This is a genomic window from Mycobacterium sp. NPDC049093 (assembly GCF_040704635.1).
Lineage (GTDB): Bacteria > Actinomycetota > Actinomycetes > Mycobacteriales > Mycobacteriaceae > Mycobacterium.
On sequence record NZ_JBEZJS010000009.1, the window covers coordinates 57672 to 256404 of the forward strand.

Annotated in this window: 186 protein-coding genes, 1 tRNA gene and 3 pseudogenes (1 of these 190 running past the window's edge); 111 read left to right on the forward strand and 79 right to left on the reverse strand. The window is 67.2% G+C overall.

All coding sequences use genetic code 11. The annotated features are described in order from the left end of the window. A protein-coding gene (gene dapC / locus AB0876_RS29330; protein ID WP_491842244.1) for a succinyldiaminopimelate transaminase crosses the window boundary here: on the forward strand, nt 1-919 show its 3' portion. Its footprint begins 182 nt before the window's first position; 919 of the gene's 1101 nt are visible here — the last part of the coding sequence; the start codon falls outside the window, past its left edge; it ends in the stop codon at nt 917-919. Here the strand turns inward: dapC and AB0876_RS29335 are convergent. From AB0876_RS29335 to AB0876_RS29355, 5 genes are all read right to left on the reverse strand, one after another. Next, nucleotides 916-1536 (reverse strand): response regulator, encoded by a 621-nt coding sequence (locus AB0876_RS29335; protein WP_491842475.1) that lies wholly within the window; start codon nt 1534-1536, stop codon nt 916-918. The two genes, dapC and AB0876_RS29335, sit on opposite strands and share 4 nt — an antisense overlap. 8 nt (nt 1537-1544) lie before the next feature. Beyond that, a complete protein-coding gene (locus AB0876_RS29340; protein ID WP_526043655.1) occupies nt 1545-2753 on the reverse strand; it encodes a sensor histidine kinase in 1209 nt (402 codons plus the stop codon). Nucleotides 2754-2762: 9 nt separating this feature from the next. Then, the gene (locus tag AB0876_RS29345) at nt 2763-4259 is read right to left on the reverse strand and encodes a carotenoid oxygenase family protein (protein WP_526043656.1); all 1497 of its coding nucleotides are present in this window, start codon (nt 4257-4259) and stop codon (nt 2763-2765) included. Between the two features lie 88 nt (nt 4260-4347). After that, entirely contained in the window at nt 4348-4923 is a 576-nt protein-coding gene (locus AB0876_RS29350; protein WP_526043657.1) for a DUF6199 family natural product biosynthesis protein, read from the reverse strand. A 91-nt stretch (nt 4924-5014) separates the two neighbouring features. Next, the gene (locus AB0876_RS29355) at nt 5015-6595 is read right to left on the reverse strand and encodes a PucR family transcriptional regulator (RefSeq protein ID WP_526043658.1); all 1581 of its coding nucleotides are present in this window, start codon (nt 6593-6595) and stop codon (nt 5015-5017) included. A gap of 83 nt (nt 6596-6678) precedes the next feature. Here AB0876_RS29355 and pruA point away from each other — a divergent pair, with 83 nt between their 5' ends. Beyond that, entirely contained in the window at nt 6679-8307 is a 1629-nt protein-coding gene (pruA, locus tag AB0876_RS29360; RefSeq protein WP_526043659.1) for an L-glutamate gamma-semialdehyde dehydrogenase, read from the forward strand. 1 nt (nt 8308) lies between these two features. Continuing rightward, entirely contained in the window at nt 8309-9268 is a 960-nt protein-coding gene (locus tag AB0876_RS29365) for a proline dehydrogenase family protein (protein ID WP_491842250.1), read from the forward strand. Nucleotides 9269-9277: 9 nt separating this feature from the next. On the opposite strand, the gene AB0876_RS29370 is transcribed toward AB0876_RS29365, so the two are convergent. The 3 genes and pseudogenes from AB0876_RS29370 to AB0876_RS29380 all read right to left on the reverse strand — a co-directional run. Beyond that, complete coding sequence (locus AB0876_RS29370; RefSeq protein WP_526043660.1) at nt 9278-10309, reverse strand: isopenicillin N synthase family dioxygenase; 1032 nt, start codon at nt 10307-10309, stop codon at nt 9278-9280. Between the two features lie 34 nt (nt 10310-10343). Continuing rightward, nucleotides 10344-10901 (reverse strand): NUDIX domain-containing protein, encoded by a 558-nt coding sequence (locus AB0876_RS29375; protein ID WP_526043753.1) that lies wholly within the window; start codon nt 10899-10901, stop codon nt 10344-10346. Beyond that, nucleotides 10896-11372 (reverse strand): annotated as a pseudogene (locus tag AB0876_RS29380) (DUF309 domain-containing protein); the annotation flags it as partial. The pseudogene AB0876_RS29380 and the gene AB0876_RS29375, both read right to left, overlap by 6 nt. 25 nt (nt 11373-11397) lie before the next feature. On the opposite strand from AB0876_RS29380, the gene AB0876_RS29385 reads away from it, so the two are divergent. Continuing rightward, nucleotides 11398-12804: an AMP-binding protein gene (locus AB0876_RS29385; RefSeq protein ID WP_526043661.1), complete on the forward strand. Its 1407-nt coding sequence runs from the start codon at nt 11398-11400 to the stop codon at nt 12802-12804. A gap of 13 nt (nt 12805-12817) precedes the next feature. After that, nucleotides 12818-12967, forward strand: a pseudogene (locus tag AB0876_RS29390) (VOC family protein); the annotation flags it as partial. A 429-nt stretch (nt 12968-13396) separates the two neighbouring features. Here AB0876_RS29390 and dapD read toward each other — a convergent pair. After that, nucleotides 13397-14341, reverse strand: coding sequence for a 2,3,4,5-tetrahydropyridine-2,6-dicarboxylate N-succinyltransferase (gene dapD / locus AB0876_RS29395; protein ID WP_526043662.1), 945 nt, complete (start codon nt 14339-14341; stop codon nt 13397-13399). Between the two features lie 34 nt (nt 14342-14375). Here dapD and dapE point away from each other — a divergent pair, with 34 nt between their 5' ends. From dapE to AB0876_RS29410, 3 genes are all read left to right on the forward strand, one after another. Further along, nucleotides 14376-15440 (forward strand): succinyl-diaminopimelate desuccinylase, encoded by a 1065-nt coding sequence (gene dapE / locus AB0876_RS29400; protein WP_526043663.1) that lies wholly within the window; start codon nt 14376-14378, stop codon nt 15438-15440. After that, entirely contained in the window at nt 15437-15802 is a 366-nt protein-coding gene (hslR, locus tag AB0876_RS29405; RefSeq protein WP_526043664.1) for an Hsp15 family ribosome-associated heat shock protein, read from the forward strand. The genes dapE and hslR overlap by 4 nt, the downstream gene beginning before the upstream one ends. A 171-nt stretch (nt 15803-15973) precedes the next feature. Beyond that, the gene (locus AB0876_RS29410) at nt 15974-17596 is read left to right on the forward strand and encodes an ABC-F family ATP-binding cassette domain-containing protein (protein ID WP_526043665.1); all 1623 of its coding nucleotides are present in this window, start codon (nt 15974-15976) and stop codon (nt 17594-17596) included. Here AB0876_RS29410 and AB0876_RS29415 read toward each other — a convergent pair. From AB0876_RS29415 to AB0876_RS29430, 4 genes are all read right to left on the reverse strand, one after another. Next, complete coding sequence (locus AB0876_RS29415; RefSeq protein ID WP_526043666.1) at nt 17577-18485, reverse strand: type VII secretion target; 909 nt, start codon at nt 18483-18485, stop codon at nt 17577-17579. The two genes, AB0876_RS29410 and AB0876_RS29415, sit on opposite strands and share 20 nt — an antisense overlap. A 75-nt stretch (nt 18486-18560) precedes the next feature. Next, nucleotides 18561-20633: an ATP-binding protein gene (locus AB0876_RS29420; RefSeq protein ID WP_526043667.1), complete on the reverse strand. Its 2073-nt coding sequence runs from the start codon at nt 20631-20633 to the stop codon at nt 18561-18563. Between the two features lie 10 nt (nt 20634-20643). Beyond that, on the reverse strand, nt 20644-21033 hold the full coding sequence (locus tag AB0876_RS29425) for an anti-sigma factor antagonist (RefSeq protein ID WP_491842259.1): 390 nt from the start codon (nt 21031-21033) through the stop codon (nt 20644-20646). A gap of 33 nt (nt 21034-21066) precedes the next feature. Further along, nucleotides 21067-21726, reverse strand: a complete 660-nt coding sequence (locus AB0876_RS29430; protein ID WP_526043754.1) for a TetR/AcrR family transcriptional regulator — start codon at nt 21724-21726, stop codon at nt 21067-21069. 147 nt (nt 21727-21873) lie between these two features. Between AB0876_RS29430 and log the strand changes: the two genes are divergently transcribed. From log to AB0876_RS29450, 4 genes are all read left to right on the forward strand, one after another. Next, nucleotides 21874-22434, forward strand: a complete 561-nt coding sequence (gene log / locus AB0876_RS29435; RefSeq protein ID WP_491842260.1) for a cytokinin riboside 5'-monophosphate phosphoribohydrolase — start codon at nt 21874-21876, stop codon at nt 22432-22434. Between the two features lie 92 nt (nt 22435-22526). Continuing rightward, entirely contained in the window at nt 22527-24305 is a 1779-nt protein-coding gene (gene fadD6 / locus AB0876_RS29440; protein WP_055116473.1) for a long-chain-acyl-CoA synthetase FadD6, read from the forward strand. A gap of 184 nt (nt 24306-24489) precedes the next feature. After that, a complete protein-coding gene (gene folP / locus AB0876_RS29445) occupies nt 24490-25314 on the forward strand; it encodes a dihydropteroate synthase (RefSeq protein ID WP_526043755.1) in 825 nt (274 codons plus the stop codon). Between the two features lie 31 nt (nt 25315-25345). After that, complete coding sequence (locus AB0876_RS29450) at nt 25346-26296, forward strand: glucosyl-3-phosphoglycerate synthase (RefSeq protein ID WP_526043668.1); 951 nt, start codon at nt 25346-25348, stop codon at nt 26294-26296. 3 nt (nt 26297-26299) lie between these two features. Here the strand turns inward: AB0876_RS29450 and AB0876_RS29455 are convergent, their stop codons facing one another. Further along, complete coding sequence (locus AB0876_RS29455; RefSeq protein WP_491842263.1) at nt 26300-26872, reverse strand: PepSY domain-containing protein; 573 nt, start codon at nt 26870-26872, stop codon at nt 26300-26302. A 121-nt stretch (nt 26873-26993) separates the two neighbouring features. Between AB0876_RS29455 and AB0876_RS29460 the strand changes: the two genes are divergently transcribed. From AB0876_RS29460 to AB0876_RS29470, 3 genes are all read left to right on the forward strand, one after another. Next, nucleotides 26994-27371, forward strand: a complete 378-nt coding sequence (locus AB0876_RS29460; RefSeq protein ID WP_491842264.1) for a DivIVA domain-containing protein — start codon at nt 26994-26996, stop codon at nt 27369-27371. Beyond that, nucleotides 27368-27955 (forward strand): DNA-3-methyladenine glycosylase I, encoded by a 588-nt coding sequence (locus AB0876_RS29465; RefSeq protein WP_526043669.1) that lies wholly within the window; start codon nt 27368-27370, stop codon nt 27953-27955. Before AB0876_RS29460 ends, AB0876_RS29465 begins: the two co-directional genes overlap by 4 nt. Before the next feature lie 183 nt (nt 27956-28138). After that, nucleotides 28139-28306 carry a DUF3117 domain-containing protein gene (locus tag AB0876_RS29470; protein WP_003885506.1) on the forward strand — a complete coding sequence of 56 codons (168 nt, stop codon included), beginning with the start codon at nt 28139-28141 and terminating at the stop codon, nt 28304-28306. Nucleotides 28307-28326: 20 nt separating this feature from the next. Here AB0876_RS29470 and glgA read toward each other — a convergent pair whose 3' ends face one another. Further along, nucleotides 28327-29490 carry a glycogen synthase gene (gene glgA / locus AB0876_RS29475; protein WP_526043670.1) on the reverse strand — a complete coding sequence of 388 codons (1164 nt, stop codon included), beginning with the start codon at nt 29488-29490 and terminating at the stop codon, nt 28327-28329. A gap of 100 nt (nt 29491-29590) precedes the next feature. Here glgA and glgC point away from each other — a divergent pair, with 100 nt between their 5' ends. Next, complete coding sequence (glgC, locus tag AB0876_RS29480) at nt 29591-30805, forward strand: glucose-1-phosphate adenylyltransferase (RefSeq protein WP_454791424.1); 1215 nt, start codon at nt 29591-29593, stop codon at nt 30803-30805. A gap of 27 nt (nt 30806-30832) precedes the next feature. On the opposite strand, the gene AB0876_RS29485 is transcribed toward glgC, so the two are convergent. Next, on the reverse strand, nt 30833-31477 hold the full coding sequence (locus AB0876_RS29485; RefSeq protein WP_491842267.1) for a DUF4126 domain-containing protein: 645 nt from the start codon (nt 31475-31477) through the stop codon (nt 30833-30835). Nucleotides 31478-31523: 46 nt separating this feature from the next. Then, the gene (locus tag AB0876_RS29490; protein ID WP_526043671.1) at nt 31524-32378 is read right to left on the reverse strand and encodes a lysophospholipid acyltransferase family protein; all 855 of its coding nucleotides are present in this window, start codon (nt 32376-32378) and stop codon (nt 31524-31526) included. Between the two features lie 115 nt (nt 32379-32493). Between AB0876_RS29490 and AB0876_RS29495 the strand changes: the two genes are divergently transcribed. Then, nucleotides 32494-33063, forward strand: coding sequence for a TetR/AcrR family transcriptional regulator (locus tag AB0876_RS29495; RefSeq protein WP_491842269.1), 570 nt, complete (start codon nt 32494-32496; stop codon nt 33061-33063). Here AB0876_RS29495 and AB0876_RS29500 read toward each other — a convergent pair. The 6 genes from AB0876_RS29500 to AB0876_RS29525 all read right to left on the reverse strand — a co-directional run bounded on the left by AB0876_RS29500 (nt 33051) and on the right by AB0876_RS29525 (nt 38403). After that, nucleotides 33051-33725 (reverse strand): methyltransferase family protein, encoded by a 675-nt coding sequence (locus AB0876_RS29500; protein WP_491842270.1) that lies wholly within the window; start codon nt 33723-33725, stop codon nt 33051-33053. The genes AB0876_RS29495 and AB0876_RS29500 overlap by 13 nt on opposite strands. Nucleotides 33726-33735: 10 nt before the next feature. Beyond that, nucleotides 33736-34410, reverse strand: a complete 675-nt coding sequence (locus AB0876_RS29505; protein WP_491842271.1) for a methyltransferase family protein — start codon at nt 34408-34410, stop codon at nt 33736-33738. 20 nt (nt 34411-34430) lie between these two features. After that, complete coding sequence (locus tag AB0876_RS29510; protein WP_526043672.1) at nt 34431-36050, reverse strand: ABC transporter permease; 1620 nt, start codon at nt 36048-36050, stop codon at nt 34431-34433. Further along, nucleotides 36047-36952, reverse strand: a complete 906-nt coding sequence (locus AB0876_RS29515) for an ABC transporter ATP-binding protein (RefSeq protein WP_526043673.1) — start codon at nt 36950-36952, stop codon at nt 36047-36049. The genes AB0876_RS29510 and AB0876_RS29515 overlap by 4 nt, the downstream gene beginning before the upstream one ends. Next, complete coding sequence (locus AB0876_RS29520) at nt 36949-37635, reverse strand: TetR/AcrR family transcriptional regulator (RefSeq protein WP_526043674.1); 687 nt, start codon at nt 37633-37635, stop codon at nt 36949-36951. The genes AB0876_RS29515 and AB0876_RS29520 overlap by 4 nt, the downstream gene beginning before the upstream one ends. Nucleotides 37636-37758: 123 nt before the next feature. Beyond that, the gene (locus tag AB0876_RS29525; protein ID WP_055116452.1) at nt 37759-38403 is read right to left on the reverse strand and encodes an O-methyltransferase; all 645 of its coding nucleotides are present in this window, start codon (nt 38401-38403) and stop codon (nt 37759-37761) included. Between the two features lie 174 nt (nt 38404-38577). Here AB0876_RS29525 and sigE point away from each other — a divergent pair, with 174 nt between their 5' ends. From sigE to tatB, 4 genes are all read left to right on the forward strand, one after another. After that, on the forward strand, nt 38578-39357 hold the full coding sequence (sigE, locus tag AB0876_RS29530) for an RNA polymerase sigma factor SigE (RefSeq protein WP_491842275.1): 780 nt from the start codon (nt 38578-38580) through the stop codon (nt 39355-39357). Nucleotides 39358-39434: 77 nt separating this feature from the next. Further along, nucleotides 39435-39833 carry an anti-sigma E factor RseA gene (gene rseA / locus AB0876_RS29535; protein WP_054602999.1) on the forward strand — a complete coding sequence of 133 codons (399 nt, stop codon included), beginning with the start codon at nt 39435-39437 and terminating at the stop codon, nt 39831-39833. Nucleotides 39834-39911: 78 nt separating this feature from the next. Continuing rightward, complete coding sequence (gene htrA, locus AB0876_RS29540) at nt 39912-41408, forward strand: serine protease HtrA (protein WP_491842276.1); 1497 nt, start codon at nt 39912-39914, stop codon at nt 41406-41408. Nucleotides 41409-41410: 2 nt separating this feature from the next. Continuing rightward, nucleotides 41411-41815, forward strand: coding sequence for a Sec-independent protein translocase protein TatB (gene tatB / locus AB0876_RS29545; RefSeq protein ID WP_491842277.1), 405 nt, complete (start codon nt 41411-41413; stop codon nt 41813-41815). On the opposite strand, the gene AB0876_RS29550 is transcribed toward tatB, so the two are convergent. From AB0876_RS29550 to AB0876_RS29565, 4 genes are all read right to left on the reverse strand, one after another. Beyond that, nucleotides 41812-42954, reverse strand: coding sequence for an Mrp/NBP35 family ATP-binding protein (locus AB0876_RS29550; RefSeq protein ID WP_491842278.1), 1143 nt, complete (start codon nt 42952-42954; stop codon nt 41812-41814). The two genes, tatB and AB0876_RS29550, sit on opposite strands and share 4 nt — an antisense overlap. 49 nt (nt 42955-43003) lie before the next feature. Further along, on the reverse strand, nt 43004-44287 hold the full coding sequence (locus AB0876_RS29555) for a lytic transglycosylase domain-containing protein (RefSeq protein WP_491842480.1): 1284 nt from the start codon (nt 44285-44287) through the stop codon (nt 43004-43006). A 158-nt stretch (nt 44288-44445) separates the two neighbouring features. Continuing rightward, nucleotides 44446-44991: a DUF1003 domain-containing protein gene (locus tag AB0876_RS29560; protein ID WP_526043675.1), complete on the reverse strand. Its 546-nt coding sequence runs from the start codon at nt 44989-44991 to the stop codon at nt 44446-44448. Then, a complete protein-coding gene (locus AB0876_RS29565) occupies nt 44988-46274 on the reverse strand; it encodes a magnesium transporter MgtE N-terminal domain-containing protein (RefSeq protein ID WP_055116441.1) in 1287 nt (428 codons plus the stop codon). Before AB0876_RS29565 ends, AB0876_RS29560 begins: the two co-directional genes overlap by 4 nt. Nucleotides 46275-46586: 312 nt before the next feature. On the opposite strand from AB0876_RS29565, the gene tnpB reads away from it, so the two are divergent. Both tnpB and AB0876_RS29575 read left to right on the forward strand, forming a co-directional pair. Beyond that, the gene (gene tnpB, locus AB0876_RS29570; RefSeq protein ID WP_491842280.1) at nt 46587-48242 is read left to right on the forward strand and encodes an IS607 family element RNA-guided endonuclease TnpB; all 1656 of its coding nucleotides are present in this window, start codon (nt 46587-46589) and stop codon (nt 48240-48242) included. A 47-nt stretch (nt 48243-48289) separates the two neighbouring features. Next, nucleotides 48290-49246, forward strand: coding sequence for an HpcH/HpaI aldolase/citrate lyase family protein (locus tag AB0876_RS29575; RefSeq protein ID WP_491842281.1), 957 nt, complete (start codon nt 48290-48292; stop codon nt 49244-49246). 45 nt (nt 49247-49291) lie between these two features. Here AB0876_RS29575 and AB0876_RS29580 read toward each other — a convergent pair whose 3' ends face one another. Further along, a complete protein-coding gene (locus AB0876_RS29580; protein ID WP_526043676.1) occupies nt 49292-49972 on the reverse strand; it encodes a DUF4190 domain-containing protein in 681 nt (226 codons plus the stop codon). A gap of 127 nt (nt 49973-50099) precedes the next feature. Here AB0876_RS29580 and AB0876_RS29585 point away from each other — a divergent pair, with 127 nt between their 5' ends. The 6 genes from AB0876_RS29585 (at nt 50100) to AB0876_RS29610 (ending at nt 55845) form a co-directional block, all read left to right on the forward strand. After that, the gene (locus tag AB0876_RS29585; protein ID WP_491842283.1) at nt 50100-50606 is read left to right on the forward strand and encodes a YflT domain-containing protein; all 507 of its coding nucleotides are present in this window, start codon (nt 50100-50102) and stop codon (nt 50604-50606) included. A 181-nt stretch (nt 50607-50787) separates the two neighbouring features. Continuing rightward, on the forward strand, nt 50788-52185 hold the full coding sequence (locus tag AB0876_RS29590; RefSeq protein WP_526043677.1) for an ABC transporter substrate-binding protein: 1398 nt from the start codon (nt 50788-50790) through the stop codon (nt 52183-52185). Then, nucleotides 52182-53072 (forward strand): carbohydrate ABC transporter permease, encoded by an 891-nt coding sequence (locus AB0876_RS29595; protein ID WP_491842285.1) that lies wholly within the window; start codon nt 52182-52184, stop codon nt 53070-53072. Before AB0876_RS29590 ends, AB0876_RS29595 begins: the two co-directional genes overlap by 4 nt. A 40-nt stretch (nt 53073-53112) precedes the next feature. Next, nucleotides 53113-53937 (forward strand): ABC transporter permease subunit, encoded by an 825-nt coding sequence (locus AB0876_RS29600; protein WP_448448516.1) that lies wholly within the window; start codon nt 53113-53115, stop codon nt 53935-53937. A 4-nt stretch (nt 53938-53941) separates the two neighbouring features. Continuing rightward, a complete protein-coding gene (locus AB0876_RS29605; protein WP_526043678.1) occupies nt 53942-55237 on the forward strand; it encodes an ABC transporter ATP-binding protein in 1296 nt (431 codons plus the stop codon). After that, nucleotides 55234-55845: a suppressor of fused domain protein gene (locus AB0876_RS29610; protein ID WP_491842287.1), complete on the forward strand. Its 612-nt coding sequence runs from the start codon at nt 55234-55236 to the stop codon at nt 55843-55845. Before AB0876_RS29605 ends, AB0876_RS29610 begins: the two co-directional genes overlap by 4 nt. Here the strand turns inward: AB0876_RS29610 and corA are convergent. Next, nucleotides 55842-56945 carry a magnesium/cobalt transporter CorA gene (gene corA, locus AB0876_RS29615; protein WP_526043679.1) on the reverse strand — a complete coding sequence of 368 codons (1104 nt, stop codon included), beginning with the start codon at nt 56943-56945 and terminating at the stop codon, nt 55842-55844. The genes AB0876_RS29610 and corA overlap by 4 nt on opposite strands. 133 nt (nt 56946-57078) lie before the next feature. Here corA and AB0876_RS29620 point away from each other — a divergent pair, with 133 nt between their 5' ends. Together AB0876_RS29620 and AB0876_RS29625 are read left to right on the forward strand one after the other, a co-directional pair. Then, on the forward strand, nt 57079-58290 hold the full coding sequence (locus tag AB0876_RS29620; protein ID WP_491842289.1) for an NAD(P)-dependent malic enzyme: 1212 nt from the start codon (nt 57079-57081) through the stop codon (nt 58288-58290). 8 nt (nt 58291-58298) lie between these two features. Continuing rightward, nucleotides 58299-59141 (forward strand): glycine betaine ABC transporter substrate-binding protein, encoded by an 843-nt coding sequence (locus AB0876_RS29625; protein ID WP_526043680.1) that lies wholly within the window; start codon nt 58299-58301, stop codon nt 59139-59141. Nucleotides 59142-59161: 20 nt separating this feature from the next. Here the strand turns inward: AB0876_RS29625 and AB0876_RS29630 are convergent, their stop codons facing one another. Genes AB0876_RS29630 through AB0876_RS29640 form a run of 3 tightly spaced genes read right to left on the reverse strand, consistent with a single transcriptional unit; the run spans nt 59162 to nt 61092 of the window. Then, nucleotides 59162-59986, reverse strand: coding sequence for an SDR family NAD(P)-dependent oxidoreductase (locus tag AB0876_RS29630; protein ID WP_064960400.1), 825 nt, complete (start codon nt 59984-59986; stop codon nt 59162-59164). Nucleotides 59987-60022: 36 nt separating this feature from the next. Further along, the gene (locus tag AB0876_RS29635) at nt 60023-60793 is read right to left on the reverse strand and encodes an SAM-dependent methyltransferase (RefSeq protein WP_526043681.1); all 771 of its coding nucleotides are present in this window, start codon (nt 60791-60793) and stop codon (nt 60023-60025) included. A gap of 38 nt (nt 60794-60831) precedes the next feature. After that, nucleotides 60832-61092, reverse strand: coding sequence for a helix-turn-helix domain-containing protein (locus tag AB0876_RS29640; RefSeq protein ID WP_491842292.1), 261 nt, complete (start codon nt 61090-61092; stop codon nt 60832-60834). Between the two features lie 69 nt (nt 61093-61161). On the opposite strand from AB0876_RS29640, the gene map reads away from it, so the two are divergent. Then, a complete protein-coding gene (gene map, locus AB0876_RS29645; protein ID WP_491842293.1) occupies nt 61162-61923 on the forward strand; it encodes a type I methionyl aminopeptidase in 762 nt (253 codons plus the stop codon). Between the two features lie 18 nt (nt 61924-61941). On the opposite strand, the gene AB0876_RS29650 is transcribed toward map, so the two are convergent. The 3 genes from AB0876_RS29650 to AB0876_RS29660 form a co-directional block, all read right to left on the reverse strand. Continuing rightward, nucleotides 61942-63252 carry an MFS transporter gene (locus tag AB0876_RS29650; RefSeq protein WP_491842294.1) on the reverse strand — a complete coding sequence of 437 codons (1311 nt, stop codon included), beginning with the start codon at nt 63250-63252 and terminating at the stop codon, nt 61942-61944. Between the two features lie 66 nt (nt 63253-63318). After that, the gene (locus AB0876_RS29655) at nt 63319-67041 is read right to left on the reverse strand and encodes a multifunctional oxoglutarate decarboxylase/oxoglutarate dehydrogenase thiamine pyrophosphate-binding subunit/dihydrolipoyllysine-residue succinyltransferase subunit (protein WP_526043682.1); all 3723 of its coding nucleotides are present in this window, start codon (nt 67039-67041) and stop codon (nt 63319-63321) included. 143 nt (nt 67042-67184) lie between these two features. Further along, on the reverse strand, nt 67185-67952 hold the full coding sequence (locus tag AB0876_RS29660; protein ID WP_491842296.1) for a hypothetical protein: 768 nt from the start codon (nt 67950-67952) through the stop codon (nt 67185-67187). A gap of 122 nt (nt 67953-68074) precedes the next feature. Between AB0876_RS29660 and AB0876_RS29665 the strand changes: the two genes are divergently transcribed. Both AB0876_RS29665 and AB0876_RS29670 read left to right on the forward strand, forming a co-directional pair. After that, nucleotides 68075-69358, forward strand: a complete 1284-nt coding sequence (locus AB0876_RS29665) for a multidrug effflux MFS transporter (protein WP_526043683.1) — start codon at nt 68075-68077, stop codon at nt 69356-69358. A gap of 78 nt (nt 69359-69436) precedes the next feature. Beyond that, complete coding sequence (locus AB0876_RS29670) at nt 69437-71125, forward strand: DHA2 family efflux MFS transporter permease subunit (RefSeq protein WP_526043684.1); 1689 nt, start codon at nt 69437-69439, stop codon at nt 71123-71125. Here the strand turns inward: AB0876_RS29670 and AB0876_RS29675 are convergent. Next, nucleotides 71103-72470 (reverse strand): FAD-binding oxidoreductase, encoded by a 1368-nt coding sequence (locus tag AB0876_RS29675; RefSeq protein WP_526043685.1) that lies wholly within the window; start codon nt 72468-72470, stop codon nt 71103-71105. The genes AB0876_RS29670 and AB0876_RS29675 overlap by 23 nt on opposite strands. Before the next feature lie 225 nt (nt 72471-72695). Between AB0876_RS29675 and AB0876_RS29680 the strand changes: the two are divergent. After that, nucleotides 72696-73668, forward strand: a pseudogene (locus AB0876_RS29680) (amidohydrolase family protein). A 3-nt stretch (nt 73669-73671) separates the two neighbouring features. Here the strand turns inward: AB0876_RS29680 and AB0876_RS29685 are convergent. Continuing rightward, the gene (locus AB0876_RS29685) at nt 73672-77073 is read right to left on the reverse strand and encodes a TM0106 family RecB-like putative nuclease (RefSeq protein ID WP_526043686.1); all 3402 of its coding nucleotides are present in this window, start codon (nt 77071-77073) and stop codon (nt 73672-73674) included. 40 nt (nt 77074-77113) lie between these two features. Then, nucleotides 77114-77650, reverse strand: a complete 537-nt coding sequence (locus tag AB0876_RS29690; RefSeq protein ID WP_491842481.1) for an LppP/LprE family lipoprotein — start codon at nt 77648-77650, stop codon at nt 77114-77116. A 111-nt stretch (nt 77651-77761) separates the two neighbouring features. Here AB0876_RS29690 and AB0876_RS29695 point away from each other — a divergent pair, with 111 nt between their 5' ends. Genes AB0876_RS29695 through AB0876_RS29705 form a run of 3 tightly spaced genes read left to right on the forward strand, consistent with a single transcriptional unit; the run spans nt 77762 to nt 81465 of the window. Continuing rightward, entirely contained in the window at nt 77762-79537 is a 1776-nt protein-coding gene (locus AB0876_RS29695) for a DEAD/DEAH box helicase (RefSeq protein WP_491842302.1), read from the forward strand. Then, the gene (locus AB0876_RS29700; RefSeq protein ID WP_526043687.1) at nt 79534-80703 is read left to right on the forward strand and encodes an acyltransferase family protein; all 1170 of its coding nucleotides are present in this window, start codon (nt 79534-79536) and stop codon (nt 80701-80703) included. Before AB0876_RS29695 ends, AB0876_RS29700 begins: the two co-directional genes overlap by 4 nt. Nucleotides 80704-80754: 51 nt before the next feature. Continuing rightward, nucleotides 80755-81465, forward strand: a complete 711-nt coding sequence (locus AB0876_RS29705) for a siderophore-interacting protein (protein WP_526043688.1) — start codon at nt 80755-80757, stop codon at nt 81463-81465. Nucleotides 81466-81472: 7 nt separating this feature from the next. Here the strand turns inward: AB0876_RS29705 and AB0876_RS29710 are convergent, their stop codons facing one another. From AB0876_RS29710 to AB0876_RS29720, 3 genes are read right to left on the reverse strand one after another with little or no spacing between them, the layout of a single operon-like run. Beyond that, nucleotides 81473-82309: a DUF5995 family protein gene (locus AB0876_RS29710; RefSeq protein WP_526043689.1), complete on the reverse strand. Its 837-nt coding sequence runs from the start codon at nt 82307-82309 to the stop codon at nt 81473-81475. A gap of 45 nt (nt 82310-82354) precedes the next feature. Beyond that, nucleotides 82355-82945, reverse strand: a complete 591-nt coding sequence (locus AB0876_RS29715; RefSeq protein ID WP_491842306.1) for a TetR/AcrR family transcriptional regulator — start codon at nt 82943-82945, stop codon at nt 82355-82357. Further along, nucleotides 82945-84183: a cytochrome P450 gene (locus AB0876_RS29720; RefSeq protein WP_526043690.1), complete on the reverse strand. Its 1239-nt coding sequence runs from the start codon at nt 84181-84183 to the stop codon at nt 82945-82947. Before AB0876_RS29720 ends, AB0876_RS29715 begins: the two co-directional genes overlap by 1 nt. 65 nt (nt 84184-84248) lie before the next feature. Here AB0876_RS29720 and AB0876_RS29725 point away from each other — a divergent pair, with 65 nt between their 5' ends. Continuing rightward, nucleotides 84249-85124 carry a rhomboid family intramembrane serine protease gene (locus AB0876_RS29725; protein ID WP_491842308.1) on the forward strand — a complete coding sequence of 292 codons (876 nt, stop codon included), beginning with the start codon at nt 84249-84251 and terminating at the stop codon, nt 85122-85124. Between the two features lie 7 nt (nt 85125-85131). Here AB0876_RS29725 and AB0876_RS29730 read toward each other — a convergent pair whose 3' ends face one another. Continuing rightward, a complete protein-coding gene (locus AB0876_RS29730) occupies nt 85132-86496 on the reverse strand; it encodes an FAD-binding oxidoreductase (protein WP_055116333.1) in 1365 nt (454 codons plus the stop codon). A 77-nt stretch (nt 86497-86573) separates the two neighbouring features. After that, complete coding sequence (gene tap, locus AB0876_RS29735) at nt 86574-87803, reverse strand: multidrug efflux MFS transporter Tap (RefSeq protein ID WP_526043691.1); 1230 nt, start codon at nt 87801-87803, stop codon at nt 86574-86576. Between the two features lie 69 nt (nt 87804-87872). Here tap and AB0876_RS29740 point away from each other — a divergent pair, with 69 nt between their 5' ends. After that, complete coding sequence (locus AB0876_RS29740; RefSeq protein ID WP_491842311.1) at nt 87873-88721, forward strand: uracil-DNA glycosylase; 849 nt, start codon at nt 87873-87875, stop codon at nt 88719-88721. Between the two features lie 13 nt (nt 88722-88734). After that, the gene (locus tag AB0876_RS29745) at nt 88735-89784 is read left to right on the forward strand and encodes an LLM class flavin-dependent oxidoreductase (protein WP_526043692.1); all 1050 of its coding nucleotides are present in this window, start codon (nt 88735-88737) and stop codon (nt 89782-89784) included. A gap of 23 nt (nt 89785-89807) precedes the next feature. On the opposite strand, the gene AB0876_RS29750 is transcribed toward AB0876_RS29745, so the two are convergent. Genes AB0876_RS29750 through AB0876_RS29760 form a run of 3 tightly spaced genes read right to left on the reverse strand, consistent with a single transcriptional unit; the run spans nt 89808 to nt 91179 of the window. After that, the gene (locus AB0876_RS29750) at nt 89808-90251 is read right to left on the reverse strand and encodes a nitroreductase family deazaflavin-dependent oxidoreductase (protein ID WP_491842482.1); all 444 of its coding nucleotides are present in this window, start codon (nt 90249-90251) and stop codon (nt 89808-89810) included. A gap of 10 nt (nt 90252-90261) precedes the next feature. After that, nucleotides 90262-90699 (reverse strand): HIT family protein, encoded by a 438-nt coding sequence (locus AB0876_RS29755; protein ID WP_491842313.1) that lies wholly within the window; start codon nt 90697-90699, stop codon nt 90262-90264. 9 nt (nt 90700-90708) lie between these two features. After that, complete coding sequence (locus AB0876_RS29760; protein WP_491842314.1) at nt 90709-91179, reverse strand: VOC family protein; 471 nt, start codon at nt 91177-91179, stop codon at nt 90709-90711. A 27-nt stretch (nt 91180-91206) separates the two neighbouring features. Between AB0876_RS29760 and AB0876_RS29765 the strand changes: the two genes are divergently transcribed. Then, on the forward strand, nt 91207-92019 hold the full coding sequence (locus AB0876_RS29765; protein ID WP_526043693.1) for a helix-turn-helix domain-containing protein: 813 nt from the start codon (nt 91207-91209) through the stop codon (nt 92017-92019). 39 nt (nt 92020-92058) lie between these two features. On the opposite strand, the gene AB0876_RS29770 is transcribed toward AB0876_RS29765, so the two are convergent. From AB0876_RS29770 to AB0876_RS29790, 5 genes are all read right to left on the reverse strand, one after another. Continuing rightward, entirely contained in the window at nt 92059-93621 is a 1563-nt protein-coding gene (locus tag AB0876_RS29770) for an HNH endonuclease signature motif containing protein (protein ID WP_526043694.1), read from the reverse strand. Between the two features lie 107 nt (nt 93622-93728). Continuing rightward, nucleotides 93729-96896, reverse strand: coding sequence for an ATP-binding protein (locus AB0876_RS29775; protein ID WP_526043695.1), 3168 nt, complete (start codon nt 96894-96896; stop codon nt 93729-93731). A gap of 150 nt (nt 96897-97046) precedes the next feature. Next, on the reverse strand, nt 97047-97889 hold the full coding sequence (locus AB0876_RS29780; protein ID WP_526043696.1) for a sensor domain-containing protein: 843 nt from the start codon (nt 97887-97889) through the stop codon (nt 97047-97049). A gap of 58 nt (nt 97890-97947) precedes the next feature. Then, entirely contained in the window at nt 97948-98439 is a 492-nt protein-coding gene (locus AB0876_RS29785) for a DNA-deoxyinosine glycosylase (protein ID WP_491842319.1), read from the reverse strand. A gap of 82 nt (nt 98440-98521) precedes the next feature. Beyond that, nucleotides 98522-100351 (reverse strand): flavin-containing monooxygenase, encoded by a 1830-nt coding sequence (locus tag AB0876_RS29790; protein WP_526043697.1) that lies wholly within the window; start codon nt 100349-100351, stop codon nt 98522-98524. Between the two features lie 153 nt (nt 100352-100504). Here AB0876_RS29790 and AB0876_RS29795 point away from each other — a divergent pair, with 153 nt between their 5' ends. The 4 genes from AB0876_RS29795 (at nt 100505) to AB0876_RS29810 (ending at nt 104816) form a co-directional block, all read left to right on the forward strand. Then, nucleotides 100505-101560 carry a 2,3-butanediol dehydrogenase gene (locus AB0876_RS29795; protein ID WP_491842321.1) on the forward strand — a complete coding sequence of 352 codons (1056 nt, stop codon included), beginning with the start codon at nt 100505-100507 and terminating at the stop codon, nt 101558-101560. Nucleotides 101561-101710: 150 nt separating this feature from the next. Continuing rightward, entirely contained in the window at nt 101711-102991 is a 1281-nt protein-coding gene (locus AB0876_RS29800; RefSeq protein ID WP_526043698.1) for a GAF domain-containing protein, read from the forward strand. A 4-nt stretch (nt 102992-102995) separates the two neighbouring features. Then, the gene (locus tag AB0876_RS29805) at nt 102996-104093 is read left to right on the forward strand and encodes an adenylate/guanylate cyclase domain-containing protein (RefSeq protein WP_491842323.1); all 1098 of its coding nucleotides are present in this window, start codon (nt 102996-102998) and stop codon (nt 104091-104093) included. Between the two features lie 63 nt (nt 104094-104156). Continuing rightward, entirely contained in the window at nt 104157-104816 is a 660-nt protein-coding gene (locus AB0876_RS29810) for a DUF305 domain-containing protein (RefSeq protein WP_526043699.1), read from the forward strand. Here AB0876_RS29810 and AB0876_RS29815 read toward each other — a convergent pair. Together AB0876_RS29815 and AB0876_RS29820 are read right to left on the reverse strand one after the other, a co-directional pair. Then, nucleotides 104813-105916 (reverse strand): HAMP domain-containing sensor histidine kinase, encoded by a 1104-nt coding sequence (locus AB0876_RS29815; protein WP_526043700.1) that lies wholly within the window; start codon nt 105914-105916, stop codon nt 104813-104815. The two genes, AB0876_RS29810 and AB0876_RS29815, sit on opposite strands and share 4 nt — an antisense overlap. Next, entirely contained in the window at nt 105913-106629 is a 717-nt protein-coding gene (locus AB0876_RS29820; protein WP_491842326.1) for a response regulator, read from the reverse strand. The genes AB0876_RS29815 and AB0876_RS29820 overlap by 4 nt, the downstream gene beginning before the upstream one ends. A gap of 98 nt (nt 106630-106727) precedes the next feature. On the opposite strand from AB0876_RS29820, the gene AB0876_RS29825 reads away from it, so the two are divergent. The 6 genes from AB0876_RS29825 to AB0876_RS29850 all read left to right on the forward strand — a co-directional run bounded on the left by AB0876_RS29825 (nt 106728) and on the right by AB0876_RS29850 (nt 112773). Next, on the forward strand, nt 106728-106934 hold the full coding sequence (locus AB0876_RS29825) for a heavy-metal-associated domain-containing protein (RefSeq protein WP_491842327.1): 207 nt from the start codon (nt 106728-106730) through the stop codon (nt 106932-106934). A 14-nt stretch (nt 106935-106948) separates the two neighbouring features. Then, complete coding sequence (locus tag AB0876_RS29830; protein WP_526043701.1) at nt 106949-107764, forward strand: DUF8832 domain-containing protein; 816 nt, start codon at nt 106949-106951, stop codon at nt 107762-107764. Next, nucleotides 107761-109977: a heavy metal translocating P-type ATPase gene (locus AB0876_RS29835; RefSeq protein WP_491842329.1), complete on the forward strand. Its 2217-nt coding sequence runs from the start codon at nt 107761-107763 to the stop codon at nt 109975-109977. The genes AB0876_RS29830 and AB0876_RS29835 overlap by 4 nt, the downstream gene beginning before the upstream one ends. Next, nucleotides 109974-110357 (forward strand): putative copper homeostasis (lipo)protein LpqS, encoded by a 384-nt coding sequence (gene lpqS, locus AB0876_RS29840; RefSeq protein WP_526043702.1) that lies wholly within the window; start codon nt 109974-109976, stop codon nt 110355-110357. Before AB0876_RS29835 ends, lpqS begins: the two co-directional genes overlap by 4 nt. Nucleotides 110358-110428: 71 nt before the next feature. After that, nucleotides 110429-111517 (forward strand): PLP-dependent cysteine synthase family protein, encoded by a 1089-nt coding sequence (locus AB0876_RS29845; RefSeq protein WP_491842331.1) that lies wholly within the window; start codon nt 110429-110431, stop codon nt 111515-111517. Further along, nucleotides 111514-112773 (forward strand): MFS transporter, encoded by a 1260-nt coding sequence (locus AB0876_RS29850; protein ID WP_526043703.1) that lies wholly within the window; start codon nt 111514-111516, stop codon nt 112771-112773. The genes AB0876_RS29845 and AB0876_RS29850 overlap by 4 nt, the downstream gene beginning before the upstream one ends. On the opposite strand, the gene AB0876_RS29855 is transcribed toward AB0876_RS29850, so the two are convergent. Beyond that, nucleotides 112754-113638, reverse strand: coding sequence for an AIM24 family protein (locus AB0876_RS29855; RefSeq protein ID WP_526043704.1), 885 nt, complete (start codon nt 113636-113638; stop codon nt 112754-112756). The two genes, AB0876_RS29850 and AB0876_RS29855, sit on opposite strands and share 20 nt — an antisense overlap. A 76-nt stretch (nt 113639-113714) precedes the next feature. On the opposite strand from AB0876_RS29855, the gene AB0876_RS29860 reads away from it, so the two are divergent. Both AB0876_RS29860 and abmR read left to right on the forward strand, forming a co-directional pair. Beyond that, complete coding sequence (locus AB0876_RS29860) at nt 113715-113918, forward strand: hypothetical protein (RefSeq protein ID WP_055116284.1); 204 nt, start codon at nt 113715-113717, stop codon at nt 113916-113918. Between the two features lie 77 nt (nt 113919-113995). Continuing rightward, nucleotides 113996-114535, forward strand: a complete 540-nt coding sequence (gene abmR / locus AB0876_RS29865; protein ID WP_491842334.1) for an ATP-binding transcription factor AbmR — start codon at nt 113996-113998, stop codon at nt 114533-114535. Here abmR and AB0876_RS29870 read toward each other — a convergent pair. The 3 genes from AB0876_RS29870 to AB0876_RS29880 are packed head-to-tail and all read right to left on the reverse strand — an operon-like array spanning nt 114532 to nt 120368. Continuing rightward, nucleotides 114532-116697 carry a molybdopterin-containing oxidoreductase family protein gene (locus tag AB0876_RS29870; protein ID WP_526043705.1) on the reverse strand — a complete coding sequence of 722 codons (2166 nt, stop codon included), beginning with the start codon at nt 116695-116697 and terminating at the stop codon, nt 114532-114534. The two genes, abmR and AB0876_RS29870, sit on opposite strands and share 4 nt — an antisense overlap. A 36-nt stretch (nt 116698-116733) precedes the next feature. Beyond that, nucleotides 116734-118626 carry an ABC transporter ATP-binding protein gene (locus tag AB0876_RS29875; RefSeq protein WP_491842336.1) on the reverse strand — a complete coding sequence of 631 codons (1893 nt, stop codon included), beginning with the start codon at nt 118624-118626 and terminating at the stop codon, nt 116734-116736. Then, on the reverse strand, nt 118623-120368 hold the full coding sequence (locus tag AB0876_RS29880) for an ABC transporter ATP-binding protein (RefSeq protein WP_526043706.1): 1746 nt from the start codon (nt 120366-120368) through the stop codon (nt 118623-118625). Before AB0876_RS29880 ends, AB0876_RS29875 begins: the two co-directional genes overlap by 4 nt. Nucleotides 120369-120484: 116 nt before the next feature. Between AB0876_RS29880 and AB0876_RS29885 the strand changes: the two genes are divergently transcribed. Together AB0876_RS29885 and AB0876_RS29890 are read left to right on the forward strand one after the other, a co-directional pair. Beyond that, nucleotides 120485-121078, forward strand: coding sequence for a DUF3558 domain-containing protein (locus AB0876_RS29885; RefSeq protein WP_491842338.1), 594 nt, complete (start codon nt 120485-120487; stop codon nt 121076-121078). Next, nucleotides 121078-121623: a DUF3558 family protein gene (locus AB0876_RS29890; protein WP_526043756.1), complete on the forward strand. Its 546-nt coding sequence runs from the start codon at nt 121078-121080 to the stop codon at nt 121621-121623. Before AB0876_RS29885 ends, AB0876_RS29890 begins: the two co-directional genes overlap by 1 nt. On the opposite strand, the gene AB0876_RS29895 is transcribed toward AB0876_RS29890, so the two are convergent. After that, complete coding sequence (locus tag AB0876_RS29895; RefSeq protein WP_526043707.1) at nt 121620-122141, reverse strand: SixA phosphatase family protein; 522 nt, start codon at nt 122139-122141, stop codon at nt 121620-121622. The two genes, AB0876_RS29890 and AB0876_RS29895, sit on opposite strands and share 4 nt — an antisense overlap. Nucleotides 122142-122256: 115 nt before the next feature. Here AB0876_RS29895 and AB0876_RS29900 point away from each other — a divergent pair, with 115 nt between their 5' ends. Both AB0876_RS29900 and AB0876_RS29905 read left to right on the forward strand, forming a co-directional pair. After that, nucleotides 122257-123408: a metallophosphoesterase family protein gene (locus tag AB0876_RS29900; protein ID WP_491842341.1), complete on the forward strand. Its 1152-nt coding sequence runs from the start codon at nt 122257-122259 to the stop codon at nt 123406-123408. Beyond that, nucleotides 123405-126038 carry an AAA family ATPase gene (locus AB0876_RS29905; protein ID WP_526043708.1) on the forward strand — a complete coding sequence of 878 codons (2634 nt, stop codon included), beginning with the start codon at nt 123405-123407 and terminating at the stop codon, nt 126036-126038. Before AB0876_RS29900 ends, AB0876_RS29905 begins: the two co-directional genes overlap by 4 nt. Nucleotides 126039-126152: 114 nt before the next feature. Here AB0876_RS29905 and AB0876_RS29910 read toward each other — a convergent pair whose 3' ends face one another. Beyond that, nucleotides 126153-127373, reverse strand: a complete 1221-nt coding sequence (locus AB0876_RS29910) for an acyl-CoA dehydrogenase family protein (RefSeq protein ID WP_526043709.1) — start codon at nt 127371-127373, stop codon at nt 126153-126155. A 45-nt stretch (nt 127374-127418) separates the two neighbouring features. Then, entirely contained in the window at nt 127419-128030 is a 612-nt protein-coding gene (locus tag AB0876_RS29915; protein WP_491842344.1) for a TetR/AcrR family transcriptional regulator, read from the reverse strand. 121 nt (nt 128031-128151) lie between these two features. Here AB0876_RS29915 and AB0876_RS29920 point away from each other — a divergent pair, with 121 nt between their 5' ends. The 5 genes from AB0876_RS29920 to AB0876_RS29940 are packed head-to-tail and all read left to right on the forward strand — an operon-like array spanning nt 128152 to nt 131733. Further along, complete coding sequence (locus AB0876_RS29920; protein WP_491842345.1) at nt 128152-128910, forward strand: hypothetical protein; 759 nt, start codon at nt 128152-128154, stop codon at nt 128908-128910. Nucleotides 128911-128954: 44 nt separating this feature from the next. After that, a complete protein-coding gene (locus tag AB0876_RS29925) occupies nt 128955-129626 on the forward strand; it encodes a hypothetical protein (RefSeq protein ID WP_234789915.1) in 672 nt (223 codons plus the stop codon). 46 nt (nt 129627-129672) lie between these two features. Continuing rightward, nucleotides 129673-130191, forward strand: coding sequence for a cytochrome c oxidase subunit 3 (locus AB0876_RS29930; protein ID WP_236732251.1), 519 nt, complete (start codon nt 129673-129675; stop codon nt 130189-130191). 2 nt (nt 130192-130193) lie between these two features. Next, entirely contained in the window at nt 130194-130460 is a 267-nt protein-coding gene (locus AB0876_RS29935; RefSeq protein ID WP_044521445.1) for a cytochrome C oxidase subunit IV family protein, read from the forward strand. A 25-nt stretch (nt 130461-130485) separates the two neighbouring features. Beyond that, the gene (locus tag AB0876_RS29940; protein ID WP_526043710.1) at nt 130486-131733 is read left to right on the forward strand and encodes an alpha/beta hydrolase; all 1248 of its coding nucleotides are present in this window, start codon (nt 130486-130488) and stop codon (nt 131731-131733) included. On the opposite strand, the gene oppA is transcribed toward AB0876_RS29940, so the two are convergent. Continuing rightward, nucleotides 131726-133408 (reverse strand): oligopeptide ABC transporter substrate-binding protein OppA, encoded by a 1683-nt coding sequence (gene oppA / locus AB0876_RS29945; protein WP_526043711.1) that lies wholly within the window; start codon nt 133406-133408, stop codon nt 131726-131728. The two genes, AB0876_RS29940 and oppA, sit on opposite strands and share 8 nt — an antisense overlap. A 90-nt stretch (nt 133409-133498) precedes the next feature. Here oppA and AB0876_RS29950 point away from each other — a divergent pair, with 90 nt between their 5' ends. Beyond that, complete coding sequence (locus AB0876_RS29950; RefSeq protein ID WP_526043712.1) at nt 133499-134863, forward strand: DoxX family protein; 1365 nt, start codon at nt 133499-133501, stop codon at nt 134861-134863. Nucleotides 134864-134865: 2 nt separating this feature from the next. Here the strand turns inward: AB0876_RS29950 and oppD are convergent, their stop codons facing one another. The 3 genes from oppD to oppB are packed head-to-tail and all read right to left on the reverse strand — an operon-like array spanning nt 134866 to nt 138637. Next, nucleotides 134866-136716, reverse strand: coding sequence for an oligopeptide ABC transporter ATP-binding protein OppD (gene oppD, locus AB0876_RS29955; protein WP_526043713.1), 1851 nt, complete (start codon nt 136714-136716; stop codon nt 134866-134868). After that, nucleotides 136713-137663 carry an oligopeptide ABC transporter permease OppC gene (oppC, locus tag AB0876_RS29960; RefSeq protein WP_526043714.1) on the reverse strand — a complete coding sequence of 317 codons (951 nt, stop codon included), beginning with the start codon at nt 137661-137663 and terminating at the stop codon, nt 136713-136715. The genes oppD and oppC overlap by 4 nt, the downstream gene beginning before the upstream one ends. Next, the gene (gene oppB / locus AB0876_RS29965) at nt 137660-138637 is read right to left on the reverse strand and encodes an oligopeptide ABC transporter permease OppB (protein ID WP_526043715.1); all 978 of its coding nucleotides are present in this window, start codon (nt 138635-138637) and stop codon (nt 137660-137662) included. Before oppB ends, oppC begins: the two co-directional genes overlap by 4 nt. A gap of 162 nt (nt 138638-138799) precedes the next feature. Here oppB and AB0876_RS29970 point away from each other — a divergent pair, with 162 nt between their 5' ends. From AB0876_RS29970 to AB0876_RS29980, 3 genes are all read left to right on the forward strand, one after another. Continuing rightward, nucleotides 138800-139054 (forward strand): hypothetical protein, encoded by a 255-nt coding sequence (locus tag AB0876_RS29970; RefSeq protein ID WP_526043716.1) that lies wholly within the window; start codon nt 138800-138802, stop codon nt 139052-139054. Between the two features lie 63 nt (nt 139055-139117). After that, entirely contained in the window at nt 139118-139387 is a 270-nt protein-coding gene (locus tag AB0876_RS29975; RefSeq protein ID WP_526043717.1) for a hypothetical protein, read from the forward strand. Between the two features lie 75 nt (nt 139388-139462). Then, nucleotides 139463-139702, forward strand: coding sequence for a hypothetical protein (locus tag AB0876_RS29980; protein ID WP_526043718.1), 240 nt, complete (start codon nt 139463-139465; stop codon nt 139700-139702). Here AB0876_RS29980 and AB0876_RS29985 read toward each other — a convergent pair. Further along, nucleotides 139699-140154: a hypothetical protein gene (locus AB0876_RS29985; RefSeq protein WP_526043719.1), complete on the reverse strand. Its 456-nt coding sequence runs from the start codon at nt 140152-140154 to the stop codon at nt 139699-139701. The two genes, AB0876_RS29980 and AB0876_RS29985, sit on opposite strands and share 4 nt — an antisense overlap. A gap of 178 nt (nt 140155-140332) precedes the next feature. Here AB0876_RS29985 and AB0876_RS29990 point away from each other — a divergent pair, with 178 nt between their 5' ends. The 6 genes from AB0876_RS29990 to AB0876_RS30015 all read left to right on the forward strand — a co-directional run bounded on the left by AB0876_RS29990 (nt 140333) and on the right by AB0876_RS30015 (nt 148398). Beyond that, nucleotides 140333-141037: a response regulator transcription factor gene (locus AB0876_RS29990; protein ID WP_491842483.1), complete on the forward strand. Its 705-nt coding sequence runs from the start codon at nt 140333-140335 to the stop codon at nt 141035-141037. Continuing rightward, nucleotides 141015-142610, forward strand: a complete 1596-nt coding sequence (locus AB0876_RS29995; RefSeq protein ID WP_526043720.1) for a sensor histidine kinase — start codon at nt 141015-141017, stop codon at nt 142608-142610. Before AB0876_RS29990 ends, AB0876_RS29995 begins: the two co-directional genes overlap by 23 nt. Before the next feature lie 55 nt (nt 142611-142665). Continuing rightward, nucleotides 142666-144501, forward strand: coding sequence for an ArnT family glycosyltransferase (locus tag AB0876_RS30000; protein WP_526043757.1), 1836 nt, complete (start codon nt 142666-142668; stop codon nt 144499-144501). Between the two features lie 55 nt (nt 144502-144556). Next, nucleotides 144557-145843 (forward strand): bifunctional glycosyltransferase family 2/GtrA family protein, encoded by a 1287-nt coding sequence (locus tag AB0876_RS30005; RefSeq protein ID WP_526043721.1) that lies wholly within the window; start codon nt 144557-144559, stop codon nt 145841-145843. After that, nucleotides 145840-147783: a glycosyltransferase family 39 protein gene (locus AB0876_RS30010; protein ID WP_526043722.1), complete on the forward strand. Its 1944-nt coding sequence runs from the start codon at nt 145840-145842 to the stop codon at nt 147781-147783. The genes AB0876_RS30005 and AB0876_RS30010 overlap by 4 nt, the downstream gene beginning before the upstream one ends. Nucleotides 147784-147906: 123 nt before the next feature. Then, the gene (locus AB0876_RS30015) at nt 147907-148398 is read left to right on the forward strand and encodes a beta-class carbonic anhydrase (protein WP_491842359.1); all 492 of its coding nucleotides are present in this window, start codon (nt 147907-147909) and stop codon (nt 148396-148398) included. 1 nt (nt 148399) lies between these two features. On the opposite strand, the gene AB0876_RS30020 is transcribed toward AB0876_RS30015, so the two are convergent. Then, entirely contained in the window at nt 148400-148813 is a 414-nt protein-coding gene (locus AB0876_RS30020) for a PaaI family thioesterase (RefSeq protein WP_526043723.1), read from the reverse strand. 83 nt (nt 148814-148896) lie between these two features. Here AB0876_RS30020 and AB0876_RS30025 point away from each other — a divergent pair, with 83 nt between their 5' ends. From AB0876_RS30025 to AB0876_RS30040, 4 genes are all read left to right on the forward strand, one after another. Continuing rightward, a complete protein-coding gene (locus tag AB0876_RS30025) occupies nt 148897-150231 on the forward strand; it encodes an MFS transporter (protein ID WP_526043758.1) in 1335 nt (444 codons plus the stop codon). A 94-nt stretch (nt 150232-150325) separates the two neighbouring features. Then, nucleotides 150326-151264 carry a sulfate adenylyltransferase subunit CysD gene (gene cysD, locus AB0876_RS30030; protein ID WP_491842360.1) on the forward strand — a complete coding sequence of 313 codons (939 nt, stop codon included), beginning with the start codon at nt 150326-150328 and terminating at the stop codon, nt 151262-151264. Continuing rightward, nucleotides 151264-153108, forward strand: coding sequence for a sulfate adenylyltransferase subunit CysN (gene cysN, locus AB0876_RS30035; protein WP_526043724.1), 1845 nt, complete (start codon nt 151264-151266; stop codon nt 153106-153108). The genes cysD and cysN overlap by 1 nt, the downstream gene beginning before the upstream one ends. Continuing rightward, complete coding sequence (locus AB0876_RS30040; RefSeq protein WP_526043725.1) at nt 153105-153848, forward strand: 3'(2'),5'-bisphosphate nucleotidase CysQ; 744 nt, start codon at nt 153105-153107, stop codon at nt 153846-153848. The genes cysN and AB0876_RS30040 overlap by 4 nt, the downstream gene beginning before the upstream one ends. Here AB0876_RS30040 and AB0876_RS30045 read toward each other — a convergent pair. Further along, the gene (locus AB0876_RS30045; RefSeq protein ID WP_526043726.1) at nt 153835-154323 is read right to left on the reverse strand and encodes a hypothetical protein; all 489 of its coding nucleotides are present in this window, start codon (nt 154321-154323) and stop codon (nt 153835-153837) included. The genes AB0876_RS30040 and AB0876_RS30045 overlap by 14 nt on opposite strands. Before the next feature lie 43 nt (nt 154324-154366). On the opposite strand from AB0876_RS30045, the gene AB0876_RS30050 reads away from it, so the two are divergent. Beyond that, the gene (locus AB0876_RS30050) at nt 154367-154963 is read left to right on the forward strand and encodes a cysteine hydrolase family protein (RefSeq protein WP_526043727.1); all 597 of its coding nucleotides are present in this window, start codon (nt 154367-154369) and stop codon (nt 154961-154963) included. Nucleotides 154964-155001: 38 nt separating this feature from the next. Here the strand turns inward: AB0876_RS30050 and AB0876_RS30055 are convergent, their stop codons facing one another. Then, nucleotides 155002-156039: a hypothetical protein gene (locus AB0876_RS30055; protein WP_526043728.1), complete on the reverse strand. Its 1038-nt coding sequence runs from the start codon at nt 156037-156039 to the stop codon at nt 155002-155004. Between the two features lie 207 nt (nt 156040-156246). On the opposite strand from AB0876_RS30055, the gene AB0876_RS30060 reads away from it, so the two are divergent. Continuing rightward, nucleotides 156247-156717 carry an Rrf2 family transcriptional regulator gene (locus AB0876_RS30060; protein ID WP_064880158.1) on the forward strand — a complete coding sequence of 157 codons (471 nt, stop codon included), beginning with the start codon at nt 156247-156249 and terminating at the stop codon, nt 156715-156717. A gap of 6 nt (nt 156718-156723) precedes the next feature. On the opposite strand, the gene AB0876_RS30065 is transcribed toward AB0876_RS30060, so the two are convergent. Both AB0876_RS30065 and AB0876_RS30070 read right to left on the reverse strand, forming a co-directional pair. Continuing rightward, entirely contained in the window at nt 156724-157107 is a 384-nt protein-coding gene (locus AB0876_RS30065; RefSeq protein WP_526043729.1) for a VOC family protein, read from the reverse strand. Nucleotides 157108-157168: 61 nt separating this feature from the next. Beyond that, nucleotides 157169-157666, reverse strand: a complete 498-nt coding sequence (locus AB0876_RS30070; protein WP_526043730.1) for a hypothetical protein — start codon at nt 157664-157666, stop codon at nt 157169-157171. Between the two features lie 204 nt (nt 157667-157870). Here AB0876_RS30070 and AB0876_RS30075 point away from each other — a divergent pair, with 204 nt between their 5' ends. Together AB0876_RS30075 and AB0876_RS30080 are read left to right on the forward strand one after the other, a co-directional pair. Next, entirely contained in the window at nt 157871-158395 is a 525-nt protein-coding gene (locus tag AB0876_RS30075; RefSeq protein ID WP_526043759.1) for a GNAT family N-acetyltransferase, read from the forward strand. Then, nucleotides 158395-159420, forward strand: a complete 1026-nt coding sequence (locus tag AB0876_RS30080; protein WP_526043731.1) for a nitronate monooxygenase — start codon at nt 158395-158397, stop codon at nt 159418-159420. Before AB0876_RS30075 ends, AB0876_RS30080 begins: the two co-directional genes overlap by 1 nt. On the opposite strand, the gene AB0876_RS30085 is transcribed toward AB0876_RS30080, so the two are convergent. The 4 genes from AB0876_RS30085 to AB0876_RS30100 form a co-directional block, all read right to left on the reverse strand. After that, entirely contained in the window at nt 159417-160301 is an 885-nt protein-coding gene (locus AB0876_RS30085; RefSeq protein WP_526043732.1) for a DUF4097 family beta strand repeat-containing protein, read from the reverse strand. The genes AB0876_RS30080 and AB0876_RS30085 overlap by 4 nt on opposite strands. 32 nt (nt 160302-160333) lie before the next feature. Further along, nucleotides 160334-160978 (reverse strand): response regulator transcription factor, encoded by a 645-nt coding sequence (locus AB0876_RS30090; RefSeq protein ID WP_491842372.1) that lies wholly within the window; start codon nt 160976-160978, stop codon nt 160334-160336. After that, nucleotides 160966-162276 carry a sensor histidine kinase gene (locus AB0876_RS30095; RefSeq protein ID WP_526043733.1) on the reverse strand — a complete coding sequence of 437 codons (1311 nt, stop codon included), beginning with the start codon at nt 162274-162276 and terminating at the stop codon, nt 160966-160968. The genes AB0876_RS30090 and AB0876_RS30095 overlap by 13 nt, the downstream gene beginning before the upstream one ends. A gap of 83 nt (nt 162277-162359) precedes the next feature. Continuing rightward, the gene (locus AB0876_RS30100) at nt 162360-162773 is read right to left on the reverse strand and encodes a VOC family protein (protein ID WP_491842374.1); all 414 of its coding nucleotides are present in this window, start codon (nt 162771-162773) and stop codon (nt 162360-162362) included. A 50-nt stretch (nt 162774-162823) separates the two neighbouring features. Between AB0876_RS30100 and AB0876_RS30105 the strand changes: the two genes are divergently transcribed. The 6 genes from AB0876_RS30105 (at nt 162824) to AB0876_RS30130 (ending at nt 168673) form a co-directional block, all read left to right on the forward strand. After that, nucleotides 162824-163705, forward strand: coding sequence for an LLM class flavin-dependent oxidoreductase (locus AB0876_RS30105; RefSeq protein ID WP_491842375.1), 882 nt, complete (start codon nt 162824-162826; stop codon nt 163703-163705). A 390-nt stretch (nt 163706-164095) separates the two neighbouring features. After that, nucleotides 164096-164467 carry a hypothetical protein gene (locus AB0876_RS30110; protein ID WP_135359138.1) on the forward strand — a complete coding sequence of 124 codons (372 nt, stop codon included), beginning with the start codon at nt 164096-164098 and terminating at the stop codon, nt 164465-164467. Nucleotides 164468-164642: 175 nt separating this feature from the next. Continuing rightward, nucleotides 164643-165998: an LLM class flavin-dependent oxidoreductase gene (locus AB0876_RS30115; RefSeq protein WP_526043734.1), complete on the forward strand. Its 1356-nt coding sequence runs from the start codon at nt 164643-164645 to the stop codon at nt 165996-165998. A 13-nt stretch (nt 165999-166011) separates the two neighbouring features. Beyond that, nucleotides 166012-167079 carry an ABC transporter substrate-binding protein gene (locus AB0876_RS30120; protein ID WP_526043735.1) on the forward strand — a complete coding sequence of 356 codons (1068 nt, stop codon included), beginning with the start codon at nt 166012-166014 and terminating at the stop codon, nt 167077-167079. Then, nucleotides 167076-167957 carry an ABC transporter permease gene (locus AB0876_RS30125; protein WP_526043736.1) on the forward strand — a complete coding sequence of 294 codons (882 nt, stop codon included), beginning with the start codon at nt 167076-167078 and terminating at the stop codon, nt 167955-167957. The genes AB0876_RS30120 and AB0876_RS30125 overlap by 4 nt, the downstream gene beginning before the upstream one ends. Next, the gene (locus tag AB0876_RS30130) at nt 167933-168673 is read left to right on the forward strand and encodes an ABC transporter ATP-binding protein (protein ID WP_526043737.1); all 741 of its coding nucleotides are present in this window, start codon (nt 167933-167935) and stop codon (nt 168671-168673) included. The genes AB0876_RS30125 and AB0876_RS30130 overlap by 25 nt, the downstream gene beginning before the upstream one ends. A 195-nt stretch (nt 168674-168868) precedes the next feature. Here AB0876_RS30130 and AB0876_RS30135 read toward each other — a convergent pair whose 3' ends face one another. Together AB0876_RS30135 and AB0876_RS30140 are read right to left on the reverse strand one after the other, a co-directional pair. Beyond that, nucleotides 168869-169555: a GntR family transcriptional regulator gene (locus tag AB0876_RS30135; RefSeq protein WP_526043738.1), complete on the reverse strand. Its 687-nt coding sequence runs from the start codon at nt 169553-169555 to the stop codon at nt 168869-168871. Between the two features lie 11 nt (nt 169556-169566). Then, a complete protein-coding gene (locus tag AB0876_RS30140; protein WP_526043739.1) occupies nt 169567-170724 on the reverse strand; it encodes an acyl-CoA dehydrogenase family protein in 1158 nt (385 codons plus the stop codon). A 406-nt stretch (nt 170725-171130) separates the two neighbouring features. On the opposite strand from AB0876_RS30140, the gene AB0876_RS30145 reads away from it, so the two are divergent. Then, nucleotides 171131-171793: a hypothetical protein gene (locus AB0876_RS30145; protein ID WP_526043740.1), complete on the forward strand. Its 663-nt coding sequence runs from the start codon at nt 171131-171133 to the stop codon at nt 171791-171793. Between the two features lie 56 nt (nt 171794-171849). On the opposite strand, the gene AB0876_RS30150 is transcribed toward AB0876_RS30145, so the two are convergent. Further along, nucleotides 171850-171922: transfer RNA gene (locus AB0876_RS30150), tRNA-Arg, on the reverse strand. A 105-nt stretch (nt 171923-172027) separates the two neighbouring features. On the opposite strand from AB0876_RS30150, the gene argS reads away from it, so the two are divergent. The 6 genes from argS to rho all read left to right on the forward strand — a co-directional run bounded on the left by argS (nt 172028) and on the right by rho (nt 180810). Beyond that, on the forward strand, nt 172028-173677 hold the full coding sequence (gene argS / locus AB0876_RS30155; RefSeq protein ID WP_526043741.1) for an arginine--tRNA ligase: 1650 nt from the start codon (nt 172028-172030) through the stop codon (nt 173675-173677). Nucleotides 173678-173712: 35 nt separating this feature from the next. Continuing rightward, the gene (lysA, locus tag AB0876_RS30160; protein ID WP_526043760.1) at nt 173713-175098 is read left to right on the forward strand and encodes a diaminopimelate decarboxylase; all 1386 of its coding nucleotides are present in this window, start codon (nt 173713-173715) and stop codon (nt 175096-175098) included. Further along, a complete protein-coding gene (locus AB0876_RS30165; protein ID WP_526043742.1) occupies nt 175095-176417 on the forward strand; it encodes a homoserine dehydrogenase in 1323 nt (440 codons plus the stop codon). Before lysA ends, AB0876_RS30165 begins: the two co-directional genes overlap by 4 nt. After that, on the forward strand, nt 176414-177514 hold the full coding sequence (gene thrC / locus AB0876_RS30170) for a threonine synthase (RefSeq protein ID WP_055116187.1): 1101 nt from the start codon (nt 176414-176416) through the stop codon (nt 177512-177514). The genes AB0876_RS30165 and thrC overlap by 4 nt, the downstream gene beginning before the upstream one ends. A 5-nt stretch (nt 177515-177519) precedes the next feature. After that, on the forward strand, nt 177520-178467 hold the full coding sequence (gene thrB, locus AB0876_RS30175) for a homoserine kinase (protein ID WP_526043743.1): 948 nt from the start codon (nt 177520-177522) through the stop codon (nt 178465-178467). A gap of 312 nt (nt 178468-178779) precedes the next feature. Then, nucleotides 178780-180810, forward strand: coding sequence for a transcription termination factor Rho (gene rho / locus AB0876_RS30180; protein WP_526043744.1), 2031 nt, complete (start codon nt 178780-178782; stop codon nt 180808-180810). Nucleotides 180811-180862: 52 nt separating this feature from the next. Here rho and AB0876_RS30185 read toward each other — a convergent pair whose 3' ends face one another. Next, entirely contained in the window at nt 180863-181468 is a 606-nt protein-coding gene (locus tag AB0876_RS30185; RefSeq protein WP_448448396.1) for a TetR family transcriptional regulator, read from the reverse strand. Nucleotides 181469-181593: 125 nt separating this feature from the next. On the opposite strand from AB0876_RS30185, the gene fadD1 reads away from it, so the two are divergent. The 16 genes from fadD1 (at nt 181594) to AB0876_RS30265 (ending at nt 196367) form a co-directional block, all read left to right on the forward strand. After that, nucleotides 181594-183207, forward strand: a complete 1614-nt coding sequence (gene fadD1, locus AB0876_RS30190) for a fatty-acid--CoA ligase FadD1 (protein ID WP_526043745.1) — start codon at nt 181594-181596, stop codon at nt 183205-183207. Nucleotides 183208-183405: 198 nt separating this feature from the next. Beyond that, on the forward strand, nt 183406-183648 hold the full coding sequence (gene rpmE, locus AB0876_RS30195) for a 50S ribosomal protein L31 (protein WP_019344296.1): 243 nt from the start codon (nt 183406-183408) through the stop codon (nt 183646-183648). 88 nt (nt 183649-183736) lie between these two features. Then, nucleotides 183737-184840, forward strand: a complete 1104-nt coding sequence (gene prfA, locus AB0876_RS30200) for a peptide chain release factor 1 (protein WP_491842462.1) — start codon at nt 183737-183739, stop codon at nt 184838-184840. Further along, the gene (prmC, locus tag AB0876_RS30205) at nt 184837-185682 is read left to right on the forward strand and encodes a peptide chain release factor N(5)-glutamine methyltransferase (protein ID WP_526043746.1); all 846 of its coding nucleotides are present in this window, start codon (nt 184837-184839) and stop codon (nt 185680-185682) included. The genes prfA and prmC overlap by 4 nt, the downstream gene beginning before the upstream one ends. Nucleotides 185683-185712: 30 nt before the next feature. Next, complete coding sequence (locus AB0876_RS30210; protein WP_526043747.1) at nt 185713-186375, forward strand: L-threonylcarbamoyladenylate synthase; 663 nt, start codon at nt 185713-185715, stop codon at nt 186373-186375. A 10-nt stretch (nt 186376-186385) separates the two neighbouring features. Next, nucleotides 186386-187630 carry a glycosyltransferase family 4 protein gene (locus tag AB0876_RS30215; RefSeq protein ID WP_526043761.1) on the forward strand — a complete coding sequence of 415 codons (1245 nt, stop codon included), beginning with the start codon at nt 186386-186388 and terminating at the stop codon, nt 187628-187630. A 266-nt stretch (nt 187631-187896) separates the two neighbouring features. Then, nucleotides 187897-188343 (forward strand): ATP synthase subunit I, encoded by a 447-nt coding sequence (locus AB0876_RS30220; protein WP_463807160.1) that lies wholly within the window; start codon nt 187897-187899, stop codon nt 188341-188343. Nucleotides 188344-188353: 10 nt separating this feature from the next. After that, on the forward strand, nt 188354-189130 hold the full coding sequence (gene atpB, locus AB0876_RS30225; RefSeq protein WP_491842466.1) for a F0F1 ATP synthase subunit A: 777 nt from the start codon (nt 188354-188356) through the stop codon (nt 189128-189130). Between the two features lie 88 nt (nt 189131-189218). Next, a complete protein-coding gene (locus tag AB0876_RS30230; protein ID WP_003888102.1) occupies nt 189219-189479 on the forward strand; it encodes a F0F1 ATP synthase subunit C in 261 nt (86 codons plus the stop codon). Between the two features lie 9 nt (nt 189480-189488). After that, nucleotides 189489-190004, forward strand: a complete 516-nt coding sequence (locus AB0876_RS30235) for a F0F1 ATP synthase subunit B (protein WP_491842467.1) — start codon at nt 189489-189491, stop codon at nt 190002-190004. Continuing rightward, on the forward strand, nt 190005-191342 hold the full coding sequence (locus AB0876_RS30240) for a F0F1 ATP synthase subunit B/delta (protein WP_526043748.1): 1338 nt from the start codon (nt 190005-190007) through the stop codon (nt 191340-191342). It abuts the gene before it with no gap. Nucleotides 191343-191426: 84 nt separating this feature from the next. Further along, nucleotides 191427-193076 carry a F0F1 ATP synthase subunit alpha gene (atpA, locus tag AB0876_RS30245; RefSeq protein ID WP_526043749.1) on the forward strand — a complete coding sequence of 550 codons (1650 nt, stop codon included), beginning with the start codon at nt 191427-191429 and terminating at the stop codon, nt 193074-193076. 7 nt (nt 193077-193083) lie between these two features. Next, nucleotides 193084-194007 carry a F0F1 ATP synthase subunit gamma gene (locus AB0876_RS30250; RefSeq protein WP_491842470.1) on the forward strand — a complete coding sequence of 308 codons (924 nt, stop codon included), beginning with the start codon at nt 193084-193086 and terminating at the stop codon, nt 194005-194007. 41 nt (nt 194008-194048) lie between these two features. Next, nucleotides 194049-195476, forward strand: a complete 1428-nt coding sequence (gene atpD, locus AB0876_RS30255) for a F0F1 ATP synthase subunit beta (protein ID WP_044519623.1) — start codon at nt 194049-194051, stop codon at nt 195474-195476. A 63-nt stretch (nt 195477-195539) separates the two neighbouring features. Further along, a complete protein-coding gene (locus AB0876_RS30260; protein ID WP_491842471.1) occupies nt 195540-195905 on the forward strand; it encodes a F0F1 ATP synthase subunit epsilon in 366 nt (121 codons plus the stop codon). 15 nt (nt 195906-195920) lie between these two features. Then, nucleotides 195921-196367 carry a DUF2550 domain-containing protein gene (locus AB0876_RS30265; protein ID WP_064884241.1) on the forward strand — a complete coding sequence of 149 codons (447 nt, stop codon included), beginning with the start codon at nt 195921-195923 and terminating at the stop codon, nt 196365-196367. A gap of 2 nt (nt 196368-196369) precedes the next feature. Here the strand turns inward: AB0876_RS30265 and AB0876_RS30270 are convergent, their stop codons facing one another. Next, nucleotides 196370-196948 carry a cob(I)yrinic acid a,c-diamide adenosyltransferase gene (locus AB0876_RS30270; protein ID WP_526043750.1) on the reverse strand — a complete coding sequence of 193 codons (579 nt, stop codon included), beginning with the start codon at nt 196946-196948 and terminating at the stop codon, nt 196370-196372. A 97-nt stretch (nt 196949-197045) separates the two neighbouring features. Here AB0876_RS30270 and murA point away from each other — a divergent pair, with 97 nt between their 5' ends. Next, on the forward strand, nt 197046-198302 hold the full coding sequence (gene murA, locus AB0876_RS30275) for a UDP-N-acetylglucosamine 1-carboxyvinyltransferase (RefSeq protein WP_054602914.1): 1257 nt from the start codon (nt 197046-197048) through the stop codon (nt 198300-198302). Nucleotides 198303-198733: the final 431 nt, after the last annotated feature.

Genomic DNA, 198733 nt, shown 5'->3' on the forward strand with positions numbered 1-198733 from the left:
TCCGACGACGGCCGGGACCCCGGCACTGCGCGCCTCAGCCGAAGCGGCGCTGCGGCGCCGGTACGGGATCACCGACCTGGCACCGGATGCGGTGCTGCCGGTGATCGGCACCAAGGAGCTGATCGCCTGGCTGCCGACGCTGCTGGCGATCGGCCCCGGCGATGCCGTCGTGGTCCCCGAGCTGGCCTACCCGACTTACGAGGTGGGTGCCCTGCTGGCCGGGGCGCAGGTGCTGCGCGCTGATTCACTGACCCAGCTGGGTCCGCAGCGTCCCGCGCTGATCTACCTGAACTCACCGAGCAATCCCACCGGGAAGGTGCTCCCGCTGGACCACCTGCGCAAGGTGGTGAACTGGGCCCGCGATCGCGGCGTGCTCATCGCTTCTGACGAGTGCTACCTGGGCCTGAGCTGGGAAGCCGAGCCGCTCAGTGTCCTGCATCCGTCGGTCTGCGACGGTGACCACACCGGTCTGCTCGCGGTGCACTCGCTGTCCAAGACCTCCTCGCTGGCCGGCTACCGTGCCGGGTTCGTCGCCGGTGACCCGGCTGTCGTCGCCGAACTGCTCGCGGTCCGCAAGCACGCCGGGATGATGGTGCCGACGGCGGTGCAGGCCGCGATGGTCGCCGCCCTCGACGACGACGAGCACGAAGCCCTGCAACGCGAGCGGTACGCGCAACGCCGAGCGGTGCTGCTGCCGGCACTGCAGGCGGCCGGATTCACCATCGAACATTCCGAGGCCGGCCTGTACCTGTGGGCCACCCGCGGCGAACCCTGCCGCGACACCGTCAAGTGGCTGGCCGAGCGCGGCATCCTGGTGGCGCCGGGCGAGTTCTACGGACCGGCCGGAGCGCAGTACGTGCGGGTCGCGCTGACCGCGACCGACGAGCGCATCGCCGCTGCCGTCGCACGCCTCGCCTAACCGCCGAGCAGTCCCAGCGACATCGCCTTGGTGACGGCCGCCGTGCGGTCGGACACCGCGAGTTTGTGGAACGCCCGCAGCAGATGCGTCTTCACGGTGGCCTCGCTGATGTGCAGGGCGCGGCCGATATCGGCGTTGGTGGCGCCGGTGGCCACCAGGGCCAGCACCTCGGCCTCCCGCACCGACAGTGTCACCGCCGGCGCCCGGACCGCGTTCACCAATCGGTCGGCGACGCCGGGGGCCAACACGGTCTTGCCGCGCGCCGCGTCGCGCACCGCACTGGCCAACTCGGCGCGCGACGCGTCCTTCAGGAGATAGCCTGTCGCGCCCGCCTCGACGGCGCGAAGGATGTCGGTGTCGCTTTCGTAGGTGGTGACCACGACGATGTGGACGGACGGATCGGCGGCCAGAATCTGGGCAGTGGCGGTGACGCCGTCGACTCCGGGCATCCGCAGATCCATCAGGATGACATCGGGGCGCAGTGCGCCGGCCAGCGCGATCGCCTCGGCCCCGGAACCGGCCTCACCGATCACCGCCAGGTCGTCCTCGGCGTCGATCATGCCGCGCAGCCCCTCGCGGACCACCGGATGGTCGTCGACCAGCAGGACTTTTGTCACGTTGCCGGTCATGCCGGCACCGCCACGATCACCCGCACGCCGCCACCGTCGGGCACCGACAAGGTCAGGGTGCCGCCGACCTGATCCAGCCGGGCCTGCATACCGCGCAGGCCGAAACCGTCGACGTGGTCGGGCTGCAGACCGATACCGTTGTCGGACAGGGAAAGTCGTACCCCGTGCGGTACGGGCTCAAGGTGGACCCGGAGTTCACTGGCCTGCGAATGCCGGCGCACGTTCGCCATCGCCTCCTGCGCGCTGCGCAACAACACCACATCGGCGGCCATGCCGAGCGGGGGCAGGTCGTCGTCGATGTGGATGTCGACGGCGATGCCGGTCTCGGCGGCCAGTCGCTCGCACTGGCGGCGCAGGGCGGCAGGCAGGGAGCCCTGCTCCAACGCGGCCGGGGTCAGCCTGGTGACCATCGTGCGGGCCTCGGCCAGGTTGTCGCGCGCGGTGTTGCGGATCAACTCCACATGCCGGGCGGCGGCGGCCGGATCGGCGTCACTCTCGGCCTGCACCGCCTGGGCGAGCGCCACGATGCTGGTGAATCCTTGGGCCAGGGTGTCATGGATCTCGCGGGCCAACCGCTCCCGTTCAGCGGCCACCCCGGCCTCCCGCGACAGGCGGCCGGCTTCGGCCCGGCTGGCCGCCAACTCGGCGACGGTCTCCGCCAACCTCTGTCGCTGGCGCATCGTGGTCATGATGGTGGTACCGATGATCGGGGCGGCTACCGCGCCGACGAGGGTCACCGCCGCCACCGGCGGCAGGCTCGGCCATCCCAGCCCGTGGATGGCCACGGCGAGGCCCAACGGTGCCAGGGTTACCAGGAAGGTCAGCGTCAACGCCGCCGTCAGCGGCAACGTGGCGAAGATCAGCGGGAAGAGCGCCGGAATTGCCGCGACGGCCGGCGCCGCGGCCAGCAGCGCGAGCAGCCAGAGGCCGATCATCACTGCCAGGAACGCCGCCGTCCGTGCGCTCACCGGGCCGGCGATCGGATCCGCATCGTGAATCACGCTGCGCCCGAACGCCAGAACGATGACGACCATCGCGGCGAGTGCGCCGCACGCCACACCTACGTTGCCGCCGAGGGTGTGTCGCAGCAACACCACCGCGACGATCGCCGCGACGCACAACCCGCAGACGTAGGTCTCCCACATCCAATGCCAGTCCGACGGCTCCTGCAGGACTGCTGTGGTGGACGGACCGGTTTCGGTCATCTGCCGATGTTAACGGCCGCCGGCGCCTTCGGTGGCCACCCAGTTTCCGTGGAATCCGTGCGGAACCCTGACCGGAATGTGCACGGTGGCAACGGGTGCCAGACTCTGCCCGTCGAGCAACACCAGATCGCTGCGGTTCTCGGCTCGGTCGTAGACGAATCCCATCACCACGCCGTCGTTCTCGTCGGCGTCCGGTCCGGACGGGACGAAGACGAACTCGCCGGGTTCGCGCCCGGGCCCGAAGTCGATTCGGTCAGTCGTGCCCTCACACAGGTCGTGGCGCAGGATGGCGCCCGCTGCCGCGTCCGGTTCCGGTGGCAGGCTGACGGTGTAGCCGTACCGGTGCTGCCGCCCGACCATGCGCTCGTCGATGCGGGGGAATTCCTGAGTCTCGTCGTGGAGCCGCTGCTCGCGCACTGTGCCGGTGCGAAGGTCAACGGTCCAGCGGTCCAACGTGATCGAGTCGGTGAACAGCCGGTCCCCGGTGGTGAACACCGCCGGATGGCGGACGACGTCGAGCACGATCTGTTCGCCGTCGGGTCCGGTCTGATCGAACCCGTTGAGGGTGTGGAACACGTAGCACGGCGGTATGTCGAACCACCGGATGTCGGCGGCCGATCCCTCGCGGGGCATCACCCCGACACGGGCACCGTGCTCCGGCGACCACCGATACGGCATCGCCGTTGTCGGTAGCGCGGCGCGTTCGGATCCGCGCATCGCGGCGCGCAAGACGAAGTCCGGTGCCGCATGCCGGGCCGCGAATCCGGTCAGCAACCGTGCGGCAGCGCGCGCCGGGGCGCTCTTGACCATCGTCGTCAGATCGAGCAGCACCGGCAGGTCGTAGAGCACCACATACTTCTCGGTCAGGGTGAAGTCGTGCATCATCGTCTGTGCGCGTAAGGCGATGTCGACGGTGCGCCGGACCCTGCCGTCCACCCCCGTGACGGTGTAGCTGACCAGGTTGCCACGCAACGGGTTGTACGAGACGGCATGCAGTTCACCGGTTTTCGGATCGTGTTTGGGGTGTGCGGTGAACCCGCCGAACAGAGTGCCGCAGAAGTCGGACGGACCTACCGTGTCGAGCTCGTCGGTGAGTTCGTAGGGCCGCACCCCGGCCTCGGTGACCACCAACGTCCGGCCGGCGTGGCCGATGATGTTGGTGTTCGACGGGAAGTCGAAACCACCGGCGTGCGCGCCACCGACCCATTTTTCGCCGAGTTCGCGAGCCACCGAACTCGACCGGACCCACCGGTTCCGGTACCAGGTCGCGCTGCCGTCACGCAGTCGGATCCCGTGCGCCATGCCGTCGCCCAGAAACCAGTGGTGGTGCCGCGGATCGGGTGCCCGCAGCGGGTTGGGGCCGGTGCGCAGGTAGCGCCCGTCGAGATAGTCCGGAATGTTGCCCGTGACCGTCAGGTCGGTGACGGTGACCTCGTCATGTACCGGGGCGTAGTTCCCGCTCAGATACGGATGCTCGGATTCCTGCTGAACCGCTTGGGTCGTCATAACCCCACGGTGCCCCACCAGGCGTGTACACGCGACGACTTCACGGCTGATTCGTATGTCAACCGAACGATCGACAGCCAGTTGTCGATCAGCTTGGCGGGCGAGCCATGGAGCATTCGGTGAGCTGTTGAGATTTCCCGAGAGACTGTAAACCGCCGTGGTAGTACAGCAGCATGTCGTGGTACTTCGGCAGCGTGCGGTCGCGAACCCACATGTTCTCCGTCGGAGTGTTGGACTGGCTACCGGACTTATAAACACCGTCCTTGATGAACTCGATCTCGACCTCGAGCTCGTCGGCAAGTGCCTGTACTTCTTGGTGATTGGCGATCGCCCCGTCGTCCCACTTGATGGTCTCGTTCAACCGTGGGCGGACCTGCGATTCGCACCGCTGCTTAGCCGCAGCGTAGAGGTCGGTTTGCTCCTGCTTGGCGCGCGCTTCGTTCTTGTCACTGAAGTGCTGCCCGATGCAGGCGATGCCCACCACCACCGCGACGACGGCGCCGATGATCCGCCCCACCCCGTTGACCGCGACGTAGGTGTCCGACGGCTCGGTTCGGTCGCGGAACTTCCATCCTTCGTCGAGATAGAAGGCGAGCTTCGGACGCGCCGCGAAGAACACCAGCACGGCTGCCAGAAGAAAAGACAGGATGCCCAGCGCCAGCATGGTGACCCCCCGTCGAAACCCGTCGCGTCAAACCTCAGGTGTCATTCTGGGGGATGAGCCCCGTGGTCGAGCGCACCAATTTCGACCGACCTCATGTTGTGGCCCGCAGGCTCAACGCGAGCAGCAGCCGGACATCGGCATCGTTGAGGGAGGCCGCGATCAGCTGCTCCACGCGGCGGATCCGGTAGCGGACAGTGTTGGGGTGTACGTGCAGATGCTGCGCGGCCGCGGCCACGTCGCCGAAGCAGTCCAGGTACACACCGAGGGTTTCCGCGAGCACCGGTTCGTCGGCCCGCAGCATCCGCACCCGCGGATCGATCAGCCGCTCGTCGGCGGCGATGGCGGTGACGATCTCGTCGAGCAGCACCGTGGTACGCGCCTCGGCCAGCGAGGTGACCGCCGCCAGCGTTCCGGGATGGCGTTGGGCCGTGTCGAGCACCCGGTCGACATCGGTGCGGGCCGCCGCCGCGCCGGCCAACCCGGCCACCGGGCTGGCGATCACCGCGTGCAGCTCCAGTCCCAACTCACTGCGCAACGACGCCACGGTGCCACGCACCCACGACGTCACCGCCTTACCGGTGCTGGGGAACAACACATAGACCCGCGGTCCCACCGAGGCCATCTGCGCGTCGTGGCGAAAAGCGCTGGCGCTCAACGCCAGAACATCAGCCAGTCGGCTCGCCTGATTGCCACCGGCGCGGCTGTCGAAGCCGATCACCGCAGCCCGGCCGTCAACGGCCACACCGAGTTCCCGGGCGATCAACTCCACCTCGACGGGGGCCTCCGCCTCGCCCAAACCCAGCAGTTCCTGTACCCGCACGGCATGGGTGGAGGGTGCGGCAGCCAGGCGCGCCATGATCCGCGCGGCCAGCACTGCGGCGCCGCGCATCACCTCCTCGGCGTCCTCGGCCAGCGGGCGACTGCCCTGCTGCACCCAGATGGTGCCGACGAACGCGGCGGCCCGGCGCTCGTCGACGGCGGGCGCGAAGATGCCGATCGCCAGCCTGGGTCGCAGCCCGAGCTCGGGGCGCTCGGCCACCCGCACCGCCTCCGGTCGCGAACGCAACGCATCGAAGATGCCCCACTGGGCGATCCACGCCAGATGCTCCGGTGGACCCGCCCGGCCGAGAATCGACAGGCGACGCAACTCGTCGGCTTCGTTGCTGGACGCGGAATAGGCCAACACGTGTGACTGGGCATCCTCGATGCTGACCATGCCGTGCGTGCGTTCGGCCACCGACTGGGCCAGGCCGAACAGGTCGGTACCCGAATCGTGCAGCGCGCCGTCACCATGGTGCTCGAAGACATGGTTGACCAATCGGTACAGCCGCTCCCAGCGGGCTCGCGGATCTACGGCAACCACCGCGGTGCCTGCGGCCACCGCCCGTTCGATGACCGCATCGGACGGCTTTTTGATGAAGATTGCCGCGGGCGGCCGGCGTGCGGTCTGCTGCTCGACCCAACCCAGCGCGTCGGCCTCGGACACGCCGAGCAGGAAGAACACGTCCGCGGCGCCTGCGGACGGGGCCAGGCCCAGGCGCACGTCGTCGGAATCGATGAGCGCCGCCGAGGCCACCGCCAGATCCAGGCCCCGGGGCGCCTGAACCAATCTGACCAGGGTGGCATCCAGCGCCAACAACAGTTGGCCCAGGCTGACGCCGGTGGTGGGCATGTTGTCCGATTCTACTTATCTTGGCGGTGAGGCTTGGCGAAACAGACAAGTGTTGCGTGGGTCACGTCGGGGATTCTGGACTCATGGATGCCATCACCGACGTGCCCTCGCCGGCCAACGAGCCGGTTCACGACTACGCACCGGGCTCGGGGGAACGCGCCCGGCTCGCCACTGCGCTCGGCGAACTCACCGGCGCCCCGATCGACCTGCCGCACGTGATCGGCGGCAAACACACCATGGGCGGCGGTGCACGCATTGATGTCGTGCAACCGCATCGCCACCGCGCGACGCTGGGCACCCTGACCAACGCCGAACACGCCGACGCCAGTGCCGCCATCGAGGCCGCGCTGGCCGCCAAGGCCGATTGGGCCCGGATGCCGTTCGACGAGCGCGCCGCGGTGTTCCTGCGGGCGGCCGATCTGCTGTCCGGACCGTGGCGCGAGAAGATCGCCGCCGCCACCATGCTCGGCCAGTCCAAGACCGCCTACCAGGCCGAGATCGACGCGCCCTGTGAGCTGATCGACTTCTGGCGGTTCAACGTCGAGTTCGCCCGTCAGATCCTGGCCCAACAGCCCATCAGCAGCCCCGGCGTCTGGAACCGCACCGACCACCGGCCACTCGAGGGCTTCGTCTACGCCATCACCCCCTTCAACTTCACCGCGATCGCAGGCAACCTGCCCACCGCACCCGCCCTGATGGGCAACACCGTGGTGTGGAAACCCTCGCCCACCCAGACCTTCGCGGCCTACCTGACGATGCAGCTGCTCGAGGCCGCCGGACTGCCGCCCGGAGTGATCAACCTGGTGACCGGCGACGGGATCGCGGTTTCCGATGTGGCCCTGGCGGATCCGCGACTGGCCGGCATCCACTTCACCGGATCGACCGCCACGTTCCAGCACCTGTGGCGTGAGGTTGGTGCGAACATCGGCAACTACCACACCTATCCGCGACTGGTCGGCGAGACCGGCGGCAAGGACTTCGTCGTCGCACATTCCTCGGCCCGCCCGGATGTGCTGCGCACCGCGCTGATCCGCGGTGCTTTCGACTACCAGGGACAGAAGTGCTCGGCAGCCTCCCGGGCCTTCATCCCGCGCTCGGTATGGCACCGGATGGGCGACGACTTCCTCTCGGCCACATCGGACCTCAAGTACGGCGACGTCACCGACCTGACCAACTACGGCGGTGCCGTGATCGACGAACGCGCCTACGCCAAGAACGTCGCGGCGATCGAGCGGGCCAAGGGTGCGGCGGGCGTCACCATCGCCGCGGGCGGTGAATATGACGACAGTGAAGGCTATTTCGTGCGGCCCACGGTTCTGCTCTCCGATGACCCGACCGACGAGGCCTTCTCCACGGAGTACTTCGGCCCCATCCTGGCGGTCCACGTCTACCCAGACGCGGAGTACGAGCGCATGCTCGACGTCGTCGACACCGGTGCCCGCTACGCGCTGACCGGCGCGGTGATCGCCGACGATCGCAGTGCGGTGCTGACCGCCGCCGACCGGCTCCGGAACGCGGCGGGCAACTTCTACGTCAACGACAAGCCGACCGGCGCGGTCGTCGGCCAGCAGCCCTTCGGCGGATCGCGGGCCTCGGGCACCAACGACAAGGCGGGCTCCGCGCTGAACCTGTTGCGCTGGACCTCGGCCCGCTCCATCAAGGAGACGTTCGTGCCGCCCACCAACCACACCTACCCCCACATGGAGGTCTGACATGGGCGTCTTCCAGCGGGTCGCCCGCCCGGCGATCCTGGCCGCGTCGCACTCGCCGCGGCTGCGCCACACGGCTGAACGCCTCCCGATCACCCGCAAGGTGGTGGACCGCTTTGTGGCGGGGGAGACCGTGCCCGAGGCGCTCGACACTGTTGGTGCACTGCGGGATTCGGGCCGGTTCGTCACCGTCGACTACCTCGGCGAGGACACGACGAGCAGCGACGACGCCGAACGCACCGTGCAGGCCTACCTGACTCTGCTCGACGGGCTGGCGCGACGCGGCGACATCGACGCCGCCGTGCGACCGCTGGAGGTGTCACTCAAACTCTCGGCGCTCGGTCAGGCGCTGCCGCGCGACGGCGAGAAGATCGCCTACGAGAACGCGCACACCATCTGTGCCAAGGCCCGCGCGGTGGGAGCCTGGGTCACCGTGGATGCCGAGGACCACACCACGACCGACTCGACCCTGTCCATCGTGCGTGATCTGCGCACCGAATTCGACTGGCTGGGAACGGTTCTGCAGGCCTATCTGCACCGGACCGAGGCGGACTGCCGTGAGTTCGCCGCATCCGGAGCCCGGATCAGGCTGTGCAAGGGTGCCTACGACGAGCCCGCCACGGTGGCCTACCGCGACGCACAGGAGGTCACCGACTCCTACCTGCGCTGCCTGCGGGTTCTGATGGCCGGATCGGGCTACCCGATGGTGGCCTCACACGACCCGGAGATCATCGACGCGGTACCCGGCCTTGTCGATGAATTCAGCCGGGGTGTGGACGGTTTCGAGTACCAGATGCTCTACAACATCCGTGACGCCGAACAACGCCGGCTTGCCGACGCGGGCAACCACGTCAGGGTGTACGTACCGTTCGGCAACGAGTGGTACGGCTATTTCGTACGGCGACTGGCGGAGCGCCCGGCCAACCTGACATTCTTCCTGCGGGCACTGGCCGAGCGCCACTGAGCCAGGACCTCAGCTGGGACTCAGGTCGTAGGCGACCTTGAACTTGTCGAGCAGGTACGGTCCCGACACCACCGGTTCATACCGCGCCGGGTTGTCCACGGTCGCACATGTGGGGATGCACTCGATCACGGCGTCGAAGTTGGGCTGGTGGAAGAACGGGAGGCTGAACCGTTCGGCGGTGGGTGCTCCGGTGCCAACTACCCGGTGCACCGTGCTGACCCACCGGTCGTTGGTCCACCGAGCCAACAGGTCGCCGATGTTGATGACGAACGAGCCCGGTACCACCGGCACATCAAGCCAGTCGCCGCGATCGCCCCGAACCTGTAGCCCACTCTGGGATTCGTCTTGCAGCAGGATCGTGAGGTTGCCCCAGTCGCTGTGTTGGCTGAGCCGGATATGGCCGGCCGGCTGCTCATCGGCCGGGTAGTGGTTGGCCATCAAGTTGGAGTTGTGCCGATCGATCAGCGTGTCGAACCAGTCTTCGCGCAGGCCCAGCGCCAAGGCGAACAGCCGAGACAACTCGGTCGCAAGCGACGCCATCTCGTCGTAATAGCGTTGGTATGCTGCGCGGAATCCCGGTACCTCTGGCCATCGTTCGGCGACCGCCACGCGTTCATCGGTCCATCCGGGCCCGTCGAGCCCCTCCGGATTGCCCAGCGGGAAGTACACGAATTTCTCAACCTGGTCCGGTGATTCGCGCTCGGCCAGCGGGTCGGCTCCGTCGTTGGTCGCCGCGAGGTTGCCCGCGCTGCTGAACCCGCGGGCCAGCGGGTCGGCAGGATCGGCCCCGACCTTTTCCTTGAGGGCCCGTGGCAGCGAGAAGAATTCGCGCAACGCGCGGTTGACGTCCTCGATCACTACATCGGGCACCCCATGGCCGACGAGCAGCAGAAAACCGCTGCTTTCACAGCATCGGCCGATGGCGTCGGCGACTGCTTGGCGTTGACGCTGGTCGCCGTTTCGGGCGCTGCTGATGTCGATCAACGGGACGAAGCCGTCGCGCAGGACAACTTGGTCGACTATCACCTCTGGTTGGCTCACGCGCTCGACGGTAGAACCTCAACCTAAGTTGATGTCAACGCTGAATTTCCCTCTCGCGCAACAGCAGAAAAGTCAAAGCCGCCAGGCTCTGGGCGTCGGTGATCGCGCCGGCCCGGATCATGTCGTTCAGCTCTGCTCGGGAGAACCACGCGCTGTGCATGTCCTGCTCCTCATGCTCGCGTTCGTGATCGCCCGCGGTGAGGCCGGTCGCCAGGAACACCCAGCCGCGCTGGCTGCTCATTCCCGCCGCCACATCGAGTTGGCCGAGTCGTTCCATGGTCTCGGCGCGCAGACCGGTCTCCTCACGGAGCTCGCGGTGGGCGAGCGCGGTGGCCTCCAGATGCTGATTCTCTGGCGCTGTGCCCTGAGGGAACTCCCAGCGTCGCAACCCCAACGGATAGCGGAACTGCTCGACGAGGTGAAACCGATCGCCGTCGGGGTCGTACGGAATCACGAGGGCGTAGGTCTGCTTGTCCACGACGGCGTAGATGCCGGTGCTGCCGTCAGACCGGACGACGTCGTCTTCGCGCAGCGTCAACCAGTTGTTCCGGTACACCTCGCGCGTCGCGGTCCGGCGGATGGCGGCCGTCAGACCGATGCGTAGCCGATCCGGCGGGATGTCGCCGGCGCTCTCGATGTCGTCGGCGAGGGTGGCGGCGAAGTCGACGAGGTGGGCCACGTCGATGTCGTAGGGCGCCGGCTGGTCGACGAGGGAGAGCCGCGCCGACGCACGTCTCAAGAGCGCAGCGGCACCGGTGCGGTTGCCGCGCTGCACATGCGTAATGCCCACAGCCAGTTGCGCCAGGCCCTGCCAGAGCGCACGTTCGTGGTCCGGGCCGTTCTTCCACGCCGCTTCGAGTACTTCGTGGGCGCTGAACGCCTGACCACGGTCGAGCAGATCCTGGGCGTAGGCGAGAGTTTCGGCCGGCGCGAGCTCCAGGTCATCGGGAATGCGTGCGACGCCGTCACTGCCGTACGGCAACGGCCGGCCGAGTGCGTCACGCGGGCGGGTGCTGCGCGGCCGCCCGGAGTCGTCGCGGTCGCGTCCAGCTGCTGTGCCCATACCACCCGACGGTAGCCTCACAAGGGTGTTGCTGGCCTCCTTGAACCCCGCAGCTGTTGCCGCGGGCGCCGAACTTGACGATGCCGTTTCCATCGACGGGGCCGTGCTGAGCCGCAGCGACCTCGTCGGCGCCGCCACTTCGGTGGCCGAGCGCGTCGCTGTCGCCCGCCGCGTCGCCGTCCTGGCGACCCCGACCCCGACGACGGTCCTCGCCATCATCGGGTGCCTGATCGCCGGCGTGCCGGTGGTCCCGGTACCCGCCGACGTCGGCACGGCCGAGCGGCGGCACATCCTCGCCGACTCGGGCGCCCAGGCCTGGCTGGGGGAGCGGCCCGACGAGACTGAGGGATTGCCGCACATCCCGGTGCGGCTGCACGCCCGGTCCTGGCACCGCTATCCCGAGCCTGCAGCTGATTCGACCGCGATCATCATGTACACCTCGGGAACCACCGGAGCGCCCAAGGGCGTGCCGATCAGTCGTCAGGCCATCGCCGACGACATCGACGCGCTGGCCGAGGCGTGGCAGTGGACCGCCGCAGACACCCTGGTGCACGGTCTGCCGCTGTTCCACGTGCACGGCCTGGTGCTGGGCCTGCTCGGCTCGCTGCGGATCGGAAACCGCTTTGTACACACCGGGAAACCGACGCCGGCCGCGTATGCGGAGGCGCAGGGCACGCTGTACTTCGGGGTGCCGACGGTGTGGTCGCGGGTGGTCAAGGACCTCGACTCTGCCCTGGCGCTGTCCACGGCACGGCTACTGGTCTCCGGTAGTGCGCCGCTGCCGGTGCCCGTGTTCGACGAGTTGGTGCGGCTGACCGGGCACGCTCCCGTGGAGCGCTACGGCAGCACCGAATCGCTGATCACGCTGAGCACCCGGGTGGACGGTGAACGCAGGCCCGGCTGGGTCGGGTTGCCGCTGGCCGGTGTCCAGACCCGGCTGGTCGACGACGACGGTGCACCGGTGCCCCACGATGGTGAAACCATCGGACGGCTACAGATCAAGGGCCCCATGGTGTTCGACGGTTACCTCAACCGGCCCGAGGCCACGGCCGAGGCCTTCGACCCCGACGGCTGGTACCGCACCGGCGATGTCGCGGTGATCGACGCCGACGGGATGCATCGCATCGTCGGACGCGAATCGGTGGACCTGATCAAGTCCGGCGGCTACCGCATCGGTGCAGGAGAGATCGAGACGGTGCTGCTGGGCCACGACGGCGTCGACGAGGCGGCGGTAGTCGGGGTGCCCGACGAGGATCTCGGGCAGCGCATCGTCGCGTTCGTCGTCGGCGCCGCTGCGCCTGAGGTGCTCATCGAGTTTGTCGCTCAACAACTTTCAGCACACAAACGCCCCCGCGAAGTGCGGCTGGTGGACAGCCTGCCCCGCAACGCGATGGGAAAGGTGATGAAAAAGGAACTGGCGCAATGGGACTGACGTTCGCCGAGATCTGCAACGATGCACACGACCCCGAAACGTTGGGGGCCTGGTAGACCGACTGATCGGCCTGGGCGCCCGCCACGTCGACATCGGGCAGGGCGAGCAGACCTGGGTGGCGCTGGCCGACTCCGAGGGCAACGAGTTCTGTGTGCTCGCTGCGAGTAGGGCCGGCTCCGCCGACGTGTTAACAAAAGGCGTAGCTTGGTCGATAGAGAGGTTGGAAAGCGCACGTCAACCTGCCGATGTTTGGAGGCCACACGTGAATCTCAAGAAGATCGTGGGAACGGCAATGATCGCCGGTGCACTTGGCGCCGGATCCCTCGGGTTGGGCGCGGCTTCAGCACAGGCTGACCCCGGCCCCCGTATTCCGTGGGTTCCCGGTCCGGGCTGGGTTGATTGGAATCCAGGCCCGAACTTGCCACCAGGCCAGATCAAAAAGTGGTGCCCGTGGCAATCCCCGCCTGGTCACTGGGTCGGTGGCCCGCACGGGATTCCTTGCACCTAGCCGCACCTGAGCCAGCTCGAACGTCGGCTTGTGTGTCAGGTTTTCGCGAATTTTGACACACAAGCCAATGTTCGGCGCCGAAATCTAGTTGGCGTGCAGCGCGTCGTTGAGCGTGATGCCGGTGCCGTCACGCTTGACCACCTCGACCGCGCCGGAGAGTGAGTTGCGGCGGAACAGCAGGTTGTTGGCTCCGGACAGCTCGACCGCCTTGGTGGTCTGGCCGTCGGCCGTGCTCACCTTGGTGCCGCCGGTGACGTACAGCCCGGCCTCGATCACGCAATCATCGCCCAGCGAGATGCCCAGGCCCGCGTTGGCGCCCAGCAGGCAGCGCTTGCCCACCTTGATGACCTCTTTGCCACCACCGGACAGGGTGCCCATGATCGACGCGCCGCCACCGATGTCGGAGCCGTCGTCCACCACGACACCGGCCGAGATCCGGCCCTCCACCATCGAGGTGCCCAGCGTGCCGGCGTTGAAGTTCACGAAGCCCTCGTGCATGACCGTCGTCCCCGAGGCCAGGTGCGCACCGAGGCGGACGCGGTCGGCGTCGGCGATCCGCACACCCGACGGCAGCACGTAGTCGACCATCCGCGGGAACTTGTCGACGCCGTAGACCGCGACGGCCCCGCGGCGGCGCAGCTTGGCGCGCACGGTTTCGAAGCCCTCCACGGCGCATGGCCCGAAGCTGGTCCACACCACGTTGGCCAGCAGGCCGAAGATGCCGTCCATGTTGGCGCCGTGCGGGGCCACGAGCCGGTGCGAGAGCAGGTGCAGCCGCAGGTAGGCGTCATGCGCGTCGGCGGGCTTGGCCGCGAGGTCGCTGATCGTGGTGCGCACCGCCACCACCTCGACGCCGCGGTCGGCATCGGGGCCGGTCAGGTCCGCGAGCTCGGCGGGCACGTCGTCACCGGTGAGCTTCACCGTGCCGGCGTCGCCGGAGGCGCTCAGCTCGGGGGCGGGAAACCAGGTGTCCAGGACGGTTCCGTCGGTGGTGATGGTGGCCAGGCCGACGCCAGATGCTGCAGTCACGTTGGCCAAGGTTACTGGACTACCGTTGACGTCCATGGGGCTAGACCTGCGTGCCGATCCGATCGCGTTGACCGCCGCGCTGGTGGACATCCCCAGCGAATCGCGCCATGAACGACTCATCGCCGATGAGATCGAGGCCGCGCTGCGTACGCAGGCACCGTGGTTCGAGGTGATCCGCAACGGTGACGCGGTGCTGGCCCGCACCAACCTGGGCCGTCCGTCACGGGTGATGCTGGCCGGCCATATCGACACCGTGCCCGCCGCCGATAACCTGCCCAGTCACATCAAGAACGGCGAGATGTGGGGCTGCGGCACCTCGGACATGAAGTCGGGTGACGCGGTGTTCCTGCACCTGGCCGCCACGATCACCGAGCCCAGCCACGACATCACCCTGGTGATGTACGACTGCGAAGAGATCGAGTCCAGTGCCAACGGGCTGGGCCGTATCGAACGCGAGCTGCCGGACTGGCTGCAGGCCGACGTCGCGATCCTCGGCGAACCGTCCGGCGGTTACATCGAGGCTGGTTGTCAGGGCACGATCCGCGTCGTCGTCGGGGCGACCGGCACCCGCGCACATTCCGCGCGTTCCTGGCTGGGGGACAACGCGATTCACAAACTCGGCGGGGTGCTCGACCGGCTCACCGCCTATCAGCCCCGCAGCGTCGACATCGATGGTTGCGTGTACCGTGAAGGGCTGTCCGCGGTCCGGATCGACGGCGGCATCGCCGGCAACGTGATCCCGGACGCCGCCTCGGTGACCGTCAACTTCCGTTTCGCCCCCGACCGCAGTGTCGATCAGGCCGTCGCCCACGTCCATGAGGTGCTCGACGGCCTCGACGTCGACATCGAATTGACCGACGCCGCCGCGGGTGCACTGCCGGGCCTGGCCAAGCCGGCTGCTGCTGCGCTGGTGGCCGCGGCTGGGGGAGCCGTGCGCGCCAAGTACGGCTGGACCGATGTGTCGCGGTTCGCCGCGCTGGGGATCCCGGCCGTGAACTACGGGCCGGGCGATCCCAACCTGGCACACAAGGTCGACGAACGCGTCGAGGTCGCCCAGATCACCGCGGTCACCGACATGCTGAGGCGCTATCTGTCGTGAGCACGGTTCGTGTCGACAGCTGGATCTGGGCGGTGCGTATCACCAAGACCCGGTCCGCGGCGGCGGCCGCCTGTCGCGGTGGTCATGTGCGGGTCAACAACGTGCCGGCCAAACCGGCGCAGCACGTCAGTCCGGGCGACGAGGTGCGGGTCCGGTTGGACGGACGAGAGCGGATCGTGGAGGTCATCCGCCCGATCGCCAAGCGGGTCGGTCCCGCCATCGCAGCGGAGTGCCTGATCGACCGCAGCCCGCCACCGCCGCCCAAGGAGATCGTGCCGGCCGTGCCGGTCCGCGATCGGGGTGCCGGCCGCCCGACGAAACGTGAACGGCGCCAACTGGATCGGCTGCGCGGAACCCTTTGAAGTTAAATCGGTTGCACGCGTGCGTACTATGGGTAACGCATCTGCTGTCAACCGAGGTGGGCCGAGAACATGCTGGGAACTGACGATATCTCCGGGTGATCCCGAGAGTCGATTCGTCTTCCTGTCCCTCTGTGCGGTGCCTTTCTGCCCGCATCACCTTGGAGTACCAGCATGTCTATCGTCTGTTCCCATTTGTCGTTCTCCTGGCCCGATGACGTCGAGCTGTTCTCGGACCTGTCGTTTTCCGTCGGCCCCGGCCGCACCGGACTGGTCGCACCGAACGGTGCCGGAAAGAGCACGCTGCTCAAGCTGATCGCCGGCGAGAACCTGCCCTCGGCGGGCTCGGTGACGTCTGACGGCGCCGTCGGCTACCTGCCCCAAAGCTTGCCGTTCACTGCTGATCTCACCGTGGCTGCGGTACTGGGGATCGCCCCGGTGCTCGACGCACTGGCCGCCTTGGCCGCCGGTGACGCCAGTGACGAGGTATTCACGACCATCGGCGATGACTGGGACATCGAGGAACGCTCGCGGGCCCAGTTGGACCGGCTCGGCCTCGGCGGCTTGGCGTTGGACCGCCAGTTGGGCACGCTGTCCGGCGGGGAAGTGGTGTCGCTGGGACTGGCGGCTCAACTGTTGAAGCGGCCGGGTGTTCTGCTGCTCGACGAGCCGACGAACAATCTGGACAGTGCGGCCCGGCATCGCCTCTACGACGCGCTCGACAGCTACACCGGCTGTCTGTTGGTGGTCAGCCATGACCGGGTGTTGCTGGACCGGATGGATCAGATCGCCGAGCTGTACCACGGTGAAATGATCTTCTACGGAGGAAATTTCACCGCCTATCAGGAAACGGTAGAGGCGGCGCAGTCGGTGGCCGAGGGCAACATCCGCAATGCCGAACAACAGCTCAAGCGTGAGAAGCGGCAGATGCAGGAGGCGCGCGAGCGCGCTGCCCGACGCTCCTCGAATGCGGCACGCAACGTCAAGGACGCCGGGTTGCCGAAGATCGTGGCGGGCAAGCTCAAGCGCGATGCGCAGGAATCGGCGGCCCGCGCCGACGATGTACACGCCAAGCGGGTCGACGACGCGCGGACCCGACTCGACGAAGCGGAACGAATGCTGCGCGATGACAAGGTGATCGCGCTGGACCTGCCTGACACCGTGGTGCCTGCAGGGCGTACGGTCTTCGCCGGGGAGGATCTGCAGATCAGCCGTGGCGGGCAGAAACTGTTCGCCGGCAACGGTATTGGTTTGTCGATCCGCGGTCCGGAGCGCATCGCACTGACCGGTCCCAACGGCGCGGGCAAGTCGACCCTGCTCCGGGTCATCGACGGCGCGCTGGAACCCGACTCGGGGACGGTGCAACGGGCCGAAGGGCGCATCGCCTCGCTGTCGCAACGCCTGGACCTGCTGGCCGAGGACCGCACAGTGGCCGAGAGTCTGGCGGCTGCTGCGCCGAGTCTCTCGCACACTCGGCGCATGCATCTGTTGGCGCAGTTCCTGTTTCGCGGTGACCGCATCCACCTGCCGGTGGCGGCATTGTCGGGCGGGGAGCGGCTGCGGGCGACGCTGGCCTGCGTGCTCTATGCCGAGCCCGCACCCCAACTACTGCTGCTGGACGAGCCGACCAACAATCTGGACCTGGTCAGCGTCGGTCAGCTGGAATCGGCGCTGAACGCCTATGAGGGGGCTTTCGTGGTGGTCAGCCACGACGAACGGTTTCTGGAGGCCATCGGCATCGACCGCTGGCTGCGGCTGGACGGCGGCGAGCTGAGCGCTACTGCCGGCGCTGGCTGATGTTGTGGGCCTGGGCCGGTAGCGTGCTGACGCCATAGCCGTCCTCCGGCCGCACACCCGCCGAGGCGCGGTCGCCCAGCTGCTCGTTGTACCCGAGGGCGCCGGCGCCGGCCTCGGCCCGATGGCCGGCTTCACCGTCGTGTTTGCGGTGCTCGGCCTTGTCTTCTCGGTCTTTGCCGTCATTCTTGCCGTCGTGCTTGCCGTCCTGCGGATCCGTCGGCCCGCCGTCGGAGCCGTCGCCCTGGCCGTCCCCGGGGCCCTGATGGCCGGCGGCGTTGGCCTTGATGGCGTCCTCCGCTCCGGTACCGCCGACATCGGCGGCCGTGGCCGCCGCAACGCCGCCGCCTCCGGCTGCCTGCGTAGCGCCCTCGACGATGCTCTGCACTCCCTGCATGACCTGCTGCGGTACCTGCGTCACGGCCTGGGTCAGGCCCTGCAGCGGCTGGGTGACCGACTGCATCATCTGTCCGGCCATCTGGCTGAATTGGCCCATCATCTGGCCCGCGCCGTCGGCGCCGCCACCGCCCGCCCCGGTTGCCCCGGTTGCCCCGCCGCCCGCGGCCGCCGAGGAGTTGCCGCTGAGCGCATCGGCCTGTGCCTTGAGTCGCTCTGCGGCGGCCTGATCGCCCCGTGCGTAGGCCTGCGACGCCTGGCCGAGCAAATCGGACATCCTGCCGGCAGCGACCTGGGTGGCACCGAGGGCGCCGTCCCGGGATGACATCGCGCCACCGTGAGCGGTCAGAGCCTGGGAGGCGATGGGGCCGAGGCTGGTTGCGAGGTCAGACGGCCCCGAGAACGCATTCTTGAAGTTGTTCATGTCTTCGCTGACATTGCCGACGATCCCGCCCAAGTTGCTGATGGCGGCCGTGTCGGCGACGAACTGGTTCATCGAGCCCCCTCGAGATCGTGTGGTCTAAGTGGGCATTCTACGGTCGGTCCGGGTGGGCGCCAGACGAAGAATTGCTCAAGCCGATGCCTGGCGTTCGGCGTCCCCGGCAGCGGCGAGCATCCCGATGTCGCGGTATCGCGCCGAGACATCCCGTAGCGCCGCGCCATCTCCAGCGGCAAGCGCCCGCGCATGGTCCGACGTCAGCTGCCCGAACAGGCAATCCAGATCCACCCGGGCCAGCGCGTCGACCGCGCGCGTATCGCCGAGTCGCACGCCGTCGTGCAACGCGCGCAGCATCACCGAGGATTGTTCGCCGCGCTCAGCGGCCCGGGCTGCCTCGCGCGCCGCGGTCACCGCACCCACCGAATCCTTGCGGGCAAAGCACGTCCAGGCGCGGGCCAGGGACAATTCCGGCGCGAACAGCATCGACTTGAGCCCGTGCCGAGACTCTGCGCGCGACAATGCTTTCCCGGCTTCGACCGGCATGCCCCGTTGTCCGAAGGTCTGGGCCAACAGCATCCACGCCAGCGGACCCCAGGAATACCCGGTCGGTGCCAACGCGGCAGTCGCCTTGCGTAACAAGGCAATCGCCTCATCGAGCTGACCGCGCACCAGCAACACGTCGGCCATCAGCACCTCGCCCACCGCGCGACCGGGCTGCAGCAGCTGGGTGAAATCGGTGATCGTCTGAGCCAGTTCCTCGGCGCGGTCTAGCCGGCCGGTCATCAGTAGCGCCGTGGTCTGACCGTATCCGCTGGTGAACCGCAACAGGCCCGGATGCCCTGCCGTCAACGCGCGCTCGGCCATCGCGTCCACCCGGTCGAAGGCGCCCAGGCGCGCGCAACTGAGCGCCGCCGTCGACCCCGCCCAGCCGACCGCGGTGTCATCAGCGGCGGGGGAGGCCAGCACCTCCAGGGCCAGGCCCAAAGCCCGTTGTGGCGCACCGGCATTCATCGCGAAGGTGGCTGCGAGCGCGTCGAGCGTGGTCTGTGCCCTCGGTGTCGACACCCGTCGGCGGGTGGCCTTCAGGAACGCGGTGGCGCGTTCGGGTTCGGACAACATCCAGAACTGATTGGCCGCCTGCGGCAGCGCCCACGCCATCAGTTGATCCTCGGACAGGCCGGCCGGGTCGATCTGTCCCAACACGGCATCGGCCTCACGGCCGCGGCCCTGCCAGGCCAACGCGTACGCCAGGGTCAGCAGACTCGTGAATTCGCCTCCGCCCGCAGTCGCGGCCCGTGCCAGCCGTTCGCTCAGCTCCAGGTCGCCCAACCGCAGCGCCTCACCGGCCGCGCCGACGAGTTCCCCGGCGGGAAGGGGCACATCGCTGTCGAGGGCCAGTACCGCCACCCGCAGCCGGTCGACGACACCGGGCCGTGGCGCCGCGGACAATCTCTCGACCACCGCGTTGCGCAACCGCCGCAGGTCGGGCCCGCCGACAGTGGCGCGCATGGCACTCAGGAACAGCGGATGCACACAGTGCACCATCTCGTCGACGACGCGAACCACGCCACCGTCCTGTGCCGCCTGCACGGCACCGGTGCTGGTCAGTGCCGTCAGATCGGCAAGTGGCAGCGGATCGTGCACCGCCAGCTGTCGCAAGACCCCGGCCACGTCGTCGGGCAGGTCGGCGAGAAACGTGTCCACCTGGTCGGCCAGCCGGGCATCATCGTGGCCCGGCGGTGACATCTCGACGCGGTTCACCAGCCGGTCACCCCACAACGCCGCGACGTCGTCGGGCGCCCCCGCAGACGCGGTCACGATGAGTTTGGCCGCACCGGTCACGGCGAGTTGGTAGACGAGCGCCGCCGACAACCGGTCCAGCAGATGCGCGTCGTCGACGACCACCAGCAACTCGGACCCGAGCGCCTCCCGCGCCGCGCGCATCACCTCGGCGGTCTTGCCTGTCGAGGGGATGTCGATCAGGTGCGCGACCGCTGCAAAGGGAACTGCCGCAGCCGATTCCGTGCCGGTGATCCACAGGACGCGACGGAAATCCGCCGTGAGATGTTCGGCTGCGGTGCGGGCCACCGACGACTTGCCCACCCCGGCGGGGCCGAGTAACGCCGCGCCGCAGCGTTCGTGCAGGCCGGCTTCCAGGCCGTCGAGCACACGGTCACGCGGTGCGATCACCCAGTCGACAGCCATCCACCGAATCCTATGGTGGGCTGCCGCCGTTCAACGCTGATTCGACATCCGGGTGCGCCGAGATCGCGTCGTCCATACCGCACTCCGCGATGACCCGTCGGATGCTCGGCATCGTGATGACGAGTCGGACCGTGACCCCCTGCTGCCGGCTGTCGACGGCCTGTTTGGCCAGGGCGACCAGCGCCCCGCAGCTCATGAAATCCAGGGATCCGCCGTCGACGACGAGGATCGAACCCTCGGGAGCGGCGGCCGCCGACTCGCCGAGCATGCGTTCCCACGTGGACTCGTTGTGGGCATCGACCTGTCCGAAGACCTGAACGACGAGGCCTTCGGGTACGGGGTGAGCCATCCAGTGCAGCTCGTGATCCTGCGGGTTCGATTCCACGATGGAACCGAGCATACCGATCTTGGTTTACGTTGTAAACGAGCCTGCTCAGTGGCCGTCGAGCCAGGTTTCGATGCGATCGAGGAGGGCTTCCAGCGCTTCTTCGAACTCGTCGGTGCTGTGGTCCTCGGCCAGCATCGGTTGCAGCCGCCGCAGGTTCGGATAGTCGGCCAGCGAGGTATCGGGCCGCGGCTCGTCGTCGAGAGCCGCCTCGTCCGGGCTGAGCGCGACACCGCGTGCAGACACCTCCAGCAGCAACTGGCCGACCAGGAACGTGGTGTACGTCCGGTAGGCGGCCACGGCGGCGTCATCGTCGAACCCGTAGGAGATCAGCGTCTCCAGAAAGGTCTCCATCCAGCGCAGGCTGCGTAGCGGCGGCCGCACCCACGGAGCCTCCGGCGCCTCGGTCGCCACCAGAGGGAACACCTCGGGATGGTCAAGAGCGATCTGGCGTACCCCGTGCCCCAGCCGCAGCAGGAAGTCCTGCCAGCCGTCCTCCTGTCGCCGCGCGGCGAGCTGATCGGCGTAGAGGCGGTCCACGATGTGGTTGACCACACCGGTCAGCAGGTCGCCCCGGCTGTGCACATAGCGGTACAACGCCATGGCTTCGACGCCGCAGGCCGTGCCCAGCCGTCGCATGGTCAATTTCGTCAGACCTTCGCGGTCGATCAGATCGATCGCGGTGTCCAAGATGAACTCGCGATTCAACCTTGCCGGTTGATCGACATCGTCAGTCACCAGGTTCGTCCCTCCGCGTTCAGCCCAGTCTCCCTGTGAGCCGGGGTCGAGTCCATCACCCGACGGACATCGCCCACCCGACATCGACGGTTCACCACCACCCTCTAGGTTGTGTGCGTGTCCGGTGAAACTGACCGCGAGTTTGCGGTGTGTGTCTATTGCGCCTCGGGTCCCACCCATCCCGAGCTGCTGGCCCTGGCCAGTGAGGTCGGGGTGGCGATCGCCAAGCGCGGATGGACGCTGGTCTCCGGGGGCGGCAACGTGTCGGCGATGGGGGCGGTTGCCCGGGCGGCGCGATCGAGCAACGGTCGCACGGTCGGCGTGATTCCCAAGGCGCTCGTTCACCGCGAGCTCGCTGACGTGGACGCCGCTGAACTGGTGGTCACCGACACCATGCGGGAACGCAAGAAGGAGATGGAGGACCGCTCCGACGCGTTCATCGCGCTGCCCGGTGGCATCGGCACGCTGGAGGAGTTCTTCGAGGCCTGGACGGCGGGCTATCTCGGGATGCACGAGAAGCCGGTGGTGCTGCTCGACCCGTTCGGTCACTACGACGGCTTGTTGAAGTGGCTGCGCGGGCTCGTCGCCTCGGGTTACGTGAGTGATGCAGCGCTCGAGCGGTTGATCGTCGTCGACGAGGTCTCCGCCGCGCTCGAGGCGTGCGAGTCGGTTACCTAGAACCGGCGGTAACGGCGGTTACCAGCGCGGCTATGGTGTTGGCCACACGAGAGCCACTTCGAGACCCATAACAACGCGCAGGGGGAGACCGCATGACCGACCAGAAATCGGGCACCAGGAGCAGCGTCGGCCTACTCGACCTCGCCAGCCAGGTACCCGGTCTGCTGATGGATGCGCCGGTCATCGCACGGGGCGTGCTCACCGGGATGATGGCCCGGCCGACCGCCAAGACCTCGATCGGCAAGGTGTTCCAGGAGCGGGCCGCCCAGTACGCCGACCGGGATTTCCTCAAGTTCGGCGACGAGCGCATCACCTACCGCGAAGCCAACGAGACCGTCAACCGGTATGCGGCCGTCCTCGCGGCCAAGGGCGTCGGCCACGGCGACGTCGTCGGCGTGATGCTGCGCAACTCGCCCGATGCCGTGCTGCTGATGCTGGCGATCGTCAAGTGCGGCGCAGTCGCAGGCATGCTCAACTACCACCAGCGGGGCAAGGTGCTGGCCCACAGCTTCGGGCTGCTCGACGCCACCGCCGTGGTGGCCGAGTCCGATCTGATCGAGCACGTCACCGACTGCGGGGCCGAGGTCAACGGCCTCATCACGGTCGAGGAGCTGCGCAGGCTGGCGGCCACCGCGCCGACCACCAACCCGGCCAGCGCGTCCGCCGTCCTGGCCAAGGACAAGGCGTTCTACATCTTCACCTCGGGCACCACCGGCATGCCCAAGGCCAGCGTCATGACGCACTACCGCTGGCTGCGCGCCCTGGCCGGATTCGGTGGCCTCGGGCTGCGGCTGCACAGCGACGACACCCTGTACTGCTGCCTGCCGCTCTATCACAACAACGCACTGACCGTCTCGGTCGGTTCGGCACTGAACTCGGGTGCCGCCCTGGCCCTGGGCAAGTCGTTCTCGGCGTCCCGGTTCTGGGACGAGGTCATCGCCTACGACGCGACCGCCTTCGTCTACATCGGCGAGATCTGCGGCTATCTGCTCAACCAGCCGCCCAAGCCGACCGACCGCGCACACAAGGTCCGCGTGATCGTCGGAAACGGGCTGCGCCCGGCCATCTGGGACGAGTTCACCCAGCGCTTCGGCATCCCGCGCGTCTGCGAGTTCTATGCCGCCAGCGAGGGCAACACCGCCTTCGTCAACGTCTTCAACGTCTCGAAGTCCACCGGCATCTGCCCGAGCCCCGTCGCCTTCGTCGAATATGACGCCGACAGTGGCGAACCGGCCCGCGGCGCCGACGGCCGGCTGCGCAAGGTCAAGCGCGGCGAGCCCGGCCTGATGCTGTCCAAGATCAACGCATTGCAGCCGTTCGACGGCTACACCGACAAGGCTGCCAGCGAGAAGAAGCTGGTGCGCAACGCCTTCAAGGAAGGCGACGTCTGGTTCAACACCGGCGACCTGATGCGCTCTCAGGGGCTGGGTCACGCCGCGTTCGCCGACCGGCTCGGCGACACGTTCCGGTGGAAGGGCGAGAACGTGGCCACCACCGAGGTGGAGGCGGCTGTTGCCAGCCATCCGCTGATCGAGGAGTGCACCGTGTTCGGCGTCGAGGTGCCCGGCGCCGGCGGTCGCGCCGGGATGGCCGCCGTGCAGCTCAAGGGCGGCAAGGAGTTCGCCGGCAAGGAGCTGGCCGACGCGTTCTACGAGCACCTGCCGGCCTACGCCGTGCCGCTGTTCGTCCGCGTCGTCACCGAACTGGCGCACACCTCGACGTTCAAGAGTCAGAAGGTCGACCTGCGCAAGCAGGGCTACGGCGACGACGTCAAGGATCCGCTGTACGTCCTGGCCGGTCGCGAGGAGGGCTACGTGCCCTTCTACCCGGAATACCCCGACGAAGTGACGGCCGGTAAGCGACCGAAGTAGGCGGGGCGGACAGCTCCGCGCCGATTTCCACGTCTGGGTCGTGGACCGCGTCCGGCGACGACCAACAGGTAGAAAACGGCGCGGAAGCTGGCGCGAATACTGCGGTGGTCGAGCCACCGGGCACTATGGAGGCGTGTTGACGACGTTCTGCGGGCGCCCGGTCGCGGCTGACCGTGCGCTGATCATGGCGATCGTCAACCGGACGCCGGACTCGTTCTACGACCGCGGCGCCACCTTCACCGACGACGCGGCCAAGGCTGCTGCCCAGCGCGCGATCGACGAGGGTGCCGACGTGATCGACGTGGGCGGCGTCAAGGCAGGCCCCGGCAGCATGGTCGACGCCGAAGAAGAGATCGCCCGCGTCGTGCCGTTCATCGAATGGCTACGCACCACCTACCCCGACCAGTTGATCAGCGTCGACACCTGGCGCGCCGCCGTGGCCAAGCAGGCCTGCGCGGCCGGGGCCGACCTGATCAACGACACCTGGGCGGGTGCTGATCCGGGTCTGCCCGAGGTGGCCGCCGAGTTCGGCGCCGGCCTGGTGTGCTCACACACCGGTGGCGCGGTGCCGCGCACCCGGCCGTTCCGGGTGAACTACGGGATCACCGAACGCGGCGTCGTCGACGACGTCATCGCCGAGGTGACCGCGGCCGCCGAGCGGGCGGTAGCAACGGGTGTGCCACGCGACCGGATCCTGATCGACCCCACCCATGATTTCGGTAAAAACACTCATCACGGTCTTAGTTTGTTGCGTCACGTAAAAGATCTTGTTAAGACCGGATGGCCAGTCCTGATGGCGCTGAGCAACAAGGATTTTGTCGGGGAGACTCTGGGTGTGGATCTGACCGAACGCCTGGAGGGCACCCTGGCCGCGACGGCACTGGCCGCCGCGGATGGAGCCGCGATGTTCCGGGTACACGAGGTCGGACCCACACGGCGCGTGCTGGAGATGGTCGCGTCGATCCAGGGAGTGCGGGCACCCGCACGAACAGTGAGGGGGTTGGCATGACTTTCAGCGAGGAGCCGAAGGCGGATCGCGCATGACTACAGCGCCTGATCTCAATACCCTCGACGGCGTCGTGGGCCACCGCTGGCTGACCGACCACAGCTGGAACCGGCCGAGCTGGACCATCGCCGAGCTGGAGGCCGCCAAGGCCGGCCGCACGGTCTCGGTGGTTCTGCCTGCCCTCAATGAGGAAGAAACCGTTGCGTCCGTCGTCGAGACCATCACCCCGCTGCTGGGCGGGCTGGTCGACGAGCTGATCGTGCTCGATTCGGGCTCAACCGACGACACCGAGATCCGTGCCGTCGCCGCCGGGGCCCGGGTGGTCAGCCGCGAGGTGGCGCTGCCCGAGATCGCGCCGCAACCGGGCAAGGGCGAGGTGCTGTGGCGGTCGCTGGCCGCGACGACAGGCGACATCATCGCCTTCGTCGACTCCGACCTGATCGATCCCGACCCGATGTTCGTCCCGAAGCTGCTCGGCCCCCTGCTCACCGCCGACGGGGTGCACCTGGTCAAGGGGTTCTACCGGCGGCCGCTCAAGGTCAGCGGGGCCGAGGATGCGAACGGTGGCGGCCGGGTCACCGAGCTGGTGGCGCGCCCGCTGCTGGCCTCGCTGCGCCCTGAACTGAACTGCGTATTGCAGCCGCTGGGCGGTGAATACGCGGGCACCCGCGAGCTGCTGACCTCGGTGCCGTTCGCGCCCGGCTACGGCGTGGAGATCGGCCTGCTGGTCGACACCTACGACCGGCTCGGCCTCGACGCCATCGCCCAGGTGAACCTCGGCGTCCGGGCGCACCGCAACCGGCCGTTGACCGAGCTGGCCTCGATGAGCCGGCAGGTCATCGCGACCCTGCTGTCGCGGTGCGGGATCGCCGATTCGGGGATGGGGCTGACGCAGTTCTACGCCGACGGTGACGACTTCACCCCGCGGGTGTCGTCGGTGTCCCTGGCCGACCGCCCGCCCATGGTCACACTGCGGCCGCGCTGACGGTCATTTCCGGGCGACGACGTCACCTGTTGCGGCGTCGACGCTGACCTCGTGGAGAGCGTTCGCGGAGTCGATGACGTCGGCTTCCCACACCACGGTGCCGCCGTCGCGGTCATCCAGATTCAACTCGGTGATCCGTCCGTCGACGGCCTTGGTGATCGCGTCGACGGCCGCGCGGTGGTCGAGCTTGGCCGCCTGGAGACGGCTCCGGTGTTTGGCGACGTCATTGGCGTCTTCCGGTTTGGCGACCGGGCTGCCCAGGACGGTGGCACCATCCGCGGAGACCTCCGCCTCGTGCTCGATGCCATCGGGTGTGACGACCTGAACCTCCCACTGCGTGTTGTTGTGCTCGCTTTCGACCGAGATCACGGTGCTGCCGGGAACGGTGCCGCGGACCGTGTCCGCGGCGGCCAGCAGCGCGGTGTTGTCGGCGGGGGCGGCCGCGCCGGTGCCGCGCGGTTCTACCGGGCTCGAAGCGGTCGGGGACTGGCCGCCGCCACAAGCGACGACTGCTGCCATCACCGTCGCGGCTCCGGCGATGCGCACGGTGTACGACCGTGTGTTGTTGCCGAGCATGGGTTCCACCTTTCGTCGGGACGAACTTGACGACTCTTGGCGGCGTATACCCAGATAACCCGTCAACCGGTCGGCGAGGTCGTGCCGGATCTCGTCGGTGGTGTCGTGGATAGTGGACCCTGTGACACTGATACTGCTGTACCTCGTGGTGCTGGTTCTGGTGGCCACGGTGCTGTTCGGGCTGGGCAGCGTCATCTTCGGCCGCGGTGAGACGCTGCCGCCGCTGCCACGGGGCACCACCGCCACGGTCCTGCCGGCCTCCGGCGTGACGGGTGCGGATGTGGATGGGATCAAGTTCGCCCAGGTCGTCCGCGGATACAAGACCAGCGAAGTGGACTGGGTGCTCGATCGGCTGGGTCGCGAACTCGACGCGGTCCGCGGGGAGTTGGCAGCGGTCCGTGCTGCGTACGGTGTGCCCGACGACTTCGACGAGGCCGCCGACGACGAGGAAGAAGTATCGGCCACCGCAGGCGAGGTCCGGACCTCGGAGGAGCCATGACCGAGGACGGCACCGACGACGGCCGGACCCGCTGCAGCTGGGCGGTCTCAGCCAGCAGCTCAGCCACGGGGGACACCCTCTACCGCGACTATCACGACACCGAGTGGGGTCGCCCGCTGCGGGATTCCGGTGCGCTGTTCGAGCGGATCAGCCTGGAGGCCTTCCAGAGCGGGTTGAGCTGGTTGACCATCCTGCGCAAGCGGGAGAATTTCCGGGCCGCGTTCGACGGGTTCGACGCGAACGTCGTCGCCAAGTACACCGACGAGGACGTGGAGCGGTTGATGGCCGACGCGGGCATCGTGCGCAACCGGGCCAAGGTCCTCGCGACCATCGCCAACGCCAGGGCGGTCACCGACCTCGACGTAGACCTCGGCGAGCTGTTGTGGTCGTTCGCGCCGCCGGCCCGGCCGCGGCCCGCTGACCTGGCACAAGTTCCTGCCGTGACCCCGGAATCGACCGCGATGGCCAAGGAACTCAAGCGGCGGGGCTTCAAATTCGTCGGTCCGACCACGGCATATGCGTTGATGCAGGCCACCGGGATGGTCGACGACCATGTCTCGACCTGCTGGGTTCCGGCGCGGTAATTGTGACCGGTAAAACATGCCTTCGGTCGGTATCCGACGGGTCTTTGCACAAGCACAGCCGCGGATAAGGAACAATAGGGCTAGTTCAGTAGCAGTTCAACGCCGGGTGCCGCCAACGAGTGGGCGGCTTCGGCCCCAACCTGGCCCGCTGACACGGGTCGGCACTGTTGGAGGGAGCACTCGATGGCGGCGATGAAGCCCCGGACCGGTGACGGTCCACTGGAAGCAACCAAAGAGGGGCGAGGAATCGTTATGCGAGTACCGCTGGAAGGCGGTGGGCGCCTCGTTGTCGAACTGACTCCCGACGAGGCAGCTGCGCTGGGCGACGAACTCAAGGCCGTCACCAGCTGATCGGCTCGCAAGGTGTCCGCTCAGGCGGACACCTTGCGGTATATCTCCAGGGTCTGTTCAGCGATGTGCGCCCAGGAGAACTCGGCGATGCAGCGCTGGCGTCCGGCCTCGCCGTACTTTCGGGCGGTTTCCGGCTCCGCCACGAGTGAGTTGACCGCATCGGCCAGACGCATCTCGAAGAAGCGCGGATCGTTGGCGTCGTAATGCACGAGCAGCCCGGTCTGCCGGTCGGCGACCACCTCGGGGATGCCTCCGACGTCGGACGCGACCACCGGTGTCGAACAGGCCATCGCTTCCAGGTTCACGATACCCAACGGCTCATACACCGAAGGGCATACGAAAACTGTTGCAGCGGAGAGTATTTCGCGAATCTTGTTGATCGGCAGCATTTCGCGTACCCAGAACACGCCGGTGCGGGCCCGGGCCAGCTCGGCCACCGCCGAGGACACCTCGGCGGCGATCTCGGGGGTGTCCGGGGCGCCGGCACACAGCACCAGCTGCACCTCGGGGCTGAACCGATGGGCCGCGGCCACCAGGTGGGCCACCCCCTTCTGACGAGTGATGCGCCCGACGAAAGCCACGATGGGTCGGCTCAGGTCGACCCCGAGCTCGGCGAGCACCGAGTCGGTGTCGGCAGGCGGAGTCGGGTACCAGACGTCGGTGTCGATCCCGTTGCGCACCACGTGGACCCGGCCGGGGTCGAGTGCCGGATAGGTGCGCAGCACGTCGTGGCGCATGCCGGAACTCACCGCGATCACCGCGTCGGCGGCCTCGATCGCGGTGCGCTCCACCCAGGAGGACACCCGGTAGCCGCCGCCGAGTTGCTCGGCCTTCCACGGGCGCAGCGGCTCGAGGGAGTGGGCGGTCAGTACATGGGGGATGCCGTAGAGCAGGCCGGTCAGGTGCCCGGCCATTCCGGCGTACCAGGTGTGCGAGTGCACCACCGTGGCGGCGGCCGCCGAGTTGACCATGTTGAGATCCGCGGACAGGGTCGACAGGGCCGGGTTGGCACCGCGCAGCGCGGGATCGGGCTGCGCCACGAAGGCGCCGTCGCGCGGGGCGCCCATGCAGTGCACGTCGACGTCGCAAAGCTGACGCAACTGTGCGACGAGTTCGGTCACATGCACACCGGCACCGCCGTACACCTCGGGTGGATATTCCCGAGTCATCATGGCCACCCGCATATCCGAGACGGTAGTAGGTCTTGGCGGGTCTAGCTACGCGCCGCAGACTTCTGTTGCCATTGGCTGGCCGCGTTGCTGGTTGGCGGATAGGTTTGGACCCATGAGGGAGTTGCCACATGTGCTGGGCATCGTTCTGGCCGGGGGAGAGGGAAAACGGCTGTACCCGTTGACCGCCGATCGCGCCAAGCCGGCAGTTCCCTTCGGCGGTGCCTACCGGCTGATCGACTTCGTGCTGTCCAATCTCGTCAACGCCCGCTACCTACGGATCTGTGTTCTGACGCAATACAAGTCGCATTCACTCGACCGTCACATCAGCCAGAACTGGCGCCTGTCGGGTCTGGCCGGTGAATACATCACCCCGGTGCCCGCTCAGCAGCGGCTCGGCCCGCGTTGGTACACCGGCTCGGCGGATGCGATCTACCAGTCGCTCAACCTCATCTACGACGAAGATCCCGACTACATCATCATCTTCGGCGCCGACCACGTGTACCGCATGGACCCCGAGCAGATGCTTCGGTTCCACATCGACAGCGGGGCCGGGGCGACGGTGGCCGGCATCCGGGTGCCCCGCGCGGAGGCCAGTGCGTTCGGGTGCATCGACGCCGACGACTCCGGGCGCATCAAGGATTTCGTCGAGAAGCCCGCGGACCCACCGGGCACGCCCGATGATCCCGAGCAGACCTTCGTGTCGATGGGCAACTACATCTTCACCACCAAGGTGCTCATCGACGCGATCCGCGCCGACGCCGACGACGACCACTCCGACCACGACATGGGCGGCGACATCATTCCGCGACTGGTGTCCGACGGGATGGCGGCGGTCTACGACTTCAACAACAACGAGGTACCCGGGGCCACCGAACGCGACCACGGCTATTGGCGCGACGTCGGAACCCTCGACGCCTTCTACGACGCACACATGGACCTGGTGTCGGTACACCCGGTGTTCAACCTGTACAACAAGCGCTGGCCGATCCGAGGCGAGATGGAGATGCTGGCACCGGCCAAGTTCGTCAACGGCGGCTCGGCACAGGAGTCGGTCGTCGGCGCGGGCAGCATCATTTCCGCGGCGTCCGTACGCAATTCGGTGCTGTCCTCCAATGTGGTGATCGACGACGGCGCCATCGTGGAGGGCAGCGTGCTGATGCCGGGGGTGCGAATCGGCCGCGGAGCGGTGGTGCGCCACGCGATCCTGGACAAGAACGTGGTGGTGGGCCCGGGCGAGATGGTGGGAGTGGACCTCGACAAGGACCGGGAACGTTTTGCGATCAGCGCGGGCGGCGTGGTCGCCGTCGGCAAGGGTGTGTGGATCTGACGCGTCCGACGCAACGCCGAATCGGATTCACTCCCAGGGATCTACCGCGGCGGGGCGGGGAGCTGCACTGCTGCGTGCGTTGACGCCGATCTTGGCTTCACTGCGTCGTCGGCGCCACCGCCACAGCCGGAAGGCACCCCAGATCAGCGCCAGCAGCGCGACGAGCACCAGGATCGGCAGCAGGATCGCCACGAAGACCAGTCCGACACTCGTGACGTCCTCGACGGTGGACAGCACCGGGGCCGCGACCCCGGCGGTGGCGACGTTGGCGGCCGGTCTGACCGTCGACTTGGTCAGCGACACCACGAGTGCGGTGACCGCGCCGATCGCCACCGGAATCCATTGGCCGGACTGGGCGAACGCGCCAGGGTCGGCGACCGCGGCGGTCTGGGACGCGGTGCCCGAGCCGAACACGATGCCGCCCGCGGTCGGGCGCACGAAGGTCTGGATGGTGTCGTTGATGGAATCGAGGGCAGGGATCTTGTCGGCGACCACTTCGACCACCAGCAGCACCGCGACGATCGCCATCACCCAGCCGTTCTCCAGCCAGGACCACCCCGCCGGCAATGACACCAGATGGGTGAAGCGTGACAGCAGGCCAAGGGCCAGCAACGGGATGTAGGCGTTGAGACCCGCCGCAGTGGCCAGGCCAAAGCCGGTCAACAGTTCCATTACTGCAGTATGCGGCGAACTCGGCCCGGGTCCCGGCAGTTCGCCGTTATCCGCTCTGGGTCGCGTTGCGCCAGGCCAGCGGGTTCAGTTCGCGGTAGGGGTCCTCGGCGCGGAGGGCCAGCAGATCGCCCAGACTCCGCTCCAACGATTCCTGGGTGCGCTGCTTGACGGTCTCGACCCATTTCGCGTCGGATGTCCGAGCCGGCTTCGTGGTGCCGATCGGCTCCTCGAAGCGCAGATACATGCGTTGGGGTCGCGGAATCAGGGTGGGGCCGATGCCCCGGACCAGCGGTACGGCCATATCGCGCTGACCGGTCAGTTTCTCGCCGACGGTCTGGCTGAGCCGACCGAGCCAGTGGTCGCGGGTCGTGACGCCCACGTACACGTCGTCGCCGCCGACGAGCGCGACCGGGACGATGGGGTAGCCGTATTCGATCGCGACGCGGGCGAATCCAGCTCGGCCCTCCCAGCGCAGCTGGTACTGCTCGCCCTTGAACTTGCCGATCTCGCGGCCGCCACCGGGAAACACCATGACGGGCTCGTCGTGCGCCATCAGCTCGCCGGCGCCCTCGGGGGATCCGACGACGGCCCCGCAGGCCGCCATGACGTCGGAGACCGGGCGGGGCATGTCACCGAATCGGCGGTCGGTCAGCGGTCGCACCCGCATCCCGATCTCGCGGCGCACCGCGTACGGGATCATCAGGGTCTCGGTGCCGAACTGGGTGTGGTTGCCCACCAACAGAAATCGGCCGTCGCGGGGTAGGTTCTCCAGGCCGTCGACGTAGGGGCGGTAGAGGTTGACCAGCGGGTCGATTCCGTCGGCGACGGTTTCCACCGCGCGGCGCAGGGTCTGGACGCGGCTGGGTTGATTCATGATCTCGTCGATCTTGGTGACGGACATGGACGACTCCTCGGGTACGTGCTGGGGCTGGTGCCGGCTGGTCGGAGTCCCCGACATGTTCGGACCTGTCGTCGATCGTACCGAACGAACTAGTTCGTCTGGCTATGATTCAGCTGTGAGAAGTACGACGGAACTGCGCGGGGAGATCCTCGCCGCGGCACGAGCCGAATTCGCTCAGTACGGGCTGGCCGGCGCGCGCGTCGACCGAATTGCTCGCGCTGCACACGCGAGCAAGGAGCGGCTATATGCCCACTTCGGCGACAAGGAGACCTTGTTCCGCGAAGTTTTCGCCGCCGACGGAGCCGAGTTCTTCCGATCGGTCACGCTGCGGCCGGAGGCCGTGCCCGAGTTCGTCGGCGACATCTTTGATCTGGCCTACCACCGGCCCGAGCATCTCCGCATGATCAGTTGGGCCCAACTGGAGGGGTTCACTCTCGACGAACCGCAGACCGATGGTCCGTCACCACACGCTCAGGCGGTCGCCGCGATCGAAGCCGCGCAGGCCGGCGGACATGTCGACCCGGTCTGGGAGTCGACCGAGCTGATCGCGTTGCTGTTCGGCATCGGACTGGCTTGGGCCCACTTGCCGAGCCGCGAAGCGGTCACCGATGACCCGGCCGTGCTGGCCTCGCGCCGGGCGGCCGCCGTCGAAGCCGCCGCTCGCGTCGTGGCTCACCAGACGTAGGGCAGCAGCCGGTAACGGACCTTTCGGGTGTAGTCGTCATAGCCGGCGAGTTCGGCGTGTAGGAGTTTCTCCTCGTCGACGATGCGCATGGCGAGTATCGCGACACCCGGGAGCATGAGCAGCAATCCCCAGTACGAGCCGAGAGCCGGCGGGACGCCGATCATCATGATCACGTTCCCGGCGTACATCGGGTGCCGGACGAGCCCGTACAGGCCGGTGGTCACCACGGTCTGGCCCGACTCCACGATCACGTTGGCCGCGGCGTAGCTGTTCTGGCTCACCACGAGCATCGCGACGCCGAGCCCCACGGCCACCAACGCGTCGCCCACCACCGACACCCAGGCGGGGACGGCCGACCAGCCGAACCGGTGGTCCAGGACGCTCACGATGACCATCGCGGCCAGGAAGGTGAACGCCAACGTGCTGGCGACCTTCTGTAATGGCCTGGTCTCGGCGACCGGTCCGGCGCGCATCCGGCGCCGCAGCGCATCCGGATCGTGCACCGCCAGATATCTGCTTGGAAGAAGAGTGGTCAGCGCGAACACCGCGATGAATGCCCATCCCTGCCAGTAGCCGAACGTCCCGGCCGGACCGAACACCAGCGCACCGAATACGACCAGCCCGATGACGGCCGACACGGCTGTGAGTAGACCGGTCTTCACGTCGCAGTCCTCACCAGACGTAGGGCAGCAGCCGGTAGGGGACCTTCTGCATGTACTCGTCGTAGCCGTCGAGCTCGGAGCGCAGCATCTTCTCCTCGTCGGCGATCCGTGCGCCGAAAATCGGTATCGAGGCGATCGAAACGAGCAGGGCCCAGTACGAACCCAGGGCCAGTGGAGTGCCGAACATCATCAACACCGCGCCGAAATACATCGGGTGCCGGACCAGCCCGTAGAGCCCCGTCGAGACGAGTGGCTGGTCGTCCTCCACTTGGATGCTGGCACCGGCGAAGCTGTTCTGAAAGACCACCGTCTGGGCGAGGATGAGCCCGACCGCCACCAGGGCGTTGCCGAGGATGACCACCGCGGTCGGCACACTCGACCAGCCGAACCGGTGGTCGAGCGCACTGAGGACGAACGCCGCGAAGGCCGAGCCCGTGACCGCCCAGATGATGATCTTCTGCACGATCCGCGTTTCCGCGGTCGGCCCACCGTGGAGGCGTCGTTGCAGGGCGGCTGGGTCTCTGACCGCGAGATAGATGCTCGGGACCATGGTGGTCGCCATGAACACGGCAACGAAAACCCAGGCCTGCCAATAGTGGAACGTGCCGGCCGGCCAGAACAGCGCAACGGCGAAGAGTGCCAGGCCGAACACACCCGATGCGATCGTCTGAAGTGCGAGTTTCATCAACTGTCTCCTCTTCGGTTTCACACCGCGTCGCGGTTGCGATAGATCCAGCCCGCGACGGTCGCCAGAACCGTTGCGGTGACGAGCATTACCGCCAGAGCCAGGGCCGGGAAGTGGCTCGGTACGGTGGTCTGGCCCACCGGGGACAGCTCGATCAGCCAGCGCGGCAATCGCAGAAGTGCCCCGAGGTACAACGCGGTGATCACGAATGTGACTGCCAGCCAGGCGATCCAGGGTGACCGCAGGGCCACGGCCAGGGCCGCGATAGCGGCCACCACCGCCAGCGCGGGGAGATACGCCAGCGCCGCCAGGGTGAGCCGGATGATGGTGCCCGGTTCACCCAGCGTCAGCCCGGCACCGAGACCGTTGCCCAGGCCGGCGCAGAACATCAGGATCGCCGACCCCGCCAACGCGCAGCCGACCGCGCCCAGTAGCCAGCGCCACCGGGACACCGCTCCGGCCAGCACCGGTTCGCCCAGGCCGTTCTGCTCGTCGGTGTACACCCGCAGCACCACCGAGGACACATACGCCGTGGCCGCCGCAGCGAGGAACTGGGTCATGGTGGTGTAGATGCCGTCATTGCCCGTCGCGGACAGCAATCGGGCGATCAGCTCGTTGGTCTCGGCCGCGTCCAACAGTGCTTTAGTCATCGAGCCGAATACCAGCCCGGCCACGAACAGTCCCACCGCCCAGCCGATCGTCTGCCCGCGTTGCAGCGTCAGGTGCAGCCGCAGCGGGCCGGTGATGGCGGGGGCGTCAGGGCGCTCACCCGTCGATGCGATGGTGCCCGCGTCGTACTGGCGGCGGCTCTCCAGCACCGCGGCCCCGGCCATCAATCCGACCGCCAGGATGACCAACAACCCGAACGGCCACCAGCGCAGATCCACGAACGGACGCATCTGCTGTGCCCAGGCGATGGGGGAGAACCAGCTCAGGGTGCTGCCGGAGTTGTCGATGACGTCTCCGGCCCCGCGGACCAGCGCCGCCACCGCCAACGTTGCCATCGCCGCGCCCGATGCGGTGCGGGACTGGCGCCAGAGTTGGGCGGTCACCGCGGCGACCGCGCCGAACACCATCGCGACGCCGGTGATGCCCAGGCTCATGGCGGCGGTGTCGACGAACGCGAAGCCGGTGGAGGCCATCGCCAGCGTCATCGTGAGTGCCAGCACCGCGTTGAGTCCGCCGACCAGGGCCAGTGCGGCAGCCGTTCGGGCGTAGCGGCCCACCACCGAGGACAGCACCAGCTCGGCGCTGCCGTTCTCCTCTTCGTCCCGGGTATGACGAATCACGTTGAGAATGGCCAGGATCGAGGTGGCGATGGTGAGGGTGAGAGTCAGCTCGTTGGCCATCATCACGCCGAGGTCGGTTTCGTTGACGCCGAACATCGGGCCGCCCAGCATCATCCCGGCAGGTGTCTTGAGCAGGTTAACCCGGGCCAGGCGTTGTTCCTCCCCGGGGTAGGCCATCCGAATTGCGTTGGGGGCGTACACCATCATCAAGCTGAGTGCGGCAACCCACACGCTCAGCCGCACCCGGTCGCGGCGTAGCGCCAACCTGAGCAGCGTGTCGATGCCGGTGAACGGTGACGTGTCCGTGCTCGGCCGTCGGGCGGGCCGGGTCGGGGCGATGGCGGTGGTCATCGGGTCGTCCCCTGGTACTCGCGCAGGAACATGTCCTCCAGCGATGCCGGTGTGACCGTCAGATCCTCGATGCCGAGGTCGGTCAGGTGCTCGAGGGTGAACTCCAGGTCGGCCCGGTCCACCGAGAAGCTCACTGTGCCATCGTTGCTCGTGAAGTCGTGCACGTAGGGGGTGTTCTGCAGCGCCCGTCCGTCGGAGCGGGTGCGGGCGGTGACCTTGGTGCGCATCAGGTGCCGCAGTTCGGCGAGGGTGCCGGAACGTACCGTGCGTCCGGACCGGATGATCGTGACGTTGTCACAGAGCTTTTCGACCTCGGCCAGGATATGGCTGGACAGCAGGACCGCGGCACCCTGGCCGGCCACCTCGGCCACACATTGCTGAAATGCCCGTTCCATCAACGGGTCCAGCCCGGACGTCGGCTCGTCGAGAATGTACAGCTCGGAGTGGCAACTGAACGCCGCCACGATGGCGACCTTCTGCCTGTTGCCCTTGGAGTAGGTGCGGGCCTTCTTGTGCGGGTCGAGTTCGAACAGGTCTATGAGGTCATCGCGTCTCCGGATGTATGGCTGGGCGTCGACGCCGTTGCCGCGCAGCCGGCACAGGAAATCGATGGCCTGCATGCCGGTCAGGTTGGGCCACAGGGTGACATCGCCGGGGACGTAGGCGATGCGGCGGTGCAGGGCGACCGCGTCCCGCCACGGGTCGCCGCCCAGGAGTCGCACGGTGCCCCCGTCGGCGCGGAGCAGGCCCAACAACACCCGAATGGTGGTGGACTTACCGGCCCCGTTGGGGCCGAGGAAACCGGTGACGTCGCCAGGGGACACGCTCAGGTTCAGCCCATCGAGCGCTTTTGTGTGCCCGAAAGACTTTGACAGTCCGCGGATTTCGACGGAATGGTTCACGCTGGCTCCTTGGTTTCGGTGCTCTGGTTGTCGGTCTCGGAGGCTGAGCTGAACGGGATGCCTTGTTCGCGCTGGTTCAGGAACGCGTCGTACATCGTCGAGTCGGTCATGAGTCCGTCGGTGTAGAGCTCGAGGGCCGGCAGCATCATGTCCTCGCCGTAATCGCGCAGCACCCGGCGCAGATCCGTCGGGTCGTCGTGCATCTGCAGGTACAGCAGAAATCCACCGCCGCTGCAGATCGCCATGAACCGGGCCCGCGCTTTGGGGTCGCGGCTGGGTTTGAGCACGCCGGTCCGCACGCCTTCTTCGAGGTACTGCTCGGCGTTGTCGACCATGGTGTGCCAGAACGTCTTCGCCAGATCGCTCCCGGACTGCATGCTGCGCACCAGGTACGCCATCAGGGGCGCGTAGGACTCGATCTCGGACATCTGGGCGATCCAGCTCGCGGGATCGCTGTTCTGTATCGACTCGGTCTTGGCCTCGCGCACCACCTCCGCCACGTAGGCGTCGCACGCCTTGCGGAGCCCTTCCTTGGAACCGAAGTGGTGGATCACCAGGGCGGCGCTGACGCCCGCGGCCTCGGCGATGGTGCGCAGCCCCACGCTGAATCCGTGTTGGCCGTACTGCTCGATCGCGGCGTCGCGGATCCGGGCCACTGCTGTTCGATCATCGACTGAACGCATGTTCAATACGCTAAACGCGCGTTCAGTGCTCGGTCAAGGGGGTGGCCCGTCAGGAATCCGTAAAGAAAAAGTTCGGCCCCGCCCCTACAGGTGAGGGGTGAGGCCGGGAAGGGTTGGGGAGAGTCAGTCGCGGGCGGCGGCCAACAGACCGTCGCCCAATGGGATCAGCACCGGGGTGAGCCGCTCGTCCTCGGCGATCAACCGGGCTGCTTCCCGCACGGCACCGACCTCGGCGTCGTTCGCCGAGGCGTCGCCGGCCCGGCCGCCCAGCGCGGCCCGGTGCAGCACGATCGCGCCGCCGGAACGTAGGAGGCGCACCCCTTCGGCCACGAACTGCGGCTGATCGATCGGCTCGGCGTCGATGAACACCAGGTCATAGGATTCGTCGGCCAGGCGGGTCAGCACCTCCTGGGCGCGTCCGCTGATCAGCCGGGTGCGTCCGGGGCCGACTCCGGCCTCGTTGAACCCCTGTTTGGCGATTCGTTGGTGCTCGGGTTCGACGTCGATGGTGGTCAGCACGCCGTCGTCGCTCATGCCGGACAACAGCCACAACCCGCTGACGCCGGCGCCGGTGCCGACCTCGACGACCGCCCGGCCCCCGGTGAGCCGCGCGAGCACGCTCAGCAACGCTCCGACGGCAGGCGTCACCGCACCCGCGCCGAGTTCTTCGGCCCGCTCACGCGCGGCCGCGACGATCTCGTCTTCGGAGATCGATCGTTCGGCATGCGTGACGATCGCTTCGGCGCGACCGGGGTTGGAGCTGACCATGCCCGCAGCGTAGGCCAGAGGTCGGGGGCGTCGTCGCGACACGCCCGTGGGTGGTAGGTATCACCCCTGAAAATTCGCTGGTCTGCGCAGGTAACCGGACGTATCGTCGGCTTTCTCAGGGAAAGTTCAGATTGCTCATATGCCTGCCACACCGGGATCAGGAACGGTATCCGCATGGAACACGGCGCCCGCTGGCGCACTGCCCAGCACAACCAGGACAGCAATCGGAATAGCGAAGTCATCAGTCGTGTTGAGCTGAGTGAAAACTGTGATCAGGAGGATCCGACGAGCACGAACGCTGTTACCTCGAACCCCGCCACCCAGGCCGCCCCGGTGACCATGGCTCATCTTGAGCAATTCACCGCAGGTGAATGGGTGGAGCCGTCCGATGAGTTGACCGGCACCGCCGTGTTCGACGCCACCGGCGATCAGGCTGCCATGCCGTCATGGGACGAGCTGGTGCGTCAACACGCGGACCGGGTGTACCGGCTGGCCTATCGACTCTCGGGTAACCAGCACGATGCCGAGGACCTGACCCAGGAGACCTTCATCCGGGTGTTCCGCTCCGTGCAGAACTACCAGCCGGGAACGTTCGAGGGGTGGTTGCACCGCATCACCACCAACCTGTTCCTGGACATGGTCCGTCGCCGCGGCCGCATCCGCATGGAAGCGCTGCCAGAGGACTACGACCGGGTGCCGGCCGACGACCCGAACCCTGAGCAGATCTACCACGACTCGCGGTTGGGAGCCGATCTTCAGGCCGCTCTGGACTCGCTGGCGCCGGAGTTCCGCGCCGCCGTGGTCCTGTGCGACATCGAGGGTCTGTCCTACGAAGAAATCGGCGCCACGCTGGGCGTGAAGCTCGGTACCGTCCGCAGCCGCATTCACCGCGGTCGGCAGGCCTTGCGCGAGTACCTGGCGAAGCACTCGCCGGAAACCGCCAAATCTGCCTAGTGGTGGTTGATGTTCGGCGCGCCAGGTCGCGCTACATTCGGGTCAGGACATTTGGTCATGGCGGGAGGAGCTGGGCGATGGTCGACCCGGGACACGTGTTCCGTCGCGCATTCTCCTGGTTGCCTGCGCAGTTCGCTTCGCAGAGCGACGCACCGGTAGGCGCACCTCGACAGTTCGGTTCCACCGAGCACCTGTCGACCGAGGCCATCGCGGCCTTCGTCGACGGTGAGCTGCGGATGAGCGCGCATCTGCGAGCGGCGCACCACCTGTCCCTCTGCCCGGACTGCGCGGCCGAGGTCGATGCCCAGGGTCAGGCCCGGGCCGCATTGCGGGATTCCTGTCCGATAGCCATTCCGAATTCCCTGTTGGGACTGTTGTCGCAGATACCGCACCACAGTCCGCAGCCCCCGGCTGACGTCGATGAACAGCCTCAGTTTGCTGACGACCCGACGCGGAGTCGGCGTAAGCGCCGGTAGGCTGGACCCCAAGGCGATCAGTGACCGGCGTCGGCCTATCTGGCTGGGGCGGGCGCTCCGATAGAGAGTGATACACCGGTGACCAATCAGGACCAGTCCGACGAGAGCGGCCGTCTGGAACCGCGCCCTGTCGAGCGGCCACCCGTCGACCAGTTGTCGCAGCGTACGTTCGGCCGGCCCGCTGGTGTGGACGGCTCTTTCCTCGGTGCAGAGAAGTACCAGGACCAGGGCGAGTACGCCCCCAAGGACCTTCCTCCGGATCCTGTGTTGGCCGAGGCGTTCAGCCGTCCCTCCGTCGGCGGTGACTCGCTGCAGCGGCACCCCACCGACGCCGGGGCACTCGAGGCCGAGCGGACCGCAGGCGAAGACGACTTCGACGACCCATGGCGCAACCCGGGTGCCGTCCCGGCGCTGGGCACACCCGCGCAGGCGCCGGCCGCTCCGGTGATCGTGCCTGCCCCGATCGGCAAGCTGGGTGCCCGCGAGGTGCTGTTCGGTGGTCGGGTGTCGTGGCTCGCGCTCGTCGTGTTGCTCCTGATCACGCTCGTGGTCGGCGCGATCGGTGGCTGGGTCGGGCAGAAGACCGCAGGTACCGTGCAGGCCTTCACCACCTCGAAGGTGACGCTGGAGACCGGCGACCTCCCGTCTCCGGACGCCGGCCGGTTCGCCACCGTCGCCTCGGCGGTCGAGGATTCCGTGGTGACCATCGAGGCCAAGAGCAAGACCGAGGGCTCGCAGGGCTCCGGCGTCGTCGTCGACGGCAAGGGCTACATCGTCACCAACAACCACGTGATCTCCGATGCCGCGAGCAAGCCCGCGGACTACCAGATCACCGTCGTGTTCAACGACGGCAAGGAAGTGCCGGCCAACCTGGTCGGCCGTGACCCGAAGACCGACCTGGCGGTGCTCAAGGTCGACAACGTCGACAATCTCGTCGTGGCACGGATGGGTGATTCCGAGAAGGTGCGCGTCGGCGAGGAAGTCATCGCGGCCGGCGCCCCGCTGGGGCTGCGCAGCACGGTCACCCACGGCATCATCAGCGCGCTGCACCGGCCGGTGCCGCTGTCGGGCGAAGGTTCGGACACCGACACCGTGATCGACGGGCTCCAGACCGACGCCTCGATCAACCACGGCAACTCCGGTGGCCCGCTGATCAACATGTCCTCCGAGGTGATCGGGATCAACACGGCCGGAAAGTCCTTGTCGGACAGCGCCAGTGGCCTCGGTTTCGCCATCCCGGTCAACGAGGTCAAGCAGGTCGTCGAGAACCTGATCAAGGACGGCAAGGTCGCGCATCCGACGTTGCTGCTCAGCGCCGTCACGGTCAGCAACAGCGTGGCCTCCGGTGCGCAGGTCCGTAATGTCAATGCGGGCGGCCCGGCCGACAAGGCCGGCATTCTGGAGAACGACGTGGTGGTCAAGGTCGGGGACCGCAAGGTTGCCGACGCCGACGAGATGGTGGTCGCGGTGCGTCAGCTCCACATCGGACAGGAAGCCCCGATCGAGGTGCTCCGCGACGGTCGGCCCATGACCTTCATGGTCACGCCCATCGGCGACGATCAAAAAGCGCAGTAGCGATGTTCGCGAACATCGGGTGGGGGGAGATGCTGGTCCTGGTGATCGCCGGTCTGGTGATCCTGGGGCCCGAGCGCCTGCCCGGTGCCATCCGATGGACCTCCGGCGCCCTGCGTCAGGCACGTGACTACGTCAGCGGCGCCACCAGCCAGCTGCGCGAGGACCTGGGCCCGGAGTTCGATGATCTGCGGCAGCCTCTGGCCGAGCTGCAGAAGCTGCGCGGCATGACGCCGCGGGCCGCCATCACCAAGCACCTGCTCGAGGGCGACGATTCGTTCCTGACGGGTGCGTTCGACGACCGCAAGGATCAGCAGCCGTCGGTACCGGGCGACAAGCCGGCCGGCGAGATCGGCAGCAAGCCGACGGACAAGGCGGCAGGCACGTCGTTCGACCCCGACGCGACCTAGCGGCGCGCGGTATCCAGACCCAGAGACATCCCGGCCAGGCCCCGCTTGCGGGCCGACAATCCCTCGGCGATCTTGCGCAGCTCGGCACCGGCCGCTGATTCGGGCGCCGACAGGACGAGCGGAACCCCGGAGTCACCGGCGGCCACGAGCGCCGGGTCCAGCGGGACCTGGCCCAGCAGCGGCACCTCGGCGCCCACCGATCGGGTGAGCGACTCTGCGACCTGACGGCCGCCGCCCTCGCCGAACAGCTGCATGACGGTGCCGTCGGGCATCTGCAGGCCGGACATGTTCTCCACCACGCCGGCGATGCGCTGACGGGTCTGCAGGGCGATCGCCCCGGCCCGCTCGGCCACCTCGGCGGCGGCCATCTGCGGAGTGGTCACCACGAGGATCTCCGCGCCGGGGATCAACTGAGCCACCGAGATGGCGATATCGCCGGTGCCGGGCGGCAGATCGAGCAGCAGTACGTCCAGATCGCCCCAGTACACGTCGGCCAGGAACTGTTGCAGCGCACGGTGCAGCATCGGCCCGCGCCACACCACGGGCGTGTTGCCCTGGGTGAACATGGCGATCGAGATGACCTTCACGTCATGTGCGATCGGCGGCAGGATCATCGAGTCGACCTGGGTGGGCCGGTCGCTGGTGCCCATCATGCGCGGCACCGAATGGCCGTAGATGTCGGCGTCCAGCAGGCCGACGGACAGCCCGCGGGCGGCCATCGCCGCGGCCAGGTTGACCGTCACGCTGGACTTGCCGACGCCGCCCTTCCCTGAGGCGACCGCGTAGACCCGGGTCAGGGAGTTGGGCTGGGCGAAGGGGATCACCGGTTCGCGGGAATCGCCACGCAGCAGCGTGCGCAATTCGGCGCGTTGCTCGTCGTTCATCACGTCCAGGCTCACCTTGACGGCGCCGGTGCCCGGCACATCGGTGGCGGCGGCCGTCACGAGGTCGGCGATCTCGGTCTTCTTCGGGCAGGCCGCGGTGGTCAGGTAGATCTCGACATGGACGCCGTGGTCGGCATCGATCGAGATGTTCTTGACCATGCCGAGTTCGGTGATCGGCTTCCGCAATTCGGGGTCGATCACCTTGGCCAGCGCAGCGCGAACTGCGGATTGCAGCTCAGTGGCAGATTCGGACATCACCGCCGAGTCTACGGCGGCGGCACCGCGAGCTGGATTCAGGCCAGCATCAGGCCGGACCCGGTGCCGGTCCCGGCGCGGGTCCGGGTGCCGGCCCGACAAGTGCCGGGGAGGCAGGCGCGGCCTCGATCGGCGGGCCGACCGGGGCGGCAGGCAGCGGTCCCGGCGGGGGAGCCTGCTGCAGTGCGGGGACCGGGCCCGGACCCGGAGCGGGCGGCGGTCCCAGGGGCGGCGCCGGAGCGGGCGGGGGAGTCTGCTCGCCCAGGCAGAACACGACGCATGCAGGCTGGCGCGGCTGCTCCCAGGGCGGGACCCACGGCGGCGGGGCGGCGGGCGTCTCGGACGGGATGGCCTGGGCCGGACCGGGCAGCGGGCCGAGCACCTGCCCGGGCGCGAATCCCGGGACGTTCTGTGTGCCGGTCTCATTGCGGTTGAGCAGCGGGATCAGGGCCAGCGGATCGCCCGCGGGCAGCCCGGTGGCATCGGCCGGCAGGCCCGGGCCGAGGCCCTCGGGATTGTCCAGATGCGAATCGCCGATCGGCGGAATGGACCCGGTGATCTCAGGCAGGTCGACCGGCACCACACCGGTGGCGTATGCCGCGGCCCAGCCCAGCACGTTGCGGGCATAGGCCACCGAGTTGTTGTACCGGAGGATGGCGGTCATGACCTGGGACTGGTCCCGCAGGTTGAGCCCACCGCTGCACAGGTAGCGGGCGGCGGCCAGGGCCGAGTCGTACACGTTCTGCACGTCGGCCTTGCCGTCGCCGTCGCCGTCGGAGGCATACCGGGCCCAGGTTCCGGGTAGGAACTGCATCGGCCCCATGGCCCGGACATAGGAAACCCGTCCGGCTTGCGCGCTCTGGATGATGATCTCGTTGCCCGGCAGGGTGCCGTCGAGGGCGGGACCGTAGATCGGGCGCACCGCGGTGCCGCGGGCATCGGTGGCGCCGCCGTTGGCGTGCCCCGACTCGATCCGTCCGATGCCGGCCAGCAGGTTCCAGCTGATACCGCAGCCGGGGTAGGCCGCGGCCATCATCCGTTCGGCGTTGCGGTATGCCTTCAGTGACGTTCCCGGAATGCCAAGGGCACCAGGGGTATTGACGACGAAAGCGGGCGGGGGAGCCGAGATCGTGGTCATCGACTTGATACGGAAGTTCGTCGGCGGCCGGGCCGCGGCGACCACCGCAGGGCCCGAGCGGTCGATCTGGGGTGCCACGGCGGCCAGTGGCGTGACCGCGGTGTTGGACATGTCGACGTCCGACGCGGAAGACCCGGCACCGGCGACCAGAACGATGGGAGCCAGGACGGCGACACCGAGCACAGGTGAGCGCATGAGCTGGCTCATACGGCGCCGAGCGGTCTCGAACACCGCTCCTCCCCCTACGCGCAATTGCCTGTCCTTAGGTCAGCTTTGGCCAAATACCATGTTGTGAACCAAGTCACCATACATAGTCCCGGTTTCCGTTGTTACGACAATGGTCGACAGCGAGATCAACCACCGCGTTTGGCCCGGCGCTCCCCGCCGTCGGATTTGCTCGGGTTTGCCCGGTCGCCGTCGGCAGGCAAGGTGATCTCGGTGATCAGGTCACGCAGTTCTTCCAACTCGCGACGCAGGTAGTCGCGGGTGGCGACCTCGCCGACGGCCAGTCGCAGCGACGCCAGTTCCCTGGCCAGGTACTCGGTGTCGGCCTTGGTCTGTTCGGCCCGGCGTCGGTCTTCCTCGAGGGAGACGCGGTCCCGGTTCTCCTGCCGGTTCTGGGCCAGCAAAATGAGCGGGGCGGCATACGCGGCCTGAGTCGAGAAAGCCAGGTTGAGCAGGATGAACGGGTACGGATCCCACTGGAAGGTGAAGACACCGATGTTCAGCGCGATCCAGACCAGCACGACGATGGTCTGAATGGCCAGGTAGCGCCCGGTGCCGAGGAAACGCGCGATCGACTCGCTGAACGCGCCCACCGCCTCGATGTCGACGTGCAGCCCGAAGCCCCGGGTCGCGCGCGGGGTGTCCAGCCGCTGACGCGCAGACGTTTCGCTCATGAGCCCGCCACCGGGAGCTCGGGCTCGTCTCGTTCACGCCAGTCGTCGGGCAGCATGTGGTCGAGCACGTCGTCGACCGACACCGCCCCCAGCAGGTGGTTCTCCTCATCGACCACCGGGCCGCACACCAGGTTGTACGCGGCGAAGTAGCGGGTCACCGCGGCCAGTGAGTCGGCCGGGCTCAGGCTGGGCAGATCGGTATCGGCGATGCCGCTGACCAGGGCTGCGGGCGGTTCGCGCAGCAACCGCTGCAGGTGAACACACCCCAGGTACTGCCCGGTCGGGGTGGCGCTGGGGGGCCTGGTGACGAAGACCATCGACGCCAGGGCCGGCGTGAGATCGGGATCGCGGATCCGCGCCAACGCCTCGGCAACGGTGGTGTCGGGCGCCAGGACCACCGGTTCGCTGGTCATCAGACCACCTGCGGTGTCGGGCGAGTGGGCCAGCAGCCGTCGCACATCCTCGGAATCCTCCGGGTCCATCTTGCGCAGCAGGGTCTCGGCATCGGCCGGGGTCATCGAACCCAGCACGTCGGCGGCGTCGTCCGGGTCCATCGCCTCCAGGACGTCGGCGGCGCGTTCGGTGTTCAGCTGGCGCAGCACCGCGGCCTGCTCATCCTCGGGGAGCTCCTGCAACACGTCGGCCAGCCGCTCGTCGTCGAACGCCCGGTACAGCTCGTAGCGCCGTTTGGTCGGCAGTTCGCGGAGGGCCTCGGCCACCTCGATCGGTCGTTGCCCCTCGAACTGCTCGAGCAGCGAAGCCACGCCCTGGTCGGGCATCGCCAGGCCGGACGGGGTCAGGCCGTGAACGTTCTGCCACTCGACGACGTGGATGTTGGTGCGCCGCCCCAGGCGTCGTTGCGGCCGCACCGCGACCCGGGTCACCACCCAGTCGCGGGTGCGGGTCTGCTCGATGCCCAGATCGACTACCACGACGTCGATTCCGGCCAGTTGCTCCAGATCGGGATCGTCGACCCGTACCCGGGTCTCGAGCACCTGGCCCAGAACCAGCACCTCGCCGGGTCGCTGGGCGAACCGGCGCAGCGACACGCTACCGGTGGCCAGCGTCACCGAACCGGGTTCGATCGCCGTGACCCGCAGAATCGGAACGAAAATCCTTCGTCGGGTGAGCAATTCGACCACCAGGCCGAGAACGCGCGGCTGCTGGCGGACGATGCTGATGCTGATCACCACGTCGCGGACACGGCCGATGGACTCCCCGTCGGGGCCCAGCACGACCATCCCCGCCAGCCGGGCCGCGTAGACCCTGTTCACCGCCGCCATGAGTGAAAGGGTAGCCAACTGCTGCTGGTGGAGTGCATTTGAGTGTGCACGGGTACGTGGGGGCTGTGCGTCTGGCCGATTGGTCGGGATCGCATACGAAAAAGGGTTGCGTCGAGGTTGGTGGATGCCCCGATCCCGGCGGCCTGAACTCCCCGGGTTTAGTTCCTACGATGAGCCGAGCCGCGCGTTTTTGTCGGAGCGTGGTGGCAGGGTGATCGACATGCGGCATGGTGCCTGGTTGATCGGACAGCGAAGGTCGGCGCCTGCCCTGATGGTCGCGACGACGGCCGCTGCTGGATCGGGTCGGGCGTCATGATTGTCGGGATGCGTACGCGTCAGCAGGCCGCGACGGTGGCCGGGATCACTGGTGGTGCGCATCTGGCGGGTAGACCGAACCGTGATGGGACACCGACGTTGTCTCGGTACGTGGATGTTGGCGCTGATTTCGAATCGCACCGGGCTGGGGTGGAGTCCGTCTCGGTACTGTTCAAGCTTTTCAACGGCGACGCCGACGGCTACGCGGCCACGGGTTCACCGGGTGAGGCGGTGCCGACCGGGTGGGTGATGACCGGGGCGAAATTCGAAGTGGAATGGCCAACCGATCCTGAGCGGGCTGGGCTGGTGCGCTCGCATTTCGGGGCCCGGCGATTCGCGTTCAACTGGGGCCTGGCCCAGGTGAAAGCCGATCTGGACGCCAAAACAGTTGACCCCGACCATGTATCGCTTGGGTGGGATCTGGGTTCGCTGCGCAAGGCCTGGAACCGTGTGAAGGACGGGGTGGCGCCGTGGTGGGCGGAAAATTCGAAAGAGGCATACTCGTCGGGGCTGGCGGATTTGGCCCGGGCGCTGGGTAATTGGGACGCCGGCCGTAAGGGGAAACGTCACGGCAAGCGGGTGGGTTTCCCCCGGTTCAAGTCCGTGCGGCGGGATAGGGATCGAGTGCGGTTCAGCACCGGCACCATGCGGGTCGAGGCTGATCGGCGCACGATCACGGTGCCGGTGATTGGTGGGTTCCGATCGAAGGAGAACACCCGCCGCGTGCAGCGCCCTCTCGCCTCGGGGCGGGCCCGGATCGTGAACATGACTGTGTCGCAGCGGTGGGGGCGGTTGTACGTGTCGATCAGCTACGCCCTGCGCACCCCCACCACGCCACGTACGGTGTCCCACCCAACGGTTGTCGCCGGGGTGGATCTCGGCGTGCGCACCCTGGCCACCGTGGCCACGATCGACAGCGTCACCGGCGCCGAAACACTGATCGAGTATGAGAATCCGGCCCCGCTCAAAGCCACGCTGTCACAGCGGCGGCGGGTGGGGCGTGAACTTTCCCGCCGTATCCCCGGATCGCGCGGTCACCGGGCAGCGAAAGCCAAGCTGTCCCGTCTAGACCGGCGATGCGTGCATCTGCGGCGGGAAGCTGCCCATCAGCTCACGACGGAGCTGGCGAGCAGCTACGGCCACCTCGTGATCGAGGATCTTGATGTGGCCGCGATGAAACGCAGCATGGGCCGACGCGCCTTCCGGCGCGCCGTGTCTGATGCGGCGATGGGGGCGGTCGCGCCGATGCTGACCTACAAAACCACCAAAAATGGCAGCACCCTGACCAAGGCGGACCGCTGGTTTCCCTCGAGCCAGCTCCACCACGGTCATATCGCACCCGACGGCAGCCCGTGCCGCCTGGTCGGCATGGGGCGTATCAACAAGTTGTTGGTGTGCCCGCACACCGGCGAGGTGGTTGATCGGGATCGCAACGCTGCCTTGAATCTCCGTGACTGGCCGGAATTTGCCAGTTGTGGTCCAGTCGGGACCACGGCCCCATCGGTACCCGGGCCGACCACCCCGGTGGTTGGTACAGGCCATGGCGCGGACGCCGGATCATCCGGCGCCGGCGGAGCATCCATAAGACCCCACCCTGGTGAGGCCGGACGCGGCGAGGCCAGAACCCAAACCCCGCAAGGGGACGCCGCATGAGCGTGTCGCCAAAACACACTCAACGGCAAACGGTAGAGACTGTGGTCGTGGAGAACACGTATCGACCCCGCAGAACGTGCCTCTCGGTTCCGGGCAGCAGCCTGAAGATGATCGAGAAGGCCAAGGCTCTGCCTGCTGACGAGGTGTTCCTCGATCTTGAGGACGCGGTGGCCCCCGAGGCCAAGGCGTCGGCCCGCACACAGGTGGCGGCGGCGTTGGCCGGTGACGGCTGGGCCGGACAGCTGCGTGGGGTACGGGTCAACGACTGGACCACCCCGTGGACCTACGCCGACGTGATCGAGGTGGTGTCCACGGCAGGCGCGGTGCTGGACCTGATCGTGTTGCCCAAGGTGACCGAGGTGGCCCATGTTCAGGCGCTGGACCTGCTGCTGTCGCAGCTGGAGGTCACCCACGGGCTCGAACCCGGCCGGATCGGGATCGAGGCGCAGATCGAGAACGCGCAGGGACTGACCAATGTCGACGCGATCGCCGCAGGCCCGCGGGTGCGGGCGCTGGTGCTCGGCCCCGGTGACATGGCGGCCAGCCTCAACATGCGCACTCTGGAGGTCGGCGGGCAACCCGACGGGTACGACATCGGCGACGCCCACCACCATGTCCTGATGCGGATCCTGATCGCGGCGCGCAGTCGCGGGATCAACGCGATCGACGGGCCGTATGTGAAGGTGCGTGACGTCGACGGGTTCCGCCGGGTGGCCGGGCGCTCAGCGGCCCTGGGTTACGACGGCAAGTGGGTGCTGCACCCGGACCAGATCGAGGCGGGCAACGAGATCTTCAGCCCGCGCCAGGCCGATTACGATCACGCCGAGCTGATCCTGGACGCCTACGAGTGGCACACCTCGCAGGCCGGCGGGTCCAGGGGTGCGGTGATGCTCGGCGACGAGATGATCGACGAGGCCAGCCGCAAGATGGCGCTGGTGATCGCGGGCAAGGGGCGGGCGGCGGGGATGAACCGGCTGGCCGACCCGTTCCGTCCGCCGCGTTAGGCCGGATCTTGCTGTGCTGTACCGGATTTGGCGCAGCAAGCCGGGCTACGAGCCGAAGGCGGCGCCGATGAAGAACAGCAGCCAGAGGCCGTTGAACAGGGCGCCGAGGGCGCCGACAGCGATGCCGGCGATCGCCAGGCCGCGGCCCGGTTGCTCGACCTGCGGACCGTAGCCCGACTGGGCACTCTGCTTGATCTGATTGAGCGCGACGACCCCGAGACCGATACCGACCAGCGCGGCGAGCAGTCCGACCCCGCAAGCGAAGAACATGATCAGCGACAGGGCCGATGCGACCAGTGATCCGATCGCCATGCTGTTGGTGGGGTTGGCCGGTGGCATCCCGTAACCGCCCGGGTATCCGGGGTAGCCGGACACGCCGACGGGGTAGCCACCCGGTGTTGCGTAACCCGGCGGCGGTGGTGGATATCCGGGCAGCGGCGGGGGATAGCTGGAGCCACCCGGCAATGACGGCGGCAGACCAGGCGGTGGCGGATAGTCGTACGGAATGTCGGCGGGGTAGTCGATCGCAGGCGGGTAAGGCGGGCCGGGGCCGGGGCCGGGGGGCGGGGGCGCGAACTCGTACGAAGGTTGCGCCACGCCGGTATCCGGCCGATCCTGAGAGTGCTCGATCGAAGGTGCTTCGTAGCCGCTGGACGACAGTTCAGACGGCTGGGAGCCGGAGTCGGATGGCGGCGTTTCGCCCGCGTTGCCGTCCGCGTTTGTCATGCTGATCAACCTAGCGCACGGACAATGACGCCAAGGGGGGCGTGACTCCGGCACCAATTCCGGTGCGAGGGCGTTGCTGTAACGAGAGCAGCCGCCGAGCAGGCGGTGCGGAGGAGAGTGAAGTTCGATGACGAGCCCATTTCAGTCCGGTCAGACACCCGGCGCCGCGCCCACGGCGCGCGGCGCGTTGCCGACGCCGCCCAAAGGCTGGCCGATCGGCTCCTACCCGACATACGCGGAGGCCCAGCGTGCCGTCGACTACCTGTCCGACCAACAGTTCCCCGTGCAGCAGGTGACGATCGTCGGGGTGGATCTCATGCAGGTTGAGCGGGTCACCGGCCGGCTGAACTGGCCCAAGGTGCTCGGCGGCGGTGTGTTGTCCGGTGCCTGGCTCGGCCTGTTCATCGGCCTGATCCTCGGTTTCTTCAGCCCCAACCCGTGGAGCGCGCTGCTCACCGGTCTGGTCGCCGGCGTCTTCTTCGGCTTGATCACCTCGGCGATCCCGTACGCGATGGCTCGCGGCACAAGAGATTTCAGTTCGACGATGCAGCTGGTCGCCGGCCGCTATGACGTGCTGTGCGACCCGCAGGGCGCCGAGCAGGGTCGAGATCTGCTGGCCCGCTTGACGATCTGACCCGCGACGCCTCAAGGGCGGGGGTGCGGTGGCAAAGTTCCGCAGGTCACGATTGTGACGCGGCGCGCCCGGCACTGTTGCACATATGCGGGCATGGCTCTACGGTTTGCGCGCGGGAGCCGCTCCGGCGTCGTGGGGGCCGCTCCGGCGGCGAGAGATGACTCGGACGGGAGGCAGAGCGGTGCGCGCTCGGCGGCTATGTGCTGCGGCAGTGGCCGCGTTGACGACGGCCTCGGTGGTGTCGGCTTGTGGTAAAGGCGATGACGGGATCGTCATCAACTACTACACCCCGGCCAACGAGATGGCGACTTTCACCGCCGTGGCCAAACGCTGCAATGCCGAACTCGGCGACCGTTTCACCATCAAGCAGGTGAGTTTGCCGAAAGGCGCTGACGACCAACGGTTGCAGCTTGCCCGGCGGCTGACCGGTAACGACAAGACCCTCGACATCATGGCGCTCGACGTGGTCTGGACGGCAGAGTTCGCCGAGGCCGGCTGGGCCGTGCCACTGTCCGAGGACCCGGCCGGTGAAGCCGAGTCCGACGCGGAATCGAACACCCTGCCCGGACCGCTGGAGACGGCCCGGTGGCAAGGAAAGTTGTACGCCTCACCGATCACTACCAATACCCAATTACTGTGGTACCGCGCCGATTTGATGGACGGGCCGCCGTCCACCTGGGACGGCATGGTCGCCGAGGCTTCGCGACTGCACGCGGCGGGCAAGCCCAGTTGGATTGCGGTGCAGGCCAAGCAGTACGAGGGCCTGGTGGTGTGGTTCAACACCCTGCTGGCCAGTGCCGGCGGCCAGGTGCTCTCCGAGGACGGCAAGACCGTCACGCTGACCGACACCCCGGAACATCGCGCGGCGACGGTCAAGGCGCTGCAGATCATCAAATCGGTTGCCACCGCGCCCGGCGCCGATCCCTCGGTGACCCAGACCGATGAGGGGACAGCCCGACTTGCCCTCGAACAGGGCAAGGCCGCGCTCGAAGTCAACTGGCCGTTCGTGCTGCCCTCACTGCTGGAGAACGCCGTCAAGGGTGGGGTGAACTTCCTTCCCCTCGACAAACGTGCCGACCTGACCGGCGCCATCAACGATCTCGGCACCTTCTCGCCGACCGACGAACAGTTCGAGTCGGCCTATGAGGCCAGCAAAGACGTGTTCGGCTTCGCGAACTACCCGGGGGTGTCCGAGGGTGAGCCGGCAAAGGTGACCATCGGCGGGCTGAACCTCGCAGTGGCCAAGACCAGCAGGCACAAGGCCGAGGCCTTCGAAGCCATCCGCTGCCTGCGCAATGTCGAGAACCAGCGCTACACCTCGGTCGAAGGCGGTCTGCCCGCGGTGCGGGAGTCGCTGTACGACGACCCGGCGTTCCAGGCCAAGTACCCGCAGTACGCCGTCATCCGCGAGCAGTTGACCAACGCCGCGGTGCGGCCCGCGACCCCGGTCTATCAGGCTGTGTCCACCCGCATTTCGGCCACCCTGGCCCCGATCACCGACATCGATCCGGAGCGCACCGCCGATGAGCTGACCGAACAGGTGCAGAAGGCCATCGACGGCAAGGGGCTGATCCCGTGACCACCCGCACCGACAACCGCGCCTCCGAACGCAAGCTGGCGTTCGCGCTGATCGCGCCCGCGGTGATCCTGATGATCGCGGTCACCGCGTATCCGATCGGTTACGCGGTGTGGCTGAGCCTGCAGCGCTACAACCTGGCCGCCCCCGACGACACCGCCTTTGTCGGGTTCGCCAACTATCAGACCATCCTGACCGACCGGTACTGGTGGACCGCGTTCGTGGTGACCCTGGCGATCACCATCGTCTCGGTGACGATCGAGTTCGTCCTCGGCATGGCGCTGGCACTGGTCATGCACCGCACCATCTTCGGCAAGGGCGTGGTCCGCACCGCGGTGTTGATTCCCTACGGGATCGTGACGGTGGCAGCCTCCTACAGCTGGTACTACGCCTGGACGCCCGGCACCGGGTATCTCGCCAACCTGCTGCCCGACGGCAGCGCACCGTTGACCGAACAGTTGCCCTCGCTGGCCATCATCGTGCTGGCCGAAGTGTGGAAGACCACGCCCTTCATGGCTCTGCTGCTGCTGGCCGGGCTGGCGCTGGTGCCGCAGGATCTGCTCAACGCCGCCGAGGTCGACGGGGCCGGAGCGTGGACGCGGTTGGTGAAAATTATTCTGCCGCTGATCAAACCGGCCATCCTGGTCGCCCTGTTGTTCCGCACCCTGGACGCCTTCCGGATCTTCGACAACATCTATGTGTTGACCGGAGGAGCCAACAGCACCGGGTCGGTGTCGATCCTGGGGTATGACAACCTGTTCAAGGCGTTCAACCTCGGATTGGGTTCGGCCATCAGCGTGTTGATCTTCCTGTCGGTGGCGGTCATCGCGTTCATCTTCATCAAGCTGTTCGGTGCGTCGGCTCCCGGTGCAGAGGCGGAGGGCCGATGAGCGCTTGCGCGAAGAGCGGAGGACACCGATGAGCGAGCGAGTGGGTGCGCGGCGCGCGACCGGGTGGACGGTCGTAAACATCTTGGTGGTGCTCTACGCGTTGATACCGGTCTTGTGGATTCTGTCGCTGTCGTTGAAGCCGACGTCGAGTGTCAAGGACGGCAAGCTGATTCCGTCGCAGATCACGTTCGACAACTACAAGGGCATCTTCACCGGGAACATCTTCACCTCGGCGTTGATCAACTCGATCGGCATCGGCCTGATCACCACGGTGATCGCGGTGACCATCGGCGGCATGGCGGCCTACGCGGTGGCCCGACTGGACTTCCCCGGCAAGAAGTTGTTGGTGGGGGTTGCGCTGCTGATCGCGATGTTCCCGCAGATCTCGCTGGTGACCCCGATCTTCAACCTGTGGCGCAGTATCGGCCTGTTCGACACCTGGCCGGGGCTGATCATTCCCTACATCACCTTCGCGCTGCCGTTGGCGATCTACACGCTCTCGGCGTTCTTCCGGGAGATCCCTTGGGATCTGGAGAAGGCCGCGAAGATGGATGGGGCCACCCCGGCGCAGGCCTTCCGCAAGGTGATCGCTCCGTTGGCGGCGCCGGGCATCGTCACAGCGGCCATCCTGGTGTTCATCTTCGCGTGGAACGACCTGCTCTTGGCGCTGTCGCTGACCGCGACCGAGCGGGCGATCACCGCGCCGGTGGCGATCGCGAACTTCACCGGCAGTTCCCAGTTCGAGGAACCCACCGGGTCGATCGCGGCGGGTGCGATGGTCATCACGATCCCGATCATTATCTTTGTTCTCATCTTCCAGCGGCGGATCGTCGCTGGCCTGACATCCGGTGCGGTAAAGGGGTAATTGGATGGCCGAAATTGTGTTGGACCGGGTCACCAAGAGTTACCCCGACGGTGCGGGCGGCACGAGAGAGGCCGTCAAAGAGTTCTCGATGACCATCGCCGACGGCGAGTTCATCATCCTGGTGGGGCCCTCAGGGTGCGGTAAGTCCACCACGCTGAACATGATTGCCGGGCTTGAGGACATCTCGTCGGGCGAGCTTCGCATCGGTGGCGAGCGGGTCAACGAGAAGGCGCCCAAGGACCGCGATATCGCGATGGTGTTCCAGTCCTATGCGCTCTACCCGCATATGACGGTGCGGCAGAACATCGCCTTCCCACTGACCCTGGCCAAGCTCAAGAAGGACGAGATCGAGGCCAAGGTCGCCGAGACCGCCAAGATCCTGGACCTGACCGAACTGCTCGATCGCAAGCCGGCCCAGTTGTCGGGCGGGCAGCGTCAGCGGGTGGCGATGGGACGGGCTATCGTGCGTCGCCCCAAAGCATTCCTGATGGATGAGCCGCTGAGCAACCTGGACGCCAAGCTGCGTGTGCAGATGCGCGCCGAGATCTCGCGACTGCAGAGCCGGCTGGGCACGACCACGGTCTACGTCACGCACGACCAGACCGAGGCGATGACCCTGGGCGACCGGGTTGTGGTGTTGCTGGCGGGCGAGATTCAGCAGATCGGCACGCCCGACGAGTTGTACAACAACCCGGCGAATCTGTTTGTGGCCGGCTTCATCGGATCACCGGCGATGAATTTCTTCCCCGCCACGTTCACCGACGTCGGAGTGCGGCTGCCGTTCGGCGATGTCACCCTGACCCAGCAGGTGCACGATCAGGTGGCGCGCCATCCCAAGCCGGACAACATCATCGTCGGGATCCGGCCCGAGCACCTCGAGGATGCTTCGCTGCTCGACGGCTACGCGCGGATCCGGGCCCTGAGCTTCCCGGTGCGCGCCGACATCGTGGAGTCGCTCGGTGCCGACAAGTACGTGCACTTCACCATCGAGGGTGCGGGCGCCGAGGCGGCGCAGCTTGCCGAGTTGGCCGCGGATTCCGGCGCCGGTGCCAATGAGTTCGTGGCCCGGGTGTCTGCCGAGTCCACGGCCGCGGGCGGCCAGCAGATCCAATTGGCCTTCGACACCTCGAAGTTGGCGATCTTCGACGCCGCGACCGGGGTGAACCTGACCCGTACCGAGCCTGTCGAGGACACCGCGGAGGCTGAGACCGGGCCCGCCGAGACCGAGCCCGCCGAGGAATCCGAGGCACCCACATCCGCCGAGTCGGCCGAGCCGGCCGGAGAACCGACAGCAGAGTGATCGACGTCCTGGCTGCCGTCCGCGCCCACGTGGGCGAATACTTCGGTGCGGCAGGCATTACCGCGGAACCCGTCAGTGCCAGCGTCACCTTCCTGGGTACCGAGCGCATCGACGTCCTGCGGTTCGGCCCGGACCTGCGCGCTGGTGGAAGCGGACAGGATCTGTATCACTATGTGACGGTGGGCTGTTCGCGCCACCCGATGTTCGATCCGACCGAACTGGTCTCCGATCCGATCCACGGTCCCCGGGCCGAGGTGGTGCTCTCACTGCGGGGTCCGACCCCGGGCGGGCTGGCCCGGTCGCTGGCCGTGCTGGCTGCCGCGCCCGCGGTGGAAGGTCTGGTGCTGGAGGCCGATGCGCTCATCGACCTGGAGACGCAGTTGTTCGACTCCGCACCGTTCAGCGCATTCCTGCTGGGCCCCAGCGATATCGGCGAGGTGACCCTGGCCGATCCACTGTCGCCGGTGACCGTGCTCTCGGCCACCCCGATCACCGCCACCGAGGCAGCCTGGGTGCGCCTGAAGGGTGCGGACGCCATGCGGGAGGCGTGGCAGACCGATGGGGTGGACGTGCTGGATCCGACCAGGAGGGCAGCAAGCCCCAGCTAGAGCCAGTCGTTGTGGCGGAACGTGCGATACAACGCGAAGCAGATCAGCGCCATGGCCAGTAGCACGGCGGGATAGCCCCAGGCCCACTGCAATTCGGGCATGTGCTCGAAGTTCATCCCGTAGATCCCGGCCATCGCGGTCGGCACCGCGGCGATCGCCACCCACGCGGAGATCTTGCGCATGTCCACGTTCTGCTGCATGGCCACCTTGCCGAGCGCGGCCTGCACCAGTGAGCTGAGCATCTCGTCGTAGCTCGTGACACGGTCGGAGGCCTGCACATTGTGGTCGTGCACGTCGCGCATGTACCTACGCACCTCGACCGAGATCAGGTCGTTGTGATCGGTGAGCAGGCGGGCCAGGGCCAGGGTCAACGGGGCCACCGCGCGGCGCATCTCGACGACTTCGCGCTTGAGCAGGTAGATGCTTTCGATGTTGGTGTGCGTGCCGGGGGAGAAGATGTCCTCCTCCATCGCGTCGATGTCGGTTTCCATCAGATCGGTCACGTCGAGGTAGCTGTCCACCACATGATCGGCGATCGCGTGCATAACCGCGAACGGTCCGAGTTTCAGGGTGGCGGGCGAGGATTCGAGCCGTTTACGTACGCCGGCCAGTCCGCCGTGCTCGCCGTGGCGGACGGTGACGACGAAGTCCGGCCCGACGAAGATCATGATCTCGCCGGTCTCGACGATCTCGCGGGCCAGCGCGACCGACTCGTGCTCGACGTAGTTGATGGTCTTGAGCACCAGGAACAAGGTCTTGTCGTACCGCTCGAGCTTGGGGCGCTGGTGGGCGTGCACCGCGTCCTCGACCGCGAGCTCGTGCAATCCGAAAACGTCTGCGACCGACTGCATCTGGAATTGGTCGGGTTCGTGCAGTCCGATCCAGACGAATGCCTTCTGACCCGCGTTCTGCAACTCGCGGACCTTGTTCAGCGCCGCGGCGTGGGTGTACTTGCCGGGCAGCCGGTCACCGCCGCAGTAGACACCGCAGTCCACCATCGCCCGGGCCACCGGGACATGGATCGTCTTGGCGTCGGGGTCGGCAGGGCGGGTCCTTGCCGTCGAGCGCAGGGCCGGTGGCAAGGCGCGGAATGAGGGCATGATCTGCGACCTTCCTGCGCGGTGTGCAGCTACCTGATCAGCACAGAGAATGCTACGCGTAGTTACTGTTAAGTAACGCTCACCAGCGGGGAACCGGGCCCTGTGAGATTTGGCATTGAAGTACCCTTGCGCCGTGTCGGAAAGTACAGTCGCCTCCTCGTCCGAGCGCTCGTCAGCGGAGCGCACCCCGCAAGTTGTCATCGAAGACGCCGAGATCTTCGATGCTCATGAAGGCGGAAAGCTCTCGGTCGAGTTGAAGGAGCCGCTGGACACCCAGCGTGCACTGTCGATCGCCTATACCCCCGGTGTCGCCCAGGTGAGCCGGGCGATCGCCACGGATCACACGCTCGCCGCCAAGTACACCTGGGCCAACCGCCTGGTCGCGGTGGTCAGCGACGGCACCGCGGTGCTGGGTCTCGGCGATATCGGCCCCGCCGCGTCGCTGCCGGTCATGGAGGGCAAGAGCGCGCTGTTCAAGTCCTTCGGCGGGCTGAACTCGATCCCGATCGTGCTGGACACCAAGGATCCCGACGAGATCGTCGAGACCCTGATCCGGCTGCGTCCGACCTTCGGCGCGGTGAACCTGGAGGACATCTCGGCGCCGCGGTGCTTCGAGATCGAGCGCCGGGTCATCGAGGCGCTGGACTGCCCGGTCATGCACGACGACCAGCACGGCACCGCCATCGTGGTGCTGGCCGCGCTGCTGGGCGCCACCAAGGTCCTCGAGCGTGACATCCATGCACTGCGCGTGGTCATCTCGGGCGCCGGTGCAGCGGGTGTGGCGTGTGCCAACATCCTGCTGAACAAGGGCATCACCGACGTCGTCGTGCTCGATTCGCAGGGCATCGTGCACTCGGGCCGTGACAACCTCAATTCCTTCAAGGCCGAGCTGGCCGGGCGCACCAACCCGCGCAAGCTCACCGGCGGGGTCGCCGAGGCGCTCGAGGGCGCCGACGTGTTCCTCGGGGTGTCGGCCGGCGTCGTGCCCGAGGAGCTCATCGCGACGATGGCCCCCAACTCCATCGTCTTCGCGCTGTCCAACCCGGACCCGGAGATCCACCCGGACGCGGCCCGCAAGTACGCCGCAGTGGTGGCGACCGGACGCAGCGACTTCCCGAACCAGATCAACAACGTGTTGGCCTTCCCGGGCGTGTTCCGCGGAGCGCTCGACGCCGGGGCCCGCCGGATCACCGAGAAGATGAAGGTGGCGGCTGCCGAGGCGATCTTCTCGGTCGTGGGCGACGATCTGGCGGTCGACCACATCGTGCCCAGTGCGCTCGATCCGCGGGTCGGTCCCGCGGTTGCGGCCGCGGTCGCGGCGGCGGCTGACACCGCAGAATCCTGAGTTCGCGAATGCGCCGCACGTGGGCGTTGGCGCTGTTGGTGCTGTTCGTTTTGGTGTCTGCCGGTTGCGGTGGCCACTCGGCCCCGGCCGCTCTCACGGTCGGGGCGGGGCCGGCGCCGGAGTCGGCACTGCTCGGTCATCTGTACGCCGCGGCACTGCGTTATTACGGCACGCCGGCCGTGGTCACCGAGACCGACGGCACCCTCGGGGTGTTGGATTCGGGATCGGTGACCGTGCAGCCGGGGTTCACCGGCCGGTTCCTGACGCAGCTCAATCCGGCCGCCACGGCCCGCGCGGATGAGCAGGTCTACCGGGACCTGGTCTCGGCGCTGCCCGAAGGCGTCGCGGCCGGCGACTACACCATGTCGGCACAGGACAAGCCAGCGCTGGTGGTCACCGAGGCCACCGCCACGGCGTGGGGCGGGACCGATCTGAGCGCGTTGCGCCGCAACTGCGCCCAGGCCCGGCCGGGTGCGGTCGGCAAGGGGCAGGTGCCCAAGGCCGTCGGCACGTGCACGCTGCCCAAGGCCGTCACATTCCCCGACGGCAAGAGCCTGTTCGCGGCACTGCGCGGCGGGAAGGTCAATGCGGCCTGGTCGACGACGGCCGATCCGGCCATCCCGTCGGACCTGACCGTGCTGGCCGACAAGACTTCGCTGATCCGCGGTGAGAACGTGGTGCCGCTGTATCGCCGCAACACACTCAACGAACGCCAGGTCCTGGCGCTCAACGAGATCGCCGGTGTCCTGGACACCGGATCGCTGGCCGATATGCGCAGGCAGGTCGCCGAGGGCAAGGATCCCGGCGCGGTGGCCGACGAATTTCTCCAGTCCAACCCGCTGGGCCACTAGCCCCTCGGCAACCCTCGGCGTCAGCGGGGAAGCATCCGCCCCATCGCGCCTGCGAACAGCTTCTGGTACGCCGAGCCGGTGATCCGCACGATGACGTCGAGGACCTTGGCGTCGGCGCCGACGAGCACTCGTGCCCGGTCCTTGCGCACCGCTTCGAGGATGATCGTGGCCGCGCGCTGCGGGGTGGTGTTGGCGAGCTTCCGGTCGAAGGTCTCGGCGAGGGCCTTCTGATCCAGTCCCTCGGCGGCGGTGGCGTTGCGGGCGATGGCGGTCTTGATCCCGCCGGGGTGCACACAGGTCACCTTGACCGGATGCTTGGCCAGGGCCATCTCCTGACGGAGGGCCTCGGTGAAGCCGCGCACCGCGAACTTGGCCGAGTTGTAGGCGGCCTGACCCGGAACCGAGAAGATGCCGAACAGGCTGGAGACGTTGATGACGTGTCCGTCGCCGGATTCGATCAGGTGCGGCAGGAAGGCCTTGGTGCCGTTGACGACGCCCCAGAAGTCCACGTCCATCACCCGCTCGATGTCCTTGAACTGACTGATCTCGACGTCGCCGGTGAACGCGATGCCTGCGTTGTTGTAGATCTGGTTGACCTTGCCGAAGTGTTCCTTGACCGCGTCGGCGTAGAGCAGGAAGGCCTCGCGCTCGGTGACGTCGATCCGGTCGGTCTTCACCTCGGCGCCGATCGCCTTGAGGCGCTCCTCCGTGACCGCGAGGCCCTCGGTATCGACGTCGCAGATCGCCACCTTGGCCCCGGAACGTCCGAGTTCGATGGCCAGCGCCTGTCCGATGCCTGATCCGGCGCCGGTCACGACGGCGACCTTTCCGGCGAAGCCCTCCATAGAACACTCCCTTGTGTCGTTCGACTTGCGTCGAGATTACCCGGTACCCGCGGTCCCGGTTGTGTCGGCCGGCTTGGTCGCTGTCACCAGGTGGGTTCCGACGTAAGGGCCGCCCCACCACATCCGCCAGCCGAGATTCTGTCGCTGCACATGCTGCCAGCCCTTGGCGCGCAGACGCTCGGAATGGCGCCGAGTTTCCCAGATATCGGCGATGGCCAGCCGCCCGCCCGGGCGCAGCACCCTGGCGGCTTCGTCGAGGGCGCGGGACCGCCCGGCCCGATCGGGGATGTTGTGGATGGCCAGGCTGCTGACGATGACGTCGACACTGGCATCGTCGAAGGGCAGGGCGGTCATGTCACCGGTGTGCACCTCGACCCGATCGGCGACGCCCTCGGCCGCGGCGTTGGCCAGCGTCTGTTCCGGCGAGTTGCCGGTCTGATCGGCGCGCCACAGATCGACGCCGAGGGCGCGTCCCCGTGGCAGTCGTTTGGCCGCGGCATGCAGCACCGCGCCGCGGCCGCAGCCGAGATCGAGCAGCGTCTCATCGCCGCGCAGGGCCAGGCCATCGAGGATGTCGCGCCACACTGCGAACTTGCCGCGACGGGTGGTGTGCACGAACGACGAAACGGTGCTCGCCAGAAGTGCAGCGGAAGCGCCTGTGACACAGGCGGTTCGGCGTCGACCACGGGCGATGTTGACGATCGTCGCGACCAGCAGGGCGGTGAATGCACCGCCGGCGATCGCGGCCTGGGCGGGCGCGGACACCGCGTTGTAATCGCCGTCGAATCCGTAGTCGGGGGAGTCCATTTCTCCCACGGTAACCGGGTCGGCTGGGAGCGGGTGGGCTACGACGCGGCCGCGCGCACCGGCCGCCAGACTTCCGCCAGGGCTTCCAGCGGAATTCCCAGGGCATCGCTCAGTCCGACGACCGTGCCGAACGCCGGGGAGGGGAGCCGTCCGGTCTCGATCTTGCGCAACGTCTCCGGGGAGATGCCGGCGTGCGTGGCGACCTCGTCGAGCGGGCGGGCGCCCCGGGCGGTACGCAGGGTCTCGCCGAGCCGGCGACCGGCTGCGATCTGTGCGGGGGTGAGCGGGGTGCGGACCACGCCACCACGGTAGCGCCGGTATTTATATACCGCTAGTGTTGGTATTTAAATACCGAGGAGAGTGTGGACATGATCGAGCTGAAGACCGCCGCCGAGATCGAGAAGATGCGGGTCACCGGACGGTTCGTGGCCCAGGTGCTCGCCGAGTTGAGCGGGCTCGCGGATATCGGGGTCAACCTGCTCGACCTCGAACTGCACGCCCGCGACATGGTCAAGCGCCGCGGTGCCGAATCGTGTTACTGGGACTACGACCCGTCATTCGGTCGCGGCCCGTTTCGCAACGTCATCTGCCTCTCGGTCAACGATGCTGTGCTGCACGGACTTCCGCATGACTACCGGCTGGCCGACGGCGACGTGCTCACCATGGACTTCGCGGTGTCCATCGACGGCTGGGTCGCCGACGCGGCCCGCACCGTGATCGTCGGGACTCCGGCAGCAGCCGATGCACGGTTGGTTCGGGCCACCGAGGAGGCGCTGGAGGCCGGCACCGCCGCTGCGCGTCCAGGGAATCGGCTCGGTGACATCTCGTCCGCCATCGGCGCCGTCGCCGCCGATTACGGATATCCGGTCAACCTCGAATTCGGTGGGCACGGGCTGGGCCGGACCATGCACGAGGACCCGCATGTCCCGAACCGCGGCAAGCCCGGCCGCGGCATGAAGCTGCGGGCGGGAATGACGCTGGCGCTCGAGCCGTGGCTCGCCGCGGGCACCGACCGCATCGTCTTCGACCGTGACGGCTGGACCATCCGATCCGCCGATGGTTCCCGCACCGCGCATACCGAGAACACCGTGGCGATCACCGAATCGGGCCCGGTGGTACTCACGTGTTGAGTCGTGCTGGCCTCTTGCTCAATGCTGCGGGCGCAACAGCAGCGTGGCGATGACGCTGATCACCGCGGTGGCCACCAGATACCCGCACGCCAGCCAGGGCGCTCCGCCACCGGCGGCGATCAGCGCGGTGAGGATCAGTGGGGTCAGGCCCGAGGAGTAGACGCCGGAGAGCTGATACACCGTCGACAGCCCGGTGTAGCGGGTCCGCGTCGGGAACAACGAGGCGTACAGCGTGCCCTGCGCGCCGTAGAACCACGCGTGAATGACACCGAACGCCAACAACATTCCCACTGCATAGGCCGTGATGCTGCCGGTGTTGAACAGGGCGAACGCCGGGAAGACGACGACGGCGTAGGCGGCGATTCCCGATGCGTAGACCGCTTTCGGACTGAACCGGTCGGCGAGTAGACCCGACACCGGCAGCAGCGCCGCCATCACCAGCGCCGCCGCGGTCACCACGATCAGGACCGGCACCTTGCCGAGATGCAGCGTCGTCGTGGCGTACGCGATGGTGAACACGCCCCAGGTGTTGAACGCGGCGCCCTCGCCCCAGCGCGACAGCAGGCCCAGCACGGTCGAACGCAACACCGGGGGCCGGAAGATCTCCTTCACGGGGACCGCCGAGCGTTCGTCGTCGTCGCGCAGCTTCTCGAACGCCGGGGTCTCGGCCACCCGGAACCGCACCACGACACCGAAGATCACCAGCACGACGCTGAACAGGAACGCGATCCGCCAGCCGTAGGTCTGGAACGCCTCGGCAGACAGCCACAACTGCAGCAGCACGAACACCCCGGTGCCCAGTGCCAGCCCCAGAGCCAGTCCGACCTGGGGGATGCTGCCGAACAGTCCGCGGCGATGCCGGGGACTGTGCTCGACGGCCAAGAGCACCGCGCCGGCCCACTCGCCGCCGAGAGCGAATCCCTGGACCACGCGCAACACCAGCAGCAGGATCGGGGCCAGCACACCGATCTGCGCCGCCGTGGGCAGCACTCCCATCAGTGCGGTCGCCGCGCCCATCAGCAGCATGGTCAGGGCGAGCGTCCGTTTGCGGCCGATCCGGTCGCCGATGTGGCCGAACACGAATCCGCCGATGGGCCGGACGACGAACCCGACCGCGAACGTGGCGAATGCCAGCATCGTGCCGACGAACGAGCTCTGGTCCGGGAAGAAGGTGTGGTTGAACACCAGGCTGGCGGCCGTGGCGTAGAGGAAGAAGTCGTACCACTCGATCGTCGTCCCGAGCACACTGGCCAGCACCGCCGTGCGCACCGTGTTTCCCGAGGCGGGCGTCGCCGTGGAGGCGGTGGGCGGGGCGGCTGCGATAGTCACCCTAGTTGTCTAGTGACCGCCCGACGCTCCGCCCACCGTTGCGCGCATCCTGATCGAAACCCGCGCCTACCCGAAGGCCAGGTCGATGATCTCCTGCTGTTCGACGGCATGCACCTTCGACGACCCCGATGACGGAGCCGACATCGCGCGCCGCGAGATCCGGGTGATCGGGTTGAAGTAGTCCGGCAGCACCTCGGGCAGGGTCAGGCCGAGTGACGGCCAGGCGCCCTGGTTGGCCGGCTCCTCCTGTACCCAGAACTTCTCGGTGACATTCGGGTAGCGGTCCAGCGTCTCGGCCAACCGGCGCCGCGGCAGCGGGGCGAGCTGTTCGAGCCGAACGATCGCCACGTCTTCGCGGTTGTCCTTGGCCTTGCGGGCCGCCAGGTCGTAGTAGATCTTGCCGCTGCACAGCAGGACGCGGGTGACCTTGCTGCGGTCGCCCTCGCCGTCGGTGTAGACGGGCTCCTCCAGCACCGAACGGAACTTGTTCTCGGTGAAGTCGCGGATATCGCTGACCGCGGCCTTGTTACGCAGCATCGACTTCGGGGTGAAGACGATCAGCGGACGCTGGATGCCGTCCATGCCGTGCCGGCGCAACAGGTGGAAGTAGTTCGCCGGGGTGGACGGCACCGAGATCGTCATCGAGCCCTCGGCCCACAGCTGCAGGAAGCGCTCGATGCGGCCCGAGGTGTGGTCGGGACCCTGACCCTCGTGGCCGTGCGGCAGCAGCAGCACGACGTCGGAGAGCTGGCCCCACTTGGCCTCACCGGAGCTGATGAACTCGTCGATGATCGATTGGGCGCCGTTGACGAAGTCGCCGAACTGCGCCTCCCACAACACCATTGCGTCGGGATTGCCCACCGAGTAGCCGTACTCGAAGCCCACCGCGGCGTATTCCGACAGCGCAGAGTTGTACACCAGGAACTTGCCGCCGGTGGGGGTGCCGTCGGTGCTGGTGGCCAGCAGCTGCAGCGGGGTGAACTCCTCGCCGGTCTTACGGTCGACGATCACCGAGTGGCGCTGGGTGAACGTGCCGCGCTGGGTGTCCTGGCCGGAGATCCGGACCAGCTTGCCCTCCGAGACCAGCGACCCGAGCGCGAGCAACTCGGCGAACGCCCAGTCGACCTTGCCCTCGTAGGCCATCTCGCGGCGCCGCTCCAGCACCGGCTTGACGCGCGGGTGCACGGTGAACCCGTCCGGCAGGGCCAGATGGGCGTCGCCGATACGGGCGAGCAGGGACTTGTCCACCGCAGTGGCGAGCCGCTGCGGGATCTGCTGGTCGGCCTCGACCGATTCGCTGGGCTCGGCCGCGTGCTTCTCCAGCTCGCGGACCTCGTTGAACACCCGCTCCAGCTGACCCTGGTAGTCGCGCAGGGCGTCCTCGGCCTCTTTCATCGAGATGTCGCCACGGCCGATCAGTGATTCGGTGTAGGCCTTGCGGGAGCCGCGCTTCGTGTCGATGAGGTCGTACATGTACGGCTGAGTCATCGACGGATCGTCGCCCTCGTTGTGTCCGCGGCGGCGGTAGCACAGCATGTCGATGACGACGTCCTTCTTGAACGCCTGGCGGAAGTCCACTGCCAGCCGCGCCACCCAGGCACACGCCTCGGGGTCGTCGCCGTTGACGTGGAAGATCGGTGCGCCGATCATCTTGGCGACGTCGGTGCAGTACTCGCTGGAGCGCGAATCCGTTGGCGCCGTGGTGAACCCGATCTGGTTGTTCACCACGATGTGGATGGTGCCGCCGGTGCGGTAACCGTTCAGCAGGGCCAGGTTCAGCGTCTCGGCGACCACGCCCTGGCCGGCGAACGCGGCGTCGCCGTGCAGCATCAGCGGGACGACGGGGTACTCGCCGGAGACGTCGGCGTCCTTGCTGCCGTCCAGCAGATCCTGCTTGGCCCGTACCAGACCCTCGAGCACCGGGTCGACGGCTTCCAGATGCGAGGGGTTGGCGGTCAGCGACACCTCGATGTCGTTCTCGCCGAACATCTGGATGTAGGTGCCGGTGGCGCCGAGGTGGTACTTCACGTCGCCGGAGCCGTGGGCCTGGCTCGGGTTGAGGTTGCCCTCGAACTCGGTGAAGATCTGGCTGTAGGGCTTGCCGACGATGTTGGCCAGCACGTTGAGGCGGCCGCGGTGCGGCATGCCGATGACCACCTCGTCGAGCGCGTGCTCGGCGCACTGGTCGATCACGGCGTCCATCATCGGGATGACGGTCTCCGCGCCTTCCAGCGAGAAGCGCTTCTGCCCAACGTATTTGGTCTGCAGGAAGGTCTCGAATGCCTCGGCCGCATTGAGCTTGCTCAGGATGTACTTCTGCTCGGCGACGGTGGGCTTGTCGTGCTTGACCTCGACGCGTTCCTGGATCCAGCGTTGCTGCTCGGGTTCGAGGATGTGTGTGTACTCCACGCCGATGTGGCGGCAGTAGGCGTCACGCAGCACCGAGAGCACGTCGCGCAGTTTCATGTACTGCTTGCCGGCGAACCCGTCGACCTTGAACTCGCGGTCCAGGTCCCACAGCGTCAGGCCATGGGTGTTGACGTCGAGATCGGGGTGACTGCGGAAGCGGGTGTTGTCCAGCCGCAGCGGGTCGATGTCGGCCATCAGGTGGCCGCGGTTGCGGTAGGCCGCGATCAGCTCGATGACACGGGCGTTCTTGTCGGCGATCGAGTCCGGGTTGTCGGTGCGCCAGCGCACCGGCTCATACGGGATGCCGAGTTCGCGGAAGATCTCGTCGTAGAACTCGTCGTCGAGCAGCAGGGTGTGGATGGTGCGCAGGAAGTCGCCCGACTCGGCGCCCTGGATGATGCGGTGGTCGTAGGTCGATGTCAGGGTGATCAGCTTGCCGATGCCCAGGTCGGCGATGCGTTCCTCGCTGGCGCCCTGGAACTCGGCCGGGTACTCCATGGCGCCCGCGCCGATGATGGCGCCCTGGCCCTGCATGAGCCGCGGCACCGAGTGCACGGTGCCGATCGTGCCCGGGTTGGTCAGCGAGATGGTCACGCCGGAGAAGTCCTCGGCGGTCAGCTTGCCGTCGCGGGCCCGGCGCACGATGTCCTCGTAGGCGGCGATGAACTGGCCGAAATGCATTGTCTCGCAACGCTTGATCGCAGCAACGACCAGTGACCGGTTGCCATCCTTACCGGGCAGGTCGATGGCCAGGCCGAGGTTGGTGTGGGCCGGGGTGACCGCAGCCGGCTTGCCGTTGGCCTCGGCGAAGTACCGGTTCATGTTCGGGAACTTCTTGACCGCCTGCACGATCGCGTAGCCGAGCAGATGGGTGAAGCTGACCTTGCCGCCACGGGTGCGCTTGAGGTGGTTGTTGATGACGATGCGGTTGTCGATCATCGCCTTGGCCGGGATGGCCCGCACGCTGGTCGCGGTGGGCACCTCCAGCGACGCGTTCATGTTCTTGACCACGGCCGCCGCGGCGCCACGCAGCACCTGCGACTCGTCGCCCTCGGCGGGGGTGGGGCCCGGCTTCGCCGGCTTGGCCGGTGCAGCAGCCTTGGCCGGTGCGGCCTTGGCGGGCGCCGCTGCCGGAGCGGGTGCCGCAGGCGGAGCGGGTGCCGCAGGCGCGGCGGGAGTTGCTGGCGGTGCGGCGGCAGGCGCTGCCTGCGCCGCCGGCTGACCGTTGGCGACGGTGTTGTCGGTGGTGGGTTCAGGGGAGTAGTCGACCAGAAATTCGTGCCAACTCGGATCCACCGAAGAGGGATCCTCGCGGAACTTGCGATACATCTCCTCGACCAACCACTCGTTCTGCCCGAATGGTGAAGGTGAACTGCTCACGGCAGACACTCGCCTCGATTCTTGTGTCCGGCTAGCCGTCACATGCAGGCTTGCCGCTTGTGTTCTTCTGTGGGCGGTCGACCCCTCTGGACCGCCGCATAAAGGCTATCGCCTTTCAGCGCCGCCTGAGGTCAGCATGGTCCTCAGGGGTTGGCGGACGGCAGCACATGCAACGTTGCGGGCCACCGCGGCGGGGGTGCGCCGAACGCCTGGCGGGCGTTGGCGACGATCTTCTTACCCATCAGCCGGTTGCCGACCCCGCCGATGACAGCGCCGATGCCCACCGGCAGCATCTTGCCGAAAGCCATCGCGCCGCGCTTGAGCGTATACCGCTTGACGAAGTACTTGACCAGCCGGGAGTTGAGCTGAGAGACCGCGGGCAACGGCAGCGTCGCCGCACCGTCGGACAGCCACGCACCGCTGGTCCGTCCGGTGCCCAGCAGGTCGGCCATGGCGTGCTTGCTGTCTTCGCCGACGAGGACCGAAAGCACCAGTGCACGGCGCCGTTCGCGATGGTCGGCCGGGATGCCGTGCACCTCGGCGACGGCGAGGACGAACACCGACGTGGCTTCCAGGAACACGACCGTCTCGCCGGCGACGGCCGACAGCGCCGCCAGGGTTCCGATGCCCGGGAAGGCGGCGGCCGAACCGACGGCGGCGCCGCTGGCCATCACCGCGGCCAGGTAGTGCTTCTCCAGCCGGGTCACGATCTCGGCCGGGGTGGCATCGGGCTGATGGCTGCGCAACCGGTCCACGTAGGCCTTGACGGCCGGGGCCTGGACGCGCGAGCTGCGCTCGATGATGGCCGAGAGCACCTTCGCCGCCGTGCTGGGATCTTCGGTCTCTTCGATCTTCGCAGGCAGGGCTTTGGACCGCGCACGCACTTCGGGGCCTCCCAGGTGTGAACCCATCGTTGACTGCCAGGCTATCGCTTGACCTGACGTCGGGAGAACGAACGGCCACCCGTTGCCGGTGCCCGAGGGTGACAGCGGTCACGGGAACAAAAAACTGAAATGCGGGGCTGTTCACCTTCATGGCATCATCGCCCGACGTGGACCAGACGACATTGCCGGCCGCGCCGAGCCGAATCCGGATGATTCTCGTCCTGGGTGCCCTGGTGGCGCTGGGTCCACTGACCATCGACATGTATCTGCCGGCCCTACCTCGGATCGCCGAGGAGCTCTCGGTCTCGTCCTCGGTGTCGCAGTTGACGCTCACCGGAACCCTGGCCGGTCTGGCCCTCGGCCAGCTGATCGTCGGCCCGCTGTCGGATTCGCTGGGACGCAGGCGCCCGTTGATGGCGGGCATCGTGCTGCACATGGTGGCCTCGGTGCTGTGCGTGCTGGCACCCAACATCACCGTCCTCGGGCTGGCGCGCGGTCTGCAGGGCATGGGTGCGGCGGCGGCCTCGGTGGTGGCCATCGCCGTGGTCGGCGACCTGTTCAGCGGCACGGTGGCGGCCACAGTGATGTCGCGCTTGATGCTGGTGCTGGGAGTGGCCCCGGTGCTGGCCCCGTCCTTGGGGGCGGCCGTGCTGTTGCACGGGTCCTGGCACTGGGTCTTCGTCGCGCTGGTGGTGGTGGCCGGGGGATTGTTGGCGATGGCCGCGCTCGCCCTGCCCGAGACGCTGCCGGTCGCCCACCGGCGCCCGCTCGCGGTGAGCGGCATCGTCAGCACGTATATCGAGCTGCTGCGTGACTCCCGATTCGTGATCCTGGTGCTGGTCGCCGCGCTGGGTATGTCCGGGTTGTTCGCCTATATCTCGGCGGCGCCGTTCGTCCTGCAGGGCCACTACGGTCTCGACCAGCAGGCCTTCGCGCTGGTGTTCGCCGCGGGCGCGATCGCGCTGATCGGCTCCACCCAGTTCAACGTCGTGCTGCTGCGCCGGTTCTCGCCGCAGGCCATCACGGTGGCGGCGTTGAGTTGGTCGACGCTTGCCGGGGTGGTGTTCGTGGTGCTGACCGTCGCGCAAGTCGGTGGGCTGTCCGCGTTCGTGGCGCCGGTACTGGCGATCCTGGCCGGTATGGGCCTGGTGCTGCCCAACGCCCCGGCCCTCGCACTGTCGCGGCATCCCGACGCTGCCGGAACCGCGGCCGCGCTGCTGGGCGCGGCGCAGTTCGGGCTCGGCGCCGCGGTGGCGCCCGCGATCGGGGCCCTTGGCAACGGTGCGCTGGCGTTGTCGTGGGTGATGACGGCCGGCATGGCGATCGCCCTGACGGCGCTGCTGCTGGTCGGTCGGCGTAACGACGATGACGAGCCGAGCGAATACCCGGGCGACACGCTCGTCGTTTCCGAGGCGGTTGTCGAGCCCGCCTGACGCGCTCCCGGGTAGCGTCGGCTGGGCCCGCCAACAACCCAACTGAGCCGGACCCGAGGCCCAACACACCGCATCGCCATGTCTCCAGCGCTGAACGCCCGCACCCCGAGCCCGCAGGGCACGGTGCCCGCGCGTGCGGACAACCCGTGGAACGCACTGTGGGCCATGATGGTCGGCTTCTTCATGATCCTGGTCGACGCCACGATCGTCGCAGTCGCCAATCCGACCATCATGGAAGAGCTCGGCGCCGATTACGACGGCGTGATCTGGGTGACCAGCGCTTACCTACTGGCCTACGCCGTGCCGCTGCTCGTCGCGGGACGGTTGGGCGATGTCTACGGGCCCAAGAATCTCTACCTCGCCGGCCTGGCGGTGTTCACCGCGGCCTCGCTGTGGTGCGGTCTGGCCGGCAGCATCGGGATGCTGATCGCGGCCCGTGTGGTGCAGGGCATCGGCGCGGCCCTGCTGACGCCGCAGACGTTGTCCACGATCACCCGCATCTTCCCGCCCGAGCGGCGCGGCGTGGCAATGAGTGTGTGGGGCGCGACGGCCGGGGTGGCCACGCTGGTCGGTCCGCTGGCCGGTGGCGTGCTGGTCGGGGGACTGGGCTGGCAGTGGATCTTCTTCGTCAACGTGCCGATCGGGGTTGTGGGCTTCGCCCTGGCGGTCTGGCTGGTGCCCGTGCTGCCCACCCAGGCCCACCGGTTCGACGTGCTGGGCGTGGTGTTGTCCGGTGTCGGCATGTTCCTGATCGTGTTCGCACTGCAGGAGGGGCAGTCGCGCGACTGGGCGCCGTGGGTGTGGGCCACCGGCGCGGTCGGCATTGCCGTGATGGTCGCGTTCGTGTGCTGGCAGGCGGTCAACACCGCCGAGCCGCTGATCCCGCTACGGATCTTCAAAGATCGCGACTTCAGCCTGGCCAACGTCGGCGTCGCCACGATCGGGTTCGCGGTGACCGCGATGATCCTGCCGTTGATGTTCTACGCCCAGACGGTGTGCGGACTGTCGCCGATCCGGTCGGCACTCTTGACCGCTCCGACGGCGATCGCCAGTGGTGTGCTGGCGCCGGTCGTGGGTCGCATCGTCGACCGGGCGCATCCGACGCCGGTGATCGGTTTCGGTTTCTCGGCCATGGCGATCGGGCTGACCTGGCTGGCGATGGAGATGACCCCGACGACGCCGATCTGGCGGCTGCTGCTGCCGCAGTTGGTGATGGGCGTCGGCATGGCGTTCATCTGGTCCCCGTTGGCAGCGACCGCGACGCGCAACCTGCCGCCGGATCTGGCCGGGGCCGGATCCGGCGTGTACAACGCCACCCGCCAGGTCGGTTCGGTGCTGGGCAGCGCGGGGATCGCGGCGTACATGACGTCGCGCATCGGCGCCGAGATGCCGGGGGCGGCCGCTGCGGCGCCTCGCGGTGAGGGCGCGGTCGCCGAGTTGCCGGAGTTCCTGCACGCGCCGTTCGCCGCGGCCATGTCGCAGTCCATGCTCCTGCCGGCGTTCATCGCGCTGTTCGGGGTGGTGGCGGCGCTCTTCCTGCTCGGCTTCGATGCCGAGCCGGTCTTCGCGTCCGACCCGGATCCCTACCTGGACCCCCGCGACGACGATGACGACGACTACGTCGAGTTCACGGTGAGCCATCACCACAACGATGGAGACGGCGCGGCGGACGCGGTGACCGACTCGTTCCGGGTGCTGCCGCTGGCCGAGGACCCCGAGAAATGGGAGAACATCTACGCCGAGTTCATGGCCGAGCGCGAGGATTGAACAGCACGGCGCGATTGAGGTATCCGTCCGGATCGAAGGCGGCCTTGATCGTGCGCATGGCCGCGATGTCGGCCTCGGTGCGTGACATCGCCACATAGTCGCGCTTACGCGATCCGACGCCGTGCTCGGAGCTGACGTTGCCGCCGCAGTCGGCGATCAACGTCATCATCGCGGCATACAACCCCGCTTCGGCGTGGGTGGAGCACCGCAGCACGTTCAGGTGCAGATTGCCCTCCCCGATGTGGCCGAACAGCACCGGAATGGCGTCCGCGGTATGGCTGGCGATCAGTTCGGTGGCGTCGGCAGCGAAGTCCTGGATCGCCGAAAGCGGCAGCGAGACATCGAATTTCAATGGCGGTCCGAACAATCCGAGCACCTCGGCCACCGACTCCCGTACCTGCCACAGCCGCTGCTGGGCGGTTGTGTCGATGCCGACGGCCGGCTCACCACAGAGGTCGGCCCCGTCCAGCGCGTCGGCCAGCCGTTCGGTCTGGTCGCTGTCGCCGGCCAGTTCGATCAGCAACTGCCAGGCGCCGTCGACCGGGGCGGGGACGCCGAGATGCTCGGCGGTCAGCGCACTGGCCCGGGCGTCGATCAGCTCCAGGGCCGCGATGCCATCGAGGTCGCGGAAGAGGCGGCCGGTGCGGGTCAGCGCTTCCAGATCGGCGAACCCACAGATCGCGGTGACCCGGTGGGTGGGGGTGGGATGCAGGCGCAGATCCAGCGCGGTGATCACGCCGAGCGTCCCCTCGGCGCCGACGAACAGCGAGGCCAGGTCGTAGCCGGTGTTGTCGCGGCGGACCTGACTGTGCCGGTGTACCACCGATCCGTCGGGCAGTGCGATGTCCAGGCCCAGCACCTGCTCGCCCATGTTGCCGTAGCGAACGGTGCGCAGACCGCCGGCGTTGGTGGAGGCCATCCCGCCGACAGTGGCCGATTCGCGCGCGGCCAGGTCCACCCCGAACACCAATCCGGCTGCGGTGGCGGCGCGTTGCACCGCTGCCAGGGGAGTCCCGGCGCCGGCGCTGACACGGCGCTCGACGGTGTCGACGACGCTGATCTCGGTGAGGCGCTCGGTCGACAGCAGGATGTCGTCGTTCTCGGGCACCGTCCCCGCCACCAGCGAGGTGCGGCCGCCTTGCACCGTGACACACGCTCCCGCATCGCGGCAGGCGCGCAGCACCGCGGCTACTTCGCCGGCGGTGCCGGGCCGGACCAGAGCTGCCGCTTGTCCGCGATACCGCCCGGTGTGGTCGACGCACCGGCCGTCCAGCACGTCGGGATCGGTGGTGACGTAGCCGGCACCGACGATTCCGGCAAGGGTTCCGGTAAGCGTTTCAGTCACCGCTTGGGTGTATCACATCCGATGCGCCGGCCGTTCCGGCGCGGCGTGCGGGCAGCGGGTTCGGTCGTGCTGGCTACCATCGCAGCCATGGCCGTCAACGAGACATCGATCTGATTGTCGATCAACCGGAGGGGTCTGCTCGTCGGGTCGGCGGCAACGGTCGTCGGTGCCGGCCTGGTGAGCTCGGCATGTGGTTCCGCGGCTCGGGAAGGAGCTGGACAGGAGATGACAGATCCCTCGGCGCCGGGTGCCAACCGCGCCGTCGATACTCATGCGCACGTGTACCCGGCATCGATCCTGGACCGGCTGGAGTCCATCGGGGTGGATCCGCAGTCGACCGAGATCGCCCGCGGGATAAGGGCGAGCGACTCGGACTCGGACATGGCGGCTCGCCTCAAGATGATGGACGATGCGGGCGTGGCCACCCAGATCCTTTCCGCCACACCGCAAGTACCGATGGTCGATGACGTTCGGGCCGCTGCCGCGGTGGCCCGCGAACTCAACACCATCTACCGCAATCTGCTGCAGCGGTATCCCGGGCGCTTCGCAGCATATGGGTCGGCGGTGCTTCCGCACGTCACGGAGTCCATCGCCGAAACCGCCTACTGTCTCGATGAACTCGGATTCGTCGGCATGGCGGTGAACACGTTCCTGCCCGGCGGCCGCTCGTTGGCGGACCCGCAGTTCGACCCGTTCTACGCCGAGCTGGATCGGCGCGATCCTCTACATCCACCCGACCGGCTGCGGCGCCTTCAGCCGCCCGATCAACGACCATGGCCTGGCCTGGGTCAACGGCGCACCGGTGGAGGACGCGACCGCTGTCCTGCAACTGATGAAGGCCGATATCCCGCACCGCTTTCCGAACATCATCTGGCATGTCGCGCACCTCGGTGGCGACCTGCCCTTCCTCGCCCGCCGTATCGAGGACAACTTCGAGGACTGGCACGCGTTTGCGCACAGCCCTATGGAGATCATGCGATCGATGTACTTCGACGCGGCGAACTTCCACGAACCGTCACTGCGTCTGGCCGTGGAAACTTTCGGTGCTTCTCAGATCATGTGTGGCAGCGACTACCCGTACTTCCAGGACGCCAAATACACCCGCGCGGTGAGCTACATTCGCGACTCGTCGCTCGACCAGCAGGACAAGGATGCGATCCTGAGTTCCAACGCGCGGCGGCTGTTCGGTCTGGATTGACCGTCATTCGGTCAGGGCCAGGAATGCGCCCAGCGCGATCAGGCTGTCCGGCTGACCGGGCAGATAGTCGGTGAGCTGTGGTGAACGCACGATGAAGGCGACGTATTTGGCCCGGCTGATCGCCACGTTGAGCCGGTTGCGGTTCAACAGGAATCCGATGCCCCGGGGCACGTCGGCGGCCGAGGACGCCGTCATCGACACGAACACCACGGGCGCCTGTCTGCCCTGGAACTTGTCCACCGTGCCGGCCTGCACCTCGGTGAGTCCCGCTGCGTCGAGGGCGCACCGCACCATGGTCACCTGGGCGTTGTAGGGCGTGACGACCAGGAAGTGCTCCTGCCCCAGCGGGGTGCTGCCGTTCTCGTCGGTCCAGGTGGTGCCCAGCAGGCCGGTGATGGCGGTGACGATCGCGGCGGACTCTTCCGGACTGTCGGTCGAATTGCCGAGGTGCGCCACCTCGAGCGTCCGGACGCCGGGTTCGATACCGTCGAGTCTGCGTGCGGCACTGACCTTTTCGTGCGACTGCAGCCTGCCGTCATAGGACAGTCGCGACACCGGGCCGCACACCGCCGGATGCATCCGGAAAGAGTGATCCAGGAAGTAGCCGCGCTCGGCCGGCAGCGTATGCGCCCCGTCGACGAGCCATCCCAGCGCGGAATCGTCCACCGGTGCCGGGTGCGTTCCCTGACAGACCTGGGGGAGCTGTTGCGGGTCGCCGAGCAGCAGCAGATTCCGCGCGGCGGGGGCCACCGCGATGGTGTTGGCGAGGTTGAACTGCCCGGCCTCCTCGATCACGAGCAGATTGAGGCATTGCCGTGGCACCCGCGTCTCGTTCGCGAAATCCCATGCCGTGCCGCCGATCACGCAGCCGGGGTGGTCGGCGATGAACGACGCGTAGTGGTTCTCGCCGATCTCGGTCCACCGCGGGTCGGCGCCCTTGCGCTTCTTGGCCACCTGCGCCGCGTCCACTCCGGCGTCGAGTACCTGCTCGAGCAGATGCTCGATCACCGCATGCGACTGCGCGACAATCCCGATGCGCCAACCGTGCTGGTTGACCAGTCCGGCGATGATCCGCGCCGAGGTGTGGGTTTTCCCGGTGCCGGGCGGTCCGTGCACCGCGATGTACGAGCAGTCCAGATCCAACAGAGCCGCGCTGACGTCGGCGGCGGTGTCACCGTTGCGGGGTAGCGGACGGCCGCTGACGGTGCGTGGCGGACGACGTAACAGGACATCGGTCATCGCATCGGCGGGCAGGTTCGGCAGACCGGCGGCGACGGTGATGGCGGTGCTGTCGATGGATGCCTGGAGGGGCTTGGTGTTGATCGGCGGGCCAGGGGTGAGTGCGAACGGCATCTGGGTGAACGCTTCACCGTCCTTGGGTTGGCGTTCGGTGATCAGCACTTCGGTGGGTGCCTCCGGGTTGTCGCAGTTGACGACGGTCGCGCTGCCGAAGCCGCGCCGGTCTGGGTCGTCGGACAGGCCCGCCGGAGCGGGCGGGCTGTACAGCGCATACACCTCGGTGCCCAGCTCACCGGCATCGATGGCGCCGGTCAGCAGGACCTGTCGTTGCGGTTTGCGGGCGCGTGGCGGGGTGTGCCAGTCGGCGACCACCTGTGCTTTTTCGGCGACGAAAACACCTGTGCCGTCGGCCCATTCGTCGACCGGATTGTTGAGCCGGTCGAAATGGCTCCACCAGAACGGCTTGGCCTCACGCTTGTGGAAACCCCGGGCTGCCGCGATCATCGCGACCGCCTGCTGCTCGTCGGAGCGCGGGTCGACCCCGTCGCCGGCGAACTTCAGCAGCTTGCGGTCGGTGGCGTCGGCCTTCTCGATCGGCCCTCCGTCACGCACCGGTTGCGGACCGCGCGGTGGAACCTCGGCTTCGAACGCCCGGTTGATCAACCAGTCCCGCAGCCGGTGGGTGGATCGGCAGTCGTACCGGTTGTAGTCCTCGATCTCCTTGAGCACCGTGGCAGCCTCGTCGTGCTCACCGGCCTCCCGCAGTGCGCAGTAGCGCGCGTACTCGGTGATCGAATCGGTGGCCTTGGTGACCTCACCGTCGCGAAGCTCGTTGCCCATGTAGAGCGGCTCCAGCGACTTGATGCTGTAGTTCTCGGTGCCGACGCGAATGCTCTTGCGGACCATCGGCAGAAGGTCGACGAGGATGCCGTTGCGCAGCAGGTCGTCGACGTCGTTCTCGCCGACTCCGTAGCGGCCGGCCAGCCGCAGCAGGGTACTGCGCTCGTACGGCGCGTAGTGGTAGATGTGCATCTTGGGAAAACGCTTGCGGCGCTTGCGGACCAGGTCCAGGAAGTCGATGAGCACCTGACGTTCGCTGGCCCGGTCATGGGCCCAGAGCGGTTGGAAGTTGCCCTCCGCGCCGAGAACGCCCCACAGGTATTCCAGGCCCCACTCGTGACCGTTGACCGTCCACAGCGGGTCGCCCTCGTAGTCGAAGAACAGGTCACCTTTGTCCGGGTCGGGCAGCAGCATCAGCGGTTGCGGATCGACGACCTCGTACGGCGGCTTGGCGTCCACCCGCGGCGCCACCTGCAACCGGGCCTGGCCGGTCAGCGCCGTCACCACCCGCTGGGCCAGCCCGGGCACGGCGCCGGTGTGCCCGGCCAGCTGATGCGTGGTGGTGATGCCCGCGTCGATGAGACGAGCGCGCTGGGTCGCCCGCATTCCGGCGACCAGGAAGAGGTCGTCGGTGGTGCGGATCTGCTGCTGGCATTCATCGCAGCCGAAGCAGGCCCGCACCGTCTCGTCGGACCACGACACCGCGGTGCCGGCGGTGAGGTGGCCGTCGAGCAGTGTCTGCAACGCACCGCGCCGTGGCCGGTACACCGCCAGCAGTTCGTCGACGCGGTAGCTGGATACCGCGCCGTCGCCCAGGATCAGGTCGACCTCGTCGGCCACCGGCACGCCGGCGCGGGCCAGCACATCGGCGTAGGCGGCCAGCTGCAGCAAGGCCTCCACCTTCACCGAGCGCGAGAGCTTGGTGTCCCGCAGGCGGTACCGGTCGCCGTCCCAGATCAGGAAGTCGGCGAACCCGGCGAACCGCCCGTCGAACATCGCGGCCTGGTAGATCACCGGGGCCCGGCGTTGCACTGCTTCGAGAGTGGCCTGGGCGGCCGTCGTCAGCCCGGCCACCGTGTAGGCAGGCCGGCCGATCACCGTCACCTCAGAGTTGGCGCGCAGTTCGTCGAGGTGGCGCTGCTCGTGCTCGTCGCCGAGTTCTGCTGTGCGGGCCAGCAATTCGTCGTCGGACGACACCGCCGGGCCGCGGCCCAACCGCGCGTCGAACGAGCGCAGCAGGGCATATTCACAGCGGGCGGCCGCAGCCAGGTCCGACGCGCTGTAGATGACCGTCGGCCCCGACGCGCCTTCGTCGGTGACGAACACGCTGCCACTGTAGGTGAGCGCACCGACATCGGGCCGGAGGCTAGGTGTTGCCCATCAACTCCACGCCGCCGCCGTTCCAGCGGAACTTCACGGTGCTGGCCAGTCCGTGGAATCCGCCGGAGTATTGCAGCGCCACGGTGTCACCGGTGCTGGCCGTCTTGTCGATGGCGTTGAAGCCGTAGGTGTCGGGCACGCCGGTCGGGATGAACTTGCCGAGGTGGAACAGCACGGCCCGGGTGTTGGGGTGTTCGGAGTTGGTGTTGGCTTTGACGATCACCGCCGACAGCTGAGCGCACTCGTTGTAGTTGCCCGCCACCGGCTCGGGGCTCCAGGCCTGGTTGCTGCGCGGGTCACGGGGTAATTCGGAGACGGCCTTCGCGATCTCGGGGGCGGCCAGGTTGACCGAGCACGGGTCGGTCTGCGGCGCCGCCGGTGTGGGGGCGGCCTTGGGGGCCGGTTTCGACGCCGGGGCCGGTGCCGGATTGGCGCTGGCCTCGGGGGTTTTCGAGACCGTTGAATCCCCCGATCCGCACCCCGCGAGCGTGAGCACGGCCGCCACGACGACCCCGGGGGCCATGGCGAACACTGCGACCCGTTTCACAGTTGGGCAACCTACCGTGACCCCGCTGCGGGGTTGTGCAGGCGCGCGGCCGGGAATCCGGCCGATTGGCACTAGACTTCTGAACCGATGACCTCGCCAGACCCGGATTCGGGGGATACCGCCCCAACGTTTGCCGACCTGCAGATCGACCCTGCGGTGTTGAAGGCTGTTACTGATGTCGGCTACGAGTCGCCTTCGGCGATCCAGGCCGCGACCATTCCGGCGATGCTCGCCGGCTCCGACGTGGTTGGGCTGGCTCAGACCGGCACCGGCAAGACGGCTGCCTTCGCCATCCCGATCCTGTCCAAGATCGACACCACGAGCCGCAACACCCAGGCGCTGGTGCTGGCACCGACCCGTGAGCTGGCCCTGCAGGTCGCCGAGGCGTTCGGCCGCTACGGCGCGCACCTGCCCCAGATCAACGTGCTGCCGATCTACGGCGGTGCGTCCTACACCGTCCAGCTGTCCGGACTGCGCCGCGGCGCCCAGGTGGTGGTGGGCACCCCGGGCCGCGTGATCGACCACCTCGAGCGCGGCACGCTGGATCTGTCCAACCTGGACTACCTGGTGCTCGACGAGGCCGACGAGATGCTCACGATGGGCTTCGCCGAAGAGGTCGAGCGGATCCTCGCCGACACCCCGGAGTACAAGCAGGTGGCGCTGTTCTCGGCCACCATGCCGCCGGCCATCCGCAAGATCACCACCAAGTACCTGCACGATCCGGTCGAGGTCACGGTCAAGGCCAAGACCGCCACCGCCGAGAACATCACCCAGCGGTTCATCCAGGTGGCGGGTGCGCGCAAGCTGGATGCGCTGACGCGGGTGCTCGAGGTCGAAGAGGGCGACGCGATGATCGTGTTCGTCCGCACCAAGCAGGCCACCGAGGAGGTCGCCGAGCGGCTCAAGGCCCGCGGTTTCGCCGCTGCCGCCATCAACGGTGACATCAACCAGGCCCAGCGCGAACGCACCATCACCGCGCTCAAGGACGGCACGATCGACATCCTGGTCGCCACCGATGTCGCCGCGCGCGGTCTGGACGTCGAGCGCATCTCCCATGTCGTCAACTACGACATCCCGCATGACACCGAGTCGTACGTGCACCGCATCGGCCGCACCGGCCGGGCCGGCCGCTCGGGGCACGCCCTGTTGTTCGTCACCCCGCGCGAACGGCACCTGCTCAAGTCGATCGAGAAGCACACCCGGTCGAAGGTCATCGAGGCCGAGCTGCCCAGTGTCGACGACGTCAACGCGCAGCGCGTGGCCAAGTTCCGCGACTCGATCACCGACTCGCTCAACGGCGACGGCCTCGAACTGTTCCGCAGGCTGATCGAGGACTACGAGCGCGAGAACGACGTGCCGATGGCCGATATCGCCGCGGCGCTGGCACTGCAGTCACGCAACGGCGAAGAGTTCCTGATGACCGAGCCTCCGCCGGAGAAGCGGCGGGAGCGCGACCGCGATCGGGACGATCGGGGCGAGCGGTCCCCGCGCAAGGAACGTCCGCCGCGCGAAGGCCTTGCGACCTACCGGATCTCGGTGGGCAAGCGCCACAAGGTGGGCCCCGGCCACATCGTCGGCGCGATCGCCAACGAGGGCGGCCTGCACCGCAACGAGTTCGGCCACATCACCATCCGCGGCGACTACTCGCTGGTGGAACTGCCGGAGAAGCTGCCGAGCAAGACGCTCAAAGCCCTGGAGAACACCCGGATCTCGGGCATGCTCATCAATCTGGAGCGGGAGCATGGTGAGCGCGCCGACCGGGGTGACCGCGGGCCGCGCCGCGAATACAAGGGCCGTTCGGAGTACAAGGGCCGATCCGAGAACAAAGACCGCTCGGGGAAGCCGCACCGGAAGAGCAAGTGACGGTCTCCAGAAGCGTGGAGGGGCCGTCGGATCAGGGTGGTCTCGAGTCGGTAGACACGGTGGTCTCCGGCGCTTCTGGGTCCACGCGGGTGGCGTCGCTGACCGGAATCCGGGCGGTGGCCGCCATTCTGGTGGTGCTGACGCACGCGGCGTACACCACCGGCAAGTACGGGCAGGGCTATCTCGGGCTGGTGTATTCGCGGGCCGAGATCGGTGTGCCGATCTTCTTCGTGCTCAGTGGTTTCCTGCTGTTCCGGCGTTGGGTGAAGGCTGCTGCGACGGAGGGACGCGCGCCGTCGGTGCGGCGCTACGCCTGGCACCGGGTGCGACGGATCATGCCGGCCTACGTGGTCACGGTGCTGATCGCTTACCTGCTCTACCACTTCCGTACTGCGGGACCGAATCCCGGCCACACGTGGATGGGCCTGTTCCGCAATCTGACGCTGTCCCAGATCTATACCGACAACTACCTGTTCTCCTATCTGCATCAGGGGTTGACCCAGATGTGGAGCCTGGCGGTGGAGGCGGCGTTCTACGTCGTGTTGCCGCTGGTCGCCTATCTGCTGCTGGTGGTGTTGTGCCGACGGCGCTGGCGGCCGGGGTTGTTGTTCTTCGGCCTGGCGGTGCTGGCCGCGGTCTCGCCGCTGTGGCTGACGATCGTGCACGATTCCACGGGCCTGCCCGACGGTGCGCGGTTGTGGCTGCCCACATACATGGCCTGGTTCGTGGCGGGTATGGCGCTGACCGTGCTGAGCCAGCTCAAGGTGCGGGGCTATGGCATGGTGTGCGTGCCGTTGGCGGTGGTGTGTTACTTCATCGCGTCGACGCCGCTGGCGGGGGAGCCCACCACCTCGCCGGCCAAGTTGAGCGAGGCGTTGGTCAAGACGTTCTTCTATGCGGTGATCGCGGCTCTGCTGGTGGCGCCGCCGGCCCTGGGCGACCGCGGTTGGTACAGCCGGTTCCTGGCGTCGCGCCCGATGGTCTTCCTCGGTGAGATCTCCTATGAGATCTTCCTGATCCACCTGATGATCATGGAGTTGGTGATGGTCGAGGTGATGCGCGATCCGGTCTACACAGGGTCGATGTTCAACCTGTTCGTGCTCACGATGGTGTTCACCATCCCGGCCGCGTGGTTGCTGCACCGGTTCACGCGCGTCCGCTCCTGATCTTTTAGTTAGGGTACGCTTACCTAACAAAGTGGTTCACGGGAGGTACGTATGGCCGAGCAGAAGGCGTCGCGCGGGCTCGAGGGAGCCCTGGTCAAACTCTGGCGGGGCGGTGACTACGAGCTGACGGTCTCGGGCCGAACCGAGCTCACGCCGAACTACCTCCGGCTTCACTTCCGCGCGGAAAAACTGCTCGCCGAACACCGGGTACACCCGACGATGTGGGTGCGGGGTTGGTTTCCCGACGACGGCAAAGCCCATCAGCGGGGCTACACCCTGGTCAACGCCGATCCGCAGGCCGGCACCGTGGACATCGATTTCGCCATGCACGACGGCATCGCCACCCGCTGGGCCCGTGCGGCCCAGCCTGGCGACGTCCTGGACGTGACGGTCCTCGGCAGCAACTTCACGCTGCCCGAGCCGGCACCGGCCGGCTATGTGATCGTCGGTGACACCGCGTCGCTTCCGGCCATCAACTCACTGCTGGACGCGATCGGGGATACCCCGGCCTGGGTCTTCCTGGAGGCCGGGTACGACGACGACCGCGAGCTCCCGGTCACCGGCGGCGCGGAGATCATCTGGGTGGACCGGGCGGAAGAGGATCTGCTGGCGACCGTCAGCGCATCGGCCTTCGACGCCTCGGACCATTTCGGTTGGGTCGCATGCAACAACCGCACCACCCGGGCCGTGGCACGGGTCTTCCGCGAGGAGTACGGGATCCCGCGCAAGTCCATCAAGGCGCAGGCCTACTGGGTGGCCTGACGCCGCTTTACAACGCCGTCTGGATCGGTGCGGGCGTCTCGGCGATCTGGTCGAGCACCCGAACATTGTGGGCCACATCGCGACTCTCGCGCGCGGCGATCTCCTTGATCGCCAGATCGAAGGCGCCGACCAGGCTGGGTGGGTCGAACACCGCCTGCGCCTGCCGGCTCACCTGCAGGTCTCGTGCCCAGATCGTCGGTGGCCGGGCGAATCCGGGTTCCAACGCCAGCACCGTGGCGAACCGCCATGCGCTGTCACGCAGGGAGCGGATCGCCTCGTTCAGGACGAAGATCTGATGCTGTTGGAGCACGGCATAGATGTCGGCCAGTGCCGGTGACAGCTCGTTGATGTCGTTGACCACCCCGGCGATCTGGCTCGCCAGCACTGCGTTGATGGTGTCGAAATCCTTGTGCAGCGAAGGCAGCCGGCCCGCGCCCACGAGACCCTGCACCGCGATGCCGAGGTCCAGGACGATGTGGGCGGTGACGCCGGCGAGCATGTGCTGCACCAGGATCGGTGCGGGTTTGTCGGCCCACTCGAAGCTGGCCCGCCAGGACCGGGTGGGTTTCGGGTACCGGTCCGGGTGGAAGTAGCCGTTGAGCGCATCGAAGTAGCGCTGTGCGAACGCCGAGTCGAGCCGGTCCATCCGCGGACCGTCCTCGAATGCGCCGGCCTCGACCGCGGTACCTACGGCGATGGTGATCCGCTTGTACAGGGCGGCGAAATAGCCCAGGCGACTTGATGTTTCCACGGCCCAGTCGGTGACCGTGTCGATGACCGAGACAACCTCGGCAATGCTGGTGACCGCCGGGAGCGGCGGCAGTGGCGTCGGGTGGCTGGCCATACTCGAAAGTATGGGGCAGGTTCGCCCTGCGCGCCCGGCAATTGGCTACTGTGCGCGCAGCTTTGCCGGGATCACCAGCGGGGCGACGAACTCGGCCAGCATGGTCCGCTCGTCCGCCTCGTCGACGCCGGGGAAGACCAGCAGCGACACCATGACGCGCACCAGCCATCTGGCGCGGCGGCCCACGGCGTCGTCGCTCTGCCCCGTTTCGCCGGCAAGCGAACGCACGAAGCCTTCCACCAACGCGCGGATCACCTCGGAGTGTTCGGCCATCTCGCCGCCGATCGGCGGTTGAGCGGTGGCGAACCACGACGACAGTGCCGGGCTGACACGCACCGCCCGCAGCGCGGTGATCACGCCCTCGATCAGGCGTTGCGCCGGATCGGTGACCGTGGCCACCTGTTCGCTGACCTCTTCGTACAGTCGACGTGCCTCGCGGTGCACGTAGGCGGTGTAGAGCGCCTCGCGGTTCTCGAAATAGCGGTACAGCGTGGCGCGGGAACAACCTGCGGCGGCGGCGATCTCGTGCATACCGACGGTCGCCGCGTTCTGCTGGGTGAACAGCGAGTCGGCGGCGTCGAGGATGTGGTCGGCGGCCACTTCGGACCGCCGGGCCGACAACCAGTCGCGGGGCATCAGGCCCCGGCTCGGAACGGCACGGAGAACGGCCGTCGCACATAGCTGCCGCCGGCCCAGGTCACCGAATCCAGATCGACCTCGAAATCGGGGTAGCGCGAGAGCAATTCGGTCAGTGCCACCCGGGACTGCATCCGGGCGGCGGCCGCGCCCAGGCAGAAGTGCGCACCGTGACTGAAGGTCAGGATGTTGCGCGGCGCGCGTCGCACATCGAGTTCGGCTGCGTTGTCGCCGAATTCACGCTCGTCGCGGTTGCCCGAGCCGTACAGCAGCAGCGTCTTGCGCCCGGCCGGGATGGTGGTGTCGCCGATGGTGACGTCGCGGGTGGTGGTGCGGGCCAGGCCCTGCACCGGGGAGGTCAGCCGCAGGAACTCGTCGACCGCTTCCGGGATCAGCTCGGGGTCGTCGATCAGAAGTTGACGCTGATCAGGCCGCTGCTGTAGAAGTTGCACTGCGCCGCCCAACATTCCGGTGGTGGTGTCGTTACCGCCGGTGACCATGGTGAACGTGAAGGCCAGGATCGACAGCACGCCGGCGATGTCGCCGTCGGCGCCGACACCCGCGGCTACCAGGTGCGAGATCGTGTCGTCGCCGGGCTCGCGGCGGCGACGTTCGATGAGCTCGGAGAAGTAGCCCATCATCGAGGCCACTGCAGCGCCGGCGGTGCCCATCGCCGCCGTGATACCGCCGGCCGAGCTGTTGGCCGCGACGATGGCGTCGGTCCAGCCGTCGAACTGGTCCCGGTCGGCCTCGGGCACCCCGAGGTAGTGCGCGACGACCATCGAGGGCAGCGGCTTGAACAACTCGGCGGCGATATCCCCGCCGCCATTCGAGCGCAACCCCTCGAGGCGCTCGATGACGAATTCCCGCACCTTGGGTTCCACCGCTTCCACCTGGCGCGGGGTGAACCCGCGCGAGACCAGCTTGCGGAACTCGGTGTGCACCGGTGGGTCCTGCATGACGAACGGCGGGTTGTCGGCCAGCCCGATCATGTCCAGCTCTCCGTAGGTGACCGTCAGGCCCTGCGCCGAGGAGAAGGTCTCGTGGTCCCGTGCGGCCGCCCAGATGTCGGCGTGCCGGGAGAGCACGTAGTAGTCGTGCTCCGGCGACTCCTCGGGCACGACGTGGTGCACCGGGTCGTGGTCGCGCAGAGCGGCGTACATCGGCCACGGATTGGGCCAGGTGTCGGCGTCGGCGGGAACGAACCGGGCGGAGCTGTGAGACAAAGTCGCTGCCATGTCTTATTCGTACGACAGTCGTGGCATCTGTGTCAATAGTCGGACCGGCATTAGGCTCGGGCGTGATGAACACCCCTGGCACGCCGCAGCTACCTGCCCAGACGCCGACGTGTTACCGGCATCCGGACCGTCCCACCTATGTGAGCTGCACGCGTTGTGGGCGTCCCGTCTGCCCCGAGTGCATGCGCTCGGCGGCCGTCGGCCATCAATGTGTGGAGTGCGTCAACGAGGGCGCCAGGTCGGTGCGGGCCGAGCGCACGCAGTTCGGCGGGGTGGCCCGTAGCGGGGCGCCGATCCTGACCTACGCGCTGATCGCGGTGAATGTCGTGATGTTCGTGCTGCAGATGGCCTCGGGGGACCGGGTGACCGAGGAGCTGACGTTGTGGGCCCCTGGGATCGCGGCGTACGACCAGTACTACCGCCTCGTGACTTCGGCCTTTCTGCACTACGGCCTCATGCACCTGTTGTTCAACATGTGGGCGCTCTACGTGGTGGGTCCGCCGCTCGAACAGTGGCTGGGCCGGCTGCGATTCGGGGCGTTGTATGCGCTGAGCGCCGTGGGCGGTTCGGTGTTGGTGTATCTGCTCACGCCGGTCAACGTCCCGACCGCCGGCGCATCCGGGGCGATCTTCGGTCTGTTCGGTGCGATCTTCGTCGTCGCCCGCAAACTCAATCTCGACGTCCGGATGATCGCCGCGGTCGTCGTCATCAACCTGGTGTTCACGTTCGCCGGGCCCGCACTGGGAACCGGGGCGATCAGCTGGCAGGGTCACGTCGGCGGCCTGATCACCGGCGCGGGGATCGCTGCGGCCTACGTGTATGCCCCGAGCGCGCGTCGAAATGCCGTCCAGGCCGGCGTCTCGGTGGCGGTGCTACTGGTATTCCTTGCGTTGATCGCCTGGCGCACAAGCCATCTGCTGACCATGTTCGCAGCGGCCTGAGTCCGGGCTAGATCGCTGCGCCCGGGTTGAGGATGTTGTGTGGGTCCAGGGCCCGCTTGATCCGGTGATTGAGTTCCACGGCGTCCGGGCCGATCTGGCCGGCCAGCCACGGCTGTTTGAGCCGGCCCACGCCGTGCTCACCGGTGATGGTGCCGCCGAGGCCGACGGCAAGGTCCATGATCTCGCCGAAGGCAAGTTGGGCCCGTTGCGCCTCATCCGTGTCGGACGGGTCGAACACGATCAGCGGATGGGTGTTCCCGTCACCGGCATGGGCGATCACCGAGATGAGCAGTTGCCGCTGGTCGGCGATCTTCGCCACCCCCGTCACCAACTCGGCCAGCGCGGGTAGCGGGACCCCGACATCCTCTAGCAACAATGACCCTTTGGCCTCCACCGCCGGGATGGCGAAGCGGCGGGCTGCCACGAACGCTTCACCCTCGTCCGGGTCAGACGTGGAAAACACCTCGGTGGCACCGCATTCGGTGAACACCTCGGCCATGAACGCCACGTCGTCGGCACCCGCGGCGCCGCGATCGTCAGAGGCGGCCACCATCATCGCCGCGGCGTTGCGATCCAGGCCCATCTTCAGCTTGTCCTCGACAGCGTTGATGGCCACCGAGTCCATGAACTCCAGCATGGACGGCCGGATCTTGCCGGTGATCTTGACGACCGAATTCGAGGCGGCCTCCACCGAATCGAACGTGGCCACCACGGTGCACGGCGCGTGCTGGGGTGGCAGCAACCGGAGTGTTGCTTCGGTGACCACGCCCAGGGTGCCCTCGCTGCCGACGAACAGTTTGGTCAGGCTCAGTCCTGCAACGTCTTTCAACCGTGGGCCGCCGAGGCGTACCGCGGTTCCGTCGGCCAGCACCACCTGGAGGCCCAGCACGTAGTCGGTGGTCACGCCGTACTTGACGCAGCACAGCCCGCCCGCGTTGGTGGCGACATTGCCGCCGATGCTGCAGATCTCGAACGACGACGGGTCGGGCGGGTACCACAGTCCATGTGCGGCAACGGCTTTCTTCACCTCGGCGTTGAGCAGTCCGGGCTGCACGACGGCGGTGCGGGTGACCGGGTCGACGGTGATGTCGCGCATCTTCTCGGTGGACAGCACGATGCCGCCGTCGAGTGCCGTCGCTCCGCCGGACAGGCCGGTGCCCGCGCCGCGTGGCACGACGGCCACCCGGTGCTCGCCGGCCCAGCGCAGCACGGTCTGGACTTCCTCGGTGCGGGTCGGCCGAACCACCGCCAGCGGGGTACCTGCCGCTGGATCGGCTGCCCGGTCCTGGCGGTAGGAGGCCAGGATGTCGGGGTCGGTGACCACGACCCCCTCGGGCAGTTCGGCGATCAACTTCGACAGCGCGGATTCCACACCGGAATCGTAGTTCGGACCGTTGACTCTGCGGCGAGGGCGCTGATCACCCGCAGTTTCTCACCGTGGGCGCAGAGTCAGTGCTGACGAGCGGAGTCCAAGGCGCGCAGCGCCGGCAGGAAGACCGCGACGAGGCCCAGCACCAGCATCGGCAGGGACAGGGCCAGGAACGTCGCGTGCAGGCCGGCGGCGTCGGCCAGCGGCCCGGCCAGGATCAGCCCGAGCGGGCCGGCGGCGTAGGCCAGTGAACCCATCACGCCGACCACGCGGCCGCGCAGGTGCTGCGGGGCGGTGGTCTGCATGACGTAGTTGTAGATGGGCGCGATCGGACCGTAGACGAACCCGACGATCGCGCACAGCACCAGGATCAGTGGAAGCGGCGGCAGGAACGCGATGACCGTCATCGCCACACCGAGCGTGATCACCGCGGTCAGCATGGTGGCCCGTCGGCTCATGTACTTGGACAGCACGGCGTAGCCGAGCGCCCCCAGCAACCCGCCGATGCTCAGCGCCATCAGCACCCAGCCCAGCTCGGTGGGCTCGTTGCGGTCGGTGAAGTATTTCGGGAACAGAACCGACTCCATCGGCATGTACAGCCCGGTGGCCACCAGGTCGACGATCGCGAGGGTGCGCAATACCGGTGTGTGCCAGACGAATCGAAGCCCTTCGACGATGCCCGCGAGGACGCCTTCGGTCAGCATGGAGCGGTCCGGCGTGCCCGCGCCTTCGAGCCGCAGGATCGAGATGGCCAGGATCGAACAGCAGAACGCCCCGGCGGTCACCCACATGGTGTTGATCCCGCCGAGGGTGGCGATCAACAGGCCGCCGATGCCCGGGCCGACGATGTAGGCCAGGTTGAACACCGCCTCGTACACGGAGTTGGCGTGGTCCAACGTCCACCCCGCGGGGCCGGCGGCCTCGGGCAGCATGGTCTCGCGGGCCGTCATCCCGGCCGGATCGAAGAAGGCACCCAGGCCGGCCAGAGCTGCCAGCACCGCGACATTCACCGCGTCCACCCCGAAGGTCAGGGCCAGCGTCGGAACCGCCGCCACGGACAGGGCCGACAGGAGATCGGAGATCATCGAGACCCGTCGACGGCCCAGATAGTCCACGGCGGCCCCGGCGATCAGCGTGGCGACCAGCAACGGCAGGGTGCCGGCCATCGCGACGATCGATGCGTCGAGCGCGGAACCGTTGCGCTGCAACACCAGCCAGGGGAACGCGACGATCGTGATGCCATTGCCCGCCCCGGCCATCAGCGCGGCGAACAGGATCAGCAGCAGTGGGCCGCGCTTGGTGTCGGTCATGGGCTATCGCGGCCGAATCTAGCAGCGTGCCCGCACCCGTCGCGACGGAATTTCGGGCACAGTGAGTTGATGGAGCTCGCTCATCCAAGGACCGGAGAACTGTTCACGTCCCCGGTACCGCCAGGCTCGGGCTGGCCCGGTGATCCGGCCACCCCTTCCACTCCGGTGGCGAAGACCGCCGCGCAGGTGCGGCGGCTGGCGGCCGGGGCCGGGTCGATGGACGAGTTGGACGCGCTGATCTCCGTGTGCCGGGCCTGCCCCAGATTGGTCACCTGGCGCGAAGAGGTGGCGATCGCAAAGCGGAAATCCTTTGCCGATCAACCTTATTGGGGTCGGCCGGCGACGGGGTTCGGTTCGGAGCAGCCGCGGATCTTCATCGTCGGCCTGGCGCCGGCCGCGCAGGGCGCCAACCGCACCGGCCGCGTGTTCACGGGCGACCGTTCGGGGGATTTCCTGTTCGCCGCGCTGCACCGGACAGGATTGGCGAACCAGGCCGAGAGTGTCGACGCGGCCGACGGCCTGCAGTTGGCCGGCACCCGGATGGCGGCCGCGGTGCGCTGCGCTCCTCCGGCGAACGCGCCCACTCCGGCCGAGCGGGCCACCTGCGCGCCATGGCTGCAGGCCGAATGGCGGCTGGCCGGACCGTCGGTCCGCGTGGTCATCGCATTGGGAGGCTTTGCCTGGCGGGCGGCGCTGGAGTTGATCGGGGACCGCCCCAAACCCGCCCCGAAGTTCGGCCACGGTGCAACGGCGTCGCTGACCTCGGCGTACGGCCCGATCACGCTGCTCGGGTGCTTCCACCCCAGCCAGCAGAACACCTTCACCGGCCGGCTCACGCCTGCCATGCTCGACGACATCTTCGTCACAGCCGAGCACCTGGTGACCGAGGCGGACGGGAACGAACCGGGCCGCTCGTGACGTTGACGCTGTCATGCGGCTTTCTGTCCTCGACCTCGTCCCGGTTCGCACCGACCAGTCCACCGCCGATGCCCTGACGGCCACGACACACCTGGCGCAGACCGCTGACCGGCTCGGATACACCCGCTACTGGCTCGCGGAGCACCACAACATGCCCGCCGTGGCCGCCACCAGCCCGCCGGTGCTGATCGCGCATCTCGCCGCACACACCACGCAGCTGCGGCTGGGGTCTGGCGGGGTGATGCTGCCCAACCATGCACCGCTGGCGGTGGCCGAACAGTTCGCGCTGCTGGAGGCCGCCAATCCGGGCCGCATCGACCTCGGCATCGGCCGGGCCCCGGGATCAGACCCGGTCACCTCGCTGGCCTTGCGTGGCGCGGCAGGGCGCGACGATCGCGATATCGAAGCGTTCCCGCAGTACCTCGACGACGTGGTGGCCTTGATGGGTGCGCGCGGTGTCCGGGTGCCGTTGCCGCGCGACCTGATGCGGGAGAACTACGTGCTCAAGGCGACGCCCGCCGCGGTCACCGAACCGCGGATGTGGCTGCTCGGCTCGTCGATGTACTCAGCGCACCTGGCCGCGGCCAAGGGGCTGCCGTACGTCTTCGCCCACCATTTCTCCGGGCACGGCACCGCCGAGGCGCTGGCCGTCTACCGCGACGAGTTCCAGCCCAGCGATCTGGCGTCCGAGCCGGTGACCTTCCTGACCGTCAACGCCTCGGTGGCCGAGACGAGCGAAGAGGCCAGGGCCCTGCTTCTCCCGCAGTTGCAGATGATGGGCCGGCTCCGCACCGGCCAGCCGCTCGGCGCCCTCGATCTCGTCGAGGATGCCGAGGCGACGACCATGACCCCGCAGGCGCAGGCCGTTGTGGCCTCCGGGCTTGCGCGCGCCGTGGTCGGTTCACCTACCGAGGCGGCAGAGCAGGTCCGGGCCTTGGCCGAGGAATTCGACGTCGACGAGGTGATGGTCAACCCCGTGGGCTCGGCTCGCCGCGGCGCCGATCCGGCGACCGCGACTGCCCGTGACACAACCCTGGAACTGCTGGCCAAGGAGTTGTTCTAGACGCCGCTGAGGCGTCAGCGCGACTAGGGCGTCAGCACGACCACCGGAATCGGGCGCGTCGTCCGCTTCTGGTAGCCGATGTAGCGGTTCTTGTTGCCCTTCATGTCGTTCACGATGTCCCACAGACGCGGGTAGTCGGGGTCGCCGGGCAACACAGGTTTGGCGGTGACGCCGAATCGCTTGGGGCCGACGTTGATCTCGACCTGCGGTTTGGCCTTCAGGTTGTGGTACCAGCCCGGAGCCGTGGGCTCGCCGCCTTTGGATGCCACCACGAGGTAGTCGGCGCCGTCCTTCGCATAGGCCAGCGAATTCGCGCGCTGCTGGCCGGTTTTGGCTCCGACGGTATGCAGGATCAGCGTCGACGGGCCACCCGGAATCGTGTGCCCGATCCGGCCGTCGGTGGCTTTGTAGATCTTGTCGTGCAACATCAACATCGGGAGGCCGATGTACCGCTCCCACCAGGGCATGCTCATGGGCTCAATCCTGCGCGGATTCGTCGAGCTCCGCCAGCGCCGCACGTAACAGGCGTCCCGACTCCTCGCGGTCCGGGTCGCGGCGCACCATCATGCCCTTGACGAAGGACAGCTTGTCGCCGGTTTGGCGCGGCACGACGTGCAGATGGATGTGGAAGACGCTCTGGAAGGCGGCTTTGCCGTCATTGATCACGATGTTGTTGCCGTCGGCGTGCAGCCCGGATCGGCGGGCTGCACGCGCGATGCGTTGACCGATGCGGGCCATCTCAGCCACGGTCTCGGCCGGCGTATCGGTCAGGTCGACGCTGTGGCGCTTCGGGATCACCAGGGTGTGTCCGCGGGTGAACGGCCTGATGTCGAGGATGCCCAGGTAGTCGTCGTCCTCGTAGATGCGGATGGCGGGGGCATCACCTGCGACGATGGCGCAGAACACGCAAGACATCCCGCCACGTTAGCCGCCGGCGGTGGCCGCCCATTCGGCGACGCGTCGTTCGCGTTCGGCCGGCGTGAGGTTTTCGACGCGGGTCATGACGGTCCAGCGCAGACCGAACGGGTCGAGGACCGACGCGAACCGGTCACCGGTGACGAACGTCTGCGCGGGCTCGCGAATGGTCGCCCCGGCCTTCTCTGCGCGGGCCACCACCTCGTCGACGTCGGGGCAGTACAGCCCCATCGAATACGTCGCCGGGGCACCCTGCGGGGGAGCGGCGATCTGAAACGCCTCCTGTGGGTCGCCGAGTTGCAGCCGGCCGTTGCCGAAATCCAGTTCGGCGTGCGAAACGGTGCCGTCAGCGCCGTCCATCCGCTCGATGACCGTGGCACCGAACACGTTCTGGTAGAACGCGATCGCGTCGGCAGCGCCGTCGACGCAGATGAACGGGGTCAGGCTGGTGTAGCCCTCGGGAATCGGTGTGACACTCATGTCGACCAGTTTCGTAGGCTGGGGTTGATGCCGGCTTGGAAAAACGCGTCACAGCAGAACGCGCCGATGCGCGGCGTGGTCGGCCGTGCGGGCAGTGCCTCGGCATTCGACCTCCAGCGTTGGGCGCCATCGGAGGCGGCCGCCCGCTTCGTCGAGCACTTCTGGTCGGTGACTTGGGACCGGCATGAGGCAGGTCCGTTCGAGAGCACGGTGATCACCTTCCCTGCCATGCATCTCACCCGCGAGTGGGGCGATGATGTTGTGCGTCATGGTCATCGGCTGCCCGCCACGTTGTTGCACGGGGTGGTACCCGAGGTTTTCCGCATCACGATCAGCGGTCGAGGCGGTGTGGTGGGGGCGCGATTTCGCCCCGGTGGTTTCGTTGGCCGTTTTGGTGGGGACGCTGCGGCGCTCACCGGCCGCGTGGTGCCGGTAGACGACGGGTTTTTGGGCGCACCGGATCTGGACGAGGCGATCGGTGCGATGGCAGGTGAGCCAGACCCGACCTATCGCGCGCTCTGCCCGTTGATCGACCGGATGCGTGACGACGCGACATTGCAGCGCGTGGAGCAGGTCATGGAGCTCTCGCCGTGGAGTACGCGAACCACGCAGCGGGTGTTCCGGCGCTATGTAGGGGTGACGATCAAATGGGTACTGTGCCGATATCGGTTGCAGCAGGCGGCTTTGGAGATCGAGACCGTGCCCGGAGTCGACTTCGCTGATCTCGCAGTACGACTCGGCTGGTATGACCAGGCCCATTTCATCAACGACTTCCGGTCCATGCTCGGCAGCACACCGGGGGAGTACGCCGCCCGGCACACACATGTCGCAGATGAGTGACAGTGGCCCCTGCGCCAACAAGGACAGAGCGCATCCCGCTCAGAAGGGTGGGGGTGGTCCGTATTCTTCGGCGAGCCAGGCTTGGTAGGCGCGTTCGTTTTCGAGGTCCTTGTTGAATTCGGCGCGTAGCGCTCGTTCTTCGGCGATGCGGTCTTGGCGGTCTTGTTCGCGGGTTTGTGTGCGTTTGGGCATCCTCGCCGCCCGGTTGGGGCTCGATTTCGGGTCCGGATCCTGAGGTTCGGGAAGATTCAGGTCCCCGGTCGGCCGGCCCAGGTCCGGGAACATTCCGGCGCCGTGGGGTTCGGTGGTGTAGGTGTGCCCGGTCGGTGTGGTGATTTCGACTGTGCCATCGGGGAATTGACGATCCGACCACCCCGGGCAAAACGTCTTCACCAAATGGTGTGCCCTGCAATACAATTTGGTGTTCGACGGGTGCGTGGGGCCGGCGGGCCAGGGTGCGGTGTGGTCGATATCGCAGCGATCCACCGGCGCATCACAACCTGGGAACCGACAGGTCAGGTCACGCCAGCGGATGAACTCCGAGAGCGCCACCGACGGGCGATAACCCGGCTCGCCAGTGTTGGCCGTGTCGGTCGTGGCCTCCGCGCCGGCAGGGTCCTCGCCTTCCACATCCCCGGCAGCGTCAGTGCTGGCCGTCGCTGCGGTGCCCGTCGCTTCAGTGTCCGAGGTGTCGGCGGTGTTCTCCGGCGTCGGCACCACCACCGGCTTGATCTTCGCCGAACCCGCCAAGTCCCGCACACTCTCGGCGGGCAGGATCCCGTACCCGGGCATATACCCCGGATCATTCGACGTGCCATCCACAGTGGCTCGATTGGCCAACACATGAAGCACCGCCGCATCGGCAGCAGCCCGATTCTGCCCGGCCGGGCAATCCTCGCGCCCGCACCGGCAGGCCAGTTGGGCTTCCAGCCGCGCCAGCGGTCCCACCGCATCGGCGCGGCGCTGGTCGTGGGTGCGGGGATCGTGCTCGCACACCGTCGCGGCCAGCGCATCCAGGCGTTGATCCAGGGCCGCGGCATCGCAGGCATCGACGTTGGCCCACACCGTGGCTTTACCTGGGCTGCCTGGTTCGATCTGCACAAACCGTTCCTCGATCAGATCCGGCGGCACCCGCTCCCCGTTCGGATCCAGTTTGGCGACCCACTGATCGATCCGATCCCGCAACTGGCGCTCGGAGAACCGCATCCACCGATCCGCCCGGGCGGCCAGTTCGGCATCCAAACCCACCCACACCGACGGATCCACGATCTCGGTGCGGGCGATGATCATCCGCACCACCCGGTAGTCGATGTCCCCGACCGCGAACCGAGCCGCCACCTGGGGCAGTTTGTCGCGCAACACCCGGGCGTGATGCACCTGAGTACCGGCGCGGCCACGACTGATCCGCATCGCCGCCGACACCTCGGCGCACACCTCCTCGAACGGATCGGTGCGCCACAAAATGCTGTCGATCAGTTCTTGTTCACGCAGGGTGTCCAACGCCCCGATCGCGGCTAGACGTGTCGCGATCGCCACCGACTCCGCCCGCGTGGCAGCACCGACCTTGTCGATCAGAGCCGCGTCGGAAGTATCATCGAACACATGTTCGATGATACTCCGACCCGCCGACGCGGGCAGAGGTTATCCACAGCGCACGATCCGTCCACAGGCAGAGGCGCGCGACGGCGAATCCGCCGAGTGCCGCGCAGTCAGGGCAGTGCCGCGGCCTGTGCCATATGCCCCTGGAAGCCGAGCCGGGTCGCCATATCGCGGTACTCGTCACGGTATGTGCGGTAGCTCGCGTCGTCGCTCTTGGCGCGGGCGATGAGCGCCCGGACCCGCAGCAGCATGATGTCGCGAATGATCAGGCCGTCCTCGGCCGGGGCCGCGGCCAGTCTCGCGATCGCCGCCTCGGCCTCGGCCACATCGCCCTCGGCGCCCCGATCCAGCAGGGCCTCGGCGAGGATTCCGGTCGCCAAGATGTTGTACGGGAGCTGCCCGCTGTGGAAGAGGTCGTCGATCGCTTCGCGCAGCACCCGGATGGCCCCGGCCCGATCTCCGCGCTTGGCCCGTTCGCGCGCGGTGTAGACATCGATGCCGACCAGCTCGGACATATAGAACCGTCCGCTGACGCACATCTGGCGAACCTGGCCGAGGATGGTCAATCCTCGCTCGCGGTCGGCCGGTGAATCTCGGTTCAGCAAGGCGTATCCCATGGTCACGCGCGCCAGGCCGAGCGCGATGTCGTCGCCGGCCCCCTCGGTGATCTGCAGGGCACCGTCGATGTCGCGCATCGCGTCATCGCTGGCGAGCAGTACTCCGCAGGACACCGTGGTGAAGTACGTCCAGGTGATGACGAGAGCGTGGGTGAACCTGTCGGTGTTGCGTGCCATGGCGAGCGCATGATCGAGGTCAGCGCGCCAACCATCAAGGCCCAGAGCCCATTTGGCGATGCTTCGCGCGGCGAACGCCGCTGCCAGCGGTGAGCCGACGATGAAATTGCCCTTGGTGGCGTCGCCGTCGGCCATATCGATGGCCATCTGTGACCAGCGCAGCACCTCACCCATTTCGCCGCTCTCGATCTTGAGCGAGATCGGGGTCGCCGACAAGCCGACCGTGAGCGCCGGGTCGCCGATGGATTCGATCAGGGACATGTGCTCGGACACCTGCTGTGACGCTTCGCGCACCCGCCCCTGCAGCATCAGTTCGCCGGTGAGCCCGGCCATGCCGACCGCCAGTGAGGCTTTGTCTCCGGCCGCCTCGCACAGCTCCCGCAGCTCTTCGAACCGAGCGCCCGAGACCCCCACCTTGCTACGGAAGCCATTACCGCACACCAGAGTGCGCGGAGCTATCCGCATCGCAGCCCGATCGGGATCATCGGAGGGCAGCAGGTCGGCGATCTGGCGGGCACGCTCCCAACACAGCTGGGCCGCAGCGGAATCCCGGTTGTTCGCCCACGCTCCGGCGCGCATGTGCCAGCTGTATGCGGCATGCAGGTCGCCGGCAGCTTCCAGGTGTTCGGCGATCAACGCAGCGTTCTCGCCGGCCAATTCGGGTTCGCGTGCGGCTATGGTTTCGGCGAGGCGCCGATGCAGTTCAGCGCGATCGGATTTCAGCTGTGATTCGTAGGCGACGGTCCGCACCATCGGGTGGTGGAATGCGAACTCCGCGTACGGCGTGTACTGCACCTGATCGATCAGCTCGGCCTCGATCAGATCCTCAAAGATGGGTTCGGTGTCCAGGCAGGCCAACAGACCCGCGCTGAACCGGGACCCGATCACCGCAGCGGCGCTCAGAGTTCGCTTGGCCGCCGGGGCCAGCCGGTCGATCCGCGCGGCGATGGTGGCCTGCAGCGTGGCAGGCACGCTCACGCTACCCTGTCCGTCGGACAGCACGTAGGCGCCGCGTTCGCCGCGGAGCAGGCCCCGTTCGGCCAGGTCGCGCACGATCTCGAGGGCGAAGAACGGGTTCCCGGCGGCCCGCCCGGCGATGGTGTCGGTCAGGTCGGCAACCCCGTCACCGGTCCCCAGCATCTCGTTGATCAAGGCCGAGGTCTCGGAATCATCCAGTGGTGCAAGCACTATCGTCTGCGCGCCATGGACATGGCTGAGCGCGCCGTGGTATTCGGGGCGGTAGGTGATCACGACCAGGGACGGCGTCTGCGGTGTCACCGACAGGAAGTCCGACAGCATCGATTCGCTGACCCCGTCGATCCAGTGGGCATCCTCGACGACATAGACCGCCGGGGCACTCCGCGCCAGCGACGCGGCGTTGACGAGGGTGGTGAGCCGCCGCCGCCGGGCATCGGGGTCGATCGTCGGCAGAACGACGTCGGGGTCGCCGATGCCGAGCAGGTCGTCGAGTAGCTCCAGGCTCTCTGTGGTGTCGTCGGGAACCTGGTCTCGAAGCTTCGCGCGGGCCGCTTCACGGTCGAGGTCCGCCACGCCGAATCCCGCCCGCAGCAGGCCGGTGATGGCATGAAAGGGGATTTCACTGGTGTGGGACTCGCAGAATGTGGAGTGCACCGGCACCCCTCGTGCGGTGGCCTTTGCCGCGAGTTCGCTGACCAGCCGGCTCTTGCCGATACCGGGTCCGCCCACCAGCAGGACGATGCTGCCGTGCCCCTGCATCGAACGTTCGAGGATGCCCTCGACGGCGGACAATTCCCAGCCCCGGCCGACCAGGGTCGATTCTCCGACATTGAGCAGGTTGTGTGCGGAATTGAGCTGGAGCAGCCGGCGGGCTCGGATCGGCTGCTCGGCACCCTTGACCTGGACCATCTCAGCCTCGCCCAGCATCATGGTGTCCTCGACCAGGCGTGCGGTCGACTCGGTGAGCATCACTCCACCGGGCGGCGCGACCGATTCCATGCGCTGCGCCATGCCTACGTGCTCACCGATTGCGGTGTAGCTCATCGTGTCGGTGCCGACTTCCCCGGTGATGACCTGACCAGAGCTCAGACCGATGCGAAGCTGCAGATCGAGGCCGTCGCGGGCCGTCACCTGCACCGCCAGCAGGGCGGTCTCCTGCTGGATTTCGAGTGCGGCCAGGCACGAGCGAAAAGCATGGTCTTCCAACGCAACCGGTGCGCCGAAGATGGCCATGATGCCGTCACCTGTGAATTTGTCGACGGTGCCGCCGTATCGGCGGACCACGGCGGCGGAGTGGTTGAACAGGTCGCTCATGATCTCGCGGAGCCGTTCGGCTCCGAGGGTCGCTGCGATGTCCATGGACCGGACGACGTCGGCGAACAAGACGGTGACCTGCTTGTATTCGGCGCCCGGAGTGGACGTGACGGGTGCGCCGCACGCGTCGCAGTACCGGGCGTCGGCCCGCGGCTCGGTGCCACACGCGCGGCACGTCGCAGTTTCCGTCATTCGAAGCCCCCGCCATCGGAGAACCTGCTGCATCGAGAATAGAACGCAGCAACGCCGAAGGGGCGGGGATGGCCCACCGCCACGATGGGCCTTTTCCGCAGCAACGACGAATCGAGCAACGACCTGCGTCGACGCCGGACCGGTGGGCGCCTAGTGGTGCCGTCCGAATCGGAAATGGCGATGACGCGATTTGTTCGATTCCGCGACGGTGTCAACCTTCTGGCTCATCTTCGCCACCAGTTGTTCGATGAAATCGGCGTTGGCCGTAGTGCCGCACACCTGGGTCTGGACCACCACGTTGTGTCGCGGTGCCATGCCGAAGTGGCATACCCAGCCGTTGGCGTCATCGCTGAGGTCCGTTGCGTACGACACGACCACGCCATCGCTCTCCGAGACGTCACCGATATGCCAGGGCCACGGATCTTCGTCTGGAAAGGTCTGGGTCACGTCCTGGCCCACGCATTGCTGCCATTTGCCTCGAATGTCCTCGACTACCTTGCGCGCGGTCTCGGTGTCGGGATAAGCGATCACCGCCTGGTCGAACAACACTTCCTGCCCGGCCTCGTTCCCTTCGGGGGCTTGCAGGAACTGCCGGCGTACCGCCGTCGAACCGGTGTCCTGGTACCAGCCCGCCGTGGCCGGATCGCCGATCACGCACGGATCGTTCCCGCGCTCGGTGTCCCAGGTGGACTGAACGGCGCCGTCGTCGTAATTGGGGTCGCCCACGAGCGACGGGGTTCCCAAGATGTTGCCTGCTTCGGCAGGCGTCAGCAGGGTGCGCTGCAGAGCGGAATCCTTGACCGTCTTGGTCTGCTCCCCGGTGCCGAGGAAGTACATGAGTCCCGCCACGAGTAGGGCACACACCACCACTCCCAAGATGACCCAGGCGACGGTCTTGTTGCCACGCCGCGGTGCGGGTGCGGCCGGGGGCATGGGCGCGGGCGGCCAGGGCGGCGGCTGAGGCGGCCACGGGCTTTGCGGTGGATACGTCATGGTGGCCGAAGCGTAACGGTCGACGGGGCCCGCAATGAGCGTCAACCGCCGGATACGCTCAGATTGTCTCCAGTGCCGACCGCCAGGCAGCCAGTTTGCCCTCGAAGCGCATGGTCTGGGCGGGACTGGTCGAGGGAGCCCGCAGGCTGGGCAGCGGGGGAGTGCCGACCAGGCGCCGGTAGTTGGTCTCCGCGGCAGCGCCGTTGAATACCAACCGTTCAACGGTGGGGTGGGCGGCGAAGAATGCCGCAAAGTCGTTGGGCACCATGCTGTCCCGCTCGACGGCCGAGTCGAGGCTGCCGACTCGACGGCAGGACCGGAGCACATCCCAGACCGCGACGCGGTGCGCGCACAGTGCACTCACCCGGTCCGGATACGGAGCAGCGGCATCGAACCCGAACAGCGCCCCGGCGATTCGCCAGAACGCGTTGCGTGGATTGCCGTAGTACTGGCCCGAGGCCAACGACATCACGCTCGGCATGTTGCCGAGGATCAGCACTCGGGGCAGCTGCCCGACGAGGGGGTCCAGCCCGTGCAGGAGCTCCGACACCCTCGCATGTATACCCCGCGCACACGCGGGCGCCCCGAACGGCGTGGGGGGAGTCACGTTCGGGGCGCCATGTCGTAAGTCGTCAGCTCAGGTGATGGACCTCCTGCAGTCCGTACACCGGCGTGTCCAGGCCTTCGTAGCGGGCCTTGAGCTGCAACGCCAGATACAGCGAATAGTGCCGGGATTGGTGCAGATTGCCGCCGTGCAGCCACAGGTTGGGCTGTTGGGTGGGCTTCCACATGTTGCGTTGTTCGCCTTCCCATGGACCGGGGTCCTTGGTGGTGCCGGAGCCCAGACCCCACACCTTGCCGATCCGGTCGGCGACTTCCTGGCTGATCAGGTCTGCCGCCCAGCCGTTCATCGATCCGAACCCGGTGGCGTACACCACGACATCGGCGGGAAGTTCGGTGCCGTCGGCCAGGATCACCGAGTCTTCGGTCAGCCGGTCGACCTCACCATGGGCGAGTTTGATGCTGCCGTCGGCGACCAGTTCGCAGGCGCCGACGTCGATGTAGTAGCCCGAGCCGCGGCGGAGGTATTTCATGAACAGGCCGGAGTCGTCGTCGCCGAAGTCCAGGTCGAACCCGGCGGCCTCCAGTCGCGCGTAGAAGTCCTTGTCGCGCTGGCGGATCGCGTCGTAGATGGGCCGCTGGAAGTCGGCCATGATGGCATACGGCAGCGATGCGAAGGTCAGATCCGCCTTCTCGGTGGTCATTCCGGCAGCCACTGCGCGTTCCGAGTACAGGGCGCCCAGACCCAGCTCCATGAGCGACTCCGACTTGACGATGTGGGTAGAGGATCGCTGGACCATCGTCACGTCGACGTCGTTCTCGTACAACGCCTTACAGATGTCGTGGGCGGAGTTGTTGGCGCCGATCACCACGGCGCGCTTGCCGACGTATCGGTCCGGGCCGGGGTGGTGGCTGGAATGGTGCTGCTCGCCCAGGAACACTTCCTGGCCCGCCAGCGTGGGGATGTTGGGCTTGCCCGACATCCCGGTTGCCAGCACGAGCTGCACGGGCCGCAGGGTCACCGCTTCGCCGTTGCGATTGACCTCGACGGTCCATCGCTTTTCGGCTTCGTCGTAGGTGGCAGACAGGCAGGTGGTCGAGCTCCAGTAGGGCACTTCCATCACCCGGGTGTAGAACTCCAGCCAGTCGCCGATCTTGTCCTTGGGGGCGAACACCGGCCAGTTCGTCGGGAAGGGCAGATACGGCAGGTGGTCGTACCAGACCGGGTCGTGCAGGCACAGCGACTTGTAGCGTTTGCGCCACTGATCGCCGGGGTGTTCGTGTTGATCGACCACGATGGCGGGCACACCGAGTTGGCGCAGCCTGGCGCCGAGGGCGATGCCGCCCTGCCCACCGCCGATGACCAGGGTGTACGGCTGTTCGGAGTAGCCCAGGGTCAGCTCCTCGTCGAGACGCTTCTCGGACCACGAACGGGTGTCGGGATCTGAGCCGTGTGTTGCGCCCAACGGCCGGTTGGTGCCTTTGCGTTCCTCGTGGCCCTTGAGTTCCTGCAGCGTGGTCAGCAGGGTCCAGCCCAGTTCGTCGCGCAGCCGCAGGTGGCCCTTGCCGCGACCCGCCGAGGTCTCGAATTCGATGAATGCCGAGGTGATGACGTGCTCGCCGTCGAAGTCCTCGGTGGGGGTTTCCGCCGTCCGGAATCCCGAGGGGTCGGTGTCGTTCAACCGCGCGGCCAGCATTTCTGTGATGCCCTCGTGGCCCTCGACGGTCTTGAGGTTCCAGGTGAATGCGACCAGATCCCGCCAGAAGCTGTCGGTCGCGAACTTCCCCACGACGCGTTCGATGTCCCGGTCAGCGAGCGCGGACTCGAAGTCGGCCAGCCAGGTGTCAACCCGTTCCTGGGGTGACAGTGTGGTCAGCGGTGCGGCGGTGGTCTGTGTCATGTGGCCCAGCCCACACCGTGTCAAAGACCGCAACAAGGGTTGCACGGGGTTGCATCCGCACAGGCATTTGCGTGCGAAAAGACCTGCGGGAAGACATCGCAACGCCTTGCAACCCTTACGACATGCAGGGGCATGGGCCTAGAAACATCCACCATGAAAGCAGCCGTGTACTACGGGCCGAACAAGGTCGAGATCGCCGATGTCCCGGAGCCCGACCCCACCCCCGGCACCGTCAAGATCAAAGTCGGTTTCAATGGAATCTGTGGCACTGACCTGCACGAATATTATGCGGGCCCGATTTTTGTGCCCACCGAACCGCATCCGTTGACCGGCAGGCAGTTGCCGCTGACCATGGGGCACGAGTTCTCCGGAACCATCACCGAGGTGGGCGCCGGTGTCACCGGGTATGCACCCGGCGACCGGGTAGCGATCGAGCCCATTTACCGATGCGGCAATTGCGCGCCGTGCCGGGCCGGCACCTACAACATCTGCCAGCAGATCGGTTTCCACGGACTGATGTCCGACGGAGGCATGGCCGAGTACACCGTCGTTCCGGCCGACATGTTGCACCGACTGCCCGACAACGTGTCGCTCGAGCTGGGCGCGTTGGTCGAACCGATGTCGGTGGCCTACCACGCCGCAACCCTCGGGGAGGTCGGTCCGCTGCACACCGCCGTGATCTTCGGGGCCGGACCGATCGGCATCGGGCTCTGGTTTGCGCTGCGCGGCAAGGGGCTCGACGAGGTGTTCGTGGTGGAGCCGTCGCCCACCCGGCGTGCGGCGATCGAGACGCTCGGGGCGAGGACCCTGGATCCGACCGCTACCGATGTTCCCGCGTTCATCGCCGATCGCACCGACGGCCGGGGTGCCGACGCGGCGTACGACGCCGCCGGGGTCGCGCCGGCGATCGCCGCGGCGACAGCATGCGTGGGGGCGCGCAGGCCGACGATCAGTGTTGCGATCTACGAGAAACCGCTTGCGACACCGCTGCTCAACCTGGTGATGAACGAATCCCGGATCCAGGGCTCACTGTGCTACACCTCGGCCGACTTCGAGGCGGTCATCGATCTCATGGCGCAGGGGCTGTACGACCCGAAGGGGTGGGTTACTCCCATTGCCATCGACGACGTGATCGACGAGGGATTCGAGGCTCTGCACGCAGGTAAGAAGATGAAGGTTCTGGTCGACCCGAGCGCAGGCGCATCGTGACATCGCAGGGCAGGGTGGCCCGAAATAGCTGACAAAGCAAAAACATTCGAGCGTGTAGCCGATCCTCGGGTGGATTTGACGTGACGGTTAGTTTGTGGATCGGTGGGTTGTCGTGGCGTCATGTTGTGATGTGGAGCACAATCGGCGGTGATGGCTGGTTCGTCGGTACCTGAGCCCGCGGTTTCCTCCGGTGAGGACCCGCGGCGTTACGCGATGCTGTTGTCGGCCGTCTACGACGCGACCATGTCAGGTGACCGGGCGCCCGCGCGTCCGCGCTCGGTGATCGAAGATTCCTGGAACCGGTTGCGGGCCAAGGGGATCAACCCCGACCAACACATCCCGCCTCGCGTCGAGACCACCGGACTGGACTTGCTCAGGCAACAGTCGGGACTGATGTCGGTACTCGACGAGGTCACGCGCGGGCTCGAATCGGTGATCGAAGAGGGCGACAACATCCTGGTCATCGCCGATGCCCGCGGTCGGGTGCTGTGGCGGTCCGGATCGCCGCGGGTGCTGGGCCTCGCCGACCGGCTGGGTTTCATCGAGGGTGCGTCGTGGAGTGAGAACGCGGTGGGCACCAACGGTATCGGCACCGCGCTGGCCTCCCATCGTGCGGTGCAGATCTTCTCGGCCGAGCACTTCCTGCGCAGTCACCACCCGTGGACGTGCGCCGGCGCCCCGATCCGCGATCCGCGCACCGGGCAGGTGATCGGGGTGGTCGACGTGTCGGGCCCGGCTCCGACGGTGCACCCGACGACGGTGGCCCTGGTGGATCTGGTGGCGCGGCTGGCCGAATCCCAGCTCCGCGAAGCGCACGACCGAACGTTGAACCAGCTGCGCACCGTCGCCGCGCCGATGCTGGCCAGGGTGGGGGGTCCGGCGCTGGCGGTCGACGCCGAGGGATGGGTGGCGGCGGTCGCGTCATTACCCATGCACAATCGGATCCTGTTACCCGAGAACGGTTTACCCGGCCGTGTGTGGATCCCGCCACTGGGCATGTGCGATGTGGAATCGTTGCCGGGCGGGTGGCTGGTCCGGGTGGTGGACGACGCCGAGTCCACTGCGGCGCCATCGAAGGTCATCCTCGACCTGCGCGACGGGGAGCCGTCGCTGGAGATGGCCGGCCAGTTCGGCAATTGGCGGCGCAGCATCTCCAGCCGTCATGCCGAGATCCTGCTGGTTCTGGCGACCAGCGAGCAGGGCCGGTCGGCACCCGAACTCGCCGAGGATCTCTACGGTGACCGGTCGCGAGTGGTGACCGTGCGTGCCGAAATGTCGCGTCTGCGTAAGCAGTTCGCCGGCCTCGTGGCGGGTAGGCCCTACCGGTTCGGGGATTCGGTGGTCGTGGACGTTCGGTACCCACAGGACATGTCGATGCTGCTCACCGCGTCGACGGCTCCGGCGGTTCATGCGGTGCGCGGTATACCTTGACCTGATGACGGCCGACCCCACACTCCTGGACGGACTCGACGGCGAGGCCGGCGCGCAGCGTGCCGAGCTGGTCGAATGGCTTCTGGCTCGCGGCATCAGCGCCGACCAGATCCGCCAGGCCGGCACCCCGATGCTGCTGGCCTCGCGCCGGGTGGCCGGAGATGACGGCACCTATGTGTCGACCCGCGAGATCAGCGAGCAGACGGGACTGGACGTCGAGCTGGTGCAGCGGTTGCAACGGGCGATGGGGCTGGCGACGGTAGAGGATCCGGACGCTGCCGTGCTGTTGCGGGCCGACGCAGAGGCGGTGGGCTTCGCCGAGCGCTTCCTGGAACTGGGTATCGACCCGGATCAGATCGTGCAGATCACGCGGGTGCTCTCCGAGGGGCTCAGCCGGGCCGCCGAGGTGATGCGCTACGCCGCGCTGGCGGCAGTATTGACACCGGCGGCGACGGAATTGGAAACCGCCAAGGCCAGTGAGGCGTTGGTGGCCGAGGCGGCCCCGCTGATCGGTCCGATGATCTCCGACATGCTGTTCGTGCAGCTGCGTCATGCGATGGAGACCGAGGCGGTCAGCGCATCCGAGCGGGCCGAGGGGGTTCCGCTGCCTGGTGCTCGGCTGGTCACCATCGCGTTCGCCGACATCGTGGGGTTCACCCGGCTGGGCGAGGTGGTGCAGCCCGAAGACCTTGAGCGGCTGGCGAATCGGCTGGCTGAAGCGGCCCACGAGGTGGCGGTCGGACCGGTGCGGTTGATCAAGACGATCGGCGATGCGGTGATGCTCGTCAGTACCGACGCGGCGGCGCTTCTGGATGCGGCGCTGCGGTTGGTGGCGGTCACCGAAACCGACGAGGAGTTCCCGCGGCTGCGCGTCGGGCTGGCGACCGGGCCTGCGGTGAGCCGGGCCGGTGACTGGTTCGGTGGTTCGGTGAATCTGGCCAGCCGGGTGACCGGAGCGGCGCGGCCCGGGACCGTGCTCGTGGCGGAGTCCACCCGGACCGCGGTTGGCGAGGGGGACCGGTTCAGCTGGTCGTTCGCCGGAGCCCGCCATCTCAAGGGCGTCAAGAACGACGTCAAGCTGTTTCGGGCCCGGATCGCGTAGACCTTTATCGAATCTTCATCGAACGACTAGGACAGCCACATCGAGCCTGGGGAACCTTGAGGCATGACGAAACTGATGATGCTGGGCGCCGGCGCGGTGGTGGCGGCGGCCCTGGTGGCCGGGTGTAGCAATCAGTCCACCGACGGGGCGGCCGATGCGACCACCGCCACCTCGGCGACGGCGGCGAGCCCACAAGCGCCGGGTGAAGCGGACAATTCGGCGCACAACGACGCCGATGTGATGTTCGCCCAGCACATGATTCCGCACCATCAGCAGGCGGTCGAGATGAGCGACGTGCTGCTCGCCAAGCAGGGCATCGACGCGCGGGTGACCGAACTGGCCACCCAGATCAAGGGCGCTCAGGCTCCCGAGATCGCGCAGATGCAGGGCTGGTTGACGCAATGGGGGAACCCCCCGATGCCGCCGATGCCGCAGCAGGGTCACGGCGACATGGGCCACGGCAACATGGGGCAGGGCGACATGCCCGCGATGCAGGGCATGGTGTCGGAGGCCGACATGACCGCGCTGCGCAACGCCCAGGGCGCCGAGGCCGCCAAGCTGTACCTGACGCACATGATCGCCCACCACGAGGGCGCGATCACCATGGCTCAGGATGAGATCAAGGACGGTCAGTATCCCGCTGCGGTCGAGATGGCCCACACCATCGTGAAGACGCAGCAGCGGGAGATCGACACCATGCGCCAGATTCTGGGTTCGCTTTAGCTGGTCGGCAGGATGATCGTGAAGGTGGTCCCGGTACCCGACCCGGTCGCCGGGCTGGTCACCTCGATCCGTCCGCGGTGCCCTTCGACCAGGGCCTTCACGATCGCCAGCCCGATGCCAGACCCGCCGTGGTCGCGGTCGCGTGCGGTGTCGGCCCGGTAGAAGCGTTCGAAGACATGGGGCAGGTGCTCGGCGGGGATGCCCTCGCCGGTATCTGTCACGGTCAGCCTGACGTTGCCGCTCTCGGGGCCGGTGGTGGCGCCGATCGTCACCTGTCCTCCGGCCGGGGTGTGTCGCAGCGCGTTGTCGAGCAGGTTGCCCAGAATCTGGGCCAGCCGGTGGGGATCGGCCCACAGCGCCGGCAGGTTCTCGGCGACCTGGGACCGCAACGTCACGCCCTTGTCGTCGAACCGGTCCTGCGCTGCGGCGACGGCGGCGGCCACCACGGTGTGTGTCGCCACCGGTACCGGGGTGATGGTGGCCGGGCTCTCCTCGGCCTTGGCCAGGGCGGCGGCGTCGCCGGCGAACCGGACCAGTCGGTGGGTCTGCTGGCGCAGCATCATGACGGTCTCGGGGTCGAGGGTTCTCACGCCGTCCTCGATGGCCTCGAAGTAGGCCTCCAATACCGAAACCGGGGTGCGGATCTCATGAGCAAGATCGCTGAACAGCCGGCGGCGGCCGGCGTCGACAGCCTCGAGTCGTCCGGCCATCTGGTTGAAAGAGCTGGCCAGGGAGTCGAATTCGTCACCGAGATGTGCCGGTGGCACCCGCGAGTCGTAGTGGCCGTCGGCGATGGCCGTCGCAGCCCGGGTCACCTCGGTCAGGGATCGCTGCAGCCGCCTGCCGACATACCAGGTGACGATCAGCGCCGCCAGTATCGCGACGCAGGACGCGACCGCGATCGAGATGGCCGTGGCGTAGACGTAGGCCTCCTCGGCGTGCATCTGCTCGGCCGAGTCGCCGGAAACCCCTGCGCGGTGCAGATGTTCGCGGAACAGCGGCGGCCCGACGATGGCGGCCACCAGTCCGGTGGTGCCGGCGCCCGCAACCAGTACCAGGGCCTGGGCCGACAGCAGCCGGGTGCGCAGGCCGACGGTCATCGCTGGCCGTCCTGCCCGGTGCCCATGCGGTATCCGACGCCGCGCACCGTGATCACGTACAGCGGGTCGGCCGGGTCGTCGCCGAGTTTGCGGCGGAGGTGACCGATATGGACGTCGACGAGGTGTTCGTTACCGACATAGGTGGTTTCCCATACGGATTCGAGGAGTTGACGACGGCTCAGTGCCACTCCGGGTCGGGCCGACAGGGCGGCAAGCACGTCGAATTCGGTGCGCGTCAGCATGATCGGTTCGTCGTCGAGGAAAACCTGGCGGCCGTCGACGTCGATGCGCAGGGCGCCGAACACCCGGCCGTCGACCGCCGCGGGGGAGGAGACGCGGGGCCGGCGCAGCATGGCCCGCACTCTGGCCACGAGTTCCCGCGGGCTGAACGGTTTGGTCATGTAGTCGTCGGCGCCCACCGACAGACCGACGATGGTGTCCATCTCGGTGTCGCGGGCGGTCAGCATCACCACGTAGGCGTCGGAGAACGTACGCAATTGCCGGCAGACTTCCACGCCGTCGATGCCGGGCAGGCCGAGGTCCAGGATCACCACGTCGGGGTCGACCTCACGGGCCAGGCGCAGCGCCTCGGCCCCTTCGTGGGCGACGGTGACCTCGAATTGGTCGCGGGTCAGATAGCTGGCGATGACCTCGGCGAGCGGGGCTTCGTCGTCGACCACCAGGGCCCGGTAGCCACCCGGTATGTGCTGCATCAGCCCATAGTGCAGGAGTGAGGCGGGGGCCATGGGAAATTCATACCCTAGGGGGGTATAGTATGAGGCGACTGCCAAGCTGGTTCAGGAGGAAATTGATGAATACCCAGACTGTCACCGTCACCGGCATGACTTGCGGGCACTGCGTCACGTCGGTGCGTGAAGAGGTCGGCGGCATTCCCGGCGTGCGCACCGTCGAGGTCGATCTGTCTACTGGGCTGGTCACCATCGACAGCGACAACCAGCTCGATCCGTCCGCCATCAGCGATGCGGTCGCCGAGGCCGGCTACGCCGTCGCAGGCTGAAACTGCCGTCGATCATGAGTGCGCCGCAGAAGCTCATCGGGTTCGTCGTCGGACTCGTCGTGGTGTTCGTCGTATCGTTCGGGATCGGCTCGGCGGTCACGCCGAGCAGTGCCCCGGCCGCCGGCCACGACGCCGGTCACAACGAGGCGTACACGCTTCAACTCGATGAGGCTGCGCTCCCGTCCGGTGCTGCGGTGCCGCTGCGGTTCCGGATCGTCGACGGCGCAGGCGCGCCGGTGACCGAGTACGTCGAGAGCCACGAAAAGTTGCTGCATCTGATCGTGGTGCGGCGCGACCTCACCGGCTATCAGCATGTGCATCCGGTGCTCGACGAATCGGGCACGTGGAGTGTTCCGCTGAATCTGGCCGAGCCCGGGGACTACCGGGTGTTCGCCGACTTCGTGCCGGGTGACGGTCGTGCGGTCAATCTCGGCGCGGACCTGACCGTCGCCGGTAGGTACCAGCCGCAACCGCTGCCCGCGCCTGCCGACAGCGCCACGGTCGACGGGTATACGGTCACCCTTGCCGGGGTGGCCAAGGCCGGGCAGCCCTCGGAGCTGACCCTGTCGGTCAGCCGGGACGGTAAGCCGGTCACCGACCTGCAGCCGTACCTGGGCGCCTACGGGCACCTGGTTGCGCTACGCGCGTCGGATCTGGAGTACCTGCACGTCCACCCGATGAGTGATGCCGCAGACCCGGCCACTGCGCCGGGCCCCCAGATCGCCTTCCACGCCACACTTCCCAGTGCCGGTGAGTACCGGTTGTTCCTGGACTTCAAGCACCGCGACGCGGTGCACACCGCCGAATTCACCGTTGAGGGGGCACCGTGAGCACCGCGACCGGCCACGTCGTACTGGAGATCGGTGGGATGACGTGTGCCTCATGTGCCGGACGCATCGAGCGGAAGCTCAACAACCTCGACGGCGTCACCGCGACGGTCAACTTCGCCACCGAGAAGGCTACCGTCGACGTCGCGGGTGAGGTGACGCCCGAACAGCTGATCGAGGCCGTCGAAACTGCAGGCTACACAGCACAATTGCCGGCTACAGAGTCGGGCGAGCACCATCCCGAGGACGATCCGACCGCGGCGCTGCGCACCCGGCTGATGGTTTCGGCGGCGCTGACCATCCCGGTGGTGGCCATGGCGATGGTCCCGGCGCTGCAGTTCACCAACTGGCAGTGGCTCTCGCTGACCCTGGCCGCGCCGGTCGTGGTGTGGGGCGCGCTGCCGTTCCACCGGGCGGCGTGGACGAATCTGCGGCACGGCACCGCCACCATGGACACGCTCATCTCGATGGGCACCATCGCGGCATTCGGCTGGTCGCTGTACGCGCTGTTCTGGGGTACCGCGGGGATGCCGGGCATGACGCATCCGTTCTCGCTGGCCATTTCGCAGACCGACGGCACCGGCAACATCTACCTGGAGGTCGCCGCAGGCGTCACCACCTTCATTCTGGCCGGGCGGTACTTCGAGGCGCGTTCCAAGCGGCGTGCCGGCGCAGCCCTGCGCGCATTGCTGGAGCTGGGCGCCAAGGACGTCGCGGTTCTCCGAGACGGTGCGGAACAACGCATTCCCATCGAGTCACTGTCTGTGGGCGACGAATTCGTAGTCCGGCCCGGCGAGAAGATCGCCACCGACGGTGAGGTGGTCGAGGGCTCGTCGGCGGTGGATGCCTCGATGCTCACCGGCGAATCGGTTCCGGTCGAAGTGGGAGCCGGCGACCAGGTGGTCGGTGCCACGGTCAACGTCGGCGGCCGGCTCGTGGTGCGCGCCAAGCGGATCGGATCCGACACCCAGCTGGCCCAGATGGCGCAGCTGGTCGAGGATGCGCAATCCGGAAAAGCGCAGGCGCAACGCCTGGCGGACCGGGTGTCCGCGGTCTTCGTGCCGATCGTCATCGCGCTCGCGGTGGGCACGCTCGGGTTCTGGTTGGGCACCGGCGGATCGGTCGCCGCGGCGTTCACCGCCGCGGTGGCGGTGCTGATCATCGCCTGCCCGTGCGCGCTGGGCCTGGCCACCCCGACCGCGCTCCTGGTCGGTACCGGCCGTGGCGCCCAACTCGGCATCCTGATCAAGGGGCCCGAGGTTCTCGAGTCGACCCGCCACGTGGACACCGTGGTGCTGGACAAGACCGGGACGGTGACCACCGGGGCGATGACACTGCTCGACGTGATCACCACCGCCGGTGAGGATCCCGCAGAGGTGCTGCGGCTGGCCGGCGCGGTCGAGGACGGCTCCGAGCACCCGATCGCGCGGGCCATCGCCAAGGGCGCCCGTGACAAGCTGGGCGAGCTGCCCTCGGTCGAGGATTTCGCCAACGTGGCGGGCCTCGGGGTGCAAGGTGTCGTCGATGGCCACGCCCTCGTGGTCGGGCGACGTCAACTGCTCGCCGACTGGGGACAGCAGTTGCCCTCGGACCTGGACACCGCGATGCGCGAGGCGCAGGGTCAGGGCCGCACGGCCATTGCCGTGGGGTGGGACGGACAGGCGCGCGCCGTGCTGGTGGTGGCCGACGCGGTGAAGCCCACCTCAAAGGAGGCGATCGAGCAGCTGCGCACCCTCGGCCTTGAGCCGATCATGCTGACCGGCGACAACGAGGCGGCAGCGCATGCGATCGCCGAACAGGTTGGCGTACATGAGGTTTACGCGGAGGTACTGCCGCAGGACAAGGTCGACGTCATCAAACGGCTGCAGGACGAGGGTCGGGTGGTGGCCATGGTCGGCGACGGTGTCAACGATGCCGCGGCGCTGGCCCAGGCGGACCTCGGCCTGGCCATGGGGACCGGCACCGACGTGGCGATCGAGGCCAGTGACCTGACCCTGGTCCGCGGTGATCTGCGGGCCGCCGCCGATGCCATCCGGCTGGCCCGGCGCACGCTGGCCACCATCAAGGGGAATCTGTTCTGGGCCTTCGCCTACAACGTCGCGGCGTTGCCGCTGGCAGCGGCCGGACTGCTCAACCCCATGCTTGCCGGTGCGGCGATGGCGTTCTCTTCGGTGTTCGTGGTCAGTAACAGCCTGCGGTTGAGACGTTTCCGATGAAGTGGCTCGCAGCCTTGATGGGGATCGTCCTGTGGGCGGCCGCCTTTGCCGGGCTGGTCCAGATCACGAATCACGATCACCCGGCGCATCTGCCGCACCCGGTCGCTGCGGCAATCGGTGTCGACGGCGGTGAGTTGACGTTCGACCATCCTCATATCGGCGACGATGCCGCTTCGCATATGCCGGACGGATTCACCGCCGCCGTGCTTCCGAGGAATTACCTTGCCGTGGCGGCATTCTCGATGGTTGTTCTCATCGTCGGCTGCGCGGTGCTGTGCGGGTGTGCCGCCGAGCGGGCGCCGCGGGGCCCACCTGACCGTCATCGGATCCCACTCGCCGGGCAAGCACTTCTGCTGCGGATCTGTATCGCACGCCGCTGACAGACAGCGTCTTGACGCTGTCCAGGTCAGTCGCCGCGCTCTGCGCGGTCCGATACAGAATCGACGAATCCATGAACCATGCCCTGTCCACCCGTTCATTCCACGTTCTGCGCCGAAACCGTGGGCCCAACACCATGGTCGGCCACACTCCTACCCTGTGGGTGTCCACTCCGTTCGCCGATCCCGGGCGCGGATTCTGGGCCAAGCTCGAAGGCTTCAACCCCGGCGGGATGAAGGACCGCCCTGCCATGCACATGGTGGAGCAGGCCCGGGCTCGAGGTGACCTGCAACCCGGTGGCCGCATCATCGAATCAACCAGTGGCACATTGGGGCTGGGGCTTGCCTTCGCGGGAACGATCTATCACCATCCGGTGACCCTGGTGACCGATCCGGGCCTGGAGCCCATCATCGAGCGCATGTTGACCGCGTACGGTGCCGAGGTTTCAACCGTCACCGAACCACATCCCACCGGGGGCTGGCAGCAGGCCCGGCGGGACCGGGTGGCCGAACTGCTGGCCGCCGACGACACTGCCTGGTACCCGGACCAATACAACAACCCGGACAACGTCGAGGCCTACCGGCCGCTCGCGTTGGAACTGAACGCCCAGATCGGCCGGGTCGACGTGCTGGTCTGCTCGGTCGGTACGGGCGGGCATTCGGCCGGCGTGGCGCGGGTGCTGCGGGAATTCAACCCGGACCTGCGCCTGATCGGGGTGGACACGATCGGCTCGACCATCTTCGGGCAGCCTGCCGCAACCCGCGTCATGCGCGGCCTCGGCTCGAGCATCTATCCCCGCAATGTGGACTACGGCGCGTTCGACGAGGTCCACTGGGTGGCTCCGGCCGACGCGGTGTGGGCTGCCCGGACGCTGGCGTCGACGTACTACGCCAGCGGGGGATGGAGCGTCGGGGCAGTCGGTCTGGTGGCCGGCTGGGCGGCGCGAAACCATCCGCCGGCCACCACGATCGCTGCGGTGTTCCCCGACGGTCCGCAGCGGTACTTCGACACGGTGTACAACGACGACTACTGCCGCGATCTCGGCCTGCTCGATCACCAACCGGCCGATGAACCCGAGACGATCGACACTCCAGGCGATCGCGTGGTGCAGTCCTGGACCCGCTGCGAGACGGTCACCGACCCGACGGCGGTGGCGCAGTGAGGGGACTCATCACACAGTTCCGCAGTTTCGACCTGCCGAGTCGGCTGTTGATGGTCAACCAGTTCGGCATCAACCTGGGCTTCTACATGCTCATGCCGTACCTGGCCGGTTATCTGGCCGGGCCGCTCGGCCTGGCCGCGTGGGCGGTGGGGCTGGTGCTGGGCGTGCGGAATTTCTCTCAGCAGGGCATGTTCATCGTCGGCGGCACGCTGGCCGACCGGCTGGGATACAAGCCGCTGATCGTCGCGGGGTGTCTGTTGCGCACCGGGGGGTTCGGGCTGCTCGTCGTCGCGGACTCGCTGCCGGCGATGCTCATCGCCTCGGCGGCAACAGGTTTCGCCGGAGCCCTGTTCAACCCCGCCGTGCGGGCGTATTTGGCCGCCGACGCCGGTGACCGGCGGGTCGAGGCCTTCGCCACCTTCAACGTGTTCTACCAGGCCGGAATCCTCTTGGGTCCGCTGGCCGGAATGGCGTTGCTGGCCTTCGATTTCCGGGTGACGGCCGGGGTTGCGGCCGGGGTGTTCGCGGTGCTGACCGTGGCTCAGTTGCTGGCCCTGCCGCGGCACCGTGCCGCGCCTGTAGAGCAGCGGAGTTCGGTGTGGGAGGACTGGCGCAGCGTCGTCGCCAACCGCGGGTTCGTGATGTTCGCAGTGGCGATGATCGGCTCTTACGTGCTGTCGTTCCAGGTGTATCTGGCATTGCCGCTGCAGGCGGCGCAGCTTCGCCCCGGAAACGAGACCGCACTGGTGGCAGCCATATTCGTGGTATCAGGTCTGATCGCGGTGGGTGGCCAGTTACGGATCACGCGGTGGTTCGCCGACCGCTGGGGGCCGCGGCGCAGCCTGGTGGTGGGCCTGCTGGTGCTGGCGGCGGCCTTCGTTCCGATGGCGGTGGTGCCCGACGGTGACCGGTTCGGGCCGGCCGCTGCGGTGGCGGCACTGCTCGTCTCGTCGGCGCTGCTGGCGCTGGGCTCGGCCGCGGTGTTCCCGTTCGAGATGGACACCGTCGTGGCGCTGTCGGGCGATCGACTGGTCGCCACCCACTACGGGTTCTACAACACCGTTGTCGGCGTCGGGATCCTGCTGGGCAACCTGGCCACCGGTTCGCTGATCGGCGCCGCGCGCGCCGCGGACCTGGCCGAGCTGGTGTGGCTGGGCCTCACAGCGATCGGGCTGGTGTCCGCGGCGGCGCTCTACGCGTTGACGAGGGACGGCGGGAGGCTGGCGCCCGCGTCGCTCACTGCATCGGAACGGTGACGCCCTCCGAAGGCTGCACGATCACAAATCCGTTGCCGTGGAACGAGACCTGCACGGCCTCGCCGGAGCCCCGGCCGATCAGCGCACCTGCCTTGAAACTCGTCTTGAGCTGAGTCTGAAGGTGTGCCGACCAGGCCACCACGGCATTGGTGTCGGCGTAGGTCGGGGCTTCGGCGGCGTCGAGCACGACCGGTGGGCCGTCGGTGGTCAGCGCCACCCATCCGGTGCCGCGCAGTGTGGTGTTGAACAGGCCGCCGGTGGCGATGCTGCCGCCGCGGACCCGTTCGATGTTCCAGTCCAGGCTCGACGAGAAGGCCAGCACGTTCTTGCCGCTGATCGACAGACCCGAGTTGGACAGCTGCAGCAGGTGTACGTCGAAACCTTGATCGGCCAGGAACACATCGCCGGAGCCCTGGCAGCGCATCAGCGGAAGGCCTTCACCGGTCAGGGCCTTCTTGATGAACTTCGATGCGCCGCCGCCTTCGAAGGCGAAGTCGACGTTGCCCTGGTAGGCGACCATCGAGCCCTGCCGGGCCATGAACGGGTCACCCAGACGGACCCGCAGCATCTTGCGGTTCTGGTTGGCGATCGGCGTCGCCTCTTTCTCGCTGAACCGGCCGTCGACGAGTTCGCCGCTGATGCCGGCGAACCCGCCACCCTGGGGCTGCTGGGCCTGAACCTGTGCCTGCTGCGGCTGCGGTTGCTGGGCCTGCTGTTGCTGCGGCGCTGCTCCCATCGGCGCGCGGCCGGCCTGGCCCTGATGGGATACCTGATCGGTCCAGGATTGTCCGTCCCACCACCGGTATTCGTAGCGGCCCTCGGGATCAGGCAGCCAACCGGGTTGCGGGGTTCCGTTCACAGTCATCGCCTCAGGCTACAGATGGAGCACCGCTCTGAGCGGTGTCGCTACGAACGGGGCCAACCCCTGGCATTCTGGTGCCATGGCAAAGGAAATCGACCCGCTCCGTGCCCAGGGTGCGCTCGCGGTCTTGAAGCAGCACCCCGGCATGGTGCTGTTCGCGGTGTCACCGGTGATCATCGTGCTGGGCGCCGTGTGGTGGATCGCCGGCCCGGGCTGGGCGGGGTTGCTGCTGGTCGCCCTGGTGCTGGCGGGTGGAGCCGCACTGCTGCTCAAGCGCAACTAGACCGGAAAACCAACAATTGGCGTTCGCCGGTGGTGAACGCCGTCCCACCAGCGGTGTAACGGTGTAATCATGTAATCATGACTAAACACCAACACCATCGCCGGTCTGCGGATGAGGCCGCCGAGTGGTTCGCGGGCCGACTGCCCGACACCTGGTTCACCGGCGATCCGACCGTGATCGTCGACCGTGAAGAGATCACCGTCATCGGCCGGCTTCCTGATCCGGACGAAGCCGAGACCAAAGCCCGGGCCTCCGGGCGGGCCTCGCGGTTCCGGGAGGAGACGCGCAGTGAGCGCATGCGCATCGCCGACGAGGCGCAGGGCCGTTTCGACCGGAAGGTCTCCTGGGGCGTGGAAATAGGCACCCAGGTGGGCGACGGCGACGAAGTGGAGCGAATCTTGTTCACGCACATCGCCGTACCGGTGATGACGCGGCTCAAGCAGCCCGAGCGTCAGGTACTCGACACCCTGGTCGATGCCGGTGTGGCGCGGTCCCGCTCGGACGCGCTGGCCTGGTCTGTGCGCCTGGTCGGTCAGCACACCGAGGAGTGGCTGGACAAGCTGCGTGACGCCATGAAGGCGGTCGACGATCTACGTGCCGAGGGTCCCGGCGCCTAGAGTCGCTCGACTCCCACGTAAACCGAGCCCAGTGCCGAGGTCTGCGACAGCGGATCTATCGATGTCCGGTCGGCCAGCAGGTTGCGGTTGACCCCGTAGGTGTCCGGCGGGCCGCCATGAGTGGGGTCGAATACCCCTGAGCCCCAACCATGATCGAGCACGACGACCCCGCGACGCGGCCGGTCGCTGAGGGCTGCGGTCACCTCCAGCCGTCCGGTCGGTGAGAACACCCGAACCCGGTCGCCTGACGCAATGCCCAGCGCGGCGGCGTCCTCCGGGTGCAGCAGTACCTCGTTTCCCTTGCCGTCCGGATGCAGGCCGGGCAGTTCGTTCAGCCACGAATTCATCGAATGCCGTCGGCGCCGGTTGCCCAGCAGGAACGGGAACTCCTCCGGTGCTTCGGGATCCGGCGTGGCGAGCAGTTCACGGGTTCGTGCCACGAACTCGGCGGGAGCCGCATGAACCTTGTGGTCCGGGGTGCGCAACGCCTCGCGGAAGCGGCCGAACTGCCGTGGGCCGAGCACCAGGCCGTGCGGATGGGCTTTGAGCTCGCGCCAGGTGAGCTTGTGCCCGTCGACCTTGCGCGAGGTCAGGATGATCAGCCGGTCCAGCCAGTGCGGCCCGAAGGCCAACCCGGGCCGTCGGGTTCGCTCCGCCAGCCGGCGGGTCGCGCGGATGAACCCGTTGAAGCCCTTGGCACCGAACAGCGGGCGGCGCATCGCCAGCGCCAGATCGGTGAATACCCGCCACTCCTCGCGGGCGCCGGCCGGTGGTTCGACGGCCTTCCCGCCGTACTGCACGTACGGCTCGTCGTGCATACCGCTGGTGAAGGCCAGCAGATCGTCGCGTTCGAGCCAGTGCGCCGCGGGCAGCAGCCAGTGCGCGTGCCGGTGGCTCTCGCGCTGCACCAGATCGATGGCCACGAGCAGGTCGAGCCGGCCCAGGGCCTCGTCGAGCCTGGCCCCGTCGGGCCCCGAGATCACCGGGTTGCCGGAATTGATCAGCAGGGCACGGATCTGGCCGCGACCCGGCGTGGTGATCTCGTCGGGCAGCTCGGCCAACGCGTGGGCCCCGGCGACCAGCTCACGCCCCGCCACCCGGCTGGTGTGCGGGCGGGTGGCCGCCAAACCCGCCAGCCGCAGCGTGTCGACGTAGCCCGGCTCGAAGCGACGACCACCCGGACGGTCCATCCGCCCGGTGATCAGATTGAGCACATGCCCGAGCCATTCCGCCACGGTGCCGGCGGCGTGGAGCGAGACCCCGGTGCGCGTGATGGCCATCGCCCCTGGCGCCGAGGCGAATTCGCGAGCCACCCGCTCGATCACGTCACGAGCGACGTCGCAGCGTGCCGCCAGGTCGTCGAGGTCGGCTCCGGCGGTCAGCGCACGTAGGTCCGCCACCCCGACGGCCAGCTCGGCACAGTCGGTGCGGTGCTCGCGACCCTCGTCGAGGATCACCTTGACCATCGCCAGCAGCAGCGCCCAATCCGTACCGGGGCGCACGGGCAGATGGAGGTCGGCGGACTGCGCGCTCTCGGTGCGGATCGGGTCCACCACGACGATGCGGGCGCCCCGCTTCTGGCGGGCCAGTGCCCGGCGCCAGCCGCCCGGCACCGATTCCACCCAGTTCCACGCGCTCACAGCCGGATTCGCGCCGATGATCAGGAAGTAGTCGCAGTTGTCGACATCGGAGACGGGCACCATCAATGGCGAGCCGTACATGGCTTCGGCCACCACGTGCAGCGCGTTCTGGTCCACCGAGCCGACCGCGTAGCGGTTGTACGTGCCGACGGCGTCCAACCAGGCATTCATGAATACGAGGTTCGAGGACGAGTAGCCGGCCGGATTGCCGTAGTAGGCGGCCACCGCATCCGGGCCCCCGGCGTCGATGATCCGGTTCATGCGCTGGGCGATGTCGCTGATCGCCTCGTCCCAGCTCGCCTCGACGTAGCCGTCACCTACCCGGCGCATCGGCGCCACGATGCGCCGCGGGTGCTCCACGACCTGGCCGGCGGTGCGGCCCTTCGCGCAGAAATCACCCCAGGTGTGTGGGTTGAGCTTGTCGGGGCCGATCTTGACGACGCGATTGTCCTCGACCGTCACTTCGAGGCCGCAGGAGGCCAGGCAGTACCGGCAGAACGTGTGCACGGTACGGGTCGTCATTACAGTGACACTACAATTTGTAATGGAATTGTGGTGCTAAACCTGCGTCATCTCCCAGTACCGACCGTGCCGCGACATGAGCTCTTCGTGGGTGCCGCGCTCGATGATCCGGCCGGCGTCCATCACCAGGATCAGGTCGGCATCCCGGATGGTCGAAAGCCGGTGGGCGATGATGAAACACGTCCGGTCCCGGCGCAATTCGGCCATCGCCTGCTGGATCAGGAGTTCGGTGCGGGTGTCCACCGCGCTGGTGGCCTCGTCGAGTACGAGCACCTTCGGCCGGGCCAGCACCGCGCGGGCGATCGTGATCAGCTGCTTCTCACCGGCGCTGATGGCACCGCCGTCATCGTCGACCCGGGTGTCGTATCCGTTCGGCAGGGTGTGCACGAACCGGTCCACGTAGGCTGCCCTGGCCGCCTCGATCACCTCGTCCTCGGACGCGTCGGGCCGGCCGTAGGCGATGTTGTCGTAGATGGTGCCGCCGAACAACCAGGTGTCCTGCAGCACCATGCCGATCGAGGACCGAAGCGATTGCCGGCTCACCGTCGAGATGTCCACACCGTCGATCAGGATCCGGCCGGAATCGACGTCGTAGAACCTCATCAGCAGGTTCACGCACGTGGTCTTGCCCGCGCCGGTGGGGCCGACGATCGCCACGGTGCGGCCCGGCTCGGCCACCAGTGAGAGGTCCTCGATCACCGGGGTGTCCGGCAGGTAGCCGAAGTTCACGCGCTCGAATTCGACCCGGCCGCTGCGGATCTCGAGGGCGCTGACCGGTTCGGAGGACTGTTCGTCGGCGTCGAGCAGTTCGAAGACCCGTTCGGCGCTGGCGATTCCGGACTGCAGCGTGTTGTACATCCCGGCTACCTGGCCCAGCGGTTGGTTGAACTGCCGCACGTACTGGATGAACGCCTGGATGCTGCCCAGCGTGATCTGTCCGGTCGCCACCTGCAACCCGCCCACCACGGCGACGGCCACGTAGCTGAGGTTGCCGATGAACATCGTCGTCGGTCCCACGAGTCCAGAGAAGAACTGCGCCCCGATGCTGGACCGGTAGACCTCGTCGTTGAGTTCGTCGAACTTCCGCTGGGCGGCCTCCCGGTGTCCGAAGGTCTTGACGATCGTGAAACCGCTGTAGGTCTCCTCGATGTGGGCCGCGAGCCGGCCGGTGTTGCGCCACTGCGCCACGAACAACGGTTGCGACCGACGGGTGATCCAGCGGATCGCCCACAGCGCCAGCGGCACGGTGACGACGGTGAGCAGGGTCAGCAGTGGCGAGATGGTCAGCATCATCACCAGCACCGCGAACACGGTCAGCACCGAAGTCAGTAGTTGGCTGATGGTCATCGACACCGAGCTCTGCATGTTGTCGATGTCGTTGGTGACCCGGCTGAGCACCTCGCCACGCTGCCGGGAATCGAAGTAGGACAGTGGAAGTCGGTGCAGCTTGTCCTCGACGTCGGCCCGCAGCGCCACCATGGTGCGCTGCACCGTGATGTTGAGCAACTGCGCCTGCAGCCAGACCAGCACCGCGGCAAGCAGATACAGGCCCAGCGCCAGGGCCAGGGTGCGGGCCACCGCGGCAAAGTCCACCCCGTGGCCGGGAACCACGTTCATTCCCGACAGGAGGTCGGCGAACGTCGTGTCGCCGCGGGCCCGGGCGGCCGCTACGGCCTGCTCCTTGGTCAGGCCCGCAGGTAGTCCGCGACCGATCACACCGTTGAACAGCAGATCGGTGGCGTGCCCGAGAATCCGGGGGCCGATCACGCCGATCGCGATGCCACCCATTCCGAGCAACACCACCGAGATCGCCAGGCCACGTTGCGGCACCAGGCGCCTGAGCAGCCGAAGGGCCGATCCGCGGAAGTCGCGAGTGCGCGCGACCGGTGCGACAGGCGTGCCCGAGCGGCGCAGCACGTGGCCGGTCATCGCGGATCTCCGGCAGTGATGGCCTGCGACGCCGCGAATTCGGCGTAGGTGGGGCAGTCGGCGAGCAACGACTCGTGCGTGCCGATGCCGACGATGCGGCCGTCCTCGACCACCACCACCTGGTCGGCCTCGATCACCGTCGAGATCCGTTGCGACACGATGACCACGGTGGCGTCGGCCGACACCTCACGCAGCGCGGTGCGTACCCGGGCATCGGTGTGCACATCGAGGGCTGACAGCGCATCGTCGAACAGGTAGATCGCGGGCCTGCGGATCACCGCACGTGCGATCGCCAGCCGTTGGCGCTGCCCGCCCGAGAAATTGATGCCGCCCTGGGCCACCAAGCGGTCCAGCCCCTCGGGGTGGGCCGCCACGAAGTCGTCGGCCGCCGCGATCCGCAGCGCCTCCCACATCTGTTCGTCGGTGAGTTCCTGTCCGGGCGCAGCGCCGTAGCGCAGATTCTCGGCAATGGTTCCGGAGAACAGATAGCCGCGTTGGGGGACCAGACCGATCGACGACCACAGCTGTTCGAGGCCCAGTTCACGCACGTCGACGCCGTCGACGCGGACCGCGCCCGAGGTGACGTCGTAGAACCTGCAGATCATGGCAAGCAGGGTGGATTTGCCGGATCCGGTGGATCCGACGACAGCGGTGGTGGTCCCGCGCTCCACGCGCATCGAGACCTGCTGCAGCACCGGGCGATCGGCGCCGGGATAGCTGAATGACGCGTCGTGGAACTCGATCTCGCCGGCTATGGACACCGGTCGGACCGGGTCGGGTGGGCTGGTGATCTGAGGCCGGGTGCCCAGCACACCGCTGACCCGCTCGGCGCAGACCGACGCGCGCGGAAGCATCACTGCCAGGACCGTCGCCATCAGCACGGCCATCAGAATCTGCATGAAGTAGGCCAGGAACGCGATCAGCGAGCCCACCTGCATGTGGCCGGAGTCGATGCGCAGTCCGCCGAACCAGATCAGCGCAACGCTGGAGACGTTGATCACCAGGGTGGTGGCGGGCAGCATCAGTGCCTGCCACCGACCGGCCTCCAGCGCGGTGGCCGACAGGGACTCGTTGGCGTCGGCGAAGCGGCGCTGCTCGAAGGGTTCGCGCGCAAACGCGCGGATCACCCGGATGCCGGACAGTTGGTCGCGCATCACCCGATTGATGCCGTCGATCAGTCGCTGCATGCGACGGAAGATCGGCATCAGGTGGGTGATGATCCAGAAATTCGCCAGGGCCAGTACCGGAACACTGACCAGGAGCAGCCACGACAGTCCGGCGTCCTGGTGCAGCGCCATCAGGATTCCGCCGATCGACATGATCGGGGCGGTGATGAGGATGGTGGCGGTCATCTGCAGCAGCTGCTGGATCTGGCCGACGTCGTTGGTGGTCCGGGTCAGCAGCGACGGGGCGCCGAAGCGGCCGGTCTCCTCGGCCGAGAACGTGGTGACGTGGTGAAAGATCGCCGAACGCAGGTCGCGGCCGAAACTCATGGCCGCGCGCGATCCGAAGAACACCGCACCGATCGCGCATGCCACCTGCAGACCGGTGACACCGAGCATCACCCCGCCGAGTTCGACGATGCGCCCGGTGTCGCCCTTGGCCACGCCGTCGTCGATGATCGCGGCGTTGACCGTCGGCAGATAGAGCGACGCCAGGGTGCTGATCACCTGAAGCGCCGCGACGATGGCGAGCAGCCGCCGGTACGGCCGCACATACTGTCGCAGCAGCGCCCAGAGCATCTGGCTACTCTTGCACACCGGCCGCTGTGGGTCGTGTCCAGCCGCTGCCGTGTCCGGCTCGGTGAAAGTCCAGGTCAGTCGGTATGCCGGTGTGGGGCATAGGTGTTACAGCTACAGTGCATGGCGTGACGGTCCGCACGGCCACCAAGCCACTACTCCGCAATGCCAGAGCCTTGGCGGTATTGGCTGCGGCAATGGTCCCGGTGTTCGCCGGGTGCTCGACTGACGAGCCCGCGACACCCCAGGTTCCGCAGAGCGAGTCGCCGAGTGCCGGTGGCACGGGTCAGCACGGCCCCCACTTTCCGCACTGCGGCGGCGTGACCGACCAGACGGTGACGGAGTTGACCCAGGTCCAGGGGCTGGTCAACACCGCGACCAATTCCTCGGGCTGCCAGTGGTTGCAGGGTGGCAGCATCCTGGGACCCCACTTCTCCTTCACCTGGTTCCGGGGCAGCCCGATCGGCCGGGAACGTAAGACGGAGGAGCTGTCGCGGACCAGCGTGGAGGACATCAACATCGAGGGTCACGGCGGCTTCATCGCGGTCGGGGAGAACCCGCTCAAGGCCGGCGACGTCAACCTGTGTGAGATCGGCATCCAGTTCGACGACGATTTCATCGAGTGGTCCGTGAGCTTCGACCAGAAGCCCTATCCCGATCCGTGCGAGGTCGCCAAGGAGCTGACCCGCCAGTCGATTGTGAATTCCAAATGATGACGCGACGTGGGGCTGCCGGAGCGCTCGCTGTGCTGGCCGTGTTCGCCGGGCTGACCGGGTGCACGCGCACCGTGGACGGCGCCGCAGCCAAGGAAGGGTCCAGTGGCGGCCCCAGTAACAACAAGTCCGAGAAGACCTACCCCAACCTGCTCAAGGAATGCGACGTCCTGACCACGGACATCCTGGCCAAGACGGTGGGTGCCGACCCGCTCGACATCCAGAGCACCTTCGTCGGCGCGGTGTGTCGCTGGCAGGCGGCCAATCCGGCCGGCCTCGTCGACATCACCCGGTTCTGGTACGAGCAGGGCAGCCTGGACAACGAGCGTCAGACGGCCGAGAAGCTGCAGTACGCGATCGAACAGCGTCGGATCGCCGGTGTCGATTCGATCGTCATGAAGCCCAACGGGCTCAACGGGGCCTGCGGTGTCGCCAGTGACGCGGCAGGCGTGGTCGGCTGGTGGGTCAATCCGCAGGCGCCCGGGATCGATGCCTGCCCGATGGCCATCAAGCTGATGGAGTTGACGCTGGCCACCAACTCCTAGCGGGGTACGTGGAAGCGCACCAGTGTCGCGCCGCCGAGCGCGAGCTGGTCCCAGGGGTCGCTGGTCCGCAGCACCGCGATGGCCGATGTCGGGAACTTCAGCGAAATGCTCTCCGCCGCAGTGCGGTTGGAACCGTCTGCCAGGCCCAGGGCAACGGCGGACATGGCCGGCTCGTGCCCGATCACCAGGACCGTCGAGGGCTCGGTGCCGAAACGTGACGCGACACCGTTGATCTCGTCGATGACGGTGCCCGGCCTGGCGTCGTAGATGCGCTCGGCGTATTGCACGGGCGCCTCGATGCCGGTGCGTTCCAAGGTCTGACGGGTCCGGGTGGCCGTCGAGCAGAGCACCGCGTCCACCTCGGCGAAGTTGGCCCGGATCCAGTCCCCGGCCAGCCCGGCCTCCCTGATGCCGCGCGCCGCCAGCGGGCGGTCGTGGTCGGTGACGCCCTCGGGATAGTCCGACTTGGCGTGGCGCATCAGCAGCAGGGTTCTGATCGGACTGATCGGGTCGGCCATTCCAACCAGGTTAGGCCATGCCGCCGCAGGTCCCCGGACTTGTCGGCTGCCAGTCCTACACTCGCCTTGCTCGGAAGATGAACCCACGGGGATCAACACAGGAAGGACGGGGCCGATGCGTTTTCTGCATACCGCCGACTGGCAGCTCGGCATGACCCGGCACTTCCTGAACGGTGAGGCCCAGCCCCGTTACTCGGCGTCGCGCAGGGAGGCCGTCGCGGCCCTCGGCCCGGTGGCAGCGGCCTCGGGTGCGGAGTTCGTCGTGGTGTCCGGTGACGTCTTCGAGCACAACCAGTTGGCCCCGCGCGAAGTCAGCCTGTCGCTGGAGGCCATGCGTGGCATCGGGGTGCCGGTCTATCTGCTGCCGGGCAACCACGATCCGCTCGATGCCGCCTCGGTCTACACCAGTGCGCTGTTCACCGCGGAATGCCCGGACAACGTCGTGGTCCTCGACCGCGCGGGTGTGCACGAGGTGCGGCCCGGTCTGCAGATCGTGGCCGCTCCGTGGCGGTCCAAGGCGCCCACTTCGGATCTCGTCGGCGACGTGCTGGCGGACCTGCCCGCCGACGGCACCACCCGGGTCGTGGTGGGCCACGGCGGCGTCGACATCCTGGATCCGGACAAGGACAAGCCGTCGCTGATCCGGCTCGCCGCCGTCGAGTCGGCGTTGGCGCGCGGTGCCGTGCACTATGTGGCGTTGGGGGACAAGCACTCCCGCACCGAGGTCGGTTCGACGGGCCGGGTCTGGTACTCGGGTTCACCCGAAGTGACCAACTACGACGACATCGAATCGGACCCGGGGCATGTCCTGGTGGTCGACATCGACGAGGCCGCCCCGCACCGTCCGGCGCGGGTGGAGTCCGAACGGGTGGGCCGGTGGCGCTTCGTCACGCTGCGCCGTGAGGTGGACACCGACCGCGACGTGGCCGACCTGGATCTGAACCTGGATCTGTTGGCGGACAAGGAACGCACCGTGGTGCGTCTCGCGTTGACGGGCTCACTGACCGTGACCGACAAGGCCGCACTCGACGCCTGTCTCGACAAGTACGCCCGATTGTTCGCCGCCCTCACCGAGTGGGAGCGGCACACCGAGATCGCGGTGTTGCCTGCCGACGGCGAATTCGACGACCTGGGTATCGGTGGTTTCGCGGCGGCCGCTGTGGACGAGTTGGTGGCCACCGCCCGTACCGAAGGAGCCGGGGCCGACGACGCCAGGGCGGCGCTGGGGCTGCTGCTGCGCCTGGTCGACCGTGGGAGTGCGGCATGAAACTGCACCGCCTGGTCGTGACCAACTACCGCGGCGTCACCCACCGCGAGATCGAATTCCCCGATCACGGTGTGGTGGTGGTCAGCGGCGCCAACGAGATCGGCAAGTCCTCGATGATCGAGGCACTGGATCTGCTGCTCGAGGCCAAAGACCGCTCGGGCAAGAAGGAAGTCAAGCAGGTCAAGCCGACGCATGCCGATGTCGGCGCCGAGGTGATGGCCGAAATCTCCACCGGTCCTTACCGTTTCATGTACCGCAAGCGCTTTCACAAGCGTGCCGAGACCCAGCTGACCGTGCTGGCGCCGGTGCGCGAGCAGCTCAGCGGGGACGAGGCGCACGAGCGGGTGCTGACCATGCTCGCCGAGACCGTGGACACCAGCCTGTGGCAGGCCCAGCGGGTCCTGCAATCCAGTTCGACCGCACCGGTCGACCTCTCGGGCTCGGACGCGCTGGCCCGGGCCCTGGACGTGGCCGCCGGTGAGGCGGTCGCACTATCCGGGGACGAGCCGTTGCTGGTCGAACGCATCGACGCGGAGTATCTGCGCTACTTCACCGCCACCGGCCGGCCCACCGGTGAGTGGGCGGCGGTGACCAAGCGGCTGGCCGCCGCCGAGGGCGAGGTGGCGCAATGTGCCGCGGCGGTGGCGGAGGTCGACGACGCGGTGCGTCGGCATGCCGAGCTCAGCGCCGAGGTCACCGGACTGGCCGGTGAGCGCGAAGTGGCCCACGCCGCCCTGGCCGCGGCGCGCAAGGACGCCGAGGCGGTTGCCGCACTGGTGCAACGGCTCAAAGAGGCCGCGGTGGTGGCCGAGGCTGCCCGGGTTGCGCAGGCCGCCGCGACCGCTGCCCTCACCGAACGCCGACGGCTGCGCGCCGATCTCGACGAGCGGGCCACCACCATCACCGAACTGCAGGCTGCGCTCGGTGTGGCCGACGGTGAGTCCACCACCGCCCGTGAGGTTCACGAGGCCGCCGAGGCCGTGGCCGAACAGGCTCGGCTGGTAGCCCAGGAGCACGAAGCCAGGGTGGAGTCCGCCCGCACCACCCTCACGCAGATGACCGACCGCGACGAGGCCGACCGGTTGGCGGCCCGGCTGAGCAGGATCGACGCCGGCGTGCGTGAGCTCGACCGGAACAACCGCGACCTAGCGGGGATCACGCTCGACGACGCGGGGATGCGGGCCATCGAGGCCGCCGCGGTGGCGGTGGAACGTGCTGCGGGGCAGGCCGAACTCGCTTCGGCGCGCATCGAACTCGTCGCCGTCGAGAACCTCGATGTCCGAGTGGACACGGCCGGGGTTGCTCTCGAGGCCGGTACCCCATGGTCGGTCAACACCACCGCCGAGACCGAGATCGCCGTGCCCGGTGTGCTCACCGTCCGCGTGGTGCCGGGCACGCCGGCCGCGCAGACACAGGCCCGTCTCGACGAGGCACAGAACGTGTTGACGGCTGCGCTGGCCGCGGCCGGGGTCGACGACGTGGAAGCCGCGCGGGCCCTCGACACCCGGCGCCGGGAACTGGTCGGCAGCCGGGATCGGTTGCGCGCCACCGTCGAAGCGCTGACGGGCGATGACCAGTTGGCGGATCTGCGGGCCCGACTGGCGCAACTGCGGGCCGGACAGCCCGACGAGGCCGGGTTGTTCGAGCTGGCCGGGCCCACCGATATCGCCACCGCCCGAAGCGAACTCGATACCGCGGTGAAGGCGCACCGTCAGGCGGTGGCCGACAGTGAGACCAGTCGCAAGGTGATCGCCGCGGCGGCCCAGAAGCTCACGGAGAAGTCGACCCGCTGCAGCGTGCTGCGCGAGAAGCTCACCACGGCGCAGGCCGAGCTGACCGTGGCCGGTGGCCGGTTGGAGGTCCAGCGTGCGCAGGCCGGCGACGATGAGTTGGCGGTCAAGGCTCAGACGACTGAGGAGGAAGCGACCGCCACAGCAGGCCACGCGACAGCGTTGCGTACCGAATTGTCGGCCACCGCACCGGATTCGGTGAAGGCCGCACTCGATGAGGCGGTTCGTCGCGCGGAGGCGCTGGACGCTCGACACGGGGCGGCGGCCGATGCGCTGCGGGAGTTGGCCGCGCAACTCAAGGTCTACGGCACCCAGGGACGCAAGGGGCATCTCGACGCTGCCGAGACCGAACGCGAGCACGCCCACGCCGAATACCTCCGGGTGCATCGCCGGGCCCGGGCGGCCGAGACGCTGCGGACCGTGATGGCGCGCCACCGCGATGCCACCCGTCAGCGCTACGCCGATCCGTTCCGTCTCGAGGTGCAGCGGCTGGGCCGGCTCGTCTTCGGTGAGGATTTCGAGGTCGACGTCGACAGCGACCTCAACATCCGGACCCGCACGCTGTCCGGGCGCACGGTGCCGTACGAATCGCTGTCGGGCGGCGCCAAGGAGCAATTGGCGATTGTCGCGCGGCTGGCCGGCGCGGCGATGGTGGCCAAGGAAGACAGCGTGCCCGTCGTCATCGACGACGCCCTCGGATTCACCGATCCGGACCGGCTGACCAAGATGGGGGCGGTATTCGACGCCGTCGGCGGAGACGGACAGGTCATCGTGCTCACCTGCAGCCCGGAGCGTTATGCGAGCATCCAGGGCGCGCACCACATCGCCTTGACGGTTTAGAAATCGGCTACCTGGACTCGCCGTTTACTACTCCTGGGTCGCGATTTCGTCCGAGCACGACCCAGGAGTAGAAAACGATGCGCAAGCCTTCCCAGTGGCCCGCCACGCACGGGATCAGAAGTAGGCGTTGGACGGAAGGGGCGTGCCGTGCAACAGGTTCTGACCGATCACCTGGGCCTTGTAGGCCACCGGGTTGTGCAGGGTGATGGTGCGGATGTTGCGCCAGTGCCGGTCCAGGTTGCGCTGCCGGGAGGCCGCACTGGCGCCGCCGAGTTCCAGCAGTCGGGTGGCGGCCTCGGGTGCGACGTCGTCGAGGTGCACTTTCACTTTGGCGACCTTGAGCTGAGCTTCCGCCGCGAGCCGCAGGTCGGGCACCCCGTCGACGGCAGAATCCGTCGCGGCACCGATCGCCGCCGCCGCGTCCAGCACGGCAGCCCGCGCGACGTAGGCCGTGCTGGCCAGGACCCCGAGTTGCCGCTGCAGCAGAGGATCATCGGTGGGCCGCTCGGTGACGGCATGGCTGAAGTTGCGCTCGCGGGAGCGCAGCAGCGCCACGCCGTCGTCTACGACATTGGCCAGGATTCCGGCCACCACCGCATGGATGAACAACTGCAGTGAGGCGTACTGCACGGTCGGAACAGGTTCGGCGTCATACGGGGTATCGGAAAGGATCTCGTCGGCAGCGACCGTGACATCGGTGAACGTCGTGGTGCCGGTTCCGGTGCGGCGCTGGCCGAAACCGTCCCAGTCGTCGACGAGCCGCACGCCTTCGCGGTCGGCGGGAACCAGGACGGTGGCCACCGAGTCGTGGTCGGTGGTGGCGGTCACGGTCAGATAGTCCGAGAACAGGGTGCCCGTGCTGTAGTACTTCTCGCCGGTCAGCCGGAAGGCACCCGGATTCGCCCCGTCGGCCAGCAGCCGGGTGTTGAACACCAGGCTGCCCACGGCCAATGAGCCCTTCTCACTGAATGCGTTACCGAAGATCTTGCCCTCGGCGATCTTGCCCAGCCAGTGCGCCGACACCGGATCCTCGGCATTGCGCAGGCGCTCCTCGGTGAACCAGAAGTGCGTCCGGAAAATGTGGGCCACGATGGGGTCGGCCTTGGCCACGTCGATCACCGCGGAAAAGAGCTGCGGCACAGTGAATCCTGAGCCGCCGAGGGACTCGGGCAGGCGCAGGGTGCCGAACCCGGCCCGCTTGAGCGCCGCGACCTGATCGAAAGGGTTCTCGTCGTTCAGGTCGCGGTCCTTGGCGCCTGAGGCGATCGAGGCCAGCAGGTCATCCCATTCCGGGGTTCCGGGCCGGACATGGGTCACGTTCTCGACGGTGGTCATGGCACCGTTGTAGCCGGACCGGCTACCGCTGGGCACGTGTTTGGATCAGCCCGAACCTAAGCCGTTCACCCGCATACCGTAGAGATAGGTGGTCAGGTATTCGTCGATCACCTTGACCCGCACCTCGGGGGTGTCGGGAATGGTGATCAGCAGTGCGTAGAGCCCGGCGAAAAACGATGCGCCGTTGTGCAACACGTCTACCGTGTCCGGGATCTCGCCGGCGTCCCTGGCGCACTGGAGCTCTTCGATCAGTGCCACCAGCACGGGATGGTGTTCCCATTCCTCCGAGGGCGGGCGGGTCGTGGAAAAATGCAGCGCCAGAAAATCTTTGAACAACGGACGGCCCAGCCGCCGCTCCAGCTTCTCCAGCATGCGCACGGATTCGGTGAGGGTGGCGCGAACATCGTGCGGTGCGGCGAAGAGTCGGATGAGCTCGGCGGCCATCCGGGCCTCCTCGCGCTGTTCCAGCTCCACCAGGACGTGTTCCTTGGTGGGGAAGTGGAAGAAGAAGGTGCCGTGGGCGACGCCCGCGGCGGACGCGATCGCGGCGGTGTCGGCAGCGGCCATGCCCCCGCGCTTGAACTCGGCGATCGCGGCCCCGAGTAACCGTTCGCGGGTCTGCTGACCCTTGCGGCTGCGGGGGGTGGCCTGGAGCACGACCTCATGCTACGGCAGAAATAACTGACTGTACTCAGTTCTGGTCTTTCCTTTGAGCACTGGAGCCGCTACGGTTTCGATCAAGAGTTGTTCTGACTGAAGTCAGTATTTGGAGGTCGGCGTGCAGATCCTGGAGCAGGTTCAAGACCTGCCGAAAGCCGGGAACATCAAGGCCCAGTGGGTGAGCCTGTGGACCGGGCCGGCGGTCGGCGCGGTCCTGCTGGTGGCGGCGCTGGCATTCCCCGGCTTCTGGCCACCCATGTCGCCCACCTGGAGCGCGCAGCAGGTTGCCGGTTTCTATGCCGACCACACCGCGTGGATCCGGTTCAGTCAGGTGACGTTCAACCTGTGCGGGATCCTGATCCTGCCGTTCTTCATGGTGATCGTCGTCCAGATGAAGCGGATGAAGACCCAGAGCCATGTGTTCGCCTACTGCTATCTGACTGCCGCGGTCAGCGGTGCCACGATCTTCGCGCTGTCCAACGTCTTCTTCCTGGTGGCCGCGTTTCGCCCGGACCGCAATCCCGAACTGATCATGCTGCTCAACGACCTGGCCTGGATCGTGCTGGTCGCTCCCGTGGGCATGGTGGTGTCGCAGTTCGCCTTGCTGGCGGTGGCGGTCTACTTCGACAACGGGCCCGAACCGGTGTTCCCGCGCTGGGTCGGGCACTATTCGCTGGCCACCGCGGTGGCGATGATCCCGGCTGCGGGTGCTGCGGTCTTCCACACCGGGCCGCTGGCGTGGGACGGCGTGCTGGCCTTCTGGCTGCGCAACGGCGCCTTCGCGGTCTTCGTCATCGTGATGTTCTTCGTGCTGCGCCGCGCGGTACTCAGCCAGGCCGTTCAAGACGGTGTCATCGCGCGGGCGGCGGACCGGTGACACTGCTGACCGAGGCGCCGCCGGGCAAGCCCGACGTGCGGTTGATGACCTGGTTCTTCCCGCTGTGGTACGGCGCCTTCGGGGTCATCATCTGCATCCTGACCCGGGTGACGCCGCCACCGCGCCCCGATGTCACCGCTGCCGACAAGGTGGCGTTCTTCGTCGAGCACGGTCTGACCATCAAGATCGGCTTCTGTCTGCTACTGATCCTGCTCGGCGGGGCGGCGATGACCAACGGATTGGTCGCCTACCAGATCAAGCGCATGTCGGTGGGGTCAGTGTTCGCTTATGGCTACATCGGAGGCATGGGCGTCGGCGCACTGCCCGGCTTCCTGTTGGTGTCGGTGTGCTTTCTCACCGCGGCATTTCGGCCCGACCGTGACCCGGAATTGATCAGCCTGCTCTATGACCTCGGAATGCTTTCCTACAACGGCTCATTGGGCTGTTTCACGGCGGCCTACCTGGTATTCGCGATCGCCATCCTCTACGACAAGAACCAGATCTTCCCGGCGTGGTTCGCCTATGTGACGATCTGGCAGATCATCACCGAGGTGATCGCCACCCAGATGTTCGTGTTCGAGTCCGGGCCGTTCGCCTGGAACGGGTCAATCGCCTTCTGGTGGGCGGTGGTGGTCTTCTCCGTCTGGCTGTCTGCCCTGATCGTGCTGCTCCGGCAGGCCCTCAAGCGTGAGGAAACATGCAGTGACGCAGACTGATCCGCGGCCACAGACCTCGTCGGAGCACCTGCCCGGCGACGGGCACATGTGGGTGATGGTGCTCGGTGACCTGGTCATCTTCGGTGGCTACTTCATCGTCTTCATGATCTACCGCACCATGTATCCGGACGAATTCCTCCGGGCCCAACAGCATCTCGACATCACGATCGGTGTGCTCAACACCGTGATCCTGCTGACCAGTTCCTGGTTGGTGGCCCGTGCGGTGCTGGCCGCGCGCGCCGGGCGGCACGAAGCGGCGATCCGGCTCACCTACGCCGGCGGTGTCGGCGGTCTGATGTTCATGGCCTGCAAGGGTTATGAATGGGTCGTCAAGATCAGGAACGGGCACACCAATTCCGAGATGTTCTACTCGTTCTACTACGTGCTGACGGGTGTGCACCTGATCCATGTCCTGATCGGGCTCATCGTGTTGGGCGTGATCGTGCGGGAGTTGCGCAATCCGTCCCGACGCCGCGCATCGGTCGTGGAGGCGAGCGCCGTCTACTGGCACATGGTCGACCTGCTCTGGGTGATCATCTTCGGCCTGCTGTACGTGGTGAGGTGACGATGACCGACAAGGCTGTGACTCAGACGTGGCTGGTGCTGGTCGCCATCACCGTCGGATCCTGGTGGTTGGCGCCGGCCCAGTACTCGGACGCCCTGCGGGCCAGCGTGCCGATCACCGCGCTGGTGCTTGCGTTGACGCTGATCAAGTCCCGCTTGATCATCCGGCAGTTCATGGAGGTCCGGACCGCGCCACGGTGGCTCAAACTCGCCACCGACGGGTGGCTGGTGGTGCTGTTCGGGGCGGTTTTCACCATCTATCTGATCTGAGCGTCGCGCGGCACAATGGAACGCAATGACGATGAACGCCAAGCGTCGGCGCGTGCACGACAAGCTTGCCGCACTACCGGGAGTGCGGGCCGTGCGACGCCCGGTCAGTCCCGGTTCCGACGAGCTGTTCGACCTGTTCTACGTGCGGGCCGGCCGCAAGTCGGCGCACCCGGTGGTGATCATTCCGGGAGGCCCCGGCGTCGCGTCGATCCAGCCCTACCGTGCGCTGCGCAGACGTGCGACTGCGGCCGGATTCGACGTGATCATGATCGAGCACCGGGGTATCGGGATGTCGCGCCACACCGATGCGGGTGCGGATCTGCCGCCGGCGGCCATCACCGTCGAGCAGGTGGTCGACGACGTCGCCGCGGTGCTCGACGACGCGGGCGTGCACGAGGCGGTGCTGTACGGCACCTCGTACGGGAGTTACATCGCCGCCGGTTTCGGTGTCCGCCATCCGGACCGGGTCGCGGCGATGGTGCTGGACTCGCCGCTGCTGTCCACCGCCGATATCGAAGTGGTACGCAGTGCCGTCCGCGGTCTCCTTTGGGACGGTACGGACCCGGACACTGCGGACCTGGCGCCCAAGGTCCGGCGCCTGGTGGCCGGCGGGGCATTGGCGACCAGAGGAGGAGAACTGGCCGGTCTGCTGTACGGGTTCGGTGGCGCCGCCCTGCTGGACCGCCAACTCGACCTGCTGCTGCGCGGCCGCACGATGGTCTGGTCGGGGCTCGCCCGGCTGAGCCGGCTCTCGACGCGAAAAGCGCCGTACCGCAACGAGGTAGACCTCGTCGGGCGAATCGCCTTCCGCGAACTGAACTATGCCGGCGTGCCCGACGGCCTCCCGCTGGACCCGGCGCTGGAGATGGCCGACATGATCGGCAGCGCCAAGTTCTTCGAACCCTTCGAGGCCGAGCCCTTCGACCTGCTCACCGAGCTACCGGACTTTCACTGGCCCACCGTCGTACTGTCCGGTGGCCGGGACCTGACCACCCCGCCGGCCGTTGCGGAGCACATCGCGGAGCTGGTGCCCGGTGCCGTGCTGGTGTCCATGCCGACGGTGGTGCACAGCGTGATCGACACCAGGGAGCGGGCGGCGTTCGCAGTGATCCGTGCTGTGCGCGACGGTGTGGCCGAACAACTTTCGGCCACTGCCGACGAACTGGATGCCCTGCCCGCTCGTCCGGCCATCCGGGTGGCGGTGTCGGCGATCACCGTGGCCACCGTCGTGGAGTCGGCCGTTCCCACTGCGAGATCGCATGGGACTACTTGAGGAAGCCCACCTTCGTGTAGTCGGTGTCGGCGAGGCCGGGGGCCCCGAAATTGGCCAGGCTGCTGCGCACTGCGACGTTTCCGGGTGACTGGAACAGCGGGAGGCTGAACACCTCGTCGAACAGCATCTTGTCCAGCTCGTTGGCCAGCGTCAGTGCTTTGGCCGGGTCGAGCTCTTCCAGCGTCTGCTCGATCTTGGCGTCGATCTCCGGGCTGCCGATCTTGCCGAAGTTACTGGCCCCGTCCTGCGCATAGATCTGGGTCAGCGAGCTCAGCGGGAAAGCGTCGCCGAGGAAGGCGAACTGGGCAATGTCGAAGTCGCCCTTGATGATGTAGTTGGTGAAGAATCCGGTACCCGGCTTGGTGTCGAGCTTCAGGTTCACCCCGATCTGGCCGAGCATGTTCTGCGCGATCTGGGCCACCTGCCGGGTGCTGCCCGCGTCGTAGAACACGTTGCGGATGACGAGTTCCTTGCCGTCCTTCTCGCGGAACTGCCGTCCTTCAGGCACTTTCCAGCCCAGCGCGTCGAGTTCGGCCTTGGCTTTCTCGGGGTCGAACGCCACCGACGCGGCGTTGTCCTGGTAACCCTGCTGGCCCGCGACGAAGATGTGGTTGTTCAGCGGGACCGGGTTGTCGGTGAGGCCCCGCTGGGTGATGTTGGCAAGTGCCTGACGATCGATGCCCTTGGCGATCGCGCTGCGCAGCGCCGGGTCGGCCAGGATCGAGCCGGGTGCGCCGTTGAAGGTCAGGTGGTACCAGCTGGCCGACGGGGCCCGCCGGATGCTGATCCCCGGGGTCTTTCGGGCGATGGTGAGTTCGTCCAGCGACGCGGTGCCGGTTGCGTCGATGGTGTTGTTCTGCAGCGCCGGGATGCGGGCGGCATCATCGAGCACCAGGTAGGTGATGCTATCCAGCAGCGGCGGGGTGCCCCACCATTTCGGGTTGCGGCTCAACGTGATCCGCTGAGCGCCCCGGTCGATGTTGGTCACCATGAACGGGCCCGCCGACGGGCCGGGCGCTGTGAGTTGAGCCTTGTTGAAGGACTCGGGGGTGGAGGTCATGCTCTTGGGCAGCAGCCGGCCGTTCCCGGCGAACATGCCCTTCCAGTCCGCGTAGGGCTTGGCGAAGGTCATCACGGCCTGGCGGTCGTCGACGCCGCGGGTCACAGTGGCCACCCGCTCGAAGCCGTTGGGCGCGGCAATCACGAACGCCGGGTCCTTGCCGCTGTTGGCCTCGGTCTGGGACTTGATGTCCTCCCAGGTGATCGGTGTGCCGTCGGTCCATACCGCCTTGGGGTTGATCGTGTAGGTGACCACCTGGGGGTTGGTGCCGGTCATCTCGACATTGGTGAAGTAGTCGGTGTTGACCGTGGCCGATCCGTCGGCGGCGATCACGAACGTTCGGGGCATGGTGGGCCTGGTGAGCGCGCCGACGTCGCCGGTGTTGCCGTCGAGGTGCAGCGGGTTGAAGTTCGAGGGGAACTCCGTCAGGGCCAGACGCAGATCGCCGCCCTGGCGCAGGTTCGCGACGTCCTGCGGATTGATGTCGTTGGTGCTGCCGACCTCGGCGTTACCGCCGGCCGACGGGGTCTCCCGATCACCGCCGGAACATCCGGTGAGAGCGAGGCCGGCAACAACGGTGGCGATAGCCAATCGTCGGATGTGGAATCCGTTCATGCCGCCGATGCTAGAGGTACGCGGGCCGCTATGGGGTGAGGACTCGGACAGCGCCGGTTCGACGGTTGCGTTGGGACGGCAGCCGATACCGTGGGACCCGGGTTTTTCGACGGGGGAGGCGCGGCCGTGACGGACACGACTGGCACCGATGTTCGCTGGTCGCCGGCGACGCGAATCGGTTTCCGCTTCGGGTTCTGCTACTTCGGCCTTTTCGGGCTGGCTTGTTTTGTGGGGCTTACTCCGGTGTTGTTGGCGGGCGCCGGGATCCCACTTCCGTGGTCATCGGTGGCAGGCCTGCTTGAGGCGGTGCGCCCGTTGATCGATTGGACCGCATCCGGAGTTCTCGGACTGCGGATCGAGAGCATGCAGGTGGGCAGCGACAGTGCATTCCAGTGGACCGCACTGTTCTTGATGCTGGTGGTCTCCACGGTTGCGATTGTCGTCTGGTCGGTACTTGACCGTCGTCGCGGCAACTACGCGCGGTTGGCCGCCTGGCTCACCTTGTACCTGCGATTCGTGCTGGCCACGGCGATGTTCTATTTCGGGATGGCCAAGGCCATTCCCACCCAGATGCCGTTCGTGCTGAACCGTCTGGTCGAACCCTTCGGCAACTTCAGCCCGCAGGGCGTGTTGTGGTCCCAGGTGAGCATCTCGCAGCCTTACCAGATCGCCCTCGGGTCGGCCGAACTGCTGGCCGGTGTGCTGCTGCTGATCCCGAGGGCGGTGCCGGCGGGCGCGTTGCTGACAGCGATCGACATGACGCAGGTCTTCCTGCTCAACATGACCTACGACATCCGGCTCAAGACCGTGTCGTCGATGCTGCTGCTGATGAGCCTGTTCCTGCTGGCGCCCCACGCCGCGCGGCTGGCGGCGGTGCTGTTCTCGGATCGCGCGGTTCCCGCAGCAAGCATACCGCAGCTGTTTACCTCGGGGCGGGCCAACCGAATCGCGTTGGTGGCCCAGCTATTGGTCGGTGCGATGCTGTTCGGTGTCACCGCAGCGCAGAACTGGCAACAGTGGGCCAGGCCGGTTCCCGAGCTCTACGGCATCTACCGCGTCGACGGCTTCTCGGCCGAGGGCTACCGGCGTGATCCGCTGCTGACCGACGAATTGCAGTGGCGTCGAGTGGTTTTCGACCGTTCGGTCAACATTGCCGATCCGATGCGGCTGACCATCCAGCACATGGACGACTCGTTCGAGGAATACGGTGGCACGATCGATGCGAGCCGGCACTTCATCGACCTGAATCACTACATCGAGTTGGGAACCGCCAGGCAGACGCCGGTGCGGGTGCGCCTGACCTACTGGTGGCCGGGCCCCGACCGCTTGGTGATCGACGCCGACGACTACGCCGGGCACCGCATCCACGCCTGGTGCACCAAGGTGGATCCGAACTCGTTTCCGTTGGTGGAGAGGGGTTTCAGTTGGGTCCGCGAGACTCCGTACAACAGGTGAACTCAGTCGACCGGCTTTGGTTGCGGAACCGCGGCCAGCAATTTGCGGGTGTATGCGTGCTGTGGGTTGGCGAACACCTCGTCGCCTGAGCCCTGTTCGACGACCGCGCCCTTGTGCATCACCGCGACATCGTGGGCCAGGTGTTTGACCACCGACAGGTCGTGGGAGACGAACAGGTAGGCCAGGCCGAACTGGTCCTGCAGGTCGAGCAGCAGGTTGATGATCCCGGCCTGGATGGAGACGTCCAGCGCGGAGACCGGCTCGTCGAGCGCGATGATCTTGGGCTGCAGGGCCAGGGCGCGGGCGATTCCGATGCGCTGCTTCTGCCCTCCGGAGAACTCGGCTGGGTAGCGGGCGGCGTCGGCGCGTCGCAGGCCGACCAACTCGAGCAGTTCGGCCACCCGTCCGTCGATCCGGGGTTTGTCGAAACCATTGGCGGTCAACGGCTCTGCCAACACATCCGACACCGGTAGCCGCGGGTCGAGTGAAGCCACCGGATCCTGGAACACCACTTGAAGGTCGGTACGCAGGGCGCGGCGCGTCTTCCGGTCCAGGGTGGCCACGTCGGAGCCGAGCACTTCTATCGAACCCGATTGCGGTGCAGACAGATTCAGGATCTCGTGCAGGGTGGTGGACTTCCCCGATCCGGACTCGCCGACGATGCCGAGGGTGCGGCCGCTGCGCAGGTCGAAGCTGACCTTGTCGACCGCGCGGACCTCGCCGACCTGCCTGCGCAGCACCACGCCTTTGGTGAGCTTGTAGGTCTTGGTCAGCTCGCGCACCCGCAGCACCACATCGGCGTCCTCGTCGGGCTTCTCCGGGGTGGTGCCGTTCGTATCGGGGCCGCCCGGTATCTCATAGATCTCGGCGGCACTGCGCCCACTCACCTGATCGGTGCGGATGCAGGCGGCATGGTGATCCGGCGTCAGCTCGATGAGTTCTGGCTCGGCGGCCAGACATTCGTCGATGGCCAGCGGGCAGCGGGGGGCGAACGGGCAACCGGTCGGAACCCTGGTGAGCGACGGCGGTGCACCGGGGATGGGCACCAGACGGGTGCCCTGCGAGGCATCCAGGCGTGGCACCGAGCCGAGTAGGCCGACGGTGTAGGGCATCCGGGCGTTCTCGTACAGCTTGGCCACCGGAGCGTCCTCGACGGCCCGGCCGGCGTACATCACGAGGGCCCGGTCGGCGAATTCGGCGACCACACCGAGGTCGTGGGTGATGATCAGCACCCCGGCGCCGGTGACGTCGCGCGCGGTCTTGAGCACGTCGAGGATCTGGGCCTGCACCGTGACGTCGAGGGCGGTGGTGGGCTCATCGCAGATCAGCAGATCGGGATCGTTGGCGATGGCGATGGCGATGACCACCCGCTGGCGTTCGCCGCCGGACAACTCGTGTGGGAACGAGCGGGCGCGTTGTTCGGGCTGGGCGATGCCGACAAGCTCCAGCAGTTCGACGGCCCGGGACCGGGCCGCGCGCCGCCCCAGATCACGGTTGTGGGCTTCGAGCGCTTCGGCGATCTGATCACCGACGGTGTAGACCGGCGTGAGCGCGGACATTGGATCCTGGAACACCGTCCCGATGGTGTTGCCCCGGACCCGCGACATCTGCGTGTCGGACAACCCGATCAGTTCCTCGCCGCGCAGCCGCACCGATCCGGACACCTCGGCGAACTCGGGCAGTAGCCCGATCACCGCCATGGCACTGGCCGATTTCCCGGCACCAGACTCGCCGACGAGCGCGACCACCTCACCGGAATCCACGTGGAAGTTCAGGCCCCGCACCGCGTGTACCGCGTCGGTGTCGGTGGGGAAGTCCACCGTCAGATCAGATACCTCGAGCAGCCGGCTCATCGGGCGCCGCCCTTCCGCCGACTCCGCCGTCGCAACCGGCCGCTGCCCGGGTCGAGGGCGTCACGGAGGCCGTCACCGATCAGGTTGGCGCACAGGATGATCAGCACCAAAACTCCCGCCGGGAACAGGAACACCCAGGGGAAGGTGGTGGCGGACTTGGTGCCGTCGGCGATCAGTGTGCCCAGTGATACGTCGGGCGCCTGGATGCCGAATCCCAGATAGCTCAAACCGGTTTCGGACAGAATCGCCACGCCGACATTGAGCGCGGTGTCGATGATCAGGATGGATGCCACGTTGGGCAGGATGTGGCGCACGATGATGCGCGCGCTGCTGACACCCATATAGCGGGCAGCCAAGACGAATTCGCGCTCCCGCAGGCTCAGTGTCATCCCGCGCACGATGCGGGAGCTGATCATCCAGCTGAACGCCGAGAGCAGCACGATCAGCCAGAACACCCGATCGGACTGGCTCAGCCGCGGCGTGACGATCGCGATCAGGATGAAGCTGGGTACCACCAGCAGTACGTCGACGATCCACATCAGCGTGCGATCGCGCCAGCCGCCGAAGTATCCGGCGACCGAGCCGACGGTGGCGGCGATGACGGTCGAGATGAATGCCACGCAGACCCCGATCAGCATGGATTTCTGCATGCCGCGCAGGGTTTGGGCGAAGATGTCCTGCCCGAGCGCGTTCGTACCGAACCAGTGGTCTGTCGACGGCGGCTCCTGCAGCGCGTAATAGTCGAGGTCCGAATAGCTGTAGGGCAACACCGACGGCAGCGCGTAGCAGGCCACGAACATGATCACGAGCAGTGCCAGGGACACCACTGCGGGCCAGTTGCGCAGGAAGCGGCGGAACACCAGAGTGCGCCGGGTGGCGAATTCTTCGGTGTGAAGACCCGAACGGGCCGAGGCGGCATCACCGGTGGGGGCAGAGGTCTGGGTCATGTGACTCTCACCCTCGGGTCGAGCATCGCGTAGATGACGTCGGAGAGCAGGCCGGCGACCAGGATCACGGTGCCGGTGAACACCGTTATGGCCGCGATGATGTTGGTGTCCTGGGTGGCGATGCCCTGCACCACCCATTCGCCCATGCCGTGCCAGCCGAAGATCTTCTCGACGAACACCGAACCGGTGACCAGTCCGGCCACCCCGTAGGCGAACAGGGTGGCCATCGGAATGAGTGCCGTCCGCAGCCCGTGCTTGAACAGGGCGCGACGCCGGGTCAGCCCCTTGGCCCGCGCGGTGCGGATGAAGTCCTGGCCGAGCACGTCGAGCATGGCGTTGCGCTGGTACCGGCTGTAGCCGGCGATGGCCATCAGGGCCAGGGTGAACGTCGGCAGCACGAGGTGCTGCAGCCGGTCGACGAACTGGTCCCACGCGCCGCCGACGGGCACCGGTGCCGTTTCCCCCGTGTACTCGAAAATCTGCACACCGAAAATCGAGTTCACGTTGAGTGCGGCGAGGATCAGCATGTTGGCGATGACGAAGGACGGCGTGCTGATCACCAGCAGCGACAGCACTGTGATGACGCGGTCCGACAGCCGGTACTGGCGGATCGCCCCCCAGGCGCCGACCACCACCCCGATCACCGCACCCGAGATCGCGCCGATGACGAGCAACCGCAGGGTCACCCCGATGCGCCGCCACAACTCGTCGACCACCGGCTGGCCGGTCACCGTGGTACCGAAATCGCCTCGGACCGCGCCGGCGGCCCAGTTCGCATAGCGGAGCGGAATGGGCTGGTCGAGGCCGAGTTCAGCGGCTTTGGCGTCGATCGCGGATTGCGGCGGCCGCGGATTGCGCTGCTCGAGGCTGTCGAGGGGTTTGAAGTTCAGCGAGGTCAGCGTGAACGTCAGGAACGACGCCAGGGCCAGCAACACGATGTAGTTGAGCAGCCGGCGCGCCAGAAAGCGCGTCATCCGGTTGTCCCTGCCCACGGCTGCATGCCAGACAGGGTAGAGCAGCCCGGCACCGGAACCCGGTCATCGCGGTGATGTATGCCTTCGGCGCGCCTGCGCTCGGTGGGTAACTGGTAGTGGGCTCACAGCGTCGGCATAGAAATCAGGCGTTCACTGAAATACATGAAGGTCAGCGGACTGAAGAATGTGAAAGTGATCGCTGCGGTCGCCGGTGGTGCGGCCGTGGTGGGGCTGGGCGTGTTCGGAGCGGTCTCGGACGTTCACCTGGGGGCCGGCGAGTCCGTGGCTTCCGGATCCCACATGAACGTCGGCCAGACCAGCACGGAGACGACTCCTCCCACTGCGCCGCAGGTTTCGATGGCAGTACCTGCGATGAGGGGCTACACGCCGCCGTCAGGGTTCGCCGTCACGCACTGATCACGCGACCGAGCGTCGGTAGTGGTTTCACCGCCACCCGCCGCGGCTATACGTCGCGCGGAGGTGAGCGCATTGGGTAGCGCGAAGGAAAACATTCAGCGAAATCTGAAATTGGTCAGCGCCGGTGTCGGCGCGATCGGTGGGTTAGCCACCGCTGTGCTCGGAGTCGCCATGGGCGGAGGCGTCGCCGGAGCCCAGCAGCGGGTGGAACCACCTGCCATCACCACTGGACAAACGGTTACCGAGACGACTCCGCCGACGGCCCCGGAGACCTCGAAGGGCGCTCCGACTGTCTCGGCCACCACCCCGCCGGGGTTTGCCACGCCACACTGATCGCCGCTGATCTCACCGACCGGGGCCTGCGAAGTCGGGTTTACCACGCCTGCAGGCACCGGTAGGGAGGTCTGTGTGACAGGAGACGAACGCAACAAGCGGACCAAGTACGCGATGGCCGGTGTCGGGGCGATCGCAATGGCAGCGATGGGCGCATTTGGTGCGATGGTGGCCGAGGCGCCGAGCAGTGGCGCCGTCCCCGCTGTCAATGTCGGTGAAACCGTAACGAAGACAACGGCTCCCACCGAACTGGAGACATCTTTCGCCAAGCCGAAGGTGAAGGTGGACCTGCCCGACGGGTACGGCAACGGTTAGCGGCCGGGTGCCTCGCCGATGCTGGTGACGGTCGGCTTGTCCGTCGGTGCCGAACCGGTGCGGGTGGCTCGGATCAGGACCCGGTCGTTGACCTCGTACAGCGGTTTGACCGCGTCCGGCAGGGCATAGCTCTGGGTGAATCCGTCGTTGCTGCGCACCGTCACCGACGTTGCGCTCAGTTCGGTGATGGTGCCGGTTTGAAACAGGCTCGTACGGTAGCCGCCACCATCGGTCAGCACCGCCTCGCTGTGGATCGTGGCGGGATCGGTCCGGTCGTGGGACCGCCCGTCCATTCCTGGCCCGCCCATCCAGGGCGGCGGCCCGCCCTCTGCATTGGGCGGACCATGGCGGCCGGGGCCCTGCGTATCGGTGGCGGCATACACCGCCGCGCCGCCGAGCCCCGCAATGGCCGCCGCGATGCCGACTGCGGCAACAGTGGGTCGGATGCTCATGCGGACCACGTTGCCGGGGTTGGCTGTGTGCCGGCTGTGTGCGGGCTCTGGCCCAGGTGTGGCGATTCTTCACAGCTGGCGCATAGAGAGCGCTCAGTCGGGGCCTAACGAGCGGGCGAATAATGACCGGGTGAGCAGCACGACCAATGGCACCGATTCCGAGTCCGGGCGCGCCGTCATGCGCCGTGCCGATGGCAATCCGATCCAGGTCCTGGTAGTCGACGACGAACCCGTACTGGCCGAACTCGTGTCGATGGCGCTGCGCTATGAGGGCTGGGACATCGCTACTGCAGGTGACGGCGCGAGCGCCATCGCCGCAGCCCGGGAGAGCCCGCCCGATGTGGTCGTCCTCGACGTGATGCTGCCCGATATGAGCGGTCTGGACGTCCTGCGCAAACTGCGGGAACAGATTCCCGGCCTGCCTCTGCTGCTGCTGACCGCCAAGGATTCGGTGGAGGACCGGATCGCCGGTCTCACCGCCGGCGGCGACGACTACGTCACCAAACCGTTCAGCCTCGAGGAAGTGGTGCTGCGGTTGCGGGCACTGCTGCGGCGCACCGGAGTCACGAGTGAGGACGGCGGCGCCAAGATCGTCGTCGGCGATCTCGTGCTCGACGAGGACAGCCATGAGGTGACCCGGGCCGGTGATCAGATCACCCTGACCGCCACCGAGTTCGAACTCCTGCGCTTCATGATGCGCAACGCCAAGCGGGTGCTGAGCAAGGCCCAGATCCTCGACCGGGTGTGGAGCTACGACTTCGGCGGCCGGTCCAACATCGTCGAGCTGTACGTCTCGTATCTGCGCAAGAAGATCGACAGCGGGCGGGAACCGATGATCCACACGCTGCGCGGTGCGGGTTATGTCCTCCGGCCCGCGCGCTGAGGTGACGGCCGGGACCAGCGCCACCCGCTGGTGGTCACCGCGGACCTGGACCTTGCGGGCCCGGCTGGTGGTCACCCAGGTGGCCCTGCTGGCGGTGGTGTGCGCGAGTATCGGCGTGGCGACAGAGTTTGCGCTGCAACGGTTTTTGATGAACCAGCTCGACGACCAACTGATCGAGGCCGGCCGGCGCTCGGCCGCCATCTTCGAATTGCCGCCGCCGCCACCGGGAACCCCGCCACCGCCGGGGATGCACCGTCATCACCGTGTTCCGTTCGACCCTGAGGAGGGGCCGGGACCCGGATTCCTCAATGCCCCGGGGCAGGCCGCCCGCACGGTCGGAGCAGTGGTGGCCCCGAACCGTCCGGTCGACGCGGGGGTGATCACCGCTGACGGCGACCGCGTCGAGGTCAGTGCGGCCGCGGCCGTCCAGCTGTCCCAAGTCCCGGCCACCCGTGAGCCCGAAACCGTGGACCTCGACGGGCTGGGCCGCTACCGGCTCATCGGCCTGCACCCGCGTCACGGCGGCCCGCAGACCATCGTGACCGGGCTGCCGACCGCTGTCGTCGACGACACCCTGCTGTGGGTCCTCGGAATGTTCTGTGTGCTGGCGGTGATCGCGTTGATCGCCGCGACGACGGCCGGGACTCTGATCATCCGGCGCCAACTCGCCCCGCTGTCCCGCGTCTCTGCGGCGGCGCGACGGGTGGCTGATCTCGAACTCGACCGCGGCGAGGTGGAGTTGCCGACGCCGATCGTGCCGGTCGACCCCGCCAGCGCCCACACGGAGGTAGGCCAGCTCGGCAGCTCGCTGAACCGGATGCTCGACCGCATCGCCAGCGCGCTGTCGGCCCGGCACGCGAGTGAGACACGGGTGCGCCAGTTCGTCGCCGACGCCAGCCATGAGTTGCGGACGCCCCTGGCGGCGATCCGGGGCTATACCGAGCTGGCCCAGCGCAAACGTGATGACCTGCCCTCCGACGTGGCCCATGCGATGAACCGGGTGGAGTCTGAGACCACTCGGATGACGCAACTGGTCGAGGACATGCTGCTGCTGGCGCGCCTCGATGCCGGCCGGCCACTGGAGCGCGACAGCGTGGATCTGTCCCGGCTGATCGTCGACTCGGTGAGCGATGCCCACATCGCCGGCCCCGACCATCAGTGGGCGCTGGATCTACCCGAGGACCCCGTGGTGGTCGAAGGCGACGAGGCTCGGCTGCACCAGGTGCTGGCCAACCTGTTGGCGAACGCCCGAACTCACACCCCGTCGGGCACCTCGGTCACGGTGTCGCTGAAGCCAGACCGGGATGCCGTGCTGCTGAGCGTCGCAGACGACGGTCCCGGCATCCCCGCGACACTGCTGCCCGATGTCTTCGAACGGTTCGCCCGGGGAGACTCGTCGCGGTCACGACGGGAGGGCAGCACCGGGCTGGGTCTGGCGATCGTGGCCGCGGTACTCAAGGCACACGGCGGCACCATCGAGGTGAGCAGTACCGCGGGCTCGACCGAATTCGAGGTGCGGCTGCCGGTCGTCAGCTCACAGGGCACGCACAGGACGGACCAATCCGGCACCTAGCGGCCGCGGCAACGATGAGAACGTGACCCTTGTTGCCGCGCATCCCGCTGCCGAGGTGCAGGCGGCGACATACGGGGAGTCGACGCCTCGCAGCTCCACCCCGATCATTCAGCGCATCGCCCTGGGCCTGCTGTTGGCCGGCACCGCGGTGCTCTACCTGTGGAACCTGTCGATCAGCGGGTGGGCCAACGCGTTCTACTCGGCTGCCGCACAGGCCGGCGCCGAGAACTGGACCGCGATGCTGTTCGGATCCAGTGACGCGGGCAACGCCATCACCGTGGACAAGACGCCGGCGGCGCTGTGGATCAGCGACCTCTCGGTGCGCCTTTTCGGGCTGAGCTCGTGGAGCGTGCTGGTGCCGCAGGCGTTGATGGGGGTCGGTGCGGTCGCGGTGCTCTACGCGGCGGTACGTCGCGCGGCCGGGCCGTGGGCCGGTCTGCTGGCGGGCACCGTGCTGGCGCTGACGCCGGTGGCCGCGTTGATCTTCCGGTTCAACAATCCGGACGCGCTTCTTGTACTGCTACTCATCGTGGCGGCCTACTGCGTACAGCGCGGGATCGAAAAGGATGCCAGCCGTTGGTGGTTCGTCGGCGCGGGGGTCGCCCTCGGCTTCGGGTTCCTGGCCAAGATGCTGCAGGCATTCCTGGTGCTGCCAGGGATTGCCGTCGCGGTGCTGGTCGCCGGAGACCGCCCATTGGGCCGACGCATCCTCGATGTCGCCACCGCCGGCGTCGCCATGGTTCTCAGCGGTGGCTGGTACCTGGTGCTGGTGGAGTTGTGGCCGTCCTCGTCACGGCCCTACATCGGTGGTTCGCAGCACGACAGCGTTCTCGAATTGGCTTTGGGATACAACGGTCTGGGCCGGCTCACCGGTGACGAAACAGGTGGCCTCGGCAATCTGAACTTCGACGTCGGGCCGGGGCGGTTGTTTGGATCGCAAATGGGCGCCGACATCGGCTGGTTGCTGCCCGCGGCGCTGATCTTCCTGGTGGCCGGCCTCTACCTGACCCGCCGGGCCGCCCGCACCGACCCGACCCGCGCCGCTCTCATGCTCTGGGGTGGTTGGCTTCTGGTCACCGCGGTGGTGTTCAGCTTCATGAACGGCATTGTCCATCCGTACTACACCGTGGCACTCGCTCCGGCCATCGGTGCGGTCATCGGCATCGGGGCGACTCTGCTGTGGCAACACCGCACCGACGTGCGCGCCGCCACGGCGATGTCGGGCGCCGTGCTGGTAACCGCGATCCTGGCCGCAGTGCTGTTGGCCCGCAACGACGATGCGTTTCCGTGGCTGCGGGCGGCGGTGGCAGTGGTGGGTGTGGGTGCGGCGGTACTGCTGCTGATGGTCACGCGGTTGGAGCGCCCGATGGTGCGGGTCACGGCGGTGCTGGCGGTCGCGGCCTGCCTGGCCGGTCCGGCCGCGTACTCGATCGCCACCGCGTCCGCCCCGCACACCGGGGCGGTACCGTCCGTCGGTCCATCGCGTGGTGGCGGCGGATTCGGCGGAATGTTCGCGGCCCCCGATCCCGGGCCAACGCTGACCGCAACACTGGCCGCAGATGCCGACCACTACCGGTGGGCGGCCGCCGTGGTGGGCTCGTCGAATGCCGCCGGATACCAATTGGCCACCCGCGCACCGGTGATGGCGGTCGGTGGCTTCAACGGCACGGATCCGGCACCCACGCTCGACGAATTCCAGCGTCTCGTCGACGATGGCGACATTCACTACTTCATCCGATCCCGCATCATGGCCGGCGGATTCGGCGGACACACCCCCAGCGGCAGCCAGGCGGCCACCGAGATCGCGGAATGGGTCCAGGCCCACTACAACCCGGTCACCGTCGACGACGTCACCATCTACGACCTGACTCACCGTGCGTCGAACACATAGCCGGCGCATAGCTTCGCCCAACCCGGATCACAAGCCTGCGGAGAACGATGAACTCATGACAACCTTGGTCGAAGAACCCGAGCAGCGCTTTCATTTCGCGTCGCGGCCCAACGCCACACTCGCCGCGCGGGAGGCCGGGGTGCCGGTGCTCGACGTCGTCGTACCGGTGTACAACGAGCAGGCCACGCTCGCCCATTCGGTTCGCCGGCTGCACCGCTATCTCGCCGAGAACTTCGCGGTACCGGTGCGCATCACCATCGCCGACAACGCCAGCGTCGACGAAACCCCGCGTATCGCTGCCGAACTGGCCGCTGAACTCGACGACGTACGGGTGGTCCGGCTGGAGGAGAAAGGGCGCGGACGCGCACTGCGGGCGGTGTGGTCCGCTTCCGACGCACCCGTGCTGGCGTACATGGATGTCGACCTGTCCACCGACCTGGCCGCGCTTGCGCCGTTGGTGGCACCTCTGATCTCCGGCCACTCCGACCTGGCCATCGGCACCCGTCTGGGCCGCGGCTCACGGGTGGTCCGCGGCGCCAAGCGCGAGATCATCTCGCGCTGCTACAACTTCATCCTGAAATCGACTCTGGCAGCCCGTTTCTCGGATGCCCAATGCGGATTCAAGGCGATTCGCGCCGACGTTGCCCGCGAGTTGCTGCCCCACGTCGCCGACACCGGTTGGTTCTTCGACACCGAGCTGCTGGTGCTGGCCGAACGCAGCGGTCTGCGCATTCACGAGGTTCCGGTGGACTGGGTGGACGATCCGGACAGCCGGGTGGACATCGTCGCCACGGCGGCCGCCGATCTCAAGGGCATCGGGCGGCTGCTGCGCGGGTTCGCCAACGGGTCGATCCCGGTGAACACGATCGCCGCGCAGCTCGGGTCGTCGCGGATATCGGCTGCCCCCGGGTCGTTGCTGCGCCAGGCGGTGCGCTTCGGCGCGGTCGGTGTGGTGTCCACGCTGGCCTACCTGCTGCTGTTCACGGCTCTGCGGGCCGGCGTCGGTGCGCAGGCCGCGAACCTGATCGCCCTGTTGGTGACCGCGGTCGGAAACACCGCCGCCAACCGCCGGTTCACCTTCGGTATCGCCGGTTCGGGCAACGTCACCCGCCATCACCTGGAGGGGCTCACGGTGTTCGGGGTCGCGCTGGCCATCACCAGCGGATCATTGGGACTCTTGCACGTCGTGGCGCCCGTGCCGCACCGCGGCGTCGAACTTGCAGTATTGGTGGCGGCCAACCTGTTGGCCACCGTGGTGCGCTTCGTCCTGTTGCGCGGGTGGGTCTTCCATCCCGCGCGGACGCGGCAGGCCACCGCGCCGAATCGAGGGGTAGAACTATGACGACCATCGTCGACACGGCACCAGAAGCCGCCGCGGAGACCGCGGAATCACCGAAGACAGTGACGCCACCCTGGATTCGCCCCTCCTACTGGGCTCTGCTGGCCGGCACGGCCGTGCTCTACCTCTGGGGGCTGGGGTCCTCGGGGTGGGCCAACAGCTACTACGCCGCCGCGGCCCAGGCCGGGACCCAGTCCTGGAAGGCCTGGCTGTTCGGATCGCTGGACGCCGGCAACGCCATCACCGTGGACAAACCGCCGGCCGCGATGTGGGCAATGGGCTTGTCGGGCCGGCTGTTCGGCTTCAACGAGTTCACCATGCTGCTGCCGCAGGCGTTGATGGGCGTGGGCGCGGTGGCGCTGCTCTATGCCACCGTGCGACGCACCAGCGGCCCGGCCGCCGGCCTGATCGCCGGGGTGGCGTTGGCGCTGACACCGGTCGCGGCCTCCATGTTCCGCTACAACAATCCCGATGCACTCCTGGTCCTGCTGTTGGTGCTGGCGGCCTACTTCATGGTGCGTGCCGTCGGACCGGTGTCGGCACGGGCCAGCGCCGGGTGGGTGGCGTTGGCAGGATGTGCGCTCGGGTTCGCTTTCCTGACCAAGATGCTGCAGGCCTTCCTGATCGTGCCCGGTCTGGCCCTGATGTTCCTGGTCGCCGCGCCCGCGGTCGGTATGTGGAAACGCTTGGGTACCTTGCTGATCGGCGCGGCGACGATGATCGTCTCGTCGGGCTGGTACCTCGCGTTGGTGGCGCTGTGGCCGGCGGACTCCCGCCCGTATATTGCCGGATCGACCGACAACAGCCTGCTGCAACTGGCCTTCGGCTACAACGGGCTGCAACGCATCCTGGGGCAGGAGGGGCACGGGCCTGGCTCGGGCCCCGGCCCGGGTGGACCCGGTTTCGGTCACGGTCCGGGCGGCGGCCCCAACCTGATGTTCGGCGGTGACCCCGGGATCGGCCGGATGTTCGGGATGTCGATGGGCACCGAGGCGTCCTGGCTGTTGCCTGCGGCGCTGATCGGGCTGCTTGCCATGCTGTGGCTGACCCGGCGCACCGCGCGCACTGCCGGACCGCGGGCCGGCGTGCTGATGTGGGGCGGCTGGCTGCTCGTCACCGCTGTGGTGTTCAGCTTCATGGACGGGATCATCCACCCCTATTACACGGTCGCACTGGCGCCTTCGGTGGCGGCTCTGGTCGGCATCTCGGTCGTCGAATTGTGGCGGGTCCGTGCCCGATTGGCAGCCCGGCTGGTGCTGGCGCTGATGCTGGCCGGCACCGGGGTGTGGGCGTTCGTGCTGCTGGACCGGACGCCGGACTGGTTGCCGGCACTGCGTTGGATCGTGTTGATCGGCGCGGTACTGACGGCCGTCGCCCTGGCGATCACCGCCCACCGGGCGGGCAAGGTCCCTGCGGTGGTGGCGTTGGCGGCCATGGTCTTCGGGCTCGCGGCAACGGCGGCCTACACCGTCGAGACGGTGGCCAAAGTCCACGGCGGTGGGCCGATGGCGACCTCGGGTCCCAACCGGGACATGGGGTTCGGCGGGCCGGGCGGTCCCGGTGGTCCGGGTGGATTCGGGCGCGCCGATGACCCCGCGCTGGCCGAGCTCATTGCGGGTGCCGACGGTCGCTGGGCCGCGGCCAGTGTCGGCTCGATGCAGGTCAGCGATCTCGAGCTCAAGACGGGCGAGTCGTTGATGGCGATCGGCGGTTTCACGGGCAGCGACAACTCGCCCACGCTGGCGCAGTTCCAGCAATATGTCGCCGACGGTCAGGTCCGCTACTTCCTCGATCGGCCCGCGGGTGGGCGAGGCGGGCCGCCCGGACCGCCCCGTGATCCCGGCGGTAGCGCGGGGGAGATCACCACGTGGGTTCGTGAGCACTTCACCAAGAACATGGTCGGTGAGGTCCCGGTCTACGACCTGTCTGCGCCCGTCGCCTGACACCCAGACCGCGGCGGCCGTCCAGATCCCCCCGGCAGGACGGCCGCCGCCTGGGCGCACCCCAATCGGCTCAGCCTGATTCTTCCTCTGGCCCTGCCCGCGGCGCGGGGTTAGCGTCGATTCATGTCTGTCACCGACCAGTACCTGGCCAACAACGAGGTCTATGCCACGACCTTTTCCGGGCCGTTGCCGTTGCCGCCCAGCAAGCACGTTGCGGTGGTCGCGTGCATGGACGCCAGGCTGGACGTCTACCGGATCCTCGGCCTGGGCGACGGTGAGGCGCACGTCATCCGCAATGCCGGCGGTGTCATCACCGACGACGAGATCCGCTCACTGGCCATCAGCCAGCGGCTGCTCGGCACCAGGGAGATCATCCTGATCCACCACACCGACTGCGGCATGCTGACATTCACCGACGACGGGTTCAAACAGCAGATCCAGGACGAAACCGGAATCAAGCCGAACTGGGCCGCCGAGTCCTTCGTCGACCTGGCCGAGGACGTGCGTCAGTCGTTGCGCCGTATCGAGGCCAGCCCGTTCGTCACAAAGCATGAATCGTTGCGCGGCTTCATCTTCGACGTCGCCACCGGCAAGCTCAACGAGGTGACGCTCTAGCTCATCCCACCTTGTACGTCGCGATGGCCTTCGCCACCGCCCCGCCGTCAGGAGTGACGATATCCACCTCGCTGTTCACCAGGGACCTACCCTGACGCAACACGCGCCCGAGGCCGATCAGGTCGGTGGACCGGGCCGGCGCCAGATAGTTGATCGACATCGAGACCGTCACTCCGCGAAGCGAATCCGGAACCTCGGCACCCGCCCAGGCCGCTGCCATCACCGTGACGTCGGCGAGTGCGGCGATCGCACCCCCGTGCACCATGTCGGCGATCGTGATGTTCGACGGATCCCACGGCAAGCGAAGTCGGACCTCCGGACCGTCGAGGTTCTCGGCGACGATGCCGAGTTTGGCCACGAACGGCGACTGGGGGAGGAACTGCGCCATGACTTCCGGGCCGGTCTGGATGCTCATGGCGGCCAGTGTCTGTCGCCGGCGGTCAGCGTCTCAATTACCTGCGGGGTAAGCGCACCGTGAATCCGCCGTTCCCACGGGGGATGGCGCTGCTGGTGGCCGGTGCGCTGTTCATGGAGATCCTGGACGCCACGATCATCGCGCCCGCCATCCCGTTGATCGCCGCGTCGTTCGGTGTCGAGGCCGTCGATGTCAACGTGGCGATCTCGGCATACCTGGTGACGGTCGCGGTGTTGATACCGGCCAGCGGCTGGCTGGCCGACCGGTTCGGCGTCCGCCGGGTGTTCATCGGGGCGATCGCGGTGTTCACGCTGGCCTCGGTCGGCTGCGCGGTGAGTGCCTCGCTGCCGATGTTGGTGGGGATGCGGATCCTGCAAGGGGTCGGCGGCGCCATGATGGTGCCCGTCGGCCGCCTGGCGGTGTTGCGGCACAGCAGCAAGGCCGACCTCGTCCGGGCCATCGCACTATTGACCTGGCCTGCGCTGACCGCACCGGTGCTGGCTCCGGTGTTGGGTGGGGCCATCGCGACGATGGGCAGTTGGCGTTGGATCTTCGCGATCAACATTCCGATCGGCGTGATCGGAATCGTTCTGGCGCTCGGACTCGTCCGCGGCGGGCCGGAATCCGTGGTCCGATCGCTGGACTTGCCGGGCCTGCTCGCGCTCGGCTCGGGGATTGCTGCGGCCCTCATCGCGCTGGAGAACATCCGGGTCTCCGGCACCGATTGGGGACTGGTCACCGGATGCGGTGCCGCGGCAGTCCTACTACTCGGCGCGGCAATGTGGCGGCTGCTCACGGTGCCGGCCCCGCTGGTGCAACTGCGGGTGCTGCGGGTGCACACGCTGCGCATCACGGTGGTCGCAGGGTCGCTGTACCGAATGGTGATCACCGCGGTGCCGTTCCTGCTGCCGCTGCAATTCCAGCTGGAATTCGGCTGGACGCCGCTTGCGGCCGGCGTCATGGTGGCCGCGTTGTTCGCCGGGAACCTGACCATCAAGCCGGCCACCACCCCGTTGATGCGCAGGTACGGCATCCGAACCGTGCTGCTGGTCAACGGGGTGGCCTCGGTCGCGTGCTTCGGCCTGTTGGCCGCGTTGCAGCCGGGCGTGCCGGTCGCGGTGATGGCCGTCGTCCTCTATCTCAGCGGGGCGCTGCGGTCGATCGGCTTCACGGCCTACAACAGCCTGGCGTTCTCCGACGTCGACGGAGAGCACCTGACGCACGCCAACACGCTCAACGCCTCGGTGCAGGAGCTGGCGGCCGGCCTCGGCATCGCGGTGGCAGCCCTGCTGCTCAGCCAGTTCACCTCATACTCGGCGACCTACCTGGTCCTGGGCGCTTTGCTGGCACTGACCCTGGTCGCCACGGTGCGGCTGCCGCGACAGGCCGGTGCCCACGTCAGCGGGCATCGGGCCTGACGGTTGCCCGCCATTGACACCGCGGCGACAGGGCGGCTAGATTCCTGGCCATGCTTGCAATTCTGGCCATTCCTACCAACTTAATGGGGAAGTGATGACCGCCGCACAGAAAACCGATCAGCAGTCCGGCCGGGCCGGCCATTACGAGCTGAGCCACCTGCGGTCACTGGAGGCCGAGGCCATCCACATCATCCGCGAGGTCGCCGCGGAGTTCGAGAAGCCCGTCCTGCTGTTCTCCGGTGGTAAAGACTCGATCGTCATGCTGCACCTGGCCGTCAAGGCGTTCGCGCCCGGCCGGCTGCCGTTCCCGGTCATGCACGTCGACACCGGTCACAACTTCGACGAGGTCTACCAGGCCCGCGACGAGCTCGTCGAGCACTACGGTGCCCGTCTGGTCGTCGCCAAGGTGCAGGACGACATCGATGCCGGCCGCGTGGTCGAGACCATCCCGTCGCGCAACCCGATCCAGACCGTCACCCTGCTGCGCGGTATCCGGGAGAACAAGTTCGACGCCGCCTTCGGTGGCGCCCGCCGCGACGAGGAGAAGGCCCGCGCCAAGGAGCGAGTGTTCTCCTTCCGCGACGAGTTCGGCCAGTGGGACCCCAAGGCCCAGCGTCCCGAGCTGTGGAACCTGTACAACGGCCGGCACCACAAGGGTGAGCACATCCGGGCCTTCCCGATCTCCAACTGGACCGAGTTCGACATCTGGTCCTACATCGGCGCCGAGAAGATCAAGCTGCCGTCCATCTACTACGCCCACCAGCGCAAGGTGTTCGAGCGCGACGGCATGCTGCTCGCGGTGCACAAGTACCTGCAGCCTCGCAAGGAGGAACCGGTGATCGAGAAGACCGTGCGGTTCCGCACTGTCGGCGACGTCACCTGCACCGGCTGTGTGGAGTCCACCGCCGCAACGGTTTCCGAGGTCATCGCCGAGACCGCGGTGTCGCGGCTCACCGAGCGCGGCGCCACCCGCGCCGATGACCGGATCTCCGAGGCCGGAATGGAAGACCGTAAGCGCGAGGGGTATTTCTGATGAGCACGTTGTTGAGAATCGCCACGGCGGGTTCCGTCGACGACGGCAAGTCCACGCTGATCGGCCGACTGCTGTTCGACTCCAAGGCGGTCATGGAGGATCAGCTGGCCGCCGTCGAGCGCACCTCCAAGGAACGCGGCCACGACTACACCGACCTGGCACTGGTCACCGACGGCCTGCGCGCCGAGCGGGAACAGGGCATCACGATCGATGTCGCCTACCGCTACTTCGCCACGGCCAAGCGGAAATTCATCATCGCCGACACCCCGGGGCACATCCAGTACACCCGCAACATGGTGACCGGAGCCTCCACCGCGCAGCTGGTGATCGTGCTCGTCGACGCGCGTCACGGCCTTCTCGAGCAGTCGCGCCGCCACGCCTTCCTGGCCTCGCTGCTGGGCATCCAGCACATCGTGCTGGCCGTGAACAAGATGGACCTGATCGACTGGGACCAGGAGCGTTTCGAGGCGATCCGCGACGAGTTCCACGCGTTCGCCGCCCGCTTGGACGTGCACGACGTGACGACCATCCCGCTGTCGGCGCTCAACGGCGACAACGTGGTGACCAAATCCGACGTGACGCCCTGGTACGACGGCCCGTCGCTGCTGAGCCACCTCGAAGACGTCTACATCGCCGGTGACCGCAACCTCGTCGACGTGCGATTCCCGGTGCAGTACGTGATCCGGCCGCAGACCCACGAGCACGCCGACCACCGCAGCTACGCCGGAACCGTCGCCAGCGGCGTGCTGCGTCCCGGCGACGACGTGATCGTGCTGCCGGCCGGAAAGCCCACGCGCATCACCCAGATCGACGGCCCGAGCGGCGTGGTCGAGGAGGCCTTCCCGCCGATGGCCGTGTCGATCAGCCTGTCCGACGACATCGACATCTCCCGCGGCGACATGATCGCCCGGCCCAACAACCAGCCCCGGGTGGCCCAGGATTTCGACGCCACCGTGTGCTGGATGGCCGACGGATCGTCACTGGAGCCCGGCCGCGAATACCTGGTGAAGCACACCACCCGCACCACCAGGGCCAAGGTGACCGGGCTGGACTACCGGCTCGACGTCAACACCCTGCACCGGGACAAGTCCGCGACGGCGCTGAAACTCAATGAGCTGGGCCGTGTCTCGCTGCGCACCCAGGCGCCGCTGCTGCTCGACGAGTACAGCCGCAACGCCGCGACCGGGTCGTTCATCCTGATCGACCCCAACACCAACGGCACCGTCGGCGCCGGCATGGTGTTGCGCGAGACCCGCAACGACACCGCGAGCCCGAACACCGTGCGGCACGAGTCGCTGTGCACCGCCGAGGACCGGCTGTCGAAGGGCCGCACCGTGTGGTTCACCGGCCTGTCCGGTTCGGGCAAGTCCTCGGTGGCGGTGCTCGTCGAGCAGAAGCTGCTCGAAAAGGGTGTTCCGGCATACGTTCTGGACGGAGACAACCTGCGCCACGGGCTGAACGCCGATCTGGGCTTCTCCATGGCCGACCGGGCCGAGAATCAGCGCCGGCTGGCCCACATCGCCGCCATTCTGGCCGACTCCGGCCAGGTTGTGCTGGTCCCCGCGATCAGCCCGCTGGAGGAGCACCGCGCCCTGGCCCGCAAGGTCGCCACGGATGCGGGTCTGGAGTTCTACGAGGTGTTCTGCGACACCCCGCTGGAGGACTGCGAACGCCGCGATCCCAAGGGCCTGTACGCCAAGGCACGCGCCGGTGAGATCACCCACTTCACCGGTATCGACAGCCCGTATCAGCGGCCGAAGAACCCGGATCTGCGGCTCACGCCGGACCACAGCACCGCTGAACTGGCCGATCTGGTGATCGAGCTGCTGGAATCGCCGTCGTGAACGATCACGAACTGGCTGCCCGGCTGGCCACCAGGGCCGGGGATCTGCTGCTCGATGTCCGTGCCGACTTCGCCGATGCCTCGGCGGCCGAACGAAAGGCCGCCGGGGACAAGCAGTCCCACGATTTCCTGATGGCCGAGCTGGCCAAGCTGGTTCCCGGTGACTCGGTGCTGTCCGAGGAGGCCACGGCCGAGGAACGGGCCGATCCGGCGCGGCTGAACGCCGACCGGGTCTGGATCGTCGACCCGCTCGACGGCACCCGGGAGTTCTCCGAACTCGGCCGCGACGACTGGGCCGTACACGTGGCGCTGTGGAGTGCAGGCGAACTCGTCGCGGGAGCGGTCGCCCTGCCCGCGCAGAACACCACGCTGTCCACGCCCGAGGTGGCCGCACCCCGCCCCTTCGACGGCCCGCCCCGGGTCGTGGTGTCGCGTACCCGCCCGCCCGCGGTGGCGCTGGCGGTGCGGGAGGCGCTCGACGGAACCCTGGTCGAGATGGGTTCGGCCGGAGCCAAAGTCGCCGCGGTCATCCGCGGGATCGCCGATGTGTACGTGCACGCGGGTGGTCAGTACGAGTGGGATTCGGCCGCGCCCGTCGCGGTGGCCCGCGCGGCCGGCCTGCACACCTCACGCATCGACGGCTCGCGGTTGGTCTACAACTCGGCCGACCCCACGCTGCCCGACCTGATCGTGTGCCGCCCAGAGCTGGCCGAGCGGGTGCTGGCCGTCACGGCGGGGTAGTCGGCACACCGGCGGGGACCTGGTCGGTACCGACATTCGGACAGGCAAGCTTCAGTTCGTGGAGTGCCTCGGTTCCGTCCTGGAAGCCGCCGACGAAGTTCTTGTCGGGCCATCCGTTCGGCGGCGTTCTGGGATTGCCCTGGCTGATCCGGTGCAGCGCATCGGCGAACGTCAGCGCTTTTCGCTTCAGGTCCTGATCTTCGATCGAAGCAGCTTCGTCCCGGACTGCGGTGGTCGCCTCGCCGGCATCTCGCGCCAGGTTCGGGTCGACTTCGCCGACTCCCATCCCCTTGAGGACACCCGGCACGACCTTTACCCATTGGTGCGCGATCTGATCGGCGCGTTGGCAGTCCGCGCTGAGCTCATCACTCGAGTCGTCGGCGTAGCCGACCACCACCATGATCAGCATCAGCGGTGACGCCGCGGCCAACATGACCAGCCTGACCTTGGCCGACGACCAATCCCGGAGTGCCACCAATGCAGCCTAAACGCGGTCGCCGACCACTACGCTCACCGAAATGAGCCGCCCCACGCTGCGCGAACTGGCCAGCCTTCCCGCCGCACCGGCCCGCCTCGCTGATTCCACCCTGGTCCTGATCGACTGTCAGAACACTTACACCCAGGGAATCATGGAGCTCGACGGGGTGCAGGCCGCTCTCGAGCAGACGGCACAACTCCTCGACCGGGCCCGCAGCGCGGGCATTCCGATCATCCACATCCAGCACTCCGACGGTCCGGGTTCGCTGTATGACATCGAAGGGGAGAGCGGCGCGATCGTCGCAGCGGTGGCCCCGCGCGAGGGAGAACCCGTGGTGGTCAAGCAATTCCCCAACTCGTTCGTGCAGACCGATCTGGACGACCGGTTGAAGGGTCTGGGTGCCTCGAACCTGCTGCTGGCCGGATTCATGACGCACATGTGCGTCAACTCGACCGCGCGCGGCGCCTTCAACCTGGGATACGCCCCGACCGTGGTGGCCGCCGCCACGGCCACCCGTACCCTCGCCGGCCCCGACAGCGCACCCGTGCCCGCCGCGATCATGCAGTCGGCGAGCCTGGCCGCGATGTCGGATCTGTTCGCCGTCGTCGTCCCCGACGCGGCCGGTGTTCCGGACTAGCCGACAGTCGAACTTCCTCTTCGCGAAAACAGCGGCCGTCACGGGTGCTTGCAGGTTTCGTACCTGTCCATGAGTGCCTGTTCGGCGGCCGGTGGTTGGTAGACGAGGAGATCGCGTGCCGTGCACCCGCCGATGGTGATGGCGATGGCGCCGGTGGCCTGCCCGTTGCCCGTGATGTGCCCCTGTATCTGATCGCTGGCGGTGTAGAGCGTCGGGCCGGTCAGCGTCGCCGCGAGTGGCAGATGCCGTTGGGCAAGGGCGACGGCGTCGGCAGGCTCGTGCGAGCGGGTCTGCTCCGCCAGCCATACCGACGGTTGCACGCGGCCGTTGATCGTCAGCCTGTCGATGTGCGGGATCGTCTGGTCAGCATTCATCCGACTCCAGACGTCAAGCTCGCCAGCGGTCGGGAAGCGGCGGGCGCTTTTGATCTCGGCAGGGTGATCGTCACCCGCGCTGACGGTCCAGGTCACGTTGGCGAGCCCCGGAAACCTTCCGGACATGGTGGTGACCACCGCGGCCACGTCCGTGTAATCGGTGGCATCGGCCAACCGGATCGACCCGACATCGGAATGTCCCCATTCCTGCATCGTCGACCGGCCATCGGGGTGGGTCACCGTGGCGCGTAAACGTACTGTGGCCGTGGAGAATTCACGACGCATCGCGGCCCAGTCGCGGGCCTGGGAGATGATCTGTTGCGCGTTGTCGATCGGTAACCTGCCGCCGTCGACCGCGAAGACGTTCCAGCCGTGGTGGGCGGTGAGCTCGGTGTGGTAGCCGGTGTAGTTGACCATCGTGAGGTCCTGCAGGTAGCGGGACACCACTGCGGCGAGTTGATCTTCGGTGATGTCTTCGGCGGCCTCGACGTCAATGGCGAACCGAACCACGCCCTGGGCCGGGCGATTCGTCACGGTGTGGCTGACCGTCTGCACGCCGGGCATCTCGCCGAGCAATCGCGCAAGGCGGGCCACGTCTGCGTTGCGGTCGGGCGGGGTGGAGTGGCAGCCGCTCAGGACTGCGGTGACAAGCGCCAGGCCGAGGGTGATCGTCAAGCGGCGCCAGGAGGTCCGGTGCCTCACACCCGTCGGCTCAATCCGCCTGGTGGCGTTACATATTTGCTGAACTTCACGATTGCCGTCCCTCCAGGAACAATCCACATCTCGGAAAGCATTGCATACTGCAATGGTGCGCAATCGACGTGGTGAGCGCGCCGATTGCAGGTCGGACCGGCGACACCGCTCGCCGCAGCGCCGCGGGCGAAGAGTGAGCTGGCACAATCTGAGGTCATGCGGATGTCGGCGAAGGCGGAGTATGCCGTCCGAGCCATGGTCCAGCTCGCGACGGTGGGCGATGGCGAGCTGGTCAAGACCGACGACCTCGCCAAGGCGCAAGGCATCCCGGCGCAGTTCCTCGTCGACATCCTGACCGCGCTGCGCACCGACCGCCTGGTCCGCAGCCATCGAGGCCGCGACGGAGGCTATGAACTGGCGCGGCCGGCCGGCGAGATCAGCATTGCCGACGTGCTGCGCTGCATCGACGGACCGCTGGCCAGCGTGCGCGACATCGGACTGGGGGATCTGCCGTACTCCGGTCCGACGGCGGCGCTGACCGATGTCTGGCGTGCGCTGCGGGCCAGCATGCGCTCGGTCCTGGAGGAGACCAGCCTGGCCGACGTGGCGGCCGGCGCGCTACCGGGTCACGTGGACACGCTGGCCAACGCCTACCGCGATCAGGAACACGAGCGCGGCCACCGCTGAAGCCGGTCAGCCTCCGTACGGGCGCGTGATGATCTCCAGGTAATGCCCGGACGGGTCCTGGAAGTACACCCCGCGGCCGCCGTCGTTGTGGTTGATCTCGCCAGGGTGCTGACCATGCGGATCGGCCCAGTGCTGCATGCCGCGGTCGCGGATCTTGCCGTAGATCGCGTCGAACTCGTCCTCGGACACCAGGAATGCGTAGTGCTGCGGCCGGATCGCTTCGTCAGGCCCCATCTGGGCGTAATCGAGGCTGACTCCGTGATTGAGCGTCACCGCCAGAAACGGACCGAACTCCTGCGGTGCGGGGAGGCCGAACAACTCGGTGAAGAACTCGGCGGAAACCTGCCGGTCCTTGGCGGCGACGATGGTGTGGTTGAAGGTGATGGCCATATACCTCCAGTAAACCGCTGGACCGGAGGTCCCGGCAACACCGTCGAACTGCCCGCAGACGTCAGCGCGGCGCCAACTCGAAGTACCCGTAGAGGTAGATCTGCCCGTCGGCGGTGCCCGACTCCATCGGCGCGTCCAATACGGCCGCCACGATGCGGTTGTCGGAGAACCGACGTTGCAGTTGGTTGCCGTGGCGCCACACCATGTAGAAGTTCGAGCTGTCGCCCTGACTGTCCAGCTGGTAGCTCGACACCGTGGTCAGATGGTCGTTTACGCTGTGCCGCAGCGCATCTCCGATCATGTGTCCCTTCGCCGCGAAGAAGCGCTCCCCGACAATGGTGAAGTCCGGCTCGATGCCGCCGACGAATGCCCGTAGTGCGTCCTCGGCCGATGTACGCGCGGCCGGCGGCACCGAATCGATCGGATACGACTGCTGGGTCATCAGGTACGGCGGGATGCCGGAGAGCTCCGACTTCTGCGCAGCCCGGTACTGGTAGAAGGCATAGCCGCCGCCGGTCAAGGCGATGGCGGCCACCACGATCAAAACCCACACGATCACGGGTGCCCTCATCACACGTTGCCCATGTTGACGCCGTGTACCGGGTGACCGCCCCATCTCGGTGTCCCTGATCTCATAAACACGCTCATCGGGATGGTGATCAGCGGTCCTCCTCCGTTCGGGTTGGATTCCGATGGATTACGCAGGGCCACGGTGGCATTGTTCCCGGTGCGCCAATTGCCGGCAACGGTGCACGATGGGGACATGTCCAACCCCCAGATCCTGGCCGGGCCTCGGGTGCGGTTGCGTCCACCGGTCGCCGACGACGCCGAGGCCCTGTTCACCCACATCGGCTCCGATCCCGAGGTGACGCGATATCTGACGTGGCGCCCACATTCGGGGGTGACCGAAACGCGGCGCGTCATCACCACCGTGTTCAACGCCGACGACGAGGAGACCTGGTTGATCGAGGCCGGTGGTGAGGCAGTGGGGCTGTGCGCCCGGCGACGACCCCAGCCGTACTCGGTCGAGCTGGGTTACTGCCTGGGCCGGAAGTGGTGGGGGCAGGGCCTGATGTCGGAAGCGGTTGCGTTGATGCTGGCCGACGTGGAACCGGATCCCGCGGTGTACCGGGTCACGGCGCACTGCCACGTCGACAATGCCGGTTCGGTCGGGGTGTTGCGACGCAGCGGACTGACTCTGGAGGGAAGACTGGCTCGCTACGCGATGTTTCCCAATCTCAGCGACGAACCTCAGGATGTGCTGTTGTTCGGAAAGGCGGTGCGGTGATGGGCACTTTCGATATTCGTGGGTTGCGACGTCCGGTGATCGTGGCGCCGATGGCAGGTGGACCCTCCACTCCGGAGTTGGCTGCGGCGGGCAGTACGGCCGGCGGTCTCGGGTTCCTGGCGGCCGGTTATCTGACCGCCGACGCGCTGGCCGACCGGATCACCGCGGCCCGCACCCTGACCAGTGAGCCACTTGGCGTGAATCTTTTTGCGCCCCAACCCAGTGTGGGCACACCTGACGGGATCCAGGCTTACGCGGCCGAGTTGGCCGGTGATGCGGCCCGCTACGGTGTGTCCCTCGGTGAGCCTCGGTACGACGACGACGCGTGGGCCGCCAAGCTCGATGTGGTGCTCGATCTGCGACCTGAGGCGGTGTCGTTCACCTTCGGCCTGCCGAGCGAGTCGGAGATTGCCCGGTTGCGCAGCGCGGGCATCACCACGGTCAGCACGGTGACGACGCTGGACGAAGCCTGGCTTGCGGTGGGTCGCGGGGTCGACACCCTCGCGGTCCAGGGGCCGGGGGCCGGTGGACACCGCGGCACGTTCGATCCCGGTGCCTCACCTGCGTCGCAGTCGCTGGACCACCTGCTGGCCGACGTGCTGGCGGCGGTGGACGTCACCGTCGTGGCCGCCGGTGGGTTGATCAGCGCCGACGACGTTGCGGGTGTCCTGGCCGCCGGGGCCGTCGCCGCTCAACTCGGCACGGCGTTCCTGTTGGCCGACGAAGCCGGCAGCAGCCCGGTGCACCGCGCCGCCCTGCAGAGTCCAGAATTCACTGAAACAGTTGTCACCCGGGCCTTTTCGGGTCGGTATGCCCGTGGGCTCCGGAACCGCTTCATCGTCGAACACGATGGGCAGGCCCCGCTGGGCTACCCCGAGATCCACTATCTGACCAGCCCGGTGCGCAAGGCCTCGGTGGCCGCCGGCGATCCGCAGGCAACCAATGTCTGGGCCGGCACCGGGTGGCGCCGGGCCCGGACCGGTTCGGTGGCCGAGATCATGGAGGGGTTGACCCCGGACCGCTAGCGCTGTCCGAGTCCGACATCCTCGACGACGACGTCGCCGTCATCGGAGCGCACGGTAACTTCCGCGGCGGCGCTGTCGGGAACGGTCGTCTCGGGCACCCGCACCTGTGTCGAGGACCCGGACTGGGCATGCACCAGATACGGCCCACGCCCGGGCAATCCGATGGTCACGTCGCCGTTGCGGCTCACCGCATCCACCCGTCGCGGCGCGGCGTCACGGAAATCGACGGCGATGTCACCGTCGGACGTGGTGGCGTTGAACTGTTCGGTGACCGCGATGGGGGAGCGCGAGGAGATCTCACCGTTGACGGTGTGGGCCTCGATGCGGCGGGCTGCACCCCGCAGGATGATCGGCCCGTCGGTGGTGCGTGCGATCAACTGGTCCAGGTCCGCCTGCGCGATCACCGTGCCGATCTCCTGCTCGGTGCGCACCGTCAACCGCCGGGACTGCTCGGGCGGTACGGCGACGGTGATCTCCCCGCCTCGGGCCCATTCCAGGACACGGGACGGATTCCCCACGATCGCGATGCGGGTCTCGTCGCCGTCGGTGGTGACCTGTAGTTGGTGTGCGCCGCTGTGGGTGGTGTTCACCAGACGCAGATCCGCAGTGGGGTCCCGCGTTTCGCGGTCTGCGGTGATCCGGATCGCGACGGGGATGTGTGCGGTGTCGATCACCAGTGATCGCATCGTGGCCGGCAGGGCCTCGTGATCGGTGACGACCCGAACGTTGCTCACGGCCCAGGCCGCGACGCCCAGTGATGCCACCGAACCGGCCACGAGCAGCGTGGCTGCGGCGATCAGCACGAGACGGAAGGTGGTGCGCCCGCCGGGGTTCAGCTGGGGCGGTGGGTTGACCGGCGGCGGAGGGGCGATGGTGGTCACGTTGAAAGTCCTTCCCGGTGTGGATGTTCGGTCTAGGTCTCGAGATAGCGCAGCACCGCCAGCACGCGGCGGTTCTCGCTCTCGTCGGGAGCGAGGCCGAATTTCGTGAAGATCGAGGCGATGTGTTTCTCGGCCGAGCCGACCGAGATATGCAGTGCCGTGGCGATGGCCGAGTTCGTCCTGCCTTCTGCCATCAACTGCAGGACGTCGCGTTCGCGTGGGGTCAGCTGGTCCAGGGCACTGTGGCGGGCCGAGCGGACCAGGATCTGTGACACCACTTCGGGATCGAGCACTGTGCCTCCACCGCCCACGACGGCAACGGCGTCGAGGAAGGCCGGCACGTCGGCCACTCGATCCTTGAGCAGGTATCCGAATCCTCTGGTGTCCGAGGCGATCAGATCGGCCGCGTACCGCTCCTCGACGTAGTGGGAGAGCACCAGCACCGGCGACTCGGGGTTCTGGCTGCGCAGCAGTGCCGCGGCCCGGATGCCCTCGTCGGTGAACGTCGGCGGCATCCGGACGTCGAGGATCGCCAGGTCGGGGCGGTACTCATTGACCAGCCGCAGCAGGTTGGTGGCGTCGGGCACCCCGGCGACCACCTCGTGTCCGGCGTCGGCCAGGATCCGCTCGATACCGGCCCGCAGCAGCGCCGAGTCCTCGGCGATCACGATGCGCATGGCAGCACCGCCGTGACGATCGTCGGGCCGGTGGCGGGACTGGACACCGCGAAGGTTCCGCCGGCGGCGCGTACCCGTTCGTCGAGTCCGCGCAGGCCGGTGGCATTCTCGCCCGCGTCCACGACGGCACCGCCCTTTCCGTCGTCGAACACCGATACGTGCAGCACATCGGCGGCCTCGTCGAGGCGCACGGTGACCACTGCCTGCGAGGCGTTGGCGTGCTTGGCGATGTTGGTCAACGCCTCGGCGACCACGAAGTAGGCGACCGACTCGACCTCATCGGGCAGCCTGCGGGGCAACTCGATGTGCAATGTGGTTGGGACCCCGGAGGTTTCGGCACGCTGCACCACCGAGGACAGTGCCGCGTCGAGGCCGCGATCGGACAGGATCGTCGGCGCGATGCCACGCACCACGTTGCGCAGTTCCACCAGCGCGCTCTTGGCGTCGTCGTGGGCCTCGGCGATCAGTGCCTTCGCGGCGGGCGGATCCGAATCCAGCTTGGTCTGCGCCAGACCGATCGTCATCGCCAGGGACACCAGGCGGGGCTGCACGCTGTCGTGGAGGTCCCGCTCGATGCGGTGCCGTTCGGTCTGCGCCGAGGACACCGCGCCCTGCCGGGCATCGGCCAGCGCGCTCACCTGATATTCCAGGGCCGCGGTGGGTGACGGCGACAGCAGCCATCGATCGATCGCGGCGTCCACTGCGGGCGCGAGGATCAGGATGGCCACCGCCGCGATGACGGCGACGATCGCCAGCAGCCACGCGACCGGCGGGGACAGGAACACCAGACCGGCATCGTTGTCGCTGTGCCGGATGGCGACGGCCGCGGCCGGGCCCAGGAAAGCGAACGTGAGCAACACGAATGCCAGGCCGGTGGCCAGCATGTCGTACGTCATCCGCAGGTAGTGGTGGCAGACGCCTTTCCAGAACCGGGTACTGCTGATGTCCAGCCATAGTTGGTGGGCCCAGCCCTGGACGCCGGTATGCGGCGACAGTCGGCGGGGCGGGACGCCGAGACCGAAACCGAACACGGCTTCACTTCGGCTCCGCTCGAACCACTCCACGCCGCGCATCAGGTAGATGAACACCACGCCGGCGAGCAGGAATCCGATCACCGACGGGATCAAGGAGACCCCGATGACCATGATGGACAACGGAATCCAGAACCACACGAGCGCGACGGCGGCGCCGGTGATCATCGATGCGGTCGGTACGACGCCAATGTTGCGGGATGTCGAAACGGGCTCAGACGCCGGCTGGGCCGGCGTGGGCAGGACGGTTTCGCTGGTTGCGACCATGCCTCCAACTTACGAAGTTGTGCGGCGTGGCGACACAGCGTTTTCCCCAGATCAAGCTGGGGGATAACCCCCGGCCCGGGGATCTACTTCGGCGCGGTGAGTTCCAACGCGATGTTGTCCGGGTCGCGGAACTCCAGGATGTAGGAAGGGCCGATGTCCTTGACGGGTTCGTGTGCGAGACCCAGATCGTCGAGGTGCAGCGCGGCGTCGTTCAGTTCGGCGAGGCTCCTGAGCCGGAAGGCCAAGTGGTCCAGCCCGGTTCGGTTCTCGTCGAAGGCATCCCGGCCGACCGGACGCAGTCCGATCAACGTTGCCCCGGCGTCGTAGATGACCCCACCGGACAGGAAACTCAGCCTGGCGCGGGTGGCGACGTCGGCGTCCTGTGGCAGCTCGATGAGGACCGGCCAGCCGAAAACGCTCTCGTAGAACTGCCGGGACCGTTCGATGTCGGTGACCGTGAGCCGTACATGCGCGACCGAGGACGTGGTGATGGCCATCGGTTCATGCTGCCACCCCGACGTGACAGAATCCGTGGGTGCGCGTGGGGATGACGATGCCGGTCATGGAGCCTCAGTTGGATGCGACGACGCTGCGGTCCTGGGCGCACGTCATCGACGGAGGCCCGTTCTCGTCGCTGTGCTGGGGTGAACGCATCGCGTTCGACAATCCCGACAGCCTGACCCTGCTGGGGGCGCTGGCGGCGTGGACCGACCGGGTGCGGCTGGTGACCACCGTGGTGGTGCCGCAGCTCCACGATCCGGTGATGCTGGCCAAAGGCCTGGCCACCGGAGATCTGCTCAGCGGCGGCCGGTTGACCGTGGGCATCGGTGTCGGCGGCCGCCACGAGGACTATCACGCGGTCGGCGCCGACCCGGCGTCCCAGACCCGGCGGGGAATGGCCGAGCGGGTCGCGGTGATGAAGCGCGTGTGGGCCGGCGAGAAGGTCACCGAATCGGTGCTTCCGGTCGGGCCGCCGCCGGTTCAGAGCGGTGGGCCGTCCCTGCACATCGGCACCATCGGACCCAAGACCATCCGGGATGCCGCGGCCTGGGCCGACGGCGTCGCCGGCACGACTCTGGATCTGGATGTGGCCCGCCAGGCCGAGTTGTTCGACATCGCCCGCACCGCCTGGGCCGAGGCGGGCAAGTCCAAACCACACCTGGCCACCTCGTTCTGGTTCGCGCTCGGTAAGCCGGAGGAGGCCCGCGCGCAGGTACACCGGCACCTGCGCCGGTACATGAACTGGATCCCGGCCGAATACGTCGACGCGATGGCCCCCGCGACGGGCTGGGCAGGCACCGAAGACGAACTGATCGAGGTGCTCGGCAGGTTCCAGGACATCGGCACCGACGAGGTGCACCTGATCCCCACCAGCTCCGATATCGACCAGCTTCGCCGCGTGGCCGAGGTAGCGAAGGTCTTCGCCTGAGCGACCTTCCTGGACGATTCCAGCAAAACGTGATCAAGATCATGGAATAAGCGCCTCGTAGTCTGGATCTCTGCTCGGCGTGGAGGTTCCCGACGTTGATTCGCGCGGAAAGGCGCGGTGCCGGCGATCGGGCGTCTCCGCTCAATGCCTGTTCGCAGAGCTTTGATTCAGGCGTGTGCGGAGTTGTTCATCTGACCGTTACCGGGTGTTGGTCCGGGGTGCGCTGAGTACGGGACACCGGCGTGCGTGGCCGCGGGCAACCCCGGCGCGCGTTCGGCGACAGCAAACGATGTCAAGGGTTCGTCAGTGATCGGCACTCGCGGCGTTCTGGTACTAGCGTGTCGATCGACGTCGTCGTCAGACGGCGGGGATACAACAGTTGGGGAACTCATGATCCAGAAGAGCTTGATCGCCACGACCCTCGCGGCGGGGGCCATCGGGGCCGCCGTGACGCTGTCCGCTCCGGCATCGGCCGATTCCAAGGGCAACAGCACCGTCGGATGCTCACCGTGCGACCGGGTGAATTCGTCGGTCACCGATGCCGTTACCGACGCCGCCAAGAGCGCGCTCACCGGCGGGGTCGACCTGCCCGAGAGCCCCATCGTCGACAAGTGGACGAAGTTCCCCGGCGAGACGGCCGAGAAGTGGACCTCGTTCCCGGGTAAGACCGCCGAGAAGTGGGCGACGTTCCCAGGCAAGACCGCCGAAAAGTGGGGAAGCTTCCCGGGCAAGGTGCTGAAGAAGTGGACCGGCCTGGGCTGAACCCCGACCGGAGGGCACCAACCTCACTCACGAACGAGCGTGTGGCAGACAAGCCGCACGCTCGTTTCGTATCTGCGGGTTAGCTGAAATTTCGCTGATCTTAACTGTTCTCGCAGCACAGCCCGCCCCCTGAAATAGACGCAGCCCGGTTCACCGACCAAAGGAGCTCGTCGCAATGGCTGCGCCTGCACGGCAGTTGCACCTCAACGCATTCCTGCGCAACATCGGCCAGCACGAAGCGGCGTGGCGCCTCCCCGAAACCGATCTGTCGGGCATCACCGACATCGCCCACTACATCGAACTGGCCCGCATCGCCGAGCGCGGCAAGCTCGACGCGGTGTTCTTCGCCGACCATCCGGTGCTCAAGGACCAGAACGAGTTTCGCCCGTTCGACGCGCTGGACCCGATCACTCTGGTCGCAGCGCTGGCCGGGGCGACCACCAACGTCGGGCTGATCGCGACGGCATCCACCACCTACAACGACCCGTACGGGTTGGCGCGGCGGTTCGCCACACTCGATCACGTGAGCCGGGGCCGGGCCGGCTGGAACGTCGTGACGACGGCCAACGCCTCGGCCGCGGCCAACTTCGGGGTGCCGAATCACCCGGACCCGGAGGCGCGGTACCAGCGCGCCGACGAATTCCTCCAGGTCGCGTTGAGGTTGTGGGACAGCTGGGAAGACGACGCCATCGTCGGCGACAAGGACGCGCCCCGCTTCGTGGATCCGGCGAAGATCCACGCGATCAACCACTCCGGCGCGTACTTCGACGTGGCCGGACCGCTGGAGGTACCGCGGTCCCCGCAGGGCCATCCGGTGCTGTTCCAGGCCGGATCTTCGGAACCCGGTAAGGATCTCGCAGCCCGGTACGCCGAGGCCATCTTCACCGCCCAACCCACACTGGACGAGGCCCGTGACTTCTACCGTGACGTCAAGGCCCGCATCCGCCGGTTCGGTCGCAACCCGGACCAGGTGCACATTCTTCCCGGGCTGTCGACGATCGTCGGCAGTACCGAAGCCGAGGCGCAACGGCGTCAGCGCGAACTCGAAGAACTCACCGTGCCCGATTACGGTCTCGAACAACTGAGCGCCATCGTCGGATTCGCGGTTACCAAGGACGATCTCGGCCGGAAACTGACCTTCCCGGCCGAAGACCCGGGCGACACGTTCATCAAGAGTCGACTCACCCTGGTGAAGCGGTTGGTCGAGACCGACAACCTCACCGTCCGGGAGTTGTTGCTGCGGCTGAGCAGCGGACGGGGGCACCGGTTGTTCGCCGGCACCGCAGAACAGGTCGCCGACACCATCGAGGAGTGGTTCACCAGCGGCGCCGCTGACGGTTTCAACCTCATCCCGCCGGCGCTGCCGTCATCGTTGACCGACTTCGTCGACCACGTCGTCCCAGAGTTGCAGCGCCGCGGCATCTTCCGGGAGGAATACACGGGGACCACCCTCCGCGACCACCTCGGCCTGGACCGGCCGGCCAACCGATTCACCACCGGCGCGGACACTTCCGTGTCGGCCGCGAGCTGACAGGGAACCTGATATGCGTAATCCGTTGACCCGCTTGACCCGCTTGACCCGGGTGATCGTGGCCGCCGGCCTCGTCGCGGGCCTGGTAGCCGGCTGCCAGTCGTCCGGATCCGGGGCGCAAGGCAACGGCGGACTTTCGGCCGACGCACCGATTCCGGTGGCGGTCCCGAAGGGGACCAGCCTGGTGGTGGCTGATGACGCGAACCGGCTCAAGACCCTGTTCAAACTCTCCGGTGAGCAGGACCGGCTCAGCGCCGACGTGACCTACGCCAACTTCAGCAGCGGTCCGCTACGTCTGGAGGCGATCCGGTCGGGCAATGCGCAACTGGGCCGGGTCGGCGATGTCCCGCCGATCCTCGCGCAATACTCAGACGCCGGAGTGCCCATCGTCGGGGCGGTGAAATACGACGGAAACGGGCTGGTGCTGGCAACGTCACCGGGTTCGGGCATCAAATCGCTGAAAGACCTGGCCGGCAAGAAGATTGCGATCAATGAGGGCACGGCGCAGCAGGCGGTCGTGCTGCGCAACCTGAAGTCCGTCGGCCTGAGCATCAAGGACGTACAGCCGATCAATCTGGGTCTGGCCGAGTTCGCCGACGGGTTGCGGGCCGAACAGGTCAACGCCGCGGTGCTCAAGCAACCGGACCGGGTTCGCTACCTCACTTCCACGCAGGGGGAGGGGAGCATCGAAATCCCCAATGCCCCGGGCGCCTACCCCGGCTTGTATTACGTCTACGCCAGCCGGGAAGCACTGTCCGACCCCGCTCGCGCGGCGGCCATCCGGGAATTCGTGATCGCCTGGTACCGCGCCGAGCAGTGGCTCAATGACAACAAGCAGACCTGGATCGACGAGTACCTGATCAAGGATCAGAAGGTCAGCCCGGAGGATGCCAAGGCCATCGCTGCGGCCGACGGGAAATCCTCCGTACCTGGGTTCACAGATGAGCTGATCAACACCCAGCAGGAGACCATCGACCTGCTTCAGCAGGCCGGCGCGTTCTCCGGGAAAGAGTTGCACGCCAAGGACGAATTCGATTCCCGGTTCGCCGACCTCAACGCGACGTCGACGGGCAAGCAGTGACCACCGTCCAGACGGCCCCCGCTTCCACGGCTACCGCGGAAGCGGGGGCCGCTGGGCGTCGGGAGTATCCGAATCTCGACCATCGGTCGGGCACGCAGCGTCGCCGCAGGCTCGGGCCCGGACGCGCCATCACGGCGTCGTTGGCCATCGGACCGCTTCTGCTGGCTGTCATCTGGATCGTCACCTCGCAGCTGGGCATTCTCGATCCGCGCACCCTGCCACCGCCGCTGGACATCCTGCGCACTGCCGGTGAGATGTGGTCGGACGGCCGGTTGCCCACAAACATCCTGGCTTCCCTGAAACTGGCGTCGATCTCGCTGGCCATCGGGGTGACGCTCGGCCTGGCGCTGTCACTGATCTCCGGGTTGAGCCGCATCGGGGAGGCGATCGTCGATGGGCCGGTTCAGGTCAAACGCGCGGTGCCGACCCTGGCGATCATCCCGCTGGCGATCATCTGGTTCGGCATCGGCGACACCATGAAGATCATCATCATCGCCACCAGCGTGCTGATTCCCGTCTACATCAATACCACCGCACAGCTCAAGGGTGTGGACCTGCGCCACGTGGAACTTGCTGAAACCGTTGGGCTTTCCCGCGGCCAGTTCATCCGCAAGGTGGCCATACCCGGTGCGCTGCCCGGCTTCTTCACCGGGCTGCGGCTTGCGGTCACCATCTCGTGGACCGCGCTGGTCGTCGTCGAACAGGTCAATGCCACCAGTGGTATCGGGTATCTGATGACCCAGGCCCGCCTCTATGGGCAGCTGGACATCGTGGTGGTCGGCCTGTTGGTCTACGCGGTGTTCGGGCTCACCGGCGACTACGCGGTCCGCGCCGTCGAGAGGAGAGCGTTGTCGTGGCGGCGCGCGCTGGGAACCTGACCGAGGAAGTCGCCGTCGTGCGGCAACTGAGTCGATCACTCAGTGGCTCAACGATTCTCGACTCGGTGGACCTGACGATTCGCAAAGGTGAATTCGTGGCCCTGTTGGGACGCAGCGGCTCAGGTAAGAGCACGCTGCTGCGCGCCCTGGCCGGGTTGGACCACGGGGTCGCCGGTACGGGGGACCTGTTCGTCGCCCGCGATGTGTCGGTGGTGTTCCAGGATTCCCGGCTGCTGCCGTGGTCGCGGGTGCTCGACAACGTAGCCCTCGGGTTGTCCGGCCGTGAGGTCAGACAACGGGCGAGCGCGGTGCTCGCCGACGTCGGCCTGGCCGGGCGCGAGCGGGCCTGGCCGTACGAGTTGTCGGGCGGTGAACAACAGCGTGTGGCACTGGCCCGGTCACTGGTGCGCAATCCGGCGCTGCTGCTGGCCGACGAACCCTTCGGGGCGCTCGATGCGCTCACGCGGGTTCGGATGCACCATCTGCTCAAGGAGTTGTGCGTGAAGTACGAACCCGGGGTGCTGCTGGTGACCCACGACGTCGACGAGGCGGTGACCCTCGCCGACCGGGTCCTCGTTCTCGATGGTGGTTCGTTTGTCGTCGATCGACACCTGGATTTTCAGACTCCGGACGCCCGTACCTACCGCAATCCCGAGTTCGTCGCGCATCGTGAGGCGCTGCTCGCCGCGCTCGGCGTGGGGGAGCCCCAAAATTGATCAGTGGTGACCCGCTGTAAACGGACCACCACTGATACGTGGGCGGTGTTGGAGGGTTCCTCCCCCTGATCACCACCACCGCTCCCGCGCCTCTGGTCGAAAGCCGACGCGATGGAGCCACTGTATACCTCCCGCGCAGTTTGCTGAAGGGTTGTTTGCAGAGGCGAACAACCAACTTCAAGATCGCTTCGCTGTCTAGGGCTGGTCTTTGCCCGCGGAGGATTCGCCCTGAGCGAGATGCTCGGCGAGCAGCGCTCCGGCATTGCGGATGTGGCCGGCCATGGCAGCCCGGGCCTTCTCGGGGTCGTTGGCCCGCAGGTGCTCGATGACGGCGCGGTGATCCTGGGCCGAGGCTTCGGGCCACCCTTCCACGGCGGCGAAGAACTTGCGTGGCGCGTAGGACAACGTCGTCTTGATCAGCCAGCGCATCTTGCGTGATCCGCTCAGCTGGTAGATGAGCGCGTGGAACTGATGGTTGAGGCGTTCTTCCTCGTCGAAATCGCTGGTGGCAGCTGCTCTTTCGAGAGCATCTTGGATGCGCTCGAGTTCGTCGACCAGTGCCGGGGTGATCGTCGCGGCGGTACGGGCGGTGAGTTCACCGCCCAGCAGTGCCTGCGCGTCGTAGATGTCGCGGATGTCGTCGCTCGACAGCGCGGTCACCATGAAGCCGCGCCGAGGCTCGACGGACAGAAAGCCTTCGGTCTGCAGTTGCAGCAGGCCTTCCCGCGCCGGGGTGGCGCTGATCCCGAGTTCGTCGGCGACAGTTTCCGGGCGGATGAATTCTCCGGAGTGCAGCTGCCCCGAGACGATGAGCTCGCGAACGTGGGCCGAGGCGACGTCGGACAGCCGCATCGGCGCGCGTCTCTTCGAATTCGCGGTCATGCCAGCGGGCCTCAGATGTCGAGTCCGCCGCGTTTGACCAACTGCTTGGCGATCACGCCGCGCTGGATCTCGTTGGTGCCCTCGCCCACGATCATCAGTGGCGCGTCGCGGAAGTAGCGCTCGACGTCGTACTCGGTGGAGTATCCGTAGCCGCCGTGGATCCGCACGGCGTTCAGCGCGATCTCCATCGCCGTCTCGGAGGCGAACAACTTGGCCATACCGGCCTCCATGTCGCAGCGGCCCCCCGCATCGATCCGCTCGGCGGCATCCAGCAGGAGGCTGCGCGCGGCGTACAGCTTCGTGCCCATGTCGGCGAGCATGTTGCCGACCGATTGGTGCTGCCAGATCGGCACACCGAAGCTCTCCCGGTCTTGCGCGTACTGCAGTGCGTCGTCGAACGCGGCGCGGGCCACACCGGTCGCCCGGGCCGCGACCTGGATTCGGCCGACTTCAAGTCCCTTCATCATCTGGGCGAAGCCGCGTCCTTCGACGCCGCCCAGCAGTGAACTCGAATCCACATGGCAGTCAACGAAATTGATCTCACAGCTCTCGACGCCCTTGTAACCCAGCTTCGGCAGGTCCTTCGAAACCGTGAAGCCGGGGACCTTCTCCACCAGCAGGATCGACACGCCCTTGTGTGCCGGGGTGGCGGCCGGATCGGTCTTACACAGCAGCGCGACGAGGCCGGCCTTGCGCGCGTTGCTGATCCAGGTCTTCGAACCGTTGATCACATAGCCGGACTCGTCCTTCGTGGCGACGGTGCGCATGGCCTGCAGGTCGGAGCCGCCACCGGGTTCGGTGAGTGCCATCGTGGCCCGTAGCTCGCCGGTGGCCATTCGGGGCAGGTACTTGTCTTTCTGCTCATCGGTACCGAACTGCAACAACAGCTTCGACACCACGGTGTGCCCGCCCATGGCGCCGGCCAGGCTCATCCAGCCACGCGCGAGCTCTTCGGTGACCTGTGCATAACAGGGCATCGAAACCGCGGCGAAGCCATACGGTTCCGGGATCGCCAACCCGAAGATACCCAGCTCCTTCATCGCGTCGATGAGTTCTTCGGGATAGGTGTTGGTGTGCTCGAGTTCGCGGACCACGGGCCGGACTTGCTTGTCGACGAAGTCGCGGACGGTACTGACGATGGCCTGCTCTTCGGCGGACAGCGTGATCACTGCGGAATCCTTTCCATGAACTCTATAGAAAATATTCTATAGAGGACGCGGTCCTGCTGTTGCCCCGTGATTCGGCTAGGGTTCGCTGAACATCGGGAGGTTTGGGAGGATCGGCCGCCGCGAGTACCGGGTCGGCCCGTGAAAGGGGACGGTGATGGTCGGGTGGCGGAGTGTTGCTGTGAGCGCGTCTCTCGCAGTGGGGGTCGTCGTGGCCTGTGCACCCTCTGAGAAAACGGATGTGCGCCAGATGCCGAGCAGTGAAACACGATCGGTCAAGCGGCCGGACAAGCTCAGCGATTTCCGTTTTCGATGGACTGCCGAGCCGGGCATTGATCTGTACTCGGGTGCTGCGGTCCCACTGCGCGCGTACGCGGAGTCTTGGCGGGTCGCGCAAATGATGTCCGACATGAGCGCTGCCTACCCCGGATTCGAACGGGCCGTTCCTGCCAACCGTGAACTGACCGATCATTCACCGCGTGATGCACCCGCGTACATGTTGACCTTTGTCCGTCCGTCCATGGATGACGAACTCGACGAGGTGTACACCGGTCAGCCCCGATATGAGTCAAAGCGGTTCTATGGCAACGAGTACTTCCACATCCTGTCGCTGGACGAGGTGGATGGCGGCTGGCGGGCGTACCTGTGCGACGGGTTGTACGACATGTACCGCGATGACGCGGACGGCTACAGCCCGGTCACCGGTTTGCGCGGTTGGGCCGGACCTCCCAAGGAGCCGATGAAGGCCATCCGGGTGTGGCACGTCGAAATGGCAGCACCAGAAAGTCCTGCAGCGAGTGCTCCTCAGAAAGGTCCCAACCCGGCCCCGATGGACGACGTCTTCTCATCGTGGCGCATCCGGGGCGCGGCTCCCGACAGCAAGTGGGAGTCTGCTCCGGGATTCGGCGGCAGCGATTACCACGAGACCTTTGCCGACTTCGAGCGCCGACGGGAGCAATGTAGCGACCGGCTACCTGACGGACGTGATGCGCGGAACGCCGACGGCCGATCAATCAATACCAAGCCGGATATGCAGCCTGCGGTACCAGGCTGGCCGGACAACGCGGCATAGCCGACTTCAGCGTCGGGTGCCCGTTGTTGCTGAGCGTTTACGCAGTTCAGAGAGGGTGCCCCCGGCAGGATTCGAACCTGCGGCCTTCTGCTCCGGAGGCAGACGCTCTATCCCCTGAGCTACGGGGGCGCGGGCTGAAGATCAGCTGCGCCGATTGGGCTTGCATAGCGTAGCGCATGGAAGCGTCAATACGGATTCGGGGCGCGGGGACCCCAGACCATAGGATGGACCCTCGTGACCCCCGCCGACCTTGCAGAGCTGCTCAAGGCTACTGCCGCCGCAGTGCTGACCGAACACGACCTGGACACCGCCGCGTTGCCCGACACCGTCACGGTCGAGCGCCCGCGCAACCTTGAGCATGGCGACTACGCGACCAACCTCGCGCTGCAGCTCGGTAAGAAGGTCGGCGTCAACCCGCGAGAGCTGGCCGGCTGGCTGGCCGCCGCCCTGACCGCTGCCGACGGCATCGCCGCCGCCGAGGTCGCCGGCCCCGGCTTCGTCAACCTGCGCATCGAGGCCTCGGCGCAAGGCGTCATCGTCACCAACGTGCTGACCGCCGGCGCGGCCTACGGCAACTCCACCGAGCTCGCCGAGAAGATCAACCTCGAATTCGTCTCGGCCAACCCGACCGGCCCCATCCACATCGGCGGCACCCGCTGGGCCGCAGTGGGCGACGCGCTGGGCCGGCTGCTGACCACGCAGGGTGCCGACGTCACCCGCGAGTACTACTTCAACGACCACGGCGCCCAGATCGACCGGTTCGCCCGCTCGCTGGTCGCCGCCGCCAAGGGGGAGCCGCCGCCGGAGGACGGCTACGCCGGCGCCTACATCACCGACATCGCCGCCTCCGTGCAGGCCAAGCGCCCCGATGTCATGAGCCTGCCCGCCGACGAGCAACAGGAAGTGTTCCGCGAGGTCGGCGTCGACCTGATGTTCACCCACATCAAGGAATCTCTGCACGAGTTCGGCACCGACTTCGACGTCTACACGCACGAAGACTCGATGCACACTTCCGGCCGCGTCGACCAGGCCATCGCCAAGCTGCGCGAGACCGGCAGCATTTACGAGAAGGACGGCGCAACCTGGTTGCGCACCACCGAATTCGGTGACGACAAGGACCGCGTCGTCATCAAGAGTGACGGCAACCCGGCCTATGTCGCCGGCGACATCGCCTACTACCTGGACAAGCGTGAGCGCGGGTTCGACCTGTGCATCTACATGCTCGGCGCCGACCACCACGGTTACATCGCCCGGCTCAAGGCCGTTGCGGCCGCACTGGGCGAGGATCCCGCGACCGTCGAGGTGCTGATCGGGCAGATGGTCAACCTGGTCCGCGACGGGCAGCCGGTCCGGATGAGCAAGCGCGCGGGCACCGTCATCACCCTCGACGATCTGGTCGAGGCCATCGGCGTCGACGCCGCCCGGTACTCGCTGATCCGCTCCTCGGTGGATACCTCGATCGACATCGATCTGGCGCTGTGGTCCAGCGCGTCCAGCGAAAACCCGGTCTACTACGTGCAATACGCGCATGCCCGGCTGTCCGCGCTGGCGCGCAACGCCGCCGATCTCGGCGTCACCGCCGACACCGCGCACCTGGATCTGTTGTCCCACGAGAAAGAGGGCATCCTGATCCGCAACCTGGGCGAGTTCCCCCGGGTGCTCAAAGCCGCTGCCGCACTGCGGGAACCGCACCGCGTGTGCCGGTACCTGGAAGACCTGGCCGGCGACTACCACCGGTTCTACGACGCCTGCCGCGTGCTGCCGCAGGGCGACGAGGAAGCGGGCGACCTGAACGCGGCCCGGCTCGCCCTGTGTGAGGCCACCCGCCAGGTGATCGCCAACGGTCTGGGCATCCTCGGTGTGACCGCCCCGGAGCGCATGTGAACGCGCACCCCGCCGGCCCCCGGCACGCCGAAGAGATCCACCACGCCGGTGCACCCGTCAAGCCGCAGTCTCCTGACGAGATCCTGCTGCTGGCGCCGAACGTGTGGCCGCGCAACCTGGTTCGCGGTGACGACGGCGTGGTGTCGATCGCCGGGATACCGGTCACCGATCTGGCCGCCGAATACGGCACCCCGTTGTTCGTGATCGACGAGGACGATTTCCGGTCGCGTTGCCGCGACATCGCCGCAGCCTTCGGTGGCGGGGACTACGTGCACTACGCGGCCAAGGCGTTCCTGTGCAGTGAGATCGCCCGCTGGGTCAACCAGGAAGGCCTGTCGCTGGACGTCGCGACCGGGGGAGAGCTGGCGGTGGCGCTGCACGCCGACTTCCCGCCCGAGCGAATCACCTTGCACGGCAACAACAAATCCGTCGCCGAGCTCACCGTGGCCGTCAAAGCTGGGGTCGGGCATGTAGTGGTCGACTCCCTGATCGAGATCGAGCGCCTGGACCGCGTCGCCGGGGAGGCGGGCATCGTCCAGGACGTGCTGGTCCGGGTGACCCCGGGCGTGGAGGCACACACCCACGAGTTCATCTCGACCGCCCACGAAGACCAGAAGTTCGGCCTGTCGCTGGCCAGCGGTGCGGCGATGGAGGCGGTACGCAAGGTGTTCGCCACGGACAACCTGCGCCTCGTCGGATTGCATTGCCATGTCGGTAGCCAGATCTTCGATGTGGCCGGATTCGAAGTGGCCGCCCACCGCGTGATCGGCCTGCTGCGCGACGTCGTCTCCGAATTCGGTGTCGAGAAGACATCGCAGATGTCGGTCATCGACCTCGGTGGCGGCTTGGGTATTTCCTATGTACCGCAAGATGATCCGCCGCCGATGCAGGAGCTGGCCGACAAACTGCTGGCCATCGTGCGCAGCGAATCGGCAGCCGTCGGGCTGCCTACCCCGAAGCTCGTGGTGGAACCGGGCCGCGCCATTGCCGGACCGGGGACTGTCACCCTGTACGAGGTCGGCACGGTGAAAGACGTGGCGATCAGCGCCACCGCACAGCGACGCTATGTGAGCGTCGACGGCGGTATGAGCGACAACATCCGCCCGGCGCTGTACGACGCCGAGTACGACGCCCGGCTGGTGTCCCGCACCAGCGACGCAGGCGCGACACTGGCGCGCATCGTCGGCAAGCACTGCGAGACCGGCGACATCGTGGTCCGCGACACCTGGGTGTCCGACGACATCGCGCCCGGTGATCTGCTGGCTGTGGCCGCGACCGGTGCCTACTGCTATTCGATGTCGAGCCGGTACAACCTGCTGTGCCGGCCCGCCGTGGTGGCCGTGAAGGACGGGAAGTCGCGGCTGGTGCTCCGGCGGGAGACTGTCGAGGATCTTTTGAGCCTGGAGGTGAGTGGTCAATGAGTGGTGAGAAGCCCATCGGCGTAGCGGTACTGGGGCTCGGCAACGTCGGCAGCGAAGTGGTGCGCATCATCAACGAGAGCGCCGCTGACCTCGCGGCCCGCATCGGCGCCCCACTCGAGGTGCGCGGCATCGGGGTGCGCAAGGTCTCCGGCGACCGCGGCGTGCCCAAGGACCTGCTCACCGACGACATCGTCGAGCTGGTGTCGCGTGACGACGTCGACATCGTGGTCGAGTTGATGGGCCCGGTGAAGCCGGCCCGCAAGGCAATCCTGGCCGCCCTCGAGCAGGGCAAATCGGTGGTCACCGCCAACAAGGCACTGATGGCCCAGTCCACCGGCGAACTGGCGCAGGCCGCTGAAAAGGCTCGTGTCGACCTGTATTTCGAAGCTGCTGTGGCCGGCGCGATCCCGGTGATCCGTCCGCTGACCCAGTCGCTGGCCGGCGACACGGTGGTGCGGGTGGCCGGCATCGTCAACGGGACCACCAACTACATCCTGTCCGAGATGGACAGCACCGGTGCCGATTACAGCTCGGCACTGGCCGATGCCAGCGCGCTGGGATATGCCGAGGCCGATCCCACCGCCGACGTCGAGGGCTACGACGCCGCGGCCAAGGCCGCGATCCTCGCCTCGATCGCCTTCCACACCCGGGTCACCGCTGACGACGTCTACCGCGAAGGCATCACCAAGGTGAGTGCGGCCGACTTCGAGTCCGCCCGGGCGCTGGGCTGCACCATCAAACTGCTGGCAATCTGCGAGCGGCTCACCACTGACGAAGGCAAGCAACGTGTTTCGGCACGCGTGTACCCGGCACTGGTGCCGTTGACGCACCCGCTGGCTGCGGTCAACGGAGCCTTCAACGCCGTGGTGGTCGAGGCCGAGGCGGCCGGTCGGCTGATGTTCTACGGCCAGGGTGCCGGCGGCGCGCCGACGGCGTCGGCCGTGATGGGCGACGTCGTGATGGCCGCGCGCAACCGGGTCCAGGGTGGCCGGGGTCCGCGCGAGTCCAAGTACGCGAAGCTGCCGATCGCCCCGATCGGCTTCATCCCCACCCGCTACTACGTCAACATGAACGTCTCGGACAAACCAGGCGTGTTGTCCGCGGTGGCGGCAGAATTCTCCAAGCGCGAGGTCAGCATCGCCGAGGTGCGCCAGGAGGGCATGGTCGACGAGGAGGGTCAGCCCTGCGGCGCCCGCATCGTGGTGGTCACCCACCAGGCCACCGATGCCGCGCTCTCGGAAACCGTCGAGGCGCTGGCCGATCTCGACGCGGTGCAGACCATCAACAGCGTGCTGCGTATGGAAGGAACGAACGCATGAACCCCGGGACGCAAGGAAAGACCAGCGCAGGGCCGGTGCACCGGCCCTGGCCGGGATTGATCGAGGCCTACCGAGATCGCCTTCCGGTCGGCGACAACTGGACGCCGATCACCTTGCTCGAGGGCGGCACGCCGCTCATCCATGCCAAGCGCCTGAGTGAACTCACCGGCTGCACAGTGCATCTCAAGGTCGAGGGGCTCAACCCGACCGGATCTTTCAAGGACCGCGGCATGACCGTTGCGGTCACCGAGTCCCTGGCGCGTGGGCAGGAGGCCGTGCTGTGCGCGTCCACGGGTAACACGTCAGCCTCGGCGGCGGCCTATGCCGCTCAGGCCGGGATCACCTGTGCGGTGCTGATCCCGCAGGGCAAGATCGCGATGGGCAAGCTCGCGCAGGCGGTCATGTACGGCGCCAAGATCATCCAGGTCGACGGCAACTTCGACGACTGTCTGGAACTGGCCCGCAAGATCACTGCGGACTTCCCGACCATCGCCCTGGTGAACTCGGTCAACCCGTACCGCATCGAGGGGCAGAAGACCGCCGCGTTCGAGATCGTCGACGCGCTGGGCACCGCTCCTGACGTGCACGCTCTGCCGGTGGGCAACGCGGGCAACATTACCGCCTACTGGAAGGGCTACACCGAGTACCACCGCGACGGTCTGACGGACCGGCTGCCGCGCATGCTCGGCACCCAGGCCGCCGGAGCTGCCCCGCTGGTCCTGGGGGAGCCGGTCAAGGAGCCCGAGACCATTGCCACCGCCATCCGCATCGGTTCGCCCGCGTCGTGGTCCGGTGCGGTCGAGGCCCAGCAGCAGTCCAAGGGCCGATTCCTGGCTGCCACCGACGAAGAGATCCTCGCGGCATACCACCTGATCGCCCGCAACGAGGGCGTGTTCGTCGAGCCCGCGTCGGCGGCCAGCGTGGCAGGTCTGCTGAAGTCGATCGAGGACGGCTGGGTCAAGCGCGGCTCCACGGTGGTCTGCACGGTCACCGGCAACGGACTCAAGGATCCCGACACCGCACTCAAGGACATGCCCACCGTCACGGCCGTGCCGGTCGATCCGGTAGCCGTCGTCGCCAAGCTCGGACTGGTCTGAGCCTGGTGAATCAGACCCTGCCCGCCGGGCTCACGGCCACTGCTGTCGTCGCAGCCTCCAGCGCAAACCTCGGCCCGGGCTTCGACAGCCTGGGGCTGGCGCTCAGCCTTTACGACGAAATCATCGTCGAGACAACTGAAGCCGGCTTGCAGCTGGAGGTCGAGGGCGAGGGTGCGGGTCAAGTTCCGCTCGATGCGACGCATCTTGTGGTGCGCGCCATCGAGGCCGGGTTGCAGGCCACCGGCTATCGTGCGGCCGGACTGATCGTGCGCTGCCGCAACGAGATTCCGCATTCGCGCGGGCTCGGATCATCGGCCGCTGCCGTCGTCGGCGGCCTCGCCGTGGTCAATGGTCTTGTGGCGCAAGCCGGTTCGGACCCGATGACCGAAGATCAGCTGATTCAGCTGTCGAGTGAGTTCGAGGGGCATCCGGACAACGCCGCGGCGGCTGTGCTGGGCGGGGCGGTCGTGTCCTGGACCGAAACCGATCCCGACGGGCGGCCGCGCTACCGCGCGGCCCAGGTGCGCGTGCATCCGGACATCCGACTGTTCCCCGCGGTCCCGCAGCAGCGGTCGTCCACCGCAGAGACCCGGGCGGTGCTACCCGAGCAGGTCAGCCACGTCGATGCGCGATTCAACGTCAGCCGCGCGGCCCTGCTCGTCGTGGCCTTGAGTGAGCGCCCGGATCTGCTGATGACCGCCACGGAGGATGTGTTGCATCAACCACAACGCGCCGCGGCCATGCTGGCCTCCGCGGAATACCTGCAGTTGCTGCGGCGTTGTGGAGTGGCAGCAGTGTTGTCCGGGGCCGGACCTACGGTTCTGGGGCTGAGTTCGCAGGTAGGACTGCCTGATGAGGCCGTGGATTACGGCACTGCGAACGGGTTCGCCGTCAGGGAGATGTCGGTCGGAACGGGCGTCCGCTGGACGTCGGGTGTGGCCGCCAGGAACTGACGATGTGCGGCACAAGAAGAGCCGAGCGCCACACGCCCAGTGTTGACGTTGCTTGATTACTTCACAAAAGCGAGTTATTCTCGCTTTCGTCCAGCACTCGCAGGGTCTCTGCCTGCGTCGACACCAGGACGACCACCCAATCTTCTTGTGTTCTACTCGTGGACTGACGGCTCGCCGTATATCGGCGGACCCGGGCGATCGCCGTTGCAAAGGCGACGGTGTGAGCTACGCGCTCAGCGGTTCAGCTGAACGCGCTTCGACCTTTGGGGAACCCTCGCACGACCTGATGAGCGAGGGAAAGAAAGGAAATCCGTGACAGAAACGGACCTCTTCACGGCTGACAACGCCAACGGCACTGGGGATTTGCCGAACGCCGTGACATCTGAAAGCACCGCGACCACTGACACCGCGGCCGCGCGGCGCGCTTCCAGCGCCCGGCCCGCGTCGCTGTCGACCATGGTTCTGCCTGAGCTGCGCGCCCTGGCCAAGGAAATCGGTGTCGAAGGCGCGTCCGGGTTGCGTAAGAGTGAGCTGATCGCAGCTATCCGCGCCCACCGTGGTGAATCCAACGGTGCGACCGCCGAGGCCAAGCCGGCCGCCGATACCCAGCCGGACGCCGGTGCCGAGGCTGCTGAGCAGCCCGCGACTCGTCGTCGTGAGCGTCGGGGTTCCTCGCGCCAGGCCGGCGCGCCGGTCGCCGACGCGGCCAAGGACGACGCAGGCAGGTCCGATGCCGGCAAGAACGATGCGGGCACCGAGGCCGTCAAGGCCGAGGCGAAGACCGATTCCGCCGAGCCCGACGCCAAGACCGCTGAGGCTGCCGCCGAGCCGCAGGAAAAGCCTGCCAAGCAGGACAAGCGTGAACGCCAGGAACGGCGCGAAAAGCGCGAGCAGTCCGACGCCGACAAGGGCGAGGCCAAGGCCGACAACAAGGCCGATAACAAGCAGGACGACAAGCGCGACCAGAAGCAGGACCGCGACCAGAAACAGGACCGCGGCCAGGGGCGCGAGCAGTCCGACCAGTCCGACAACCAGCAGAACCGAGGCGGCAACGCCAACACCGATGACGATGGCGATGGGGACGGCCGGCAGGGCCGTCGCGGCCGTCGGTTCCGCGACCGCGATCGTCGCCGGCGCGGTGAGCGTGGCGCCGAGGGTGGCAACGAGACCGAGCTGCGTGAGGACGACGTCGTCCAGCCGGTCGCCGGCATCCTCGACGTGCTGGACAACTACGCGTTCGTCCGGACCTCGGGCTACCTGGCCGGGCCGAACGACGTCTACGTGTCCATGAACATGGTCCGCAAGAACGGCTTGCGCCGTGGCGACGCCGTGACCGGTGCAGTCCGCGTGCCCCGCGAGGGTGAGGGCGGCGGGGGCCAGAACCCGCGGCAGAAGTTCAATCCGCTGGTGCGCCTGGACAGTGTCAACGGTGGTCCGGTCGAGGCGGCCAAGAACCGCCCCGATTTCACCAAGCTGACCCCGCTGTACCCGAACCAGCGGCTGCGCCTGGAGACCACGCCGGAGCGGCTGACCACCCGCGTCATCGACTTGATCATGCCGATCGGTAAGGGGCAGCGCGCCCTGATCGTGTCGCCGCCCAAGGCCGGTAAGACCACGATCATGCAGGACATCGCCAACGCGATCACCAAGAACAACCCGGAATGCCACCTCATGGTGGTGCTCGTCGACGAGCGCCCGGAAGAGGTCACCGACATGCAGCGTTCGGTGAAGGGCGAGGTCATCGCCTCGACCTTCGACCGTCCGCCGTCAGACCACACCCAGGCCGCCGAGCTGGCGATCGAGCGGGCCAAGCGCCTGGTCGAGCAGGGCAAGGACGTCGTCGTGCTGCTGGACTCGATCACCCGTCTGGGCCGCGCGTACAACAACGCGTCGCCGGCCTCGGGTCGCATCCTGTCCGGTGGTGTCGACTCCACCGCGCTGTACCCGCCGAAGCGGTTCCTCGGCGCGGCCCGCAACATCGAGCACGGCGGCTCGCTGACCATCATCGCCACGGCGATGGTCGAGACCGGTTCGACCGGTGACACGGTGATCTTCGAGGAGTTCAAGGGCACCGGCAACGCCGAGCTTAAGCTTGACCGCAAGATCGCCGAGCGCCGGGTGTTCCCCGCGGTCGACGTCAACCCGTCCGGTACCCGCAAGGACGAGCTGCTGCTCTCGACGGACGAGTTCGCGGTGGTGCACAAGCTGCGCCGGGTGCTCTCGGGGCTGGATTCGCATCAGGCCATCGATCTGCTGATGAGCCAGCTGCGCAAGACCAAGACCAACTACGAGTTCCTGGTCCAGGTCTCCAAGACCGCTCCGGGCAACATGGACGTCGACTAACTCCCGCGCGAACGTGAAAGGCCCCCGAAATTCGGGGGCCTTTTTCGTGTTGTCAGGAAGTTGGCTCCGCGCGCAACCCCGGCATCAAATAGCGGCGAACCTGGGCGAGGACCGCGTCCTCGTCACTGGGATCCAGCGTGTTCCCCGGTACGGTCGCCAGCGAGATCAACACTCGCGCAACCCATTCCGATGCTTCGGGGATGTCGATGTCGGCACGCACCTCGCCGCGGTCACGGGCGGCCGCCAGATAGGGCGACCAGAACTCGGCGAGGTCGGGGATCATGCCCTGCACGCCGGCCCCGGCGCAGGCGGCGAATTCCTCGGGTTCGTCGGTGCGGAGTTTCATCAGTACCGCGCCGGGATCGTCGTAGGCGCGCAGGCCATTGCCGACGCCCCAGGCGATCTGGCGATCCAGCCCCTCGATCTGCTCCAACATGGCCTGGGCTTCCGACCAGAACGTGTCGTTGAGTCGCACGATCACGGCGCCGAGCAGCGTCACCTTGTCCGGGAAATGGCGGTAGAGCCACCCGCGCGACACTCCGGCGGCCTCGGCGACCTCTGAGACGGTGGTCGCGCGAATGCCCTTGGTCCGCAGGCATTCTTCAGCAGCGTCGATCAGTCGATCTCGCACGCTGCGCGGTGCCGTGGTGCTGGTCAACTGTGGTGTCTCCTGGTCTTCCGATTGGGCTTAGGTACATGATTCTGCCAAGCGTGTATCCGTCGCGCCAGAACCATGGTAGACAGTTTTCTAATTCTGTTCACTGACCCTTGGGGATTCATCGGATGGCCGAAACGCTGCAGCAGTTGCTCCGGGAACGCGAAGCAGGTGACACGGTCGCCATCAAGTACGGCGACCGGACCTGGACGTGGCGCGAGCATATCGCCGAGGCGAAGGCCCAGGCCGCGACCCTGATCGGGATCGCCGAGCCGCAGCGTCCGCTCCATGTGGGCACCCTTCTGGGCAACACCCCCGACATGCTGACCGCGCTGGCGGCGGCGGCCCTGGGCGGCTACGTGCTGTGCGGCATCAACAACACCCGCCGGGGTGATGCGCTGGCCCGCGACATCGCCCGGGTCGAATGTCAGGTCGTCCTCGTCGACGAACACCATCGCGGACTGCTCGACGGCGTCGACCTGCCGGGCGTCACCGTCATCGACGTATCGGATACCGCCTGGTCAGCGCGGGAACTCACGCCGCACCGTGAGGTCGGGGCCGACGACACCTTCATGATGATCTTCACCTCGGGTACGAGCGGGGAGCCCAAGGCCGTCCGGGTGCCGCATTCCATCGTGCTGTTCTCCGCCGCCGCGCTGGTGCAGCGGTACGACCTGACCGAGGCAGACACCTGCTACCTGGCTATGCCGCTGTTCCATTCGAACGGGGTGTACGCCGGGTGGGGCGTGGCGCTCAGCTCGGGCGCGGCCATGGCGCCGGCACAGTTCTCCGCGTCCGGGTTCCTCCCGGACATCCGCCGCTATGGCGCGACGTACATGAACTACGTCGGCAAGCCGCTGGCCTACATCCTGGCCACCGCCGAGCAACCCGACGACCACGACAACACGCTGCGCGTCGCGTTCGGCAACGAGGCCGCCGACCGCGATATCGATGAATTCAGCCGCAGGTTCGGATGCAGCGTGTGGGACGGCTTCGGTTCGACGGAGCTGGCGATCATCATCACCCGTTCCGAGGGCACCCCCGCCGGCAGCGTCGGCCAGGGCTTCCCGGGCGTGGCGATCTACGACCCGGAGACCCTCGAAGAGTGCCCGGCCGCACAATTCGATGCCACCGGCGCCCTGGTCAACGCCGAGGCCGCCACCGGGGAACTGGTGAACACCAACGGCAGCGGGATGTTCCGCGGCTACCACAACGATCAGGGCGCGACCGATGAACGGCTGCGCCACGGCATGTACTGGTCGGGCGATCTGGCCTACCGCGACGCCGACGGCTGGATCTACCTGGCCGGGCGCACCGCGGACTGGATGAGAGTGGACGGCGAGAACCTCACCGCGGCGCCGATCGAACGAATCTTGTTGCGGCAGCCGGTGATCAGTCGGGTCGCGGTCTATCCCGTGCCCGACGAGTTCGTCGGTGACCAGGTGATGGCTGCCGTCGTGCTGCGCGACGGTCAGGCGCTGACGCCCGACGAGTTCGGCGCATTCCTGGCGCAGCAGCAGGATCTGTCGCCGAAATCCTGGCCGCGCTACGTCTGGATCGCCGACGATCTGCCCAGCACCGCGACCAACAAGATTCTCAAGCGTGAACTGGTTGCCCTCGGCGCCGATCCGGCCGGTCGGGTGCTCTGGAAGCGGACCGGTCGCACGTTCCAACCCGCGGCCATCGCCGCAGCGGACCGAGATTGCGCTCAGGGACAAGATTCGGGCCAGACTTGTCCCTGAGCGCAATCTCGCCGGCGATCAACGGCATCTGCCTGCATCGGCGTGATCTGCGCGTCGCCGGGGTCCAGGAATACCGGCCGGTCATCCCGCGTTTAGGCTGTTGGCGGTTGACCTGGCATAATGGACCGCCGACCCTCGGTCCCGGTTCACGTCCATCTGAATTTCGGGCGACCCGGGCCAACGATTGAAGAGGAACCCATGAAAACAGGCATTCATCCTGAGTATGTCGAGACCACGGTGCACTGTGGTTGCGGCAATACCTTCCAGACCCGTAGCACCAAGCAGAGCGGCCAGATCGTGGTCGAGGTCTGCTCGCAGTGCCACCCGTTCTACACCGGCAAGCAGAAGATCCTCGACAGCGGCGGCCGCGTGGCCCGCTTCGAGAAGCGGTACGGCAAGCGTAAGCCTGCCGGTGATCAGGCTGCCGCAGCCGACAAGTAGCTACGTCAACGGCGCCCGATCTGTCGCATATGCGTCAGATCTGGGCGCTGTTTTCGTTTCCAGGAACGAGTTGGGACAGGAGGATGACGTGACGGATACCGCTTCTGCTGGATTCCCGGCTCAGCCGGGGAGAGCAATCGAGGCGCTGCTCGCTGAGCACGCTGACCTGGAGCGTCAGCTCGCCGACCCCAACCTGCACGCCGACGCCTCCGCCGCCCGCAAGGTGGGCCGGCGGTTCGCCCAGATCTCGCCCGTGGTGGGGACCTACCGCAAGCTCGAAGCCGCCCGCGGTGACCTGGAAGCCGCTCGCGAGCTCGCCGCCGACGACGCCAGCTTCGCCGACGAGGTGGACGAGCTGACCACGAAGGTCGCCGAACTCGATGCGCAGCTGACGGATCAGCTGGCGCCCCGGGATCCCCACGACGCCGACGACATCGTGCTTGAGGTCAAGTCCGGGGAAGGTGGGGAGGAGTCGGCACTGTTCGCCGCCGATCTGGCCCGCATGTACATCCGTTACGCCGAACGTCACGGCTGGACCGTCACCGTGCTCGACGAGACCTGGTCGGACCTGGGCGGTTACAAGGACGCCACCATCACCATCGCCAGCAAGGGCGATTCCGCCGACGGCGTGTGGTCGCGCATGAAGTTCGAGGGCGGGGTCCACCGCGTGCAACGCGTTCCGGTCACCGAGTCACAGGGTCGGGTGCACACGTCGGCGGCCGGCGTCCTCGTCTACCCCGAACCAGAGGACGTCGAGCAGGTGCAGATCGACGAGTCCGACCTGCGCATCGACGTCTACCGGTCCTCGGGCAAGGGCGGTCAGGGCGTCAACACGACCGACTCCGCGGTCCGCATCACGCACCTGCCCACCGGCATCGTCGTGACCTGCCAGAACGAGCGCTCGCAGCTGCAGAACAAGGCCAGGGCCATGGTGGTGCTCGCCGCTCGACTGCAGGCACTGGCCGAAGAACAGGCGTCGGCGGACGCATCGGCAGACCGGGCCAGCCAGATCCGCACGGTCGACCGCAGCGAACGGATCCGCACCTACAACTTCCCCGAGAACCGGATCGCGGATCACCGCATCAACTTCAAGGCGCACAACCTCGACCAGGTGCTCGACGGAGACATGGATGCGCTGCTCGACGCGCTGGGCACCGCCGACAAACAGGCCCGGCTGCAGCAGCAGACATGACCCCGGTGCGGCAGGCGGTCCAGGCCGCAACGGCACGGCTCGCTGCCGCGGGCGTCGCCTCTCCGCGCATCGACGCAGAGCTGCTGGCCGCGCACGTGGCGGGTGTCGACCGGGGTCGGCTGATGTTCCTCGACGACGCCGATGAACAGTTCCACGAGGCCTACGACGAACTCGTGGCCGCCCGGTCCCGTCGGATTCCGCTGCAACATCTGATCGGTACGGCGCCGTTCGGCCCGCTGACGCTCGCGGTCGGGCCCGGTGTCTTCATCCCGCGGCCCGAAACCGAGGCGCTGCTCGAATGGGCCTGCACGCGGCAACTGCCCGGCGACCCGTTGATCGTCGACCTGTGCACGGGCTCGGGTGCGCTGGCGTTGGCGCTGGCCGCGCGGTGGCCCGACGCGCGCGTGCTCGCCGTCGAGAACTCGCCCGCGGCCCTGGAGTTCGCGCGGCGCAACGCCGCCGGTACGCGCGTCGAGGTACTGGACGCCGATGTCACCGCGCCCGGCCTGCTGCCCGAACTCGATGGGCGGGTGGATCTGCTGGTGTCCAACCCGCCCTACATCCCCGAGGCCGCGGTCCTGGAACCCGAAGTGGCCGAACATGATCCCGCGACCGCATTGTTCGGTGGCCCCGACGGTATGTCTGTGATCCGGCCGATCGTCACACTCGCCGCCCGCTGGTTGCGCGACGGTGCGTCCTGCGCCGTCGAGCACGACGACACCACTTCCGAGCTGTCGGTCGGGGCCTTCGTCGACGACGGTCGCTTCACCGAGGTCACCGCGCGCCGCGACCTCGCCGGACGACCCCGCTTTGTGACGGCGACGAGGATTGGGAGAAGCTGAGCTGATGCGCGCACCGACCGGGGAGCCGACATGACGATCTTCGACTGCAGCGACGCTGATCAGCGTGCGACCGGCATCGCCTCGGCGATCAGCGCGGTGAAGGGCGGCCGACTGGTGGTGATGCCGACCGACACCGTCTACGGGATCGGTGCGGATGCCTTCGACCGCGACGCCGTCGGCAGTCTCCTCGCGGCCAAGGGCCGTGGCCGCAACATGCCGGTCGGCGTGTTCGTCGGCTCGTGGAACACCATCGACGGTCTCGTTTACTCGGTGCCGCCGGCCGCCCGCGATTTGATCCGGGCATTCTGGCCGGGCGCACTGAGCCTGATCGTCACGCAGGCACCGTCGCTGCAGTGGGACCTCGGGGATGCCAACGGCAACGTCATGCTCCGGATGCCGATGCACCCGGTGGCCATCGAGCTCCTGCGCGAGGTCGGTCCCATGGCCCAGTCCAGTGCCAATGTCTCGGGTCAGCCGGCCGCGGTGACGGCAGCGCAGGCCCACGAGCAACTCGGCGACACGGTGGAGGTCTATCTGGACGGCGGGCCCGCCGAACAACAGGCAGCGTCCACCATCGTCGACCTCACCGGCATCCAGCCACGCATCCTGCGCGCCGGTCCGATCAGCGCGGCGGACATCGCCAGGGTCGTCGGCGTGGAAATCTCCACGCTCACAACAACACCTACGGAGTGATCTCAGCTTGCTGCAGTACGGTTCATCGGTGATGTCGGCCGGTGACGCAGTGATTCCCGCGGTCAATTCCGGGCTTCTCGCTCTGTCGGACCGAGGTGCCGGTGTTCCGCTGCGTGAGTTGGCGCTCGTCGGACTGACCGCCGCGATCATCACGTACTTCGCCACCGGCTGGGTGCGGGTGCTGGCCATCCGGGTCGGCGCCGTCGCCTACCCGCGGGAACGCGATGTCCACGTACAGCCGATACCGCGGATGGGCGGGTTGGCGATGTACATCGGGGTCGCCGCCGCGGTATTGCTGGCTTCCCAACTGCCGGCACTCACGCGAGGTTTCGTCTACTCCACCGGTATGCCCGCGGTCGTGGTCGCCGGCGGGCTGATCATGGCCATCGGGCTGATCGACGACCGCTGGGGGCTGGACGCCCTGACGAAATTCGCCGGCCAGATCACCGCGGCGAGCGTGCTGGTCACGATGGGCGTGGCCTGGAGCGTGCTCTACATCCCGTTCGGGGGAGTGGGCACCATCGTGCTCGACCAGGTGTCGTCGATCCTGCTGACGCTCGCGCTGACGGTGTCGATCGTCAACGCGATGAACTTCGTCGACGGACTCGACGGTCTGGCCGCCGGGCTCGGACTCATCACGGCCCTGGCCATCTGCATCTTCTCGGTCGGGCTGCTGCGGGACCACGGCGGCGACGTCCTGTTCTATCCGCCCGCGGTGATCTCGGTGGTGCTGGCGGGCGCCTGTCTGGGCTTCCTGCCGCACAACTTCCACCGGGCCAAGATCTTCATGGGCGATTCGGGATCGATGCTGATCGGCCTGATGCTGGGTGCGGCGTCGACGACAGCCGCCGGGCCGATCTCGCAGAACGCCTACGGCGCCCGCGATGTTTTCGCGCTCATGTCGCCGTTCCTGCTGGTGATCGCCGTGATGTTGGTACCAGCGCTGGACACGTTGCTGGCCATCGTGCGTCGCACCCGCGCCGGCCGGAGTCCGCTCAGCCCCGACAAGATGCATCTGCATCACCGACTACTGCAGATCGGGCACTCGCATCGCCGCGCCGTGCTGTTGATCTACCTATGGGTGGGCATCATCGCTTTCGGTGCCGCAGCGACGATTTTCTTCGATCCCCGCTACACCGGAGCGGTCGTCGCGGCCGCCATCGTGGTGGCCATCGTGGTGACACTGATACCCCTGTTGCAACGTGGGAATGACGCGTCCGAAGACGAGCACGAAGCGAAGTACGACAAAAAGTAGTAGGCCACGTTTAGGGGTGCCTACCATGTGTTAGGGTGCTGCCAGAACCCGAAAAACCTCGCGGGTTGCCGGCCCGGCCCCTCGGTTCGACGAACCGTCAGGTGCCGATCAACGACCGACAAAGGGAGCTACCCCGTGGGTGAATCGAGCCCGCCCGCCGCCCTCCGATATTCTCGTCGGGCGCGCACAGGGTTTTGCCAGGGGGCAGCAACCGTTGGCATCTCCGAGGGTGCAGCGTTTCGTGACAGCGGGATTGGGGTGAATCAGTGACGACACCAGCGCAGAACGCGCCGTTGGTGTTCCCGTCGGTGGCTTTCCGGCCACTGCGTCTGCTGATTGTCTGCGTCGTCCTCACCGGGCTGGCCGTAGGGGCCGCCGGTTTCATCGGACACATTTTCTTCGGCGTCTTCTTCGGTGTCGGCCTGGTCCTCGGCTTGATCAACGCCCTGCTGGTGCGTCGGGCCGTCGAGGCGATCACGGCCGAGGATCACCCGCTCAAGAAGAAGATGGCCGTGAACTCCGCGACGCGGCTGCTGATCATCACTGCGATCGCACTCGGCATCGCACTTTTCTTCAAGAAGCACGACGGCATCGCGGTGCTGTTCGGGCTGGCTATTTTCCAGGCTCTGCTGGTGATGAGCACCAGCATCCCCGTGCTGCGGAAGATCCGCTCTAACGGCCTGGATGTCTTGGATACGGAATCGAAGGGTTGAGCTGACCTATATGACTCAGACGACGACCGTGCTCGCCGCCGAAGAGGGTGGCGCTGCCATCCACGTCGGCCACCACACGATGGTGTTCGAGCTGTTCGGGATGACGTTCAACGGCGACACCATCCTGGCCACCGCGGTCACCGCGGTGATCGTGATCGCGTTGGCGTTCGTCCTGCGGGCCAAGGTCACCTCGACCGGCGTGCCGGGCGGTGTGCAGCTGTTCTGGGAGGCCTTGACCATCCAGATGCGTCAGCAGATCGAGGGCTCGATCGGTATGAAGGTCGCCCCCTTCGTGCTGCCGCTGGCGGTGACGATCTTCGTCTTCATCCTGATCTCCAACTGGCTGGCGGTCCTGCCGTTGCAGTACGGGGGAGCGGACGGCGCCGCTGCCGAGTGGTACAAGCCGCCGGCCTCCGACATCAACTTCGTGCTGGCGCTCGCACTGTTCGTGTTCCTCGCCTACCACGCCGCCGGTATCTGGCGTCGCGGCATCATCGGCCACCCGGTCAAGGTGATCAAGGGCCACGTCGCGTTCCTGGCGCCGATCAACATCGTCGAAGAGATCGCCAAGCCGATCTCGCTGGCCCTCCGTCTTTTCGGCAACATCTTCGCCGGCGGCATCCTGGTCGCCCTGATCGCGATGTTCCCCTGGTACATCCAGTGGGCACCCAATGCGATCTGGAAGACCTTCGACCTGTTCGTCGGGCTGATTCAGGCATTCATCTTCTCGCTGTTGACGATCCTGTACTTCAGCCAGTCGATGGAGCTGGACCACGAGGACCATTGAGCTCACTGATCCACATATCTGATCCCTACAACTGCAGCACACGAACCTCTGGCGGCACAGCCACCAGTTATCAAGGAGGATAAAAGGAATGGAACTCGACCCCAACGCCCTCATCACGGCCGGCGCGCTGATCGGTGGCGGTTTGATCATGGGTGGCGGCGCCATCGGCGCTGGTATCGGTGACGGTATCGCGGGTAACGCGCTGATCTCGGGCATCGCCCGGCAGCCCGAGGCCCAGGGCCGGCTGTTCACCCCGTTCTTCATCACCGTCGGTCTGGTGGAGGCCGCGTACTTCATCAACCTGGCCTTCATGGCGCTGTTCGTCTTCGCCACCCCGGGCCTGCAGTAGTCCATCAGCATGGGTGAACTGAGCGCAACGATCCTGGCTTCAAGCCAGGCAGCGGCGGAAGGCGGTGGGGGCCAGAGCAACTTCCTGGTCCCCAACGGCACCTTCTTCGCCGTGCTGATCATTTTCCTGATCACACTTGCTGTGATCGCGAAATGGGTTGTGCCACCGGTCGGCAAGGTACTGGCAGAGCGCGAAGCGATGCTGGCGAAGACCGCCGCCGACAACCGGAAGTCGGCCGAGCAGGTGGCCGCGGCACAGGCCGACTACAACGAGGCGATGGCCGGGGCTCGTACCCAGGCATCGGCAATCCGTGACGAGGCCCGCGCCGCGGGTCGCGAGGTGGTCGACGCCAAGCGTGCCGAGGCGAGCACCGAGGTGGCCGAAACTGTGCGCCAGGCCGATGAGCAGCTTGCTGCCCAGGGTGCCGGTGTGCGGTCGGGCCTGGAGTCTTCGGTGGACGGACTCTCGCAGACCCTGGCCAGCCGAATTTTGGGCGTCGACGTGAAATCAGGTGGGACGCAGTAGATGTCGATATTTATCGGACAGCTGATCGGCTTTGCCGTCATCGCATTCATCATCATCAAGTGGGTTGTGCCGCCGGTGCGGAGCCTGATGCAGAAGCAGCAGGAAGCCGTGCGGGTCGCGCTCGCCGAGAGCGCGGACGCGGCCAAGAAGCTCGCCGACGCCGATGACATGCATGCCAAGGCACTCGCCGACGCCAAGGCCGAATCGACCAAGGTGACCGACGAGGCCTCGCAGGACTCGGAGCGGATCACCGCCCAGCTGGCCGAGCAGGCCGGTACCGAGGCCGAGCGGATCAAGGCCCAAGGCGCTCAGCAGGTTCAGCTGATGCGCCAGCAGCTCATCCGCCAGCTGCGCACCGGTCTCGGATCGGAGTCGGTGGCCAAGGCCGACGCACTGGTCCGGGCACACGTGGCCGACCCGGCCGCGCAGGCGGCCACCGTGGACCGGTTCCTCGCCGAGCTGGACCAGATGGCGCCGTCGGCCGTGGTGATCGACACCGCCGCCACGTCCAAGCTGCGCGCGGCCAGCCGCGAGTCGCTGGCTGTGGTGGTCGGGAAGTTCGACTCCGTCGCCGACGGTCTGGACGCCGACGGGCTGACCACGCTGGCCGAGGAATTGGCCTCTGTCGCCAGGCTGCTGCTTTCGGAGTCGACGCTGAACCGGCACCTGGCCGAGCCGACCGACGAGAATGGCGCCAAGGCCGAGCTGGTCGACCGTCTGCTGTCGGGCAAGGTCGGCAACACCACGCTGGACGTGCTGCGGACCGCGGTCTCGCAGCGCTGGTCGACCGAAGCGAACCTGGTCGACGCCATCGAACACACCGCGCGTCTGGCGCTGCTCAAGCGCGCCGAGATCGCCGGTGAGGTCGACGAGGTGGAGGACCAGCTGTTCCGGTTCGGCCGCCTGCTCGACGCCGAGCCCAAACTCTCGGCCCTGCTCAGTGACTACACCGCTCCGGTTGACGGACGAGTCGCCCTGCTGGACAAGGTGCTCGGCGGTAACGCGAGTGGGAACGGGACGGCAGCGGCGCTGCTGGCCCAGACTGTGGGACTGCTGCGCGGTGAGCGTGCCGACGAGGCCGTCATCGATCTCGCCGAACTCGCAGTCGCCCGCCGCGGCGAAGTGGTTGCTCACGTGACCGCCGCGGCTGACCTGACCGATGCTCAGCGGACCCGGCTGTCGGAGGTGCTCACCCGCATCTACGGACATCCGGTGTCAGTGCAGCTGCACGTCGACCCGGAACTGCTCGGTGGACTGTCGATCACCGTCGGTGACGAAGTGATCGACGGCTCGATCTCGTCCCGACTGGCCGCAGCGGCCACCCAGCTGCCGGACTGACGAGCGCTTGCGCGAGGAAGCGACAGTCCAGCCCCGGCACGAACCCAGAACCACCCCAAGAACAAGGTAGGAAGACGAAAAACCATGGCAGAGTTGACAATCTCGGCTGCTGATATTGAAGGTGCCATCGAGGACTACGTATCCTCGTTTTCCGCCGACACCGAGCGTGAAGAGATCGGCACCGTCGTCGATGCCGGTGACGGCATCGCTCACGTCGAGGGCCTGCCCTCGGTCATGACCCAGGAGCTCCTCGAGTTCCCGGGCGGTGTGTTGGGTGTGGCGCTGAACCTCGACGAGCACAGCGTCGGCGCCGTGATCCTGGGTGAGTTCGAGAAGATCGAAGAGGGCCAGCAGGTCAAGCGCACCGGCGAGGTGCTCTCGGTGCCGGTCGGCGACGCCTTCCTCGGTCGCGTCGTCAACCCGCTCGGTCAGCCGATCGACGGCCAGGGCGACATCGAGTCCGAGACCCGGCGCGCCCTCGAGCTGCAGGCCCCTTCGGTGGTGCAGCGTCAGGGCGTCGGTGAGCCGCTGCAGACCGGTATCAAGGCCGTCGACGCCATGACCCCGATCGGCCGCGGCCAGCGTCAGCTGGTCATCGGTGACCGCAAGACCGGCAAGACCGCGCTCTGCGTCGACACCATCCTGAACCAGCGCGAGGCCTGGCTGACCGGTGATCCCAAGCAGCAGGTGCGCTGCGTGTACGTCGCCGTCGGCCAGAAGGGCACCACCATCGCCAGCGTGAAGCGCGCGCTGGAAGAGGGCGGCGCGATGGAGTACACCACCATCGTCGCGGCCCCCGCCTCCGATCCGGCCGGCTTCAAGTGGCTCGCGCCGTACACCGGCTCGGCCATCGGCCAGCACTGGATGTACGACGGCAAGCACGTGCTGATCGTCTTCGACGACCTGACCAAGCAGGCCGAGGCCTACCGCGCCATCTCGCTGCTGCTGCGTCGCCCGCCGGGCCGCGAGGCATACCCCGGTGACGTCTTCTACCTGCACTCGCGCCTGCTGGAGCGTTGCGCAAAGCTCTCCGACGAGCTGGGCGGTGGTTCGATGACGGGTCTGCCGATCATCGAGACCAAGGCCAACGACATCTCGGCCTACATCCCGACCAACGTCATCTCGATCACCGACGGCCAGTGCTTCCTGGAGTCCGACCTGTTCAACCAGGGTGTGCGCCCGGCCGTGAACGTCGGTGTGTCGGTGTCCCGCGTCGGTGGCGCCGCGCAGATCAAGGCCATGAAAGAGGTCGCGGGCTCGCTGCGTCTGGATCTGTCGCAGTACCGCGAGCTGGAGGCCTTCGCGGCCTTCGCCTCGGACCTGGATGCGGCCTCCAAGGCCCAGCTGGACCGCGGTGTCCGCCTGGTCGAGCTGCTCAAGCAGCCCCAGTACAGCCCGTTGGCAGTCGAGGACCAGGTCGTCGAGATCTTCCTCGGTACCCAGGGCCACCTGGATTCGGTTCCGGCCGAGGACGTCTCGCGATTCTCCGGCGAGCTGCTGGAGCACGTGAAGGCCAGCCACTCCGACATCCTCACCGGGATCAAGGAGACCAAGAAGCTCTCCGAGGAGGCTGAGGAGAAGCTGGTCTCGGTCATCAACGAGTTCAAGAAGGGCTTCGCCGCCACCGACGGCAGCTCCGTGGTCGTGAAGGACGCCGAGGCCGAAGCCTTGAATCCCGAGGACCTGGAGAAGGAATCGGTCAAGGTCCGCAAGCCGGCTCCGAAGAAGGCCTAGGTAACCAATGGCAGCCACACTTCGCGAGCTACGCGGGCGTATCCGCTCCGCTTCGTCGATCAAGAAGATCACGAAGGCACAGGAGCTGATCGCCACGTCGCGGATCGCCAAGGCGCAGGCCCGGGTCGATGCGGCCCGGCCCTACTCCACCGAGATCACCAACATGCTCACCGAGCTTGCCGGTGCCAGCGCGCTGGACCACCCGCTGCTCGTTCAGCGGGAGAACCCCAAGCGGGCCGGTGTGCTCGTGGTGTCCTCGGACCGCGGTCTCTGCGGCGGTTACAACGCCAACGTGCTGCGCCGGGCCGAAGAACTCTTCTCGCTGCTGCGGGAAGAGGGCAAGGAGCCGGTGCTGTACGTCGTCGGTCGAAAGGCCTTGGGCTACTACAGCTTCCGTCAGCGTGCGGTCGTCGAATCCTGGACCGGCTTCTCGGAGCGTCCCGAGTACACCAACGCCAGGGAGATCGCCGACACCCTGGTGACGGCGTTCATGTCCGGTGCCGACGACGAAGGCGACGACGCCGGAGCGGACGGCATCCTGGGCGTCGACGAACTGCACATCGTGTCCACCGAGTTCCGGTCGATGCTCTCGCAGACCGCAGTGGCGCATCGGATTGCACCGCTGGTCGTCGAGTACGTCGGCGAGCCGGAAGCCGGTCCGCACACGCTGTATTCGTTCGAGCCGAATGCCGAGGACCTGTTCGACGCGCTGCTGCCGCGCTACATCGCAACCCGCGTGTACGCGGCACTGCTGGAGGCGGCGGCCTCGGAGTCGGCTTCGCGCCGGCGCGCCATGAAGTCGGCCACCGACAACGCCGACGATCTGATCAAGGCACTCACGCTCGCGGCCAACCGCGAACGTCAGGCGCAGATCACCCAGGAAATCAGCGAGATCGTGGGCGGCGCGAACGCGCTGGCCGACGCGCGCTAGCCGGACCAAAGACGAAAGCCTCGTAGGAAAGCGAAGAGAGAATGACTGCTACTGCAGAGAAGACCGCGGGCCGCGTAGTCCGCATCACCGGCCCGGTGGTGGATATTGAATTCCCGCGCGGTGCCGTGCCCGAGCTGTTCAACGCGCTGCACGCCGACATCACCTACGGCGCGCTCGCCAAGACCCTGACGCTCGAGGTTGCCCAGCACCTCGGCGACAACCTGGTGCGCTGCATCTCGATGCAGCCCACCGACGGCCTGGTGCGTGGCACCGACGTCCGCGACACCGGCGCCTCGATCTCCGTGCCGGTCGGCGACGGCGTCAAGGGCCACGTGTTCAACGCCCTCGGTGACTGCCTCGACGAGCCCGGCTACGGCAAGGACTTCGATCACTGGTCGATCCACCGTAAGCCGCCGGCCTTCGCCGACCTGGAGCCCCGCACCGAGATGCTGGAGACCGGTCTGAAGGTCGTCGACCTGCTCACGCCGTACGTGCGTGGCGGCAAGATCGCCCTGTTCGGTGGTGCCGGCGTCGGTAAGACGGTTCTGATCCAGGAGATGATCAACCGTATCGCCCGCAACTTCGGTGGTACCTCGGTGTTCGCCGGCGTGGGTGAGCGCACCCGTGAGGGCAACGACCTGTGGGTCGAGCTCGCCGACGCCAACGTGCTGAAGGACACCGCGTTGGTGTTCGGTCAGATGGACGAGCCGCCAGGCACCCGTATGCGCGTCGCCCTGTCGGCCCTGACCATGGCCGAGTACTTCCGCGACGAGCAGAACCAGGACGTGCTGCTCTTCATCGACAACATCTTCCGGTTCACCCAAGCCGGTTCCGAGGTTTCGACCCTGCTGGGTCGTATGCCTTCGGCCGTGGGTTACCAGCCGACGCTGGCCGACGAGATGGGTGAGCTGCAGGAGCGCATCACCTCGACCCGTGGTCGCTCCATCACCTCGATGCAGGCCGTGTACGTGCCCGCCGACGACTACACCGACCCGGCGCCTGCCACCACGTTCGCCCACCTGGATGCCACCACCGAGCTTTCGCGTGCGGTGTTCTCCAAGGGCATCTTCCCCGCGGTGGACCCGCTGGCCTCGTCCTCGACGATCCTGCACCCCAGCGTCGTCGGCGACGAGCACTACCGCGTCGCCCAGGAAGTCATCCGCATCCTGCAGCGCTACAAGGATCTTCAGGACATCATCGCCATCCTCGGTATCGACGAGCTGTCGGAAGAGGACAAGGTGCTGGTGTACCGCGCCCGTAAGATCGAGCGCTTCCTGAGCCAGAACATGATGGCGGCCGAGCAGTTCACCGGCCAGCCGGGTTCGACCGTGCCGCTCAAGGAGACCATCGAGGCCTTCGACAAGCTGGCCAAGGGCGAGTTCGATCACCTGCCCGAGCAGGCGTTCTTCCTCATCGGTGGTCTGGATGACCTGGCGAAGAAGGCCGAAAGCCTCGGCGCCAAGCTGTGATGAGCGCTTGCGCGAAGAACCAATGGGTTGAGTTGAGCCTTCCTATTCGAGAGGTGGTGTGACATGGCTGATTTGAACGTCGAGATCGTTGCCGTCGAGCGTGAGCTCTGGTCCGGCACCGCTACGTTCGTCTTCACCCGGACCACCGCTGGTGAGATCGGCATCCTGCCGCGGCACATCCCGTTGGTCGCTGAGCTCGTCGACGACGCCATGGTGCGGGTCGAGCGTGAAGGCGAAGACGATCTGCGGATCGCCGTCGACGGCGGTTTCCTGTCGGTGACCGAGGAGACGGTTCGCATCCTGGTGGAGAACGCTGAGTTCGAATCCGAGATCGACGCGGACTCCGCCAAGCGGGATGCGGAGTCCGACGACGAGCAGACAGCGGCCTGGGGTCGGGCGCGCCTGCGCGCTCTCGGCCAGATCGACTGACGACAGAGACGACAGATGAGCGCGCCCATGATTGTCATGGTCGCGCTCGTCTGCGTTCTGCTACTGGCAGTCGGAGCGCTGAGCTACCGATTGTGGAAGCTGCGTCAGGTTGGCGGAACCGCAGCCATCCTGCGTGACTTTCCCGCCGAGGGCGGTAGTGGCTGGCGCCACGGAGTGATGCGCTACCGCGGTGGGGAGGCCGGGTTCTACCGGCTGTCCAGCATGCGGTGGTGGCCTGATCGACGGTTGAGCCGGCGCGGCCTGGAAGTGGTGTCGCGCCGACTCCCACGTGGCGATGAGTTCGACATCATGACCGATCAGATCGCGATTCTGGAACTGCGCGATACCAGCCCCGAACGCCGCCAAGGCTATGAGATCGCCCTGGACCGGGGCGCGCTCACGGCGTTCACCTCTTGGCTTGAGTCGCGGCCGTCACCGCGAGCTCGCCGCCGCAATTACTGAAGCTATTTCTCGGTTCCGCCGCCCGGCTTCCACAGGACATCCCCCTCCGGGTTCGCGACCCGCGACAGGATGAACAACAGATCCGACAGCCGGTTGAGGTACTTCGCAGGCAGCACGCTGACCGACTCACCGTGCTCATCCACCGCGATCCATGCCGACCGTTCGGCTCGGCGAGCCACCGTCCGGGCGACATGCAGCAGGGCGGACAGGGGACTGCCGCCGGGCAGGATGAACGAGTTCAGGGCAGGCAGCGCCTCGTTGAACTCGTCGCACCACTTCTCCAGGCGGTCGATGTAGGCCTGGGCGATCCGTAACGGTGGGTACTCGGGGTTCTCGACGACGGGGGTGGACAGATCAGCGCCCGCGTCGAACAGGTCGTTCTGAATCTGGCGCAATACCGGCAGGATTTGCTGATCGGGTTCGCCCAGGGCTACTGCGACGCCGATGGAGGCGTTGACTTCGTCACAGTCGGCGTAGGCCGCCAACCTCGAATCATTCTTGGAAACCCTGCTGAAATCACTCAGCCCGGTCGTGCCGTCGTCGCCGGTGCGGGTATAGATACGGGTGAGATGAACAGCCATAGCTGAACCGTACCGGGATTGAGGACGAGCCCGCCGGGCTCGGCGGATCTGTCCGAGCAGGCGGAAACTCGACGGCAGGCTGTCTACACTGACCGGCGTGAGCGAGCGTTTCTTGGTGACCGGAGGAAACCGGTTATCAGGCGAAGTTGCTGTCGGTGGGGCAAAGAACAGTGTGCTGAAACTGATGGCGGCCTCATTGCTGGCCGAGGGCACCAGCACGATCACCAATTGCCCCGACATCCTGGACGTGCCGCTGATGGCGGAGGTGCTGCGGGGGTTGGGTGCGACGGTCGAGCTGGACGGTGACACCGTCCGGATCACGTCGCCCGACGAACCGAAGTACGACGCCGACTTCGCGGCGGTCCGCCAGTTCCGCGCCTCGGTCTGCGTGCTGGGACCACTGGTCGGACGCTGCAAGAAAGCGAAGGTCGCGCTGCCAGGCGGTGACGCGATCGGGTCGCGGCCGCTGGATATGCACCAGGCCGGGTTACGTCAGCTGGGCGCGACCTGCAACATCGAGCACGGCTGTGTGGTGGCAGAGGCCGATCATCTGCGGGGCGCCGAGATCCAGCTGGAGTTCCCGTCAGTGGGGGCGACCGAGAACATCCTGATGGCCGCGGTGCTGGCTGAAGGTGTCACCACGATCCACAATGCGGCGCGCGAACCCGACATCGTCGACATCTGCGCGATGCTCAACCAGATGGGCGCCAAGGTCAGCGGAGCCGGGACGTCGACGCTGACGATCACCGGTGTCGACCGGCTCTACCCCACGCAACACCGGGTGATCGGTGACCGGATCGTGGCAGCCACGTGGGGGATAGCGGCGGCGATGACGCGCGGGGACATCTCGGTGACCGGCGTGGACCCCCAGCACCTGCAGCTGGTCCTGCACAAGCTGCACGACGCCGGCGCCACCGTGACCCAGAACGACGACGGTTTCCGGGTGGTCCAGTACGAGCGTCCCAAAGCGGTGAACGTGGCGACGCTGCCGTTCCCGGGTTTCCCGACCGACCTGCAGCCGATGGCCATCGGCTTGGCCGCGGTGGCCGACGGCACATCGATGATCACCGAGAACGTGTTCGAAGCGCGCTTCCGGTTCGTCGAGGAGATGATCCGGTTGGGCGCCGACGCACGGACCGACGGGCACCATGCGGTGGTGCGGGGGATCCCGCAGCTGTCGAGCGCTCCCGTGTGGTCCTCGGATATCCGGGCCGGCGCCGGCCTGGTGCTCGCCGGCTTGGTCGCCGACGGCGAAACCGAGGTTCACGACGTGTTCCACATCGACCGCGGATATCCGTTGTTCGTGGAAAACCTGTTGAGCCTCGGGGCCGAGATCGAAAGAGTAGGCTCCTAAGCAGCACGTCCGAGCCTGTCTTTCAGCCTCGAAATCGCGCTGACCAGCCGATTTGACCTTGAAGGCAGGCGCGCGCTAATCTTTTGAAGTCGCCGCGGAGCGGGTGAAACACCCCGGGCCAGAGCGACTTGACAAGCCAGCCGAGATCGTACTAAGCTGGCGAGGTTGCCTCAGACCGGATGAAATAAGCCAAAATGAAGCAATTTGACTTGCCGGCAAGATTCAGATTAAGCTGGTGGGGTTGCCCCAAAACAGGGTGACAAAGCAGAAAAGCCTGTTGTTTGAGAACTCAATAGTGTGTTTGGTGGTTTTTGTTTGTTGTTTTTGGCCACGCTCTTTTCCCGTTTAGGGTGTGGCTTTGTTTTTTTGATGCCAGTTTGTTGGTGTCTTTTGTTTGGTCGAATTTTTCTGATTCGAATTCTTTCGGGTTT

Bases quoted from the DNA above. Each gene is read 5' to 3' on its own strand.
- AB0876_RS29705 (WP_526043688.1), top strand. From the start codon at position 80,755: ATGGCCGAGCAGAAGGCGTCGCGCGGGCTCGAGGGAGCCCTGGTCAAA.
- oppA (WP_526043711.1), bottom strand. From the start codon at position 133,408: ATGAACGGATTCCACATCCGACGATTGGCTATCGCCACCGTTGTTGCC.
- AB0876_RS29830 (WP_526043701.1), top strand. From the start codon at position 106,949: ATGAGTGCGCCGCAGAAGCTCATCGGGTTCGTCGTCGGACTCGTCGTG.
- AB0876_RS29485 (WP_491842267.1), bottom strand. From the start codon at position 31,477: ATGGAACTGTTGACCGGCTTTGGCCTGGCCACTGCGGCGGGTCTCAAC.
- AB0876_RS29750 (WP_491842482.1), bottom strand. From the start codon at position 90,251: ATGCCCTGGTGGGAGCGGTACATCGGCCTCCCGATGTTGATGTTGCAC.
- lpqS (WP_526043702.1), top strand. From the start codon at position 109,974: ATGAAGTGGCTCGCAGCCTTGATGGGGATCGTCCTGTGGGCGGCCGCC.
- AB0876_RS30235 (WP_491842467.1), top strand. From the start codon at position 189,489: ATGGGTGAACTGAGCGCAACGATCCTGGCTTCAAGCCAGGCAGCGGCG.
- AB0876_RS29810 (WP_526043699.1), top strand. From the start codon at position 104,157: ATGACGAAACTGATGATGCTGGGCGCCGGCGCGGTGGTGGCGGCGGCC.
- AB0876_RS29775 (WP_526043695.1), bottom strand. From the start codon at position 96,896: ATGACGGAAACTGCGACGTGCCGCGCGTGTGGCACCGAGCCGCGGGCC.
- AB0876_RS30060 (WP_064880158.1), top strand. From the start codon at position 156,247: ATGCGGATGTCGGCGAAGGCGGAGTATGCCGTCCGAGCCATGGTCCAG.
- AB0876_RS29560 (WP_526043675.1), bottom strand. From the start codon at position 44,991: ATGAGCGAAACGTCTGCGCGTCAGCGGCTGGACACCCCGCGCGCGACC.
- AB0876_RS29340 (WP_526043655.1), bottom strand. From the start codon at position 2,753: ATGACCGAAACCGGTCCGTCCACCACAGCAGTCCTGCAGGAGCCGTCG.
- AB0876_RS29465 (WP_526043669.1), top strand. From the start codon at position 27,368: ATGACCGAGGACGGCACCGACGACGGCCGGACCCGCTGCAGCTGGGCG.
- AB0876_RS30265 (WP_064884241.1), top strand. From the start codon at position 195,921: ATGAGCGCGCCCATGATTGTCATGGTCGCGCTCGTCTGCGTTCTGCTA.
- AB0876_RS29350 (WP_526043657.1), bottom strand. From the start codon at position 4,923: ATGCTGGCGCTGGGCATCCTGTCTTTTCTTCTGGCAGCCGTGCTGGTG.
- AB0876_RS29795 (WP_491842321.1), top strand. From the start codon at position 100,505: ATGAAAGCAGCCGTGTACTACGGGCCGAACAAGGTCGAGATCGCCGAT.
- AB0876_RS29740 (WP_491842311.1), top strand. From the start codon at position 87,873: ATGGAGCTCGCTCATCCAAGGACCGGAGAACTGTTCACGTCCCCGGTA.
- folP (WP_526043755.1), top strand. From the start codon at position 24,490: ATGGCGATCGTCAACCGGACGCCGGACTCGTTCTACGACCGCGGCGCC.
- AB0876_RS29550 (WP_491842278.1), bottom strand. From the start codon at position 42,954: ATGTCCGAATCTGCCACTGAGCTGCAATCCGCAGTTCGCGCTGCGCTG.
- atpA (WP_526043749.1), top strand. From the start codon at position 191,427: ATGGCAGAGTTGACAATCTCGGCTGCTGATATTGAAGGTGCCATCGAG.
- AB0876_RS30135 (WP_526043738.1), bottom strand. From the start codon at position 169,555: ATGACCGCGAATTCGAAGAGACGCGCGCCGATGCGGCTGTCCGACGTC.
- AB0876_RS29420 (WP_526043667.1), bottom strand. From the start codon at position 20,633: ATGGCTGTCGACTGGGTGATCGCACCGCGTGACCGTGTGCTCGACGGC.
- AB0876_RS30015 (WP_491842359.1), top strand. From the start codon at position 147,907: ATGTCTGTCACCGACCAGTACCTGGCCAACAACGAGGTCTATGCCACG.
- fadD6 (WP_055116473.1), top strand. From the start codon at position 22,527: ATGACCGACCAGAAATCGGGCACCAGGAGCAGCGTCGGCCTACTCGAC.
- AB0876_RS29625 (WP_526043680.1), top strand. From the start codon at position 58,299: ATGCGCCGCACGTGGGCGTTGGCGCTGTTGGTGCTGTTCGTTTTGGTG.
- AB0876_RS29525 (WP_055116452.1), bottom strand. From the start codon at position 38,403: ATGGTCAGCTCCAACCCCGGTCGCGCCGAAGCGATCGTCACGCATGCC.
- AB0876_RS29800 (WP_526043698.1), top strand. From the start codon at position 101,711: ATGGCTGGTTCGTCGGTACCTGAGCCCGCGGTTTCCTCCGGTGAGGAC.
- AB0876_RS29815 (WP_526043700.1), bottom strand. From the start codon at position 105,916: ATGACCGTCGGCCTGCGCACCCGGCTGCTGTCGGCCCAGGCCCTGGTA.
- AB0876_RS29690 (WP_491842481.1), bottom strand. From the start codon at position 77,650: ATGGCCCCCGGGGTCGTCGTGGCGGCCGTGCTCACGCTCGCGGGGTGC.
- AB0876_RS29905 (WP_526043708.1), top strand. From the start codon at position 123,405: ATGAAACTGCACCGCCTGGTCGTGACCAACTACCGCGGCGTCACCCAC.
- AB0876_RS29790 (WP_526043697.1), bottom strand. From the start codon at position 100,351: ATGACACAGACCACCGCCGCACCGCTGACCACACTGTCACCCCAGGAA.
- AB0876_RS29900 (WP_491842341.1), top strand. From the start codon at position 122,257: ATGCGTTTTCTGCATACCGCCGACTGGCAGCTCGGCATGACCCGGCAC.
- AB0876_RS29870 (WP_526043705.1), bottom strand. From the start codon at position 116,697: ATGACGACCCGTACCGTGCACACGTTCTGCCGGTACTGCCTGGCCTCC.
- AB0876_RS30115 (WP_526043734.1), top strand. From the start codon at position 164,643: ATGGCTGCGCCTGCACGGCAGTTGCACCTCAACGCATTCCTGCGCAAC.
- AB0876_RS29825 (WP_491842327.1), top strand. From the start codon at position 106,728: ATGAATACCCAGACTGTCACCGTCACCGGCATGACTTGCGGGCACTGC.
- AB0876_RS29555 (WP_491842480.1), bottom strand. From the start codon at position 44,287: ATGCGCTCACCTGTGCTCGGTGTCGCCGTCCTGGCTCCCATCGTTCTG.
- atpB (WP_491842466.1), top strand. From the start codon at position 188,354: ATGACTCAGACGACGACCGTGCTCGCCGCCGAAGAGGGTGGCGCTGCC.
- corA (WP_526043679.1), bottom strand. From the start codon at position 56,945: ATGCCCTCATTCCGCGCCTTGCCACCGGCCCTGCGCTCGACGGCAAGG.
- AB0876_RS30260 (WP_491842471.1), top strand. From the start codon at position 195,540: ATGGCTGATTTGAACGTCGAGATCGTTGCCGTCGAGCGTGAGCTCTGG.
- AB0876_RS29845 (WP_491842331.1), top strand. From the start codon at position 110,429: ATGAACCATGCCCTGTCCACCCGTTCATTCCACGTTCTGCGCCGAAAC.
- thrC (WP_055116187.1), top strand. From the start codon at position 176,414: ATGAACCCCGGGACGCAAGGAAAGACCAGCGCAGGGCCGGTGCACCGG.
- AB0876_RS30100 (WP_491842374.1), bottom strand. From the start codon at position 162,773: ATGGCCATCACCACGTCCTCGGTCGCGCATGTACGGCTCACGGTCACC.
- abmR (WP_491842334.1), top strand. From the start codon at position 113,996: ATGACTAAACACCAACACCATCGCCGGTCTGCGGATGAGGCCGCCGAG.
- AB0876_RS29715 (WP_491842306.1), bottom strand. From the start codon at position 82,945: ATGCCCCGCGACTGGTTGTCGGCCCGGCGGTCCGAAGTGGCCGCCGAC.
- AB0876_RS29720 (WP_526043690.1), bottom strand. From the start codon at position 84,183: ATGGCAGCGACTTTGTCTCACAGCTCCGCCCGGTTCGTTCCCGCCGAC.
- AB0876_RS30025 (WP_526043758.1), top strand. From the start codon at position 148,897: ATGGCGCTGCTGGTGGCCGGTGCGCTGTTCATGGAGATCCTGGACGCC.
- AB0876_RS29585 (WP_491842283.1), top strand. From the start codon at position 50,100: ATGACGAGCCCATTTCAGTCCGGTCAGACACCCGGCGCCGCGCCCACG.
- oppB (WP_526043715.1), bottom strand. From the start codon at position 138,637: ATGACGCGCTTTCTGGCGCGCCGGCTGCTCAACTACATCGTGTTGCTG.
- pruA (WP_526043659.1), top strand. From the start codon at position 6,679: ATGGATGCCATCACCGACGTGCCCTCGCCGGCCAACGAGCCGGTTCAC.
- AB0876_RS29860 (WP_055116284.1), top strand. From the start codon at position 113,715: ATGGCAAAGGAAATCGACCCGCTCCGTGCCCAGGGTGCGCTCGCGGTC.
- AB0876_RS29490 (WP_526043671.1), bottom strand. From the start codon at position 32,378: ATGTCCGTCACCAAGATCGACGAGATCATGAATCAACCCAGCCGCGTC.
- map (WP_491842293.1), top strand. From the start codon at position 61,162: ATGATCGAGCTGAAGACCGCCGCCGAGATCGAGAAGATGCGGGTCACC.
- AB0876_RS29520 (WP_526043674.1), bottom strand. From the start codon at position 37,635: ATGCGTTCAGTCGATGATCGAACAGCAGTGGCCCGGATCCGCGACGCC.
- AB0876_RS29345 (WP_526043656.1), bottom strand. From the start codon at position 4,259: ATGACGACCCAAGCGGTTCAGCAGGAATCCGAGCATCCGTATCTGAGC.
- oppD (WP_526043713.1), bottom strand. From the start codon at position 136,716: ATGAGCCGGCTGCTCGAGGTATCTGATCTGACGGTGGACTTCCCCACC.
- cysN (WP_526043724.1), top strand. From the start codon at position 151,264: ATGAGCACGTTGTTGAGAATCGCCACGGCGGGTTCCGTCGACGACGGC.
- AB0876_RS30145 (WP_526043740.1), top strand. From the start codon at position 171,131: ATGAGCGCTGCCTACCCCGGATTCGAACGGGCCGTTCCTGCCAACCGT.
- atpD (WP_044519623.1), top strand. From the start codon at position 194,049: ATGACTGCTACTGCAGAGAAGACCGCGGGCCGCGTAGTCCGCATCACC.
- AB0876_RS29510 (WP_526043672.1), bottom strand. From the start codon at position 36,050: ATGACCACCGCCATCGCCCCGACCCGGCCCGCCCGACGGCCGAGCACG.
- AB0876_RS29995 (WP_526043720.1), top strand. From the start codon at position 141,015: ATGTCCTCCGGCCCGCGCGCTGAGGTGACGGCCGGGACCAGCGCCACC.
- AB0876_RS29695 (WP_491842302.1), top strand. From the start codon at position 77,762: ATGACCTCGCCAGACCCGGATTCGGGGGATACCGCCCCAACGTTTGCC.
- AB0876_RS29765 (WP_526043693.1), top strand. From the start codon at position 91,207: ATGCCGGCTTGGAAAAACGCGTCACAGCAGAACGCGCCGATGCGCGGC.
- AB0876_RS29410 (WP_526043665.1), top strand. From the start codon at position 15,974: ATGTCTATCGTCTGTTCCCATTTGTCGTTCTCCTGGCCCGATGACGTC.
- AB0876_RS29760 (WP_491842314.1), bottom strand. From the start codon at position 91,179: ATGAGTGTCACACCGATTCCCGAGGGCTACACCAGCCTGACCCCGTTC.
- AB0876_RS30110 (WP_135359138.1), top strand. From the start codon at position 164,096: ATGATCCAGAAGAGCTTGATCGCCACGACCCTCGCGGCGGGGGCCATC.
- AB0876_RS30080 (WP_526043731.1), top strand. From the start codon at position 158,395: ATGGGCACTTTCGATATTCGTGGGTTGCGACGTCCGGTGATCGTGGCG.
- AB0876_RS30250 (WP_491842470.1), top strand. From the start codon at position 193,084: ATGGCAGCCACACTTCGCGAGCTACGCGGGCGTATCCGCTCCGCTTCG.
- AB0876_RS29425 (WP_491842259.1), bottom strand. From the start codon at position 21,033: ATGCTCGGTTCCATCGTGGAATCGAACCCGCAGGATCACGAGCTGCAC.
- AB0876_RS30240 (WP_526043748.1), top strand. From the start codon at position 190,005: ATGTCGATATTTATCGGACAGCTGATCGGCTTTGCCGTCATCGCATTC.
- AB0876_RS29925 (WP_234789915.1), top strand. From the start codon at position 128,955: ATGACCTGGTTCTTCCCGCTGTGGTACGGCGCCTTCGGGGTCATCATC.
- AB0876_RS30210 (WP_526043747.1), top strand. From the start codon at position 185,713: ATGACGATCTTCGACTGCAGCGACGCTGATCAGCGTGCGACCGGCATC.
- sigE (WP_491842275.1), top strand. From the start codon at position 38,578: ATGGAACACGGCGCCCGCTGGCGCACTGCCCAGCACAACCAGGACAGC.
- AB0876_RS29820 (WP_491842326.1), bottom strand. From the start codon at position 106,629: ATGCAGCACATACCGGGTGGCTACCGGGCCCTGGTGGTCGACGACGAA.
- AB0876_RS29470 (WP_003885506.1), top strand. From the start codon at position 28,139: ATGGCGGCGATGAAGCCCCGGACCGGTGACGGTCCACTGGAAGCAACC.
- AB0876_RS29565 (WP_055116441.1), bottom strand. From the start codon at position 46,274: ATGGCGGCGGTGAACAGGGTCTACGCGGCCCGGCTGGCGGGGATGGTC.
- AB0876_RS29365 (WP_491842250.1), top strand. From the start codon at position 8,309: ATGGGCGTCTTCCAGCGGGTCGCCCGCCCGGCGATCCTGGCCGCGTCG.
- AB0876_RS30120 (WP_526043735.1), top strand. From the start codon at position 166,012: ATGCGTAATCCGTTGACCCGCTTGACCCGCTTGACCCGGGTGATCGTG.
- AB0876_RS29670 (WP_526043684.1), top strand. From the start codon at position 69,437: ATGTCTCCAGCGCTGAACGCCCGCACCCCGAGCCCGCAGGGCACGGTG.
- tnpB (WP_491842280.1), top strand. From the start codon at position 46,587: ATGATTGTCGGGATGCGTACGCGTCAGCAGGCCGCGACGGTGGCCGGG.
- AB0876_RS29605 (WP_526043678.1), top strand. From the start codon at position 53,942: ATGGCCGAAATTGTGTTGGACCGGGTCACCAAGAGTTACCCCGACGGT.
- AB0876_RS29580 (WP_526043676.1), bottom strand. From the start codon at position 49,972: ATGACAAACGCGGACGGCAACGCGGGCGAAACGCCGCCATCCGACTCC.
- AB0876_RS29630 (WP_064960400.1), bottom strand. From the start codon at position 59,986: ATGGAGGGCTTCGCCGGAAAGGTCGCCGTCGTGACCGGCGCCGGATCA.
- AB0876_RS30165 (WP_526043742.1), top strand. From the start codon at position 175,095: ATGAGTGGTGAGAAGCCCATCGGCGTAGCGGTACTGGGGCTCGGCAAC.
- AB0876_RS29855 (WP_526043704.1), bottom strand. From the start codon at position 113,638: ATGACTGTGAACGGAACCCCGCAACCCGGTTGGCTGCCTGATCCCGAG.
- AB0876_RS30020 (WP_526043723.1), bottom strand. From the start codon at position 148,813: ATGAGCATCCAGACCGGCCCGGAAGTCATGGCGCAGTTCCTCCCCCAG.
- AB0876_RS29415 (WP_526043666.1), bottom strand. From the start codon at position 18,485: ATGAACCAGTTCGTCGCCGACACGGCCGCCATCAGCAACTTGGGCGGG.
- AB0876_RS29665 (WP_526043683.1), top strand. From the start codon at position 68,075: ATGGCATCATCGCCCGACGTGGACCAGACGACATTGCCGGCCGCGCCG.
- tatB (WP_491842277.1), top strand. From the start codon at position 41,411: ATGTTCGCGAACATCGGGTGGGGGGAGATGCTGGTCCTGGTGATCGCC.
- AB0876_RS29940 (WP_526043710.1), top strand. From the start codon at position 130,486: ATGACGATGAACGCCAAGCGTCGGCGCGTGCACGACAAGCTTGCCGCA.
- rpmE (WP_019344296.1), top strand. From the start codon at position 183,406: ATGAAAACAGGCATTCATCCTGAGTATGTCGAGACCACGGTGCACTGT.
- AB0876_RS29725 (WP_491842308.1), top strand. From the start codon at position 84,249: ATGAACACCCCTGGCACGCCGCAGCTACCTGCCCAGACGCCGACGTGT.
- AB0876_RS30230 (WP_003888102.1), top strand. From the start codon at position 189,219: ATGGAACTCGACCCCAACGCCCTCATCACGGCCGGCGCGCTGATCGGT.
- AB0876_RS29935 (WP_044521445.1), top strand. From the start codon at position 130,194: ATGACCGACAAGGCTGTGACTCAGACGTGGCTGGTGCTGGTCGCCATC.
- AB0876_RS30010 (WP_526043722.1), top strand. From the start codon at position 145,840: ATGACGACCATCGTCGACACGGCACCAGAAGCCGCCGCGGAGACCGCG.
- oppC (WP_526043714.1), bottom strand. From the start codon at position 137,663: ATGACCCAGACCTCTGCCCCCACCGGTGATGCCGCCTCGGCCCGTTCG.
- AB0876_RS30090 (WP_491842372.1), bottom strand. From the start codon at position 160,978: ATGCGCATCGTGATCGCCGAGGACTCGGCGCTGCTGCGGGCCGGTATC.
- AB0876_RS30050 (WP_526043727.1), top strand. From the start codon at position 154,367: ATGAGCCGCCCCACGCTGCGCGAACTGGCCAGCCTTCCCGCCGCACCG.
- AB0876_RS29455 (WP_491842263.1), bottom strand. From the start codon at position 26,872: ATGCTCGGCAACAACACACGGTCGTACACCGTGCGCATCGCCGGAGCC.
- AB0876_RS29880 (WP_526043706.1), bottom strand. From the start codon at position 120,368: ATGCTCTGGGCGCTGCTGCGACAGTATGTGCGGCCGTACCGGCGGCTG.
- AB0876_RS29505 (WP_491842271.1), bottom strand. From the start codon at position 34,410: ATGAAACTCGCACTTCAGACGATCGCATCGGGTGTGTTCGGCCTGGCA.
- AB0876_RS30105 (WP_491842375.1), top strand. From the start codon at position 162,824: ATGACGATGCCGGTCATGGAGCCTCAGTTGGATGCGACGACGCTGCGG.
- AB0876_RS29755 (WP_491842313.1), bottom strand. From the start codon at position 90,699: ATGTCTTGCGTGTTCTGCGCCATCGTCGCAGGTGATGCCCCCGCCATC.
- AB0876_RS29990 (WP_491842483.1), top strand. From the start codon at position 140,333: ATGCGCCGTGCCGATGGCAATCCGATCCAGGTCCTGGTAGTCGACGAC.
- AB0876_RS30095 (WP_526043733.1), bottom strand. From the start codon at position 162,276: ATGGTCGCAACCAGCGAAACCGTCCTGCCCACGCCGGCCCAGCCGGCG.
- AB0876_RS29450 (WP_526043668.1), top strand. From the start codon at position 25,346: ATGACTACAGCGCCTGATCTCAATACCCTCGACGGCGTCGTGGGCCAC.
- AB0876_RS29970 (WP_526043716.1), top strand. From the start codon at position 138,800: ATGAAGGTCAGCGGACTGAAGAATGTGAAAGTGATCGCTGCGGTCGCC.
- AB0876_RS29745 (WP_526043692.1), top strand. From the start codon at position 88,735: ATGCGGCTTTCTGTCCTCGACCTCGTCCCGGTTCGCACCGACCAGTCC.
- AB0876_RS29895 (WP_526043707.1), bottom strand. From the start codon at position 122,141: ATGGCCGACCCGATCAGTCCGATCAGAACCCTGCTGCTGATGCGCCAC.
- AB0876_RS30075 (WP_526043759.1), top strand. From the start codon at position 157,871: ATGTCCAACCCCCAGATCCTGGCCGGGCCTCGGGTGCGGTTGCGTCCA.
- AB0876_RS29355 (WP_526043658.1), bottom strand. From the start codon at position 6,595: ATGCCCACCACCGGCGTCAGCCTGGGCCAACTGTTGTTGGCGCTGGAT.
- AB0876_RS29710 (WP_526043689.1), bottom strand. From the start codon at position 82,309: ATGGCCAGCCACCCGACGCCACTGCCGCCGCTCCCGGCGGTCACCAGC.
- dapE (WP_526043663.1), top strand. From the start codon at position 14,376: ATGGGGCTAGACCTGCGTGCCGATCCGATCGCGTTGACCGCCGCGCTG.
- AB0876_RS29805 (WP_491842323.1), top strand. From the start codon at position 102,996: ATGACGGCCGACCCCACACTCCTGGACGGACTCGACGGCGAGGCCGGC.
- AB0876_RS29875 (WP_491842336.1), bottom strand. From the start codon at position 118,626: ATGACCGGCCACGTGCTGCGCCGCTCGGGCACGCCTGTCGCACCGGTC.
- glgC (WP_454791424.1), top strand. From the start codon at position 29,591: ATGAGGGAGTTGCCACATGTGCTGGGCATCGTTCTGGCCGGGGGAGAG.
- AB0876_RS30065 (WP_526043729.1), bottom strand. From the start codon at position 157,107: ATGGCCATCACCTTCAACCACACCATCGTCGCCGCCAAGGACCGGCAG.
- fadD1 (WP_526043745.1), top strand. From the start codon at position 181,594: ATGGCCGAAACGCTGCAGCAGTTGCTCCGGGAACGCGAAGCAGGTGAC.
- AB0876_RS29930 (WP_236732251.1), top strand. From the start codon at position 129,673: ATGTGGGTGATGGTGCTCGGTGACCTGGTCATCTTCGGTGGCTACTTC.
- AB0876_RS29890 (WP_526043756.1), top strand. From the start codon at position 121,078: ATGACGCGACGTGGGGCTGCCGGAGCGCTCGCTGTGCTGGCCGTGTTC.
- AB0876_RS29635 (WP_526043681.1), bottom strand. From the start codon at position 60,793: ATGGACTCCCCCGACTACGGATTCGACGGCGATTACAACGCGGTGTCC.
- prmC (WP_526043746.1), top strand. From the start codon at position 184,837: ATGACCCCGGTGCGGCAGGCGGTCCAGGCCGCAACGGCACGGCTCGCT.
- rseA (WP_054602999.1), top strand. From the start codon at position 39,435: ATGGTCGACCCGGGACACGTGTTCCGTCGCGCATTCTCCTGGTTGCCT.
- AB0876_RS29660 (WP_491842296.1), bottom strand. From the start codon at position 67,952: ATGGGTTCACACCTGGGAGGCCCCGAAGTGCGTGCGCGGTCCAAAGCC.
- AB0876_RS30005 (WP_526043721.1), top strand. From the start codon at position 144,557: ATGACAACCTTGGTCGAAGAACCCGAGCAGCGCTTTCATTTCGCGTCG.
- cysD (WP_491842360.1), top strand. From the start codon at position 150,326: ATGACCGCCGCACAGAAAACCGATCAGCAGTCCGGCCGGGCCGGCCAT.
- AB0876_RS29985 (WP_526043719.1), bottom strand. From the start codon at position 140,154: ATGAGCATCCGACCCACTGTTGCCGCAGTCGGCATCGCGGCGGCCATT.
- tap (WP_526043691.1), bottom strand. From the start codon at position 87,803: ATGACCGACACCAAGCGCGGCCCACTGCTGCTGATCCTGTTCGCCGCG.
- AB0876_RS29910 (WP_526043709.1), bottom strand. From the start codon at position 127,373: ATGACCACCGTCGAGAACGTGACCCATGTCCGGCCCGGAACCCCGGAA.
- AB0876_RS29780 (WP_526043696.1), bottom strand. From the start codon at position 97,889: ATGACGTATCCACCGCAAAGCCCGTGGCCGCCTCAGCCGCCGCCCTGG.
- AB0876_RS30270 (WP_526043750.1), bottom strand. From the start codon at position 196,948: ATGGCTGTTCATCTCACCCGTATCTATACCCGCACCGGCGACGACGGC.
- glgA (WP_526043670.1), bottom strand. From the start codon at position 29,490: ATGCGGGTGGCCATGATGACTCGGGAATATCCACCCGAGGTGTACGGC.